The 218,627-nt window shown below is 73.1% G+C and carries 214 protein-coding genes (2 of these 214 running past the window's edge); 115 read left to right on the plus strand and 99 right to left on the minus strand.

What is annotated here, in order from left to right; all coding sequences use genetic code 11:
• A protein-coding gene (locus ACLBXP_RS00280; protein ID WP_447665514.1) for an outer membrane protein crosses the window boundary here: on the plus strand, positions 1-175 show its 3' portion. Its footprint begins 728 nt before the window's first position; the window shows 175 of its 903 coding nt (coding positions 729-903); its start codon lies beyond the left edge, outside the window; it ends in the stop codon at positions 173-175.
• A gap of 145 nt (positions 176-320) precedes the next feature.
• Here the strand turns inward: ACLBXP_RS00280 and trxA are convergent, their stop codons facing one another.
• Positions 321-650, minus strand: coding sequence for a thioredoxin (gene trxA, locus ACLBXP_RS00285; RefSeq protein WP_447665515.1), 330 nt, complete (start codon positions 648-650; stop codon positions 321-323).
• Between the two features lie 311 nt (positions 651-961).
• Here trxA and ACLBXP_RS00290 point away from each other — a divergent pair, with 311 nt between their 5' ends.
• Complete coding sequence (locus ACLBXP_RS00290; protein WP_447665516.1) at positions 962-2,236, plus strand: PQQ-dependent sugar dehydrogenase; 1,275 nt, start codon at positions 962-964, stop codon at positions 2,234-2,236.
• 37 nt (positions 2,237-2,273) lie between these two features.
• Here ACLBXP_RS00290 and ACLBXP_RS00295 read toward each other — a convergent pair whose 3' ends face one another.
• The 3 genes from ACLBXP_RS00295 to ACLBXP_RS00305 form a co-directional block, all read right to left on the minus strand.
• A complete protein-coding gene (locus ACLBXP_RS00295; RefSeq protein WP_447665517.1) occupies positions 2,274-2,831 on the minus strand; it encodes a hypothetical protein in 558 nt (185 codons plus the stop codon).
• A 161-nt stretch (positions 2,832-2,992) separates the two neighbouring features.
• Entirely contained in the window at positions 2,993-4,432 is a 1,440-nt protein-coding gene (locus tag ACLBXP_RS00300) for an ATP-binding protein (protein ID WP_447665518.1), read from the minus strand.
• A complete protein-coding gene (locus tag ACLBXP_RS00305) occupies positions 4,429-5,148 on the minus strand; it encodes a response regulator (RefSeq protein ID WP_447665519.1) in 720 nt (239 codons plus the stop codon). Before ACLBXP_RS00305 ends, ACLBXP_RS00300 begins: the two co-directional genes overlap by 4 nt.
• Positions 5,149-5,408: 260 nt before the next feature.
• Between ACLBXP_RS00305 and ACLBXP_RS00310 the strand changes: the two genes are divergently transcribed.
• The 3 genes from ACLBXP_RS00310 (at position 5,409) to proC (ending at position 7,324) form a co-directional block, all read left to right on the plus strand.
• Complete coding sequence (locus ACLBXP_RS00310; RefSeq protein ID WP_447665520.1) at positions 5,409-5,687, plus strand: accessory factor UbiK family protein; 279 nt, start codon at positions 5,409-5,411, stop codon at positions 5,685-5,687.
• Between the two features lie 309 nt (positions 5,688-5,996).
• On the plus strand, positions 5,997-6,506 hold the full coding sequence (locus ACLBXP_RS00315) for a YbjN domain-containing protein (protein ID WP_447665521.1): 510 nt from the start codon (positions 5,997-5,999) through the stop codon (positions 6,504-6,506).
• Positions 6,507-6,511: 5 nt separating this feature from the next.
• Positions 6,512-7,324, plus strand: coding sequence for a pyrroline-5-carboxylate reductase (gene proC / locus ACLBXP_RS00320; protein WP_447665522.1), 813 nt, complete (start codon positions 6,512-6,514; stop codon positions 7,322-7,324).
• Here the strand turns inward: proC and ACLBXP_RS00325 are convergent.
• Entirely contained in the window at positions 7,321-7,476 is a 156-nt protein-coding gene (locus ACLBXP_RS00325; protein WP_447665523.1) for a hypothetical protein, read from the minus strand. The genes proC and ACLBXP_RS00325 overlap by 4 nt on opposite strands.
• A gap of 334 nt (positions 7,477-7,810) precedes the next feature.
• Positions 7,811-8,896, minus strand: a complete 1,086-nt coding sequence (hemH, locus tag ACLBXP_RS00330) for a ferrochelatase (protein ID WP_447665524.1) — start codon at positions 8,894-8,896, stop codon at positions 7,811-7,813.
• A 161-nt stretch (positions 8,897-9,057) separates the two neighbouring features.
• Here hemH and ACLBXP_RS00335 point away from each other — a divergent pair, with 161 nt between their 5' ends.
• Genes ACLBXP_RS00335 through ACLBXP_RS00345 form a run of 3 tightly spaced genes read left to right on the plus strand, consistent with a single transcriptional unit; the run spans position 9,058 to position 12,251 of the window.
• A complete protein-coding gene (locus ACLBXP_RS00335; protein WP_447665525.1) occupies positions 9,058-10,011 on the plus strand; it encodes a class I SAM-dependent methyltransferase in 954 nt (317 codons plus the stop codon).
• Positions 10,012-10,038: 27 nt separating this feature from the next.
• Entirely contained in the window at positions 10,039-11,565 is a 1,527-nt protein-coding gene (locus tag ACLBXP_RS00340; protein ID WP_447665526.1) for a bifunctional metallophosphatase/5'-nucleotidase, read from the plus strand.
• Positions 11,562-12,251, plus strand: a complete 690-nt coding sequence (locus ACLBXP_RS00345) for a uracil-DNA glycosylase (protein ID WP_447665527.1) — start codon at positions 11,562-11,564, stop codon at positions 12,249-12,251. Before ACLBXP_RS00340 ends, ACLBXP_RS00345 begins: the two co-directional genes overlap by 4 nt.
• Before the next feature lie 28 nt (positions 12,252-12,279).
• On the opposite strand, the gene rlmN is transcribed toward ACLBXP_RS00345, so the two are convergent.
• The 5 genes from rlmN to ACLBXP_RS00370 all read right to left on the minus strand — a co-directional run bounded on the left by rlmN (position 12,280) and on the right by ACLBXP_RS00370 (position 17,001).
• The gene (rlmN, locus tag ACLBXP_RS00350) at positions 12,280-13,569 is read right to left on the minus strand and encodes a 23S rRNA (adenine(2503)-C(2))-methyltransferase RlmN (RefSeq protein WP_447665528.1); all 1,290 of its coding nucleotides are present in this window, start codon (positions 13,567-13,569) and stop codon (positions 12,280-12,282) included.
• Between the two features lie 127 nt (positions 13,570-13,696).
• Positions 13,697-14,542: a 23S rRNA (adenine(2030)-N(6))-methyltransferase RlmJ gene (locus ACLBXP_RS00355; protein ID WP_447665529.1), complete on the minus strand. Its 846-nt coding sequence runs from the start codon at positions 14,540-14,542 to the stop codon at positions 13,697-13,699.
• Between the two features lie 66 nt (positions 14,543-14,608).
• The gene (locus ACLBXP_RS00360; RefSeq protein ID WP_447665530.1) at positions 14,609-15,265 is read right to left on the minus strand and encodes a ribonuclease T2 family protein; all 657 of its coding nucleotides are present in this window, start codon (positions 15,263-15,265) and stop codon (positions 14,609-14,611) included.
• 125 nt (positions 15,266-15,390) lie between these two features.
• Positions 15,391-15,873 (minus strand): hypothetical protein, encoded by a 483-nt coding sequence (locus ACLBXP_RS00365; RefSeq protein ID WP_447665531.1) that lies wholly within the window; start codon positions 15,871-15,873, stop codon positions 15,391-15,393.
• Between the two features lie 129 nt (positions 15,874-16,002).
• On the minus strand, positions 16,003-17,001 hold the full coding sequence (locus tag ACLBXP_RS00370; RefSeq protein WP_447665532.1) for an extensin-like domain-containing protein: 999 nt from the start codon (positions 16,999-17,001) through the stop codon (positions 16,003-16,005).
• A 443-nt stretch (positions 17,002-17,444) separates the two neighbouring features.
• Here ACLBXP_RS00370 and ACLBXP_RS00375 point away from each other — a divergent pair, with 443 nt between their 5' ends.
• Positions 17,445-17,657 (plus strand): DUF6894 family protein, encoded by a 213-nt coding sequence (locus ACLBXP_RS00375; RefSeq protein ID WP_447665533.1) that lies wholly within the window; start codon positions 17,445-17,447, stop codon positions 17,655-17,657.
• A gap of 25 nt (positions 17,658-17,682) precedes the next feature.
• Here the strand turns inward: ACLBXP_RS00375 and ACLBXP_RS00380 are convergent, their stop codons facing one another.
• A complete protein-coding gene (locus tag ACLBXP_RS00380; protein WP_447665534.1) occupies positions 17,683-18,906 on the minus strand; it encodes an AI-2E family transporter in 1,224 nt (407 codons plus the stop codon).
• A gap of 2 nt (positions 18,907-18,908) precedes the next feature.
• Positions 18,909-19,376 (minus strand): molybdenum cofactor biosynthesis protein MoaE, encoded by a 468-nt coding sequence (locus tag ACLBXP_RS00385; protein WP_447665535.1) that lies wholly within the window; start codon positions 19,374-19,376, stop codon positions 18,909-18,911.
• Positions 19,377-19,498: 122 nt separating this feature from the next.
• Here ACLBXP_RS00385 and ACLBXP_RS00390 point away from each other — a divergent pair, with 122 nt between their 5' ends.
• Entirely contained in the window at positions 19,499-20,518 is a 1,020-nt protein-coding gene (locus ACLBXP_RS00390) for a gamma carbonic anhydrase family protein (RefSeq protein ID WP_447665536.1), read from the plus strand.
• Between the two features lie 8 nt (positions 20,519-20,526).
• Here the strand turns inward: ACLBXP_RS00390 and ACLBXP_RS00395 are convergent, their stop codons facing one another.
• Positions 20,527-21,147, minus strand: a complete 621-nt coding sequence (locus ACLBXP_RS00395; RefSeq protein ID WP_447665537.1) for a TetR/AcrR family transcriptional regulator — start codon at positions 21,145-21,147, stop codon at positions 20,527-20,529.
• Positions 21,148-21,345: 198 nt separating this feature from the next.
• Between ACLBXP_RS00395 and ACLBXP_RS00400 the strand changes: the two genes are divergently transcribed.
• Positions 21,346-24,774: an acyl-[ACP]--phospholipid O-acyltransferase gene (locus ACLBXP_RS00400; RefSeq protein ID WP_447665538.1), complete on the plus strand. Its 3,429-nt coding sequence runs from the start codon at positions 21,346-21,348 to the stop codon at positions 24,772-24,774.
• Between the two features lie 15 nt (positions 24,775-24,789).
• On the opposite strand, the gene ACLBXP_RS00405 is transcribed toward ACLBXP_RS00400, so the two are convergent.
• Entirely contained in the window at positions 24,790-25,959 is a 1,170-nt protein-coding gene (locus tag ACLBXP_RS00405) for an aminotransferase class I/II-fold pyridoxal phosphate-dependent enzyme (protein WP_447665539.1), read from the minus strand.
• A 354-nt stretch (positions 25,960-26,313) separates the two neighbouring features.
• On the opposite strand from ACLBXP_RS00405, the gene ACLBXP_RS00410 reads away from it, so the two are divergent.
• Genes ACLBXP_RS00410 through ACLBXP_RS00420 form a run of 3 tightly spaced genes read left to right on the plus strand, consistent with a single transcriptional unit; the run spans position 26,314 to position 29,899 of the window.
• The gene (locus ACLBXP_RS00410; protein ID WP_447665540.1) at positions 26,314-28,617 is read left to right on the plus strand and encodes a transglycosylase domain-containing protein; all 2,304 of its coding nucleotides are present in this window, start codon (positions 26,314-26,316) and stop codon (positions 28,615-28,617) included.
• An 8-nt stretch (positions 28,618-28,625) separates the two neighbouring features.
• On the plus strand, positions 28,626-29,306 hold the full coding sequence (locus ACLBXP_RS00415) for a DUF1214 domain-containing protein (RefSeq protein ID WP_447665541.1): 681 nt from the start codon (positions 28,626-28,628) through the stop codon (positions 29,304-29,306).
• Positions 29,294-29,899 (plus strand): DUF1254 domain-containing protein, encoded by a 606-nt coding sequence (locus ACLBXP_RS00420; protein ID WP_447665542.1) that lies wholly within the window; start codon positions 29,294-29,296, stop codon positions 29,897-29,899. Before ACLBXP_RS00415 ends, ACLBXP_RS00420 begins: the two co-directional genes overlap by 13 nt.
• A gap of 39 nt (positions 29,900-29,938) precedes the next feature.
• On the opposite strand, the gene ACLBXP_RS00425 is transcribed toward ACLBXP_RS00420, so the two are convergent.
• Both ACLBXP_RS00425 and ACLBXP_RS00430 read right to left on the minus strand, forming a co-directional pair.
• Positions 29,939-30,739 (minus strand): hypothetical protein, encoded by an 801-nt coding sequence (locus ACLBXP_RS00425; protein WP_447665543.1) that lies wholly within the window; start codon positions 30,737-30,739, stop codon positions 29,939-29,941.
• A gap of 5 nt (positions 30,740-30,744) precedes the next feature.
• On the minus strand, positions 30,745-30,969 hold the full coding sequence (locus ACLBXP_RS00430; RefSeq protein ID WP_447665544.1) for a hypothetical protein: 225 nt from the start codon (positions 30,967-30,969) through the stop codon (positions 30,745-30,747).
• 435 nt (positions 30,970-31,404) lie between these two features.
• On the opposite strand from ACLBXP_RS00430, the gene ACLBXP_RS00435 reads away from it, so the two are divergent.
• Complete coding sequence (locus ACLBXP_RS00435) at positions 31,405-31,689, plus strand: hypothetical protein (RefSeq protein WP_447665545.1); 285 nt, start codon at positions 31,405-31,407, stop codon at positions 31,687-31,689.
• A 61-nt stretch (positions 31,690-31,750) separates the two neighbouring features.
• Entirely contained in the window at positions 31,751-32,698 is a 948-nt protein-coding gene (gene gshB, locus ACLBXP_RS00440; RefSeq protein WP_447665546.1) for a glutathione synthase, read from the plus strand.
• A gap of 15 nt (positions 32,699-32,713) precedes the next feature.
• Here the strand turns inward: gshB and ACLBXP_RS00445 are convergent, their stop codons facing one another.
• Together ACLBXP_RS00445 and ACLBXP_RS00450 are read right to left on the minus strand one after the other, a co-directional pair.
• Complete coding sequence (locus ACLBXP_RS00445) at positions 32,714-34,270, minus strand: Na+/H+ antiporter (protein WP_447665547.1); 1,557 nt, start codon at positions 34,268-34,270, stop codon at positions 32,714-32,716.
• A gap of 109 nt (positions 34,271-34,379) precedes the next feature.
• A complete protein-coding gene (locus tag ACLBXP_RS00450) occupies positions 34,380-35,807 on the minus strand; it encodes a carbohydrate porin (RefSeq protein ID WP_447666195.1) in 1,428 nt (475 codons plus the stop codon).
• A gap of 228 nt (positions 35,808-36,035) precedes the next feature.
• Between ACLBXP_RS00450 and ACLBXP_RS00455 the strand changes: the two genes are divergently transcribed.
• Positions 36,036-37,631: a gamma-glutamyltransferase family protein gene (locus ACLBXP_RS00455; RefSeq protein ID WP_447665548.1), complete on the plus strand. Its 1,596-nt coding sequence runs from the start codon at positions 36,036-36,038 to the stop codon at positions 37,629-37,631.
• A 24-nt stretch (positions 37,632-37,655) separates the two neighbouring features.
• Here the strand turns inward: ACLBXP_RS00455 and ACLBXP_RS00460 are convergent, their stop codons facing one another.
• Positions 37,656-39,212: a PepSY-associated TM helix domain-containing protein gene (locus ACLBXP_RS00460; RefSeq protein WP_447665549.1), complete on the minus strand. Its 1,557-nt coding sequence runs from the start codon at positions 39,210-39,212 to the stop codon at positions 37,656-37,658.
• Between the two features lie 10 nt (positions 39,213-39,222).
• Positions 39,223-41,541, minus strand: coding sequence for a TonB-dependent siderophore receptor (locus ACLBXP_RS00465; protein ID WP_447665550.1), 2,319 nt, complete (start codon positions 41,539-41,541; stop codon positions 39,223-39,225).
• Between the two features lie 266 nt (positions 41,542-41,807).
• On the opposite strand from ACLBXP_RS00465, the gene oxlT reads away from it, so the two are divergent.
• Complete coding sequence (gene oxlT / locus ACLBXP_RS00470; RefSeq protein WP_447665551.1) at positions 41,808-43,115, plus strand: oxalate/formate MFS antiporter; 1,308 nt, start codon at positions 41,808-41,810, stop codon at positions 43,113-43,115.
• A 284-nt stretch (positions 43,116-43,399) separates the two neighbouring features.
• The gene (locus ACLBXP_RS00475; protein ID WP_447665552.1) at positions 43,400-43,777 is read left to right on the plus strand and encodes a hypothetical protein; all 378 of its coding nucleotides are present in this window, start codon (positions 43,400-43,402) and stop codon (positions 43,775-43,777) included.
• A 73-nt stretch (positions 43,778-43,850) separates the two neighbouring features.
• On the opposite strand, the gene ACLBXP_RS00480 is transcribed toward ACLBXP_RS00475, so the two are convergent.
• Both ACLBXP_RS00480 and ACLBXP_RS00485 read right to left on the minus strand, forming a co-directional pair.
• The gene (locus tag ACLBXP_RS00480) at positions 43,851-44,360 is read right to left on the minus strand and encodes an OsmC family protein (protein WP_447665553.1); all 510 of its coding nucleotides are present in this window, start codon (positions 44,358-44,360) and stop codon (positions 43,851-43,853) included.
• A gap of 70 nt (positions 44,361-44,430) precedes the next feature.
• Complete coding sequence (locus ACLBXP_RS00485; RefSeq protein ID WP_447665554.1) at positions 44,431-45,204, minus strand: ABC transporter ATP-binding protein; 774 nt, start codon at positions 45,202-45,204, stop codon at positions 44,431-44,433.
• A gap of 122 nt (positions 45,205-45,326) precedes the next feature.
• On the opposite strand from ACLBXP_RS00485, the gene ACLBXP_RS00490 reads away from it, so the two are divergent.
• On the plus strand, positions 45,327-45,623 hold the full coding sequence (locus ACLBXP_RS00490; protein ID WP_447665555.1) for a hypothetical protein: 297 nt from the start codon (positions 45,327-45,329) through the stop codon (positions 45,621-45,623).
• Positions 45,624-45,733: 110 nt separating this feature from the next.
• On the plus strand, positions 45,734-45,949 hold the full coding sequence (locus ACLBXP_RS00495) for a hypothetical protein (protein ID WP_447665556.1): 216 nt from the start codon (positions 45,734-45,736) through the stop codon (positions 45,947-45,949).
• 13 nt (positions 45,950-45,962) lie between these two features.
• Here the strand turns inward: ACLBXP_RS00495 and ACLBXP_RS00500 are convergent, their stop codons facing one another.
• Together ACLBXP_RS00500 and ACLBXP_RS00505 are read right to left on the minus strand one after the other, a co-directional pair.
• The gene (locus ACLBXP_RS00500) at positions 45,963-46,820 is read right to left on the minus strand and encodes an ABC transporter permease (protein WP_447665557.1); all 858 of its coding nucleotides are present in this window, start codon (positions 46,818-46,820) and stop codon (positions 45,963-45,965) included.
• 8 nt (positions 46,821-46,828) lie between these two features.
• Positions 46,829-47,812: an aliphatic sulfonate ABC transporter substrate-binding protein gene (locus ACLBXP_RS00505; protein WP_447665558.1), complete on the minus strand. Its 984-nt coding sequence runs from the start codon at positions 47,810-47,812 to the stop codon at positions 46,829-46,831.
• A gap of 225 nt (positions 47,813-48,037) precedes the next feature.
• Between ACLBXP_RS00505 and ACLBXP_RS00510 the strand changes: the two genes are divergently transcribed.
• Entirely contained in the window at positions 48,038-50,902 is a 2,865-nt protein-coding gene (locus tag ACLBXP_RS00510) for a [protein-PII] uridylyltransferase (protein WP_447666196.1), read from the plus strand.
• Here ACLBXP_RS00510 and ACLBXP_RS00515 read toward each other — a convergent pair whose 3' ends face one another.
• Both ACLBXP_RS00515 and ACLBXP_RS00520 read right to left on the minus strand, forming a co-directional pair.
• Positions 50,903-51,304 (minus strand): type II toxin-antitoxin system HicB family antitoxin, encoded by a 402-nt coding sequence (locus ACLBXP_RS00515; RefSeq protein ID WP_447665559.1) that lies wholly within the window; start codon positions 51,302-51,304, stop codon positions 50,903-50,905.
• A 31-nt stretch (positions 51,305-51,335) separates the two neighbouring features.
• Positions 51,336-51,545 (minus strand): type II toxin-antitoxin system HicA family toxin, encoded by a 210-nt coding sequence (locus ACLBXP_RS00520; protein WP_447665560.1) that lies wholly within the window; start codon positions 51,543-51,545, stop codon positions 51,336-51,338.
• 140 nt (positions 51,546-51,685) lie between these two features.
• On the opposite strand from ACLBXP_RS00520, the gene grpE reads away from it, so the two are divergent.
• A complete protein-coding gene (grpE, locus tag ACLBXP_RS00525) occupies positions 51,686-52,312 on the plus strand; it encodes a nucleotide exchange factor GrpE (protein WP_447665561.1) in 627 nt (208 codons plus the stop codon).
• Here the strand turns inward: grpE and ACLBXP_RS00530 are convergent, their stop codons facing one another.
• The 4 genes from ACLBXP_RS00530 to ACLBXP_RS00545 form a co-directional block, all read right to left on the minus strand.
• Positions 52,313-52,681: a hypothetical protein gene (locus tag ACLBXP_RS00530; protein WP_447665562.1), complete on the minus strand. Its 369-nt coding sequence runs from the start codon at positions 52,679-52,681 to the stop codon at positions 52,313-52,315. It abuts the gene before it with no gap.
• 101 nt (positions 52,682-52,782) lie between these two features.
• Entirely contained in the window at positions 52,783-53,511 is a 729-nt protein-coding gene (locus tag ACLBXP_RS00535; RefSeq protein ID WP_447665563.1) for an outer membrane protein, read from the minus strand.
• 38 nt (positions 53,512-53,549) lie between these two features.
• Entirely contained in the window at positions 53,550-53,711 is a 162-nt protein-coding gene (locus ACLBXP_RS00540) for a hypothetical protein (RefSeq protein ID WP_447665564.1), read from the minus strand.
• A gap of 5 nt (positions 53,712-53,716) precedes the next feature.
• Positions 53,717-53,977, minus strand: a complete 261-nt coding sequence (locus ACLBXP_RS00545) for a hypothetical protein (RefSeq protein ID WP_447665565.1) — start codon at positions 53,975-53,977, stop codon at positions 53,717-53,719.
• Positions 53,978-54,128: 151 nt separating this feature from the next.
• Here ACLBXP_RS00545 and ACLBXP_RS00550 point away from each other — a divergent pair, with 151 nt between their 5' ends.
• From ACLBXP_RS00550 to ACLBXP_RS00565, 4 genes are all read left to right on the plus strand, one after another.
• The gene (locus tag ACLBXP_RS00550; RefSeq protein WP_447665566.1) at positions 54,129-54,977 is read left to right on the plus strand and encodes a DUF6502 family protein; all 849 of its coding nucleotides are present in this window, start codon (positions 54,129-54,131) and stop codon (positions 54,975-54,977) included.
• A gap of 11 nt (positions 54,978-54,988) precedes the next feature.
• Positions 54,989-56,386 (plus strand): DUF5666 domain-containing protein, encoded by a 1,398-nt coding sequence (locus ACLBXP_RS00555; protein WP_447665567.1) that lies wholly within the window; start codon positions 54,989-54,991, stop codon positions 56,384-56,386.
• A gap of 129 nt (positions 56,387-56,515) precedes the next feature.
• Positions 56,516-57,190, plus strand: coding sequence for a transglutaminase-like cysteine peptidase (locus ACLBXP_RS00560; protein ID WP_447665568.1), 675 nt, complete (start codon positions 56,516-56,518; stop codon positions 57,188-57,190).
• 106 nt (positions 57,191-57,296) lie between these two features.
• Positions 57,297-57,626, plus strand: coding sequence for a hypothetical protein (locus tag ACLBXP_RS00565; RefSeq protein WP_447665569.1), 330 nt, complete (start codon positions 57,297-57,299; stop codon positions 57,624-57,626).
• A 100-nt stretch (positions 57,627-57,726) separates the two neighbouring features.
• On the opposite strand, the gene ACLBXP_RS00570 is transcribed toward ACLBXP_RS00565, so the two are convergent.
• The 4 genes from ACLBXP_RS00570 to ACLBXP_RS00585 all read right to left on the minus strand — a co-directional run bounded on the left by ACLBXP_RS00570 (position 57,727) and on the right by ACLBXP_RS00585 (position 61,697).
• The gene (locus tag ACLBXP_RS00570; protein ID WP_447665570.1) at positions 57,727-58,263 is read right to left on the minus strand and encodes a MucR family transcriptional regulator; all 537 of its coding nucleotides are present in this window, start codon (positions 58,261-58,263) and stop codon (positions 57,727-57,729) included.
• Positions 58,264-58,771: 508 nt separating this feature from the next.
• On the minus strand, positions 58,772-59,965 hold the full coding sequence (locus ACLBXP_RS00575) for an ABC transporter permease (protein ID WP_447665571.1): 1,194 nt from the start codon (positions 59,963-59,965) through the stop codon (positions 58,772-58,774).
• Positions 59,966-59,996: 31 nt separating this feature from the next.
• Positions 59,997-60,434, minus strand: a complete 438-nt coding sequence (locus ACLBXP_RS00580; RefSeq protein ID WP_447666197.1) for a DUF4112 domain-containing protein — start codon at positions 60,432-60,434, stop codon at positions 59,997-59,999.
• Between the two features lie 111 nt (positions 60,435-60,545).
• On the minus strand, positions 60,546-61,697 hold the full coding sequence (locus ACLBXP_RS00585; protein ID WP_447665572.1) for an aminotransferase: 1,152 nt from the start codon (positions 61,695-61,697) through the stop codon (positions 60,546-60,548).
• A gap of 336 nt (positions 61,698-62,033) precedes the next feature.
• On the opposite strand from ACLBXP_RS00585, the gene ACLBXP_RS00590 reads away from it, so the two are divergent.
• From ACLBXP_RS00590 to zwf (ACLBXP_RS00615), 6 genes are all read left to right on the plus strand, one after another.
• Positions 62,034-62,180, plus strand: coding sequence for a hypothetical protein (locus ACLBXP_RS00590; RefSeq protein WP_447665573.1), 147 nt, complete (start codon positions 62,034-62,036; stop codon positions 62,178-62,180).
• Between the two features lie 210 nt (positions 62,181-62,390).
• On the plus strand, positions 62,391-63,734 hold the full coding sequence (locus tag ACLBXP_RS00595; RefSeq protein ID WP_447665574.1) for an MdtA/MuxA family multidrug efflux RND transporter periplasmic adaptor subunit: 1,344 nt from the start codon (positions 62,391-62,393) through the stop codon (positions 63,732-63,734).
• Between the two features lie 79 nt (positions 63,735-63,813).
• Positions 63,814-66,939: an MdtB/MuxB family multidrug efflux RND transporter permease subunit gene (locus tag ACLBXP_RS00600; RefSeq protein ID WP_447665575.1), complete on the plus strand. Its 3,126-nt coding sequence runs from the start codon at positions 63,814-63,816 to the stop codon at positions 66,937-66,939.
• Positions 66,936-70,295 (plus strand): efflux RND transporter permease subunit, encoded by a 3,360-nt coding sequence (locus ACLBXP_RS00605; protein WP_447665576.1) that lies wholly within the window; start codon positions 66,936-66,938, stop codon positions 70,293-70,295. The genes ACLBXP_RS00600 and ACLBXP_RS00605 overlap by 4 nt, the downstream gene beginning before the upstream one ends.
• Complete coding sequence (locus ACLBXP_RS00610; protein ID WP_447665577.1) at positions 70,292-71,824, plus strand: efflux transporter outer membrane subunit; 1,533 nt, start codon at positions 70,292-70,294, stop codon at positions 71,822-71,824. Before ACLBXP_RS00605 ends, ACLBXP_RS00610 begins: the two co-directional genes overlap by 4 nt.
• 163 nt (positions 71,825-71,987) lie before the next feature.
• Positions 71,988-73,508: a glucose-6-phosphate dehydrogenase gene (zwf, locus tag ACLBXP_RS00615; RefSeq protein ID WP_447665578.1), complete on the plus strand. Its 1,521-nt coding sequence runs from the start codon at positions 71,988-71,990 to the stop codon at positions 73,506-73,508.
• 4 nt (positions 73,509-73,512) lie between these two features.
• Here the strand turns inward: zwf (ACLBXP_RS00615) and ACLBXP_RS00620 are convergent, their stop codons facing one another.
• From ACLBXP_RS00620 to ACLBXP_RS00630, 3 genes are all read right to left on the minus strand, one after another.
• Positions 73,513-74,295 carry a restriction endonuclease gene (locus ACLBXP_RS00620; RefSeq protein WP_447665579.1) on the minus strand — a complete coding sequence of 261 codons (783 nt, stop codon included), beginning with the start codon at positions 74,293-74,295 and terminating at the stop codon, positions 73,513-73,515.
• A gap of 131 nt (positions 74,296-74,426) precedes the next feature.
• Complete coding sequence (locus ACLBXP_RS00625; protein WP_447665580.1) at positions 74,427-74,930, minus strand: MucR family transcriptional regulator; 504 nt, start codon at positions 74,928-74,930, stop codon at positions 74,427-74,429.
• A gap of 371 nt (positions 74,931-75,301) precedes the next feature.
• Positions 75,302-75,976: a class II aldolase/adducin family protein gene (locus ACLBXP_RS00630; protein ID WP_447665581.1), complete on the minus strand. Its 675-nt coding sequence runs from the start codon at positions 75,974-75,976 to the stop codon at positions 75,302-75,304.
• Between the two features lie 132 nt (positions 75,977-76,108).
• Here ACLBXP_RS00630 and ACLBXP_RS00635 point away from each other — a divergent pair, with 132 nt between their 5' ends.
• On the plus strand, positions 76,109-78,793 hold the full coding sequence (locus ACLBXP_RS00635) for a bifunctional acetate--CoA ligase family protein/GNAT family N-acetyltransferase (RefSeq protein WP_447665582.1): 2,685 nt from the start codon (positions 76,109-76,111) through the stop codon (positions 78,791-78,793).
• Positions 78,794-78,873: 80 nt separating this feature from the next.
• On the opposite strand, the gene ACLBXP_RS00640 is transcribed toward ACLBXP_RS00635, so the two are convergent.
• Both ACLBXP_RS00640 and ACLBXP_RS00645 read right to left on the minus strand, forming a co-directional pair.
• Positions 78,874-79,407, minus strand: a complete 534-nt coding sequence (locus ACLBXP_RS00640) for a Dps family protein (protein ID WP_447665583.1) — start codon at positions 79,405-79,407, stop codon at positions 78,874-78,876.
• Between the two features lie 170 nt (positions 79,408-79,577).
• On the minus strand, positions 79,578-81,290 hold the full coding sequence (locus ACLBXP_RS00645; protein WP_447665584.1) for a L,D-transpeptidase family protein: 1,713 nt from the start codon (positions 81,288-81,290) through the stop codon (positions 79,578-79,580).
• Between the two features lie 138 nt (positions 81,291-81,428).
• Here ACLBXP_RS00645 and ACLBXP_RS00650 point away from each other — a divergent pair, with 138 nt between their 5' ends.
• From ACLBXP_RS00650 to ACLBXP_RS00665, 4 genes are all read left to right on the plus strand, one after another.
• Positions 81,429-82,286 carry an SDR family NAD(P)-dependent oxidoreductase gene (locus ACLBXP_RS00650; protein ID WP_447665585.1) on the plus strand — a complete coding sequence of 286 codons (858 nt, stop codon included), beginning with the start codon at positions 81,429-81,431 and terminating at the stop codon, positions 82,284-82,286.
• 107 nt (positions 82,287-82,393) lie between these two features.
• Positions 82,394-82,687, plus strand: coding sequence for a hypothetical protein (locus tag ACLBXP_RS00655; RefSeq protein WP_447665586.1), 294 nt, complete (start codon positions 82,394-82,396; stop codon positions 82,685-82,687).
• A 192-nt stretch (positions 82,688-82,879) separates the two neighbouring features.
• A complete protein-coding gene (zwf, locus tag ACLBXP_RS00660; protein ID WP_447665587.1) occupies positions 82,880-84,358 on the plus strand; it encodes a glucose-6-phosphate dehydrogenase in 1,479 nt (492 codons plus the stop codon).
• Between the two features lie 158 nt (positions 84,359-84,516).
• Positions 84,517-84,702 (plus strand): hypothetical protein, encoded by a 186-nt coding sequence (locus ACLBXP_RS00665; protein WP_447665588.1) that lies wholly within the window; start codon positions 84,517-84,519, stop codon positions 84,700-84,702.
• Positions 84,703-84,712: 10 nt separating this feature from the next.
• Here ACLBXP_RS00665 and ACLBXP_RS00670 read toward each other — a convergent pair whose 3' ends face one another.
• Positions 84,713-86,236: a glucan biosynthesis protein gene (locus ACLBXP_RS00670; RefSeq protein ID WP_447665589.1), complete on the minus strand. Its 1,524-nt coding sequence runs from the start codon at positions 86,234-86,236 to the stop codon at positions 84,713-84,715.
• A gap of 279 nt (positions 86,237-86,515) precedes the next feature.
• On the opposite strand from ACLBXP_RS00670, the gene mdoH reads away from it, so the two are divergent.
• Positions 86,516-88,447 carry a glucans biosynthesis glucosyltransferase MdoH gene (gene mdoH, locus ACLBXP_RS00675; RefSeq protein ID WP_447665590.1) on the plus strand — a complete coding sequence of 644 codons (1,932 nt, stop codon included), beginning with the start codon at positions 86,516-86,518 and terminating at the stop codon, positions 88,445-88,447.
• A 28-nt stretch (positions 88,448-88,475) separates the two neighbouring features.
• Here mdoH and ACLBXP_RS00680 read toward each other — a convergent pair whose 3' ends face one another.
• Complete coding sequence (locus tag ACLBXP_RS00680; protein ID WP_447665591.1) at positions 88,476-88,994, minus strand: hypothetical protein; 519 nt, start codon at positions 88,992-88,994, stop codon at positions 88,476-88,478.
• A 115-nt stretch (positions 88,995-89,109) separates the two neighbouring features.
• Entirely contained in the window at positions 89,110-90,318 is a 1,209-nt protein-coding gene (locus ACLBXP_RS00685; RefSeq protein WP_447665592.1) for a trans-sulfuration enzyme family protein, read from the minus strand.
• Between the two features lie 95 nt (positions 90,319-90,413).
• Here ACLBXP_RS00685 and ACLBXP_RS00690 point away from each other — a divergent pair, with 95 nt between their 5' ends.
• Together ACLBXP_RS00690 and ACLBXP_RS00695 are read left to right on the plus strand one after the other, a co-directional pair.
• Positions 90,414-90,932, plus strand: a complete 519-nt coding sequence (locus ACLBXP_RS00690) for a TspO/MBR family protein (protein WP_447665593.1) — start codon at positions 90,414-90,416, stop codon at positions 90,930-90,932.
• 72 nt (positions 90,933-91,004) lie between these two features.
• Positions 91,005-93,356, plus strand: coding sequence for a Tex family protein (locus ACLBXP_RS00695; protein WP_447665594.1), 2,352 nt, complete (start codon positions 91,005-91,007; stop codon positions 93,354-93,356).
• A gap of 24 nt (positions 93,357-93,380) precedes the next feature.
• On the opposite strand, the gene ACLBXP_RS00700 is transcribed toward ACLBXP_RS00695, so the two are convergent.
• The 3 genes from ACLBXP_RS00700 to hemA all read right to left on the minus strand — a co-directional run bounded on the left by ACLBXP_RS00700 (position 93,381) and on the right by hemA (position 96,034).
• Complete coding sequence (locus ACLBXP_RS00700; protein ID WP_447665595.1) at positions 93,381-93,917, minus strand: phosphate-starvation-inducible PsiE family protein; 537 nt, start codon at positions 93,915-93,917, stop codon at positions 93,381-93,383.
• Positions 93,918-94,085: 168 nt separating this feature from the next.
• Positions 94,086-94,643: a DUF4337 domain-containing protein gene (locus ACLBXP_RS00705; protein WP_447665596.1), complete on the minus strand. Its 558-nt coding sequence runs from the start codon at positions 94,641-94,643 to the stop codon at positions 94,086-94,088.
• 107 nt (positions 94,644-94,750) lie between these two features.
• A complete protein-coding gene (gene hemA / locus ACLBXP_RS00710) occupies positions 94,751-96,034 on the minus strand; it encodes a 5-aminolevulinate synthase (protein ID WP_447665597.1) in 1,284 nt (427 codons plus the stop codon).
• Between the two features lie 442 nt (positions 96,035-96,476).
• On the opposite strand from hemA, the gene ACLBXP_RS00715 reads away from it, so the two are divergent.
• Positions 96,477-96,689: a hypothetical protein gene (locus tag ACLBXP_RS00715; protein WP_447665598.1), complete on the plus strand. Its 213-nt coding sequence runs from the start codon at positions 96,477-96,479 to the stop codon at positions 96,687-96,689.
• Between the two features lie 143 nt (positions 96,690-96,832).
• Positions 96,833-98,122, plus strand: coding sequence for a UDP-N-acetylglucosamine 1-carboxyvinyltransferase (murA, locus tag ACLBXP_RS00720; protein ID WP_447665599.1), 1,290 nt, complete (start codon positions 96,833-96,835; stop codon positions 98,120-98,122).
• Positions 98,123-98,134: 12 nt separating this feature from the next.
• Here murA and ACLBXP_RS00725 read toward each other — a convergent pair whose 3' ends face one another.
• Positions 98,135-98,458, minus strand: a complete 324-nt coding sequence (locus ACLBXP_RS00725) for a hypothetical protein (protein WP_447665600.1) — start codon at positions 98,456-98,458, stop codon at positions 98,135-98,137.
• Positions 98,459-98,782: 324 nt separating this feature from the next.
• Here ACLBXP_RS00725 and ACLBXP_RS00730 point away from each other — a divergent pair, with 324 nt between their 5' ends.
• The 4 genes from ACLBXP_RS00730 to ACLBXP_RS00745 all read left to right on the plus strand — a co-directional run bounded on the left by ACLBXP_RS00730 (position 98,783) and on the right by ACLBXP_RS00745 (position 101,661).
• The gene (locus ACLBXP_RS00730) at positions 98,783-99,226 is read left to right on the plus strand and encodes a DUF2948 family protein (RefSeq protein ID WP_447665601.1); all 444 of its coding nucleotides are present in this window, start codon (positions 98,783-98,785) and stop codon (positions 99,224-99,226) included.
• Positions 99,227-99,293: 67 nt separating this feature from the next.
• Entirely contained in the window at positions 99,294-100,589 is a 1,296-nt protein-coding gene (hisD, locus tag ACLBXP_RS00735) for a histidinol dehydrogenase (RefSeq protein WP_447665602.1), read from the plus strand.
• A gap of 71 nt (positions 100,590-100,660) precedes the next feature.
• Complete coding sequence (locus ACLBXP_RS00740) at positions 100,661-101,161, plus strand: UPF0262 family protein (protein WP_447665603.1); 501 nt, start codon at positions 100,661-100,663, stop codon at positions 101,159-101,161.
• A gap of 44 nt (positions 101,162-101,205) precedes the next feature.
• Positions 101,206-101,661, plus strand: coding sequence for an arsenate-mycothiol transferase ArsC (locus ACLBXP_RS00745; RefSeq protein ID WP_447665604.1), 456 nt, complete (start codon positions 101,206-101,208; stop codon positions 101,659-101,661).
• A 17-nt stretch (positions 101,662-101,678) separates the two neighbouring features.
• On the opposite strand, the gene ACLBXP_RS00750 is transcribed toward ACLBXP_RS00745, so the two are convergent.
• Positions 101,679-102,533, minus strand: a complete 855-nt coding sequence (locus ACLBXP_RS00750; protein ID WP_447665605.1) for a glycosyltransferase family 2 protein — start codon at positions 102,531-102,533, stop codon at positions 101,679-101,681.
• Positions 102,534-102,549: 16 nt separating this feature from the next.
• Positions 102,550-103,431, minus strand: coding sequence for a C40 family peptidase (locus tag ACLBXP_RS00755; protein WP_447665606.1), 882 nt, complete (start codon positions 103,429-103,431; stop codon positions 102,550-102,552).
• Between the two features lie 293 nt (positions 103,432-103,724).
• Between ACLBXP_RS00755 and ACLBXP_RS00760 the strand changes: the two genes are divergently transcribed.
• Positions 103,725-104,057, plus strand: a complete 333-nt coding sequence (locus ACLBXP_RS00760) for a hypothetical protein (RefSeq protein WP_447665607.1) — start codon at positions 103,725-103,727, stop codon at positions 104,055-104,057.
• A 29-nt stretch (positions 104,058-104,086) separates the two neighbouring features.
• On the opposite strand, the gene ACLBXP_RS00765 is transcribed toward ACLBXP_RS00760, so the two are convergent.
• Positions 104,087-104,773: an SDR family oxidoreductase gene (locus ACLBXP_RS00765; protein ID WP_447665608.1), complete on the minus strand. Its 687-nt coding sequence runs from the start codon at positions 104,771-104,773 to the stop codon at positions 104,087-104,089.
• A gap of 78 nt (positions 104,774-104,851) precedes the next feature.
• Entirely contained in the window at positions 104,852-105,568 is a 717-nt protein-coding gene (locus ACLBXP_RS00770) for an MgtC/SapB family protein (RefSeq protein ID WP_447665609.1), read from the minus strand.
• A gap of 265 nt (positions 105,569-105,833) precedes the next feature.
• On the opposite strand from ACLBXP_RS00770, the gene ACLBXP_RS00775 reads away from it, so the two are divergent.
• The 12 genes from ACLBXP_RS00775 (at position 105,834) to panC (ending at position 115,127) form a co-directional block, all read left to right on the plus strand.
• Positions 105,834-106,853: an AAA family ATPase gene (locus tag ACLBXP_RS00775; RefSeq protein WP_447665610.1), complete on the plus strand. Its 1,020-nt coding sequence runs from the start codon at positions 105,834-105,836 to the stop codon at positions 106,851-106,853.
• Positions 106,854-106,872: 19 nt separating this feature from the next.
• Entirely contained in the window at positions 106,873-107,796 is a 924-nt protein-coding gene (locus ACLBXP_RS00780; protein ID WP_447665611.1) for a DUF58 domain-containing protein, read from the plus strand.
• A 15-nt stretch (positions 107,797-107,811) separates the two neighbouring features.
• Positions 107,812-108,303 (plus strand): DUF4381 family protein, encoded by a 492-nt coding sequence (locus ACLBXP_RS00785; RefSeq protein WP_447665612.1) that lies wholly within the window; start codon positions 107,812-107,814, stop codon positions 108,301-108,303.
• A 5-nt stretch (positions 108,304-108,308) separates the two neighbouring features.
• Positions 108,309-109,337, plus strand: coding sequence for a VWA domain-containing protein (locus ACLBXP_RS00790; protein WP_447665613.1), 1,029 nt, complete (start codon positions 108,309-108,311; stop codon positions 109,335-109,337).
• Complete coding sequence (locus tag ACLBXP_RS00795; RefSeq protein ID WP_447665614.1) at positions 109,334-110,263, plus strand: VWA domain-containing protein; 930 nt, start codon at positions 109,334-109,336, stop codon at positions 110,261-110,263. The genes ACLBXP_RS00790 and ACLBXP_RS00795 overlap by 4 nt, the downstream gene beginning before the upstream one ends.
• A 13-nt stretch (positions 110,264-110,276) precedes the next feature.
• Entirely contained in the window at positions 110,277-111,221 is a 945-nt protein-coding gene (locus tag ACLBXP_RS00800) for a tetratricopeptide repeat protein (protein ID WP_447665615.1), read from the plus strand.
• Complete coding sequence (locus tag ACLBXP_RS00805) at positions 111,215-112,477, plus strand: hypothetical protein (protein ID WP_447665616.1); 1,263 nt, start codon at positions 111,215-111,217, stop codon at positions 112,475-112,477. The genes ACLBXP_RS00800 and ACLBXP_RS00805 overlap by 7 nt, the downstream gene beginning before the upstream one ends.
• 70 nt (positions 112,478-112,547) lie before the next feature.
• Positions 112,548-112,823 carry a type II toxin-antitoxin system ParD family antitoxin gene (locus ACLBXP_RS00810; protein ID WP_447665617.1) on the plus strand — a complete coding sequence of 92 codons (276 nt, stop codon included), beginning with the start codon at positions 112,548-112,550 and terminating at the stop codon, positions 112,821-112,823.
• Between the two features lie 9 nt (positions 112,824-112,832).
• Positions 112,833-113,144 carry a type II toxin-antitoxin system RelE/ParE family toxin gene (locus ACLBXP_RS00815; RefSeq protein WP_447665618.1) on the plus strand — a complete coding sequence of 104 codons (312 nt, stop codon included), beginning with the start codon at positions 112,833-112,835 and terminating at the stop codon, positions 113,142-113,144.
• 15 nt (positions 113,145-113,159) lie between these two features.
• The gene (ybaK, locus tag ACLBXP_RS00820) at positions 113,160-113,654 is read left to right on the plus strand and encodes a Cys-tRNA(Pro) deacylase (RefSeq protein WP_447665619.1); all 495 of its coding nucleotides are present in this window, start codon (positions 113,160-113,162) and stop codon (positions 113,652-113,654) included.
• A 57-nt stretch (positions 113,655-113,711) separates the two neighbouring features.
• Entirely contained in the window at positions 113,712-114,170 is a 459-nt protein-coding gene (locus tag ACLBXP_RS00825; protein WP_447665620.1) for a hypothetical protein, read from the plus strand.
• A 102-nt stretch (positions 114,171-114,272) separates the two neighbouring features.
• Positions 114,273-115,127, plus strand: coding sequence for a pantoate--beta-alanine ligase (gene panC / locus ACLBXP_RS00830; RefSeq protein ID WP_447665621.1), 855 nt, complete (start codon positions 114,273-114,275; stop codon positions 115,125-115,127).
• Between the two features lie 15 nt (positions 115,128-115,142).
• Here panC and ACLBXP_RS00835 read toward each other — a convergent pair whose 3' ends face one another.
• The 4 genes from ACLBXP_RS00835 to dnaQ all read right to left on the minus strand — a co-directional run bounded on the left by ACLBXP_RS00835 (position 115,143) and on the right by dnaQ (position 118,919).
• Positions 115,143-116,003: a transporter gene (locus ACLBXP_RS00835; protein WP_447665622.1), complete on the minus strand. Its 861-nt coding sequence runs from the start codon at positions 116,001-116,003 to the stop codon at positions 115,143-115,145.
• Between the two features lie 322 nt (positions 116,004-116,325).
• Positions 116,326-117,609 carry an extracellular catalytic domain type 1 short-chain-length polyhydroxyalkanoate depolymerase gene (locus tag ACLBXP_RS00840; RefSeq protein WP_447665623.1) on the minus strand — a complete coding sequence of 428 codons (1,284 nt, stop codon included), beginning with the start codon at positions 117,607-117,609 and terminating at the stop codon, positions 116,326-116,328.
• 52 nt (positions 117,610-117,661) lie between these two features.
• Positions 117,662-118,105, minus strand: a complete 444-nt coding sequence (locus ACLBXP_RS00845) for a CopG family transcriptional regulator (protein ID WP_447665624.1) — start codon at positions 118,103-118,105, stop codon at positions 117,662-117,664.
• A gap of 88 nt (positions 118,106-118,193) precedes the next feature.
• Complete coding sequence (gene dnaQ / locus ACLBXP_RS00850; RefSeq protein WP_447665625.1) at positions 118,194-118,919, minus strand: DNA polymerase III subunit epsilon; 726 nt, start codon at positions 118,917-118,919, stop codon at positions 118,194-118,196.
• Positions 118,920-119,093: 174 nt separating this feature from the next.
• Between dnaQ and ACLBXP_RS00855 the strand changes: the two genes are divergently transcribed.
• Positions 119,094-119,339: a DUF6894 family protein gene (locus ACLBXP_RS00855; protein ID WP_447665626.1), complete on the plus strand. Its 246-nt coding sequence runs from the start codon at positions 119,094-119,096 to the stop codon at positions 119,337-119,339.
• On the opposite strand, the gene coaE is transcribed toward ACLBXP_RS00855, so the two are convergent.
• The 5 genes from coaE to ACLBXP_RS00880 all read right to left on the minus strand — a co-directional run bounded on the left by coaE (position 119,315) and on the right by ACLBXP_RS00880 (position 123,859).
• Entirely contained in the window at positions 119,315-119,950 is a 636-nt protein-coding gene (gene coaE, locus ACLBXP_RS00860) for a dephospho-CoA kinase (RefSeq protein WP_447665627.1), read from the minus strand. The genes ACLBXP_RS00855 and coaE overlap by 25 nt on opposite strands.
• Positions 119,947-120,798, minus strand: a complete 852-nt coding sequence (locus tag ACLBXP_RS00865) for a shikimate dehydrogenase (RefSeq protein ID WP_447665628.1) — start codon at positions 120,796-120,798, stop codon at positions 119,947-119,949. Before ACLBXP_RS00865 ends, coaE begins: the two co-directional genes overlap by 4 nt.
• Positions 120,799-120,864: 66 nt before the next feature.
• Complete coding sequence (locus tag ACLBXP_RS00870) at positions 120,865-121,884, minus strand: cation diffusion facilitator family transporter (protein WP_447666198.1); 1,020 nt, start codon at positions 121,882-121,884, stop codon at positions 120,865-120,867.
• Between the two features lie 8 nt (positions 121,885-121,892).
• Positions 121,893-122,534 (minus strand): Maf family nucleotide pyrophosphatase, encoded by a 642-nt coding sequence (locus ACLBXP_RS00875; RefSeq protein ID WP_447665629.1) that lies wholly within the window; start codon positions 122,532-122,534, stop codon positions 121,893-121,895.
• Positions 122,535-123,028: 494 nt separating this feature from the next.
• Entirely contained in the window at positions 123,029-123,859 is an 831-nt protein-coding gene (locus ACLBXP_RS00880; RefSeq protein ID WP_447665630.1) for a pyruvate, water dikinase regulatory protein, read from the minus strand.
• 474 nt (positions 123,860-124,333) lie between these two features.
• On the opposite strand from ACLBXP_RS00880, the gene ACLBXP_RS00885 reads away from it, so the two are divergent.
• The 3 genes from ACLBXP_RS00885 to ACLBXP_RS00895 are packed head-to-tail and all read left to right on the plus strand — an operon-like array spanning position 124,334 to position 126,322.
• On the plus strand, positions 124,334-125,488 hold the full coding sequence (locus ACLBXP_RS00885; protein ID WP_447665631.1) for a uroporphyrinogen decarboxylase: 1,155 nt from the start codon (positions 124,334-124,336) through the stop codon (positions 125,486-125,488).
• 4 nt (positions 125,489-125,492) lie between these two features.
• Positions 125,493-125,939, plus strand: coding sequence for a protoporphyrinogen oxidase HemJ (gene hemJ / locus ACLBXP_RS00890; protein WP_447665632.1), 447 nt, complete (start codon positions 125,493-125,495; stop codon positions 125,937-125,939).
• Positions 125,940-125,977: 38 nt separating this feature from the next.
• On the plus strand, positions 125,978-126,322 hold the full coding sequence (locus ACLBXP_RS00895; protein ID WP_447665633.1) for a lysozyme inhibitor LprI family protein: 345 nt from the start codon (positions 125,978-125,980) through the stop codon (positions 126,320-126,322).
• A gap of 22 nt (positions 126,323-126,344) precedes the next feature.
• Here ACLBXP_RS00895 and hisG read toward each other — a convergent pair whose 3' ends face one another.
• Both hisG and ACLBXP_RS00905 read right to left on the minus strand, forming a co-directional pair.
• Positions 126,345-127,325: an ATP phosphoribosyltransferase gene (hisG, locus tag ACLBXP_RS00900; protein ID WP_447665634.1), complete on the minus strand. Its 981-nt coding sequence runs from the start codon at positions 127,323-127,325 to the stop codon at positions 126,345-126,347.
• An 8-nt stretch (positions 127,326-127,333) separates the two neighbouring features.
• Positions 127,334-128,488, minus strand: coding sequence for an ATP phosphoribosyltransferase regulatory subunit (locus ACLBXP_RS00905; protein WP_447665635.1), 1,155 nt, complete (start codon positions 128,486-128,488; stop codon positions 127,334-127,336).
• Between the two features lie 199 nt (positions 128,489-128,687).
• Between ACLBXP_RS00905 and ACLBXP_RS00910 the strand changes: the two genes are divergently transcribed.
• Positions 128,688-129,014 (plus strand): type II toxin-antitoxin system RelE/ParE family toxin, encoded by a 327-nt coding sequence (locus ACLBXP_RS00910; protein ID WP_447665636.1) that lies wholly within the window; start codon positions 128,688-128,690, stop codon positions 129,012-129,014.
• Positions 129,011-129,301 (plus strand): helix-turn-helix domain-containing protein, encoded by a 291-nt coding sequence (locus ACLBXP_RS00915; RefSeq protein ID WP_447665637.1) that lies wholly within the window; start codon positions 129,011-129,013, stop codon positions 129,299-129,301. The genes ACLBXP_RS00910 and ACLBXP_RS00915 overlap by 4 nt, the downstream gene beginning before the upstream one ends.
• A 36-nt stretch (positions 129,302-129,337) precedes the next feature.
• On the opposite strand, the gene hisS is transcribed toward ACLBXP_RS00915, so the two are convergent.
• From hisS to secB, 4 genes are all read right to left on the minus strand, one after another.
• On the minus strand, positions 129,338-130,891 hold the full coding sequence (gene hisS, locus ACLBXP_RS00920) for a histidine--tRNA ligase (protein WP_447665638.1): 1,554 nt from the start codon (positions 130,889-130,891) through the stop codon (positions 129,338-129,340).
• Between the two features lie 139 nt (positions 130,892-131,030).
• On the minus strand, positions 131,031-131,534 hold the full coding sequence (locus ACLBXP_RS00925; RefSeq protein ID WP_447665639.1) for a DUF3429 domain-containing protein: 504 nt from the start codon (positions 131,532-131,534) through the stop codon (positions 131,031-131,033).
• Between the two features lie 155 nt (positions 131,535-131,689).
• Entirely contained in the window at positions 131,690-132,925 is a 1,236-nt protein-coding gene (locus ACLBXP_RS00930) for an MFS transporter (RefSeq protein ID WP_447665640.1), read from the minus strand.
• 189 nt (positions 132,926-133,114) lie between these two features.
• A complete protein-coding gene (secB, locus tag ACLBXP_RS00935) occupies positions 133,115-133,624 on the minus strand; it encodes a protein-export chaperone SecB (protein WP_447665641.1) in 510 nt (169 codons plus the stop codon).
• A 372-nt stretch (positions 133,625-133,996) separates the two neighbouring features.
• On the opposite strand from secB, the gene ACLBXP_RS00940 reads away from it, so the two are divergent.
• The 5 genes from ACLBXP_RS00940 to mnmE all read left to right on the plus strand — a co-directional run bounded on the left by ACLBXP_RS00940 (position 133,997) and on the right by mnmE (position 139,708).
• Positions 133,997-134,722 (plus strand): Tim44/TimA family putative adaptor protein, encoded by a 726-nt coding sequence (locus ACLBXP_RS00940; protein WP_447665642.1) that lies wholly within the window; start codon positions 133,997-133,999, stop codon positions 134,720-134,722.
• A 102-nt stretch (positions 134,723-134,824) separates the two neighbouring features.
• Positions 134,825-136,036 carry a murein transglycosylase A gene (gene mltA / locus ACLBXP_RS00945; RefSeq protein ID WP_447665643.1) on the plus strand — a complete coding sequence of 404 codons (1,212 nt, stop codon included), beginning with the start codon at positions 134,825-134,827 and terminating at the stop codon, positions 136,034-136,036.
• Positions 136,033-136,740 carry a Smr/MutS family protein gene (locus ACLBXP_RS00950; protein WP_447665644.1) on the plus strand — a complete coding sequence of 236 codons (708 nt, stop codon included), beginning with the start codon at positions 136,033-136,035 and terminating at the stop codon, positions 136,738-136,740. The genes mltA and ACLBXP_RS00950 overlap by 4 nt, the downstream gene beginning before the upstream one ends.
• 253 nt (positions 136,741-136,993) lie before the next feature.
• The gene (rho, locus tag ACLBXP_RS00955; RefSeq protein ID WP_447665645.1) at positions 136,994-138,337 is read left to right on the plus strand and encodes a transcription termination factor Rho; all 1,344 of its coding nucleotides are present in this window, start codon (positions 136,994-136,996) and stop codon (positions 138,335-138,337) included.
• Between the two features lie 63 nt (positions 138,338-138,400).
• Complete coding sequence (gene mnmE / locus ACLBXP_RS00960) at positions 138,401-139,708, plus strand: tRNA uridine-5-carboxymethylaminomethyl(34) synthesis GTPase MnmE (RefSeq protein ID WP_447665646.1); 1,308 nt, start codon at positions 138,401-138,403, stop codon at positions 139,706-139,708.
• Between the two features lie 21 nt (positions 139,709-139,729).
• Here the strand turns inward: mnmE and ACLBXP_RS00965 are convergent, their stop codons facing one another.
• The gene (locus ACLBXP_RS00965) at positions 139,730-139,879 is read right to left on the minus strand and encodes a hypothetical protein (protein WP_447665647.1); all 150 of its coding nucleotides are present in this window, start codon (positions 139,877-139,879) and stop codon (positions 139,730-139,732) included.
• A 332-nt stretch (positions 139,880-140,211) separates the two neighbouring features.
• Here ACLBXP_RS00965 and mnmG point away from each other — a divergent pair, with 332 nt between their 5' ends.
• The 4 genes from mnmG (at position 140,212) to ACLBXP_RS00985 (ending at position 144,538) form a co-directional block, all read left to right on the plus strand.
• Positions 140,212-142,098 carry a tRNA uridine-5-carboxymethylaminomethyl(34) synthesis enzyme MnmG gene (mnmG, locus tag ACLBXP_RS00970; RefSeq protein ID WP_447665648.1) on the plus strand — a complete coding sequence of 629 codons (1,887 nt, stop codon included), beginning with the start codon at positions 140,212-140,214 and terminating at the stop codon, positions 142,096-142,098.
• Positions 142,098-142,721 carry a 16S rRNA (guanine(527)-N(7))-methyltransferase RsmG gene (rsmG, locus tag ACLBXP_RS00975; protein WP_447665649.1) on the plus strand — a complete coding sequence of 208 codons (624 nt, stop codon included), beginning with the start codon at positions 142,098-142,100 and terminating at the stop codon, positions 142,719-142,721. Before mnmG ends, rsmG begins: the two co-directional genes overlap by 1 nt.
• A gap of 22 nt (positions 142,722-142,743) precedes the next feature.
• Positions 142,744-143,583: a ParA family protein gene (locus tag ACLBXP_RS00980; protein ID WP_447665650.1), complete on the plus strand. Its 840-nt coding sequence runs from the start codon at positions 142,744-142,746 to the stop codon at positions 143,581-143,583.
• Positions 143,584-143,647: 64 nt separating this feature from the next.
• On the plus strand, positions 143,648-144,538 hold the full coding sequence (locus ACLBXP_RS00985; protein ID WP_447665651.1) for a ParB/RepB/Spo0J family partition protein: 891 nt from the start codon (positions 143,648-143,650) through the stop codon (positions 144,536-144,538).
• 16 nt (positions 144,539-144,554) lie between these two features.
• Here ACLBXP_RS00985 and ACLBXP_RS00990 read toward each other — a convergent pair whose 3' ends face one another.
• The 5 genes from ACLBXP_RS00990 to leuS form a co-directional block, all read right to left on the minus strand.
• Positions 144,555-145,277: a sulfite exporter TauE/SafE family protein gene (locus ACLBXP_RS00990; protein ID WP_447665652.1), complete on the minus strand. Its 723-nt coding sequence runs from the start codon at positions 145,275-145,277 to the stop codon at positions 144,555-144,557.
• Positions 145,278-145,506: 229 nt separating this feature from the next.
• Positions 145,507-147,207, minus strand: coding sequence for a methyl-accepting chemotaxis protein (locus ACLBXP_RS00995; RefSeq protein ID WP_447665653.1), 1,701 nt, complete (start codon positions 147,205-147,207; stop codon positions 145,507-145,509).
• A gap of 298 nt (positions 147,208-147,505) precedes the next feature.
• The gene (holA, locus tag ACLBXP_RS01000) at positions 147,506-148,534 is read right to left on the minus strand and encodes a DNA polymerase III subunit delta (protein WP_447665654.1); all 1,029 of its coding nucleotides are present in this window, start codon (positions 148,532-148,534) and stop codon (positions 147,506-147,508) included.
• A 13-nt stretch (positions 148,535-148,547) separates the two neighbouring features.
• Positions 148,548-149,066, minus strand: a complete 519-nt coding sequence (gene lptE, locus ACLBXP_RS01005; RefSeq protein ID WP_447666199.1) for an LPS assembly lipoprotein LptE — start codon at positions 149,064-149,066, stop codon at positions 148,548-148,550.
• Between the two features lie 187 nt (positions 149,067-149,253).
• On the minus strand, positions 149,254-151,866 hold the full coding sequence (gene leuS / locus ACLBXP_RS01010; protein ID WP_447665655.1) for a leucine--tRNA ligase: 2,613 nt from the start codon (positions 151,864-151,866) through the stop codon (positions 149,254-149,256).
• 254 nt (positions 151,867-152,120) lie between these two features.
• Here leuS and ACLBXP_RS01015 point away from each other — a divergent pair, with 254 nt between their 5' ends.
• Entirely contained in the window at positions 152,121-152,822 is a 702-nt protein-coding gene (locus ACLBXP_RS01015; protein ID WP_447665656.1) for a YggS family pyridoxal phosphate-dependent enzyme, read from the plus strand.
• Between the two features lie 2 nt (positions 152,823-152,824).
• Here ACLBXP_RS01015 and ACLBXP_RS01020 read toward each other — a convergent pair whose 3' ends face one another.
• Both ACLBXP_RS01020 and ACLBXP_RS01025 read right to left on the minus strand, forming a co-directional pair.
• On the minus strand, positions 152,825-153,283 hold the full coding sequence (locus ACLBXP_RS01020; RefSeq protein ID WP_447665657.1) for a MarR family winged helix-turn-helix transcriptional regulator: 459 nt from the start codon (positions 153,281-153,283) through the stop codon (positions 152,825-152,827).
• Positions 153,284-153,441: 158 nt separating this feature from the next.
• Positions 153,442-153,981, minus strand: a complete 540-nt coding sequence (locus ACLBXP_RS01025; protein ID WP_447665658.1) for a L,D-transpeptidase family protein — start codon at positions 153,979-153,981, stop codon at positions 153,442-153,444.
• Between the two features lie 309 nt (positions 153,982-154,290).
• On the opposite strand from ACLBXP_RS01025, the gene ACLBXP_RS01030 reads away from it, so the two are divergent.
• The 6 genes from ACLBXP_RS01030 to ACLBXP_RS01055 all read left to right on the plus strand — a co-directional run bounded on the left by ACLBXP_RS01030 (position 154,291) and on the right by ACLBXP_RS01055 (position 160,815).
• Positions 154,291-154,977 (plus strand): response regulator transcription factor, encoded by a 687-nt coding sequence (locus ACLBXP_RS01030; protein WP_447665659.1) that lies wholly within the window; start codon positions 154,291-154,293, stop codon positions 154,975-154,977.
• Positions 154,978-155,076: 99 nt separating this feature from the next.
• A complete protein-coding gene (locus ACLBXP_RS01035; protein ID WP_447665660.1) occupies positions 155,077-155,559 on the plus strand; it encodes a cyclic nucleotide-binding domain-containing protein in 483 nt (160 codons plus the stop codon).
• Between the two features lie 69 nt (positions 155,560-155,628).
• Positions 155,629-156,483, plus strand: a complete 855-nt coding sequence (dapD, locus tag ACLBXP_RS01040; protein ID WP_447665661.1) for a 2,3,4,5-tetrahydropyridine-2,6-dicarboxylate N-succinyltransferase — start codon at positions 155,629-155,631, stop codon at positions 156,481-156,483.
• 8 nt (positions 156,484-156,491) lie between these two features.
• Complete coding sequence (locus ACLBXP_RS01045; RefSeq protein WP_447665662.1) at positions 156,492-157,403, plus strand: alpha/beta fold hydrolase; 912 nt, start codon at positions 156,492-156,494, stop codon at positions 157,401-157,403.
• A gap of 217 nt (positions 157,404-157,620) precedes the next feature.
• The gene (locus ACLBXP_RS01050; RefSeq protein ID WP_447665663.1) at positions 157,621-158,505 is read left to right on the plus strand and encodes an acid phosphatase; all 885 of its coding nucleotides are present in this window, start codon (positions 157,621-157,623) and stop codon (positions 158,503-158,505) included.
• A gap of 105 nt (positions 158,506-158,610) precedes the next feature.
• The gene (locus ACLBXP_RS01055) at positions 158,611-160,815 is read left to right on the plus strand and encodes a TonB-dependent siderophore receptor (protein WP_447665664.1); all 2,205 of its coding nucleotides are present in this window, start codon (positions 158,611-158,613) and stop codon (positions 160,813-160,815) included.
• 46 nt (positions 160,816-160,861) lie between these two features.
• Here ACLBXP_RS01055 and ispG read toward each other — a convergent pair whose 3' ends face one another.
• The gene (gene ispG, locus ACLBXP_RS01060) at positions 160,862-162,175 is read right to left on the minus strand and encodes a flavodoxin-dependent (E)-4-hydroxy-3-methylbut-2-enyl-diphosphate synthase (RefSeq protein ID WP_447665665.1); all 1,314 of its coding nucleotides are present in this window, start codon (positions 162,173-162,175) and stop codon (positions 160,862-160,864) included.
• A gap of 355 nt (positions 162,176-162,530) precedes the next feature.
• On the opposite strand from ispG, the gene ACLBXP_RS01065 reads away from it, so the two are divergent.
• From ACLBXP_RS01065 to ACLBXP_RS01075, 3 genes are all read left to right on the plus strand, one after another.
• Complete coding sequence (locus ACLBXP_RS01065) at positions 162,531-163,661, plus strand: patatin-like phospholipase family protein (protein ID WP_447665666.1); 1,131 nt, start codon at positions 162,531-162,533, stop codon at positions 163,659-163,661.
• Positions 163,662-163,705: 44 nt separating this feature from the next.
• Positions 163,706-164,371 (plus strand): sigma-70 family RNA polymerase sigma factor, encoded by a 666-nt coding sequence (locus tag ACLBXP_RS01070; RefSeq protein ID WP_447665667.1) that lies wholly within the window; start codon positions 163,706-163,708, stop codon positions 164,369-164,371.
• A gap of 87 nt (positions 164,372-164,458) precedes the next feature.
• Positions 164,459-165,226 carry an anti-sigma factor family protein gene (locus tag ACLBXP_RS01075; RefSeq protein WP_447665668.1) on the plus strand — a complete coding sequence of 256 codons (768 nt, stop codon included), beginning with the start codon at positions 164,459-164,461 and terminating at the stop codon, positions 165,224-165,226.
• A 237-nt stretch (positions 165,227-165,463) separates the two neighbouring features.
• Here ACLBXP_RS01075 and ACLBXP_RS01080 read toward each other — a convergent pair whose 3' ends face one another.
• The gene (locus ACLBXP_RS01080; protein ID WP_447665669.1) at positions 165,464-166,477 is read right to left on the minus strand and encodes a bifunctional riboflavin kinase/FAD synthetase; all 1,014 of its coding nucleotides are present in this window, start codon (positions 166,475-166,477) and stop codon (positions 165,464-165,466) included.
• 273 nt (positions 166,478-166,750) lie between these two features.
• On the opposite strand from ACLBXP_RS01080, the gene ACLBXP_RS01085 reads away from it, so the two are divergent.
• Positions 166,751-167,134 carry a response regulator gene (locus tag ACLBXP_RS01085; protein WP_447665670.1) on the plus strand — a complete coding sequence of 128 codons (384 nt, stop codon included), beginning with the start codon at positions 166,751-166,753 and terminating at the stop codon, positions 167,132-167,134.
• Between the two features lie 119 nt (positions 167,135-167,253).
• On the plus strand, positions 167,254-167,799 hold the full coding sequence (locus ACLBXP_RS01090; protein ID WP_447665671.1) for a protein phosphatase CheZ: 546 nt from the start codon (positions 167,254-167,256) through the stop codon (positions 167,797-167,799).
• A gap of 3 nt (positions 167,800-167,802) precedes the next feature.
• Here the strand turns inward: ACLBXP_RS01090 and ACLBXP_RS01095 are convergent, their stop codons facing one another.
• The gene (locus ACLBXP_RS01095; RefSeq protein WP_447665672.1) at positions 167,803-168,720 is read right to left on the minus strand and encodes a TIGR01459 family HAD-type hydrolase; all 918 of its coding nucleotides are present in this window, start codon (positions 168,718-168,720) and stop codon (positions 167,803-167,805) included.
• Positions 168,721-168,893: 173 nt separating this feature from the next.
• Positions 168,894-170,330, minus strand: coding sequence for an EAL domain-containing protein (locus ACLBXP_RS01100; protein ID WP_447665673.1), 1,437 nt, complete (start codon positions 170,328-170,330; stop codon positions 168,894-168,896).
• Between the two features lie 287 nt (positions 170,331-170,617).
• Here ACLBXP_RS01100 and ACLBXP_RS01105 point away from each other — a divergent pair, with 287 nt between their 5' ends.
• The 3 genes from ACLBXP_RS01105 to ACLBXP_RS01115 all read left to right on the plus strand — a co-directional run bounded on the left by ACLBXP_RS01105 (position 170,618) and on the right by ACLBXP_RS01115 (position 174,079).
• Positions 170,618-170,839 (plus strand): heavy-metal-associated domain-containing protein, encoded by a 222-nt coding sequence (locus tag ACLBXP_RS01105; RefSeq protein WP_447665674.1) that lies wholly within the window; start codon positions 170,618-170,620, stop codon positions 170,837-170,839.
• A 61-nt stretch (positions 170,840-170,900) separates the two neighbouring features.
• Entirely contained in the window at positions 170,901-172,226 is a 1,326-nt protein-coding gene (locus ACLBXP_RS01110) for an aminotransferase class III-fold pyridoxal phosphate-dependent enzyme (RefSeq protein ID WP_447665675.1), read from the plus strand.
• Between the two features lie 179 nt (positions 172,227-172,405).
• Positions 172,406-174,079 carry a formate--tetrahydrofolate ligase gene (locus ACLBXP_RS01115; RefSeq protein ID WP_447665676.1) on the plus strand — a complete coding sequence of 558 codons (1,674 nt, stop codon included), beginning with the start codon at positions 172,406-172,408 and terminating at the stop codon, positions 174,077-174,079.
• 72 nt (positions 174,080-174,151) lie between these two features.
• Here the strand turns inward: ACLBXP_RS01115 and ACLBXP_RS01120 are convergent, their stop codons facing one another.
• A complete protein-coding gene (locus ACLBXP_RS01120; RefSeq protein ID WP_447665677.1) occupies positions 174,152-177,031 on the minus strand; it encodes a phosphoenolpyruvate carboxylase in 2,880 nt (959 codons plus the stop codon).
• Between the two features lie 192 nt (positions 177,032-177,223).
• Between ACLBXP_RS01120 and ACLBXP_RS01125 the strand changes: the two genes are divergently transcribed.
• From ACLBXP_RS01125 to ACLBXP_RS01135, 3 genes are read left to right on the plus strand one after another with little or no spacing between them, the layout of a single operon-like run.
• A complete protein-coding gene (locus ACLBXP_RS01125) occupies positions 177,224-177,493 on the plus strand; it encodes a hypothetical protein (protein WP_447665678.1) in 270 nt (89 codons plus the stop codon).
• A gap of 2 nt (positions 177,494-177,495) precedes the next feature.
• Positions 177,496-178,272 (plus strand): hypothetical protein, encoded by a 777-nt coding sequence (locus ACLBXP_RS01130; RefSeq protein WP_447665679.1) that lies wholly within the window; start codon positions 177,496-177,498, stop codon positions 178,270-178,272.
• A gap of 37 nt (positions 178,273-178,309) precedes the next feature.
• Positions 178,310-178,738, plus strand: a complete 429-nt coding sequence (locus tag ACLBXP_RS01135; RefSeq protein ID WP_447666200.1) for a cupin domain-containing protein — start codon at positions 178,310-178,312, stop codon at positions 178,736-178,738.
• Between the two features lie 61 nt (positions 178,739-178,799).
• Here the strand turns inward: ACLBXP_RS01135 and ACLBXP_RS01140 are convergent, their stop codons facing one another.
• The 6 genes from ACLBXP_RS01140 to ACLBXP_RS01165 all read right to left on the minus strand — a co-directional run bounded on the left by ACLBXP_RS01140 (position 178,800) and on the right by ACLBXP_RS01165 (position 185,242).
• Entirely contained in the window at positions 178,800-179,465 is a 666-nt protein-coding gene (locus ACLBXP_RS01140; RefSeq protein WP_447665680.1) for a DUF2268 domain-containing putative Zn-dependent protease, read from the minus strand.
• Between the two features lie 88 nt (positions 179,466-179,553).
• Entirely contained in the window at positions 179,554-180,444 is an 891-nt protein-coding gene (gene yddG, locus ACLBXP_RS01145) for an aromatic amino acid exporter YddG (protein WP_447665681.1), read from the minus strand.
• Between the two features lie 82 nt (positions 180,445-180,526).
• Positions 180,527-181,273 carry an aspartate/glutamate racemase family protein gene (locus ACLBXP_RS01150; RefSeq protein WP_447665682.1) on the minus strand — a complete coding sequence of 249 codons (747 nt, stop codon included), beginning with the start codon at positions 181,271-181,273 and terminating at the stop codon, positions 180,527-180,529.
• Positions 181,270-182,790: an NCS1 family nucleobase:cation symporter-1 gene (locus ACLBXP_RS01155; RefSeq protein WP_447665683.1), complete on the minus strand. Its 1,521-nt coding sequence runs from the start codon at positions 182,788-182,790 to the stop codon at positions 181,270-181,272. The genes ACLBXP_RS01150 and ACLBXP_RS01155 overlap by 4 nt, the downstream gene beginning before the upstream one ends.
• Positions 182,791-183,173: 383 nt before the next feature.
• Positions 183,174-183,902, minus strand: a complete 729-nt coding sequence (gene phbB, locus ACLBXP_RS01160; RefSeq protein WP_447665684.1) for an acetoacetyl-CoA reductase — start codon at positions 183,900-183,902, stop codon at positions 183,174-183,176.
• 155 nt (positions 183,903-184,057) lie between these two features.
• Complete coding sequence (locus ACLBXP_RS01165; RefSeq protein WP_447665685.1) at positions 184,058-185,242, minus strand: acetyl-CoA C-acetyltransferase; 1,185 nt, start codon at positions 185,240-185,242, stop codon at positions 184,058-184,060.
• Positions 185,243-185,554: 312 nt separating this feature from the next.
• Here ACLBXP_RS01165 and phaR point away from each other — a divergent pair, with 312 nt between their 5' ends.
• Together phaR and ACLBXP_RS01175 are read left to right on the plus strand one after the other, a co-directional pair.
• A complete protein-coding gene (phaR, locus tag ACLBXP_RS01170; protein ID WP_447665686.1) occupies positions 185,555-186,154 on the plus strand; it encodes a polyhydroxyalkanoate synthesis repressor PhaR in 600 nt (199 codons plus the stop codon).
• A gap of 100 nt (positions 186,155-186,254) precedes the next feature.
• Positions 186,255-186,503 (plus strand): hypothetical protein, encoded by a 249-nt coding sequence (locus ACLBXP_RS01175; RefSeq protein WP_447665687.1) that lies wholly within the window; start codon positions 186,255-186,257, stop codon positions 186,501-186,503.
• A gap of 16 nt (positions 186,504-186,519) precedes the next feature.
• Here ACLBXP_RS01175 and rpmF read toward each other — a convergent pair whose 3' ends face one another.
• Positions 186,520-186,708: a 50S ribosomal protein L32 gene (gene rpmF, locus ACLBXP_RS01180; RefSeq protein ID WP_003601373.1), complete on the minus strand. Its 189-nt coding sequence runs from the start codon at positions 186,706-186,708 to the stop codon at positions 186,520-186,522.
• A 312-nt stretch (positions 186,709-187,020) separates the two neighbouring features.
• On the opposite strand from rpmF, the gene ACLBXP_RS01185 reads away from it, so the two are divergent.
• The 9 genes from ACLBXP_RS01185 (at position 187,021) to ACLBXP_RS01225 (ending at position 194,163) form a co-directional block, all read left to right on the plus strand.
• Positions 187,021-187,386, plus strand: a complete 366-nt coding sequence (locus ACLBXP_RS01185) for a helix-hairpin-helix domain-containing protein (protein ID WP_447665688.1) — start codon at positions 187,021-187,023, stop codon at positions 187,384-187,386.
• A gap of 100 nt (positions 187,387-187,486) precedes the next feature.
• Entirely contained in the window at positions 187,487-188,113 is a 627-nt protein-coding gene (locus ACLBXP_RS01190; RefSeq protein ID WP_447665689.1) for a ribonuclease D, read from the plus strand.
• 221 nt (positions 188,114-188,334) lie between these two features.
• Positions 188,335-189,084 (plus strand): LPS export ABC transporter periplasmic protein LptC, encoded by a 750-nt coding sequence (lptC, locus tag ACLBXP_RS01195; RefSeq protein ID WP_447665690.1) that lies wholly within the window; start codon positions 188,335-188,337, stop codon positions 189,082-189,084.
• Positions 189,081-189,779: an LptA/OstA family protein gene (locus ACLBXP_RS01200; RefSeq protein ID WP_447665691.1), complete on the plus strand. Its 699-nt coding sequence runs from the start codon at positions 189,081-189,083 to the stop codon at positions 189,777-189,779. The genes lptC and ACLBXP_RS01200 overlap by 4 nt, the downstream gene beginning before the upstream one ends.
• A 2-nt stretch (positions 189,780-189,781) precedes the next feature.
• Positions 189,782-190,654, plus strand: coding sequence for an LPS export ABC transporter ATP-binding protein (gene lptB, locus ACLBXP_RS01205; RefSeq protein WP_447665692.1), 873 nt, complete (start codon positions 189,782-189,784; stop codon positions 190,652-190,654).
• A gap of 238 nt (positions 190,655-190,892) precedes the next feature.
• Positions 190,893-192,434: an RNA polymerase factor sigma-54 gene (gene rpoN, locus ACLBXP_RS01210; RefSeq protein WP_447665693.1), complete on the plus strand. Its 1,542-nt coding sequence runs from the start codon at positions 190,893-190,895 to the stop codon at positions 192,432-192,434.
• 106 nt (positions 192,435-192,540) lie between these two features.
• Entirely contained in the window at positions 192,541-193,143 is a 603-nt protein-coding gene (gene hpf / locus ACLBXP_RS01215) for a ribosome hibernation-promoting factor, HPF/YfiA family (RefSeq protein ID WP_447665694.1), read from the plus strand.
• A 193-nt stretch (positions 193,144-193,336) separates the two neighbouring features.
• Entirely contained in the window at positions 193,337-193,804 is a 468-nt protein-coding gene (ptsN, locus tag ACLBXP_RS01220; protein ID WP_447665695.1) for a PTS IIA-like nitrogen regulatory protein PtsN, read from the plus strand.
• Positions 193,801-194,163 (plus strand): hypothetical protein, encoded by a 363-nt coding sequence (locus ACLBXP_RS01225; protein WP_447665696.1) that lies wholly within the window; start codon positions 193,801-193,803, stop codon positions 194,161-194,163. Before ptsN ends, ACLBXP_RS01225 begins: the two co-directional genes overlap by 4 nt.
• Positions 194,164-194,176: 13 nt before the next feature.
• Here ACLBXP_RS01225 and ACLBXP_RS01230 read toward each other — a convergent pair whose 3' ends face one another.
• From ACLBXP_RS01230 to ftsE, 3 genes are all read right to left on the minus strand, one after another.
• Positions 194,177-194,953, minus strand: coding sequence for a YdcF family protein (locus ACLBXP_RS01230; protein WP_447665697.1), 777 nt, complete (start codon positions 194,951-194,953; stop codon positions 194,177-194,179).
• Between the two features lie 122 nt (positions 194,954-195,075).
• On the minus strand, positions 195,076-196,032 hold the full coding sequence (locus tag ACLBXP_RS01235; RefSeq protein ID WP_447665698.1) for a cell division protein FtsX: 957 nt from the start codon (positions 196,030-196,032) through the stop codon (positions 195,076-195,078).
• Positions 196,032-196,730: a cell division ATP-binding protein FtsE gene (gene ftsE / locus ACLBXP_RS01240; RefSeq protein WP_447665699.1), complete on the minus strand. Its 699-nt coding sequence runs from the start codon at positions 196,728-196,730 to the stop codon at positions 196,032-196,034. Before ftsE ends, ACLBXP_RS01235 begins: the two co-directional genes overlap by 1 nt.
• Positions 196,731-196,898: 168 nt before the next feature.
• Here ftsE and ACLBXP_RS01245 point away from each other — a divergent pair, with 168 nt between their 5' ends.
• From ACLBXP_RS01245 to ACLBXP_RS01255, 3 genes are all read left to right on the plus strand, one after another.
• A complete protein-coding gene (locus ACLBXP_RS01245; protein WP_447665700.1) occupies positions 196,899-197,735 on the plus strand; it encodes a zinc-ribbon domain-containing protein in 837 nt (278 codons plus the stop codon).
• Between the two features lie 130 nt (positions 197,736-197,865).
• A complete protein-coding gene (hpt, locus tag ACLBXP_RS01250) occupies positions 197,866-198,435 on the plus strand; it encodes a hypoxanthine phosphoribosyltransferase (protein ID WP_447665701.1) in 570 nt (189 codons plus the stop codon).
• 156 nt (positions 198,436-198,591) lie between these two features.
• Complete coding sequence (locus ACLBXP_RS01255) at positions 198,592-198,957, plus strand: response regulator (RefSeq protein ID WP_447665702.1); 366 nt, start codon at positions 198,592-198,594, stop codon at positions 198,955-198,957.
• A gap of 16 nt (positions 198,958-198,973) precedes the next feature.
• Here ACLBXP_RS01255 and ACLBXP_RS01260 read toward each other — a convergent pair whose 3' ends face one another.
• The 5 genes from ACLBXP_RS01260 to ACLBXP_RS01280 all read right to left on the minus strand — a co-directional run bounded on the left by ACLBXP_RS01260 (position 198,974) and on the right by ACLBXP_RS01280 (position 204,673).
• Complete coding sequence (locus ACLBXP_RS01260) at positions 198,974-200,599, minus strand: hybrid sensor histidine kinase/response regulator (RefSeq protein ID WP_447665703.1); 1,626 nt, start codon at positions 200,597-200,599, stop codon at positions 198,974-198,976.
• 193 nt (positions 200,600-200,792) lie between these two features.
• Positions 200,793-201,227, minus strand: coding sequence for an NfeD family protein (locus ACLBXP_RS01265; RefSeq protein ID WP_447665704.1), 435 nt, complete (start codon positions 201,225-201,227; stop codon positions 200,793-200,795).
• An 8-nt stretch (positions 201,228-201,235) separates the two neighbouring features.
• Positions 201,236-202,219, minus strand: coding sequence for an SPFH domain-containing protein (locus tag ACLBXP_RS01270; RefSeq protein WP_447665705.1), 984 nt, complete (start codon positions 202,217-202,219; stop codon positions 201,236-201,238).
• Between the two features lie 118 nt (positions 202,220-202,337).
• Positions 202,338-203,765, minus strand: a complete 1,428-nt coding sequence (locus ACLBXP_RS01275; protein ID WP_447665706.1) for a nuclease — start codon at positions 203,763-203,765, stop codon at positions 202,338-202,340.
• 71 nt (positions 203,766-203,836) lie between these two features.
• Positions 203,837-204,673: a hypothetical protein gene (locus tag ACLBXP_RS01280; RefSeq protein ID WP_447665707.1), complete on the minus strand. Its 837-nt coding sequence runs from the start codon at positions 204,671-204,673 to the stop codon at positions 203,837-203,839.
• Positions 204,674-205,097: 424 nt separating this feature from the next.
• Between ACLBXP_RS01280 and ACLBXP_RS01285 the strand changes: the two genes are divergently transcribed.
• The 6 genes from ACLBXP_RS01285 (at position 205,098) to ACLBXP_RS01310 (ending at position 212,781) form a co-directional block, all read left to right on the plus strand.
• The gene (locus ACLBXP_RS01285) at positions 205,098-206,015 is read left to right on the plus strand and encodes a lipid kinase (RefSeq protein WP_447665708.1); all 918 of its coding nucleotides are present in this window, start codon (positions 205,098-205,100) and stop codon (positions 206,013-206,015) included.
• Between the two features lie 19 nt (positions 206,016-206,034).
• The gene (locus ACLBXP_RS01290; protein ID WP_447665709.1) at positions 206,035-206,835 is read left to right on the plus strand and encodes a TerC family protein; all 801 of its coding nucleotides are present in this window, start codon (positions 206,035-206,037) and stop codon (positions 206,833-206,835) included.
• A 256-nt stretch (positions 206,836-207,091) separates the two neighbouring features.
• Positions 207,092-209,098: a potassium transporter Kup gene (locus ACLBXP_RS01295; RefSeq protein WP_447665710.1), complete on the plus strand. Its 2,007-nt coding sequence runs from the start codon at positions 207,092-207,094 to the stop codon at positions 209,096-209,098.
• 342 nt (positions 209,099-209,440) lie between these two features.
• Positions 209,441-209,920, plus strand: coding sequence for a (2Fe-2S)-binding protein (locus ACLBXP_RS01300; protein WP_447665711.1), 480 nt, complete (start codon positions 209,441-209,443; stop codon positions 209,918-209,920).
• A complete protein-coding gene (locus ACLBXP_RS01305) occupies positions 209,917-212,265 on the plus strand; it encodes a molybdopterin cofactor-binding domain-containing protein (protein WP_447665712.1) in 2,349 nt (782 codons plus the stop codon). The genes ACLBXP_RS01300 and ACLBXP_RS01305 overlap by 4 nt, the downstream gene beginning before the upstream one ends.
• Positions 212,266-212,400: 135 nt before the next feature.
• Positions 212,401-212,781 (plus strand): hypothetical protein, encoded by a 381-nt coding sequence (locus ACLBXP_RS01310; RefSeq protein ID WP_447665713.1) that lies wholly within the window; start codon positions 212,401-212,403, stop codon positions 212,779-212,781.
• A gap of 4 nt (positions 212,782-212,785) precedes the next feature.
• Here the strand turns inward: ACLBXP_RS01310 and ACLBXP_RS01315 are convergent, their stop codons facing one another.
• Positions 212,786-213,568: a DUF1194 domain-containing protein gene (locus tag ACLBXP_RS01315; protein WP_447665714.1), complete on the minus strand. Its 783-nt coding sequence runs from the start codon at positions 213,566-213,568 to the stop codon at positions 212,786-212,788.
• Positions 213,569-213,963: 395 nt separating this feature from the next.
• Here ACLBXP_RS01315 and ACLBXP_RS01320 point away from each other — a divergent pair, with 395 nt between their 5' ends.
• The gene (locus ACLBXP_RS01320; RefSeq protein ID WP_447665715.1) at positions 213,964-214,167 is read left to right on the plus strand and encodes a hypothetical protein; all 204 of its coding nucleotides are present in this window, start codon (positions 213,964-213,966) and stop codon (positions 214,165-214,167) included.
• 19 nt (positions 214,168-214,186) lie between these two features.
• On the opposite strand, the gene ACLBXP_RS01325 is transcribed toward ACLBXP_RS01320, so the two are convergent.
• The 3 genes from ACLBXP_RS01325 to ACLBXP_RS01335 all read right to left on the minus strand — a co-directional run bounded on the left by ACLBXP_RS01325 (position 214,187) and on the right by ACLBXP_RS01335 (position 217,098).
• On the minus strand, positions 214,187-214,408 hold the full coding sequence (locus tag ACLBXP_RS01325) for a hypothetical protein (RefSeq protein WP_447665716.1): 222 nt from the start codon (positions 214,406-214,408) through the stop codon (positions 214,187-214,189).
• Between the two features lie 221 nt (positions 214,409-214,629).
• Complete coding sequence (locus ACLBXP_RS01330; RefSeq protein WP_447665717.1) at positions 214,630-215,343, minus strand: SIR2 family NAD-dependent protein deacylase; 714 nt, start codon at positions 215,341-215,343, stop codon at positions 214,630-214,632.
• Positions 215,344-215,352: 9 nt separating this feature from the next.
• Positions 215,353-217,098, minus strand: a complete 1,746-nt coding sequence (locus ACLBXP_RS01335; protein ID WP_447665718.1) for an ATP-binding response regulator — start codon at positions 217,096-217,098, stop codon at positions 215,353-215,355.
• A gap of 438 nt (positions 217,099-217,536) precedes the next feature.
• Here ACLBXP_RS01335 and ACLBXP_RS01340 point away from each other — a divergent pair, with 438 nt between their 5' ends.
• Positions 217,537-218,256, plus strand: coding sequence for a response regulator (locus ACLBXP_RS01340; protein ID WP_447665719.1), 720 nt, complete (start codon positions 217,537-217,539; stop codon positions 218,254-218,256).
• 163 nt (positions 218,257-218,419) lie between these two features.
• On the opposite strand, the gene ACLBXP_RS01345 is transcribed toward ACLBXP_RS01340, so the two are convergent.
• Positions 218,420-218,627: the 3' portion of a type II toxin-antitoxin system Phd/YefM family antitoxin gene (locus ACLBXP_RS01345; RefSeq protein ID WP_447665720.1), read on the minus strand. Its footprint extends 35 nt past the window's final position; only the last 208 of its 243 coding nucleotides appear in the window; its start codon lies off the right edge, out of view; its stop codon occupies positions 218,420-218,422.

Here is a 218,627-nt window from a genome sequence, read left to right on the forward strand (position 1 = left end):
GTACGTGAACCTCGACCAGGGCAACCGCAACAACGGCGTCTACGGCATCGCGCCGAACGGTGCCGTGTACTCGGCCGCCAACTCGGTCATCGTCGGCGGTCCCTTCGGCCGTCAGGCGAACCCGGAGTTCGCTGTCGTCCGCGCCGGCCTCAACTACAAGTTCGGCACCTACTAAGCCGAACACCAAAACGGGTCTCGAAACCGGGGAGCCCGGCCGCGCAAGCGGTCGGGCTTTCCCTTTTGGGCGGCGGCCTGCGCACGAAAAAGCCCGCCCCCGGGAGGGGCGGGCTCTCGCGTTCCGGTCCGGCGCCGGTCCGGCCTCAGGCGGTCGCGGTCTGCGCGCTGATCCAGCGCGAGAGGTCGCCCTTCGGGGCAGCGCCGACCTTCTGGTCCACCCGCTGGCCGTTCTTGAACAGCAGCAGCGTCGGGATCGAGCGGATGCCGTACTGCGAGGCGATGCCCGGGTTCTCGTCGACGTTCACCTTGGCGATCTTCACACGGCCCTGAAGGTCCGCGGAGATCTCCTCCAGCGCCGGGCCGATCTGCCGGCAGGGGCCGCACCACTCGGCCCAGAAATCCACGACGACGGGCTCGGCGGATTGCAGGACATCCTGCTCGAAGCTCGCATCGGTCACTTTCACCGTCGCCATCACAGTCCCTTTCCGATTTCGCGTCGGGCGGCTCGAGAGCGCACGGGCCCGCGCGACTGGAGGCAGAATTGGCGACGGGGCTCCACAGGGTCAAGGCGGCCGGCGTCCCCGGCAGGGCAGCATCGTGTGCAAATCATGAGCCCCCGGGGCCCCGCGGCGCGGGCGTCCGGGCGGACCTCCGGGCCGGGCGGGCCTCGCCTTGGCGGGGTCCCCGCCCCATCTCCCGGCCATCCCGGCCCCGGCCGCGCCCGGCGCGGAGGGGGCACCGGTCCGCGACGGCGGACCCATCGGCCACAGGAGGATCCAGCCCGGTGACGCGCATCCCATTCCGCCTACTCGCCACGGTCGCCGCCCTCGGCCTCGGCCTGCCCGCCGCAGCCCAGACCGCCGAGACGCCGGCCGCGCGCGTGGGCGGCGACGCCTTCAGCGCACCGGCCGCCAGGACCGGCGACGCCCCGGCGGAGACGGCGGCGCCGAACACCGACTACAAGCCGCTCCTGCCCAACCAGACCCGCGCCCCGAAGCCCGCCGAGGCGACCCCCGTCGAGGTGGCCGCGGTGGCCAAGGGCCTCGCGAGCCCCTGGGCCCTGGAGTTCCTGCCGGACGGCCGGATGATCGTCACCGAGAAGGCCGGCAAGATCCGCATCGTGGCGAAGGACGGCACGGTCGGGCAGCCCGTGGCGGGCGTGCCCAAGGTCGATGCGCGCGGCCAGGGCGGCCTCCTCGACATCGCCCTGAGCCCCGGCTTCGCCTCGGACCGGATGGTCTACATCAGCTACGCGGAGCCCCGCGAGAAGGGCAACGGCACCACGGTCGCCAAGGCGAAGCTCGTGGAGAGCGGCGGCACGGCCAAGCTCGACGACCTCAAGGTCATCTTCCGGCAGATGCCGACCTACGACGGCGACAAGCACTTCGGCTCGCGCCTGGTCTTCGCGGGCGACGGCAAGCTGTTCGTCACCGTGGGCGAGCGCTCCGACAAGGCCACCCGCGGACAGGCCCAGGACCTCGGCAGCGGCCTCGGCAAGGTGTTCCGCATCGACACCGACGGCAACGCGCCCAAGGACAACCCCTTCGCGGGCAGCGACAAGGCGAAGCCGGAGATCTGGTCCTACGGCCACCGCAACGTGCAGGCGGCGGCGCTGGACGGGCAGGGCCGCCTCTGGACCGTGGAGCACGGGCCCCGCGGCGGCGACGAGTTGAACCGGCCGCGCCCCGGCCTCAACTACGGCTGGCCGGTCGCCACCTACGGCATCGAGTACTCGGGCGAGAAGATCGGCGACGGCATCACCCAGGCCGCCGGTACGGTGCCGCCGGTCTACTACTGGGATCCGGTGATCGGCCCCTCGGGCCTCGCGGTCTACAACGCCGCCCTGTTCCCCGCCTGGAAGGACGCCTTCCTGATCGGCGGCCTCGTCAGCAACGGCCTCGTCGCGCTCAAGCTCGACGGCGACAAGGTCATCACCGAGGAGCGCATCGACCTCGGCGGCCGGATCCGCGACGTGAAGGTCGGCCCGGACGGGGCGGTCTACGCCCTCACCGACGGGGCGGACGGCAAGATCCTGAAGATCACCCCGAAGCAGGGCTGAGCCCTCGGACCGGCGGGGCGAATACCCCGCCGTCCCGTCAGCTCTGGAAGTCGAACAGCCGGGCCGATGCCTGAGTGCCCGCGCTGCCGGCGCCGGTCGCGCCGTAGCCGCTGGCGCCCGACTGGGACGCCTGCAGTTGCTGCATGAAGGTCGCCAGGAGGTCGCTGGTCGCGTCGCCCGTGCCGTCGCCCGGATCCGTACCGGACGCACCGGGCGGCCCACCGGGCGGCGGGCCGCCGGGCCCCTGCTCGGCGAACAGCTCCTTCAGGGTGTCGGCCTGGTCGCTGCTGAGGGCGCCGCTGGTGACCTGATCGTCGATCAGGCCGTCGATCCGGTCCTTGATCCCGGAAGGGTCGAGGCGGGCCGTGCTGCCGGCGGCGGAGCCGGAGGTCCCGGTCCCCGCACCGGCCTGGTCGGCGCCGAGGCTCGTGTCGATGGCGTCGAGGGCGCGCGTGAGGGCCGTGGCGTCGGTCTGGCTGATGGAGCCGGCCGAGAGTTCGGAGGTGATCGCCGCGTTCATCCGCTCCCGGCCGGGGGGCGGTCTGTGTCCGTGGAGCTGGGCGGCGCTGGTCGCGGTGCTGGAGATCGAGGTCATCGCGGATCTCGTGCAGGGATTCTGGAGGGGGGAACGCCGGATGCGCCCGGCCGCGGGTCCGCCCCCCATCACGCGCTTGGTTGGTTAAGGCCGCCTTGCCGCGGGCGCGGGACTTGGTTTCCCAATATGTCCCATCCGGGCGCCGGCCCCTCGCGGTCCCCTCATTCGGCGGCCTGCGCGGGCAGGGCCGGCGGCGTCTTGGCGGGCCGCACGGAGATCTGGGTCGCCGGCGGCAGCTCGATCCGGGCGATCAGGCCGCCCTCGGGGCGGTTCTCGAGGACGAGGCGGCCCTGGTGGGTCTCGACGATGGCGAGCACGATCGACAGGCCGAGCCCGAAGCCGGACGCCTCGTTGAGATTGCGGGCGCGGTCGCCCCGCACGAAGGGCTGGAGCATCGCGTCCCGCTCCGCCTCCGGGATGCCGGGCCCGGAATCCTGCACCGCGACGCTGACCCCGCGGCCCGTGACGTCGAGGGAGAGGCGCGCCGAGCCGCCGTACTTCACCGCGTTGTCGACGAGGTTGGTGATGGCCCGCTGCAGCTCGTCGGGGCGCCCGCGCACCAGGACGTGGCGGCTGCGCGCGACGGCCACGTCCGCGCCGATGTCCGCGAAGCCGTCGCAGACCGTCTGCACAACGGAGGCGATGTCCACGAGCACGTCCGCGCCGCTGCCCTGGCCCTGTCCATCGCGCACGAACGAGAGGGCCGCCTCCACGAGGCCGTTCATCTGGTCGAGGTCGCGCAGCGTCATGGTGCGGGCGTGCTCGTCCTCGATGAACTCGGCGCGCAGGCGCAGGCGGGTGATCGGGGTGCGCAGGTCGTGGCTGATCGCCGCGAGCATCTGGGTGCGGTCGTCGATGAGGCGGCGCACGCGGGCCCGCATCCGGTCGAGCGCCCGGGAGACGGCGAGCACCTCGCGGGGGCCCCGCTCGGGCAGCGCCATGCGGTCGCTGCGCGGGTCCGTCCCGGTGCCGAAGGCCTCCGCGGCGCCGGCGAGGCGGGCCAGCGGCGCGGTGAGCGCCCGGGTCGCCCAGACGCAGAGCAGCGCGAGCGTCAGGCCGAAGGCCAGGAAGGTGAAGATCAGCGGCCATTGCCGCGGCGGCCGCAGGGCGTCGTTCGGCAGCACCGCCTGCAGGCTCGCCCCGTTCCGGGTGCTGATGCCGAAATGGAGGTTCGCGGGCGCCTCCCGGCCGTGGGCGGGGGCGAGGTCCGTGATCACCACCGGCCGGTCGACGCCGTCGCGCAGGCGGCGGATCACCGGCAGCCCGTCGAGGGTGCCGGAGGCCGCCTGGGAGCCGTCCCAGGGCGCGATGCGCAGGGTCGGCAGGGTCCGGGAGGCTCCGCCGAGCAGCGCCGGCCGGTCCGCGGGCGGGGCGGCGTCGAGGAGGCGCAGCACCGTGGCGAGGCGGGTCGCCGCGACCCCCGGGTGGTCGTCGGGCCGCCAGGGCTCCCGCAGCAGCACGAACGCGAAGGTCGCGACCGCGTGCGCGACCACGATCGCCGCGAAGACCAGGAGCACGATCTGCCCCGCGATGCTGCGCGGGCGCAGCGGCGCGAGGGTGCGCGCCAGGAGGCGCGCGGGGAGGCCGGAGGCGGTGCTCATGAGCGGGTCACGTCCGGGGTGAACAGGTAGCCCCCCGAGCGAATCGTGCGGATGATCTCGGGGTTGCGCGAGTCCCGCTCGATCTTCTGGCGGATCCGGCTCACCAGCACGTCGATGCTGCGCTCGAAGGGCCCCGCGGCGCGCCCTTGCGTGAGGTCGAGGAGCTGGTCGCGGGAGAGCACCCGGCCCGGGCGCAGGCAGAGGGCGTGCAGGAGGTCGAACTCCGCCCCCGTGATGGCGATGCGGGCGCCCTCCGGGCTCAGGACCTGCCGGAGCCCGATGTCGAGGGTCCAGCCCACGAAGTGCAGGCGGCGCGACCCGTCCTCGTCCGGGCTCTCGGCGCCGCTGCGGCGCAGGACGGCGCGGATCCGGGCGAGGAGCTCGCGCGGGTTGAAGGGCTTGGCGAGGTAGTCGTCGGCGCCGAGCTCCAGGCCGACGATCCGGTCGATCTCCTCCGCCTTGGCGGTGAGCATCAGGATCGGGATGGCGGAGGACTGGCGCAGGCGGCGGCAGAGGGAGAGGCCGTCCTCGCCGGGGAGCATCAGGTCGAGCACGATGAGGTCGACCCGCGCGTCGGCGAGCGCCCGGTCCATCTCGCGTCCGTCGCCCGCGAGGGTCACGCGGCACTCGTTGGCGCGGAGATAGCGTGCCACCAGGGTGCTGATCTCGCGGTCGTCCTCCACGAGGAGGATGTGGGGCGTCGGCGTGCTGGTCATCGGCTGCGATCGACTGTCGTGGACCCTGCTTATGCCCTGTCGCGTTCCGTATTCGAAGACGGTTCCGGGCGATCGATTTGTAAGCGGCTGTTTCCCGGGGGGCCTCCGACACGTCGGGCAACGCGCGGGGCAACGCCGGGGGCGCCGCCGCGGCGGGGCACGGCCGCATTGCCGCGGGTTCGGCGGATTCCTATGTCGCTCGTGCACGATCCCGAATCACGCGACGCCCCGCGCGGGCGCCGGCCGGAGAGCCCCCCAAGATGCCGTCCACGAACCGCCTGTTCGACGACTTCGCCCGGCTGATGACCGACGCCGCGGGCGCCGCGCAGGGCGTGCGCCGGGAGGCCGAGACCGTGCTGCGCGCGCAGGCCGAGCGCCTGATCCGCGACATGGACATCGCCTCCCGGGAGGAGCTCGACGTGCTGCGCGACCTCGTCACCACCCTGCGCACCCAGAACGAGGCCCTGGCGGCCCGGGTCACGGCGCTCGAGGCGAAGCTCGGGCCGGACGCCGGAGCGGGTGCGAGCGAGGCCGTCTGAGGCGCCCCGGCGGCCCGATTCGCGCCGCCCGCGCCCGCCACGCTTTTACACAGGAAGGAACGGTGGATAGGCCGTTTCCTGTTGGCCGGCCCGGGGAGCCGCTTTGAAAGGCGAGTCGGGCGCGGTCTATAGTCGGTGAGGTACTGATTCGCCCGAGCCTTCGATGACCGCCACGTCCTAAAGCTTGCTTCGCGGGACGCTCGACCTGAGCAGGTCAAGCTTTACCTTACCGTTGCGGCCTTCGATGTTTCGGTTGCTTGTTCTTCACCACGTCGCGACGGCCCGTCCTGGCCGTCAGCCTGGATCGTCATGACACAGCTCCACGTCGAGACCGAAGACCACGATCGGCTCGAGCACCCGCTCGACGTCGTCGAGCGCCTCGCGTCCCTGCGCGACTGGATCTTCGACCGGGCCGAGACCGACGAGATGTCCGTCTCCGTGATCGGGCGCTGGGCGGAGTATCAGGTCGCCTTCACGTGGATCGAGGAGGTCGAGGCGCTGCACGTCGCCTGCGCCTTCGACCTGAGGGTGCCGCCGCGCCGCCGCGACGAGGTGCTGCGCCTCGTCTCCCTCGTGAACGAGCAGCTCTGGCTCGGGCACTTCGACCTGTGGTCGACGGACAGCGTGGTGATGTTCCGCCACGCCCTGCCGTTGCCCGGCGGCGTGGCGCCGACGCACCCGCAATGCGCGACGATGCTGAAATCCTCCGTCGATGCCTGCGAGCGCTACTACCAGGCCTTCCAGTTCGTCCTCTGGGCCGGCAAGTCCGCCCGCGAGGCCCTCGACGCGGTGCTGTTCGAGACGGAAGGCGAGGCCTGAGGCGCGTGGCCGGGCTGCCCGCCTCCCTCACCCTCGTCGGCGCCGGCAAGATGGGCGGCGCCATGCTGGAGGGCTGGCTCGCGGGCGGCCTCGACCCGGCCCACACCGTCGTCGTCGAGCCGAACCCCTCGGACGACCTCGCGCGGCTCTGCGCCGAGCGCCGCCTCGCCCTGAACCCCGCCGCGCCCGAGCCCCCCGAGGCCGTGGTGCTGGCGATCAAGCCGCAGGGCCTGGAGGCCGCCGCCGGGGGCATCGACCGGCTGATCGGGCCCGGCACGCTCCTGGTCTCCATCCTCGCCGGCAAGACGGTGGCCGACCTGCGCGGGCGGCTTCCCGCGGCCCGGGCGGTGGTGCGGGCCATGCCGAACCTGCCCGCCAGCATCGGCCGCGGCGCCACCGGCGCCTACGCGAGCCCGGAGGTGAGCGCGGCCCAGCGGGAGGCCGCCGACGCGCTGCTCGCGGCCGCGGGTCTCGTCGCCTGGATCGAGGAGGAGGCGCAGATCGACGCCGTGACGGCGCTCTCGGGCTCGGGCCCGGCCTACGTCTTCCTGCTGGCCGAGGCGCTGGCGGAGGCGGGCGCGGCGGCCGGCCTCGCGCCGGCGGTGGCCGCGCGCCTCGCCCGCGCGACCGTGGCGGGCGCCGGCGCCCTCCTCGACGCGAGCCCCCTGGACGCCTCGGAGCTGCGCCGCAACGTCACCTCGCCGGGCGGCACCACGGCGGCGGCCCTCGACGTGCTGATGCGCGCGGACGGCCTCGCGCCCCTGATGCGCGCGGCGGTGGAGGCCGCCAGGCGCCGGGCCGGGGAACTCGCGGGCTAGTCGCAGTCCGGCGTCAGGTAGGCGGAGCGCTCGGGCGCCGCCGGCGCCGTGACGCCGAGGGCGGCGAATTCCTGCTCGCGCCGGCTCGTGGCCATCTTGTCGAGCACGGCCAGCACCAGCCAGGGACAGCCGATCGCGATGAAGAACCCCATGTCACCTGCCTCGCCGCTGCGCGCGCACCCGTCACGGATGCGATGATAGGTCCGCGCGGGGCGGCGGCAAGCGCCGGCCTGCAAGCGCCGGGGCTCCGAACGCGGGTCGACGCCGGGCCCCATCCGCCCCGATCCACCCTCGCCGTCATTCCGGGGCCGCGCAGCGGAGCCCGGAATCCAGACCCGCCGAGGCGGCCGGACGAGGCGGCGTCGGCGGCTCTGGATCCCGGGCCCGCCTGCGGCGTCCCGGGATGACGGCGAGGGTGCTACGAGGCGCCACGCTGAGGCCGGGCTCCGTCGCCCCGGATCCGGTGCCCTGCCGGGAGCGCCGGTCTCAGAGCCAGCCCTGCAGCTCGCGCCGCACCACGTGCTCGATCACCCGCATGCCGAGCTCCGAATCGTTGAGGCAGGGAATGTAGGCGAAGCGCTCGCCGCCGTTCTCCTCGAAGTAGTGCCGGTTCTCGCCGTCGAGCTCCTCCAGCGTCTCCAGGCAGTCGGCGGTGAAGCCCGGCGCCACGATCGCCATGCGCTTCACGCCCGACTTGGCGAGCGCCTGCACGGTCTCGTCCGTATAGGGTTTAAGCCACTCCTCGTTGCCGAAGCGGGACTGGAAGGTGACGCGCATCGTCTCGGGGCCGTAGCCCAGCGCCTCGCGGATCAGCCGTCCGGTCTTCACGCACTGGCAATGGTAGGGGTCGCCCTTGAGCAGGTAGCTCTTCGGCACGCCGTGGAACGAGGTGAGGATCACCTCGGGCTCGAAATCGAGCTTGGCGAGCCCCTCGCGGATCGAGTCGGCCATGGCCGCGATGTAGACGGGGTCGTCGTGGTAGGGCGGCGAGACCCGCACCGTCGGCTGCCAGCGCATCTGCATCAGGGCCTTGAAGGCCTGGTCGCAGGCGGTGGCGGAGGTCGCGGCGGCGTATTGCGGGTAGAGCGGCACGAGCAGGATGCGGTCGCAGCCCTGGTCGAGCAGCGCCTGGATGCGCAGGGCGACCTCGGGCTTGCCGTAGCGCATGGCCCAGTCGACCATCACCGAATCGCCCATGGCCGCCTGCAGCCGCTCGCACTGGCCGCGGGTGATGGTCTTGAGGGGGCCCTCGTCGCGCTCGGTGTTCCAGACGCTCGCGTAGTCGCGGCCCTTCGGCCCGGGGCGCTTCGTCAGGATGACGAGGTTGAGCAGCGGCCACCAGATCAGCCGCGGCACCTCGATGACGCGGCGGTCGGAGAGGAACTCCTTCAGGTAGCGACGCATCGGCCAGTAGCTCGTGCCCTCCGGCGTGCCGAGGTTCATCAGCAGCACGCCGACGCGGCCGTGGGCGACGGGCGGATGATCCGGCGGCAGCGTGCCGGCGGGCACCGGGCGCTGCGGCTCCGCGGCCTGACGGGCGCCAAGCGTGGCGGGTTCGACGCGTTCGTTCATCGGGACTTCGTACCTCGCGCCGCCGGCCGCACGGGCCTCGAACGACGTCCTGGTCTGGGATCTGGGATCGTTCGCGCGGCAACCGTGCCGGTTGTCCGCAGGGCCTTAGTTAATTAGAGCACGGAGCCTGTCAGCGAAGACCGGATCGGATAAGGCGCGACATGCCGTCTCCCCGCTACTTCCTCAACCACTTCCTGCCCTTCACGGGCTACCCCTACACGGGGGCCCCGACCGCCTGCAATCTGTGCGGCGCGCGCGAGAGCGTGACGGTGGCCGAGACCGACCGGCGGCTGAAGACGCTGCGCTCGATCGCCTGCGTGCAGTGCGGACTGATTCGCACCGACCCGATGCCCACCCCGGACGAGCTCGCCGACTACTACGCGAGCGCCTACCGGGCGGATTACCAGCTCGCCTTCGCGGGCGGGCCGCCGCGCCACCACCTCAACCGCTCCGCCCGCGAGGCGACCTTCCGGGCCGACCTCCTGGCGCGCAAGCTGGTGCCCGGCGCCCGCGTGCTCGATTTCGGCTCCGGCTCCGGCGAGTTCCTGGCCGCCGCCCGCGCCCGGGGCTGCGAGGCGATCGGCGTCGAGCCGGGCCGCGACTACGCGGCCTACGCGCGGACCCATCACGGCATCGAGGTGCTGGACGACGCGGGCGACGGCCGCTTCCCGCAGGGCCACTTCGACGTCATCACCACCCACCACGTCATGGAGCACCTGCGCGACCCCGCCGACGTGCTGGAGCGCCTGGCCTCGTGGCTGAAGCCGGACGGCGTGCTCTACGCCGCGGTGCCCAACATGGCGGCCACGGGCAAGCCGCCGCACGAGCGCTTCCACTTCGCCCACGTCCACGGCTTCGTGCGCGACACCCTCGACCTCACCGCCCGCCGGGCCGGCCTCGTGCCCGATCCGAGCTACTGGCGCGAGGACACGACGGTGGTCTACGCCAAGACGGATGCGCCGGTCGGCGCGCTGGCGGCCCCGGGCCTCGCCGAGCGCCTCGCCGAGGAGCTGAAGCCGATGCCGGCCGGCGCCTACCTGGCCTCCGGCGCCTGGATCTGGCCGATGGTGCGCCGGAACGCCAAGGCGGTGCGGGACACCTTCGCGGCCCGGTAGGCTCCCGCCGGGCCGAAGGGATCCCGCATGCCCCCTCCGAACCGCCGCGAGACCTTCGGGATCGGCATCGGCGCCGGCCTCGGCCTCGGGGCGGCCGACGCGCAGGGTGCCGCGCCGGAGCCCGCGCCGGCGACCTTCACCCTGCTCCTCGTCAACGACGTCTACCTGATGGGCCCGGTGGAGGGGCGCGGCGGCTTCGCGCGGCTCAACGCCGTGGTGAAGGCCGAGCGCGCCCGCGGCGTGCCGATGCTCTACGCGCATGCGGGCGACACCCTCTCGCCCTCGCTGATGTCGGGGCTCGACAAGGGCGCGCACATCCTGGAGCTGCTGCGCCTCGCCCCGCCCGACGTGTTCGTGCCGGGCAACCACGAGTTCGATTTCGGGCCCGGGATCTTCCTGCAGCGGATGCGGGAGGCGCCCTTCGCGGTGCTCGCCGCCAACCTGCGCGACGGCGCGGGCGCCCCCCTCCCCCCCGTGCGCGACCGCATGATCGTGAGCCTCGGGGGCATCCGCGTCGGCATCGCCGGCATCGCGCTCGCCAGCACGCCGCAGAAGTCGCAGAGCGGCGACCTGCGCTTCGCGCCGGAGCTCGCGACGCTCGCCGAGCAGGCGGCCCTGCTGCGCGCCGAGGGCGCCGACCTCGTGGTGGCCCTCGCCCACACCGACCGGCCCACCGACTGGGCGATCCTCGCCTCGCGCCACGCCGACATCCTGCTCTCAGGCCACGACCACGACCTGTTCGTGCACTACGACGGGCAGCGCCTCGGGGTGGAATCGAGCGTCGACGCCCACTTCGTCACCGCCATCGACGTGATCGCCGCCGTGACGGGCGCGGGGCCGGACCGGCGCGTCGCCTGGCGCCCGCGCCTGCGCATCCACGACACCGCCGACGTGGTGCCGGACCCCGAGACGGCGGCGGTGGTCGCCCGCCTGGAGGGCGAGCTGTCGCGCGAGCTCGACGTGGCGCTCGGCACGACCCTCACCCCCCTCGACAGCCGCGTCGTGACGGTGCGGGCGCGGGAATCGAGCTTCGGCGACCTCGTGGCGGACGCGGTCCGGGCGGCCACCGGCGCCGAGATCGCCCTCGTCAACGGCGGCGGCATCCGGGGCAACCGGCTCTACCCGGCCGGAACGGTGCTGACCCGCCGCGACGTGCTGACGGAGCTGCCCTTCGGCAACACCACCGTCCTCGTCTCGATCACCGGGGCGCAGGTGCGGTCGCTCCTCGAGGTCGGCTACGCCGAGTTCGGGCGCACCTCGGGGCGCTTCGCGCAGGTCTCGGGCCTCGTCGTGACCCTCGACCCGACGGCGCCCGTCGGCGCCCGGATCCGGTCCGTCCAGGTCGGCGGCGAGCCCCTGGACCCCGCGCGGCGCTACACGGTGGCGGCCAGCAACTTCCTGTACGAGGGCGGCAACGGCTACGGCGCCCTGGCGGAGGGACGGACGCTGATCGGCCCCACGGACGGCAAGCTCATCGCCAACGAGGTGATGACCTATATCCGCCGCAACGCGCCCCTCGACGTCCGCGAGGGCCGGATCCGGGTCGAATCATGACGGACGCACCCGTCGCGGCGGCGCTCGCGGCCTTCCGGGCCTCCGGCAGCCCGTGGGCGGACCTGCCCTTCTTCACGGACGGGGCGGCCGAGGCCGTGGCGGCGCGGGTCGATGCGCGGATCGCGGCCGGCGCCACGGTGCTGCCGGCGCCGGAGAACATCTTCAACGCCCTGAGCCTGACGCCGCCGGAGGCCGTGAAGGTGGTCATCCTCGGCCAGGACCCCTACCCGACGCCGGGGGACGCCAACGGGCTCGCCTTCTCCTACGTGGGGCCGCGACGCCTGCCGGCCTCCCTCAAGGTGATCCTGGCGGAGGTCGCTCCGGGGCGGCCCCGCAGCGGCGACCTCACGCCCTGGGCGCGACAGGGCGTGCTGCTCCTCAACTCCGCGCTCACCGTCGAGGCCGGCAAGGCCGGGGCGCACCTGCGCCTCGGCTGGGCGCGGCTCACCGACGAGGCGGTGGCGCGCGTCTCCGCCGGGGACCGGCCGGCGGTGTTCCTGCTCTGGGGGGCGCAGGCGCGGGCGCGGGCGGCCCTGATCGACGCCGCGAAGCACGCGGTCATCGAGACCGGGCACCCCTCGCCGCTCAACCGCGCCCGCGACTTCCCGGGCTCGGCGCCCTTCGCCCGGGCCAATGCGTGGCTCGGCGAGCGCGGCCTCGCGCCGATCGCCTGGGGCCTCGATTGAGGGCGAGGAGGGCGTCCCCGGGGGCCCGTCAGTCGTCGTCGGATGCGGCGTAGATCACCTCGGCGCCGAGCCCCTCGTCGAGCATCATCCGGGCCCGGGCCCTCAGCTTCTCGGTCTCGCTCTTCAGCTGGCCGCAGGCCGCCAGGATGTCGCGCCCGCGGGGGGTGCGCACCGGCGAGGCGTAGCCGGCGTTGAACACGATCTCGGAGAAGCGCTCGATCCGCTCCCAGTCCGAGCACTCGTACCGGCTACCCGGCCAGGGGTTGAACGGGATCAGGTTGATCTTGGCCGGGATGCCCTTGAGGAGGCGCACCAGCTCGCGGGCGTCGGCATCCGCGTCGTTCACGCCCTTCAGCATCACGTACTCGAAGGTGATGCGCCGGGCGTTGTTGAGGCCCGGATAGCGCCGGCAGGCGTCGAGCAGCTCGGCGATCGGATACCGGCGGTTGAGCGGCACCAGGGTGTCGCGCAGGTCGTCGCGCACCGCGTGGAGGGAGATCGCCAGCATCGCGTGCGCCTCCTCGCCGAGGCGCTGCATCTGCGGCACCACGCCGGAGGTCGAGACCGTGATGCGCCGCCGCGACAGGCCGAGGCCCTCGGGGTCCGACATCACGCCCACGGCGTCGATCACGTTGTCCAGATTGTACAGGGGCTCGCCCATGCCCATGAACACGATGTTGGTGACGAGCCGGCCCACCTCGCCGGTGCCGCCGGCATCCCGCGAGGGCATCTGCCCCGCGAAGTCGCCGAGCTCGTCGCGGGCGACGATGAGCTGCTGCACGATCTCGGCGGCCGAGAGGTTGCGCACCAGGCGCTGCGTGCCGGTGTGGCAGAACGAGCAGGTGAGCGTGCAGCCGACCTGGCTCGACACGCAGAGCGTGCCGCGGTCCGGGCCGGGAATGTAGACGCACTCGATCTCGGCGCCGCGGTTGTGGTCGTGCGCGCCGGTCGGCGCCATGCGCAGGAGCCACTTGCGGGTCCCGTCCCGCGACACCTGGCGGGTCACCACCTCGGGCCGGTCGAGGGTGAAGTGCTCGCGCAGCTGCGCCTTCAGGCCCTTTCCGACATTCGTCATGGCGTCGAAGTCCGCGGCGCCGCGGACGTTCAGCCAGTGCCAGATCTGACCGGTCCGCATGCGGCTCTCGCGCTCGGGCACCCCGATCGCGACGAGGCGCGCCTTGAGGTCCGCGCGGGTGAGGCCGACCAGGGAGGCGCGCTGTCCCGGCAGGGGGGCGGGCGCCGTCACCTCGGGCGTCTTCTCGATCGCGGGATAGGCGCCGCCTTCGCGCCGGGCGGTGTCGGTCGACGCCGTCGCCATGGGAATTCCGGACTGGTTCGAAGCTGGGATGCCCCGCATATAGGCGATCCGCGCGCCGAACGCGAATGCGTGCCCGGCAGGTCCGGGTCCAGCGGAGCGGAGGCCGCGGGCCGAAGCGGACCGCCCCTCAGGGCGGCGTCCCCAGGGCGTCGCACCGGAAGGCGCCGTAATCCCCGCGCGCCAGCCGCTCGGCTAGCGCCGGCAGGAACAGGGCGGCCTCCTCGGCGAGGCGGTAGGGCGGGTTCACCACGATGAGGCCGGTGCCGGTGAGGCGGGTCGGATCGGGCGGGTCGATCATCAGGTCGAGCCGCAGCGCCGGCCGCCTCAAGGCACCGTCGAGCTCCGCCGCCATCCGGTCGACCGCCGCGACGTCCTTGATCGGGTACCAGGCCAGGAACACGCCGGTCGGCCACTTGGCCACCGCCCGGGCGAGGCGGTTCCCCAGGCGCTCCACCTCGCCGGGCACCTCGTAGGGCGGGTCGATCAGCACGAGGCCCCGGCGCTCGGGCGGCGGGATCAGGCTGTTGAGGGCCGTCCAGCCGTCGAGGTGCATCACCTTGGTGCGCGGGTCCTGGTTGTAGCGCTCGCGCAGCAGCGCGGCGTCCTCGGGGTGCAGCTCCACGAACACGCCCTGGTCGCCCGCGCGCAGGGCCTCCCGGATGATGGCGGGCGAGCCCGGATAGGCCGTATCCCCGTGTCGCGCCCGCACCGCCGCGACCGCCGCCCGGTAGGGCGCGAGCAGCGCCTCGACGGCCGCCGGGAACGGATCGTCGAGGCGGCCGAAGCCCGCCTCCCACTCGCCCGTGCGGCCCGCCTCGTCGCCCGCAAGGTCGTAGAAGCCAGTTCCCGCGAAGGCGTCCACCGCCCGGAAGGCGCTCGGCTTGAGGGCGAGGTGGGCGAGCACCCGGGCGAGCACGAGGTGCTTGAGGACGTCCGCGAAGTTGCCCGCGTGGAAGGCGTGCCGATAGTTCATGGGCCGGGTCTAGCGCCGGTTCCGGCTCCTGTCAGGAGCCTCCGCATGGCGGCTCAAGGCTGGGCCTCAGGGCGCCGCGCCGAGCGTCATCTCCGGGGCGCGGCAATTGCCGCGGGCCACCTCCGGGCAGGGCGTGAAGCCGCGCAGGTCCTTGGAGAAGCAGATCCGCACCTCCTGCAGCCGGCCGCGGGCGCAGGTCACCGCCATCATGTCGGGGCGCAGGCCGCGGTTGGCGGTGACGAACAGGCGGGCGACCTCGATCGGCGCCAGCCGCTGCTCGCCCGCTCCCTTGAGCGCGTCCGGGATCGTCACGGCGAGGCGCGCCTCGCGGGCGGCGCGGAAGTAGGCGGCGGGGTCGAGCCCCGAGCAGGTGCCGTGCTTGCGCCACTCGTAGCGGGCGAGGCCCTCGCTCGGGTAGACGTCGCCGGCCGCCTCCATGGCCTGGCGGGTCGGCGCGCGCTCCACCGCCGAGCAGTTCTCCGGGTAGCCGCGGGTGAATTGCGGCCAGAGGCCGTGCACCACGAAGCCGAGGCCGCGGCCCGGGTCGCACTGGCGGTCGTCGCGCCGCCGCGCCGTCTCGCAGTAGGTGGGGGACCAGGACAGGGCGAGGACGTAGAAGTCGAAGTCGCCCGGGCGGTTGCCGCGGCCGAAGCCGCCGACGTCCTGCGCGCTCGCGCATCCGGCGAACAGGATCCCCGCGAGCGCCGCGGCGAGCCGCTTCATGGTCCCCTCCCCCCGAATGCCCGCGTCACGGGCCCGGCCCTCGCGGCCGGTGCCGCCGACGCAACGCTCACGCTGGACGCCCGACACGCGTTGCCCCGGGCCGGACGGCCCGGAGCGGGCAGCCTTCAGGGCCGCGCCATCCGGCAGGCGGTGGCGTAGGCGTAGGCCAGGTTGCGGTCGAGCCCGTGCACGCAGAACTCGACGCCCCAGGTCGCGCCGATGATGCCGAGGCTCTCGCGCACCGAGTAGTCGACCTTGCGGCGCACCCCGTCCGACGTGGTCGCGGTGGCGCTGCAGAAGCGGCGGGGGATGAAGTCGAGGCCGTAGGGGCGCCAGGCCGTCCGCTCGATCGAATCGTAGGACACGATCGTCAGGGACGAGTTCCAGTACTTCGCCTCCTTCTCGGCGAACTTGACCGCGACCTTCTCGAGGACGCCGGCGTCCTGGCAGCCGGGGATGTCGGCGTCGAACGGGAAGATCCGCTCCTCGGAGGGCTCGATGTCCTCGCGCGCCGAGCGCGCCTCGGCCGGCTGGGCCAGGACGGCCGCCGCGAGGGCGAGGCCGAGGGCCGCGAGGGTGGAGGTGTGACGCGTTGAGGTGTGACGCATGGCCCGCAACGTCCGCTCGTGTTTTTCCATCCCCCGACGCTTTGCCGAGCGCCCGCCCCTGTCAAGGCGCGCGAGGCCCGGCGACGCGGTTTCGGCGCCGATGCGGTGCGCGGGGCACACCCCCGCCCGTCAGTAGATCCCCCCCGCCGACGGCACGGCGCCCGAGAGGGGCAGCGGCTCCTCGAAGCCCGGCGCCGGCTCGTCGTAGGCCGTGGCGGTGCGCGGCATCGGTCGGGGCGCCGCCCGGGGCGGGGCGGAGGCGTAGGCCGAGGGTGCGGCCGGATGCGCGGCGGGGCTGCGGGCGACCCGGCTCGGCGCCTCGCGGGCGGACATCGGGCTGAGGCCGTAGGGATCGTCCTCCTCCACGTCCACGGGCGCCTGCGGGGGCGCCGGCTGGCGCACGGGCGGGCGCGGCAGCGCGGCGGGCCGGGTGCCCTCGGGGCCGAGCTGGGGCGTGAACTTGATGAAGGGCTGGCAGATCCGCTTCAGGCCGCGGGGATCGTGGCGGGCGAGGTCCACGTGGATGTGGTCGTAGTGGAAGACGTTCGAGCCCGGCGCCAGCACCGTGGTGAAGCGCTGGCAGGCCCCCAGGAAGACCTCGCGCAGGAAGCCCTGCTCGGCCTCGGTGCCGCGCCAGCCGCCCTTCACGGTGATGACGTAGCCGTCCGCGAGCTTGAAGGACATGACGTCGACGGCGTTGCCGAAGGAGTGCTCGGACAGCTTGGCGCCGGGCTGGTTGTTGCGTCCGCGGCAGGCGTAGCTGCCCGCGTTGATCTCGGCCACCGGCTGGCCGAAATAGAGGTTGGCGGCCGGCTGGATGGTGTCGGCGAGCCAGGCCTCGGCCTCCGAGAGGGCCGGGCAGGCCAGCATCATGCGCTGCTTGAGCGCCACGCTGCCCCGCCCGAGGCGGGTCACCCGGAAGGGCTGCTGCATCCCGCAGGGGCCCGGGCCGTCGATCTCCTTGGCGGCGGTGACGAACTCGGTCTGCTCCACGTGCCGCTTCGACAGGCAGATGCCCTCCGCCTGGTCGCGCCATGGCTCGCGCCGCTCGAACTTGTTGAGCGCACAGCCGGTGAGCCCCGCGCCGAACAGCGCCAGGGCGGAGAACGCAATTACGCCACGCCACATGATCGGGAGATTACGCGGCGTCGCGTAAACGGTCCGTCAACGCTGCGGGTGCGCGGCCGCGGCGGGCCGCCCTACTTGGCGACGAGCTGGCTCAGGATGCGCTTGACGTGGATGCGGATGCGGTCCTGCCGCTTCTCCGCAGTATTGGCGGGTGCCCGGACACGCACATCAATCGCGGCGAGCATCGGGGTGGCCTTCGGACGAGAGACTACCACTTTCGGTGCCGCCGAGACCGCGGGCACGAGGTAGCCGGCCCTAGATATCCGAACGGCGGATTGAAATCTCGACCCGATTACAACAGAAGGCGCACAACCGCGTCGGGGGACGCTTAAAAGTCTGTTAACGTAAAGGATGCACCTCTCGAAGCCACGGCCGCAGGATGGCAGTCTACGTACGTAGTTCCGTCCGGCGATCGGGACGCAGAGCATTCGAGGGAGGTTCGCGTGGCAGTTCGCTTCCACTTCGACCTTGAGAACGGCGAGGACACGATCCGCGACGAGGAGGGCGTCGAGGCGGTGGACCTGAGCGAGGCCATGACCGAGGCGGCGTCGGTGATCCAGGACTTCCGTCGCGAGCTGGGCGCGCGCGTGCCCGACCGCTGGACGCTGGCCGTCCGGGACGAGACCGGCGCCGTCGTCGCGCGGCTGTCGGTCTGAGGCATGGCCGCGACGCGCAGGCCGGTCAGGAGTCCGGGCGCTCGCCGAGGGCGTCCTCGACGTAGAGCTGCTCGAGGAGGACCTTGATCACCGCCATCATGGGCAGCGCCAGGGCGATGCCCCAGAGCCCGAACAGCACGCCGAGGAGCAGCTGCCCGGCGAAGATCGTGGCGGGCGGGATGTCGAGGGCGCGCTTCTGGATGAGCGGCGTCAGCAGGTAGCTCTCCAGGGTCTGCACCGCGAGGTAGACGCCGAGCGCGCCGAGCATGGCGGTCGGCCCCGAGGCGAGGCTCGCGAGCAGGATGACGAGGCCCGCCACCAGCGGCCCGACCGTGGGCACGAAGGCCAGGAGCCCCGCCTGCAGGCCGAGGATCAGCGCGCCGCCGACGCCCAGGAAGGTGAGGCCGCCCCAGGTGCACAGGAAGATCACCGCCATGGTGACGAGCTGGCCGAACAGCCAGTGGCGCAGGGTCTCGCCGGCCCCGTCGAGCACCCGGGCGCCGCGCCAGCGCCGGTGCGGCGGCACGAAGCGCAGGGCGCCGTCGCGGTAGCTGCCCGGGTCGGCCGCGAAGGCGAGCCCGAAGAAGGCGATCACCAGCCCGTTGCCGAGCGCGTTGAACAGGCCGAGGACCACCGCCGCGGCGGGGCCGAGGATGTTGCCCGCGTCCGAGAGGAGCGCCCCGGGGCTCTTGAGGGCCCCGGCCGCGAGGCCGGCGAGGCCGCCCTCGGGGCGCCCGCCCCCCTCCGACCGGCCGCCCGACGGCTTGTCCCGGCCGCCGGACCCGCCCCCCTGCTCGCCGGCCTGCCCGCCGCCCTCCTCGCGGGCCTTGCCGCCCTCGACCGCCGCGAGGAGGGGCGCGTCGATGCCGTGCTCCTTCAGCCAGCCGCTCACCGTGCCGGCCTGCCGCTGGATGGTGTCGCCGAGGTCGCGCCCCTGCTGGACGAGGGTGGCGCCCCCGAAGCTCACCAGCCCCGCAACGGCGGCGGCGAGCGCGAGGCTCGCGAGGGCGAGGCGCAGGCCCCGCGGCAGCGGCAGGACGTAGTGGAGACCCCGCGTCAGCCCGTCGAGGAAGACCCCGAACAGGGCGCCCGCGAAGATCAGCAGGATCGTCGCCGAGGCGGTCCAGGCCAGCGCCAGCAGCGCCGTGAAGGCCACCACGGCGATGCCGGCGCCCGCGAGGGTGCGGGCGCTCATCGGCGGGCGGGCGGCGGGGCGCGCTTCGGGGCGGGCGTCGGTCCGCGGGTCCATGCTCAGGCCTCCCAGCGCGCGGCGGCCGCGTCGTCCTGCTCCATCGCCTCGACCCAGGCGCCGAGGCTGCCGTCGGCGCGATGCTCGCGCTTCCAGAAGGGCGCGCGGGTCTTGAGGTAATCCATGAGGAAGCTCGCGGCCTCGAAGGCCGCGCTCCGGTGGGCGGAGGCGGCGAGGACGAGGACGATCCCCTCGCCGGGCGCGACGAGGCCGTGGCGATGGATCACCCGCACCGCCGCGAGGGGCCAGCGGGCCCGGGCCGCCTCCACCGCCCGGCCGATCTCGGCCTCGGCCATGCCGGGATAGTGCTCGAGCTCCAGCCCCCGCAGGCGCCCGCCCTCGTCGCGGCACAGCCCCGAGAAGGTGACGATCGCGCCGGCCCGCCCGGCGAGCCCGGCCTCGAGCCGCGCGATCTCGGCCGCCGTGTCGAACGGCCCGGCCTGGATGGAGACGGGATCGGGAGCTGACATCGGGTACCTTTGCGCGCGCCGCCTCGCCTGACAGGCCCGCCGCAGGGGCCTATATGGCCTCGCGACCGAGAATCCGAATCCGAAACGGCGCGCCGGCCCGGTTCGTACAGCGAGGAACCCGCGTGAGCCCCGACCTGATCCTGCCCTACGAGGGCGCCCAGCCCGCCTTCGCGAGCCGCCCGGTCTGGTGCGGCCGGGGCAGCACGGTGATCGGCGACGCGCGGATCGGAGCCCAAGCCTGGATCGGGGACGACGGGGTGATCCGCGCCGACGGGCAGACGGTCGCGATCGGCGACCGGTTCTGGCTCGGCCACCGCTCGACCGTGCACATCGCCACCTTCGCGCACGGCACCACCGTGGGCGACCGGGTGACGGTGGGGCGCAACGCCGTGGTGCACGCCTGCGCGGTGGGCTCCGACGTGGTGATCGAGGACGACGTGGTGATCCTCGACGGGGCGAGCGTCGGGGACGGCGTGGTCATCGAGGCGGGCGCCACGGTCTTTCCCCGGGCGGAGCTGCCGGGGGGCTTCGTCTACGCCGGCAGTCCCGCCAAGCCCCGTCGCGCCGTCGACCCGGCGGAGGTCGCCGAGCGGGCCGAGCGCCTGCGCGAGGCGGCCGGAGAGGGCGCGCCCGCCGCGGAGGCCGCCGCGCCGGAGCTGCCCGAGGACGTCTTCGTCGCGCGCACCGCGCGCCTGCAGGGCCGCGTCAGCCTCGGGGCCGGATCGAGCGTGCTGTTCTGCTGCGAGCTCAGCGCCGAGGGCGGCCCGATCGTGCTCGGCGCCGACAGCAACATCCAGGACAACAGCGTGATCCGCACCCGCGCCGAGGGCGTGGTGATCGGCCGCGACACCACCATCGGCCACAACGTGCAGATCGCCGATTGCCGCATCGGCGCGCGCAGCCTGATCGGCATCGGCGCGCGCATCGCCCCCGGCACGGTCATCGCCGACGACGTGATGCTGGCGGCCGGCGCCACCACCGACCCGGGCCAGCTCCTCGCGGGCGGCCATCTCTGGGGCGGCCGCCCGGCCCGCATCCTCGGCCCCCTCGACGAGGCCAAGCGCAGCATGATGGCCCGCATCATCGAGGGCTACTGCGCGCACGGGCGGGGCTACCGGGCGGCGCAGGCGGAGGCGCCCTGAAGCTCAGGTCAGGAACTGCTTGCCAGGAACCGCCCCACCAGCAGGCGCCCGAGCGCCCGCGGCGGCTCCGGGGTGAGGACCGCGAGCTTGCCCGAGGTCGAGAGGGCGGCGAGGCCGTGCAGGGCCGCCCACAGGGCCGCCACCGCCTGGGCCCGCTCTCCGGCCTCCGGGATCAGGGGCGCCAGCACCGCGTCGACGAGGCCGGTCGCCCGGCCGAGCGCTTCGGCGTACCAGTCCGGGAAGGTCTCGCCGAGGGTGCCGTCCTGCGGCAGGGCGTGCTCCAGCACGAGGCTCCAGACCTGCGGATCCGCGGCCACGAAGGCCAGGTAGGCATCCGCCACGGCGAGCGCGTTGGCGCGCGGTTCGGCCTGATCCGAGATCGCCCCGGCCAGCGCGGCGTGCAGGCGCGCGAAGGTGCGGGCGTTGACCCGCAGCACCACCTGCCCGAGGTCGCCGACCGCGTTGTAGATCGAGTTCGGCGCGTAGCCGATCGCGGCGGCGAGCGGCCGCATGCCGAGCGCCCGCGCCCCCTGCCCCCGCACGATGTCCTCGGCCGCCCCGGCCACGAGATCGATGAAGCCCGCCCGGTCGTGCTCCCCCCGCGGCCCCGCGCTGCGCCTGCCGGCCATGGCCCGCCTCCTCGCGCCCGTGCGTCAGCGCACCCGGCACTCCGCTTAGATTGCACCTCGTGCAAAATCAACTTTGCGCCCAGCCGTCGATTTGGCATATTGCACATCGTTCAAAAAGGCGGCCGTCGATACCGCTGCCCGCCGGATTTGACCTTCAAGCGCGCCGTGGGCAGTCATGGCGCAGCCGGGGAGACCGCCATGTTCCGATCGCTGATGACCGCGCGGCGCTTCGCGCCCCTGTTCTGGTGCCAGTTCTTCTCAGCCTTCAACGACAACTTCCTGAAGAACGCGCTGGCCTTCCTGATCCTGTTCCGGATCGGCGACGCGGCGAGCGAGGCGGGGGGCGGCCACGCCAGCATCCTGATCACGCTCGCGAGCGCGGTGTTCATCGGCCCCTTCTTCATCCTCTCGGGCCTCGGCGGGCAGCTCGCCGACCGCTACGACAAGGCCCTGATGGCGCGGCGCCTGAAGTTCGCGGAGATCTTCGCGGCCGGCACCGCGGTGGTCGGCTTCCTGCTCCACGCCGTGCCGGTGCTGTTCGTGGCCCTCGGCCTGTTCGGCACGATCGCGGCGCTGTTCGGCCCGATCAAGTACGGCATCCTGCCCGACCACCTGCGCCGCGAGGAGCTGCCGGCCGGCAACGCGCTGGTCGAGGGCGCGACCTTCCTGGCCATCCTGCTCGGCACCATCGCGGCGGGGCTCGCCAGCGCCGCGGGCGGCGGCGGCCTCCTGTTCGGCGCGCTCATCATGGGCTTTGCGGTGCTGTGCTGGCTCGCGGCCCGGGCGATCCCCTCGACCGGAGAGGGCGCGCCGGAGCTCGCCGTCGACCGCAACGTGCTGCGCTCGACCGCGGGGCTGCTCCGCGACCTCTGGGGCGACACCCGCCTGTGGCGCGGCTCGGTGATCGTGAGCTGGTTCTGGCTCGTCGGCGTGGTGGTGCTGTCGCTCCTGCCCGTCCTCGTGAGGACGCATCTCCACGGCTCCGAGACGGTGGTGACGCTGCTGCTCGCCACCTTCTCGATCGGCATCGCGCTGGGCTCGGGCCTCGCCTCCTGGCTCGCGAGCGGCCGCATCGTGCTGCTGCCGACCCCGGTCGGCGCGGCGCTCATGGGCCTGTTCGGCCTCGACCTCGCCTGGGTGGCCGCCCACCACGCCGCCGATCCCGGCGCGCCGATGATCGGCGCCCTCGCCTTCCTCGGCACCGGCACGGGCCTGCGCGTCGTCGTCGACTTCCTCGGCCTCGCGGTGGCGGGGGGGCTCTACATCGTGCCCCCCTTCGCGGCCGTGCAGGCCTGGACCGACAAGGCGCGGCGCGCCCGGGTGATCGGCGCCGTCAACGTGCTCACCGCCGCCTTCATGGTGGCCGGCACCCTGGCGCTTGCCGGGCTGCAGGGGGCGGGCGTCGGCATGGGCACCCTGATCGCCCTGATCTCCGTCCTGAACCTCGCCGCCGGCGCCGTGATCCTGTGGACCCTGCCGACGAGCCCGTTCCGCGACTTCCTCTCGATCCTGTTCCGGGCCTTCTACCGGCTGGAGGTGCGGGGCCTCGAGAACGTCGAGAAGGCCGGCCCCAACGCCATCGTCGCCCTCAACCACGTCTCGTTCCTCGACGCGCCGCTCGCCCTCTCGCTCCTGGAGCAGGAGCCGGTCTTCGCGATCGACCACGGCATCGCGCAGCGCTGGTGGGTGAAGCCGTTCCTGCGGATCACCAAGGCGATGCCGCTGGACCCGACCCGGCCGCTCGCCACCCGCACGCTGATCAACGCGGTCAAGGGCGGCGAGACGCTGATCATCTTCCCCGAGGGGCGCCTCACCGTCACGGGCAGCCTGATGAAGGTCTACGACGGGGCCGGCCTCATCGCCGACAAGTCCGGCGCCATGGTGGTGCCGGTGAAGATCGAGGGGCTGGAGCAGACCGCCTTCTCGCGCCTCTCCCGCGCCCAGGTGCGCCGCCGCTGGTGGCCGAAGGTCACCGTGACGGTGCTGGAGCCGGTGCGCCTCACCGTCGATCCGGCGCTCAAGGGCAAGGCCCGGCGCCAGGCGGCGGGCGCCGCCCTCTACGGCATCATGTCCGACCTCGTGTTCCGCACGAGCGACATCGACCGCGGCGTGATGGCGGCCCTCTGCGAGGCGGGCGCCCGCTACGGCTGGGGGCGCACGGCCGTGGAGGACCCGGTCACCGGCACCCTCACCTACCGGCGCCTCGTGATGGGCGCGAACGTGCTCGCCCGCAAGCTGATGCCGCTGGCCCCGGAGGGCCGGCCCCTCGGCGTGATGCTGCCGAACGCCAACGGCGCGGCGGTGACCTTCTTCGCCCTCGCCTCGGCGGGGCGGGTGCCCGCGATGATCAACTTCTCGGCCGGGCCCGCCAACATCCTGTCGGCCTGCAAGGCGGCCGAGGTCGACACCATCCTGACCTCCCGCGCCTTCATCGAGAAAGGGCGGCTCGGCCCCCTCGTCGAGGCGATCGCGGGCTCCGTGAAGCTCGTCTACCTCGAGGACGTGCGGGCGCAGGTCACGACCGGCGACAAGATCCGCGGCTTCCTCGGCCCCCTGGCGCCCCTGGTGGAGCGGCGGGGCGCGGACCCGGCCGCCATCCTGTTCACCTCCGGCAGCGAGGGCACCCCGAAGGGCGTGGTGCTCGCCAACCGCAACATGCTGGCCAACACCGCCCAGGCGGCCGCGCGGATCGACTTCGGCCGCTCCGACAAGGTGTTCAACGTGCTGCCGGTGTTCCACGCCTTCGGGCTGACGGTGGGGCTCGTGCTGCCGCTGGTCTCAGGCGTGCCGGTCTATCTCTACCCCTCGCCCCTGCACTACCGGATCGTGCCGGAGCTGATCTACGGCTCGAACGCCACCATCCTGTTCGGCACCGACACCTTCCTGACGGGCTACGCGCGGGCCGCCCACGCCTACGACCTGCGCTCGCTGCGCTACATCCTGGCCGGCGCCGAGGCCGTGAAGGAATCGACGCGCCGGACCTACGCCGAGAAGTTCGGCCTGCGCATCCTGGAGGGCTACGGCGTCACCGAGTGCGGGCCGGTGCTCGCCCTCAACACGCCGATGTTCAACCGCTTCGGCACGGTCGGCCGGATCATGCCCGGCATGGAGGCGCGGCTGGAACCGGTGCCCGGCATCGACGAGGGCGGCCGCCTGTTCGTGCGCGGCCCCAACGTGATGCTGGGCTACCTGCGCGCCGAGAAGCCCGGGGTGCTGGAGCCGCCGGCGGAGGGCTGGCACGACACCGGCGACATCGTGACGATCGATCCCCTCGGCTTCATCACGATCCGGGGCCGCGCCAAGCGCTTCGCCAAGGTGGCGGGCGAGATGGTCTCGCTCGCCGGCGTCGAGGCGCTGGCCGCCGAGCTGTGGCCCGAGCACCCGAGCGCGGTGGCCGCCGTGCCGGACGCCCGCAAGGGCGAGCGGCTGGTGCTGTTCACCGAGGCCAAGGGGGCGACCCGGGCCGCCTACCAGAGCTTCGCCAAGGGCCGGGGCGCCACCGAGATCGCGATCCCCGCCGAGGTCGTGGTGTTGGACAGGATCCCGATGCTCGGCACCGGCAAGGTCGATCAGGTGGGCGTCACGCGCCTCGCCCGCGAGCGCGCCCAGGCCGCCGAGGCGGCCTGAGCCGCGGGGCGGCGGCTACCCGGCCGCGCCGAGCTCCCGCAGGGCGGCCGCCAGCGCGTCCACCTGCGCCTCGCTCTGCGCCGCCGAGAAGGCGACGCGCAGGCGGGCGGTGCCGGGGGGGACGGTCGGAGGCCGGATCGCCACCACCAGGAAGCCGCGGGCCTCGAGCGCCGCCGAGAGCCGCAGGGCCGCCTCGGCCTCGCCGACGAGGACCGGCACCACGGCGCTCTCGGCCTCGGGCAGGCCGAGCCGGGCGGTGAAGCGGCGGGCGAGCGCCAGCGGCCGCGCGCCGCGCTCGGGCTCGGCCTCCAGGATCGCGAGGGCTTCGAGGGCCGCCGCCACCGAGGCCGGCGGCAGGCCGGTGGTGTAGACGAAGCTGCGGGCCCGGCTCGTCAGCAGGTCGATGACGCCCTGGGCGGCGCAGACGTAGCCGCCGTAGGAGCCGAGCGACTTCGAGAGGGTGCCCATCTCGAGCGGCGCCCGGGGGCCCGCCTCCACCACGCCGAGGCCGTGCGCGTCGTCGACGAGCGTCCAGGCGTCGTGCGCCTCGGCGAGCCCCAGGATGTCGCCCATGGGCGCCCGGTCGCCGTCCATGCTGAAGACGCGCTCCGTCAGCACCATCGCGTGCCGGTGGCGCCCGCGGTGCTCGCCGAGCAGGCGCGCGAGGTCGGCGACGTCGTTGTGCCGGAAGGCCACCACGGTCGCGCCCGAGACGCGCGCCCCCGCCCACATGCAGGCATGGGCCAGCGCGTCGATCAGCACGAGGTCGCCGGCGCCGACGAGGGCCGGCGTGATGCCGAGGTTGGCGAGGTAGCCGCTGCCGAAGACGAGGGCCGCCGCCTTGCCCTTGTGGCGGGCGAGGCGCGCCTCCAAAGCCGTCAGCAGCGGGTGGTTGCCGGTCACGAGCCGCGAGCCGCCCGCCCCCGCGCCGTAGGCCGCCACCGCGCCCTGCGCCGCCGCGACGACCCGCGGGTCGTGGGAGAGGCCCAGGTAGTCGTTGCACGAGAAGGAGACGAGGCGGCGGCCGCCGCGCTCCGCGCCGGCCTCGGGCCCCCGCACGGTCTCGGCGAGCCGACGCCGCAGGGCGGCGGCATCCAGGCCCGCCAGTTTCTCGCGCGCGAAGGTCTCTAGGCTCGACACGACGTCACCCGGTTCGACGGCATCCGACACGACTTGGCGCGACATGCGCCGTTCCATGCGCCGTTCCAAGGCGCCGCGGCGGCGCGCCTGTCAAGCATCGGGGCCTCGGACCCGGGCCGCCAGGCCCCCCGCGGCCGCCAGGCCGTTGCGGCCGCTAGGCCCCTCGCGGCCGCCAGGCCGTTGCGGCCGCCAGGCCGCCGCAATCCCGCATCAAGGTTGATGCGCCCGTCCGGCGCCCGGCGCGGGGCGGAACGGACCGTCCCTGCGTTGTCGTCGCGACCGGGTGGGACGCCGCGGCCGGTCATCGAGTCTCGCGAACGGGCGCGAGGCTTGGTAAGAGTGGGGCCGTGGGAGGCCTCCGGCCCCGTTCCGGTCGTCCCGAGGAAGCGAATCCGAGCCGTGCGCCTGCCGAACGCCAGCAAGCTCCTCACCCGCATCAGGCATGCGGCGCTCGGCTTCGACGCCTGGGTCAACGCCAGCCTCTACGACGGCGGCCGTTCGACCGGGGCGGCCTACGAGCGCTTCCAGCAGCGCATGAGCGTGTTCTCGGTCCGGGGCTGGAAGCGCGTCGTCCTCGACCTGACCAGCGAGGGCGTCACCCTCGGCACCGGCGGCGCGGTGCTGATGCTGGCGCTGGCCCAGCCGGCCTTCAACCTGACGAGCGACAACTGGCTGAAGCAGCAGGACCTCGCCGTCACCTTCCTCGACCGCTACGGCACCGAGGTCGGCCGGCGGGGCATCAAGCACGACGACTCGCTCAAGCTCGACGACTTCCCCGACATCATGATCAAGGCGCTGGTCTCGACGGAGGACCGGCGCTTCTACGAGCACTGGGGCATCGACCCGATCGGCACCCTGCGCGCCCTCGTCAACAACTCGCGCGGGGGCGGCAACACCCAGGGCGGCTCCTCGATCACCCAGCAGCTCGCCAAGAACCTGTTCCTGACGAACGAGCGCTCGCTGGAGCGCAAGGTCAACGAGGCGTTCCTGGCCCTGTGGCTGGAGAGCCACCTCACCAAGAACGAGATCCTGAAGCTCTACCTCGACCGCGCCTACATGGGCGGCGGCACCTTCGGGGCGGTGGCGGCGGCCGACTACTACTTCGGCAAGCCGCTCAAGGACATCAGCCTCGCCGAGGCCGCGATGCTGGCGGGCCTGTTCAAGGCGCCGACGAAGTACGCGCCCCACGTGAACCTGCCCGCCGCCCGCGCCCGCGCGGTCGACGTGCTGCACAACATGGTGGAGGCGGGCTTCGTCACGGAAGGCCAGATCCAGACGGCCCTGCGCAACCCCGCGACGCCGGTGACGCGCACCCGCGACATCACCGCCGACTACTACCTCGACTGGGCGTTCGGGGAGATCAAGGCGCTCGCGGATGCCGGCAAGCTGAAGAACGACCGCGTGCTCACCGTGAAGACGCCCCTCGACATCGCCATCCAGAAGCGGGCCGACCAGGTGGTCGAGAACGTGCTGCGCCAGCACGGCGACCAGTACGACGTGGACGAGGCGGGCGTGGTGATCCTCGACCCCGACGGGGCGCTGCGCGCCATGGTGGGCGGCGCCGATTACGGCGAGAGCCAGTTCAACCGCGCCACCGACGCGCTCCGCCAGCCCGGCTCCTCGTTCAAGCCCTACGTCTACGCGGCGGCGCTGGCCTCGGGCCAGTTCCGGCCGGACACCACGGTGGTCGATTCGCCCGTCTGCATCGGCAACTGGTGCCCGCAGAACTACGGCCGTTCCTTCTCGGGCCGCCAGCCGCTGTGGCTCGCTGTGGCGAAGTCGATCAACACCATTCCCATCAAGGTCTCGATCGCGCTCGGCAAGGCGATGGGCATCACCCACGAGGGCAAGGCCGCGAAGGCCGGCCGCGCCAAGATCATCGAGACGGCGCACGCCATGGGCATCACCACGCCGCTGGTGGACTCGGTCTCGCTGCCGATCGGCTCGGCCGAGGTGACGGTGATCGACCAGGCGGCGGCCTACGCGGTCTTCGCCAACGGCGGCCGGCGGGCGAAGCCCTACGCGGCCACCGAGGTGCGCAACTCGTCGGGCCAGGTGATCTACCGCCACGACGACGAGCGGCCCGAGCAGGTGCTCTCGACCCAGGTCGTCGCCGACATGAACTACATGCTCAACAAGGTGGTCGAGGAGGGCACCGGCAAGCGGGCGCAGCTCGAGGGCATCAAGGTCGCGGGCAAGTCCGGCACCACGAACGCCTACCGGGACGCCTGGTTCGTCGCCTACACGGGCAACTACGTCGGCGCCGTCTGGTACGGCAACGACGACCATACCTCCACGAACAAGATGACCGGCGGCTCGCTGCCCGCCATGACCTGGCACGACATCATGGAGCCCGCCCACCAGGGCATCGAGCTCAAGCCCCTGCCGGGCCTGAAGGAGAACGCCCGGCCCGCTGCGCAGGCCAGCGCCGGCCCCGCCGCCCAGGCCAGCGCCGGCAACGCCTCCGGCAAGCTCTCGCGCCGCTCCTTCGAGGTGATCGAGAGCCTGAACGGCCTGTTCCGCGAGGTCAACGCGACCCCCGCGGAGGCCCGCAAGGCGGACCCCAAAGCCGACACCAAGGCCGACCCCAGGCCCGCGCCCAAGGCCGACGCCCGGCCCGGGTCGCGGGCTTCGGCCGGCGCGCCGCCCGGCGAGATGGCCGAGGGCAGCCGCCCCGCCGGCGGCCGCATCGGGACCCCGTGAGGCCCGGCATGGCAGGCACGATGGAAGCGGCGCGCGCGGCCGGCCCCCCGGCCCGGCGGAGCCTGGACGGCGCCGGCCGGTTCCTGGCCCGGCTGGTGCGGAAGAGCTCGACCGTGGGCCTCACCCTCTACGCCCTCGCCCTCGGGGCCGTGCTCGGCCTCGCGAGCGCCGACTGGGCCACCCGGGGCGGCTACCCGTTCGGCGGCGTCGCGGTGGGCGCCTGGACGGCCTGGCCGCGTGCCGGCTCGACCGCGGCCGACCCCTACGCCCGCGCCGTCAACGCCCGCCGCGGCGAGATCCCCCTGGCCGTGGGCGAGGGGATGCTGCTCACCGCCGCGAGCGACGAGGGGGGCCGCGGCCTCGACGCCACCTGCACCTACGCGGTGACGGGCGTGACCCCACCGGCCCGGGCCTGGACCCTCACGGTGGCGGGGCGCGGCGCGCCCGACCCCGACCGGCCGCGCCTGCGCGAGGGCTTCACCTCCACGGAGATCCTGCGCGAGCGCGACGGCCGCTTCCAGATCACGGTGGGGCCCGAGGTCGCGCCGGGGAACTGGCTGCCGAGCCCCCGCGCCAGCGGTCCGATCCGGCTGGCGCTCCGGCTCTACGACACGCCGGTGGCGGCGAGCGCCGGCACCCTCGACCGCGGCGCCGTGCCGACGATCACCCGCCTGAGGTGCGCCTCGTGAACCCGCGCGTCCTCTACGCCACGCTGTGCGGCCTCGTGCTCGCCGGCCTCGTCCACGTCGCCACGGTGCTGGCCATCCCGCTCCTCTCGGAGAGCGACGCGCTGAGCCGCGCCCGCACCAGCGAGAGCCTCGACCACCCGCAGCGGATCTACACGCTCTCGACCGGCGACAATCCCGCGCCCGCCGAGGCGTGGCTGCCGATCCCAGATCCCGCCGTCGCCGTCGGCGTCTGCGCCTACAACCTCGAGGACGGGCCGATGCGGGTCTCGGCCCGCACCGGGGCGCTGATGCTCTCCCTCGCGGTGCACGGGCGGCGCGGCGCCTTCTACGCGGTGACCGACCAGGCGGCCGTGCGCGGCGCCCTCGACCTCGTGGTCCTCACCCGCGCCCAGTACGACGAGGCCCTCGCCAACGAGGACGAGAACGAGCCGAGCCGGGACGTGCGCATCGTGGCGCCCGAGCGCCAGGGCTACGTGGTGGTGCGGGTGATCGCCGGCCTCCCGAGCCAGCGCCCGGCCGCCAACGCGGCCGTGCAGGCGGTCTCCTGCACCATCGACAGCACCGCCGAGGACCCGCCGAAGGCGGGGGGCTGAGGTCCGCCGGCCCGACCGCGGGGGCCGGTGCGACGCGTCTCAGTTCTTCACGACGAGGGGCGTCCCGGCGAGGGCCGCGGGGCCCGGCCCGGCCTCGATCTCCGGCAGCAGGCCGCAGCGGAGCGCCGCGTCGGGCGGCAGCAGCGGATCCAGGAGCGCGCGGCGCGCATCGAAGGCGCCGATGCTGCGCTCGGCCGCGACCGACTCGGTGCCGGGCACCTCGATGACGAGATGCTCCAGGGCGTAGCGGTAGCGCGCCGTGCGCAAGCCGGCCTCCAGCCGGACCCAGGCGATCAGGCAGCGGTTCTCGGCGACCCGCATGGCCGCGTTGCGCACCTCGGCGTCGTCGAGGACCCGCACGAAGGGCAGGGTGCGCAGGCGCAGGGCGTCGGCCTCGGCCACCCGGGCGGCGAGCGTCGCGAAGGGCGGGATCAGGCGGGCATCGGCCGTCGCGTCCTCCCCGAGTCGCCGGTAGCGCGAGACCTGCGAGCGGAAGGGCCCCGCCATCAGCACATCGTGATAGGCGGCGACGTCCGGCGTGCGCCAGGCCGGCGGCAGCACCCGGGCGCGGGTGAGGTTCGCGAACGCGTCGAGGAAGGCCTCGCGCCCGGCGGCCGGCATCAGGAAGCGCCAGGAGCGGTCGCGCAGGGTGCGCTCGTCGTCGGTCAGCGGAAAGTCGGAGGCCGGTCCGCCCCGCTCGCGCGCCGCGATCGTGCCGGTGGCGTCGATGAGGGCGTTCCAGGCACTCGGGGCCGGCCGTCCGAAATCGCCCTCCTGCGCGCAGCCCGCGACGAGGAAGGGCAGGAGTGCGACGGGGAGCGCGACCCTTGCGCGCAGCATCGCGGTCAGGAGGTGCGGCGGCGCGGCTCGGCCGCCAGCTCGGCCGGCGCGTCGGCGGCGGGCTCCCGGGCGTCGAGGCGCTCGTAGCGCACGCCGAGGAACAGCAGGATCTCGGCGCTCCCCGCCTCGGCAGGGCCGCGACGGCTGCGGCGGCCGGCCGGGAAGGGCACGACCTGTCCCGGGGGGCGGGTCGGTGCGTCGCCGGGCATCGGATGGGGGGCAATGGTCATCGGTCGGCTCCTCCGGGTGGGGTCGGGTATCCCGCTGCGCGCCGTTCGAGGGGCAGCGGGGTCCGAGGGGGGCCCGGGTCGCGGTCAAGCTGCTGCCGGGATCATCAGCACGCGATGGTTAACGGAGCGTTTCCGGTCTGCGGCGGCGACCGTGCCGGTCCTGCCGGGGTGGCTGGCGTGCAACTTGCGTGAGGCTTCCCCGCCCATGGCGGGCGTTTCCTCCCTGACACTCGGCCCCGCTCGCGACGCGCGCGGGGCCTTTTTCGTCCGCGCGGGCGTCGGCGGCCTCGCGTTGCACGGGAGCCTCACCCGCTCCCCGGATGTCGCACGGAGCGGAACCGGTCGCCCTCCGGGCGCTTGCATAGCCACTGGAATGCCCGATATGCCCCCCGGACTGGGCACACGCACACCGCGATCATCGAAGGACACCGCTGGATGCGACTGGACACGACACGCGCCGCGCGCAAGGCCGCCCTCACCGCCGCGCCGCTGGCGCTCCTGATCCTGGCGGCGAGCCCGGCCCTGGCCCAGCGCGAGGACCAGGGCCTGCAGCTCGGCTGTGCCAACGACTATTTCCGCCTCTGCGCGGGCGTCGACCCGAACAGCCCGGACGCCGAGCGCTGCATGACCCGCAACCGCAAGCGCCTCTCGCCGGAGTGCCGCTCCGCGATCGGCGACTACGACCGCCGCACCGGCAGCCGCTCGATGCCGGAGGACTGAGGCGAAGGCTCCTCGGACAAGACCCCGTGAGCGAAGACCCACGACGCCGGAGCTTCGAGCCATGGCCCTGACCGTCGCGGTCCAGATGGACCCGATCCAGTCGATCCGGATCCAGGGGGACACCACCTTCGCGCTCCTGCTGGAAGCGCAGGCGCGGGGCCACCGGCTGCTCTACTACACGCCCGACCGGCTCTCCCTGCAGGGGCGGCTGGTGACGGCGCGCGTCCAGGCGCTCTCCGTCCAGGACGTCGAGGGCGCCCACGCCACCCTCGGGGGAATCGAGCGGATCGACCTCGCGGAGGCCGACGTGGTGCTGATGCGCCAGGACCCGCCCTTCGACATGGCCTACATCACGGCGACCCACATCCTGGAGCGCCTGGGGCCCGGCACGCTGGTGGTCAACGACCCGGCCGAGGTGCGCAACGCCCCCGAGAAGCTCTTCGTTCTCGACTTCCCCGAACTGATGCCGCCGACGCTCATCACCCGCGACAAGGCGGAGATCGAGGCGTTCCGCACCGAGCACGGCACCATCGCGATGAAGCCGCTGCACGGGCACGGCGGTGCGGCGGTGTTCCGGGTCTCCGAGCAGGACCCGAACTTCGGGTCGATGTTCGACCTGTTCGGCGCGACCTTCCGCGAGCAGTGGGTGGTGCAGCGCTTCCTCGAGAAGATCACCGAGGGCGACAAGCGCATCATCCTGGTCGACGGCGAGCCGATGGGGGCGATCAACCGGGTGCCGGCCCTCAACGACATCCGCTCCAACATGGTGCGGGGCGGGGCCGCGGCGGCCTCGGACCTCACCGAGCGCGAGCGCGAGATCTGCGCGACGATCGGGCCGGAGCTGCGGGCCCGCGGCCTGATCCTCGTCGGCATCGACGTGATCGACGGCCACCTCACCGAGATCAACGTCACCTCCCCCACCGGCGTCCGGGCGATCCGCCGCCTCGGCGGGCCGGACCTCGCGGCGGCGACCTGGGACGCGATCGAGGGCCGCCTCGGGCGTGGGTGAGGCGGGCGGCGCCCCTCACGTCTCCTCGCGCGGCGTCGCGTTGAGCTCGGCCCAGTCGAACTCCTCCTCCAGCACGAAGTAGGCGTCGTCGCCGATGCGGCCCTCCCGGCGCAGGCGCAACGCCGTGCCGCGGGCGGCCTCGATGGCGCGGCGGCGGGCGGCGTCGGCCGGCAGGCTCTCGGGGGCGCGGCCCTCCTCGTGCGCCTCCGCCTCCTCCAGGGCCTCCTGGAATTCCTCCCGGAGGGCCGCGACGGAGCCGCCCTCCTCGCTCTCCAGGCTGCGGAGCGCCGCCGCGTAGGCCTCCGCCCGGGCGCGGCCGACCTCGCGGCCCACCGGGTCGTCGTCCTCCAGCCGCAGGCGCCGCAGCAGAGGGCCGAGCGTCAGGCCCTGCAGGACCAGCGTGCCGAGCACGGTGCAGAAGGCCGTGAACACGATGAGGTCGCGGTAGGGGAATCCGCCGTTCGCGCCCCCCTGCGGCAGCGCGAGGGCGGTGGCGATGGTGACGATGCCGCGCATGCCCGACCACGCGATCGCCGACGAGGCGCCGAGGCCGAGGACGTGGTGGGCCGCGCCCCTGTGCCGGGAGCGGAGCCGGGCGAGGCCGCTCGCGGACAGCACCCAGGCGACCCGCGTCGCGACCACGGTGAGGAACACGACGATCCCCATCCAGAGCGCCGTCGTCTGCTCGGCGCCCTCCAGGCGCTCGAGGATCGGCCCGATCTGGATGCCGATCAGCACGAAGGCGAGGACGTTGAGCACGAACACCGCCGTGTCCCAGACGGAGTTCGAGAGGATGCGGGTGCGCGGCGGCGTGATCCCGGGGGTGTAGCGCGCCACCGTGATCGCGAAGGTGACAACCGTGAGGACGCCCGAGAGCCCGATCCCCTCGGCCGCGATCCAGATGCCGAAGGCCGCCACGAACTGCAGCACGATGATGCTCGCGGAATCGCGGAAGCGGCGCATCCCCGCGACGTAGCCGAGGGCGAGGAGCGGCCCGGCCACGAGGCTGCCCACCACCCCGACGAGGAAGGTCGGGACCACCTCCTGGACCGTGAAGTGCCCCGTGATCGCGGCCGCGACGCCGAGGCGGTAGATCAGGAGCGAGCTCGCATCGTTGAGCAGGCTCTCGCCGCGCAGGATGGTGACGAGCCGGTGCGGCAGGGAGACGTGGGCGAGCACCGAGAGCGCGGCCACCGCGTCCGGCGGCGCGACGATGGCGCCGAGCACCACGCAGGCGGCGAGCGGCATCCCGGGCACGAGCCAGTGCGTGACGAGGGCCACCGCGAGGGTCGTCACCGCCACGGCCCCGAGGGCGAGGCCGGCGATCGGCCGCCAGTTCGCCTTCAGGTCCCGCAGGGAGGTGTCGTAGCCGGCATCCAGCAGCACGGGGGCGAGGAACAGGGCGAGCGCCAGCTCGGGATCGAGGCGCAGGTTCGGCACGCCCGGCACGAAGGCCAGCGCCATGCCGCCGAGCGCCAGGAAGGCCGGATAGGGGGCGCCCACGCGGCGCGCGAGCGCAGCCAGCAGGACGGCGCCGAACAGGACGCCGACGATCCACTCGAAAACTTCCATGATGCAACAACGTAGGGCGGCGGCCTCGGGTCAGAACGCCCAGGGACCAGCGCTCGGGGACCAGCGCTCGGGGACCAGCGCTTAGGGGCCGGCAGTCAGGGGCCGGCGCTCAGTACTGGACGGTCGCCCGCGCGCCGAGCACGACGGCGCTCTTCACGCGCCGGCCCTGCGGGTCCGCCGTGCCGGCGCCGGGGTGCAGGACGAGCTGCAGGTCCGGCTGCACCGTGAAGCCCGGCACCACCAGGGCCTGGTAGGTCGCCTCGATCACGGTCTCGGCCTTGCGCACCGGCATGTTGGCACCCCCGAGGAAGATCGCGTCGCGGTCGGCGCCGCGGGCGGCGCGGCCGATCCGCGCATGGGCGACGCTGAGGCCGATCGTGTCGTCCTCGCGGCCCTCGAACAACCCCTTGTAGGCGAAACCGGCATCCAGGTAGGCGTCGACGAGGCTGCTGCGGCTCGGCGAGACGGCGGCGCGCACGAAGGCGCTGAGGCCCTCGTCGTTCCGCTCGGGCTCGGCGTAGAGCGTCTGGTCGAGGATCGCGTAGATCCCGGCATTGCCGCGCAGGCGGCGGGCGATGCCGGTCGAGGCCGGGTCGGCGAGCGGGCGGCCCATCGTGTCGAGGCGGGCGTCCTCGAAGCGGCCGAAATGCTGCCAGCCGCCGAGGGTCACCGAGCCCGGCAGCTCCTTGGCGTGCTCCTCGATGTTATAGGCGTAGGTCGCCTCGGCGACGATCAGCGCCGGGTCGTGGGTGCGGAAGTTGGTGCCGGTGCGGTTGAGGCGCTGCGCCTCCGGGTCCTCGCCCGGGCGGTTCGCCCCCGCCGGATCGCCGTCGTAGAGGCCGACTTGCAGTGAGAAGTTGCGGTTCGGCGTGAACTTGGCGCGGATCGCGGGGGAGGCCAGCGGGTAGGCCGGGCCGCCGCTCGGCAGGTCGAGGCCGGTGATCGCGGGCCAGCCGAAGGTGGAGTTCACGAACAGGGTCGCGGTCTGGCTCACGAAGAACTCGGTGTCGGCCGCCTGCTGGCCGATGCGCAGGCCGAGCTTGCCGTCGAACAGGCTCTGGTCGAACCACAGCACGTAGAGCCGGGTGGAGGGCAGCGCCTCGATCACGCTCGTGGAGAGGAGGTTGCCCACGTAGTAGCGCGACAGGCCGGTGCCGTGGATGAAGTAGGCGTTGGCGTGGATCGTCCCCCCCTCCCACCCCGCGAGGGTCTGGAGGTTGAGGTTGAGGCGCAGGTTCAGGCGATCCTCGACGACCGCCCCCTGGCGCAGGCCGCCGACGGGGTTGCCGAGCACGTCCGCGATGTAGGTGAGGCTGTACTCGATGCCCCGCGCCTTCAGGCCCGGACGGATGCCGAGGGGGTCGGCGAGGGGGCCGAGATAGGGCTCGACGGAGCGCACGTAGCCGCCCGAGGCCTGGCTCGTCGTCTCGGGCTGGGCGATGGCGGTGCGGGGATCGGCGCCCGCGCCCTCGAAGGTCGGCGCGAACAGCGACTGGGCGGCGGCCGGCAGAGCGCCCGGCAAGGCTCCCGCGAGCAGCGCGGCGAGGCCGCAGGCGGCTGCGCGCCGGACCCGGCGGCCGTGCGGGATGCCCCCCTCCTTCAAGCTCGGTCTCCCGGTTGCCGCGACACCGCCAAGCTACAACCTCCGGCATATATTATGTCAGGGCAATCCCCGGCGGCCCCCGGGGCGCCTTCCAGCGGCCGCGTCCACGGGTTAAGCCCGCTGGGTCCGCCCCTTGCAGGGCAGCCGCCCATGGAAGCCCCCATGCTCGAAACCCCCGTCTTCGGCGACAGCGCCGTCGCCGCCCCCCACAGCCTCGCCGCGGAGGCCGGCCGCACCGTGCTGGCGCAGGGCGGCAACGCCGTCGAGGCGATGATCGCCATGGCGGCCGCCATCGCCGTGGTCTACCCGCACATGAACGGCATCGGCGGCGACGGCTTCTGGCTGGTGCGCGAGCCGGGGGGCCGGGTGCGCGGCATCGAGGCCTGCGGGCCGGCCGGGAGCCTCGCGACGATCCGGCGCTACCGCGAGAAGGGGCTCGACGCGATCCCCTCCCGCGGGCCGGACGCCGCCGTGACGGTGGCCGGCACGGTGGGGGGCTGGAGCCTCGCCCACGACCTCGCCCGGGCGCTCGGCGGCCGGCTCCCCCTCGGCACCCTGCTGGCGGACGCGATCCGCCACGCCCGCGCGGGCGTCGCCGTCTCGGCCTCGGAGGCCCGCTACGTGCCGAAGGAGCTCGACACGCTCCACGACGCCCCGAACTTCGCGCAGACCTTCCTGAAGGACGGCAAGCCCTGGCCGCAGGGCGAGACCCGGGCCCTGCCGGCGCTCGCCGCGACGCTGGAGCAGCTGGCCCATGCGGGCCTCGACGACTTCTACCGCGGCGACGTCGGCCGCGAGATCGCCGCGGACCTGGAGCGCCTCGGCGCGCCGGTGACCCGGGCCGACCTCGCGGCCTACCGACCCCGCGAGCGGACGGCCCTGTCGCTGCGGCGGCGGGACGCGACGCTCTACAACTTCCCGCCGCCCACGCAGGGCATCGCCGCGCTGCTCATCCTCGGCCTGTTCGACCGGCTCGACGTGCGGACGCCCGAGACCCTGGCGCACTACCACGGCCTGATCGAGGCGACGAAGCGGGCCTTCGCGATCCGCGACCGCATCGTCACCGACTACGACCGGCTGCGGGTCGACCCCGCGTCGTTCCTGACGCCCGACAGCCTCGCCCGGGAGGCCGCGGCGATCGACATGGGGCGGGCGGCCACCGTGCCGGTGCGCGCGGCGGACGGCGACACCGTCTGGATGGGCGCGATCGACCGCGACGGCCTCGCGGTCTCGTTCATCCAGTCCATCTACTGGGAGTACGGCTCCGGCACGGTGCTGCCGAAGACCGGCATCCACTGGCAGAACCGGGGCATGTCCTTCGCCCTCGACCCGAACGCCGTGAACCCCCTGGAGCCGGGCCGGCGCCCGTTCCACACCCTGATCCCGGCGCTCGCCAGCTTCGACGACGGCCGGGTGATGGCCTACGGCTCGATGGGCGGGGACGGCCAGCCCCAGTTCCAGGCCCAGATCTTCACCCGCTACGCCGATTTCGGGATGAGCCCCGCCGAGGCGGTCGATCGGCCGCGGCTCCTCTACGGCCGCACCTGGGGGGCCGAATCCCTCACCGTGAAGGTGGAGGACCGCTTCGATCCCGGCTGCATCGACGCCCTCGCCCGCATGGGCCACGAGATCGAGGCGCTCGGCGGCTCCTACATCGACTCCCTCGGCCACGCCGGCATGCTGATCCGCGCGCCCCGCGACGGCCGCATCGAGGCGGTGCACGACCCGCGCTCGGACGGCGGCGCGCTGGGGCTGTGACGCGGCGGGCCGCGCGTCATCGCCTCAGGCGCGCCCGGCCGCCGACACCGCGCTCCGCGCCTCCGCGGCCCGCCGGACGGGAGCGGGCGTGACCGCACGGCCGGCCGCCTTGCGGGCCGCGAAGGCGGCGAGGCCGGCCAGCGCCAGCATGGCGGCGTCGAAGGCGAGCATCAGGCCGAGGGGCGGGTGCGGGCTCGTCAGGGCGTCCGCGAGCGGCACGGCCGCGAAGGCGAGGGCTGCGGCGGCCAGCATCTCGGTCCAGGCCCGGGCCCGCGGCCGGGCGAGGGGCACCAGGGCCGCGAGAAGCCAGGCCGCGAAGAAGGCCCGCACCTCCCACTCGGCGCGCTCGGCGAGACCCAGCGGCAGCAGGCGGTTCGCCAGGAAGTAGGCCGCGATGCCGATGGGCAGGCCCGCGATCGTGCCGATGTTGAGCGCGCGCACGAGGTGCAGGGAGGCGGGCTCGGCCGCGCCCGCCTTCGGCACCCGCGCCACGGCCCAGAGGACGAGCCCCGTGCCCACCATGGCGGTGCCGGCGAGCCCCGCGAGGAAGAACAGCGCCCGGAGCGCCGGCCCCGCGAAGTGCGCCTCGTGCAGGCCGACGAAGGTCGAGGAGGCGTGGGTCGCGGGCCCCAGCACGCCGGCCGTCCCCAGCACCGCGCCGGTGGCCCCGTCGAAGGCGACCTGCGGGTGGCGGTGCGCGAGGCCGCGCGGCTCCTCGAACACCGCGACCACCGTCGCGGCGGCATCGCCCGGGTTGTTCACGACGAGGCGCTCCAGGGGCTCGCCCACCATCGCGGCCGCCCGCTCCACCATCGGCCCGAGGGGGGCCAGCGTGCCGGGCTGCCGGGTCGGCGGGCGCGGGGCGGTCACCTGGCCGGATTCGGCGAAGTAGCGCTGGCTGTCGCCCTGGTAGGCGGTCTGCACGCCCCAGGGCATGTACATCAGCGCGAGCGTGACGAGCCCCGAATAGGTGATCATCAGGTGGAAGGGCAGGCCGAGCACGCCCGCGACGTTGTGGGCGTCGAGCCAGCTCCGCTGGGCCGACCGCGCCTGCCGCCGGAAGGTGAAGAAATCCGTGAAGATGCGCCGGTGGGTGACGATGCCGCTCACGAGCGCCACCAGCATGATCATCGCGCAGATGCCGACGATCCAGCGGCCCCAGAGCGGGGCCATGTGCAGCTCGAAATGGAAACGGTAGAGGAAGTCCCCGCCCCGCGTGTCCCGCACCGCCAGGGGCGCTCCGGTGGCGGGGTCGAGGAGCGCCCGGCCCGGCGGCTCGCCGGGGCGGGTGCGCCAGAAGACCTCCAGCACCGGCCGCTCGGCGGTCGGCAGCGTCAGGAACCAGGTGCGGGCGCCCCCCGCATGGGCCTGCAGATGGGCGGCGCCGCGCTCCGCGGCCCGGCCGAGGGCCGCGGCGTCCGGCTCGGCCGCCGCGGTGAGCTCGGGCCGCATCCAGCGCGAGATCTCAGGCCGGTAGTAGCTCGCCGTGCCGGTCACGAAGACCGCGAACAGCACCCAGCCGACCACGAGGCCCGACCAGGCATGGAGCCAGGCCATCGACTGGCGGAAGCCGGTGCGCATCGGGGCCCTCCTACCAGCGGTAGCGCAGGGTGGCGTAGACGGTGCGCGGCAGCCCGTAGAAGCAGCTCGAATAGGCGAAGCAGCCGGTCACGTAGCGCTCGTCGAGGAGGTTCTGGGCGTTGAGCTGCAACTGGAAGCCCGCGAGTGTCGCGTCGAGGTGCCTCAGGTCGTAGCTGAGGACCGCATCGAGGAGCACGCTCGACGGCACCTTGAAGGTGTTGGCCGGGTCGCCCCACGAGGGGCCGAGATAGCGCACGCCGCCGCCGAGGCCAAGGCCGAGGAGCGGGCCCGACGTGAAGCGGTAATCGACGAACAGCGAGGCCGTGGTGTCGGGGATCTGCACCGGCCGCAGGCCCGCGAGCGGCACCTGGACGTTGGTGAGCTGGTTCAGGGTGAGGCTGGTGTCCTGGGTGTTGCGGGCGTCGAGCAGCGAGAAGCCGCCGATCAGGGTGAGGCCCTCCGCGACGTTCGCCCGCGCCTCGAACTCGACGCCCTGCACGCCGACCTCGCCGGTCTGGATGCTGAAGCCCTGGTTGGCGGGGTCGGCGTTGAGCGTGCCGGTGCGGCGGATGTCGAAGGCCGCGGCGGTGAGCAGGATGTCGGTGCCCGGCGGCTGGTACTTGATGCCCGCCTCGTACTGGTTGCTCGAGATCGGGTTCGGGACGCGGCCCGTGGTGCCGAAGGCCGGATCGAAGATGCGCCCGCTGGTGATCGGCTCGAACGCCTCGCTGTAGGAGACGTACGGCGCGAAGCCGGAATCGAACAGGTAGAGGAGGCTCGCGCGGTAGGTGAAGGCGTCCGCCGGCACGTCCTGCGTGGCGACGGCGCCGGTGGCGAGCGTCCGGGTCGGTCCGGAGGTGCGGGCGGTGTCGTAGCGGCCGCCGAGGGTCAGGACGAGGCGGTCGAGCCTGATCTGGTCCTGGACGTACACGCCGGTCTGCTCGGCGGTGATCCGCGCGTCCGAGGTGAAGGCCGGCGTCGGGATGTTCATGTCGTAGTTCGGCGCCAGCACGTTCAGGGCCGGCGCGGTCGGGAACGGGCTCGCGAGCGTCCGGGTCCGGAAGCTGCGGTGATCGACGCCGAGGAGGGCGGTGTGCCCGAGGATGCCGGTGTCGAAGTTCGCCACGAGGTTGTTGTCGATCGTCCAGGCGTCGATGCCGACCTGGTTCGCGATCCGCGAGCGGTTGATCAGCGGGCCGCTGGCGAAGGGGCCGGTCGAATCCGAGAAGGCGCTGTAGACGCTGCGGTAATCGCCCTCCGAGCGCAGGTAGCGGCCGGCCGAGTGGAAGCGCAGCCCCTCGCCGAAGCGGTGATCGAACAGGTAGCTGATCGAGGCCTGCGTGCGGTCGGAGCGCTCGAAGTTGCGGTCGCCGTCGTAGAAGTCCACCGGCAGGCGCCCGACGAGCCCGCTGCCGAAGTTGCGCGGGAACACCGTGCCGACCGCCGGGAAGCCGCCGTAGAAGCCCGAATAGGGGTCGCGCTGATAGTTGCCGATCACCGTGAGCTGGGTGTCCGTCGAGGGCCGCCAGGTCAGGCTCGGGTTGATGAAGAAGCGCTCGACCTCGGTGGTCTTGGCCGGGCCGTCGCCCTTCCAGCCGAGGCCGATCACCCGGTAGGCGAACTGGTCGGCGAGGGGACTGGCGAACGGCCCCGTCTCGGCGGCGAGCGGCCCGCCCACGTCGAAGCCGCCGCGCACCTCGTTGAAGCCGCCGCCCTGCACGAAGATCTCGCCGTGGCGCACGAACTGCGGCACCTTCGAGACGAGGTTGACGATGCCGCCCGGGCCCGACTGCCCGTAGAGCACCGAGGCCGGCCCCTTGATGATGTCGACGCGCTCCAGCCGGAACGGGTCGACGCTCGGGAAGGCGTCGCGGCTGCCCGGGAGCGGCAGCCCGTCGAGGAACAGCGGCGCCGTGAAGCCGCGGATGTAGAACTGCTCCAGCCGGGTCGAGCCGGCGCCGCCGCGCTGCTCGGTGGTGACGCTCGGCGTGTAGCGCAGCGCCTGGTTGATGGTGAGCGCGTTCTGGTCCTCGATCTGCTTGCGGCCGATCACCGAGACCGACTGCGCGGTCTCCAGGATCGGCGTGTCCGTCTTGGTGCCGACGACACTTCGCGTCGCCACGTAGCCCCGCACCGGGCCGACCGCGCCGCCCGGCGCGTAGAGGGCGTCGCCGGCGCGCCCGGCGCCCGCGACGCTGAGCTCGTCGAGCTGGACGCTGCCCGCCTCCTGCGCCCGCGCGGCGGCGAGGCCGAGGCCCGTCAGCATGGTCGTGGCAAGGGCCAGCCGAAGGAGCCCGTCCCGGCCGGATGGTGAAGCAGTGCAACGCATGGACCCGGTCCCCAGGCCGCGCTGATCCGCGGCGCTTTTTCCGGCGCGATGCTTTTCGCTCACGCCGTTGTGAGCAGTTGCTTAGCGAAAATACCGAAGCCAGATCAACGTCGATCTTATGGAATCATTCCAGCTTGATGTAGAACCGTTCTAATACTTGTACATGCGGTCCGGTTCGGTTGCGTCGGCAACGCGTGCACAACCAAAGGTTTCGTGCATACAATGGCACGGAGATTGCCAAGGGCTCCGCGGTCAAGGAGCGTATTATGGATTCACTCTCGTCGCGCCGCCGCTGGGTTCAGCTCGGCCTGGGCCTGCTCGTCATGATGACGATCTCGAGCCCGCAATACGTGTGGACGCTGTTCGTGAAGCCGTTCCAGGCGACGACCGGCGCGGGCCTGCCGGCCGTGCAGGTCACCTTCACGCTGCTGATCGTCCTGCAGACCTTCTTCTCGCCGGTGCAGGGCTGGCTCTGCGACCGCTTCAGCCCGAAGGTGATGATCGCCCTCGGCGCCGCGATCAGCGGCCTCGGCTGGGTGGCCGCCTCCTCGGTGGATTCGCTCATCGGGCTCTACGCCACCTACGGCCTGCTCTGCGGGCTCGGCACCGGCATCGTCTACGTCGGCGTCGTCGGCCTGATGGTGCGCTGGTTCCCGGACCGCCGCGGCTTCGCCGCCGGCATCGTCGCCGCGGGCTACGGCATGGGGGCGATGATCACCACCTTCCCGATCACCGACATGATGGCGGCCTCGGGGTATCGCCACACCCTGATGGTGTTCGGGCTCATCCTCGGCGCGGTGGGCTTCCTGGCCGCGCTCGGCCTGCGCGCGCCGCTGGCCGGCGAGGTTCCGGCGGCCGAGCCCGCGCGGGCCGTCCAGGTCACATCGCAGATCCCCCAGCAGGTCACCCGCGACGTGGCGCCGCGCGAGATGCTGCGCACGCCGCTGTTCTGGTTGATGTTCGCCATGATGACGATGATGTCGACGGGCGGCCTCATGGTGGTGGCGCAGTTCGCGGCCTTCGCGCGGGAGTTCGGCGTCGCCGACGCCCTCGTGTTCGGCTTCGCGGCGCTGCCCTTCGCGCTGACCTTCGACCGCATCACCAACGGCCTGACGCGACCCTTCTTCGGCTGGGTCTCGGACAACATCGGGCGCGAGCAGACCATGGCGATCGCCTTCGCGCTGGAGGCGGTGGCCATCGCGGTGCTGCTGATCTTCCGCGAGAACGCCTACGCGTTCGCGCTCCTGTCCGGCGTCGTGTTCTTCGCCTGGGGCGAGATCTTCTCGCTGTTCCCCTCGACGCTGACCGACACGTTCGGGACGAAGCACGCCACCACGAACTACGGCTTCCTCTACATGGCGCAGGGCGTCGGCTCGCTGCTGGGGGGCCCGGTGGCGGCCCTGATCCACGACGCGGCGGGGAGCTGGATCCCGGTCTTCTCGATCGCGATCGTGCTCGACCTCGTGACGGCCACCCTCGCCTGGTTCGCCCTGCGGCCGATGCGGCGCAGCTACCTCGGCGCACCCGGCGCGGTCGCGGCGGATCCCGTGGCGATCAGGCCGGCGCTGGGCTGAGCGGGGCGCGGAGACCCGCGCGAGGCGAAGCGTGGCGGTGCGGGTTCCCTCCCGCACCGCCACATTCGTGTTACTGCACCGCGACAAATTCTCGCTATTCGCGCAATCATGCAAGATAAGCAACTGATCTGCATAATATTTTCATAGTTTTGATGTGCGAATGCGCACGTGAATCGATACTGCATCGCACCATATGCCGGTCATCGCAGGCAGCGCAGCCGACGAGCCGAGGCGAAATCCCGCTTCGACTTCGGCGACTGCGCCCGATGACAAGGATAGTATCGATGAAGAACCGTCTCGCCTCTGCCGGCCTCGCCCTCGGCCTCATCGCCGGCCTGCCGGCCGCCGCCCTGGCGCAGGGCTACGCGGGCTACGGCAGCCAGAGCTACGAGGTCGACGCCTACGGTCGGCCGACCCTCAACGTCTGGGGCGCCCGGGTGAACCCGACGAACGGCTCCGACGGCCTGCTCGGCCTGCCGGCCGCGGCGGTCGGCGGTGCCACCGCGATCGTCGGCGCGCCCCTCGGCGCCACCTACAACGTGCTGACGACGGGCTCGGTCGCCCCGCGCGGCGCCATCGACTCGGCCAAGGCCGGCAACGCCAACCAGCAGGCCCGCCCGGTCCGCCAGTACGGCAACACCGCCGGCGGCACCCTCGACTGAGCCGGCATCCCACCCGGGACCTGATCGACGGCGGCGAGGCCCGATGGCTTCGCCGCCGTTTTTCGTCGTGTCCTCAGCCGCGGGCGGCGCTCACGGCGAGCTCGGGCTTGTGGTTGAGGGTCTGGAACACGACGCAGTAGCGCTCCGTCAGCTTGAGGAGCTGGTCGAGCTTCTCCTGCGGCGCGTCCGTGTCGAGGGCGAAGGACAGGCGGATCGCCCGGAAGCCCACCGGCGCCTCCTTGTCGACCCCGAGCGTGCCCCGGAAGTCGAGGTCGCCCTCGGCGCTCACCGTGCCGGCGCGCAGCGGGATCTCCAGGGCGGTCGCCACCGCCTTCACGGTGACGCCCGCGCAGGCGACGAGGGCTTCGAGCAGCATGTCGCCCGAGCAGAGCTCGGCGCCGGAGCCGCCGGTGGCCGGGTGCAGCCCCGCCACCGCCAGGGCCCGGCCGGTCTCGACCTTGCAGGCGATGCTCGTGTCGTCGAGGGAGCCCTTCGCCTTCAGGGTGATCACCGCCGAATCCGGGGCGTTGCGGTACTGGTCCTTCAGGGGCGCCTGAAGCGCGCGCAGGGTCGTGGCGTCCATCGTCGTCTCCTCGCTGGTCGGTTCGTCCGGGATCGTCTTGTCCGGCCGGGGCCATAGCCCGGCCGGCGCCTCACCACCAGTTCGCGGTCTGGGGTTGCGCCGCCGCCCGCTGCGGGCGCAGCGAGCGGTCGAGGGCGGCGAGGATGCTGCGGGTGGCCGCCTCGCTCTGCGGCGCCGTCGGGTCGCGCGGGCGCGGCAGCGGCAGGGTGATCGCGTCGTCGAGGCGCCCGGGGCTCGGGCGCATCACCACCGCCCGGTCGGCCAGGGCCACCGCCTCGCCGACGTCGTGCATCACGATCAGGATGGTCGGGCGCACCTCCGCCCAGAGCGCGAGCAGGTGCCCGTGCAGGTCGCGGCGCGTGAAGGCGTCGAGCGCCGAGAACGGCTCGTCGAGGAGCAGCACCCGGGGGTTCGTCACGAAGGCGCGGGCGATCGAGACCCGCTGCTGCTGGCCGCCCGAGAGCTCCCGCGGCCAGCGCCGCGCGTGCCCGGAGAGACCCACCCGCTCCAGCGCGTGGGCGACGCGAGCCCGCTGCTCGCCGCGCGGCCGGTCGGCGAGCCCGAAGCCGACATTCTCGGCGACGCTGAGCCAGGGCAAGAGCCGCGGCTCCTGGAAGACGAGGCCGACGCCGGCATGGGGCGCCGCGATCGTCTCGCCGTCGAGGCGGATGCTGCCGGCGCTCGCCCGGTCGAGCCCGGCCACGAGGCGCAGCAGGGTGGTCTTGCCGCAGCCCGACCCGCCGATCAGCGCGACGATCTCGCCCGCCGGCACCGCGAGGTCGACGGCCTCGAGCGCCCGGGTCCCGTCCGCATAGGTCTTCGAGAGGCGTTCGATCTCGAGCACGCTGCACCCTCGCTCACGGAACACGCGTCAGGGCAGGAGCGGCCGCCCTGTCGCCGGAATGGCACAGGGCGGACGGCGCTGCCAATGCTAAGCCGTCCCCGACCCTTCGGAGTGCGGGGACGATGCTGCGGACGACCGCCCGGACGATCCTTTTCGCGATGATCCTCGCCGCGGACGCCGGGCCGGGCCGGGCGGCCGACCTCGGCCCCGCGGACCGCGGCGGCGGCCCGCCCGCCGGCCGCTTCCTCGCGACCTGCGAGGATCTCGGGCAGTTCTGCAGGGCCGAGACCTGCGGTCGCGACCAGATCGACGCCGCCCTCGGCTGCCGGGCCGCCTGCCCGAGCGGGGTCGTGCTCTCCGTGGTGCCGGCCCGCTGCCCCCTGCCCTCCGTCCGCGTCACCCTCCGCCGGAAGGGGTGAGGCGCGAGAGAAAAAGTCGGAGAAAAGTCCGGCAACGAAACATCCGGAGACGCATTAACCCAGGCTAACAGCGGCCATGGGCCGCAGGAGACACACGAGCGAGAGGAACGGTGCCCCCACGCGCGGATGCGGCACCCTGGTCACCGATGCATCACAAGAACGATCTCCAGCCGCCCCGTGCCGGGGCCACGTCGGACCCGGTCCTGTACGGCGTCGCCCACGGGCTCGCCGAGCTGTTCCCGCCGGTCGACCTGTCCGGGCGCCCGATCCGCGACGAGGGTCAGGGCGACGGCGGCGAGCCCGCCGAGGACGGCAGCGAAGACTAGGAATCCGCCGTCGTCACAGCGCCTCGCGCGCCGTGTCCTGCCAGCGCACGAGCGGGTTCGTGAGGGCGACGAGGAGCGCGTCGGCGATCTTGCCCACCACCGCGAAGGCGATGATGGCGGCGAGGATCTGCTCCGGCTTGCTGAATTGCTGCCCGTCGACCAGCAGGTAGCCGAGGCCCTCGGACGCGCCCATCAGCTCGGCCGCCACCACGAACAGGAAGCCGAGGCCGAGGCCGGTGCGCAGCGCCACCAGCGTCGCGGGCAGCACGGCCGGCAGCAGGATGCGGCGCACCAGCGCCCCTTTCGAGAGGCGGAAGATCCGGCCCACCTCCACGAGCTTGCGATCGACCGAGGCGATGGCGCCCGCGACCCCGACATAGACCGGGAAGAACACGCCCACCGCGATGAGCGTCACCTTCGGCGTCTCCAGGATCCCGAACCACAGGATGAACAGCGGCACCCAGGCCAGCGAGGGCACCGCCCGGAGCGCCTGGAGGCTCGGGTCCACGAGCCAGCGCAGCACGGGCAGCGTGGCGACGAGCGCGCCGGCCAGAATGCCGGCGCCCGCCCCGAACAGGAAGCCGAGCCCGACCCGCACGAGCGTCGCCTGGACGTGGACCCGGAGATCGCCCGAGGCCGCGAGTTCGAGGAGCGTGGCGCCGATCCGGCTCGGGCTCGGCAGCAGGCGCCCCTGCGCGAGGCCCGTGCGCACCGCGACCTCCCAGGCGAGCGCCAGGGCGAGCGGCAGCAGCAGGCCGAGGGCGAGGCGCCGGACGCCGAGCGCCGCGCCCCCGAGAGCCCGGCCGCGGCCCGCCCCGGGGCGCGGAGCCTCCGAGGGAGTTTCCGGAGTAGCCTCCGGGGAGACCTGCACGGGCGTGCTCAGCGGGCGGGGGCCGGGTTGAAGGCGGGGTCGATCAGCCCGTCGACCGCGGCCGCGACGTCGGTGCCGGCCGGGATCACGCCGGCCTGCTGCAGGGCGAGCCCCGCGGCCTTGATCGTCTCGGCCTGGGCCGGGCCGATGGCCGGGCGCGACAGGTCGGTCCGCTCGATCTGCCGGGCGATGACGGGCTCGGGGAGCTTCGTCGCGGCGACCAGCGCCGCCTTCAGGGCGTCCGGGTTCTTGAGCGCGTAGGCGCGGGCCTCCTCGTAGGCCGCGATGACCGTGCGCACGAGGTCCGGATGCTCCTTCGCGAAGGCCTCGCGCACGTCGAGCACGCCCCAGGTGTTGGCGTCGGCGTCGCGGAAGAAGAGCACGTCGTCGTTCTCGATCTCGGCCGCGGCCATCATCGGGTCGAGGCCCGCCCAGGCATCGACGTCGCCGCGGTCGAGGGCCGTGCGGCCGTCCGCGTGCTGCAGGAGGACGAGCTTGGCGTCGCGCTCGGTGAGCCCCGCGCCCTGGAGCGCCCGGATCAGGAAGATGTGCGGGTCGGTGCCCCGCGTCACCGCGATGCGCTTGCCCTTGAGGTCCGCGGGCTTGGCGATGCCGGTGTCCTTGCGGGTGACGAGCGCCGTCCATTCCGGCCGCGAGTAGGCGTAGATCGCCTTGATCGGGTTGCCGTTGATGCGGGCGAGGAGCGCCGCGGCGCCGGCCGACGAGCCGATGTCGATGGCGCCGCCGTTGAGGAATTCCAGCGCCTTGTTGGAGCCGAGCGACTGGACCCAGCGCACCTTGATGCCGCGGGCCTTGAGCGCCTCCTCGAGGAACCCCTTGTCCTTGAGGAGGAGGCTGACCGGGTTGTAGGTCGCCCAGTCGAGGCGGATCTCCTTGACCTCGTCCGCGGCGGCGGGACCGGACAGGGCGGCGAGCGCGACGAGCGCGGCACCGAGGACGCTGCGGCGCAGCAGTGAGCGGTCGAGGCGCATGGCGTATCTGTCCCTCGCGGCCGGGCCCGACGCGGCCCACAGGACCATCAGCTAGGCAATCGCGTTCGGTACGTCAAACGGATTTTCCGCAGGATAGAACGACCCCGGCGAGCTGCAGCCCCGCGAATGCAGCGTCGCGAAGTCCGGTTGTGCGCAACCGCTGGCAGGCGGCCCGCGACGTGCTAAGGGCTCCCACCTCCATTCGTGCTGCGTCTCGCGCAGTGCATCCGTCCTCGGTGCCGTCAGGCGTGTCGTGAACGCAGCGCGGATGGCCGTGGGGACCCCAACGGGAGCACCATGTTCGACGCCGTCGCCGCCCTCGACAAGGTCCTGGACTCGCTCGACCGGGAGGCCCGCGAGCCGACGAAGCTGCGCGCCGCCCTGGTCCCGGAGCTGCGCGCGGTGATCGAGCGCGGCCACAAGGAGGCCGAGAAGCTGCTGATCCGGAGCCGCGACGGCGTCGCCTGCGCGCGCTACCTGAGCCGGCTCACCGACGCGGTGGTTCGCGCGATCCACGACGCGGTGGTCTGGCGGCTCTACCCGAACGACAACCCCTCCACCGGCGAGCAGCTCGCCATCGTGGCGACCGGCGGCTACGGCCGGGGCACCATGGCCCCGGGCTCGGACATCGACCTGCTGTTCCTGCTTCCCTACAAGCAGACGGCCTGGTCCGAGAGCGTCGTCGAGGCGATGCTCTACGTGCTGTGGGACCTCAAGCTGAAGGTCGGCCACGCCACCCGCTCGGTGGAGGAGTGCCTGCGCGAGGCCCGCGCCGACATGACGATCCGCACGGCGCTCCTCGAGGCGCGCTTCCTGTTCGGCTCCCGCACGCTGTTCGAGGCGCTGGTGACGCGCTTCGACGCCGAGCTCGTCGTCGGCTCGGCCGCCGAGTTCGTGGACGCGAAGCTGCGCGAGCGGGACGGGCGCGTCACCAAGGCCGGCTCCTCGCGCTACCTCGTCGAGCCGAACGTCAAGGACGGCAAGGGGGGCCTGCGCGACCTCAACACCCTGTTCTGGATCGCCAAGTACACCTACCGGGTCCGCGACCAGGCCGAGCTCGTCGCCGCCGGGCTGTTCACGCCCGAGGAGTACAAGCTGTTCGAGCGCTGCGACGAGTTCCTGTGGCGGGTGCGCTGCCACCTGCATTTCGTCACCGGCCGGCCGGAGGAGCGGCTCTCCTTCGGGCTGCAGCCGAAGATCGCCGAGCGCCTCGGCTTCACGGCCCGCGGCGGCCTGTCGGGCGTCGAGCGCTTCATGAAGGCCTACTTCCTGATCGCCAAGGACGTCGGCGACCTCACCGCCATCGTCTGCGCGGAGCTGGAGGCCCGGCACGCCAAGCGCACGCCGGTGCTCGACCGCTGGATCGGCCGCTTCCGCGACCGCTTCCGCGCCACCGCCATCGAGGCCGAGGATTTCTGGATCGACCACGGCCGGGTCAACGTGCGCGCCGAGGACGCCTTCGAGCGCGACCCCGTCAACCTGATCCGCCTGTTCTGGCTCGCCGACCGCCACAACCTGCCGATCCACCCGGACGCCAAGCGCCTCGCCAGCCGCTCGCTCCGGCTGATCGGCCACTCCCTCCGCGCGGATGCCGAGGCGAACCGCCTGTTCCTCGACCTCCTGACCTCGAAGAACTCGCCGGAGACCATCCTGCGCCAGATGAACGAGGCCGGCGTGCTCGGCCGCTTCATCCCGGATTTCGGGCGCATCGTGGCGATGATGCAGTTCAACATGTACCACCACTTCACGGTGGACGAGCACCTGCTACGGACCCTCGGCACCCTCAACGCCATCGAGTCGGGCCGCGTCGAGGAGGAGTATCCCCTCGTCTCGCGGCTGATCGGCACGATCCACAACCGCACCGCCCTCTACGTGGCGATCCTCCTGCACGACATCGCCAAGGGCCGCCCCGAGGACCACTCGATCGCGGGCGCGGCCATCGCCCGCAAGCTCGGGCCGCGCTTCGGCCTGTCGCAGGCCGAGGTGGAAACCGTCGCCTGGCTCGTCGAGCACCATCTCCTCATGTCGATGACGGCCCAGAGCCGCGACCTCTCGGACCCGAAGACCATCGAGAAGTTCGCGAGCGTGGTGCAGACGCTGGAGCGCCTGAAGCTCCTCGCCATCCTGACGGTGGCCGACATCACGGCGGTCGGCCCCGGCGTCTGGACCGCCTGGAAGGGCACGCTGATCCGCACCCTCTACGACGAGACCGAGGTGGTGCTCTCAGGCGGGCACTCGGAGATCGCCCGCACCGACCGGGTGCGGCTGATCCAGATGGCGCTGCGCGAGCAGCTCTCCGACTGGTCGTCCGAGATCTTCGACGCCTACGCGGCGCGCCACGGGCAGGCCTACTGGCTGAAGGTCGAGGCGGTGCGCCAGTTCAAGAACGCGGGCTTCCTGCGCCGGACCACCGAGGAGGGCCGCACGGTCGCGACCGACGTCGAGACCGATCCGGTGCGGGGCGTCACCGAGCTGACGGTCTACTCCCCCGACCATCCGCGGCTCCTCGCCATCATCACCGGCGCCTGCGCGGCGGCGGGGGGCAACATCGTGGACGCCCAGATCTTCACCACGAGCGACGGCTTCGCCCTCGACTCGATCTTCATCTCCCGCGCCTTCGAACGGGACGAGGACGAGATGCGCCGGGCCCGCCGCATCACCGCGGCGATCGAGCGGGCGCTCAAGGGCGAGATCCGCATCGCCGACCTCGTGGCCGACAAGCATCCGCCGGTCTCGGGCCGGGCCAAGACCTTCCTGGTCCCCCCCGACATCTCGATCGACAACGCCCTGTCGAGCCGGGAGACGGTGGTGGAGATCACCGGCCTCGACCGGCCGGGCCTCCTCTACGAGCTGACCACGGTCCTGAGCCGGCTCTCGCTCAACATCACCTCGGCGCACGTCGCCACCTTCGGCGAGCGGGCGGTCGACGTCTTCTACGTCACCGACCTCACCGGCACCCGGGTGACGCAGCCCGACCGCCAGGCGGCGATCCGCGCGGCCGTGATGGAGGTGTTCGCGGGCGACGTGGCGGCCCTCAAGGCGGAGGGCCTCGAGGCGCTCGTCGCCGCCCCGCCTCCGCGGGAGGCGTGATCAGCCGGGGCCGAGCCGTGCGGCGGCCGCCCGCGCCAGGAAGCCGGAACGGCTCTCGCCCGCGGCGCGCGCAGCCCGGTCGATGCGCCTGAGCAGGCTTTCCTCCAGGGAGATGTTCACCCGGACGGCGCGGCTCGGCAGATCGACCTCGATCAGCCCGACCAGCGCACCGGCGCTGTCCTGCGCGAAGGTCGGGTCGTGCCGCACGGCGTCGAGCGTCCGCGCCACGGGAACCGGGTCCCCGTCCTCGACGAGTCCGGCCACGTGGAAGGCCAGCATCTCGGCGGCCTTGGCATAGAGGGTGTCGAGGTCCGCCGCGACGGTCGTCGCACCCGGAAAGTCCGGAAACGACGCGCCGAAGCGGCCGTCCTGCTCGTGAATCAGCGCGACGACGCGTGCCATGCCCGAGGCTCCCGTGCTGAGGGCCGAGCGCTCACCAAGCCCAGCCAGCCTGACGATAGATGCTGCGCAGCGTGCCGAGCGGAATTTCGGGCTCGCCGGTGTCGACCGTCACCTTGCCGGGCTTCTCCGGGTGCTTGAACTGGACGTGATCGCCGGGCCCGCGCCGGGCGACCGCCCAACCGTCCGCGCGCAGCGCCGCCAGCACGTCGCGGGTTCGTCGGCTCCGGCTCACCGGCGTCATGGGAGACGTCCCGAAGGAGACTGCGCTTCATCGTGTGTTTCGTTACACACCCGGCGCCGGGCGGCAATCGGGTTGATTTCGTTGCCCCCGCGCCTGATATCAGCGCCGAAATCCCATCCCTCCCCGACGACTGAATCGCGATGATGAGCAACGACATGGAGCACGACGACCGGCACCAGGACGCGGCCACGCCCGGTCCGGGCGCGGCCTCGCAGGCCGGCGCCGCCCAGGTGGACGGCGCGGGCGAGACGCAGCCCGGCGGCGAGGCGCTGGCGGCGGTGACGGCCGAGCGCGACGAGATGAAGGACCGCCTGCTGCGCACCCTCGCCGAGATGGAGAACCTGCGCCGGCGCACCGAGCGCGAGGTGGCGGACGCCCGCACCTACGCGGTGACGAACTTCGCCCGCGACATGCTCAACGTCGCCGACAACGTGCGGCGGGCCCTGGAGAGCGTGCCGGCCGGCGAGCGCGAGGCCGCCCAGGGGTCGCTGAAGGGCCTCCTCGACGGCATCGAACTCACCGAGCGCGACCTCGCCAAGACGCTGGAGCGCCACGGCGTGAAGCCGGTGGAGCCGCAGGGCCAGCGCTTCGACCCGAACCGCCACCAGGCGATGTTCGAGGTGCCGAACGCCGAGGTGCCGGCCGGCACCGTCGTGCAGGTGGTGCAGTCCGGCTACGTGATCGGCGAGCGCGTGCTGCGCCCGGCCCTCGTCGGCGTCGCCAAGGGCGGCCCGAAGGCCGCCGCCAGCCCCGCCGACGCGGCCTGATCAGTCGAGGCAGGGCAGGACGAGCGCCCCGTCCGCGATGAAGCGGGCGGTGCCGCGCAGCCCGTCCGGTGTGCGCGGGTCCTCGGCGATGAGGCCAGCCTCCGCGTGCAGGCGGTCGTGGCAGGCGCAGTGCGGGAGCTGCCCGCTCGCCGGCTCCGGCGTGCAGGCATCGTGATGCATGCAGGCCCGGTCGAGGGCATCGACCGGCGGGTAGCCGGGGCCGCGGTTGCCCGGCCCGCAGAAATTGCCGTGGATCAGGAGCGCGCCCCGCCTCGCGTCCAGGCGCGGCAGATCCTGGGCGAGCGCCCCGAGACCGATGCCGGAGAGGCAGAGGCTCAGGGCGAGGGCGAGATGGGGTCTGACGGTCACGGCGGGTCCCTCCTGCGGGTGGCCACCTCTACCGCCAAGATGGCACAGGCCCGTGACGGGACAACCTGTGCGGACGGCGCCTGCGTAGAGCGCGCCGCCCCTCAGAAGCGGTAGTTGAGACCCGCCCGCACGAGGCCGAAGCCGGACTCGGCGCGGCCGCCGCCGTAGTAGGCCGGCACCGTCGCGTCGTAGACGGTCGCGCCCGAGAAGCGGCGGGCGAGGTTGACGTAGAGTCCCTCGATCTTCGCCGAGAGCTTGTCGGTGAAGGCGTATTCGAGGCCGCCGCCGACCGCGTAGCCGGTGCGGGTGGTGTCCGGCAGGGCGTACGGATAGGCGGCCGCGGCGGCCGAGCGCGCCCCGCCCCCGTAGGCGAAGCCCCCGGTCCCGTAGATCAGGACCCGGTCGAAGGCGTAGCCGACGCGGCCGCGCACCGTCCCGAAATAGTCGAGGCTCGGCCGCACGCCGTAGTAGGGGGTGGTGCCCAGGTACGCGGCATCGGCCTTGGCGAAGGCGGTGCCCTGGATGTCGGCCTCGACGCCCAGCACGAAGCCGGAGCCCGGTGTGAACTGATAATTGTAGCCGATCTGGCCGCCGCCCGCGAAGCCGCCGCCCGAGCGGCCGCCCGTCACGGTGCCGTAGGTCGGGTCCTCGAAGCGTCCCGACCCGCCCCGGAACGCGTAGCCGGCGTTCACGCCGACGTAGAGGCCCGTCCAGGTGAAGGCCGGCGGCAGGGGCAGGAGCGGCGGGGCTTGCCGGGCCGGCAGGTCGGCCGCGAGGGCGTGCGTCGCCGCAGCGAGGCCGAAGGCGGCCGCCGGAATCGATTTGAGCATGAGGGTTTCCTTGTGGGGCCTGCGGAACCGCTCCGGCCTCAGAGCGCCAGTACGAGCAGGCCGACGATGGTGACGGCCAGGATCATGCAGATGGCGAGGTCGAGGACCTGGGCTCCGCCGCAGGGGTGTCGATCGGGCTCGGCCATGGCGCGGCTCGGGAAGCCGGCATCCGCGATGCCGGTGCTCGGAAGGGTCGTCACGACCTTCACCGGGGGCTCGGTGCCGCGGTCGCGACCCGGAGGGTGGTCGCCGCCGCGCCGGAGGGGAAGGGCGCGGCGGCGACCGGCCCGGTCCGCGGGGTCGCCGGGCGGTGGACCATGTCCGCGGCGGCGCTCCCGAGGACGGGCAGGGCGAGGGCCGCGAGGCCGCACAGGCCCCGCAGCAGGTGAACGGACCGCAGCGGTCGTGCGGCGGCGCGGGGCGTCAGGCGGAGCGGCGATCCGCCGGAGAGGTGGTTCGGGATCATCGCGCCTTTCCGTCCTGTTGGCGTGGGAAATTTGACCACGCCGCCAAGCTACGTGTGCAAATTTCCCACGTCAACAGGAATTCGACGGTCGCAGGTGCGCGTCCGCACGCTGTGGGATTGTATCCCACACATGGACCGGTAAGCTGCCGCCATGTCCGAGATCGGTCAGACCGCCCCGGAGGGCGCCGACCTGCACGCGCCGGTGGCCCGGCTGCTGCGCCCCTTGGTGCGCCTGTTCGTGGCCCGGGGGATCACCTTCCCGGCGCTGACCAACCTCCTGCGCGAGCTCTACGTGAACGTCGCCGAGTACGACTTCGCCCTGCCCGGCAAGGAGCAGACGGACAGCCGCGTGAGCCTCCTGACCGGGATCCACCGCAAGGAGGTGCGGCGCCTGCGCGGGGCGGGCGCGCCGGTCAGCGCCGTGCCCGCCGCCGTCTCGCGCACCAGCCGGATCATCGCCCGCTGGCTCGCGGACCCGCGCTTCACCGATGCCGAGGGCCGCCCCCTGCCCCTGCCCCGCGCCGCGGAGGGCGAGGCGCCCTCCTTCGAGAGCCTCGTCGCGGGCGTCACCCGGGACCTTCGCCCCCGCGCGGTGCTCGACGAATGGCTCGACCGCGGCCTCGCGACCCTGGACGCGGAGGAGCGGATCGTGCTCGCCGAGAGCGCCTACGTGCCGAAGGGCGGCGGCGAGCCGCAGCTCTACTATTTCGGCCGGAACCTGCACGACCACATCGCGGCGAGCGTCGCCAACATCACCGGCGAGGCGCCCCGCTTCCTGGAGCGGGCCGTGCACTACGACGGCCTCTCGGCGGAGCTCGCCGCGCGGCTCGAGCGGCGCGCCCGCGAGATCGCCATGGAAGCGCTGCACAAGGCCAACCGCGAGGCGCACGCCGCCTGCGAGACCGACCCGGGCGGCGACCATCGCTGGAACTTCGGCCTCTACGTCTATGCCGAGGCGCCGGCCGCCCCGGACGCCGCCCCGGCCGACCCGAGCGCCTGAGGAGCGGCCGCTTGCGCCAGCCCGCCCCGCATCGCCGCCGCGTCCTGCACCTGCTGGCAGGCGTCGCGGGCGCCCTCCTGCCGGGCGCCCTCCCGCCGGGCAGCGGCCTCGCCGCGCCGGGAGACGCCCCGCGGGACCAGGGCATCGGCGGCACCGGCGCCCGCCCGGCCGAGGAGCCCGGCGGCAGCCCCCTCGGCGAGGGGGACCGGGGCATCGGCGGCACGGGGGTCATCGGCACGATCCGCCGCTTCGGGTCGATCATCGTCAACGACCTGCGCATCGCCTACCCGAAGGACGTCGCGGTGGAGATCGACGGGGTGCCCGCGCGCGCGGCGGATTTGCGCATCGGCCACGTCGTCCGGGTGGTGGCCCGCCCGGAGGGCGACGGCCTCGCGACCGGACGGATCGCGGTGACGAGCGAGGTGGTGGGGCCCGTCGAGGCGGTGGCGAAGGGTGGCCTCACGGTCCTCGGCCAGAGGGTCTCGACCGCCGGCCTCAAGGGGCGCTGGGCGGTCGGCGAGCGCGTCGCCGTGAGCGGCCTGCGCCGGCCGGACGGTGTGATCGTGGCGAGCCTCGTCGAGGCGCGGGGTCCGGGGCCCGCCCGGGTCGCCGGGCCGGTGCGGCGGGGGGCGGACGGCACGCCGATGATCGGGGGCCTGCGCCTCGACGGCGCGGGGGCCGGGCTCGTCGGGCGCCGCGCCCTGGTCACCGGCGAGCCCGTCGCCGGTGCGGCCGGCCTCGCGGTGGCGCGGGCGGTACCGGCGGAGGCGGGCTTCGTGCCGGGCCTCAGGCGCGTCTCCATCGAGGCCTATATCGGCCGGCGCGGCGACCGCATCGCCCTCGGCTCCGGGCTGCCGGTCAGCGGCTCCCCGAGCGCCGAGATCCCCCGGCGCGGCAGCGTGCGGGCCGTGCTCACCACGGACGTCGCCGCCGACGGCCGCCTCACCGTCGAGCGCCTGCGCGTCGAGGACCGCATCGCTCCGACCAGCCCCGAGCGCGGGATCGACCGCCCCCCCGGAGGCCCGCAATCGCCCCGCTTCGAGCGCCTGCCGGACCGGCTCGATCCGCGCGGAGGCTCCGGCCTGCGGGAGGGCCTCGGCCCCCGCGGCGGCCTGCCGGACCGGGGTCCGGGCGGCGTCGGCGGACCCCGCGGGCTCGACATCGACACCCGCACCGCACCGGGCCCTGCCGGCGGCTTCGGGGGGCCTGCCGGCGGCTTCGGGGGTCCCGCCGGGGGCGTCGGAGGGCCCCCGGGCGGGTTCGGCGGCGGCAATTTCGGGGGCGGCAACCTCGGGGGAGCGGTCGGAGGCCCGGGCGGCCTCGCGCCCGGGGGCGGGCCGGGGGGTGGCCTGCCAGGAGGCGGCCTGCCAGGAGGCGGCCTGCCCGGGGGTCTCGGCGGGCGGCGCTGAGCGCCGGCCCGGACCGCCCGGTCGCGCAAATCCTCGGGATCCCGTTAACCCAATCTTAACCAGCCGATTGCTGCCGGATCCCAACCGTGACACGTTCGTTAATGAAAGCTTAACGGTTGGGCCACGGCGATGCGGTGCGCGATTTCGGGGCGGCGGGGTTCGGTGGCGGCGGCCGTGCGGCGGCGCGCGATCGCCGGGGTCGGGCTGCTCGCCGGCGCCCTGGCGGCCCTGGCGGCGGGGCCGGCCGCGGCCCAGACCTTCGCGGCCCTGCCGAGCGTGCCGAGCGTCGCGACGACCTCCGGCGAGGCCCGCCCGATCACGGCCTGGGTCACCTTCTGCCAGCACTACCCGGGCGAGTGCGTCCTCGACCGCACCGAGGCGGCGCAGATCACCCTGACGCCCCACCTGTGGAGCACGATCGTCTCGGTCAACAAGCGGGTGAACAAGTCGGTCGAGGCGATGACCGACATGGACCACCTCCACGTGCCGGACCGCTGGGACCTCGCCGAGGACGGCATCGGCGACTGCGAGGACTTCCAGCTCCTCAAGCGCCACCTGCTGGCCGCCGCCGGCCTGCCCCGCCGGGCGATGCGGATGACCGTGGTCATCGACGAGAAGGGCGAGGGCCACGCGGTGCTGACGCTGATCACCGACCGGGGCGACCTCATCCTCGACAACAAGACCAACGCGGTCCTGCCCTGGAACCGGACCGGCTACACCTTCATCAAGCGCGAGAGCCAGGATGCGGTGGCGTGGGTGTCCCTCGGCCGCAGCACCTCGCCGGTCACCACCGCGAACCGCTGAGCGGGCATCCCGAAACGGCACGCCAACCTTTGGGAAAGGTTATCGCCGGCTTAACGGATTCGGCGCAGGCTGCGCCGATCCCCGACTCCTGCCGAAGCCTGTGCCGATGCCTGCCCTCCGCCCGCGCACCATCGCCGGCCCGCTCCTCGCCGCCGGGCTCCTCGCTGCCGGACAGGCGGCGGCCGGCGAGGCGGCCGAGCGGCACGCGGCCTGGCGCGGCTGCCTGCAGCGCAACTTCGGTCTCCAGGCGACCCTGACGAGCCGCGTCCTCGCCGCGGACGGCGCCCTGCGCGCCTGCACGGCGCCGGAGGCCGCCTACTTCGCGGCGCTCGCGGCCTCGCCGCTCCTCGATGCGGACGACATGGGTCAGGCCCGCGTCGCCCTCCTCGCGCGGGCCAGGGGCTGGCTCCTCGGGCGCAGGACCTCGTCCCTCTGAGAAGATCCGTCGGACGAACGCCCTCGGTGCGTCCCTCGTCCGACCCATCCCCCTCGGCCCGCGCGTCCCGGCGGGGACGCGCACGGCCGGGCCGCGCCCGTCAGGCGGCGGCTGCGGTCTTGCGGCTCTGCGCGCCCTTCGCCGTGGCGGAGGCGGCGCGGCGGCGGCCCTTCGCGGGCGCGGCGGCCTCGGGCTCGGCGGCGGGCTCGGGCTCCGGAGCGGCGCGGCCGGGCTGGCCGAGGCCGAGGCTCTTGGCCAGGGCCGAGCGCTGCGCCGAGTAGTTGGCGGAGGTCGTCGGGTAGTCGGCCGGCAGGCCGTAGCGCTCGCGGTAGCCGTGCGGGTCGAGGCCGTGCTTGGTCAGGTGCCGCTTCAGCGTCTTGTAGGACTTGCCGTCGATGAAGCTGATCAGACCATCCGGCTTGATCGACTTGCGGACCTGCGCCGGCGTCGGCTTCTCGATCGTCTCCGCCTCGACGACGGCCGGGCCGGCCGCGAGGGCCCGCAGCGCGTCGTGCACGTTGGCAATCAGGGCCGGCAGATCGGCGACCGGCACCGAGTTGTTCGACACGTAGGCTGAGACGACATCCACGGTCCGCTCGACGTGGTTCGGCGACGACGTCTGTACAACATCAGACATTGCTGGGATCCTGCTGCAAACTTCCCTCTCGTTTCCGAGTTAAGAGGTTCTCGGATAAAAGCAAGCTCGCTCTAGCAGATATCCGGTGTCGAGATACGCACGAGCCTGCTTCCGAGCCACCCGCCGAGGCATAGAACGGGACAATTCGGCATTCCATCGGCGGATTATTCGTGCAGCTTACGGATGAATGCTCGGTAGTTCGCTCTGGTCAGTGAAGTCCGACAACGTAAGTCGGGAAAATGCCCGCTTTCTCCTCAAACCTGCGACGTCCGGCACCAATCGGTGAGCAGCACGACCAAAAATCGTTCATTCGTGGCGCGCATCGAAGATGAAATTCGATCACGGGCTGGATCACGAAACAAAGAGGCAGATCATCCCGCAGCCCGCCCTGCAATCGTTCGTCGTACGCCGGAGCGGGCACGCAGGGGCGCAAGCATTCCGCCGCAGCGTAGCCGGGCGATGCCGCATTCGTGATGACGATGCCGCGCGAATGCGGTCCTGCCCGAGGTCAGGCGAAGGACTTGCGCGGGTCGAATGCGTCGCGAACCGCCTCGCCGGAGAAGACGAGCAGACTCAGCATCACGGCGATCACCGCGAAGCCCGTGAGCCCGAGCCACGGGGCCTGCGGGCTGTCCTTGCCCTGGGCGAGCATCTCGCCGAGCGACGGCGAGCCGGGAGGGAGCCCGAAGCCGAGGAAGTCGAGGGAGGTGAGGGTGGTGATCGACCCGCTCAGGATGAAGGGCAGGAAGGTGAGCGTCGCCACCATGGCGTTCGGCAGGAGGTGGACGGTCATGATGCGCAGGTTCGACAGGCCGAGGGCCCGCGCCGCCCGCACGTACTCGAAGTTGCGCGCGCGCAGGAACTCGGCGCGCACGACGCTCACCAGGGCGACCCAGGAGAACAGCAGCATGATGCCGAGGAGCACGAAGAAGCCCGGCGCGATGAAGGCCGAGATGATGATGATCAGGTAGAGGGTCGGGATGCCGCTCCAGACCTCGATGAAGCGCTGGAAGGCGAGATCGACCCAGCCGCCGAAGTAGCCCTGCACGGCGCCCGCCGCGACGCCGATCAGCGAGGAGACGACGGCCAGGATCAGGCCGAACAGCACCGAGATCCGGAAGCCGTAGATGACGCGGGCGAGCACGTCGCGGGCGGCGTTGTCGGTGCCGAGCCAGTGGGTCTCGAGGTCGCGGCAGCGGCTGCCGCCGACCTTCTCGGCCGCGGCGCGGCACTCCGCGTCGGTGAGCGTCCAGGTGGGCGGCGAGGGGGAGGCGGTCGGCGGGTTGCTGTCGAAGGTGTTGTAGGAGAACGGGATCGGCGGCCAGATCGCGAAGCCGTTCTCGGCGATTTCCTTGCGGTTCTCCGGCATCCGGTAGTCGGTGTAGGCCAGGAAGCCGCCGAACTTCTCCTCCGGGTAATCCACGACGACCGGGAACAGCCACTCGCCCTTGTAGGAGACGAACAGGGGCCGGTCGTTGGCGATGAACTCCGCGAACAGGCTGAGGACGAACAGGACCACGAAGGTCACGAAGGACCAGTAGCCGAGCCGGTTGCCCTGGAAGTTCGCGAGGCGCCGGCGGTTGAGGGGCGACAGGCCGCGTCGGCCCTCGGGGGCGAGCACCAGGGGCTGGGCGCCGGGCATCGGCGCCGCCACGGCTTGACCCACGGCCTGGGCCTCGGTGAGCGGGGCGATCTCGTTCATCGGCTCCGCTCCCACCGCGCCGGGGCCGGCGCTATCCGTCGAGGCGCACGGCGGTTCCCTCGATCTCGCTCGGGCGCACGCCGCCGCTCCGCTCCAGGTGCCGGCGCAGCAGGCGGACGTTGCGGCGGTTGGCCTTGAAGGCGGCGTCGAACAGGTCGCCCGCCAGCGGCACCGCCCCGACGAGCCCGTCGAAGGCGACGTTCATCGCCATGCGGGCGATGAGCCAGCGGGGCGCTCCGAGGCGCTTGGCCTCGTAGACGATGTAGGACGACAGCACCATGCCGGCGACGTCGCCCACCACCGGCACGAGGCCGATCACCGCCTCGAGGCCGACCCGCCGGTTGAGGCCGGGGATCAGGAAGGCGGAATCGAGGAGGTGCGCCAGCTGCTCGAGGCGGGCGAGGCTCGCGGCCCGGTCGGCATCGGTCGCGCCGAAGGGCGGCACGGCGCCGACCCGCGTGAAGTCCATGGTCGGGGCCCGGGAGAAGGCGTTCGTCTTCATGGGGGAGGATGTGGCCCCGCACCGGGGGCGCCGCAAGGATCGGCGTGGCGCGGATCGGCGCCGCGAGGATCGCGCCCATCAGGCCGCCCTCCGCAGGAGCCCGGCCATCCGCTCCACCGCCGCGTCGAGGGTGGCGTCGTCCTTGGCGAAGCAGAGGCGCACGAGGGTCCGCACCGGGTCGGCGCCGTAGAAGGCGCTCACCGGAATCGCCGCCACGCCGTGCCGGCGCACCAGCGCCTCGCAGAAGGCGACGTCGTCGGCGTGGCCGAGCCCCCCGATGTCGATGTTGAGGAAGTAGGTCGCGGCCGAGGGCAGCACCCGGTAGCCCGCCCCGGCGAGCCCCGCGGCGAGGCGGTCCCGCGCCCGCGCGTAGCCGGCGCGCATGTCCCGGAAGTAGGCGTCCTCCTTGCCGAGCCCCCAGGCCACCGCCGCCTGCAGGTTCGGGGGCGTCGTGAAGGTGAGGTACTGGTGCGCCTTGGCGAGCACCCGCATCAGGCCCGGGGCCGCCATCACGAACCCGACCTTCCAGCCGGTCAGGCTGAAGATCTTGCCGGCCGAGCCGATCTTCACGGTCCGCTCGCGCATGCCCGGCAGGCCGATCAGCGGGATGTGGGGCGCCTCGAAGACGACGTGCTCCCAGACCTCGTCGCAGATCGCCACGGCGTCGAAGCGGCGGCAGAACCCGGCGAGCCGGTCGAGGTCCGCCCGCCCGAACTGCGTCGCGCTCGGGTTGAGGGGATTGTTGAGAATCACGGCCCGCGTGCGCGGGCCGAAGGCCGCGGCGAGGTCCGCCTCCGCGAGGCGGAAGTCCGGCGGCTGCAGGGTGACGAGGCGGGGCACGCCCCCGGCGCGGCGGATCAGGGGCAGGTATGCGTCGTAGGCGGGCGCGAACACCACCACCTCGTCGCCGGGCTCGATCAGCGCCAGGAGGGCGCCGGCGAGCGCCTCGGTGGCGCCCGACGTCACCATCACCTCGGTCTCGGGGTCTAGGGCGAGGCCCTGGTGGCGGGCGTAGTGCGCGGCGATCGCCTCGCGCAGCGCCGGCAGGCCCATCATCGGCGGATACTGGTTGTTGCCGTCCCGCAGGGCGTCCGCCGCCCGCTCGCGGAGGTCGGCGGGTCCGGGCGCGTCCGGGAAACCCTGGCCGAGGTTGATCGCCCCGTGCTCGCGGGCGAGGCGGGACATCGTCTCGAACACCGAGGTCGGGAGATCCGAGAGGACGCGGTTCATGCCTGAGCGGTGGGCGTTGCGGTCATGGCCCGCTCTAACACGCACCGTTCAGGGCGGGAAACGTGCGCAAGCGCACGTCGCTTCGGCTCCCTTGCTTCCGAAGCTCTGACGATTGTTGACATTCATCAGTCGTGAAGTATCTCTTGCTGACACGGCTGGAACGGCGTGTCGCGGCGCGGAACTCCGCCCCCTCGTTTCGCTCCTGCGATACGCCGCTCCGGTCGTGGATCGGGCCGCCATCTCCCTGGCGGCCCTTTTCGCGTGACGCCACGGCCGTCGCCGCCTATCGGTGGCCGGGCCCCGCACGACGGCCGGCCAGCCACACCCATCGCGGTCATGCGAACCTGTCTCCTCCTCGCGCTCGCGACCGGTCTCCTGGGCCTCGGCCTGCGCCTCGCCGTGCCGGTCGCGCCGGTGGACGAGCCGATGCGGGACGTCATCCGCTTCTATCAGTCGCTCCCGGCGGGCCAGCAACATCCCTGAAACGCCGACGCCGTACTGGCGTCTCATTGAACGCTCATGGCGGACGTCATGCAGACCGCTCGACCGAAGATGCCGCACCGGGTGCGCAGCCGTTCGGGACTTGCACGGGCGGTGGCGGGGACGAACTCTATCTGGAACAGTTCGCAGGAGCGGTTCGACGGTGCGCGTCATCGGGGCCGGCGTCGCGCAGGCTCCTCGGGTTAGGCAGTCATGAACGAGAGTTCACCGATCCGGACCGAACGGGCACGGGCCTTCCCGGAGGCGCCGGCCCCCGCGCGCACGCGCCGCCGCTCGCGCCTTCTCCGCTGGCTCCTCCTGCTCGTGGCACTCATGGCCGCGGGCGCGGTGGCCCATCGCTGGTACGACGCGCGCAGCACCCGCGACGCGGAGGGCACGGCGGCCCCCGGCAAGGGCGCGGGCCGCGGCGGCCGGCACATGGGCGACCAGCCGCAGGTCGTCGGCATCGCGGGCATCACGGCCGGCGACGTCCCGGTGATCCTGCAGGGGCTCGGCACGGTGACGCCGCTCGCCACCGTGACGATCCGCTCGCAGATCAGCGGCTACCTCACCGAGATCGGCTATCGCGAGGGCCAGATGGTCAAGAAGGGCGATTTCCTCGCCCAGATCGACTCGCGCCCCTACGAGGCGCTGCTGGCGCAGTACCAGGGCCAGCTCGCCCGGGACCAGGCGCTCCTGCAGAACTCGAAGCTCGACCTCGCCCGCTTCCAGCGGCTCGCGCAGCAGGATTCGATCTCGAAGCAGAACGTCGACACGCAAGGAGCCCTCGTGAAGCAGAACGAGGGCACGGTGGCGGCCGACCAGGCGCTCGTCGACCAGCAGCGGCTCAACATCACCTACACCCGCATCATCGCGCCGGTGGACGGCCGGGTCGGCCTGCGTCAGGTGGACCAGGGCAACTACATCACCGCCGCCTCGACCGCGATCGTGGTGGTGACGCAGCTCCACCCGATCTCCGTCCTGTTCACCCTGCCGGAGGACGACGTGTCCCGCGTGATGCGGCAGGTGCGGGCCGGCGCCAGGCTGACGGTGCGCGCCTACGACCGCGGCGACGCCCACGAGATCGCCGCCGGCACCCTCGACACGGTGGACAACCAGATCGACACCACCACCGGCACCGTGCGCCTGCGCGCGCTCTTCCAGAACGACGACGAGGCGCTGTTCCCGAACCAGTTCGTCAACGCCAAGCTCACCGTCGACACGGTGCGCAACGCGCCGCTGGTGCCGAACAACGCGATCCTGCAGGGCACGCCGGGCACCTACGTCTACCTGATGGACGGGGACGACAAGGTCGTGGTCCGCCCGATCAAGACCGGCGAGACCGACGGCACCCGCACGGTGGTGCTCTCCGGCCTCCAGGTCGGCGACAGGGTCGTCACGGACGGCACCGACCGCCTGCGCGACGGGGCCCCCGTGAAGATCGCGAGCGACGCGGCCGCGGGCGCCGACAAGCCCGCGGCGGACAAGGCCGCGACGGACAAGGCCGCCGCGTCCGGCGAGGAGCCGCGCCGCCACCGGCGCCGCCAGGCGCCGTGAGCGGGAACGTGCCCAGGGCCCGCCCGAGGCGCGCCGCTCGCCCCTCCCCCGGCAGAGCGGGGAGGGAGGGCGCACGCCCATGAACCCCTCCCGCCTGTTCATCCTGCGGCCGGTGGCCACCACGCTGCTGATGCTGGCGATCCTGATCGTCGGCGCGGTGTCCTACCTGAACCTGCCGGTCTCGGCCCTGCCCTCCGTCGACTACCCGACGATCCAGGTGCAGACCTTCTATCCGGGCGCGAGCCCGGAGGTGATGACCTCCGCCGTCACCGCGCCGCTGGAGCGGCAGTTCGGGCAGCTCGCCAACCTCAACCAGATGACCTCGCAGAGCTCCGCGGGGGCCTCCGTCATCACGCTGCAGTTCAGCCTCGACCTCCCCCTCGACATCGCGGAGCAGCAGGTCCAGGCGGCGATCAACGCGGCCGGCAACCTGCTGCCCTCCGACCTGCCGGCGCCGCCGATCTACGCCAAGGTGAACCCGGCCGACGCGCCGGTCCTGACGCTGGCGCTGACCTCGAAGACGCTGCCGCTGACGCAGGTGCGCGACCTCGCCGAGACGCGGCTCGCCCAGAAGATCAGCCAGGTGGCCGGCGTCGGCCTCGTCAGCATGGGGGGCGGGCAACGGCCCGCCGTGCGGGTGCGCTTCAACGCCCGGGCGCTCGCGGCCTACGGGCTCAACATCGACGACCTGCGCACCACGATCACGAACCTCAACGTCAACACGCCGAAGGGCAACATCGACGGGCCGAAGCAGTCCTACGCGATCAACGCGAACGACCAGATCCGCGACCCGAAGGTCTACGACGCGGCGATCATCGCCTACCGCAACGGCGCCCCCGTGAAGCTCTCGGACGTCGCCGACGTGGTGGAGGGCCCGGAGAACACCAAGCTCGGCGCCTGGGCGAACGAGACCCCGGCCGTCATCCTCAACATCCAGCGCCAGCCCGGCGCCAACGTCATCGCCACCGTCGACAAGATCAAGGCGCTGCTGCCCCAGCTCCAGGCGACGCTGCCGGCCGCCATCACGGTGACGCCGCTGACCGACCGCACCACCACCATCCGGGCCTCGGTGGAGGACGTGCAGTTCGAGCTCGGCCTCGCCATCGCCCTCGTGGTGCTGGTGATCTTCCTGTTCCTGCGCAGCCTCTCGGCGACGCTGATCCCGAGCCTGTCGGTGCCCCTCTCCCTGATCGGGGCGCTCGCCGTGATGGACCTCTACGGCTTCTCCCTCGACAACCTGTCCCTGATGGCCCTCACCATCGCCACGGGCTTCGTCGTGGACGACGCCATCGTGGTGATCGAGAACATCGCCCGCCACGTCGAGGACGGGGACTCGCCCCTCGAGGCCGCGCTGAAGGGCTCGCGCGAGATCGGCTTCACCATCATCTCGCTCACCGTCTCGCTGATCGCGGTGCTGATCCCGCTCCTGTTCATGGGCGACGTGGTGGGGCGCCTGTTCCACGAGTTCGCGATCACCCTCGCGGCCACCATCGTGATCTCGGCGGTGGTCTCCCTCACCCTCGTGCCGATGCTGTGCGCGCGCCTCCTCCGGCACGAGCCGGAGGGGCAGGCGCGCCGCCGCGAGGGCGTGCTGTCGCGCCTCGGCCGCCGGGCGGTCGACGGCACCATCGCGTCCTACGGGCGGTCCCTGCGGGTCGTCCTGAACAACCAGGGCCTGACCCTCCTCGTCACGCTCGGCACCGTGGCGCTCACCGCCTACCTGTTCGTGGTGATCCCCAAGGGCTTCTTCCCCGTGCAGGACACGGGGGTGATCCAGGGCATCACGCAGGCCGACCAGTCGGTCTCCTACGCGGCCATGGCGGAGCGCCAGCAGCGGCTCGCCGCGATCCTCGTCAAGGATCCGGACGTGGCGAGCCTGTCCTCCTTCATCGGGGTCGACGGCCAGAACGTGACTTTGAATTCCGGCCGGCTGCTCATCAACCTGAAGCCGCGCGACGCCCGGAGCGGCAGCGCCTCGGAGATCATCCGGCGCCTGCGGGCCGCCACCGCGGACGTCTCCGGCATCCGCCTCTACATGCAGCCGGTGCAGGACCTGACGATCGACACCGCGGTCTCGGCCACGCAGTACCAGGTGATCCTCGAGAGCCCGAACCTCTCCGAGTTCGAGACCTGGGTGCCCCGCTTCGTGGACGCCCTGAAGGGGTCCCCCGTCCTCGCCGACGTGGCGAGCGACTACCAGGGCAGCGGGCTCTCGGCCTACGTCACCATCGACCGGCCCACCGCCGGCCGCTACGGCATCACGCCGGCCACCATCGACAACGCGCTCTACGACGCGTTCGGCCAGCGCATCATCTCGACGATCTTCACCCAGTCGAACCAGTACCGGGTGATCCTCGAGGCGGACCCGGACCTCCACCGCACGGTCGAGAGCCTGGACACGATCTACCTGCCCTCCTCCACCGCCTCGAACGGGCAGGTGCCGCTCTCGGCGGTGGCCCGCGTCAGCGAGCGGCGGGCGCCGCTCCTCATCAGCCACCTGGGGCAGTTCCCGGCCACCACCGTCTCGTTCAACCTCGCCCCCGGGGCGGCGCTGGGGCAGGCGGTGGATGCGATCGACGCGGCCAAGGCCGCGGTCGCCCTGCCGGAGAGCTTCCGGGTGGTGCCGCAGGGCTCGGTCTTCGCCTTCGAGGCGGCGCTCGGCAACGAGCTGTTCCTGGTGCTCGCCGCGATCGTCACCGTCTACATCGTGCTCGGCGTCCTCTACGAGAGCTTCATCCACCCCATCACGATCCTCTCGACGCTGCCGTCCGCCGGCATCGGCGCCCTCCTGGGCCTGATGCTGTTCGGGCTGCCCCTCGACATCATCGCGATCATCGGCATCGTGCTGCTCATCGGCATCGTGAAGAAGAACGCGATCATGATGATCGACTTCGCGCTCCAGGCCGAGCGCGAGGAGGGCCTGAGCCCGCGCGACGCGATCTACGAGGCCTGCCTTCTGCGCTTCCGCCCGATCCTGATGACGACGCTCGCCGCCCTGTTCGCGGCGGTGCCGCTGATCGTCGGGACCGGCGTCGGCTCCGAGCTGCGCCAGCCGCTCGGCATCGTCATCGCGGGCGGCCTCATCGTCAGCCAGGTGCTGACGCTGTTCACGACCCCGGTGATCTACCTCGCCTTCGACCGCCTGGAGCGCCGCCTCACCGGCCGCCGCCCGAGCGGCCTGCCGGGCGTCGAGGCGCTGCCGTGAACGTCTCCGAGCCGTTCATCCGGCGGCCCGTCGCCACGACGCTGCTGACGATCGGCGTGCTGATCGCGGGGATCTTCGCGTTCCTGAAGCTGCCGGTGGCGCCCCTGCCCCAGGTGGACTTCCCCGTCATCCTCGTGCAGGCGCAGATGGCGGGCGCCTCGCCCGACACCATGGCGACGACGGTGGCAGCACCGCTCGAGCGGCGCCTCGGGGTCATCGCCGACGTCAACGAGATGACCTCGACGAGTTCCACCGGCACGGTGCGCATCGTCCTGCTGTTCGGGCTCAACCGCGACATCGACGGCGCCGCCCGCGACGTGCAGGCGGCGATCAACGCCGCCCGGGCCGACCTGCCGACGGCGCTTCGCACCAACCCGACCTACCGCAAGTTCAACCCGGCCGACGCGCCGATCCTGATCCTCGGGCTGACGTCCAACACTCTGACGCCGGGCCAGCTCTACGATTCCGCCGCCACGATCGTGCAGCAGAAGATCTCGCAGCTCTCCGGCATCGGCAACGTCGACATCGGCGGCTCCTCGCTGCCGGCGGTGCGCGTCGAGCTCGATCCCACCGCCCTGTTCAACTACGGCATCGGGCTCGAGGGCATCCGGGCGGCGCTGGCCTCGGCCAACGCCAACTCGCCGAAGGGGGCCATCGAGACGGCGGACCGCCACTACCAGCTCTACGCCAACGACCAGGGCCGGCAGGCCTCCGACTACCGCGATATCGTGGTGGCCTACCGCAACGGGGCCGCCGTCCGGCTCACCGACGTCGGACAGGTGCTGGACGGCGTCGAGGACAAGCGCAACCTCGGCCTCGTCAACGGCAAGCCCGGGGTGATCCTGTTCGTCTACAAGCAGCCGGGCTCGAACGTCGTCGAGACCATCAAGGGCCTGAAGGCCGCGATCCCGCAGATCCAGGCGGCGCTGCCCGGCGACATCGACCTCACCATCACGGGCGACCGCAGCGCCACCATCCGGGCCTCGCTGGCCGAGACCGAGGAGACGCTGCTCATCGCGGTCGGCCTCGTGATCCTCGTGGTGTTCGTGTTCCTGCGCTCGGGGCGCGCCACCCTGATCCCGGCGGTCGCCGTGCCGATCTCGATCATCGGCACCTTCTCGGCCATGTACCTGTTCGGCTACTCCCTCGACATCCTGTCGCTGATGGCCCTCATCATCGCGACGGGCTTCGTGGTGGACGACGCCATCGTGGTGCTGGAGAACTGCCAGCGCCACATCGAGCTCAGGCGGCCCCGCATCGAGGCGGCGCTCCTCGGCGCCCGCGAGGTCGGCTTCACGGTGATCTCGATGAGCCTGTCGCTCATCGCCGTGTTCCTGCCGATCCTGCTGATGGGCGGCCTCGTCGGGCGGCTCTTCCAGGAATTCGCCGTCACCCTGTCGCTCGCGATCCTGATCTCCCTCGTCCTGTCGCTCACCACGACGCCGATGATGTGCGCGCGCCTGCTGCGCCCGGAGGCGCACGGGGCGGGCGGGCGCCCGAACCTTCTGGTCCGCGCCCTGGAGGGCGCCTTCGACGCCACGCTCGCCGCCTACGAGCGCTCCCTGCGCTTCGCGCTGCGCCACCGCCGCCTCGTGCTCTTGACCCTGTTCGCGACGATCGGGCTCAACGTCTACCTCTACGTGATCGTGCCGAAGGGCTTCTTCCCCGAGCAGGACACGGGGCAGATGATGGGCGGCATCCAGGCCGACCAGCGCATCTCGTTCCAGGCGATGGAGCAGAAGCTGCGCCAGGCCACCGCCATCGTGCAGGCGGACCCGGCGGTCGACAGCGTGGTGGGCTTCACGGGGGGCCGGGGCACCAACTCCGCCAACGTCTTCGTCGGCCTGAAGCCCCGGGCCGAGCGGCCGCCGATCGAGCAGGTGATGGCGCGCCTGCGCCCGAAGCTCGCCCAGGTCGCGGGCGCGCGCCTGTTCCTGTTCCCCCGGCAGGACCTGCGCATGGGCGGGCGCCAGAGCTTCGCCCAGTACCAGTACACCCTGCAGGGCGACACCGCGGAGGAGCTCTACGCCGCGGCCCCGAAGCTGCTCCAGGCGCTCCAGCGCAACCCGATCTTCGCCGACGTGACCTCCGACCAGCAGGAGGGGGGGCTGGAGAGCCGCCTCGTGATCGACCGGGCGACCGCCTTCCGCTACGGCATCACGCCCGACAAGATCGACAACACGCTCTACGACGCCTTCGGCCAGCGCCAGGTCTCGACGATCTACAACCCCCTCAACCAGTACCACGTCGTGATGGAGATCGCCCCGCGCTACCTCCAGAGCCCGGAGACGCTGAAGACGATCTACGTCTCGACGTCGGGCGGCAAGGCGCGGGGCTCGGCCACCACGAACGCGGTCGCCGGCACGGTGGCGGCGAACGGCACCACCAACACCAATGCCCAGGGGAACGCGACGGCGACCGGCGCCACGGCGACCGGCGCGACGGCGGCCACCACCGACGCGGCGACGGCCGCGGCGCTCGCGGGCGATTCCGCCCGCAACGCCGCCGCGAACGCCATCGCGGCGAGCAAGGGGGGCGCCTCGTCGAGCGCGCCGGTCTCGGCCGCCCGGGAGACCATGATCCCGCTCTCCGCCTTCGCGCGGCTCGAGACCGGCAACGCCCCCGTGCAGGTGAGCCACCAGGGCCTGTTCGTGGCCACCACGATCTCGTTTAACCTCGCGCCGGGGCGCAGCCTGTCGGATGCGACCGCGGCGATCGAGACGGCGATGGCGGACCTGCGCCTGCCCGCCACCATCCACGGCGAGTTCGCGGGCGCGGCCAAGAACTACCAGGCCTCGGCCTCGCGCCAGCCGCTCCTGATCCTGGCCGCGATCCTCGCCGTCTACACGATCCTCGGCATCCTCTACGAGAGCTTCGTGCACCCCATCACGATCCTCTCGACGCTGCCGTCCGCCGGCATCGGGGCGCTGCTGGCGCTCCTCGTCTCGGGCACCGAGTTCACGGTGATCGCCCTCATCGCCGTGTTCCTGCTCATCGGCATCGTGAAGAAGAACGCGATCATGATGATCGACTTCGCCCTCGATGCGGAGCGCACCCGCGGGGCCGACCCGCACGGCGCGATCTTCGAGGCCTGCCTCTTGCGCTTCCGGCCGATCATGATGACAACGGCCGCCGCGCTCCTCGGCGCGGCCCCGCTCATCATGGCGGGCGGCGAGGGCTCGGAACTGCGGCGGCCCCTCGGCATCGCCATCATCGGCGGCCTGATCGTGAGCCAGATCCTGACCCTCTACACGACGCCCGTGGTCTACCTGTACCTCGACCGCCTCCGGCACTGGGTGCTCGCGCGCCGCCGCCGGCGCACGGGCGGCGCAGCCCCCCTCCCGGCCGCCGAATGAGCACCGTCCCGGATCGGGCGCGCACCGCCGGCCCCTGGCCCGCGGGGCGCCTCGCCCTCGCCCTGCTGCTCGCGACCTCGCTGTCGGGCTGCCTCGTCGGGCCCGACTACGCGCGCCCCTCCGTCGAGACGCCCCTCGGCTTCAAGCAGGGCGGCGCCCGCGAGGACAGCGCGGCCGCGGTCGCGGGCCGGAAGGGCTGGCGCATCGCGCAGCCCAACGACGCGGCCGAGCGGGGCGACTGGTGGCGGGTGTTCAAGGACCCGACCCTCGACCGGCTGATCCGGCTCGTCGACGTCGACAACCAGAACCTCCGCCAGGCGGTGGCGAACTACCGCGCGGCCCGCGCCCTGGTGGAGCAGGCGCGCGCCGCCCTCTACCCGACCGTGATCGGCGCGCCGAGCATCACGCGCCTGCGCACGGCCGGCGTCGAGCGCACCAGCATCTCGCTCCAGGGCCAGGCGAGCTGGGAGCTCGACCTGTTCGGCGGCATCCGCCGCAACATCGAGAGCGAGGTGGCGCTCGCCCAGGCCGACGCCGCCCAGATCGCCCTGGTGCGCCTCGCGACCCAGGCGGAGGTGGCCACCGCCTACCAGCAGCTGCGCTACACCGACTCGCTGCAGCGCCTGCTCAACGAGACCGTGGAGATCTTCCGCCGCACGCAGGCGATCACCGAGAACCAGTACAACGCCGGCACCGCCGCCCGCTCGGACGTGATCACCGCGCAGACGCAGGTGCAGACCGCCCAGGCCCAGGCCATCGCGGCCGGGCTGCAGCGGGCGACCTACGAGCACGCCATCGCGACCCTGATCGGGCGCCCGCCCTCGGAGCTCACCATCCCGGTGGGGGCGCTCGCGCAGCGCCCGCCCGCGGTTCCGGTCGGCATCCCGTCGGCGCTCCTGGAGCGCAGGCCCGACGTCGCCCAGGCCGAGCGCACCGTGCAGGCCCAGAGCGAGCGCATCGGCGTCGCGGTGGCGGCCTTCTTCCCCACCGTGACGCTCTCGGCCTCCGGCGGCATCCTGGGCAGCCCCGCGGGCGGCCTGTTCTCGGCGGCCAACCAGGTCTGGTCGGTGGCGGCCTCCGGCACGGAGGTGCTGTTCGACGGCGGCGCCCGCGCGGCGGCCCTGCGCGCCTCCGAGGCCACCTACGACGCCAGCGTGGCGAGCTATCGCCAGACCGTCCTCGCCGCCTTCGCGGAGGTGGAGAACGGGCTCGCCGGCGTGCGCATCCTCGCCCGCCAGCAGGCCGCGCAGGACGCCGCCGCCGAATCCGCCCGCCGCGCCGTCGAGATCACCCTCAACGAGTACCGGGCGGGCACCCAGAACTTCACGACCGTCGTCACCGCCCAGGCGCTGCTCCTGACGAACGAGGTCAACGCGCTGGCGGTCAGGCTCAACCGCTTCACCACGGCCGTGACCCTGATCCGGGCGCTCGGCGGCGGCTGGGACGCCCGCGCCCTGCCGAGCGGACCCGAGCTGACCGGGGCCCGCCTGCCGATCGACCGCGGCCAAGCGGTGCGCCCGGACGAATAGTCCGGGTGCCCGGACGAGTCGGACGGGCCCCCGGACGGAGTCGGACAGGCCCCCGGACACGACGGGCGTCACCGGTCCGCGAGGAGCCGGAACGGCGAAGCCGGTCGCCCGTTGGAGCCACGATTCCCGCTGGAACCGGGCGGGCCGCAGGAAAGCTTCCGCCATGGACCAGCCCGCCACGCCGAAGGACAAGGCCGCCTGCGGCACGAAGCCCGCCCCGCCCTGCACCCTGGTGATCTTCGGGGCGGCCGGCGACCTCACCAAGCGGCTCCTGATGCCGGCCCTCTACAACCTGTCGGGCGCGCATCTCCTCGACCCGGGCTTCCGGATCCTCGGCGTCGATCACAACGACAACACCGACGAGAGCCTGCGCGGGGAGCTGACGGAGGCGATGAACGCCTTCACGAAGGACCCGGGCTCCGAGTTCCACGCCGCCGAGATCGACGCGACGGACTGGGGCTTCGTCCGCGAGCGCATCCACTTCCAGAAGGCCGACTTCACGGACGCGGAGAGCTTCCGGACCCTCGGGAGCCGGCTCTCGGGCAACGTGATCTTCTACCTCGCGGTGGCCTCCCGCTTCTTCGGCACGATCGTCGAGGGGCTCGGGCAGGCCGGGCTGCTGAAGCAGGACGAGGGCGCCTTCCGGCGCGTCGTCATCGAGAAGCCGTTCGGCTCCGACCTCGCCTCCGCGCAGGCGCTCAACGCGCGCATCCTGGCGCAGGGCGACGAGAGCCAGTTCTACCGGATCGACCATTTCCTGGGGAAGGAGGCGGTGCAGAGCATCATGGCGCTGCGCTTCGCCAACGGCATGCTGGAGCCGGTCTGGCGGCGGGAATACGTCGACCACGTCCAGATCACGGCGGCCGAGACGGTGGGGGTCGAGCTGCGCGGCGGCTTCTACGAGCCGACCGGGGCGCTGCGCGACATGGTGCCGAACCACCTGTTCCAGCTCCTCTCCATGGTGGCGATGGAACCGCCGAACTCCTTCGACGCGGAGGCCGTGCGCACCGAGAAGGCGAAGCTCGTGGAGGCCGTGAAGCCGGTCGGCCCGGGGGACGCCGTGCGCGGCCAGTACACCGCCGGACACCTGCAGGGCCGCGACGTGGCGGCCTACCGCAACGAGCCCGACGTCGCGAAGGACTCGGTGACGGAGACCTACGTCGCCCTCAAGCTCGAGATCGAGAACTGGCGCTGGGCCGGCGTGCCCTTCTACCTGCGCACCGGCAAGCGCATGACGGGCCGGCGGACCGAGATCGCGATCCACTTCAAGCCGCCGCCCTTCCACCTGTTCGCCGACACGGCGGTGACCGAGCTCGCCCCGAACATCATGCGCCTGACGATCGATCCGGACCACGGCGGCAGCACCGAGCTCAACGTGAAGCGGCCCGGCCCCCGCATGGAGATCGCGCCGCTGCGCACCCGCTTCCGCTACGCGGACTTCTTCGCCGAGACCCCGAACGTCGGCTACGAGACGCTGCTCTACGACTGCATGACCGGGGATGCGACGCTGTTCCAGCGCGCCGACAACATCGAGGCCGGCTGGGCCGCGGTCGAGCCGCTCCTCAAGGGCTGGCCCCAGGGCGACGTGGCGTTCTACGCCGCCGGCAGCGCCGGCCCCGAGGCCGCCGACGCCCTGCTCGCCCGGGACGGCCGGCGCTGGCTGCCCCTCGACGACGCGGGCTGAAACTTCAGCGGAACCCGCCCGCCCCGCGGCGGCCGAGCTGGCGCACCGGGTGCAGGTCGGCGAGGTCGTCGTGGTGCAGGAGAAGCACGCCCGTGGCCGCGGCGAGCTTCCGGGCGGCCTGGGTGAAGCCGGCGTTCGAGACCACGGCGGCCATGTCGGCCGACCAGTAGCGGCAGGCCGCGGCGATCTCCTGCACCGCCGCGTTGCCGACCGGGCGGCCGTAGCGCTTGCACTGCAGGACGAGGCGGACGCGGTCGCGCTCCGCCACCACGTCGGCGCCCTGGTCGCCGGAGGGCGGCGTCGCGTGCGCCCGCCAGCCGGCCGCGGCGAGGCGCTCCGCGCAGAAGTGCTCGTAGCCGATGCCGTCCGCCGGGGCCTCGGTCTCGGGCGGGAGCGTCACGGAGAGGGCCGTCGCCTCCACGATGGCGATCATCTCGTCCCAGCGTGGCGCGACGTAGTCGGCGAAGCCCCGCGCCTCGACCACCGGCAGGATCGTGCGCTCCACGAAGTAGGTGCGCTCACGCAGCCAGCCGTCCTCGACCGCGTTGCCGTAGGCGTCGACGTAGCATTCCTGGCGGCGGCGCACGGCGAGGGTGCGGGCGTGCCGGCGGCAGATCCGGCGGACCTGCCGGCGGAAACGCCCCGGCCGGCCCAGGCGGTGAAGCAGCACGAGGACGAGGGCGGCAGCGGTCGCGAGGGCGGCGGGGCGGCCGTAGACGAGCGCGAGGGCGCCGCCGATCACGGTGGTCCAGAACAGGCGTGCCACGATGCTGGGCGGGCCGGGCAAGGCATCCTCCTCGGGTCGGGCGTCGCACCCGGATCCGTGAGCCTTGTCAGCCCTTGCTTGCCCGTTCTCTAACGGCCCGCCCCCCGGGTCGCCCGCGCCCCGCGCGAAGGCGGGGTTCGCCTGTGGATATCTCAGGCGTCGGCTTCGGCATCCGCCCGGCGGCGGCGGCCGCGAGCCGGAGCCGTGGGCTTCGCCGCCTCGACGGGCGCCGCCTTGCCGCGCGTCTTCCGCCGCTGCTGGCCGAGGCCCATGTTCTTGGCAAGCTCCGAGCGGGCGGCCGCGTAGCTCGGCGCCACCATCGGGTAGTCGGCGGCGAGGTTCCACTTCGCGCGGTACTGGTCGGGGGTCATGTCGTAGCGGGTGCGCAGGTGGCGCTTGAGCGACTTGAACTTCTTCCCATCCTCCAGGCAGACGATGAAGTCGGGCGTGATCGAGCGCTTGACGGAGACCGCGGGCGTCAGAGGCTCGGGCTTCTCCTCGGTGGCCTGGGCCGACAGGCGGCTCAGGGCGGCATGGACGGACGCGATCAGGGCAGGAAGTTCGAGCACCGGGATGGAATTGTTACTCACGAATGCGGAGACGATGTCGGCGGCAAGCTCGATGTAGTCCGGCGAAACGCCGTTCTCAGCGGTCATTATGATCCCCCGTTTCGGATGGGCAATTTCAATCGTGGACCATACGGCTGACAGATGCATGCTAGGTCAGCCAGGTCGAGAATGTGTTCTAGGCGCTATTAGGATTTCTTCAATCCTAGGGCAAGATGCAAGTCCAATCTCCGCATTGGAAAAACTTGCATACTGGTAGACCACGCTGTTTCGCCGAGCGGGCAAACGGCTCGCCGCCAAATAAAGCGCCGGGGGCTCGGCTTGAGAGCCCCTGCCTCCGACCCGGCGGACGGTGTGCAGAACTTGACGCAAGCCGGCCTTTTTCGACCGCCGGCATAGAAGCCGCTAGGAATACAATATTAGGTTGTATATTCGCCGGTCATCGCGGGAACCGGTCCATACTAGTTCTCGGTCGATCCGTCCTGTGGCACGGCGGAGCGAGGTCCGTAGGAGCGGAAGCGCTCGACGGTGTCCGCGATCTCCGCGTCGTCGAGGATCACCGGCGCCCCGACCTGTAGCGCGACGGCGTATTGCCGGCAAAGCGTCTCGACCTCCACGGCGAGCCACAGGGCCTTCGCGAGGGTCGGACCGGCGGCGATCAGGCCGTGATTCGCCAGCAGGCAGGCCGACCGGCCCTCGAGCGCCGCGAGCGCCGCGCGGGACAGGGCCTCGGTGCCGTAGGGCGCGTAGGGCGCGCAGCGGATCGTCGGGCCGCCGGCCGCGGCGATCATGTAGTGGACGGCCGGGATCGTGCGGCCGCACATCGCGAAGGCGGTGGCGTAGGTCGGGTGGGCGTGCACTACGGCGCCGAATTCGGGGCGGGTCGACAGGATGTCGCGATGGAACCGCCACTCGGAGGAGGGCGCCAGCGGATGCGCGTAGCCGCCCGCCATGTCCATCGCCACGATATGCTCGGGCCGGAGCTCCTCGGCGGGGATGCCGGACGGCGTGACGAGGAAGCCGTCCGGCGTGCGCACCGAGACGTTGCCCGAGGTGCCCTGGCTCAATCCGAGATTGATTAAGTCGCGCATGGCCGCGACGATCGCGGCGCGCGGCTCCCCATCGGATCCGCCCATGTCGCTGCCTCCGGCCCTGCCTCGTAACGATCGGGGACTTCGTCTAGGGGATGGGCGCCGCGGAGGGAACCCGGGGCCCTCCGGGGCCGCGCGGTACGCGAGGATGCCGAATCCAGGGGCGGGACCGGACGCATGAGCACCTACCGCTTCGAGGCGCTGCTGCGCCCGCGCTCGATCGCGCTCGCGGGCGCCGGCGAGCGCGAGGGTTCCCTCGGGCGGGCGGTCCTCGCCAACCTCAGGGACGCGGGCTTCGCCGGGCCGGTCTGGCCCGTCAACCCGCGCCACGAGGCCGTCGCGGGCGCCCGTTGCGTCGCCCGGATTTCCGATCTCGCCGAGGCGCCCGACCTCGTCGTCGTGGCAGCCCCCGCCGCCGCCGTGCCGGACATCGTGGCGGATGCCGGCGCGAAGGGCGCGGGCGCCGCCGTGATCCTGACGACCGGGCTCGGCGATGGGCCGGAGGATCCTGGGCCGCGGGCCTGGGCGGCGGCCCGCCGGCACGGCCTGCGCCTCCTCGGGCCGGACAGCATCGGCCTCGCGGTGCCGGGCGCGCGGCTGAACGCCAGCCTCCTGGCCCGCGCGCCGGCCGAGGGCGACCTCGCCCTCGTCTCGCAATCGGGCACCGTGGCGGCCGGCCTCGTGGAGTGGGCGGCCCGGCACGGCGTCGGCTTCTCGGCGGTGCTCTCCCTCGGGGCGGCGAGCGACGTCGACATCGCGGATTGCCTCGACCACTTCGCGGGCTGCCTGCGGACCCGGGCGATCCTCCTGTGCCTGCGCACCCTGCCGGACGCGCGCCGCTTCATGTCGGCCGCTCGCGCCGCCGCCCGCGCCAAGCCCGTGGTGGTGCTGCGCACCGGCCGGCACCTCGCCGAGGGCCCCGCGCAGCGGCCGGAGACGCACACGGGGGCCCTCGCCCGGCCGGATGCCGTCTACGCGGCGGCCTTCCGCCGGGCCGGCCTCCTCGCGGTCGAGAGCCTCGACGAGATGTTCTCGGCGGTCGAGACGGTGGGGCGGCAGCGGCCCTTCCCGGGCACGCGCCTCGCGATCCTGACGAACGGCCGCGGCGTCGGGGCGCTCGCGGCCGACCGCCTGGCCGATCGCGGCGGCGACCTCGCCGCCCTCGCCGGGGCCGACGGCGCGCCGCGGGCGAACCCCGTCGACCTCGGCATAGAGGCGGACGGGGAGGCCTACGCGACGGCGCTGGGGCCCCTCCTCGCCGACCGCGACAGCGACGCGGTGCTGGCGATCCACGTGCCTACGGCCCGCTCGGACGGCGGCGCCGTCGCGGCCGCGATCGCCGGCTCGGTGCGCGCGGCGCGGGGCCGCGAGGGCCGCCGGAAGCCCGTCTTCGCCGTGTCCCTCGGCGCCGACGCCGATGCGCAACAGGCGCTCGCCGCCGCCGGCATCCCGCACTTCGCCACCGACACGGACGCGGTCGAGGGTTTCCTCCACCTCGTGCGCTACCGCGAGGCGCAGGACGACCTGATGCGCACGCCGGACTCGCTCCCCCGCGACTTCCAACCCGACGTGGCAGCCGCCCGCGCGGTCGTGGCCGGGGCGCTGCGGCAGGGCGCGAGCTGGCTCGACCCGGTGGCGGTCTCGGCCCTGCTCGCGGCCTACGCGATCCCGACCGTGCCCCTGAGCCTCGCGCCCGACATCGACGCGGCGGCGGCGAGCGCCTGGCCGATCATCGCGGGCGGCGGCGCCGTCGCGCTCAAGGTGGTCTCCCCCGACATCGTGCACAAGTCGGATGTGGGGGGCGTCCATCTCGACCTGACGAGCGAGGCCGACGTGCGGGCGGCGGCCCGCACCATCCTGTCCGGGGCCCGGCGCCTGCGGCCGGACGCCCGGGTGACGGGCTTCGCGGTGCAGCCGATGGTCCGCCGCGGGCACAGCCGCGAGCTGATCGCGGGGCTCGCCGAGGACCCGACCTTCGGGCCCGTGGTGGTGTTCGGCCGCGGCGGCACGGCCGTGGAGGTGATCGACGACCGGGCGCTCGGCCTGCCGCCCCTCGACCTCGCGCTCGCCGGCGAGCTGATCGGGCGCACCCGCGTGGCGCGCCGGCTCGCCGCCTATCGCGACGTGCCGGCCGCCGACCACGGCGCCATCGCGCTGCTCCTCGTGAAGCTCGCGCAGCTCGCCGCCGACCTGCCGCAGGTGCGCGAGCTCGACATCAACCCGCTGCTCGCCGACGCCTCCGGCGTGCTGGCCCTCGACGCCCGGGTGCGGGTGACGCGCGACGTGGCCGGCCCCTGGCCGAACGGGCGCGGCTCCGGCCATCCGCGCTTCGCCATCCGCCCCTACCCGACCGAGTGGGAGCGGACGCTGAGCCTCAAGGGCCGCCCGGTCCGGGTGCGCCCGGTGCGGCCCGAGGACGAGGCGATGTTCGCCGCCTTCTTCGCGGACGTGGACCCCGAGGACGTGCGCCTGCGCTTCTTCTCGCCGGTGCGCGCCTTCAGCCACGCCTTCCTGGCGCGCCTGACGCAGCTCGACTACGCCCGCGCCATCGCCTTCGTGGCGACCGAGGAGGCGGAGGGCGCCCCCCGCATGCTCGGGGCCGTGCGGCTCCACGCGGACGCCAACCACGCGAGCGGCGAGTACGCGATCTTCGTGCACTCAGACCTCAAGGGCACCGGCCTCGGCTTCGCGCTGATGCGCCTGATGCTGGACTGGGCCCGCGCCGAGGGCATCCGCCGCGTCGAGGGGACGGTGCTCGCCGAGAACCGCCCGATGCTGGCGATCTGCCGCCGCCTCGGCTTCACGAACCGGCGCGACCCGGACGACGCGGGCGTCGTGAAGGTGAGCCTGGACATCGGGTAGGCGTGCCGCGAACGAGAAAGGCCCCGCACCGTTCGGTGCGGGGCCCTCGCCGTCACGCGGGATGCGCGGTCTTGGGGGGCTCAGTGGCCGCCCTGGCCGGCGTCGCGGGTCGCCTCGTAGAGGAACCAGGTGCGCTCCTCGGACTGGTCGATCCACTCCTCGAGCAGGCTCGTGGTCGAGACGTCGTTGGCCTCGTCCGTGACGCCGTGCAGCTCGCGCATGTTGGCGGTGAGGGTCTTGTTGTCGTCCCGCAGCTCCTTGAGCATGTCGAGGGGCGTGACGTAATCGGCGTTGTTGTCGGGAACGCGCTTCAGCTGCTCGGCCTGGCCCATCGAGCGGAGCGTGGTGCCGCCGATCTTGCGGGCGCGCTCGCCGACCGCGTCGATGATCGAGAAGATCTGCTCGGACTGCTCGTCGAGGAGCAGGTGGTAGTCGCGGAAGTTCGGGCCGCTGACGTGCCAGTGGAAGTTCTTGGTCTTGATGTAGAGCGCGAAGAGGTCGGAGAGCAGGACCGTGAGGCCCTCGGCGATCTTCTTGACGTCGTTCGGATCGAGGTCGGTCGGGGTGTTGAGGCGGTCGCTGCCGATGCGGCTGACGGGCTTGGCCTTGGCCATGGATGTCTCCGGGCTTGTTCTGCAGGGGCGGGGTGCGCCGGCACCGCGGCCGTGCGGGGTGCGGCACCTCTCGTTCGGCAGAATGGCCGGCGGCCTGGATTGTTCCTCCCCGCATGGCTGCGGTGTGGTGGGTGGATACCTTGGAACCGTTCAAGGCTCCGGGAGCCTCGTCAGCCCCGCGGCCCGACGAGGCCGGGGGGCAGCAGCGGCGCGGCCCCGCGCGGCCCGGGCGCCACGGCCGGACGGCGCGTGGCGACCGCAACGGCGGGCGCGGTGCGAGGTCCTTCCGTGCGGGGGCCGTCGGTGCGCGGCGCCGGCGCGACGGCCCGGGGCGCCGCCGGGGCAGGCCGCGGGACCACCGAGCCGGTGGTGGCCGGCTCCGACACCTGGGCGGCCGGCGCGGGCGGCGTGTCGAGGCCGTAGATGTCGTCGCGGAAATGCGCCCGCCCGTCCGGCGTCGCGTAGCCGGTGAGGTAGACGAAGGTGACCGGCACCGCCTTCGGCAGGCGGATGTCGCGCCGCTCGCCCGTGGCGATCCCGGTCTCGATCTCGATCGGGCCCCAGGCCGAGCCCGGCCCGTTCGGGCCCGGCGTGCCCTCGAGGAGCCAGCCCACGAATGCCTTCACGTCGCCGACGCGCACGCAGCCGTGGCTGTGGAAGCGCACGGAGCGGGTGAAGTAGGCCTTGGAGGGCGTATCGTGCATGTAGACCGCGTGGCGGTTCGGCATGTCGATGCGCACCTGGCCCAGCGAGTTGTCGAAGCCCGGATCCTGGCGGAGCGTGTAGTTCGCCGCCCGCTCGCCGCTCCAGTCGATCTTCGTGGCCTCCACCTCCTGGCCCTTCCCGTCGAGGATGCGGATGTGGTTCCGGGCGAGGTAGCCGGGGTTCTTCCGCATCTGCGGGATGATCTCGTTCTTCACCACCGAGACCGGCACCGTCCAAGTCGGGTTGAAGTTGATGTCGGTGATGCGGGTCTCGACGGGCGGCGTCGGCTTGTCGGTCGAGCCCACCACCGCCACGTAGCGCCGCGCCACCGTGCCGCCCGCCACCGCCTCGACGGTGGCGGAGGGGATGTTGACCACCACGTAGCGCTCCCCGAACGGGAAGTTCGAGCCCATCAGCCGGTGGGCCGAGGCCGCGAGCTGGCGTTGGCGCACGCTCGCCGGCACGTTCAGCGCCGCCAGCGTCTGGCGGCCGACGAGGCCGGTCTCGGGCAGGCCGTGGCGGGCCTGGAACGCCTTCACGGCGGCGATGAGCGGCGCGTCGAGCCGGTCGGAGGGCGGCGCGTCGGCCGGCAGGTCGCCGGTGAGCGTGAGGTGGTGGCGCAGGCTCGGGATCGCCGGGTTCGCGGCGCCGGGCTTCAGGGCGAGGTCGGCCGGGAGGGTCTCCCAGCCGCCGGCCTCCACGTAGGCCTGATACTGCTCGGCGAGGCGCAGCGTGTCGAGGAAGGTCGAGGGCGCGAGCGTCGGCACCGGGTCCTCGGAGACGCGGGCGTAGACGAGGGGCGCGGGCGCCGGACGCGCCTTGCGGGCGGGGGCCGGGCTCGCGGGCGCGGCGGCGGCTTCCGCCGGCACCGGCGCAGGCGCCGGCAAGGGTGCCGAGGCGGGAGCCGGCGCGGCAGCCGGTACGGGTTGCGCTGCCGGGGCGGGGGCCGTCGCGACCGCCGGAGCGGGCAGCGGCTGGGCCTGGACGGCCCCCACCGGGGGAACCGTGCCGACGGGCGGAAGCTGGCCGGCGGGCGCGGCCGCCACCGGCTGGGGCGCGCCCGGCACGCCCTCCGCGGAGGCGGCACCGAGGGCGAGGACCAACACCAGGGGCGAGAGGACGATCGGCGACAGCCCGGCGCGCAGGCGCCCGGACGACGGAGGAGAACGCAACACCATTCCGAGCCCCTGGCAGAACGAGGCGATCATGGGTCCGGATGGTTACCAAATCCCCTTGCGCCCCCAACCGGCGCCGCCCCTCGACATCCGGTCCCGGCGCTCCACCCTGTAGGGCCCGCCCCGGAGACCGAGAGCATCATGGCCCAGCACCCCGCGGCCCAGCACCCCGTGATCGAGCCCGGCCGCACCGCCGTGGTGACGGGGGCCGCGAGCGGCCTCGGCCTCGCGGCGGCCCGCGCCTTCGCGGGAGCCGGCCTCAACGTGTGGCTCGCCGACCTGCCCGGCGAAGCGCTGGAGCGGGCCCGCGCCGAGGTCGCGGCGCTCGCGGCCGTCGAGGTGCGGGCGGTGCCGACCGATGTCGGCGACCGGGACGCCATGGCCGCGCTCGCGGGCGCCGTGCTGAAGGGCGGTCCGCCCGCCGTGCTGATGCTCAACGCCGGCATCGAGGCCGGGGGCACGCTGTTCTCCGACCTCGACACCTGGCACCGCATCCTCGACACCAACCTCTGGGGCGTCGTGAACGGGGTGCAGGGCTTCGTGCCGGCGATGATAGCGGGCGGGCGGCCCGGGGCCGTGATCGTCACAGGCTCCAAGCAAGGCATCACCACGCCCCCCGGCAACACCCCCTACAACGTCTCGAAGGCCGGCCTGAAGGTGCTCGCGGAGGCGCTCGCCCACGACCTGCGCGGGCGGGACGGCTGCCGCACCAGCGCCCACCTGTTCGTGCCGGGCTTCGTCTACACCGGGCTCACGAAGGCCCGCGGCGTCGCCGACAAGCCGGACGGCGCCTGGACGCCCGAGGAGACGATCAATTTCCTCCTCGCGCGCCTCGCGGCGGGCGATTTCTACATCCTCTGTCCCGACAACGAGACCACGCGCGCGCAGGACGAGCGCCGCATCGCCTGGGCGGCCGGCGACCTCATCGAGAACCGCCCGGCCCTGTCGCGCTGGCACCCCGATTTCGGCGAGGCCTTCCGGCGGCACATGGAGGGGTAAAAGACTCACGCCAGTCGATACGCGCCGCGATAGGAAATTATTGATGCCCGTCGGGCTCGGTATTATATTCGGAGGGGGCTGAACGGGATGCCCTGTCGAGCGCGAGAATGGAAAAGATATTCCTAGAATATTCCCGATTCTTCCATCAGGATTGCGAGGTGTATGGGCCCAATCTGGAGGATGCGATTGCAATATCACTCAGGATGCTCGGCAAGGAAAAGGCGCAAATCCTCGATATCTATCTGAAGAGAGTCTTAGAAAACGTAGACGATGATAACAATCTTGCCGAAATGTGGTATAACTCCAGATCGTCGATATACTTCACTGACAAAACCATCTACAGGCCGTTCCTGCAGGCCATATGCGACATGGCTGGCACATACATGCAGAGCCCGGATTGAGCAGGTCGACCGCCACCTCGGCCCGCTCCGGTTGCAACCTCTGCCGCACCGGAGCCCGCCAAGCCGCGATATGCCGCCCTCGTGAGGGGCTCCGTCTGGCTAAGCCCTTGCGAGGGGTATAATCGAGGCGGCGAAGCAGCCGGCGCGTTGGGAGCGCCCGCCTTCGAGGCCGCACGAACCCGGGAGCCGTCCTTGGCCACCATCATCCCCGTCGCCTCCTTCGACTGCGTCGTGTTCGGCGCCACCGGCGACCTGACGACCCGCAAGCTGCTGCCGGCGCTCTACTACCGCTACAAGGACGGCCAGATCCCGCCGACGAGCCGGATCATCGGCGCCTCGCGCTCGGAGATCACGCCGGACGCCTTCCGGGAGCGGGCGCGCGACGCCCTCAAGCGCTTCGTGCCGGGCCACGACCTCGCCGAGGAGGCGCTGGCAGCCTTCCTCGACCACCTCGACTACGTGGCCGTCGACGGCGCGGGCGAGGACGGCTGGGCGGATCTCGCCGAGAAGCTCGCCGAGCGGCCCGACCAGGTGCGGCCCTACTACCTTGCCACCTCCCCCGACCTCTACGGCGCGATCTGCCGGAACCTCGCCAAGCACGGGCTGATCGGCGAGAAGAGCCGCGTCGTGCTGGAGAAGCCGATCGGCAAGGACCTGAAGTCCGCCCGCGCCATCAACGACGCGGTGGGCGAGGTCTTCCCCGAGGAGCAGATTTTCCGCATCGACCACTACCTCGGCAAGGAGACCGTCCAGAACCTGCTGGCGCTGCGCTTCGCCAACACCATCTTCGACCGGCTCTGGACGGCGGACGTGATCGACCACGTCCAGATCACGGTAGGCGAGACGGTGGGCGTCGAGGGCCGCGCCGGCTACTACGACACCTCGGGCGCCCTGAGGGACATGGTGCAGAACCACCTCCTGCAGCTCCTCTGCCTCACCGCCATGGAGAGCCCCCTCAACCTCGACGCCAACTCGGTGCGCGACGAGAAGCTGAAGGTGCTGCGCGCCCTCAAGCCCATCACGCCCCAGGACGTGCAGCAGGTCACCGTGCGCGGCCAGTACGCGGCGGGCGCCGTCGAGGGGAAGCCGGTGGAGGGCTACCTCACCGAGCTCGGGCCGAACGCGCAGAGCCGCACCGAGACCTTCGTGGCCCTCAAGCTCGAGGTGCAGTCCTGGCGCTGGGCCGGCGTGCCCTTCTACCTGCGCACTGGCAAGCGGCTTCCCGCCAAGATGAGCGAGATCGTGGTGCAGTTCCGCGCCTCGCCCTTCTCGATCTTCCCCGAGGAATCCTTCGGGCGCGAGCCGAACCGCCTCGTCATCCGCCTGCAGCCGCAGGAGGGCATGAAGCTCGAGGTGATGACGAAGGACCCCGGCCCCGGCGGCATGCGGCTGAGGCCCACGAATCTCGACATCTCCTTCGAGGAGACCTTCAAGCAGCGCTACCCGGACGCCTACGAGCGCCTGCTGATGGACGTGGTGCGCGGCAACCCGACCCTGTTCATGCGCCGCGACGAGGTCGAGGTCGCCTGGGCCTGGGCCGACTCTCTCCTGAAGGCCTGGGCCGACCGGCCCGAGGCGCCCCGCCCCTACGCGGCCGGGAGCTGGGGCCCCACCGCCGCGATCGCGCTGATCGAGCGGGACGGGCGCACCTGGCACGAGGACCTGCGCTGAGGCGCCGGCCGGGGGCCGCCCGCGCGGCCCCCGTCGCACCACAGACCCCCATCTTGCCGCCAAGCTGCCACGCTCCGGCCCCGGCGCAACCCGATCCGCGCCCTCATCGTCCCGCAGGAAGGCCCGGTCCGAACGGATCGATAAGGGGCCCCGCCACCATGCAGGACATCGACCTTCCGGCCGAGCGCCTGGAGCGCTCCGTCGCGGCGACCCTCCGGCTGATCGCCGCAACCCAGGCCGAGCGGCAGGCGCCGCCGATCCACGCCGCGCGCCTCCGTCTCAGCGCCGTTCACGGCGCGTCCCGCCTGCGCAAGCGCCTGGAGCGCGACCGCCGCCTCGCCTGAGGCCGAGCCCTCAGACCGCCGCGTCCCAGGTCTCGCTGAGGATGGCGCCGGCGCGGGCGAGGTGGGCGCGCAGCACCACGTCGCCGGCCGGCATCGCGGCGGGCGGGCGCCACTCGACGTAGATGCGCCAGCCCCCGGTCTGCTGCACCAAGGCCGCCACGGGCTCGACCATGGTGCCGGCGCTCGCCGAAACGACGGCCGTGACGGCGTCGTCCGGCCCCTTCGGCAGGTCCGGCCCCTCGAAATCGATCACGCAGAGCCGCCGCTGCGGGCTCGGCGGCTCGGTCGGGCGCAGGCGCTCGGCCGATCCGAACCGGGTGGACACCACCCGCGCGAGGCGGCCCGGCAGCACCGGCACCGGCTCCGCCCCGACGGTGACGAGGCCGTAGGCGAGGTCGAGCGGCCGGCCGGGCTCGGCCGGGGCATCGGGCACGAAGGCCGCCACGATGTTGTCCATGTACTCCTCGCGGGACGGGATCTCGAAGAGCTGGACAGCGCCCGTCCAGGGGAAGGCGCCGGGCCGCGGCGAGGCGCCGGCCGCGACCATCTCGGCCTTCGGGGCGGCGCCGGGCCGCACCCACAGGCCCGGCCGCGCCTCGTGCCGGGCCTCGACGTCGAGATAGGCGGCAAAGCTCCGCTCGCGCTGGAGCAGGCCGAAGCCCGCCAGGGGATCGGCCCGGAAGGCCGAGATCCGGGGGTCGCGCCGCCCGTTGACGAGGGGCCGCCACAGCCGGTCGGCCGCCGTCTCCACCGCGAGCCCGTCGGAATCGTGCACCTGCGGGCGGAAGTCGTCGAAGGGCTCGGCGCCCCGCGCACCCGGGCCGTTCTGCCCGTGCAGGAACATGCTGGTGAGGGGCGCGAGGCCGAGCCGGCTGAGGCTCCGGCGCGGATGCAGCGAGGCCTGGACCTCCATGCGCGAGGGCTCGCCGGGCGCGATGACGAAGCGGTAGGCGCCCGACAGGCTCGGACTGTCGAGGAGCGACAGCACGGTGATGCGGCCGGGCTCCTCCGGCTCGCAGATCCAGTGCGCCACGAAGTCCGGGAACTCCTCGCCCTCCGGCGCGCCGGTGCCGATCGCGGCGCCCCGGGCCGAGAGGCCGTATTCCTGGTCGCGCCCCCGCAGGCGGAAGTAGGAGGCGCCGAGGAAGACCAGGAACTCTTCCTGGAAGTCCGGCCGGGCGGGGTCGAAGGCGTGGTGCAGGCGAAAGCCCGCGAAGCCGAGGCTCTCGGGAAAGCTCTGGCCCGCGAGCCGGGATCCGAGGTCGAACAGCTCGGCCGCGTAGGCGACCGGGCGCGGGCCGCCCGTGCGCGGCTGCACGAACAGATCCACGCGCTTGCGCTGCAGGAAGCCGCGGTGGAAGAGCTGCGCCGAGAAGTCCGGCCCGAGCCGCAGGCTCCGGGCCGGCCGGAACACGATGCTGCGGTAGCCGTCGTAGGAGAGGGCCGCCAGCGGCGCGGGCAGGTCCTCGGGCGGTGCCCTGTAGGGCGCGGCGGCGCGACGGGCGGCGATCTCGGCGAGCGCCGCGAAGGTCATCGGCCGGTCCGAGGGGCCGTAGGGCGCCGGAATCGCGTCCTCCGCCTTCGTTCTGGCGACATTCAGGTCGATGGCGCTAGGAACGATGCTACCGGCGGCCACAGTCAGGGCCGACCGCAGAACATGACGACGGGAGGGGGGTTCCGCTCCGCGGCGCTCCGGCATCGGGCCGGGTCCGACGGGTCCCTGGTCATCGCTCCTTCCCTCGGTGTGCTCGCTCATCGATCCTCGTTCCTCCGGGCGGGCATCGGTGTCCCTCCACGCTCGAGTTCCACGCAGATGCTCACCGATCCGCTGTCGCACGACGCACCGACGCTCGACGCTCCGCCGGCACGCACGGCGCTGCCGGAGGTCCGTCCCGTCGAGATCTGGCAGCCCGAGGGCGGCCGCGGCTCGCTCCTCGGGCGCCGGCTGGCGCTCGCGGTGCCCGCGCTCGCGACCGGTGCCGCCATCGCGTGGCTCGCCGCGCTCGCCTACCCGGCCGAGACCGCGCTCGCAACGGCCGTGCTCGTGCTGTTCGGCCTCGTGATGGCCTGGCAGTCCTTCGTGGCGTGGCAGTACGTCTACGGCCTCGTGGCCGGATTGCTGGGCGACCGCACCCGGTCGGCGCTGGAGCGCCGGGCCGACACGGTGCCGACCCGGGCGAGCGGCCTCAGCCGCACGGCCGCCGTGGTGGCGATCCACGCCGAGGACGCGGTGGCGGTGTTCGCGGGGCTGCGGGTGATGGCGCGCTCCCTCGCGCGCGAGGGTGGCGACGGCTCCGACCTCGACATCTTCGTGCTCTCCGACACCCGCGACGGCGCGATCGCGGCGGTGGAGGAGCACGAGTTCGCCCGCATCGAGGCCTGGCGCCGCGGCGCCGGCCCCGGCATCCCGCGCATCCGCTACCGGCGCCGGCGCGAGAACATCGGCCGCAAGGCCGGCAACATCGCCGAGTTCTGCGAGACCTACGGCCCCGAATACGATTTCATGATCGTGCTCGACGCCGACAGCCTGATGACGGGCCAGGCCATGCGCCGCCTCGTGCGGCTGATGGAGGAGAGCCCCCGCACGGGCCTCATCCAGACCGTCTCGTACGCGGCCGGCCGCGACACCCTGTTCGCCCGCATCCAGCAATTCGCGGTCCGCCTCTACGCGCCGCTCGCCCTGCGCTGCCTGGAGACCTGGCAGGGGCCGGACGGGAGCTACTGGGGCCACAACGCGATCCTGCGCATCGAGGCCTTCGCGACGAACGCGAAGCTCCCGGTTCTGCCCGGCCGCGCGCCGCTCGGCGGCGAGATCCTGTGCCACGACATCGTGGAGGGCGCGCTCCTGCGCCGCGCCGGCTGGGAGGTGCGCCTGCTGCCCGAGATGGGCGGCACCTGGGAGGAGATGCCGACGAACCTCGTCGACCTCCTCGGCCGCGAGCGGCGCTGGTGCCAGGGCAACCTGCAGCACCTGCGGGTCCTGCCGATGCGGGGCCTGCGCGGCGCGAGCCGTTGGCACCTCGCGGTCGGCATCCTGTCCTACGGCGCGCTGCCCCTCTGGATCGCCTACCTCGCCCTCGGCGCGGTGCAGGCTGCCCGGACGGGCGATCTCGGCCTCCTCGGCTACGGGCTGACCGGGACCGGTCCCGCGGCCCACGCGCTCGCCGCCCTCACGGTGGCGGTGCTGGCGGCGCCCAAGCTCCTCAGCCTCGGCCACGTGCTGGCCTCGCCCGAGCGCCGGGCGGCCTTCGGGGGCACGGCCGCGCTGCTGAAGAGCGCCGCGCTGGAGCAGGCGGTGTGGGTGCTGCTCTGGCCGGTGATGACCCTGTTCACGGCCGGCGCCGTCGTTTCGACCTTCCTCGGCCGGGTGGTGCGCTGGGACGCGCAGGTGCGCGACGACCGCCGGGTGCCGTGGGCGGAGGCGATCCGCCTCCAGGCCGATGCCCTGGTTCTCGGCGCCCTGATGGTCGCCGGCCTCGCCTACGCAGGCGATGCTTGGCTCGCCCTGTGGCTCGCACCCCTCGTCTTCGCCCTGCTGACGAGCCCGGCCCAGAGCGTGCTGACGAGCCGGGCCGACCTCGGCCGCCTTGCCCGCGCCCGCGGCCTGTTCCTGACGGTCGACGACACCGCCCAGGCGCCCGAGCTCGCCGAACTTGCCCAGGGACGCAGCGCCCCGGTGGCTGCCCGCCCCGCGGCGCGGGAGCCGGAGCGCACCGTGTGGATCGCGGCCGCCGACGAGGCGTGAGGATCGCGGGCGGCCTCCGGGGGCCGCCCTACTGCTTCTCCAGCACCTCGATCGGGTTGGTGCGCTGGGCCGCGGCGGGCTCCTGGGTCAGGTTGCTCGCGGCGCCCTCCTTCGGGCGCGCGTCGGCGCCGCCCTTCGGCGCGCCCGGGCCGCCGGTGGCGCTGCCGCCCTGCGGTTGGGTGGGGACCGTGCCGCTGGCGAGCTCGAGGCAGGTGATCATCTCGACGTAGGACGGGTAGCCGCCGGCCTTGAACTGCGCCTCGCACTGGCGCTTGGCATCCGCCGGGAACTTGCCCCAGTTCTGTTCCGCCTGCCGCTTGGCGTCCCGCTCGGAGCGCAGGCAGCCGTCGACGCTGGCGTTGTCGCTGACGCTGACGCTGACCTCGGCCCGCGCGGCGGACTTGCAGGTCTTCTCGATGTCGAGCTGCGGCACCGCATCGGCCGCGGCCGGCCCGGCCGCGACGAGGAGGCCGAGGACGAGGGCCCCGGACGCAAGGGCGGCACCGGGGCGGGACGGCCGGAGCCGGGGCGGGATGATCTGGAGCATGGGGCGTCCTCGGGGCGCGCGGCGCCGGTGGAATGGCACCGGCACAACGCGCAAGCCGCGCAGTCGTCGCCCGCCGGCTCCAAAAATCCGCGCATCCCGGGCGTCGGACGGTCTCCTAGTCGGGCGCGCCGCCGTGCGCCGCGCGCAGCGCCGCATCGAGGTCGCGCAGGAGATCGCCCGGATCCTCGATCCCGGTCGAGAGGCGCAGCAGGTCCGGCGGGCAGGGCGAGCCCGGCCCCTCGACCGAGGCGCGGTGCTCGATGAGGCTCTCGACGCCGCCGAGCGAGGTCGCCCGCTTCCAGAGGCGGACCCGCGCCGCCGTGCCGATGGCCGCGGCCTCGCCGCCCGCCACCCGGATCGACAGCATCCAGCCGAACCCGCCCTGCATCTGGCGCGCGGCCACCGCGTGGCCCGGATCCCCGGGGAGGCCCGGATAGAGGACGTGGGCGACGCACGGGTGGCCGCTTAGGGCCTCGGCGAGGCGGAGCGCCCCCGCGGCCTGGGCCGCCGCCCGGAGGTGAAGGGTGCGCAGGGAGCGCAGCAGAAGGTGGGCCTCGAAGGGCCCCAGGATGGCGCCGCCCCCGGCCCGGATCGCCGCGATGCGGGTCCAGAAGGCATCGCTGCGGGCGCCTGCCAGCACGCCCGCCACCACGTCCGAGTGGCCGTTGAGGATCTTGGTGGCCGAGTGCATCACGATGTCGGCCCCGAGGCCGAGCGGCCGGGTGTGCACGGGCGAGGCGCAGGTGGAATCGACCGCGAGCTGCGCGCCCGCCGCGTGGACGAGGTCGGCCACCGCGGCGATGTCCGTGACCGTCCAGGTCGGGTTGCCGGGTGTCTCGATCCAGACGAGCTTCGTCCGGCCGGGACGCAGGGTGTCCCGCAGGGCGTCCAGGTCGTCCATGTCCACGAAGTCGACCGTGAGTGTCCGGCGCGGCGCCTCCTCCCGCAGCCAGCGCCGCAGGGCCCAGTACATCACCCGCGGCGCCACCACGTGGTCGCCGGGCTCCAGCGCCGTGAACACAGCGGTCGCCGCCGCCATGCCGGAGCCGAACAGCAGCGCGCCGGCCGGCGCCTCCTCTAGCATCGCGAGCACGGCCTCGGCCTCCCGCACGGTGGCGTTGTCGGGCCGCGCGTAGGCGTAGCCGGACGAGTAGCCGTTGTCGGGGTCGCGCACGAAGGTGGTGGAGACGTGGAGGGGCGCCACCACCCCGCGCGTCGCCGGATCGACGTGGCCGAGCGCCTGGGCCGCGAGGCTGCGGGGCGACCAGGGCGCTGCGTCCGCCTGCGGATCCGGGGCGGTCTGGGGCGCGTGCGCTTCGGGCATGGTGCGGTTCCGGCTTGTGCGACGCCTCCGCGCCTGACACGAACGGGTGGGCCGCCGCAACCCGCTCAGCCCCGGCCCGGAGGATACCCGTCCGCATGACCGACGCCCTGCAGGTTCCCGAGGCGCCGGCCCTCGCCCGCTGGCCGCGGCTCGCCGCCGCGATCCTGCCCGTGGCCGCCACCGCCGCCATCGGCTCCGTCTCGACGCAGGCCGAGATCCCGGGCTGGTACGCGAGCCTCAACAAGCCGGTCTTCAACCCGCCGGACTGGGTGTTCCCGGTTGCCTGGACGGTGCTCTACACGATGATCGCGGTGGCGGCCTGGCGGCTCCTCGGCGCGCGGCCCCGCACCGGGCCGGGCCGGCGCGGCTGGAACCTCGCGGTCGCGGCCTTCGCGGTGCAGCTCGCGCTCAACGCCGCCTGGACGCCGGTGTTCTTCACCGCCCACGCGATCGGGGCCGGCCTCGTCGTCGTCGTGGTCCTGCTGATCATGGTGCTCTGGACGATCCGCCTGACGTGGCGCTTCGACCGCGCGGCGGCCTGGCTCCTCGTGCCCTACGCGGCCTGGGTCGCCTTCGCGACGCTCCTCAACGCGGCGATCCTGCGCCTGAACTGAGAGGCTTTGCAGGCATCCGCAACCGGCCTAGACACGGCGCCCCGTGCTCGGGACGAGCCAGAGGAGTTGCCCATGCAGGAGCCGACGGCCGACGGCATCACGCGGCGCATCGCGGCCGAGCTCGGCGTCGCCGAGGGGCGGGTGCGGGCGGCGGTGGACCTCCTCGACGGCGGCGCCACGGTTCCGTTCATCGCCCGCTACCGCAAGGAGGCGACGGGCGCCCTCGACGATGCGCAGCTGCGTACGCTGGAGGAACGGCTCGCCTACCTGCGGGAGCTCGAGGCCCGCCGCGCGGCGATCCTCGAGGGCATCCGCGCCCAGGGCAAGCTCGACGCGGAGCTGGCCCGGCGGATCGCCGCGGCCGACACCAAGGCGCGCCTCGAAGACCTCTACCTCCCCTTCCGCCAGAAGCGCCGCACCAAGGCGCAGGCCGCCCGGGAGGCCGGGCTCGAACCCCTCGCCGAGGCGCTCCTCGCCCGGCCGGAGCAGGCGCCCGAGGTGCAGGCGAGAAGCTTTGCCGGGAAGGAGGACGTTCCGGACGTCGAGGCCGCCCTGGAGGGCGCCCGGTCCATCCTGATCGAGCGCTTCAGCGAGGATCCGGAGCTCGTTGGCGCTCTGCGCGAGCACGGCTGGCAGCGCGGCCGGTTCACTGCCCGGGTCCGCAAGGGCAAGGAAGCGGCCGGCGAGAAATTCGCCGACTATTTTTCCTTCTCCGAGCCTCTCACGAAGCTGCCCTCGCACCGCATCCTGGCGCTGTACCGAGGCGAGAAGGAGGAGGTGCTCGACCTCGCCTTCGCGGACGCGCCCGAGGACGAGCCGCGCCCGGGCCAGCCGACCAGCCAGGAACTCAGGATCGCCCGGGCCTTCGGCATCGCGGAGCGGGGCCGCCCGGGGGACCGCTTCCTCGCCGAGACCGTGCGCCGCGCCTGGCGGACGAAGCTGAAGCCGGCGATCGAGACCGACCTGCGCGCCCGGCTGTGGTCGGCGGCCGAGGCCGGGGCCGTCACGGTCTTTGCCGGCAACCTGCGCGACCTGCTCCTCGCGGCGCCCGCCGGCCCGCGGCCGACGCTGGGGCTCGACCCCGGCTTCCGCACCGGCGTGAAGGTCGCGGTGGTGGACGCCACCGGCAAGGTGGTCGCCACCGACACGATCTACCCGCACGAGCCGCGCCGGGACCGTGCCGGGGCGCTCGTGACCCTGGCGAAGCTCTGCCGCGCCCACGGGGTCGAGCTCGTGGCCATCGGCAACGGCACGGCCTCGCGCGAGACCGATCGCCTCGCCGCGGAGCTGATCACGGCCCGGCCGGAGCTGAAGCTCACGCGGGTGATGGTCTCGGAGGCCGGCGCCTCGGTCTACTCGGCGAGCGCCTACGCCTCGGCCGAGTTGCCCGGGCTCGACGTGACGCTGCGCGGCGCCGTCTCGATCGCGCGGCGCCTGCAGGACCCGTTGGCCGAGCTCGTGAAGATCGAGCCCCGCGCGATCGGCGTCGGGCAGTATCAGCACGACCTCGCGGAGGGGAAGCTCGCCCGCTCCCTCGACGCGGTGGTGGAGGATTGCGTGAACGGCGTCGGCGTCGACGTGAACACCGCCTCCGCCCCGCTCCTCGCCCGCGTCTCGGGCCTGTCCGAGCGGGTCGCCGGCAATATCGTGGTCCACCGCGACGCCAACGGCCCGTTCCGCAGCCGGGGAGCCCTCCGGAAGGTCGCTGGCCTCGGGCCCAAGGCCTACGAGCTGGCCGCGGGCTTCCTGCGGATCCGCGGCGGCGACGACCCACTCGACGCCTCCGGCGTCCACCCGGAGGCCTACCCGGTGGTGCGGCGCATCCTCGCCCGCACCGGCAAGCCGATCGAGGCGCTGATCGGCAACGGCGCGGCGTTGCGGGGCCTCGACCCGAAGGCCTTCACGGATGCGAGCTTCGGCCTGCCGACCGTCACGGACATCCTGGCGGAGCTGGAGAAGCCCGGCCGCGACCCGCGCCCGGCCTTCCGCACGGCGACCTTCCAGGAGGGCGTGGAGAAGATCTCGGACCTCAGGCCCGGCATGCGGCTCGAGGGCGTGGTGACCAACGTCGCGGCCTTCGGGGCCTTCGTGGATATCGGCGTCCACCAGGACGGCCTCGTGCACATCTCGGTGCTGGCCGACCGCTTCGTGAAGGACCCGCGGGAGGTGGTGAAGCCCGGCGACGTCGTGCAGGTGCGCGTCGTCGAGGTCGATCCGGCGCGCCGGCGCATCGCCCTCTCGATGCGGGCCGAGGACGGGGACCGGCCGCCGCGCCGCGGCGACCAGCCGGCCGCGCGCCCCGCGCCGGACCGGGGCGCCCCGCCGCCGCCCGCGAAGGCCGCTCCCCGCGCGGCCGAGCCAGGCGGAGCGCTGGCCGAGGCCCTGCGCCGGGCGGCTCTCGCCAAGGGAGGGTCATCCCGATAGCGGCGGGCGGGGCGGGGGGCTGGATCACATCCCCTGCGATTCCGGCCCCGGCTCCTCCTCGCCGGCCGGCTTGTCGTCGTCGCGGGCGCGGTGGAGGAGGAAGATCGAGATCACCATCGTGAGGATCAGGCCGGCCAGAACGCCGAGCTCGATCATCGAGGCGCGGAACAGGGCCTCCTTCTCGGCGGTCCACTCCTTGGCGTGCATGATCTCGGAGGATTGCAGGGTGATCACCAGCACCCGCCGGATCGAGGCGATCAGCCCGACGATCAGGAAGGGCTCGCAGGTGAGCCGGCCCGAGCGCATCGAGACCCGCACCGTGTGCAGGATCTCGACCAGCATCAGCAGGAACAAGAGCCGGTCGACCACCTCCAGCAGCTGGGGCGCCTTGCCGAGCGCGTGGATGGCCTCGAAGGTCAGCCCCGCCGCGTCGAGGAGCGCCAGGACCGCCGTGGCCGCGAGGAGCAGGCCGAGGGCGGCGTAGATCGCGTGCTCGGTGTGCTGGAAGATCACCGCCGAGACGCGCGTCAGGCGGCCCTCATCCCCGGAATCTCCCGCCATCGCGCCCCTCCCCCACTTAGTCCGCATGAGACAGGAGGCGGCGCCCTTCGTCCAGCCTCAGGCGGCCGACCGGCCGGTCCCACCCGAGGGGTGGTGCCCAAGGCGGGTTCCAGGGATTGCGGCGGATCCGCCAGCGCCCGCGACGATCCGCCCGGGTCGGGCGGCCTCTCAGTGGAACAGGTGCAGGGCGTGCGGCGCGAGGTAGCCGAAGCCGAGGAGCACGGCGCCCGCGAGGCCGAGCGCCCCGCCCGCGAAGACCAGCGCGGTGATGCCGGTGATCACCTCCGCCGAGGCCAGGACGATGCCGATCTGGAAGGCCGCCGAGGCCAGCTCGTAATGGTGGTAGCGCTCCAGCGCGAGGTCGCGCCGCTCCTGCGCGGCCTTGGCCTTCTCGGTGAGCTCCTTGCGGCCCTCGCCGGTGGCGGGCTCGGACTCCCAGCGCGCCATCGTCTTGGCCCACTCGGCGCGCTTGGCCGCGATCGCGTCGGCGTTCGGGCCCGGGGGCACCAGCGCGAGCGCCTCGTCGGCGGTCTTCAGCACGGTGCCGCGGATCGTGCGGGCCTGGAAGTAGGCCCACTGGTTCGAGGCCTCGATGTTGGCCCCGAGCGCGTCCGTCTGCGACGCCTTGCCGAGCGTCTCGCTGAAGGCGAGGAACAGGGCCAGCACCGAGATGAGGAGCGCGACGCGCTTGTTCGAGCCCTCGACCGCCCCGTGACCACCCGACATCGCCGTCTCCGCCCCGCATGATTCGTCGGCGGGAGTCACAGCCTATCCGGGCGGATGATGCAATGTGGCCAAGCTGGCGGCCAAGCTAAACGCGAGGCTGGGGACGCCTACTCCGCCGCCTCGACGAACACGGTCCCGGCGCGCGGCAGGTCGAGGGTGTCCCAGGTCTCGGCCAGCGCGGCGGTGAGCCGGGCGATGCGGGCTTCGTCGTGGAAGGGCGAGGGGGTGATGCGCAGTCGCTCGGTGCCGCGGGGCACGGTCGGGTAGTTGATCGGCTGGATGTAGATGGCGTGGTGCTCCAGCAGGTGGTCCGCCGCCGCCTTGCACAGCTCGGCATCGCCCACCATCACGGGCACGATGTGGGTCTCCGTGTGGAGCACCGGCAGGCCGGCCGCTTCCAGCGCCGCCTTGGTGCGGGCGGCCTGGCGCTGGTGCGCCTCCCGCTCGGCCTTCGAGCGCTTGAGGTAGCGCACCGAGGCCCGCGCGGCCGCAGCGACCGCCGGGGGCAGGGCGGTGGTGAAGATGAAGCCCGGGGCGAAGCTGCGCACGGCGTCGCAGATCGTGGCGGAGGCGGTGATGTAGCCGCCGACGCAGCCGAAGCCCTTGGCCAGCGTCCCCTCGATCACGTCCACCCGGTGCATCACGCCGTCGCGCTCGGCGATGCCCGCGCCGCGCTCGCCGTAGAGGCCGACCGCGTGCACCTCGTCGAGGTAGGTCATGGCGCCGTAGCGGTCGGCGAGGTCGCAGATCTTCCCGATCGGCGCCACGTCGCCGTCCATCGAGTAGACGCTCTCGAAGACGATCAGCTTCGGCCGGTCGCCGGCCTCGATCAGCAGCGCCTCGAGATGCGCGAGGTCGTTGTGGCGGAAGACGCGCTTCTCGCAGCCCGAGTGGCGCACGCCCTCGATCATCGAGTTGTGGTTGAAGGCGTCCGACAGGATGAGGCAGTCCGGGATCAGCTTGGCGATGGTCGAGATGCCGGCCTGGTTTGAGACGTAGCCCGAGGTGAAGACGAGGCCCGCCTCCTTGCCGTGGAGGTCGGCGAGCTCCCGCTCCAGGTCGACCAGCGGCGAGGTGTTGCCCGCGATGTTGCGGGTGCCGCCGGCGCCGACGCCGCAGCGCCTGGCGGTCTCGGTCATGGCGCCGACGACCTCGGGGTGCTGGCCCATGCCGAGATAGTCGTTGGAGCACCACACCGTGATCTCGCGGGTGCCGCCGTCCGGGCGGCGCCAGTTCGCGGTGGGGAAGCGGCCGGCGATGCGCTCGATATCGGCGAAGACGCGGTAGCGGCGCTCGCCGTGGAGCCGCCCAAGCGCGGCGCTGAAGTGGCCCTCGTAGTCCGTCCTGCCCGTGATGCGTGTCGTGTCGGTGGCGGTCGTCGTCGCGGGCATCCGGTTCACAGGCTCGTCCTTCACGGGGCTGGCCGGGCCGTCGCGGGGCGGTCCGGGGAGCGGAATCGTCGGAGCGGGTCCCGCCGGGGCGGGTCCGGGTCTCACGCGTCCGGCACGGGGGGCCTTGCGGCCCGTTGACCGGCGTGCCCGATTCCGCAGCGGGGTTTCCTGAGGATATGGTTCCTGACTGTCGGCGGTGTCTTGTTCGGGGCACCGTCGCGCCGGACAATAAGGGGGAACTTGGAACGGGTTCAAGGTGAGTTCCAAACATCCCTGGTTTGCAGGCCCCGGGACGGTCCGCCCGGGGCGGCGGGGGGACGGGGCGGCCCGGCCGGGCCGCCTCCAACACCTTGGCGAGGCGGCGCTTTCCGGGGCCGGACCCCGGGAGACGCGGGAGAGCGCGCCGACGCCCCGCGCGGGCGTGGCGGCAATGGGTCGCGCGATGGGCAGGGACGGTGAAGCGGGCGGCGAGGGCTCCGGCGGCCCCGATCGGGCGTCGAATGCGGGCGACGCCCGGCGGGCCGAGCGGCTGAAGGCGGCGCTGCGCGACAACCTGCGCCGCCGCAAGGCGCAGGCGCGCCAGCGGGCGCAGGGGGAGGGGTCGGGGGAGGCGTCGGGCGAGGCCGCCCCGGAGACGCCGAAAAACGCGCCCTGACGCGCTCGCCTCGGCGTGTCGGATCCTTTATTCCGCCCCAACCGGTCGATACTTGGCCGTTGAGATGAGCGGCGCGCCCCCGCGCGAGCGCCGGATCCGGCGCTCGCGCGGGCCACGCGCGGCCGGCTCCCGAGGAACCCAGCATGGACCGCATCCACATCACCGGCGGCGTGCCGCTCAACGGCGTGATCCCGATCTCGGGCGCCAAGAACGCGGCCCTGCCCCTGATGATCGCGAGCCTCCTCACCGGTGAGACGCTGGAGCTCGTCAACGTGCCCCGCCTCGCCGACATCGCCTCGCTCTCGCGCATCCTCGGCAACCACGGCGTCGACCACATGGTGGTCGGCAAGCGGCCGGGGCAGACCACCGAGACCGGCCAGACGGTGCGGCTCACGGCCTCGAACATCATCGACACCACCGCGCCCTACGACCTCGTCTCCACCATGCGGGCGAGCTTCTGGGTGGTGGCGCCGCTGCTCGCCCGCTTCGGCGAGGCCAAGGTCTCGCTGCCGGGGGGCTGCGCCATCGGCACCCGGCCCGTCGACCTGCTGATCATGGCGCTGGAGCGGCTCGGGGCGCAGATCGAGATCGACGGCGGCTACGTGGTGGCCAAGACCCGCAACGGCCTGCGCGGGGCGGAGATCGACTTCCCCAAGGTCACGGTCGGCGGCACCCACGTCGCCCTGATGGCGGCCTCCCTCGCCTACGGCACCACGGTGATCACGAACGCCGCCCGCGAGCCGGAAGTGGTCGATCTCGCCGAGTGCCTCGGCAAGATGGGCGCGCGCATCACCGGCGCCGGCACGCCGCGCATCGAGATCGAGGGCGTGGCCCGCCTGAACGGCGCCCGCCACGAGGTGCTGCCGGACCGCATCGAGACCGGCACCTACGCCATGGCGGTGGCGATGACGGGCGGCGACGTGACGCTCGAGAACACCCGGGCCGACCTGCTGCACGCCGCCCTCGACGTGCTCGCCACCACCGGCGCCGAGGTGACCCCGACCCCCGACGGCATCCGGGTCCGCCGCAACGGCGCCGGCATCGCGGCGGTGGACGTCACCACCGATCCGTTCCCGGGCTTCCCCACCGACCTGCAAGCGCAGTTCATGGCGCTGATGACGCTCGCCAAGGGCCAGTCGCACATCCGCGAGACCATCTTCGAGAACCGCTTCATGCACGTGCAGGAGCTGGCCCGCCTCGGCGCGAAGATCCGCCTGGAGGGCGACCTCGCCGTGGTGGAGGGCGTGGAGCGCCTGAAGGGCGCCCCCGTGATGGCGACCGACCTGCGCGCCTCCGTCTCCCTGGTGATCGCCGGCCTCGCGGCCGAGGGCGAGACGCAGATCAACCGCGTCTACCACCTCGACCGCGGCTTCGAGGCCCTGGAGGCCAAGCTCGGCCGCTGCGGGGCGCAGATCGAGCGCGTGCGGGCCTGAAGGCCCGGCGGCTCAGCTGCCGATGGCGCCGCGCTTGAAGCCGAAGCCCGGGACGTCGCAGCCGCAGGGCGAGTTGAACGGGGCGGGCCGCGTCACGCAGTTGCCCCGCGCCGTCACGCAGATGCTGCCGCGCCGGCCCCCGTCGAACCCGCGACGACGCTCGTAGCGGTCCTCGTCGTAGTCGCGGCGGCGGCGCTCGTAGCGATCCTCGTCGTAGCGGCGCTCGTAGCGGCGCGGCCCGTAATCGTCGCCGTAGTACTGGGCCTGCGCGGTGGCCGTGCCGAGCGCCGTCCCGAAGGTCAGGGCCGCGATGGCCGCGAGGGTGATGCGCTTCACCTGTCTGTCTCCCGTGCGTGAACGTTCCTCACCACCGGCATAGCGGGCCGCGGATGAACGACGGCTGAGGCCGCGGAGCCGGCACCCGCGGGATCGGCCTCCCTGTGAGGATAGTCCCAGCCGCGGCGCGAGGTCTCAACGCGCGACACGGCGGCCGGGTCCCGCCCGGGCCCGGGGGCACTGGGGCCGCTGCCCGCGCGGAAAAACCGGCCCGGTTGCCGGACGGGGGCGCCCTCGCTACCTACCCCGTCACTTGCCGATCATTTGCCGATCATTTGCCTGCGACCTCTGCCCGTCACCCGCCCGGAGCCCGTCAGCCCCGCCATGGACGCGTCCCAGGAGCTTCTCAAGCTCGCCGCCCTCGATCCCGACGACCTGACCGTGATCTCGGCCCACCTGCAGGACGCGGTCCTGCGGGCGGGCGACCTCACCTACCTCGCCGCCGAGCGCCGCTTCGTCCTGGTGGTGCGCCGCTTCGACTGGGCGGCGCCGGACGGCGCGCCGCCGCGCCGGCGGCTCGCCGGCGTGCACTTCGAGCGGGTGCTCGGGGTCCGCACCCGCGGCATCCGCCCGGGGCAGGACGCCGACGCCGCCCTGAGCCTCATGGCGGTCACCTTCGAGCCCGGAGACGCGCCCTCGGGCTGCGTCACCCTGGTCTTCTCCGGGGGCGCCGCGATCCGCCTCGACGTCGAGTGCGTCGAGGTCCTGCTGAAGGACCTCGGTCCCGTCTGGGAGGCGGACAGCCGCCCCCGGCATGAGACTGCCTGACGAGACTGCCTGACGCGACCTCGACACGCCCCGAACACGCCTCGCGCTCCAGACAAGAATCCGCCCGATGGTCCGCCTCGACAGCTCCTCCCCCACCTTCGCGAAAGACTTCGCGCGCCTCCTCAGCGTGAAGCGGGAGGTCTCGGAGGATGTCGACGAGACCGTGCGGGGCATCATCGCCGGCGTGGTCGCGGGGGGCGACGACGCCCTCGTGGACTATACCCGCCGCTTCGACCGGCTCGGGGCGGACTTCACGCCCGAGACCCTGGCCGTCACCGCCGACGAGATCGACAGGGCGGTCGCGGCCTGCCCGCCCGAGGCGCTCGCCGCCCTGCGGCTCGCGGCCGAGCGCATCGAGGCCTTCCACCGCACGCAGCTCCCCGCCGACCACATGGCCACCGATGCCCTCGGGGTCCGGGCCGGCTGGCGCTGGACGGCGCTCGAATCGGTCGGCCTCTACGTGCCCGGCGGCACCGCGAGCTATCCGTCCTCTGTCCTCATGAACGCGGTGCCGGCCCGCGTCGCCGGCGTGCCCCGCCTCGTCATGGTGGTGCCGACGCCGGACGGGGTGCTGAACCCCCTGGTGCTGGCTGCCGCCCGCCTCTCGGGCGTCCACGAGGTCTACCGGATCGGCGGCGCCCAGGCGGTGGCCGCACTCGCCTACGGCACGGCGCGCATCGCCCCCGTCGCCAAGATCGTCGGGCCCGGCAACGCCTACGTGGCGGCCGCCAAGCGCCGGGTGTTCGGTCAGGTCGGCATCGACATGATCGCCGGCCCCTCGGAGGTGCTGATCCTCGCCGACGGCCACGCCAACCCGGACTGGATCGCGGCCGACCTCCTCGCCCAGGCCGAGCACGACACGGCCGCCCAGGCCATCCTGATCACCGACGACGCCGGGCTCGGCGATGCCGTGGCGGGCGCGGTGGAGCGGGCGCTCGCGACCCTGCCGCGGGCCGAGATCGCCCGGGCGAGCTGGCGCGACTACGGCGCGATCATCCGCGTGCGCGACTTCGACGAGGCGGTGCCGCTCGTCGACCGTCTCGCCCCCGAGCACCTCGAGATCGAGACCACGGAGGCCGAGGCGCTCGCCGCCAAGGTCCGCAACGCGGGCGCGATCTTCCTCGGGTCGCACACGCCGGAGGCGATCGGCGACTACGTCGGCGGCCCGAACCACGTGCTGCCCACCGCCCGCTCGGCCCGGTTCTCCTCGGGCCTCGGGGTGATCGACTTCATGAAGCGCACGACCATCCTGGCCTGCGACCCCGACAGCCTGCGCGCCCTCGGTCCGGCCGCCATCGCGCTCGGCCGCTCCGAGGGCCTGGAGGGCCACGCCCGCTCCGTCGCGATCCGCCTGAACCTGTGATAGGCCCGGAACCCGGCGCTCCGCCGGCGAGGGGCGGCGGCCCGCACGGGACGAGACACGGGGGCAGCGGGATGGCGGAGGCGCAGGGCGACGAAGCGGCCAAGGGCAAGGACCGGCTCGCCGCGGTGACCCTCGACGAGGAGTCGATCGGCCGCGGCAATCCGGACCAGGAGCACGAGCGCGCCATCGCGATCTTCGACATCCTGGAGGAGAACCGCTTCGCGCTGCCCGGCCGCGACGAGGGCCCCTACGCGCTCGCGCTGGGCCTCGTGGAGAACAAGCTCTCCTTCGCGATCAGCACGGAGGCGGGCCAGCCCGTCGTTACCCACTACCTCTCGCTGACGCCCTTCCGGCGGGTGATCCGCGACTACGAGATGATCTGCGAGAGCTACTACAACGCCATCCGCACCGCCTCGCCGAGCCAGATCGAGGCGATCGACATGGGCCGGCGGGGCCTCCACAACGAGGCCTCCGAGACCCTGAAGCAGCGCCTCGAAGGCAAGGTCGACCTCGACCACGATACGGCGCGGCGCCTGTTCACCCTGGTCTTCGCCCTGCACTGGAAGGGCTGAGACGGGTGGTCCCCTCGCTCCCGTCCGGCGCCTGAGGCGGCCCCATGGAGGAGGCGCCGAGGAAGCGGCGGGTCCAGTCGGTCCTGTTCATGTGCAACTTCAACGCGGTCCGCTCGCTCGCCGCGGAGGCGATCGCGCGCCACTACTTCGGCAAGTCGACCTACGTTCAATCGGCGGGCGTGCGCACGGGCGAGCCGGCCGACCCCTTCATGATCGCCGCACTCGACGAGATCGGCATCGACGCGGCCCGCCACCGCCCCCGTACGCTGGAGCAGCTCGAGGAGTGGGAGGGGCTCAACTTCGACCTCATCGTCACCCTGGCGCCGGAGGCCCACCACGCCGCCCTGGAGCTGACCCGGACGCTCGCGGCCGATGTCGAGTACTGGCCGACCCCCGACCCGACGCACCTGCAGGACGCCTCCCGCGAGCAGCGCCTTGACGCCTACCGGGACGTGCGCGACGGCCTGGTGTTCCGGATCAAGTCGCGGCTCAAGGGCTGATCCGGCCCGCGGCACCGCTACACCGCGTCGAGGAGGTGCTCGGGCACCCGGAAGTGGGCGTGGCGGATCCGCGCGAGGTCCTCCACGCGGGCGATGGCGTTCGGGGGCTCGCCCGCGAGGCGGCGCAGGAACTCCGCCTGCCAGTAGGCGACGTCGCCCTCGGTGAGGGGACGGTAGTCGTGGTGGCGGGCGGCCTCGATCTCCCCCCGGAACTCCGCGTCCGCGAGCCGCCAGTGGGTGCCGAAGCGCATCTCCTCCATGGCGATGGTCCGGCTCTCGGCGAGGCGGGCGAGGCCCGCGTCGAGGTCGGCGAGGCGGGTGTGGAACAGGAACAGGCCCCCGAAGGCCACCGGCCGGTCGCAGAAGTGGAAGCCCGGGCGCCAGCGCACCGGCACCCGCGTCGCGGCGGGCTTGCAGTAGTAGGGCGCGAAGGCGATGTGGGGCCGCTGCCGCAGGAGCGGCCGGTCCGGCCGGAGCGGCCCGTCCGTGCCGAGATGGTGCAGGACGTCGAAGCCGATCGCCGTGACGGTCCCGGGCCGGTCGCCCGTGAGGCGGGCGGCCAGGTGGGCGGAGAGGCCGCCGCCCGCGGCGGGGATCAGGAACTCGTCCACGTCGGTGAACACCACGCCGTCGTGGCTGTCCAGCAGCGCCGCCGCGGTGTCCGAGACGAAGGCCGCCCGCGCCCGCTCGTCGAAGACCGTGCGGGCGAGCGGGATCACGCCCACCCCGTCGAGGAGGTCGCGCGTGCCGTCGCGGCTGCCGTGGTCGATCACCCGCAGGTTGTCGCGCCCGAAGTGACGCCCGTAGTGGTCGAGCCAGCGCGGCAGCCGCGCGGCCTCGTTGTAGACCATGGTGAGGGCGGCGAGGCGCATGGTCCGGGCTGCCGGGTCAGGGCAGGTCCGGGCGCCGCAGGCTCGTCACCGCCCCGTAGCTCCCGGCGCGGATCCGGGCCACCGCCTCGGCCAGCGGCTCCTCCGCCACCGCCATGTGGTGGCCGTTGGCGTGGATCAGGGTCGTCGCGTCGCGCATCAGGCCGACATGGCCGCGCCAGAACACGAGGTCGTTGCGGCGCAGGGCCCCGAGGTCGAGGGGCAGGGGCGCGCCGAGGCCGCGTTCCTGCTGGTCCGCGTCGCGGGGGCAGGCGAGCCCGGCCAGCGCGAAGCAGAGCTGGACGAGGCCGGAGCAGTCGAGGCCGAGGCTGGTGCGGCCGCCCCACAGGTAGGGCGTGCCGAGGAGGCGCGACGCCGTGGCGGCCGGGTCCGGCGCGGTCCAGCCCACGGGCTCGCAATGGCCGGCGAAGAGGTAGCTGCCGTCGGCGAGCGCGAGGTAGTCGCCGGTGACGTCGCGGGCCGTCACGCCGGCCCCGAGGCCGAGGTGGCCGAGCGGTGGCCGCTTCAGGTCCGGGGCCGGGTAGCGGAAGCTGCGCAGCGCCGCGAGGCGGTGGGTCGGCGCGGGATCCGGGGGGCCGAGGGCCCCGGCGTCGAGGTAGCCGACGTAGCCGTCCTGGGCGAGCTGCACCCAGGCGAAGCCGTCGCGCGCCTCGTAGACCGTCACCGCGTCGCCCATCACCGCCTCGGTGTCGATGGCGGCGTCGGCGCGGGGCGCGCGCCGCAGGGGTGTGGCCGCCGCGATCACCCGGCGCGGCTCGCCGGCGACGAAGCGCGCGGCCTCAACCCGCCCGCGGAGGTGCTCGGCCGCGAGGTCCGGGCGAGCGGGCGTCAGGCGCGGGTCGGCGGGCGGGGGCTGGGGCACGGCGACGGAAGCGGTCATCGGGGTGGTCTAGCCCGGCCCCGACGCCGCGCAAACCCGCCGTCGCTTTGCGGCGGATCGCCGCAGGTGCGCTGCCGCTTCCGGTGGCACCTGCATAATGAATCTCCCGCGATCGGCGCAACGCACGGGCGCCACTGCCGGTTGTCTTGGCAAATGGTGGGGATTCGGCCTGCCCCCGCAGGCCCGGGCGTCGGGCTCATGCGTCCGGCGGGCGGTCACCGTCCCGCTTGATGCACTGCACAAATGGTGCGGCCCGGCTTATGGTTCGCCCGATGACGAGTGCGAGTCGTGCCGTGAAGAAGACCCACAAGAACCTGTCGGACCTGCCTCCGATCCGGGTGCGGCGCGAGCCGCCGACGGTGGCCGAGGCGGTCGCGGCCGCCCAGGACCTCGCGGAGGACCTCGACCAGCAGGTCGAGATCGCCGCCGGCCTGATCGGCCTCGCGGCGGACGAGGTCCGTCCCCACGTGCTGGCCGCCGCGAAGGCGCGCCCGGAGCGTCAGCCCGAGCGCATCTTCAGCCAGGCCGGCCCGAGCCGGGCCCCCCGCACGGTGATCGTCGAGCGCCGGACCCGGGCGCCCGTCGTGGTGGAGCGGCGCGGCCGGCCCCTCGACCCGCGTCGCTGAGGCGTCCGCGCCGGGTTACCGGGCCGAGGCTACCAAGCCAGGGTCTCGCCGCGGTAGTCCAGGTAGGCGATGCCCGTCCGGCCGAGGGAGCGTTCCAGCACCTCGGCCATGCCGGCGACACTCGTCGCGACGTCGAGGTCGGCCTCCGCGCCGCCCATGTCGGTGCGCACCCAGCCCGGGTGCAGCAGCAGCACGCTGAAATCGTCCGCGCGGTGGCGGATCTCGAAGCTCCGCGCCAGGGTGTTCAGCGCCGCCTTGCTGGCCCGGTAGGTCTCCCAGCCGCCCGTCTCGTTCAGCCCGACGCTGCCGAGGACCGAGGACATGAAGGCCACCGTGCCGCCCGGCGCGACGCGGTCCGCGAAGGCCTCGGCGAAGCGGATCGGGCTGATCGCGTTGGTGAGGTAGACCTGCGCGGCGACGTCCCGCGGCACCGCGTGGGCCGGGTCGTGCGCCTGCGTGGCGACGCCCGCCACCACGAAGACGAGATCGAAGCGCTCCCCCGAGAGCCGGTCGTGGAGGCCCGCGACGGCCGCATCGTCGTCGATGTCGGCTGTCTCGACGCGAACCCCGTCCGCCCCGAGCCGCGCGAGGTCGGGCGACGGGCTGCGCTGCGTCGCCGTCACCTGCCAGCCGCGCCGGGCCAGGGTCTCGGCGAGGCCGAGCCCGAGGCCGCGCGAGGCCCCGACGATCAGCGCGGACCTGCGTGTGTCTGTCATGGTGGTCACCTCCCGGCCCAGTGATGGACGGGGAGATAGGGCACGGGCCAGGCGCGGCCGCACCCGCTCACGCCCCCGTCAGTCGGCCGTCTGCACCGACCACGTCGCGTGGCGGATGCCCGGGGCCCGAGCGAGGTCCGCCGTCACGGCGTCGAGCTCGTCCGCCTCGACCGCCGTGGAGACCAGGGTCGCCACCACCTCGACGCTCTCCTCGCCGCGCTCCACCACCTCGATCGCGCCGACCGGGTAGCTCGCCGCCTCCAGGCGCTCCACCAGGAGGTCGCGGGCGGGGCCGACCGCGCCCGGCCCCGTGGTGACCTGGACCTCGTAGGTCGCCTCCGCGGCGCTGTCGTCGATCGGTGCGCGGTTGATGGCGTTGGAGAGGGGCCGCAGCAGGGTGTTGCCGGCGAGCACCGCCGCCGTGACGAAGGCGGCCTCCAGGGGCAGGTCCGCCCCCGCGAAGGCGCCAACGGCCGCCGAGCACCAGAGGGTCGCGGCCGTGTTCAGGCCGCGCACGTTCATGCCCTCCTTCATGATGACGCCGGCCCCCAGGAAGCCGACGCCCGAGATCACGTAGGCCACCGTGCGGGTGGCGCCGTCGCCCCCCGTGAGGCGCATGCCGAGGTCCACGAAGGCGGCGGCGCCGATCGCCACCAGCACGTTGGTGCGCAGGCCCGCGGTGCGCTGGCGGTACTGCCGCTCCGCCCCGATCAGGGTGCCGAGCACGAAGGCGACGATCAGGCTGATCGCCGAATTGAGGGACTCGGGCAGGGGCATCGGGAGGGCGCCGGACATGCGGTGCCTCTTAGCCGGCGCCGGATGACGAAACCGTGACGCGCGTGGGCCCCGGGCAAATTGCCCGGGATGGCCCGTTCGGCCGTGCGCGGGATTGACGCCCGCCCTGGGCAGCGGGCACACCCGCTGCATATGAGGCCCGTCAGAAGGCCCGAGCGGGGCCCGGCGCGACGGCCGGACGATCCGAGGAGACGTGCAGGATGCGGGATCCGACCCTTGCGGCGGGCTTGAGCCAGGTCGCCACGCGTGCGGGGATCCGGCGCGCATGAGCGGCGCCACCCTCGCAGCGCGCCAGGCGGAACCCGCCACCGCGCCCCGCGCCGTCGACGCCGACCTCCGCGGCCGCATCCTCGCCCTGCGGGACGGTCTGCAGCACGGGCTCATCGGCGCCGAGACCCTGGTCGAGCGACTGCTGATCGGGCTGCTCACCGGGGGTCACCTCCTCATCGAGGGCGCGCCCGGCCTCGCCAAGACCCGGGCGGTCAAGCGCCTCGCCGACGGCCTCGACGGCAGCTTCGCGCGGGTGCAGTGCACGCCGGACCTGATGCCGGCCGACCTCACCGGCACCACCGTGTGGCGCCAGGATTCCGGCACCTTCGAGTTCCTGCCCGGCCCCCTGTTCCACTCGCTGATCCTCGTGGACGAGGTGAACCGCGCGCCCCCCAAGGTGCAGTCGGCGCTGCTCGAATCCATGGCCGAGGGGCAGATCACGGTCTCGGGGCACACCCATCCGTTGCCCGATCCCTTCATGGTGGTGGCGACCCAGAACCCCATCGAGCACGCGGGCACCTTCCCGCTGCCCGAGGCGCAGCTCGACCGCTTCCTGCTGCACGTGGTGGTGGAGATGCCCGACGAGGCCTCCGAGCGGCGCATCCTCGACCTCGTCGAGGGCGAGCTGAACCACCACGCCGAGGCGATGCCGGTGCGGCTCTCCGTGGAGGAGGTGCGCGCCGCCCGCGAGGCGGCCCTCGGCGTCTACGTCTCGCCGGCCCTCAAGGATTACCTCGTGCGCCTCGTCGCCGGTACCCGCACGGACGCGGCGGCGCCGGATCTGCGGGCTGCCATCGAGCACCCGGCCTCGCCCCGCGGGACGCTGGCCCTGATGGTGGCCGGCAAGGCCCGCGCCTACCTGCACGGACGCGACCACGTCACGCCCGAGGACGTCGCCGAGCTCGCCGCGGACGCGCTGAGCCACCGCATCGGCCTGACCTGGCGGGCGGCGGCCGAGGGGCAGAGCACCCGCGGCATCATCCGCGGCCTCGTGCAGCGGGTGCGGGCGCTGTAGGGCCAATGAGCATAGGGCCATGAGCGCGACCGCGGCGCCGACGACCGACCCGTTCGGGGCTCCCGGCATCCACCTGTCCGGCGAGGCCCTGATGGGCCTGCGCCACCTCGCCCGCCGCGGCACGGCTCTCGCCACCCGCACCCTCGCGGGGCTGCCCGGCGGCATCGTCACCCGGCGGCGCGGCCGCGGCTCGGAGCCCGACGACGTGCGGCTGTGGTCGGAGGGCGACGACCGCCGCCACATCGACCGCAACGCCACCGCCCGCACGGGCGTGCTGCACGTGCGCACCCACCACGACGAGCGCGACCGCGCCGTCGTCCTGCTCGCCGATTTCCGGCCCTCCATGCTGTTCGGCACCCGGCGGGCGCTGCGCTCGGTGGCGGCCGCCGAGGCCCTGGTGCTGCTCGGCTGGCGCATCGTCGGCGACGGCGGCCGGGTCGGCCTCGTGGCCGGCAGCGCCGGGGAGCCCGCCGTGGTGCGGCCGGCCGGCGGCGAGCGCGCCATGACGGCGGTGACAGGGGCGCTCGCCCTGGCGCATGCGCGGGCGCTCGCTGGGCCCGAGGCCGCCGACCCGCCCCTCGACGCGCTGCTCTCGGTCGCCCAGAGCCTGCTGCCCTCGGGCGGCCACCTCGTGATCGGCAGCGCCCTCGACGCGCCGGGGCCGGATTTCGATCGGCTGCTGACGGTGCTCGCCGAGCGCCTCTCGATCCGCCTGATCCTGGTCAGCGACGCCTTCGAGCGCACGCGCCCGTCCGGCTTCTACCCCTTCGCCCTCGCCGACGGCCGCCGCGGCACGGTGCAGGCCGGGCGCGCCGGGACGGCCGGCGTCGACGAGCGCCTGGCCGACTACGCGCGCCGCGGCATCGAGGGCCTGCGCCTCGACGTCGAGGCCGGCCCGGAGGCCTACGCGCCCCTGATGGAGCGGCTCGATGCTGTGCTGTGAGGGCGAAGCGGCCCCATGAATCCCGTGACCAACCCCACGACGAGCCCCGTGACCGACGCCCCCGTCACCCTCGAGGCGCTGCGGGGCCTCCACCTGCCCGGCGGCGCGGCCGGCGCGCTGCAGAGCGAGGTGGTCGTCGCCCTGATCCTCGGCTTCCTGGCGGCGCTCGGCGTCGGGCTGCTGCGCAGCCTGCAGGTCCGGGCGCGGGCCACGGTGCGCCGCGCGGCGCTGCGCGAGTTCGAGGCCGCCCGGGCCCTCCCGCCCGAGGCCCGGCTGGTGGCGCAGGCGCGCCTCCTGCGGCGCCTCGCCCGCACCCTCGACGGCGAGGCGGCCGCTGACGCGCAAGGGGCGGACTGGGCGGCCCGGCTCGACCGCCTGCTCGCCACCGATTTCTTCTCGAAGGGCGCCGGCCGCGTCCTCGTGGACGGCCTCTACCGCCGCCCGGCGACGGACCAGGCGGCGCTCGACGCGGAGCTCGGCCGGCTCCTCGCCCGCGTCCGGGGCTGACGGCGATGAGCGGCCTGCTGCCGAGCTGGATCACGGGCCTCGCCTCGGCCTTCGACCTCGCGAGCCCCTACGCGCTCCTGCTGCTGCCGCTGCCCCTCCTCGTCGCGCGGCTGCTGCCCGCGGAGGCCGAGGGCCTGAGCGGGGCGCTGCGGGTGCCGGCCTCCCTCGTCGCCCGCGAGCGCATGGCCGCGAGCGTCGCAGCCCGCGGGCGGCGCCACCTCTGGCTGACCTGGATCCTGTGGGCGGCCCTGGTGGCGGCGCTGAGCGGCCCCCGCCTCGTGCTGCCGGCCGCCGCGCTCCCGGCCTCGGGCCGCGAGATCATGATCGCCATGGACCTGTCGGGCTCGATGGAGCGGCGCGACTTCAGCCTCGACGGCGAGACCGTGTCGCGGCTCGCCGCGGTGAAGCGCGTCGGCGCCGACTTCATCCGCCGGCGGGCCGGCGACCGCATCGGCCTCGTGATCTTCGCCGACCAGGCCTACGTCGCGGCGAGCCCGACCTTCGACACCGCCACGGTGGCGCATGCGCTGGAGGAATCGACCATCGGGCTCGTGGGGCGTTCCACCGGCATCGGCGACGGCCTCGGCCTCGCGCTGCGGCGGCTCGACCCGAAGGACGCCGGCACCGACGCGGGCCAGCCGCCGGCCGCGACCGCCAAGGTCGTGATCCTGCTCTCGGACGGGGCGAACAACGCGGGCCAGACGAAGCCCACCGACGTGGCGGCGCTCGCCCGCGACCTCGGCATCAAGGTCTACACCATCGCGCTCGGCCCCCGCGACCTCGCCAACGCGGATGGCGAGCAGGACGTGGTCGACGTCGAGACCCTGCGCGAGATGGCCGAGACGAGCGGCGGCAAGGCCTTCCGGGTGAAGACCACCGACGACCTCATCGGCGTGGCCGAGGCCATCGACGCCCTGGAGGGCGGCCGCGCCAAGGCGCCCCCCCTGCCGCTGCGCCGCGACCTCTGGCCCTGGCCCGCGGCCCTCGCGCTGCTCTGCGCGGCCGGCCTCCTGGCGACGCGGAGGGGCGCATGAGCCTCCTCGACGCCGCCACCCTCCTGCGGCCCTGGTGGCTCGTTGCGATCCCCCTCGTGGCGCTGCTCGCCTACCGGGCCGCGTGGCGGGCCGCGCCCCTCGGGGACTGGACGCGGGCCGTCGACGCCCCGCTCCTCGCCGCCCTGGCCCGGCGCGGCGCCGTGCTCGGCGGGCGCCGGCGCACCAATCTCGCCGCGGCGCTGGCCGCCGGCGCGATCGCCCTTGCGCTCACCGGGCCGGCGGTGGAGCGGCCGGACGCCACCACCTTCCGCAACCTCGACGCCACCGTGATCGTCGCCGACCTGTCCCGCTCGGTCGCCGAGGGCGGCAGCCTCAAGGAGCTGCGCCAGACCGCGCAGGCGGTGGCGGAGGCCGCCGGCACCCGCTCGGTCGCCCTCGTCGTCTACGCGGGCGACGCCTACCTCGCGGTGCCGCCGACCACCGACCGCGACAGCCTCAACACCACCCTGTTCGCCCTCGACGCCGACACCGTGCCGGACCGCGGCAGCCACCCGGAGCGCGGCCTGGCCCTCGCCCGCCGGCTCCTGTCGGAGGCGGACGTGGTCGCGGCCGACGTGGTGCTGATCAGCGACGGCGACGGCATCGGCGATGCGGCCACCCGCGAGGCCGCGGCCCTGAGGGCCCGCGGCTGGCGGCTGCAGGCTCTGTTCGTGCCGGCCGCCAAGACCCTGCCGCCGGGCGTCCCCCGGCCCGACCGCGCCGCCCTCGACGCCCTGGCGCGCGCGGGCGGCGGCACCGCGGCCGACACCGCGGCGCCCGCCCCCGTCCTCGACGCGGTCGGCGCCTCCACCGCCCAGCACCTCGCGGCGGGGGGCTACAGCGTGCTGGCCTTCGCGGATCTCGGGCGCTGGCTGCTGATCCTCGCCGCCCTCCCCGCCCTCCTCCTGTTCCGCAGGACCGCCTGATGGGGACCGCCTGATGCCGCAGGGTTCGACCACCGCCCTCGCCACCTCCCTCGCCGGGACGCTCCCTGCCCGCCCCGTCCTCCAGGCGCTCACCCGCAACTGGCGCCGGCGGCTGCGCGTGGCGGGCCTCGGGCTCGCCGGGATCGGGATCCTGGGCCTCGCGGCGGTCTCCGAGCCCCGCACCGGCCTCGGCCGACTCCTGATGGGGCTCGGCCTTCCGGGCGTCGCCGCCGAGGTCTTCGCCGATCCGGCCTGGCGCGGGCCCGCCCTCTACGAGGCCGGCGACTACGCGGGCGCCGCCGCCCTGTTCCGCACCGCCGGCAAGCGCGGCGGCTACAACCTCGGCAACGCGCTCGCGCGGATGGGCGACTACGCGGGCGCCATCGCGGCCTACGACGAGGCGCTGCAGTACAACCCGCGGGACGCCGACGCGCAGGCGAACCGGTCGCTGATCGCCCGCCTGATCGAGGAGGCGATCGACCGCGGCAAGGGCGGCGGCATCGCCAACGGCACCGCGCAGTACGGCGCGCGCTACAACAACACCGCGAACCAGGACAAGAACGACGACATCAACGCGAGCTCGAGCGGCGAGGGGCTCGCGGGCAACAAGGAATCGAGCGCCAGCGCCTCGCTGCCCGGCAACAGCGCGGTGGCCCGCCGCGGCCGGGCCGAGCAGCAATCGATCGATTCCGGCCGCGGCGAGGCCCGCGGCTCGGCGAGCGACGCGGCCGGGCGCGGGCGCACCGGCGGCGGCTCCGCCATGGTCGCGGCCGCCCCCGAGCGCGAGGTCCGCCGGGTCACGAAGAGCTTCGAGGCCCACGAGATCCGCCCCGACCGGCTCTGGCTGCAGACCCTGCCGGACGATCCCGGGCGCTACCTGAAGCTGCGCCTGAAGGCCGAGCAGGCCCGCCGCATCGAGGCCGGCACCGCGATCCCGGCGGGGAGCAACCCATGGTGAGCCGGCGCATCATCCTGTGCGCGGTGCTCGCGCTCGCCGCCGGCCCCGCCCGCGCCGAGATCGAGCCCGGCGACCTCACCCTCACGGTGACGCCGGAGCTGAACGGCAACGCCGCGCCCTTCGCCCGCGAGATGGTGCTGCTGCGCATCCGCGGGGTCTACCGCCAGCAGATCCTGCTGGAGGAGGTCGTCCAGCCCTCGCTCGCCAACTTCAGCTGGACGCAGCTCGGCCGCGACACCTGGAGCAAGACCCGCCTGCCGGACGGGCAGGTGGCGCTGGCCTTCGACCGGGTGGTGGCGGTGTTCCCCCATCACCCGGGCGACTTCACGATCGACGGCTTCACCCACCGCCTCACCGTCAACGACGCGGGCACGCGCCGGGTGGTCGACGTGCGCTCCGCGCCCTTCAGCCTGCCGGTGGCGCGCTGGACCGCCCCGACCGGCGGGCCGGACGTCAAGGAGCCCTGGTGGCTGCCCGCCCGCGACGTCACCATCACCGATTCCTGGTCGCCCGACCCCGAGACGGTGAAGCTCGGCGAGACCACCCGGCGCATCGTCACCATCGAGGCGCAGGGCATGGTGGCCGAGGGGCTGCCGCCGCGCCCGGTGATGCGCACCCGCGGCATCCTCACCTACGCGGGGCCCGTGACCCGCGAGACGATCATCACCCCGACGGGGCCCGTGGCGCGGGCGACCTACCAGTGGGACGTGCGGCCGGGCGTTCCCGAGATCATCCCCCTGAACGCCATCGCGATCCCCTGGTTCGACACCGTCTCGCGCACCATGCGGGAGGCCGAGATCCCGGCCCGGCAGATCGGCGGCGGACTGCCCGACCAGGAGGGCGCAGCCCGGCCTCCCGGGGCGGTCTCGCCCTGGACAGTCGCAGCGGCTGGGCTCGCGAGCTTCGGCCTCGGCCTCGCGCTCCTCGGCTTCGGCGCGGGCCGGTTCGCGCGGCTGCGCCTGCCCCGGCGCACGCGCGCGCGCCTCGCGGCCCGCGCGGCGGCGGGCGATACGGCGGGCTTCCGCGCCGAGGTCGGCCTCGCGCAGCAGACCGAGCCCGACCTCGCCCGGCGCTGGCGCGACGACCCCGACACCGCCGACGCCCTCGCAGCCCTCGACCGCGCCCTCTACGCGCCCGGCGGCGCCCCGGCGCCGGACCTTCCGGCCCTCGCCCGCCGCCTCGGCCGCCGCCAGCGCATCGCCGTGGCGCCCCCCGAGGCGGAGCGGCTCGCGCCGCTCGACGGTGCGCGGCCTTGAGCGCCGGGCGGGCTTCTGCCTGCCTCATCTGTGCTAGGCTCAACCCGGATTCGGACCCGAGGAGCGCCCCTTGGCTGACGTCGAGCACATGACGGTGACGCTGACCGAGCCGATGGCCGCGCAGATCCGCGCCTCCGTCGAAGCCGGAGAGTACGCTTCGGCGAGCGAGGCCGTGCGCGATGCCCTGCGCCTCTGGTCGAGCCGCCACGCCGCCCGAGCCCGCGAGGTCGCGGATCTGCAGCGCGCCTGGGATGCCGGGAAGGCCAGCGGCAGCCACGGCGAACTCGACTTCGCGGACCTGCGCCGCGAGGCCCGCGCGCGCCTCGCGGACGCGGAGCGGGCCTGAGCCGCGTCCATGGCGGTGCGGCTGATCTGGTCGACGCTCGCCCGGGACGCGCTCCTCGACCTCTACATCCGGATCGGGCGGGAGAACCCGGCTGCGGCTGAGCGCTTCTACGATCGGATCGAGGAGCGCGCGGCTCAGCTCGCGGACCAGCCCCGGATGGGTCCGCGCCGGCCCGATATCCGGCCCTCGGCGCGCATCCTCGTCGAGGCCCCCTATCTCATCCTCTACGAGACCGTTCCGGCCTCGGACGAGGGACCGGTCGCGTGCGTCGCGATTGTCAACGTGGTCGACGGACGGCGCGATCTGAGCGACGGCTTCTGACGCGGACGGAGTGCGATGGCCAGGGACAACCGCCCGAAAGCGACCCGCGCCACCCAGGCCCTCGACCGGGCGGGAATCGCCTACAGCCTCCACGCCTACGATTACGACCCCGACGCACCCCGGATCGGGCTCCAGGCGGCCGAGGCGCTCGGCATCGCGCCGGACGGCATCCTCAAGACCCTGATGGCCGAGGCCGACGGGCGGCCGGTCTGCGTGCTCGTCGCCTCCGACCGGGAGGTGGCGCTGAAGCGCCTCGCGGCGGCGCTCGGCGCGAAGTCCGCCGCGATGCTGCGGCCGGCGGATGCCGAGCGGATCACCGGCTACCACGTCGGCGGCATCAGCCCGCTGGGCCAGAAGCGGGCGGTGCCGACCGTGATCGATGCCGCGGTGCTGGCCGGTCCGCACGCGGAGATCTACCTCAACGGCGGCGGCCGGGGCCTCCAGTTGCGGCTGCGGCGCGACGACCTCGTGCGGGTCCTCTCCGCGACGGTCGCGCCGGTGACGGCATAACGGGGCGTTAACCCTGCGCGGCGAGGCTCGCCGGAGGATTCGTTCGGGCGAGGGGCCATGCTGCGGGCCGGGTTCGCGGTTTCACGCATCGCGAAGAGCGGCCCTCCCGCCCACCGGCGCGGGGCAGGCGGGAGCACGCGCGCCCTGAGGTCCGGCCTCCTCGCGGCCGGCCTGCTGCTCACGGGATCCGCCGGGGCGGCCGACCTCGACGAGGCCGGCCCCTTATCCGGCCCCTTTCCTGGCCCCTTGCCCGGCTCCCCCTACGAGGCCGGTCCTCCCGCGCCCCGCTACTTTCCCCGGGGCGACGGCAGCGATCCGCGCCTCGCGGCGGCCCGTCCCCTGGCCCGCCCGGTCGGCTGCCGCCCCCGGCGCGTGCCGGTGCCGACCAACGCCCCGGACGATCCGAGCTACGTCGGCTCGGCCTACGGCCTCTCGCGCCCGAGCTATTACGGCCTGACGCCGCCGCTCGGCGTGGACGACCCCTTCGGGCGGCCGCTGCTGCCCTGGTGCCGGTAGGGCGACGCTGGCGTCCCGCGCGCCCGCGCAGTAAAGGCATCGCCGCTCCCCAGGGAGCCGCGCCCGACCTGAACGCCGCCCCGAGCCTGCCCCGAGCCTGCCATGACGCCAGAGCCCGCCATCGCCCGCTTCACCGACCCTGCGGCGCTCCGTGCCGCGGTCGAGGCCTGGCGCGGTCGGGGCGAGCGGATCGTGCTCGTGCCGACCATGGGGGCGCTCCATGCCGGGCACCTCGCCCTGGTGGCCCACGCGCGCACGCTCGGGCCGCGCGTGGTGGCGAGCATCTTCGTGAACCCCACTCAGTTCGGCCCCAACGAGGACTTTTCCCGGTACCCGCGGGACGTCGAGGCCGATCTCCGGCTGCTCGGCGAGGCGGGCTGCGATGCGGCCTGGACGCCCGAGGTCGAGACCATGTACCCGCCGGGCTTCTCCACCCGCATCGAGGTGGCGGACGTCAGCGAGGGCCTGTGCGGGGCGTTCCGGCCCGGCCACTTCTCGGGCGTCGCCACGGTGGTCACGAAGCTCGTCAACCAGGTCCGGCCGGACATCGCCCTGTTCGGCGAGAAGGACTTCCAGCAGCTCCTGGTGATCCGCCGGGCCGCGCGCGACCTCGACCTCGGTGTGGAGATCGCCGGCATGCCGACGATCCGCGAGGCGGACGGCCTCGCCCTCTCCTCCCGCAACCGCTACCTCGACCCGGAGGAGCGCCGCGCCGCGCCGCGCCTTCACGCCGTCCTGCACGCCGTCGCGGAGGCGCTGCGGGCCGGTGAGTCCGCGGCCCCGCTCCTCGCCCGCGCCCGCGCCGATCTCGAGGCGGCGGGCTTCGGGCCGGTGCAGTACCTGGAGGTGCGCGACGCCCTCACCCTCGCGCCCGTCGACCGGGCCGGCCCGCCGGCCCGCGTCCTCGCGGCGGCCTATCTGGGGCGCACACGCCTCATCGACAACGTCGCCGTGTAGCCGACTAATCCTGCATCAGAATTTCCGGGCGATGGCCTGCGGCGCGTCGGGCGGCGCACCGCCCGCCGTGATCGGCACGATGACGCGCAGCCAGCCGCGGGTGTCGAGGCCGCCGTAGTTCCGTTCCACCACGTCGCGGGTGACGTAGGCCTGCAGGTTCACGGGCCCGAAATTGTAGCCGACGAGGCCGCCCACCGCGACCTGCCCCTGGGACCGGTAGCTCGCGACGGGTGACGGCAGGTCGGTGGAGCCGAAGGCTACGGGACCGACCTCCCACTTGCCGAATTTCCTGGTCGCCGTGAGGTCGAGGTTGAGGAAGTCCGGATAGAAGGTGCCGGAGGGCGAGCGCGTGTCGAAGAACGTGCCGTAGAGAAAATTCGCGGTCAGGTTCCAGCCGTCGCCGTTGTAGGTGATGGCGAAGCGCTGATGCAGCACCGGGTTCTGGATGACGATCTTCGTGTCGCTCGGCAGGTAGGCGCCGAGGAGGTAGCTGAAGTTCAGGTCGTTCCCAAGCTTCCAGGCGACCTGGGCGGCGAGCAGCGTCTGGCCGAAACCGCTCTGATAGGCCGCCCCTTGCGTGCTCGACGCGGTGACGGGCTGCAGCACCACGAACTGCAGCCGGCCCTCCGCCACGGTCCAGGGCGTCGACCAGATGAAGGACGGCAGGTTGATGTTCGATTCCGAGCCGCGCGGGAGCACGTCGCGCACGCCGAAGCTCGACGTGTCGATGAAGTGCAGGCCCTCCGGCAGGGCCGCGCCGGTCGGCAGGCCGACCGTCTGGCCGGGCTGCGAGGCGGAGCCCGCCTGCGCCGCACCGCCGCTCAGGCCAACCGCCGCGAGGGCGGCTCCGAGCAGCCTTCGTACCGTCCGACCCATCCCGATCCCCATACCCGCCGACCCGGCCCCCCGCGACATCCCGGACCGGCACCTCGCACCCCCGGTTGGCAGGGGGCCCGACGCGCTCGCGGTCCGGTTGTCACCTTGCACGGGTCGAGCCGCGACGGGGACGCGATCGCACGTCGGGCGACCGGTTGCGGGTGGACGTTGCCCGCGCGGCACACCGCGGGGGGCTGATCCTGAAGCGCGCCTTCACCGGCGGCGCGATGGGCTCCCCCTCCCGTGCCGGGAGAGGGTCGGGGCGAGGGACCGCGCGCATCGCCGGCATCGCATTGCCGGCAAATAGACGGGTCCCGCCGGGTCAGGCCCGGCCGGCTCCCAGCGGATGCGCGGCGAAGAAGTCGAGCATGGCGCGCGAGGCGTCGGGGCCGCGGGGGTCGGTGTAGGTGCCGTCCGGGTTGCCGCCGGACCAGGCGTGGCCGGCGCCGCGCACCCGCCAGCTTTCGAGCAGCACCCGGCCGGACGCGTCGGCGTAGCGGGTGCGGGTGTAGGGGCGCGCCGCGTCCTCCCCGGTCTCCGTCTCGGCCCGAAGCGCGTCCGCGCCGGCCTGGGCGAGGACCTGGTCGGCGTTGCGCGGGCTCACGGTGGTGTCGTCCTCGCCGTGGAACACGATGGTGGGGACCCGCACGCCGTCGCTCGCCGCGCCGAAGCCCGGACGCGGCGCCTGCCCCGGCGCGCCGACCTGCATCGCCATGAGGGCCGAGGTCAGGTCGCGGGCGCAGCCCGCCGCGAGGCCGGAATGGACGCCGACCGCGGCGTAGAGGTCCGGGTAGGCGCGGGCGATGTTGGCCGCAGCCGCGCCGCCCGCCGAGAGGCCTGCGATGTAGACGCGGGCGGGGTCGATGTCGTGCCGGGCCATCACGGCCCGGGTCAGCCCCGCGATGATCGCCGCCTCGCCGGACTCGCGCTCCTGGTCGCGCGGTTCGAACCAGTTCCAGCAGCGCTGGCCGTTGGCCCGGCGGCTCTGGGCCGGGTAGGCGACGAGGAAGCCCCGCTCCTCGGCGAGCGCGTTCATGCCGGTGCCGGCCGCGAAATCGTCCGGCGACTGGGTGCAGCCGTGCAGCATCACCACCAGGGTCGCGCCGGCGCGGGGGCGGCTCGGCACGTAGAGCTTGTAGTCGCGGGCGCCGGCCGCGTTCGCGAAGCTCTCCTGCGTGAAGCGCCCCGGCCCGGTGGGCCGACGGGCGGGGGCGGGCTCCGGCGCGAGGCCCCCCGCGAGACCCTTGAGCACGGGCGCGACGCTGCGGCCGAGGCCGCGCACCACGGTGTCCAGCACCTCCCGAACCCGCTCGGTGCCGAGGCCCCCGGCGTCGGGCGCGAAGGTCGCCGCAGCCGCGCCGGAGGTCCCGGCACGGGGTGCGGCGCGCTCGCCGACGCGCTCGGCCACGAGGTCGATCGTCGACGGCGCGAGGCGCGCCCGGCCAGCGGCCGGCGCGCCGGGCCGCTCGGCCGGGCCCTGTTGGCCGCCCTGGAGGCCGCGCTGGATCAGCGCGGTCGCCTCCTCCAGCCGGCCCGCACGGGTCAGCCGGGTCGCCTCGACCATGTCGGCGAGTTGCGCCGTCATCCGGGTCGCGTGGTCGGTCATGCGCGGGCTCCTTGAGGGGTGCGCGGGGAAAGGGTGGGGCGCCAGGGCGCCCTCAGAGCAGGCGGTCGGCCAGGGCTTCCCGGACGGCGGGGCTCGCCTGCAGGCTGCCCAGCACGTCGAGGGAGGCGATGGTGGCCCGGGCGAGGTCCGGGTCCACGTCGGGGGCGATGCTGGCGAGGCCGAGGACGCGGATGTCGAGCATCCGTCCCTCGGCCCGGGCGGCCTCGAGGGTCGCCCGGTCGAACCGGCGCAGGCCGAGTTCCACGCTGCGGCGGGCCACCGACTGGCGGGTCACCTCGGCGTTGCGCTCGATCTCGCGGCGGATCGCGGTGCGGATGAAGTCGCTGCGGTTGCCGTAGACGCCCTCGGCGACGAGGAGATCGACGTGGCCGAGATCGACGTGGCCGAGGTTGATCGTGATCTTCTCGCTGTCAGCCGGACGGCCGGGCGAGCGGGCCGCGCTCCGCGCGGCGACTTGGGTGAACGCAGGTACCATCGAACCATCCCCGTACCATCCGGTTGGATGGTATATGGGGTCGGTGTTGTGCGTCGCAACAAGAAATATTTTGCGATGCGATAAAGACTCAGGCCGCGTCGTCCTCGCCGATATAGTCGCGCCAGACCGCCGCCGGGCCGAGGCTCGCCCGGAAGGCGTCGTGCCGCGCCTGCTCTTCCGCGGTGAGGCGGCTGCGGTGCGGGCGGGGCCCGACGGCCTCCGCGGCGCCCTCGGTGCCGGCGACAACGACCGCGTCCTCGCGCACCGCCGCGGCGAGCCCGAGGCTCTGCTGCTTGCCGCCGAGGAGCTCGACGTAGACCTCCGCGAGGATCTGCGCGTCCAGCAGCGCTCCGTGCTTGGTGCGGCGCGTCGTGTCGATGCCGTAGCGGGCGCAGAGGGCATCGAGGTTGTTGGCGGCGCCCGGGTGCCGGCGACGCGCGAGCACCAGGGTGTCGACCACCGCCTCGAGGGCGATCGGGGGCGGGCCGTCCGCCCCGAGGCGGCCGAACTCCATGTTGAGGAAGCCGACGTCGAAGGGCGCGTTGTGGATCACGAGGCGCGCGTCCCCGCAGAAGGCCACGAAGTCGGCGACCACCTCGGCGAAGACCGGCTTGTCGGCCAGCATCGCGTCGGAGATGCCGTGCACCCCGAAGGCGCCCTCGGACACCGCCCGCTGCGGGTTGACGAAGCGGTGGAAGGTCTTGCCCGTCTGGATGTGGTTGATCAGCTCCACGCAGCCGATCTCGATCAGCCGGTCGCCGTTGCGCGCATCGGTGCCGGTGGTCTCGGTGTCGAGGACGATCTCGCGCAGCATCTCGGGGCTCCGGGGTCGCCGCCGGGCAGGCGGCGCCACCTTACGGACCTAGCGCAACGGGGTTAACCGAAGCCGTGGCGGCCGCCCCGATGCGGTATCGGCCATGATGCATGTGAATGCGGCGGCGGCGGGACGGCCTAGGATCCAGGCGTCCGGGGCCAACGAAAGGTCGGCATGCCGCGCTACTTCTTCGACATCACCGATGGTGGTTCCCACCGGGACGACATCGGTACCGAGTGCATCGACCTCGAGGCCGTGCGTCGGGAAGCCATGCGCGTGCTGCCCGACATCGCCCGCGACCGGGTGTTCCGAGACGGCGACCGGCAGGTCTTCACCGTGGTGGCGCGCGACGCGGACGGCCACGCCGTCTACATGGGCACCCTGGGCTTCTCGGGTCAGCTGCTGCTGCGCGACGCCTGAGGGTCGGCGGCGCCCGCGAGGATCGCGGCGACGATCGCCGCCACCTGCGCCTCGGCCTCCGCGAAGCCGCGGCCCGTGTCGATGACGTGGTCCGCCCGGGCCCGCTTCTCGGCATCCGGCATCTGCTTGGCGAGGATCGCCCGGAAGGCGTCCTCCGTCATGCCGGGGCGGGCGAGCACGCGGGCCCGCTGCACCTCCGGCGGGGCCGAGACCACCGCCACCGCGTCGCAGCGGGCCTCGCCGCCGGTCTCGTAGAGGAGCGGGATGTCGAGGAGCACGAGGGGCGCGTCGGCGTGGCGCCGGAGGAAGTCGTGCCCCGCCGCCTGGACGAGGGGGTGCACCAGCCCTTCGAGGCGCGCGAGCCGCCCGGGATCGCCGAGCACCGCGGCACGCAGGCGCGCGCGGTCGACCGCGCCATCGGGCCCGACGGTGCCCGGGAAGGCGGCGCCGATCGCCGCCGCCGCCGCGCCGCCCGGTCCGTAGAGGGCGTGGACCGCCGCGTCCGCGTCGTGCACCGGCACGCCGTGCCGGGTGAACATCGCAGCGGTGGCCGACTTGCCCATGCCGATCGAGCCGGTGAGGCCGAGCACGAAGGGGCGCCGGGCGCTCATCGGGGCCCGAGATCCGCGACGATGCGGGCGCGCAGCGCCTCGGTGACCCGGGGGCGCAGGCCGAACCACGCCTCGAAGCCCGGCACCGCCTGGTGGAGCAGCATGCCGAGCCCGTCCACGGCCGGGAGGCCGCGGGCCCGCGCAGCGGCGAGCAGCGGCGTCTCCAGCGGCACGTAGACGATGTCCGCGACCGCGGCGGTCTCGGGCAGCCCCGCGAGGTCGATCGCGAGGGCCGGGTGGCCGGCCATGCCGAGGGCGGTGGTGTTGACGAGGAGCCCGGTCTCCGGGAGCCGCCGCGGCACCTCGGCCCAGTCGATGGCGCGCGCGGCCTCCGGCGCGAGGCCGGCCAGGATCTCGGCCCGCGCCCGCGTCCGGTTGGCGACGAGGATCCGGTCGAGGCCGCGCTCGGCGAGCCCCACCACGATCGCCCGCGCGGCGCCCCCCGCCCCGAGGACGAGGGCGCTGCCCCGCGCGCGAGCCTCCCAGCCCGCCCCGAGGCTCTGGTCGAGATGCGCGAGGAAGCCCGGCGCGTCGGTGTTGTCGCCGTGCAGCCGCCCGTCCGCCCCGACGAGCAGGGTGTTGACCGCGCCGATCCGCTCCGCCCGCGGCGTCAGCGTGGCCGCCAGCGCGTGCGCCGCCTCCTTGTGCGGGATCGTGACGTTGCCGCCCGCGAAGCCCGAATCCGGCAGCCCGCGCAGGAAGTCCGGGAACGCCTCCGGCGTCACGTCGAGGCGCTCGTAGGAGCCCGCGAGCCCGTGCTCGGCGAGCCAGTGGCCGTGGATCAGGGGCGAGCGCGAATGGGCGATCGGGTGGCCGACCACGAAGGCGCGGGTCGTCTCACGGCTCATGAGGGTCCCTCCGGGGCCTGCGAGATCCCGCGGGTTGCCGGCCGCGCCCGGTTCTGTCGCGCCCGGTCATGCCGCGCACGCCGCGGCGAGGCGGCAGGGCGGCCCGGCGGCGTCCTCGACCTGCAGGGTGGCGTGGCTGATGCCGAAGCGGGTGCGCAGCGTCTCGGCGGCCTCGACCAGGAAGGCGTTGCCGGGGTGGCCGCCCGCCATCACGAGGTGCGCGGTGAGGGCGACCTCGGTGGTGCTCATCGGCCAGATGTGCAGGTCGTGCAGATCCGTCACGCCGGGCAGGCCCGCGAGGTGGGCCCGCACCGCTCCGGGCTCGATGCCGGCCGGCACCGCGGACAGCGCCATCGCCACGCTCTCGGTCAGCAGGCCCCAGGTCGCCCAGACGATGAGGCCGGCGATGAGGAGGCTGACCAGCGGGTCGATCCAGGCGAGGCCGGTGAACCAGATCAGCCCGCCCGCGGCGACGACGCCCGCCGAGACGGCGGTGTCGGCCGCCATGTGCAGGAAGGCACCGCGGATGTTGATGTCGCCCTCGGCGCCCGAGGCGAACAGCCAGGCCGTGACCCCGTTCACGAGGATGCCGATGCCGGCCACCACCATCACGGTCACGCCCGCCACCGGCTCCGGGTAGAGCAGCCGCAGGATCGCCTCCCAGACGATGGCCCCGGTGGCGACGAGGAGGAAGACGGCGTTGAACAGGGCGGCCAGGATCGAGGAGCCGCGCAGGCCGTAGGTGTAGCGCGCGCTGGCGCGCCGCCGCACCAGCGCCGCGGCGACCCAGGCGACCACGAGGCCGAGAACGTCGGAGAGGTTGTGCCCGGCATCGGCCACCAGGGACATGGCGTTGCTGGCGTAGCCGTAGGCCGCCTCCAGCACCACGAAGGCCGTGTTGAGGCCGATGCCGATCGCGAAGGCGGTGCCGAAACTCTTCGGGGCGTGGCTGTGCCCTCCGTGCCCATGGCTCCCGTGCCCATGACTCCCGTGCCCATGGCCGCCATGACCGTGGCCACCATGACCGTGGCCCCCGTGGCCGGCTCCCGGCCCCGCGTCGTGGGCGTGATGATCGTGCGCGCTCAGGGCGGACCTCAGAACCGGAGGAGGTGGCGGGCACGCAGCCGGGCCAGCAGGGGCAGCAGGGGCAGGCCCAGGATGGTGCTGTGCTCGCCCTCGACGCGCTCGAACAGGTGGATGCCGAGGCCTTCGAGCTGGTAGGCGCCGACGCTGGCCGTGACGCGGGCCTCGCCGGCCGCAGCGACGTAGGCCTCGATGGCCGCCGCGTCGAGGGCGCGCACGGTGAGGCGGGCGGTCTCCACGAAGCTCTCGGCGAGCCGGCCCTCCACCGCGACGGCGACCGCCGCGTGCAGCGCGTGGCGCCGGCCGGACAGGCGGCCGAGCTGGTCGCGGGCGGCCCGCGCGTCGGCGGGCTTGTGGAAGACCGCGCCGTCGAGGTCGAGCACCTGGTCGGCGCCGATCACGATCCGGTGGGGGTGGCGCTCCGCCACCGCCTCGGCCTTGGCCTCGGCGAGGCGGCGGGCGAGGTCCGCCGGCTCCGTGCCGGCGCAGGCCGCCTCGATCGCGCGCTCGTCGACCCCCGCGGCCTCGGTCTCGACGGGCAGGCCGGCTCCTTCGAGGAGCAGGCGCCGGGTCGCGCTCGCGGAGGCGAGGAGCAGGGGCTCGGTCCCGAGCCAGGCGTCGGCGTTCGGCAGGATGGGAGGGCTCTGGGCCATGCGCCCAGTGTCACGGATCCGGCGCCGGCCGCAAGCCGGGACGCTCGACGCGCGTCGCCCCGCCACCCGAGATGATCCGGGGGACGGGGCCTCATGACGCGCGGAGCCGTTACGCAACCTGGCCCGCGATCGGGAGAATGGCAGGGACGGGTTATCAGGCGATCAACGGGACGCGGCGGATTTGTCCCGGATCGGCGCGCATTGCGTCGGCGGACCTCGGAGCAGGGATCCGGAGCCCGCGCGATCCCTGGAGGCCTCCTTCGAGGCTCCGCTTCGCTGCGCGCCTCAGGATGAGGTCGCGGGTGGGACGCGGGAACCAGCACGGGGTTCTTCCCACCCTCCCACCTCATCCTGAGGTGCCCCCGCCAGGGGGCCTCGAAGGAGCCCTCCAGAGGCCCCCGCGATCCCCGGAACCCACTTGCGCGCCTCGGGATGAGGTCGAGGATCCGGATAGCGCGACCCACACGGGGATCATCGTCGGCAAGGGGCCGGCCTCACACCGCGATGAACTTCAGCCGGTGGTCGCGGTAGAGGTCGAGGATCGCGGCCGCCGTCTCCTCGATGGAGCGGCGGGTGACGTCGATGGTCGGCCAGCGGTTGCGCGTGCAGAGGCGGCGCGAGGACGCGATCTCGTCGGCCACCGCCTCGCGGTCCACGTAGAGGGACGACTCGTCGGCGTTCAGGCTCGACAGGCGGTTCTGGCGGATCTGCACGATGCGCTCGGGGCTGGCGATCAGCCCGACCACGAGCGGCCGGCGCACCTGCTCCAGGGCGGGGGGCAGCGGCACGCCGGGCACCAGGGGCAGGTTCGTGGTCTTGAGGCCGCGGTTGGCGAGGTAGATCGAGGTCGGCGTCTTCGAGGTGCGGCTGACGCCGACCAGGATCACGTCCGCGTCCTCGAGGTTCTCCGGCAGGTTGCCGTCGTCGTGGGCGAGGGTGAAGTTCATCGCGTCGATGCGCTTGAAGTACTCCGCGTTGAGCATGTGCTGGGCGCCGGGCCGCGCGGTGGTCTGCGCGCCGAGGTAGGATTGCAGCAGCTCGTGGACTGGCCGCAGCACCGAGAGGCAGGGCGAGCCGGCGCCGCGGCAGGCGACCTCCAGGCGCTCGGTGAGGTCGGCCTCCACCAGGGTGTAGAGCACGAGGCCGGGCGCCGCCTCGATCTCGGAGATCACCCGCTCGAGCTGGGGGCCGGAGCGCACCAGCGGATAGACGTGCTCGATCGCCGAGACCCCCTCGTACTGCGCGGCGGCCGCGCGGCCGACGTTGATCAGGGTCTCGCCGGTGGAATCCGACACCAGGTGCAGATGGAAGTAGCTGCGGCTCATGGGGTTTTCTCCGGCGATGGCGCGCGTTGTCCACCGCCTGCCGTCCGGGAGTCGATACGTGTGGATAGGACGGCCAAGATGCCCGGTCCAGCGGGCGGGGCCCCGGATCCGTCGACTCCCCCGTCAACAGGGCGGCCCGCGCCCCTGGTGGAATCCGGGCGCGTGGGAGAATCCGGGACGCACGGGCGCGCATGGCGGCATGGCGCCGCGCAAGGCCCTGTCCGGCCTAGCCTATCGGAGACATTGGACCGAACCCGTTAAAGCCTTCTTAACGGCGCGGCGGCGGGGACCGCCTGTGGACGCTGTTGCGGTCCCGCGACTCAGGGCCCAAGAGAAAAAACAGAGTCCTAGAATCTCTCTTTTCTTTTCAGAGGGCCGGCGTGGGGATGGCATCCGCGTGCCTTTCCGGCCAAGGGCTACGAACGGGCTTTGCGGAAGGCCGGGCTTCAGACCCGGCACGGGGCGGGAGGCGTCATGAGCCAGGGTGTTGCGGCCGAGCGGACGATCATGCGCGTGCTGGCGGGCGAGGCGGTCTCGCCGCCGCCGGCCTGGATGATGCGCCAGGCCGGGCGCTACCTGCCGGAGTATCGCGCGACGCGGGGCGAGGCCGGCTCGTTCCTCGACCTCTGCTACACGCCCGACTTCGCCGTCGAGGTGACGCTCCAGCCGATCCGGCGCTTCGGGTTCGAGGCCTCGATCCTGTTCTCGGACATCCTGGTGGTGCCCCACGCCCTCGGCCAGGACGTGCGCTTCGTGGAGGGCGAGGGGCCGCGCCTCGATCCGCTCGCGGGCCGGGCGGAGTTCGAGCGCCTGCGCGGGGCGGAGGACGAGGCCGTGTTCGCGCACCTCGCCCCCGTGTTCGAGACGGTGCGGCGCCTGCGGGCGGAACTGCCGGCCGAGACGACGCTGCTGGGCTTCTGCGGTGCGCCCTGGACGGTGGCGAGCTACATGATCGGCGGCCGCGGCACGCCGGACCTCGCCCCCGCCCGGGCCCTCGCGGCCGCGGAGCCGGACCTCGTCGACGCGCTGATCGACCGGCTCGTCGCGGTGCAGACCGAGTACCTCGTGCGCCAGCTCGAGGCGGGCGCCGACGCCGTGCAGATCTTCGAGTCCCACGCCGGCACCCTGCCGGCGGTCCCCGAGCAGGCCGGCACCCTGCCGGCGGGGTCCGCCCCGCTGGTGGAGCCCGTCGGCGACGTCGCCGAGAGCGCGCTGCCGGAGGCCGCGCCCGAGGACGCACTCGCGCGCTGGTCGTTCCGGCCGATCGCCCGGATGATCGCGGGGGTCCGCGCCCGGGTGCCGGGCGCCCGCATCATCGTGTTCGCCCGCGGCTCCGGCCTCGACGGCCACGCCCGCGTGGTGGCCGAGACGGGCGCCGATGCCGTCGGCGTCGACTGGGCGGTGGATCTGGCGGCCCTGCGCGCCCGCCTGCCGGCGACGACCGTGACGCAGGGCAACCTGCACCCCGAGACCCTGATCGCCGGCGGCGAGGCCCTGGACGCGGCCGTGGACGCCATCCTGGCCGCGACGCGGGGCCTGCCGCACATCTTCAACCTCGGCCACGGCATCACGCCCCAGACGCCGGTGGCGCACGTGGAGCGGATGCTGGCGCGGCTCCGGGGCGCCTGAGCCGATGCTCGAGACCCTCTACCCCTGGATCAAGGCCCTCCACGTCATCGCACTGATCGCCTGGATGGCCGCGATGCTCTACCTGCCCAGGTTGTTCGTCTACCACGCCTCCCTGCCGCCGGGCCCCGGCTCCGCCGCGCAGTCCGAGACCTTCAAGGTGATGGAGCGCCGCCTCCTCAAGGCGATCATGACGCCCGCCATGATCGCCACCTGGGTGTTCGGGCTGGCGCTCGCCTGGATCAGCGGCTTCTACGCCGCGGGCTGGCTGCAGGCGAAGTTCGCGCTGGTGCTCGCGATGTCGGGGATGCACGGCGCCTTCGCCCGGATGGTCAAGGACTTCGCGGCCGACCGCAACCGCCGCGGCCACCGCTTCTACCGGGTGGCCAACGAGGTCCCGACCCTCCTGATGATCCTCATCGTGATCCTCGCGGTGGTGAAGCCCGGCGCCTGAGGCGCTATCCTGGCCCCGATCCCCGTCCCGGAGCCCCGATGATCCCGAAAGCCCTGCTGCCCGCCCTCGGCCTCCTCCTCGCCGCCGCGGAGGCCCGCGCCGCGAGCTTCCCCTGCGACAGGGCGCAGGCCCCCGACGAGCGGGCGGTCTGCGCGCACCTGCCCCTCAACGACCTCGACGTCGAGATGGCGGTGCGCTTCGCCATCCTGAAGGACCTGCTGCCCATGGGCGGCCGCGACAAGCTGCGGGAGGACCAGGAGGCCTGGCTCAGGGAGCGCGCCGCCTGCGCGGCCGACACCGCCTGCCTGACGGCCGCCTACGAGGCGCGTCTCGGGACGATGCGGGCGGTGTTCTCGGAATTCGCCAAGCAGGGGCCGCAATAGGGGGCGGCACCCCGCCCCCGCCTCACAGGCGCGCCAGCAGCCGCTCCGCCAGGGGGTTCTCGGCCGCGAAGGCGTAGTCGATGCGGCGCACCGTGACGGCGCGGGCGCCGGCCTGCACCAGGGCGTCGGCGAGGGCGAACACCGCGTCGGCGGGGCAGCGCATCACGATCTCGCCGTCGAGGCCCCGGGGGGCGCCGTAGGGCAGCTCGGCCTCGTGCAGGCCAGCGATCGTCGCGAGGTCGATGGCGCCGCCGTCGGGCAGCCCGGCGCGGACCTCGCGGGTGGTGCGGGCCCGCTCCTCGGCGGCGATGCGGCCGAGCACGGCGCCGAGCGCCGTGCGCTGGTCGGCGCCCCAGGGCGCCCGCAGGGAGGCCACGAGGTTCGCCTCCGAGCGCAGGATGATGCCGTCGTCGAGGATCTTGAGGGCGTTGGCCTGGAGGGTGGCGCCGGTGGTCGTGATGTCGACCACGATCTCGGCCGAGCCCGCGGCCGGCGCGCCCTCGGTGGCGCCCAGGCTCTCGACGATGCGGTAGTCGGCCACGCCCTTCTCGGCGAAGAAGCGGCGGGTGAGGTTGACGTACTTGGTGGCGATGCGCAGGCGCCGGCCGTGCCTCACCCGCATCTCGGCCGCCACCTCGTCGAGGTCGGCCATGGCGCGCACGTCGATCCAGGCCTGGGGCACCGCCACCACGACGGTGGCGTTGCCGAAGCCGAGCGGCGTCAGGAGCTCCACCCGGCCGCTCGCGTCCGGCAGGGCCTCGCGGATCAGGTCCTCGCCGGTGATGCCGAGATGGGCCGCCCCCGAGGCGAGCTGGCTCGCGATCTCCGAGGCCGAGAGGTAGCGCACCTCGACGCCCGGCACGCCGACGAGCTTGCCGCGGTAGTCGCGGGCGCCCGCGCCCTGCGCGAGCCTGAGGCCCGCCCGGGCAAAGAAGGCGCTGGCGTTCTCCTGGAGCCGGCCCTTCGAGGGCACGGCGAGGACGAGGGGGGTCTGTCCGGTCATGGTCTCGCTCAGGCTCCGGCCGGCGCGGCGAGGCGGTCGAGCCAGAAGGCGCAGCCGACGGCGGGCGTCGGCTCCGCGCCGCCGAGCTGGCTGATGAGCCCGTCGTAGCGGCCGCCGCCGGCGAGCACCGCGGAGCCCGGCGTCTCCGTCACCTCGAAGATGAAGCCCGTATAGTAGTCGAGGTTGCGCGCGAAGCCGCCCGCGAAGCGGAACCGCTCGATCGGCAGGCCGCGGGCCGCCATGAAGCCGGTGCGCTCCTCGAACAGGGCCAGCGCGGCATCGAAGGGCGCGTGGCGCAGACCCGCCTCGGCGGCCAGCGCCCGCAGGCTGCCGGCGGCGGCGTCGGGATCGCCGTGCACCGCCCGGTAGCGGTCGATAATCGCCCGGTTCTCGGCGTTGAGGCCCGCGCCCCCGCTCGCCTGCGCGGCGGCGCGGCCGAGGAAGCGCTCGGCGATCTCGCCCGCGCTGCGCCCGCCCACCGCCGAGATGCCCGCGATGGCCAGCACGTCCTCCACGAACCCGCGCACCGCCCCCGGGTCCTGGCCCTGGATGGCGGCGAGGAGGCCCGCATGCGGCTCCTCGCTGCCCTGCCCGTTCGTCACGGAATCGAGGGAGCGCCCCGCGGCGAGGGCCCGCAGGGTGCGGCGCTTGGCGGCCGGCGGCACCCCGAGCCCGTCGAGGAGGGCGACCGTGAGCCCCATGTCGCCGAGCCGCACGGCGGGCGCCTCCCGCCCGAACAGGGCGAGGCCTTCGAGGGCGAGACCCAGCACCTCTGCGTCCGCCGCCGGGGTGTCGGTGCGCCCGATCGACTCGATGCCGGCCTGCAGGAACTCGTCCGGCTCGTCGCCGGCGAGCCGGAAGACCGGGCCGAGGTAGCTGTAGTCGGCGGCCGCGTCCGCGCTCCGCGCCCGGTGCAGGCGGCAGACGGGAATCGTGAACTCGGGCCGCAGGCACAGCTCGGTCCCGGCCTCGTCCTGGGTCACGAAGATGCGCCGGCGGATGTCCTCGCCCGACAGCTCCAGGAACGGCTCGACGGGCTGCAGCACCGGCGGGCTCACCCGCGCGTAGCCCGCCTCGACGAGATGCGCGACGAGCCGCTCATGCGCCACGAGCCGCCCCTGCGCCTCCGCCCCCACGCCGCTATCCGCCTCCGGCCGTCCCATCGCACCACTCTGCTGATCCGTGGCGGCTCCTTAGCAACCGCGGCGCCGCTTGGCGACCGCGCGGATGGCGAGGGGGTGGGGGAGAGTGCGGAGGCCGCGGACGATGGCTCGTTTGGGGGCCGCATCCCGGCAATGGTGAAGCCGGGGGATCGAATCATGCAGCCTGGTTTTTATGCCTTTTTTGATATAGTCTTTCCCGATGCCTTGGCGCGTTGAGATCCTCAACGAGACCGTCCTGGCGGAACTGGAGGCTTGGCCCCCCAGGGTTCGAGCGGCCTTGGACAAGATCGTGGAACGGATCGAACGCCTGGGGCTCGAGCGTCTTCAGCCTCCACACGTGAAGCACCTTCAGGGCAAGCTCTGGGAGATGCGGCCGAGTGCGAGCGGAGACGATGGCCGGGCCCTCTATGTCGCGGTGACGGGCCGCCGCGTGGTGATCGTGGCCGCATTCATGAAGAAGAGCCGGAAGGCGCCGCGACGGTGGATCGACCTGGCCCTGGATCGTGCGAAGGACATTCCGGAATGACCATCCCCTTCGAGGCCGTCCGCGAGCGTTGGCGGACGGACCCGGCCTACCGGGCCGCCCATGCCGAGATCTCGGAGGCGATGGACCTCGCCTTCGCGATGGGAGAGGCCCGCCTGCGGGCACGCCTGACGCAGGCCGAGATCGCCGCACGCATCGGCACCTCGCAGGCCACGGTCGCCCGCTGGGAGACCGGCCGGTCCGCACCGACCACGTCGTCGCTTCGCCGCTTCGCGAAGGCGACCGGTGCGCGCCTGATCATCACCCTGGCCGCCGACGAGCGGACCTGAGGCGGCGCTGCTGCGAGGGACCGGACCCTCGTCCGCTCAGGCCGCCGCCCCGCCGAAGTGCTCGGCCAGCACCGCGCGCACCCGATCCACCATCTCGGCCTCGGGCACCGAGACCTGGGCGGGCCGGGCGGCCTTCCACTCGGCGTTGCTGGCGATCGCCTTGGCGGCCTCGGCGCCGGCGATCAGGTCCTTGATCTGGACCTCGCCGGCCTCCCGCTCGTTCGAGCCCTGGATGACGGCCACGGGGGCGCCGCGGCGGTCGGCGTACTTCATCTGCGCCTTCATGCCCGCCCCGCCGAGGTAGAGCTCGGCCCGGATGTTGGCCGCCCGCAGCTGCCCGACGAGGCGCTGGTAGTCGGCGACGTTCTCGCGGTCGAGCACCAGCACCACCACGGGGCCGGGCCTGGCGACGCCCGCCAGCAGCGGGCTGTTCGTGAGCTGCAGGGCCGCGAACAGGCGCGAGACGCCGATCGAGAAGCCGGTGGCCGGCACCGGCTCGGCGCGGAAGCGCCCGACGAGGCCGTCGTAGCGCCCGCCGCCCGCCACCGAGCCGAAGCGCACGATCTGGCCCTCCTCGTTGGTGACCGGGAAGGTCAGCTCCGCCTCGTAGACGGGGCCGGTGTAGTATTCGAGGCCGCGCACCACGCTCGGGTCGGCCCGGATGCGGTCGTGGCCGTAGCCGGCGGCCGCGCAGAGCCGCAGGATGGCGTGCAGCTCCGCGATGCCCTCGTGGCCGGTGGCGGACTCGCCCACCACCGCGCTCCAGGAGCCGAAGAACTGCTCCCAGAAGTGCACGCGGTCGCCCCCCTCGCTCGGGGCCGCCTGGAACGAGACGTAGGCGAGGATCCGCTCGATCGCGGCGTCGGCGAGCCCCGCGCCGCGGGTGAAGTCGCCGCTCTCGTCCTTGCGGCCGGGGCCGAGCAGCAGGCGCACGCCGTCGGGGCCGAGGCGGTCGAGCTTGTCGATGGCGCGCAGCACCGTGAGGCGCCGGCCGGCCTGCTCGTCGCCCGCGAGCCCGCAGGCCTCCATCACGCCGTCGAGCACCTTCCGGTTGTTGACCTTGACGACGTACTGGCCCTTCAGCCCCAGGCGCTCCAGGGTGTCGGCGGCCATCATGCAGATCTCGGCATCGGCCGCGACGCTGCCCGCGCCGACGATGTCGGCATCGAACTGCATGAACTGGCGAAAGCGCCCCGGGCCCGGCTTCTCGTTGCGGAAGACGTATCCGGCCCGGAAGCTCCGATAGGGCTTCGGGAGCGCGTCGAAGTGCTCGGCGACGTGGCGGGCCAGCGGCGCCGTGAGGTCGTAGCGCAGCGACAGCCAGGACTCGTCGTCGTCCTGGAAGGAGAACACCCCCTCGTTCGGGCGGTCGAGGTCGGGCAGGAACTTGCCGAGCGCCTCGGTGTACTCGACGAAGGGCGTCTCCAGGGCCTCGAAGCCGTAGAGCTCGAAGGTCTCGCGGATGCGCTCCAGCATCCGGGCTTGCGCCGCGATCTCGTCGGCGCGGCGGTCGAGGAAGCCGCGCGGCAGGCGCGCCTTGAGGGCGGCGGCCTTCGCCGCATCGGCCTTTCCGGGATCGGCTTTGGCCATGGTCGCTCGCTTCGCGTCGTCGGGGGTCACGGGTCAGCCGGCTCTATCGCAGGCCGGCGGGATGCGGCAAGCGGGCGCGGCCGGAGCCCCCGGCCGCCGCAGAGCCGGCGCGTTCCTCCGGGACGAGGGGCGTTCCGCCTCAGTAGGGCGCGGTGAGCTTCAGCACGAGCAGCGCGGCGAGGCTCAGGATGGCGATCGGCATCTGCAGGGGACGCAGGCGGGCGAAGAACAGGGGCGCCTCGCCGCGGCGCGCCGCGATGGGATCGAGCACCGCCACCGCCACGTAGCCGGCGATCAGCAGGTCGAGGGCGATCACCCGGTTGCCCAGCACCGAGTTCACGAGGAGCGCGAGCAGCCCGAGGACGAACAGGCCGAGCATGGTGAGGATCTGGAAGGCGGTGGCCCCGCCCTCGGTGCGGAAGCTGACGCCCCGGCGCACCCCGGACAGGAACAGCAGGATGGCGCAGCCGTACAGGATGGTGGCGAGCAGGATCAGCTCGTCGAACGTGCCCCGCAGCCACCAGGCGGAGATCGCGCCGGCCACGAACGGCAGCATCGGGCCGTAGCCGAAGACGATGCTGAGCCAGGGTGTCTCCCGCGGCTCGTGCGCGACGATGGTGCGTCCGGTCGCGTCCTGAAGCATGGCTGGTGTCCGTGTCCTGATCGTCCGTGTGCGGGGCGCGCGGGAAACATCGACCGTGCGCGGGGCGCACGGGAAACAGACCGATTCCGGGAGGGTTCCGATCCCCGGTGTCGCGGCAACCCTGGCCGGGGGCGGCCCGCCTCGGGTGATCGGCCTCAGGCGGGCTGCGCGGCCAGCGTCTCCCGGCGGCGGGTGCGCCGGCCGGGCTCGGCCGTGGCGTCGAGCCAGACCACCAGGGCGAGGGCGACGAGGGCGGGCGCCCCGAGGGCCAGGAAGGTGCCGGTCCAGCCGAGCAGCGCGTAGGCGAGGCCGCCGTACCAGGCCGAGAGCGCGCCGCCGATGCCCTGCACGGCGTTCAGGGCGCCCAGCGCCGTCTGGGTGCGGCCCGAGCCCCAGGTGAGGTCGGCCACCACGACCGGGACCGCGACGCCGACGATGCCCGAGGCCACGCCGTCGAGCACCTCCGCCGAGAGCAGCCAGACGGGATCGTCGATGAAGGCCGAGAGCACCGCGCGCACGGGCAGCACCGCGAGGGCGACGAGGAGCAGCTTGCGGCGGCCCCGCCGGTCGGCGAGCGAGCCCGCGAACAGGGCGACCGGCACCATCACGAGCTGCGCCACCATCACGTAGCGGGCGGTCCAGGTGGTGGCGTCGACGGCGGTGGCCACGAGCTTCTGGCTCAGCAGGGTCAGCATGCCGCCGTTGCCGAGGTTGAACAGGGCGAGCGCCACGGCGAGGACCAGGAGCTTGCGGTTGCCGAGCACCGCCTTGAGGCCGGCGCGCTGGGGCGCCTCGTCGCCCTCCTCGTCCTGCTCCTTCCAGCCCACCGCCCGGCGCTCGCTGTAGCAGTGGCCCGGCGTGGTGGCGGTGGCGACGATGGCGAGCACCGCCATGGCGCCGAGCACCCAGAAGGCGATGGCCGGCCCGAGCCACTCGGTGCCGAAGCCGATCAGCCCCGCCGCGATCAGGATGCCGAGGTGGTTGAAGGCCTGGTTGCGGCCCTGCTGCTTCGGGAACCGGTCCTTGCCGACGATGCCGAGGGTCAGCGCGATCACCGCCGGCAGCAGCAGGGTGCCGCCGGCCGCCGCGAGCAACTGCGCGGCGAAGACGGCCACCACTGAGCGCGCCGGCAGCAGCAGCAGGGTGCCGCCGAGGATCGCCGCGCAGGCGATGCCGATGAGGAGGCGCGGCCGGCCGAGCCGGTCCACCAGCGCGCCGGCCGGCCCGCTGAGGACCAGGGAGCCGACGCCGACGAGCGTCGTGACGAAGCCGATCCGCGCCGGGCTCCACGAGGCCTGCTGCGCGAGCCAGGCCCCGAGGAACGGCCCCAATCCCCCCTGAATGTCGCCGATGAAGACGTTGATCAGGGCGAGGTGCGCGGTGGCGTTCATGCGGTCCCGGGGCTACGCAAACAGACGGGTGCATCCAATCCCGCCGCGCCCGTCACGGTTCCGAGATCGTTCGCGGCGCGGGACCGCGGAAGCCTGCACATGAGACCCTGCGGGAACGAAAAGGCCCCGCCGAAGCGGGGCCCTGGTTCGTGCGGTCGATCGTGGGGCCCTATACGGGCCGGCGGTCCCTCAGGAGGCCAGCGGGCCGGTCTGGCCGGCGGCCTGCGCCTCCATGGCCTTCTGGCGGTAGAGGCCGACGAAGTCGATCGGGTCGATGTAGAGGGGCGGGAAGCCGCCGTTGCGCACCGCCTCGGCCACGATCTGGCGGGCGAAGGGGAAGAGCAGGCGTGGGCACTCGATCATCACCGCCGGGTGGAGCTGGTCCTGCGGGATGTTGCGCATGCGGAAGATGCCGGCATACTTCAGGTCGAACGCGAACAACACGTCGCCGCCGATCTTGGCGTCGCCCTCCAGCGTCAGCTCGACCTCGAAGTCGGCCTCCGCGAGCTGCTGGGCGTTGACGTTGACCTGGATGTTGATCTGCGGGCCCTGGCCCTCCTGCGGCTGCAGCGAGCGCGGCGCGTTCGGGTTCTCGAACGACAGGTCCTTGGCGTACTGGGCCAGCGCGTTGATGGCGGGCATGTCGTCGGGCTGCGCCGTGGCGCCGCCGTTGCCGTTCGGAGCCGGTGAGTCGGCCATGGCGGTTCTTCCTCCTCGGGACGTGTCGTGAGTTCCGGAGCCTGGGCGGGACCGCAGGGGTCGTCGCGGTCCCCAAGCCGCGAGCCCCAGGCCGCGAGCCCGGCGCGGGAGCGCGCTATCATGCCCGCCCGGCCCCGACAAGGCGATCAGGGCGATCCGGCCGGCCCGCGCCGGGGGATCCCTGGAACCCCGCCCGGGCTCGCCCCATATCGGGGCGATGCGGCGGGTGTGCCGGCCGGGATTCGCGCCCCGCGCCGTTCGGTCCCGCAATCTTCGGCTCGATCCTTGCGCGGGCCTCGGGTAAAGGCCCTGTGGCGGGTGCTTGAGATGCCTTGAACCAGCGCCCGCGCGGTCGCCACCATCGGATCGGTGATGCAGGATACCTTCGACATTACGACCATCATCTTCCTGGCGCTGGCGGTCTTCGTGATCTGGCGCCTGCGCTCGGTGCTCGGTCAGAAGACCGGCGCGGAGCGCTCGCCCTTCAAGCCCGTGGAGCGCAACCGGGTGGAGCCGAAGGGCGGCCGCCCGGATGGCGACAACGTGGTGCGCCTGCCCGGCGCCGACCGGCCCCAGCCGGACCGCGCCCAGGCCGCGGCGGTGGCCGAGGCGCGGGACCTGCGCGGCATCGCGGAGCCCGGCAGCCCCGTCGCCCGCGGCCTCGAGGCCGCGATGCAGATCGAGCCCGGCTTCGATCCCCGCGCCTTCGTGGAGGGCGCCAAGGGCGCCTACGAGACCATCGTGATCGCCTTCGCCAAGGGCGACCGCAAGACGCTGCGCAGCCTCCTCTCCCGCGAGGTCGGCGAGGGCTTCGAGCGGGCGATCGGCGAGCGCGAGAAGGCCCGCCAGACCGTCGAGACCACCTTCGTGTCGATCGACAAGGCCGAGATCGTCGCGGTCGACGTGCGCAACCGCGTCGCGCAGATCACCGTCCGCTTCCTCTCGAACCTGATCACCGCCACCCGCGACGCCAACGGCGCCGTCGTCGACGGCAGCGCCGAGACCGTGGTCGAGGTGCCGGACGTCTGGACCTTCGCCCGCACCCTCGGCACCCGCGACCCGAACTGGCAGCTCGTGGCCACCGAGGCCGGGAACTGAAGCCAAGGGCCGGCGCGGACTCCGGCGCAGGATCGGGCGCTTCGCCGCGGGCGGGGTGAGGCCGACCGGATTCCGGATGATGCACCCCGCCCCCGCAGACCCATGACCGCCCGCCCCCCCTGCCCCGCGGGCCTCCTCGCCCTCCTCTCGGTCCTGATGGCGGCCCCTGCCCCGGCAGCGGAGCCGCCGCGCGTCGGCGGTGCCGTGCTGGAGCCGGCGGACCCGCGCGACCTGCCGGGCTTCCCGGGGCCGGACCCGGCGGCGGCGCTCGCGGCATTCCGGGGTACCTGCGCGACGGCGCCCAATGCGCCCCCGCAGGCCGCCGGAGCGGCGGGCGACCCGGAGGCGCTCGCCGCCGCCTGCCGGGCGGCCGAGGGTGTCGCGCCGGAGGCGGCCGGGGCCTTCTTCGCGGACCGCTTCCAGCCCTACCGGATCGTCCGTCCGGCTGGCGCGGGCGAGCCGGAGCGGCGCACCGGCTTCCTCACCGGCTACTTCGAGCCGGAGCTCGAGGGCGCGCGCGACCCGCGGCCGGGCTTCGCGACCCCCGTGCTCGCGCGGCCCGACGACCTCGTCGCCCTCGCCCCCGGTGAGACGCGGCCGGGCCTCGACCCCTCGCTCCGCGCCGCGCGCGCGGCCGGCGCGGGCTTCGAGCCCTACCCGGACCGGGCCGCCATCGAGGAGGGCGCGCTCGGCGACCGGGCCCGGCCGCTCCTCTACCTGCGCGACGCCGTCGACCTCTTCGTGCTGCAGGTGCAGGGCTCCGGCCGGGTCCGCCTCGCGGAGGGGGGCGCCGTGCGGGTGCTCTACGACGGGCGCAACGGGCGGCCCTACACCTCCGTGGCCAAGCTCATCGTCGCGGAAGGCCACCTTCCGCTGGAGGGGCTGACCCTCGCCCGCTGGACGGCGTGGCTGCGGGCGCATCCCGACGCGGCGCGGCGCCTGATGCGCCGGAACGCCTCCTACATCTTCTTCCGCCTCGCCGAGATCGCCGATCCGGGCCTCGGGCCGCCGGGCGCGGCCGGCGCGGCCCTGGTGCCGGGCCGCAGCCTCGCGGTCGATGCCGGGCTCTGGCGCTACGGCCTGCCGTTCTGGCTGGAGGGGCCGCTGCCCGGCGGCGACGGTGCGCCCGGGCGCCTCGTCGTTGCGGCCGATACGGGCTCGGCCATCGTCGGCCCCGCCCGGGGCGACCTCTACCTCGGAACCGGCGCGGAGGCGGGGGTCGCAGCCGGCAACCTGCGCGACGCGGTCGGCTTCACGGTGCTCCTGCCCAAACGGCCTGAGACGGCACCGAAGCCCGCGGGCGGGCAGCCGTGAGGCCGCCGCGCCGGCCCCGCACGCTCTCGGAGGGGGAGGCGCGCCTGTGGGGCGAGATCGCCCGCCTCGTCACGCCCCTGCGCGGCCGCGCCCGGCCGGCCCCGCCCGACTCGACCGGCAAGTCGGACGCCAAGTCAGGGGTCAAAGGTGCCGCGAAGTCGGCCCTCGTGCGGGCCGCCGCCCCGATGCCGGAAGCCGTGACCGGGCCCCTCGTGCCGCCCGACGGATTCGGCAAGGCACCCGGCAAGGCACCCGGCAAGGCACCCGGCAAGGCGCCGGGCAAGAGGCCCCGCAAGCCCGCACCGGTCCCGGCCCCGACCGCGGCGCCCTACCAGGCGCCGCCGCCTGTCCCCAGGGCCGCGCCCGCGGGGCTGGAGCGACGCGCCCGCCTCGGCCTGCGCCGCGGCACGCTGGCGGTCGAGGCCCGGATCGACCTGCACGGCCTCTATCAGGCGGAGGCGCATGCCGCCCTCGTGGGCTTCCTGATGCGCTGCCGCGCCTCCGGCCACGCCCACGTCCTCGTGGTGACCGGCAAGGGCGGCGCCGGCTTCGACGAGGCCTTCTCGGAGCGCGGCGTGCTCCGCCGCAGCGTACCCCACTGGCTGCGGAGCCCCGAATTGCGCGGCCTCGTGCTCGGCTTCGAGGAGGCCGGCCGCCAGCACGGCGGCGGCGGCGCCCTCTACGTGCGCCTGCGGCGGCGCTGAGCAATCCGAGGTTTCATCGCCGGCGGGACTTGAGCCCCGTGCGGAAACGCGATACTCGTGAGCTGCCTTCCTATAAGCGCCGTATCGCATCCGCGAGCCGCAGGGCTCGGCCGAGTTCGGGCTCGGTCAAGACGATGCTCAGGCCTTCCAGACCGATGTGCGGCCCGGCCTCCGGTGCCTTTCCATCCGTGACCGGCGCCGATCCGGCGCCTTCCCCCGTCAACCTTCGTTTTTCGACGGTTCAGATCTCCCCATGACGCCACATTCCGATGTCCTCGCTCCCGTGGACCAGCCCACCGAGGGCACCATCGTCGCTGCCGACCTCGACGGCATGCGCGAGGTCAAGCTCCAGGACCTCAAGGCCAAGACGCCGACCGACCTGATCACCTTCGCGGAGGAGGTCGAGGTCGAGAACGCATCGACCATGCGCAAGCAGGAGTTGATGTTCGCGATCCTGAAGCAGCTCGCCGCCAAGGAGGTCGAGATCATCGGCTCCGGCACGGTCGAGGTGCTGCAGGACGGCTTCGGCTTCCTGCGCTCGAACGACTCGAACTACCTGCCGGGTCCCGACGACATCTACATCTCGCCGACCCAGATCCGCCGCTTCGGCCTGCGCACCGGCGACACCGTCGAGGGCCCGATCCGCGGGCCGAAGGACGGCGAGCGCTACTTCGCCCTGCTCAAGGTCAACACGATCAACTTCGAGAACCCGGAGAAGATCAAGCACAAGGTCCACTTCGACAACCTGACGCCGCTGTTCCCCACGCGGCGCTTCAAGCTCGAGCTCGAGAATCCCACCAAGAAGGACTTCTCGCCGCGCATCATCGACATCGTCGCGCCGATCGGTAAGGGCCAGCGCGCGCTGATCGTGGCGCCGCCGCGCACCGGCAAGACCGTGCTGATGCAGAACATCGCGCAGTCGATCACCCTCAACCACCCCGAGTGCTACCTCATCGTGCTGCTCATCGACGAGCGCCCCGAGGAGGTGACCGACATGATCCGCTCGGTGAAGGGCGAGGTCATCGCCTCGACCTTCGACGAGCCGGCGACCCGCCACGTGCAGGTGGCCGAGATGGTGATCGAGAAGGCCAAGCGCCTCGTGGAGCACGGCCGCGACGTCGTCATCCTGCTCGACTCGATCACGCGCCTCGGCCGCGCCTACAACACGGTGGTGCCCTCCTCCGGCAAGGTGCTCACCGGCGGCGTCGACGCCAACGCCCTGCAGCGCCCGAAGCGCTTCTTCGGCGCCGCCCGCAACATCGAGGAGGGCGGCTCGCTCACCATCATCGCCACCGCGCTGATCGACACCGGCTCGCGCATGGACGAGGTGATCTTCGAGGAGTTCAAGGGCACCGGCAACTCCGAGATCATCCTGGACCGCAAGGTCTCCGACAAGCGCATCTTCCCGGCGATCGACATCACCCGCTCCGGCACCCGCAAGGAGGAGCTGCTGGTGCCGCCGGACTCGCTCAAGAAGACCTACGTCCTGCGCCGCATCCTCAACCCGATGGGCGTCACCGACGCGATCGAGTTCCTGCTCGACAAACTCCGCCAGACGAAGAGCAACGGCGACTTCTTCGACTCGATGAACACGTAAGGGACCCCGCGCTTCCGGACACCCACGATCCGCGGCGCAGCGGGCACGGGCAACGGGCACGGGATGAGCGGCACGAGCACCATCTTCGCGCCCGCGAGCGGCTTCGGCCGCGCCGCGGTCGCGGTGATCCGCATCAGCGGGCCGGAGACGGGACCGGCGCTCTCGGCCCTGTGCGGCGCCCTGCCCCCGCCGCGGCGGCTCTCCCTGCGGCCGCTCCGCGAGCCCGGCACCGGAATCCTCCTCGACCGCGCCCTCGTCGCCTGGCTGCCCGGCCCCGCGACCTTCACGGGCGAGGACATGGGCGAACTGCACCTGCACGGCGGCCTCGCGGTGCGCGCGGGCGTGCTGCGGGCCCTCGCGGCGCTGCCGGGCCTGCGGCACGCGGACCCCGGCGCCTTCACGCGCCGCGCCCTCCTCAACGGCCGGATGGACCTCACCGAGGCCGAGGGCATCGCCGACCTGATCGACGCCGAGACCGAGGCGCAGCGGCGCCAGGCCCTGCGCCAGCTCGACGGGGCGCTCGGCCGGCAGGTGGCGGCCTGGCGCGCCGAGGCGGTGGACGGCCTGGCGGCGGCCGAGGCGGCCCTGGACTTCTCCGACGAGGGCGACGTGGACGAGGCCGGGCTCGATGCCGCCCTGTCCGGCCGCGCCCGCGCCCTGCGAGACGCGATCCGCACCGCCCTGGCGGACGGGCGGCGGGGCGAGCGCCTGCGCGAGGGCTTCACGGTGGTGCTGGCCGGCGCGCCGAATGCCGGCAAGTCGACCCTCCTCAACGCCCTGAGCCGGCGCGACGCCGCCATCGTCTCGGCGGTGCCGGGCACCACCCGCGACGCCATCGAGGTGCGCTGCGACCTCGGCGGACTGCCGGTGGTGCTGGTGGACACGGCGGGCCTGCGCGAGACCGGGGACGCCGTCGAGGCCGAGGGCATCCGGCGGACCCGGCACCGGATGGCGGAGGCCGACCTCGTCCTCTACCTGCGCGCGCCCGATGCTGCGGAGGACGAGGGCGCGCCGGACGGCGCGCTCGTCGTGCGCACCAAGGCGGATCTCACGGGATCGACCGGGGAAGATCTCGCGGTCTCGGCGCTGACCGGGGCGGGGATCTCGTCCCTGCTCGACGCGATCGAGGCGCGGGCGCGCGGCGCGCTCGGGGGCGGGACGGCGCTGATCACCCGGGAGCGCCACCGCGACGCGCTCGCGCGCTGCGTGGACCATCTCGGCCGGGTGGCCGATGCGCCGGGCGGCGCGCTGCCGGAACTGGTGGCGGAGGACCTGCGTCTCGCGGTCCGGGCGCTCGGGGAGGTCGCCGGCCATGTCGGCGTGGAGGACGTGCTCGACCGGCTGTTCTCCGGCTTCTGCATCGGCAAGTAGGGGGCCCCCAGGGCGGCCCGCTCAGGAGCGGCTGAGGAACATGCCGGTCAGGAGGAAGACGAAGCCCGCGAGGCCGAACAGGCCTTCCTTGCGGCGCGTCGTGTCCGTGAAGTGCGCGATGGCCCCGCTCGCGCAGCACAGGGCCCCGATTCCAACCACCCAGGTACCCATGGCTGACCTCCGACGCGTCGGCGCGCACCGGCCGATGAGGGAATCGGCCGGTGTGCGCCGGATAATGTCCGTTATGAACTGCTTAGGCAATCGTGATGCCAAGTCGATTTTGCCGCCCGGCTCGGGTCTCTGGGGATCTCCCGGGCGATGATCTGTGATCGGCACGGGGATTTCAGCATAGATTTTGCGACGCAAGCCTGCGGTGCGTGATCGACCTGAATCGAATATTGCATTCATCGCTCAAATCTTGAACGGTGCTGCCTACCGGAGCGGCAGGCCTCCGGGCGCGCGGCCGGCGTTGACCTTTCGGGCCGGCGCCGCCAAATCACCGCATGATCCGGAACAGCGGCGACACCTCCCGAAGCTACGACGTCGTGGTGATCGGCGGCGGCCACGCGGGCGTCGAGGCGGCCGCGGCCGCGGCGCGCTGCGGGGCCCGCACCGCCCTGCTGACGCACCGCGCCGACACGATCGGCGCCATGTCCTGCAACCCGGCGATCGGGGGCCTCGGCAAGGGTCACCTCGTGCGCGAGGTCGATGCCCTCGACGGGCTGATGGGGCGCGTGGCGGACGCGGCCGGCATCCAGTTCCGCCTGCTCAACCGGCGCAAGGGGCCTGCCGTGCGCGGCCCCCGCACCCAGGCCGATCGCCGGCTCTACGCCGCCGCCATGCAGGACGCGGTGGCCGCGACCCGCAACCTCGACGTGATCGAGGGGAGCGCCGAGGATCTGCGGATCGAGGCCGGCCGGCTCACCGGGGTCGTCCTCGCCGACGGCCGCACCCTCCCTTGCGGCGCCGCGGTGCTCACCACCGGCACCTTCCTGCGCGGTCTCATCCATATCGGCCCCGTGCAGATCCCCGCGGGCCGGGTCGGCGAGGCTCCGGCGATCGGCCTCGCGGCGACCCTGGACCGGCTCGGGCTGGCGCTCGGGCGCCTCAAGACCGGCACGCCGCCCCGCCTCGACGGGCGCACCATCGACTGGGCGGGCCTCGAGATGCAGGAGGCGGATGCCGATCCGGTGCCGTTCTCCGCGCTCACCGAGCGGATCACCACGCCGCAGATCCGCTGCGGCATCACCCGGACGACGCAGGCCGTCCACGACCTGATCCGCGGGAACCTCCACCGCTCGCCGATGTATTCCGGAGGCATCGCCAGCCGGGGCCCGCGCTACTGTCCCTCCATCGAGGACAAGGTGGTGCGCTTCGGCGACCGGGAGGGCCACCAGATCTTCCTGGAGCCTGAGGGGCTGGACGACCCGACCGTCTACCCGAACGGCATTTCGACCGCCCTCCCCGAGGACGTGCAGCGGGACCTCGTCGCCCTGATCCCCGGGCTGGAGCGCGCCGCCATCCTGCGGCCGGGCTACGCCATCGAGTACGATTACGTCGACCCGCGCGAGCTCGACGCGAGCCTCGCGGTGAAGCGCCTGCCGGGCCTCTACCTCGCCGGCCAGATCAACGGCACCACCGGCTACGAGGAGGCGGCGGGACAGGGGCTGGTGGCGGGGCTGAACGCCGCGCGCTACGCCGGGGGCACCGAGCCCGCCGTGTTCGACCGGGCCGAATCCTACCTCGGCGTGATGATCGACGACCTCGTCACCCACGGGGTGAGCGAGCCCTACCGGATGTTCACCTCCCGCTCCGAGTACCGGCTCAGCCTGCGCGTCGACAATGCCGACGAGCGCCTCACCGCGCGGGGCGTCGCCCTCGGCTGCGTGGGGCCTCAGCGGGCCGCGCACTTCGCGGCCTCGCAAGGCGCGCTGCAGGCGGCGCGCGCGCGCCTCGACGCCCTCAGCCTCACACCCGCCGAGGCGCAGCGCCACGGCATCGCGCTCAACCAGGACGGCATTCGCCGCACGGCCTTCCAGCTCCTGGCCTATCCGGACATCGACTGGGCGCGCCTCTCCGGCGTCTGGCCGGAGCTGGCCGCGGTCGGTCCCCGGGTGGCGGAGCGCCTGCGCACCGACGCGACCTACGCGGTCTACCTCGACCGGCAGCGGGCGGACATCGCCGCTTTCCGGCGCGACGAGGCGGTGGCGCTGCCGAGCCGGCTCGATTACGGGCGCATCGCCGGCCTGTCGAACGAGATGCGCGCCAAGCTCGAAACCGTCCGGCCCGGGACGCTCGGGCAGGCGGCCCGCATCGAGGGCGTCACGCCGGCCGCCCTCACGCTGCTCGCCGCCCATGCCCGCCGCGACCGTGCGGGGCTCGACGCCTGATGGGCGACCGGGAGCGCGTCCTCGCGGGTGTTTCACGTGAAACAGCCGAGCGACTCGATCTCTACGTGGCGCAGCTCCAACGCTGGCAGCGCGTCAAGAATCTGGTCGGTCCGGCGACGCTCGCCGAGGTCTGGACGCGCCACGTCGCCGACGCGCTGCAACTCCTCGCCCTGGCGCCCCAGGCCACGCGCTGGCTCGACCTCGGCTCCGGCGCCGGCATACCCGGCCTGATCCTCGCCATCGCGGGGGCCGAGCGCCCGGGCTTCGCCGTGGATCTCGTCGAGAGCAACGCCCGCAAATGCGCCTTCCTGAGCGAGGCGGCGCGGCTCACCGGCGCGCCGGCCCTAGTCCACAACGCCCGCATCGAATCGGTCATCGCGGACCACGCCGGCGCCGAGATCGTCTGCGCGCGGGCGCTCGCGCCCCTCACCCAGCTCCTCGCCTGGACCGCGCCGCTGTTGAAAAGCGGCACCACCGGGCTTTTTCCCAAAGGGCGTGACGTCGAAGCTGAATTGACCGAGGCAGCGCAAGCGTGGAGATTCCGTTACGATCTGCTGCCGAGCCAAACCGACTCGGCCGCGCGGATCGTTCGCGTCACCGCCCTCGATCCCGAGAGCCCGTAAGCCCCGAGAGCCCCGCGAAACCATGACAAGCGAAGCCTCGCCCTCCCCTGCCGAAGCGGAGCGGCCGCTGCGGATCCTCGCGCTCGCCAACCAGAAGGGCGGCGTCGGCAAGACCACGACGGCGATCAACCTCGGCACGGCGCTGGCCGCCATCGGCGAGCGCGTGCTGGTGATCGACCTCGACCCGCAGGGCAACGCCTCGACGGGTCTCGGCATCGATCGCCGCCAGCGCCGGGTCTCCACCTACGAGGTCATGGCCGGCGAGGCGACGCTCGCCCAGGCCGTGGTGCCGACCGCCGTGCCCCGGCTGTCGGTGGCGCCCTCCACCATGGACCTGCTCGGCCTCGAACTCGAACTCGCGAGCGCGCCGGACCGGGCGCACCGCCTGCGCAACATCCTGAAGGGGCTCGACCCCGCGGATGGACCGGAGCGCGTCAGCTACGTGCTGATCGACTGCCCGCCCTCCCTGAACCTCCTCACCATCAACGCCCTGGCAGCCGCCGACGCGGTGCTGGTGCCCCTGCAATGCGAGTTCTTCGCCCTGGAGGGCCTGAGCCAGCTTCTGCGCACCGTCGAGCAGGTTCGCGCGGCGCTCAACCCGCGCCTCACCATCCAGGGTGTGGTGCTGACGATGTTCGACCCGCGCAACAACCTTTCGGCGCAGGTGGTGGCGGATGTCCGCGGCTTCATGGGCGAGAAGGTCTACGAGACCATGATCCCCCGCAACGTGCGGGTCTCGGAGGCGCCGTCCCACGGCAAGCCGGTCCTGCTCTACGACCTGAAATGCGCGGGCGCGCAGGCGTATCTGCGCCTCGCCTCCGAGGTGATCCAGCGGGAAGGCCGGGTGCCGGTGGCGGCCTGACGGGTTCCCGGGGCCGCATCGCGCGGTCTCATGCAAGCGTAACGGAGTGGTGCGGGTGGCAGCGATGGCGGACGAAGGGGCACGGCCCCGGCTGGGGCGCGGCCTCGCGGCCCTGATCGGGGATTTTCAGGGACCGCCCGCCGACGGGTCCGCCCCCCAGCCACAGCGCAAAGTGGCGATCGAGTTCCTGCGCCCGAACCCGCGCAACCCCCGGCGGCGCTTCAGCGACACCGAGCTCGACGAGCTGGCGGAGTCGATCCGCGCCCGCGGCATCATCCAGCCGATCGTCGCGCGGGCGCTGGCCAGCGTGCCCGGCACCTTCGAGATCGTCGCGGGCGAGCGCCGCTGGCGCGCCGCCCAGCGGGCCGGCCACACCGAGGTGCCGGTGGTGGTGGTCGAGATCGACGACAAGGCCTCGCTCGAATTCGCGATCCTCGAGAACGTCCAGCGCACCGACCTCAACGCCATCGAGGAGGCCGCCGGCTACGAGCGGCTGATGAGCGAGTTCTCCTACAGCCAGCGCGAGCTCGCCGAGATCCTCGGCAAGAGCCGCAGCCACCTCGCCAACACCCTGCGCCTCCTCCAGCTGCCGGCCCCGATCCAGGACCGGGTCGTGGCGGGCGAGATCACCGCCGGGCATGCCCGCGCGCTGCTGGCGGTGCGCGATCCCGCGGCGGTGGCCCGGCGCATCGTGGAGGAGGGGCTCTCGGTGCGCGACGTGGAGGCCCTCGCCTCCGCGGAGGCGCCGGAGACGGAGGGGCCCCGCCCCGGCCGGCCGCGCGGTCTCACCGAGAAGACCGCCGAGATCCGCTCCCTGGAGCAGGCCATGGCCCGCGCCCTCGGCCTCGGCGTCGCCGTCCGGTCGAAGCAGAGCGGCACCGGCGAGATCCGCATCCGCTACGAGTCCGCCGACGAGCTCGACGCCCTCTGCCGCCGCCTCGGCGCGACGCCCTGAGCAGGCCCCGGGCCGCCTAGTGGGCGGCGCCCCACAGCAGGCTGGCACCGGAGGCGAGCAGCAGGGCGTCCATGATGTGCCGGAAGGCGTCCGGCGCGAGGCGCAGCACGAACGGCTTGGCGATGAAGGCCCCGGCCATCAGCGAGGCTCCCACCACGAGGCCGCGGGCGAGGTCGTCCGTCCCCAGCGCACCGGCCCCCTGGAACGTCAGGGTCTTGGTCGCGTAGATCGCGAGGGAGGCCGCGGCCTCGGTCCCGATGAACGCCCCCTTGGTCAGCCCGTAGCCGAGGAAGACCGGAACCGAGGCCGGCCCCGTCGAGGCGACGATGCCGGTCAGGAACCCGATGACGGCGCCCGCCACCGCGAGGTGCGGCAGCCGGAGCCGGACGAGGTTGGCGGCGAGCCACCGCCGCGCCGGGATCATGGCGAGCAGGAACAGCCCGATGGCGAGATCGACGGCCCGCGGCGGCAGGACCAGCATCGTGCGGGCGCCGACGACGGCCGCCGGCACCCCGGTCGCCGCGTAGGCCGCGAACGCCCGCCGATCCACCTCCCGCCACCAGGCGAGGATGCGCGACACGTTCGCCATCACGGCGGCCACGGCCATGATCGGGATCGCCTGCTTCGGCCCGTAGACGGCGGCCAGCACCGGCACCAGCATGATCGACGACCCCGTGCCGATGACGCCGCTGACGATGCCGGCCACGAGGCCGATGCCGAGGATCAGGATCAGGCCCACGCGTTCGTCCCCATTGCCGCCGGCCCGACCTTGCCCGGGCGAGGGGGCGGCCTGCAAGCCGGGCCGCGGGGGGGGGCCCTGGTCCCCGATCCTCTCCCGCACGGGTGGGGCGCGTCGCGCTGCCCGCGTCCGCCCAAGGCGGCGCGGGGCCTCAGGATTGCGCCGGGGGAGGGCGCGGGCCTATCCGCGCCGGCGCGCCGCGAAATCCGGCGTCCCCGCCCGGCTCCGATCAGGCCGCCCGGACCGTCGCCAGGAAGCGGTGCACCTCCGCCGACAGGTGCTCGGACTGGCGCGACAGCTCGGAGGCCGAGGCCAGGACCTGGGTCGCGGCGGCGCCCGTCTCCTCCGAGGCCTGGGCGACGCCCGCGATGTTCGTCGTGACGTTCGTGGTACCGGTGGAGGCCTCGGCGACGTTGCGCACGATCTCCTGGGTCGCGGCGCCCTGCTCCTCGACCGCCGCGGAGATCGTCGTCGCCACCGCATTGATCTCGCGGATGCGCGCCGTGATCGAGCCGATCGCCCCGACCGCCTGTCCGGTGGCACCCTGGATGCGCCCGATCTGGCCGCCGATCTCGTCGGTGGCCCGCGCGGTCTGGTTGGCCAGCTCCTTCACCTCCGCGGCGACCACCGCGAAGCCCCGGCCCGCCTCCCCGGCGCGAGCCGCCTCGATGGTGGCGTTGAGCGCGAGCAGGTTGGTCTGCGCCGCGATCGTGGAGATGAGCTGCACCACGTCGCCGACGCGCGCGACGGCCTCGCTCAGCTCGTGCACCAGCGTCGCGGTCTGGTCGGCCTCGCCGACTGCCCGCTGGGCGAGGTCGGCGGAGCCGGAGACCTGCCGGCCGATCTCCTGCACAGAGGTTCCGAGCTCCTCGGCGGCGGAGGCGACCGTGGTGACGTTGGCGGCGGCCTCCTCGGCGGCCGACGCCACGGTAGTCGACTGGTCGGCCGTCGCGGTCGCGGTGGCCGTCATCTGCTGCGCCGTCGCCTGCAGCTCCGTCGCCGAGGACGAGACCCGGCCGACGATGCTGCCGACGGCGGTCTCGAACCCCGCCGCCAGCTCCAGCATCGTGCGCCTCCGCTCGGCGGCGGCAGCCTCGTCCGCGATCTGCCGGCGCTCGGCCTCCTCGGCCGCCTTCCGGGCGACCATCGTGCGGATGCCCGCGACGGCCCGGCCCACGGCGCCGATCTCGTCGCCCCGCCCCGCCTCCCGGATCTCGGAGTCGACCTCGCCCTGGGCCATCCGCTGGAGAACCCCGACGAGGCCGCCGAGGGGCCGCGTGATGCCGACGACCACGATGGTCCCGGCGAGCCCGAGCGCCGCCAGCAGACCCGCGACGGTCGCGCCGACCAGGAGCGTGGTCGCCTGATCGGCCTGCGCCTGCGCGTCGGCCTTGGCCTGCGCGAATTGCTGCGTCAGCAGGTCGATCCGGGTCTGAACCGCCTCGCGGACCTTCGCGCGCGCCGCCGAGCCCTCGATCAGCGCGAGCTTGGACGCGGCGTCGCCCTCGTTCTTCAGCCCGAGGGCCACGACACGGTCCGCGAGGACGTAGTACGCCTCGATGATCTCGCGCAGCTTCTGGTTGGCCTGCCGCCGCTCCGCCGTATCGGCGAGGCCGATCAGCCTGTCGACGGAGGCGTAGGTCAGCGTGACCGCCGCGTCGTAGCGTGCCTTGTAGCCCGCCATCTGCTCCTCGCGGAGCTCGATGATGATGTTGCGGCTCTGGACGGTCGCCTCGGTCACGCCGAGCCGGACGTTCAGGATGTTCTCCAGCCGTGCGGCCTGGACATCGACGATCTCGCGGGAGCGGAAGGCGAGGTCGTTGAGCGCGTTGCGCGCATAGGCGACGAGGCCGGCGGTGACGAGCGTCATGAGGAGGAGCGGCACCGCTACCTTGAAGAGCACCCGGCCGTTGCGCACGAAACTCGTCATCGTCCTGCCCTGCATCGCGTATCAGTCATGCTGGATGGCAGTATTGATTTGGTTTGGTTAACCACAACTATGACGTGTACCGTCCGGCCCTAAACCTTCGGACGCCAATTGCTCGGAAAAATATAAAACGGCGATCCAGCACCGCGCATCGTGATCTTTTATTGATCAAATCGGCACGGGTGACGAGCCCGGCCTGAGACCGCCGATGGATCAGCCTCGCGAGGCTCGTCTTTCCGGAGGGGTGTCCTCGGCCTGTGCAGGGCTCGCGGGCACCCCCGTGGGCCGCCCTCCCTCCCCGTCAGCCGCGCCGCTTCGCCTCCCCGGCGATCCGCAGCAGCACGGCCGAGGCATGCGCGTGGGCGAGGCCGGGCTCGGCGCGCCGGCAGGCCAGCACGGCCTCCTGCAGGATCTGCACCGCCTGGCGCAGGGCGGCGGGCGACCAGCGGGCGAGCTGCTGCTCCACGATGGCCTTGCGACGGAAGTGCAGGCCGCGCCAGCCCGCCACCAGGGCGCTCGGGCTCTTGCCCTCCCCGTCGAGGCGGGTGGCCAGCAGGGTCAGGGCGTGGCGCAGTGCCGAGCCGAGCATCACCGAAGGGTCGAGGCCCTCATGGCGGAAGCGGCGGTAGTCGCGCTCGACCGCGCCGCCGCGGCCCGCGAAGGCCGCGTCGATCAGCGTGTTGAGGACGCTCCCGGCCACGTCGCTGACCACCGCCTCGACGTGGTCGAGGCCGACCTGCCCCTCCCCCGCCGCGTAGAGGGCGAGCTTCTCGATCTCCTGCAGGCTCGCCCGCCGGTCCCCGCCGAGGCTCGCCACGAGCACCTCCCGGGCCTCCCGGTCGATGCGCAGGCCATGCTCCTGCAGGGTGCGGTCGACGAGGTCGGCGAGCGCGCGCTCGTCGTCCGGATAGCAGGGTACGGCGAGCGCGCGCTGGGACTTCTCGCAGACCGTGCGCAGCGGCGCGGACTTGGCGAGGTCTCCGGCCTCCACCACGATGCGGGCGCCGCCGGTCTCCGCCCGCAGCACGGCCTCGACGGCCGGCGCGTAGTTGCGGCTGCCGGGCCGCACCCAGATCGTGCGCTCCGCCCCGAACAGGCCCACGGTCCCGGCCTCGTCGCTGAGGCGGCCGGGATCGGAGGCGAGGGTGTCGCCGTCGATCTTCACCAGCGCGAAGGGATCGTTGGGGTCGCTCACGAAGCGCTCGGCGAGGCGCTTGGCGCGTTCCGCGACGAGGCCGGTGTCGGGCCCGTAGACGAGGATGAGGGCGATGCGCGGGTCGGGGCCCCGGCGCAGCAGGGCTTCCACCTCGCCGGGCTTGACGGCGGTCATCGCGGGCGCCCGGTCAGGGCTTCGCGACCAGCACCGAGGCGACGCGGGTCTTGATCTGCTCCGCCAGCACCTTCGCGAGGCGGATCTCGGCATCGCGCGCCGCGCGGAGCGAGGCGAAGCGCTGCACCGAGCGGTCGTAGGTCGCCGTCGAGGTGGCGACGCCCTCGGCGATGACCTTGCGGCTGTCGAGGCTCTCCAGGGTGTAGCGGACGTTCGCCACGATGGTGCCGGCCTCGGCGCGGCCGGTCTGGGTCGAGACGATCGGCGTCTGCACCGCCTCGCTGCCCTGCATCTTCAGGCGGTAGCGCTTGGGCGCGGGCTGGCCGGAGCCGTCGAGATCGAAGATCAGCTCGCTGCGCAGGTAGTGCCCGATCCGCTCCTGGCCCTGGGCCATGGCGATGTCGTCGACCTGGATGGAGGCCAGCAGGGCGCCCATCGGCTCACCGGAGGCGGTGGGCCCGTAGAGCGGGCGGAAGCAGGCCGAGAGGTTCAGGGCGAGCGCCGCGACGACGCCGAGGCGCACCGCGCGCATGCCCACCCGCCCGCGGACCGTACCGCTTGCCTGACCCGCCATCGCCGCGCCGCCCTGGTTCATTCCACCCCGCCTCATAAGCCGATCCCTGCCCCCGCGTCACCAGCATGGACGATCAAGCTTTACGGTTCGTGAGATTGCCCGCCCTCTGCGGCCGGACCGTGGCGGCCCGGCCGTCCGCGAGCCCTCATGCGACGAGGTTCACGATCCGCCCCGGGACCACGATCACCTTGCGGGGCGCGCGGCCCTCGAGCGCCCGCTGCACCGGCTCCAGGGCCAGCACGGCGGCCTCCACGGCCTTCGCATCCGCATCCCGGGGCACCGTCACGTCGGCGCGCTTCTTCCCGTTGATCTGAACGGGCAGGGTGATCTCGTCCTCGACGAGGAGGCCCCGGTCCGCCATTGGCCAGGCGGCCTCCGCCACCAGGCCGGCGCGCCCGAGCGCCTGCCAGCAGGCCTCGGCGAGGTGGGGCATCATCGGCGCGACGAGCTGCACCAGGATCCCGGCCGCCTCGTCCGCGACCCGCCCCGCTGCCCCGACCCGCAGCCCCTCCTCCAGGGCGTTCGCCAGCGTGTAGATGTGGGCCACGCAGCGGTTGAACCGGAGCCGCTCCACATCCTCCTCGACGGAGGCCAGCGCCCGGTGGGCCGCCTTGCGCAGCGCCAGATCGGCCGCCGCATCGGGCGTGCCGCCGGACGCCGCGCCGGACGCGGCATGGACGAGGCGCCAGATGCGCTGGACGAAGCGCGAGGCGCCCTGGACGCCCTCCTCGGTCCAGATCACGTCCCGCTCGGGGGGCGAGTCGGAGAGCATGAACCAGCGGGCGGTGTCGGCGCCGTAGGAGGCGATGATGTCGTCCGGGTCCACGACGTTCTTCTTGGACTTCGACATCTTCTCGGTGGAGCCGATCTCGATCGGCGCCCCGGTTTTCACGTGGAACGCGCGGCGCTCCCCGCCCTCGCTCGCGAACCGGATGTCGGCGGGCGGCACCCAGGCGCCGGCCGCGTCCTTGTAGGTCTCGTGAACCACCATGCCCTGCGTGAACAGGCCCGCGAAGGGCTCCGACAGGCCGGACCAGCCGGTCTCCCGCATCGCCCGCATGAAGAAGCGCGCGTAGAGGAGGTGCAGGATCGCGTGCTCGATGCCGCCGATGTACTGGTCCACCGCCAGCCAGTGGTCGACCGCCCGCCGATCGGTCGGCTCCTCGGCGAGCCAGGGCGCCGTGAAGCGCGCGTAGTACCAGGACGAGTCCACGAAGGTGTCCATGGTGTCGGTCTCGCGCCGCGCCGCGCCGCCGCAGCGGGGGCAGGGCACGTTGCGCCACGCGGCGTCCCGCTCCAACGGGTTGCCGGGCACATCGAACGACACCTCGTCCGGCAGCTGCACGGGCAGGTCGGCGACCGGCACCGGCACGGCGCCGCAGGCCTCGCAGTGGATGATCGGGATCGGGCAGCCCCAGTAGCGCTGGCGCGAGACGCCCCAGTCGCGCAGGCGGAACTGCACCTTGCGCCGGGCGACGGGCGCGCCGCCGCGCTGCTCCTCCTCCAGGCGATGGGCCACCGCCCGGAACGCCTCGTCGGTGGTCATGTCGTCGAGGAAGCGCGAGTTGATCATCCGGCCCTCGCCGTCATAGGCGGTGTCGGTGATCACGAAGCCTGCCGCGTCCTGCCCCTCCGGGCAGACCACCGGCGTGTTGCCCAGCCCGTACTTGTTCGCGAAATCGAGGTCGCGCTGGTCGTGCGCCGGGCAGCCGAACACCGCGCCGGTGCCGTACTCCATCAGCACGAAGTTCGCGACGTAGACGGGCAGCAGCCAGGACGGGTCGAGGGGATGGCGCACCCTGAGGCCGGTGTCGTGGCCGAGCTTCTCGGCCGTGTCGATCGCCTCCTGGGCGGTCCCGGTGCGGTGGCACGCCTCGATGAAGGCACGCAGCTCCGGGCTCGTGCGCGCGAGCACCGTCGCCAGGGGGTGGTCGGCGGCGATGGCCAGGAACTTCGCGCCGAACAAGGTGTCCGGCCGGGTGGTGTAGACCGTGATCTCGTCGGCCGCGTCCTTCGGCGGCGCGTCGAGGCCGAACCGGACCTCGAGACCCTCCGAGCGCCCGATCCAGTTCTTCTGCATCAGCCGGACCTTCTCGGGCCAGCGCTCCAGGCGGTCGAGCTCGTCGAGGAGATCCTGCGCGAAATCCGTGATGCGCAGGAACCACTGGGTCAGCTCGCGCTGCTCGACCAGGGCGCCCGAGCGCCAGCCGCGCCCGTCGATGACCTGCTCGTTGGCCAGCACGGTGTGGTCGACGGGGTCCCAGTTCACCTTCGCGGTCCGCCGCGCGACGAGGCCCTTCTCCAGGAAGTCGAGGAACAGGCGCTGCTGGTGCTTGTAGTAGGCCGGATCGCAGGTCGCGACCTCCCGGCTCCAGTCGAGCGACAGGCCCATGCTCTGCAGCTGGCCGCGCATGGTCGCGATGTTGGCATAGGTCCAGTCGCGCGGATTGACCTTGCGCTCCATCGCGGCGTTCTCGGCCGGCAGGCCGAAGGCGTCCCACCCCATCGGGTGGAGCACGTTGAAGCCCTTCGCCCGCTTGTAGCGGGCCACCACGTCGCCCATCGCGTAGTTGCGCACGTGGCCCATGTGGATGCGCCCGGACGGGTAGGGGAACATCTCGAGGACGTAGTATTTCGGGCGCGGATCGTCGTTCCGGGTCTCGAACAGGTGCGCGTCGGCCCAGGCCTGCTGCCAGTGCGGCTCGGACTCCTTGGCGTTGTAGCGCTCCGGGCGGGCGCTGTCGGTGGTGCTCGTCATGGGACTCCGTCGGACGGAACTTCGCCGGGGCCGGGTTCGGACGGCTCGCGGGAGGGGAAAGCCGAACGGCCACCGGGCCTTGGCGGGGCGGTCGCTTCGCGTCGCCCGACTACCACACGCGGGCGGGCGATGGTCAACAAAAGCGGGCCCGGATGGTGCGCAGGCTCGGGCCCGGGGCTCGCGCGGCGCGCGGCACTTGCGGCGGGCGGGCGAGGTGCTAGGCACCCATCCGAACAGGACCGCATGGACGCGCCATGACCGACCCCACTGCCCCCCTCGCCGCCCCCGATCCGGCTGCCGCCCTCGCGGAGGTCCGCGACGGCATCCGGCGCGCCGCCGAGGATGCCGAGCGCGATCCGGCGTCCGTCAGCCTGATCGCCGTCTCGAAGACCGTGCTGGCCGAGGGCATCCAGCCGGCCATCCAGGCCGGGCAGCGCCTGTTCGGCGAGAACTACGTCCAGGAAACCCGCGCCAAGTGGCCCGCCCTGCGCGAGCGGCACCCCGACATCGAGCTGCACCTGATCGGCCCACTCCAGTCGAACAAGGCGCGGGACGCCGTCGAGCTGTTCGACGTCATCCACACGCTGGACCGCCTCTCCCTCGCTGCTGCCCTGGCCAAGGAGATCGCGCGCGCGGGCCGTGCGCCGAAGCTGCTCATCCAGGTCAACACCGGGGACGAGCCGCAGAAGGGCGGCGTGTCGCCCACGCAGTTCGACACCCTCTACCTGGAGGCGCGGGATACGCACGGGCTCGCCATCCAGGGCCTCATGTGCATTCCGCCCGCCGAGGACCCGCCGTCCGCGCACTTCGCCCTGCTGGCCCGCATCGCGGAGCGCCACAACCTGCCGATCCTCTCGATGGGCATGAGCGCCGACTATCCGGCCGCGGTCCAGATGGGCGCGACGCATGTCCGGGTCGGCACGGCGATCTTCGGGGCGCGCCCCCGGAAGGCCTGAGGTCAGCTCCGGCCGACCACGCGGCCGAGGGCGAGGCGAAGCCTGTCGGCATCGGAGGCGCCGTATTCGGCCTCGAACGCCGCCTGCGCGGCCCGCCAGGGGCCGCGGGCGGCGGCGAGCCGCGCGCGGCCGGCCTCGGTCAGGCTCAGGGAGCGGGCCCGGGCATCCCGGCCGATGCCCGCGTGGATCAGGCCGTCCCGCTGCAGCGGGCGCACCGTCCGCCCGGTCGCCGTCCGGTCCATCACGAGGAGCCGGGCGAGCTCGTGGATGGCGAGCGCGCCGTACCGGTCGAGGGTGGCGAGCACCGCATACTGCGTGGAGCGCAGCTCGACATCCGCGAGGTGCCGGTCGTAGAGCTGCGTGATCCGGCGCGCGGCCTGGCGCACCGCGAGGCAGTGGCACGGGGAAGCGGGCGGGTGCTCCTTCGTCGGCGCGGCGCCATGCTCTCCCACGATCGACACCTGTTTCCCTGCGCTGCGAACGCGATCGACGCGCGACCGTTCGGGTGAACGCCGCGGAGCGGATCACCGTTCTCGTTAGTCAACCAACGGCCCAGCTGTCAAAGCCGCGGTTGCGACGCGCGAACGATCGGTTTGCCGGCTGACGAAAACGGTTGCCGTCAGCCGATGATGAGATGCGTGCGCGGTCCGAGGCGGCGGAGGAGGCGGACGAGATCGGCGCGACGGAGCGCGACGCAGCCCTCCGTCGGGGGAAAGCCCGGTCGGGCCACGTGCAGGAAGATGGCCGAGCCGCGTCCGGGCCGGATCGGCGCGCGGTTGTAGTCCAGGTCGAGGACGACGTCGTAGAGGTCGTCCTCGCGCCACATCAGCTCCGTCCGGGCGCGCACGGGCAGGCGCACCGGGCGGTTGTAGCGGCGATCCGCGGGGTCGTCGCACCAGCCGTCGTTGGGGCGCGTCGCCCGCAGGCGCAGCGGGCAGCCGGGGCGCGCCCCGAACCGGTCCGGCCGGTAGGCACCCCCGCGCAGCCGGAACCGCCCGCGCGGCGAGGCACCGTCGCCCTCGCGCTTGCCGACCCGGATGCCGCCCCGCCCGAGGGCGCAGGGCAGGATGCTGCCGCCGGCGAGAACCTGGCCCCGTCGCGGATCGAGGACGGAGGCGCGCACGCGCAGGCGGGACAGGGTGGTGCGGATCGTCGGCATCCGGCGTTCATGGAGACTTGTGCGGGCCGCAGGCAAGCGGCATCGACAGGGGAGGATGCCCGCTTTCCGCGCGAAAATGCTGAATAATTGCGCGCAAGCCAATTCCCTGCGCGACGATTCGCATTATTCTGTGCGTATGCCCGCATCACGAGGACGAGGCCCATTGAGCATCGAGACGGCAGCGAGCGTCATCCCGTCGTGTGGGCGGCTCCCCTCGCCGCGGGCGGGTTCGGCGGATCGACCGCGCGGTCCCGGCCCTGAGGCTTGATCCGGTGCGCAGGCCCGAGAGTTTTTGAGAGTTACCGGACGATGTCGAATTCCTACCGCCTCCTGATCTGCGACGACGACGCGATCCTGCGGGAGACGCTGACCGAGCAGTTCGAACTCCACGACGAGTTCTCGGTCGTGAGCGATCCCGATGCGAACCACGCCATCGCCCGCGTGGCCGAGGAGCGGATCGACCTCGCGGTGATGGATGTCGGCCTGCCCGACATGGACGGGCGCGAGGCCGTGCGGATCATGCGCCGCACCGGCTTCCGCGGGCCCGTCATCATGCTGACGGCGCAGGATTCCGAGGAGGACACCGTCGAGGGCCTCGAGGCGGGCGCCAACGACTACGTGACGAAGCCGTTCAAGTTCGCGGTGCTGCTCGCGCGCATCCGCGCCCACCTGCGCAGCCACGAGGCGAGCGAGGACGCGATCTTCCAGATCGGCCCCTACACGTTCCGTCCGGGCGCCAAGCTCCTCGTCGGCGAGCGCGGCTCCAAGCTGAAGCTGACCGAGAAGGAAACCGCGATCCTGCGCTTCCTCTACCGCGCGGGGCGCGAGGTGGTGGGGCGCGACACGCTGCTTGCCGAGGTCTGGGGCTACAACGCCCACGTCACGACCCACACGCTCGAGACGCACATCTATCGCCTGCGCCAGAAGATCGAGCCGAACCCCGCCATCGCGGCCATCCTCGTCACCGAGGCCGGGGGCTACAAGCTGCTGCCCTGAGCGCAACCGCGCGATTCCCTCTAGGTCGCCGCGCGGCCGATCGGCTAAAGGTTCGCCGATCGCGGTCGCGCCGGGACGCGGAGTTGAGGGACGCGGAGTTTGGGGCTCGACGACGACATTGCGATCCTCGCCGCCGCGCCCGTCTTCGGCTTCATGGAGCGCGACGCCCTGCGCCTCCTCACCTTCGCCGCGGAGCGGCGCAGCCTCGAACCCGGCGACCTGCTGTTCAGCCGCGGCGAGCGCTCGGACGGCGGCTTCGTGGTCCTTTCCGGCACGATCGAGCTGGCCCCGCGGGTCGCGGGTGCGGAGCCGGTCCGGGCCGGCCGGTCGGCCTTGATCGGCCAGCTCGCCCTGTTCGTGCGCGGCGATCGCCCGACGGACGCCCGGGCCGTCACGGACGCCGAGGTGATGCGTATCACCCCGACGCTGATGCGCCGGGTGCTGGAGGAGTTCCCCGACGCCACCGCCTCGATCCACGCGACCCTCGCGGCCGACCTCGCGGACTTGTCGCGCAGCCTCATGCGGGTGGGCGAGGCCTTCGAGGGCATTCCCGCCCAGGGACGATCCACGGATTTCGTATGACAGGTCGCGGGGAATTTTTGTAAGCACGGCCCCTGTTTCATCCTCGGTCAGTCCGCGAACGGAAGCCTCATGTCCCACGTCGAGTCCCACGCCGATCTCGCCAGCACCGTCGAAGCCGCCTGGGAGGACCGCGCCGGCATCGACACGAGCACCCGCGGCCCCGTCCGCGAGGCCGTGGATGCGGCGCTGGAGCTGCTCGACTCGGGCCGGGCCCGCGTCGCCGAGAAGTCCGGGGACGGCTGGACGGTCAACCAGTGGCTCAAGAAGGCGGTGCTGCTCTCCTTCCGCCTCAACGACATGGCGCCGATGACCGGCGGCCCGAATGGCGCGCCGTGGTGGGACAAGGTGCCGTCGAAGTTCGAGGGCTGGGGCGAGGCCGAGTTCCGGGGCGCCGGGTTCCGGGCGGTTCCGGGCTGCTTCGTGCGGCGCGGCTCCTTCATCGCGCCGGGCGCGGTCCTGATGCCGTCCTTCATCAACCTCGGCGCCCACGTGGGCCGCGGCACCATGGTCGACACCTGGGTGACCATCGGCTCCTGCGCGCAGGTCGGCGAGAACTGCCACATCTCGGGCGGCGCCGGCATCGCGGGCGTGCTGGAGCCCCTGCAGGCCAACCCCGTCATCATCGAGGACAATTGCTTCATCGGCGCCCGCGCCGAGGTGGCCGAGGGCGTCATCATCGGCGAGGGCAGCGTGCTCTCGATGGGCGTCTACATCGGCGCCTCGACCCGCATCGTCGATCGCACCACCGGCGAGGTCATGTACGGCCGCGTGCCGCCCTACTCCGTGGTGGTCTCCGGCACGATGCCGGGCAAGCCGCTGCCGGACGGGACGCCCGGGCCTGGCCTGTACTGCGCCGTGATCGTCAAGCGGGTCGATGCCGGCACGCGCGCCAAGACCGGCATCAACGAGCTTCTGCGCACCTGAGGCGCTGCGTGCCGCCCGAGATCGCGCCCTCCCCCCTCCACCTGCAGGTCTCCGGTCACGCCCTGCCGACGCCCTGCGACGTGGTGGGCGCGGGCCCCGACGCGCTGCTGCTGCCCGCGCTCTCCTCGATCTCGGCCCGCTCGGAGATGCAGGGCCTCGCCCGCGCGCTGGCCGGCACGCAGCGCTGCCGCGTGCCGGACTGGCCGGGCTTCGGCGCGCACCCGCGGGTGCGCCTGCCCCTGGCGCCCGAGACGCTCCACGCCTTCCTGGACGCGTTGCTCGCCGCCGCGCCCGGGCCCTACGCCCTCGGGCTCGCGGCGGGGCACGCGGCCGGCTACCTGCTCGCGGCGGCAGGCCGCCACCCCGGCCTCTTCGGGCGCATCGTCCTCGTGGCACCGACCTGGCGGGGCCCGCTCCCGACCGCCATGGGGCCCGAGCGCCGGCCCCTCTACCGCCGGATCCGCCGCGCCGTCGAGCTGCCGCTCCTCGGCGAGGCGCTCTACCGGCTCAACATCAGCCCGCCGGTGATCGGCCGGATGATGCGCGCCCACGTCTACGCCGATCCGGCCCACGTCACGCCCGAGGTCGTCCGGGCGAAGCACGCGGTGACCCGGCAGGTGAACGGGCGCTTCGGCACGGCCGCCTTCGTGACGGGCGGGCTCGATCCCGTCGAGACGCGGGAGGGCTTCCTCGCACTCCTCGGGGACGGTCTGCCGCCCGTCCACGTCCTGCGGCCCGAGCACGCGCCGCGGCGCTCCGGCGCCGAGATGGACGCGCTCATCGCCTCGGGCCGGGTCACCGCGGCCACCATCCCCGGCGCGCTCAGCCCCCACGAGGAATTTCCCGCAGCCGTCGCGGCGGCAATCCGTGCCATCATGCCTCCGTCGCACGTGGCCTCTAAGAGCCTGCTTGATTCATGACAGCGGAGGGCTGTCGGACCGGTGGCGGTTGTCCAGCCCATCCCCCTCATCCCGAGGTGCTGCGAAGCAGCCTCGAAGGAGCCGTCCAGAAGCCGCGCGATCCCCGGCGCCCTCCTTCGAGGCCGCCGACGCGGCACCTCAGGATGAGGTAACGCGTTGGAATAACGCCTCAAACAGGCTCTAAGAGCTGATCCCTCTCGCATCGAACAGGACCCGGATGCCCCGCCTGCTCCCCCTCCTCGCCGCCCTCGCCCTCGCGACGCACGCCACGGGCGCCCTGGCGGAGCCGGGCAAGCCCGAGAAGGCGATCGCACCCTTTCCCGAGAACGAGCGCAGCGCGCCGTCGGTCGGCGCCGATCCGGTCCGGCCCGACAAGCCGGCGCACAAGCCCTACCTCGGGGACGCCACCGCCCCCGACACCAAGGCGATCCTGCCGCCGCCGCCGCCGAGCCATTCGGCCGCGGAGACCGCCGACCGCGCGGCCTTCAACGCCACCCGGGGCCTCAAGGGCAGCCCGCGGTGGGAGCTCGCCACCTCCGACGTGGCGGAGGGCGCCTCGGCCATCCTCGACACCTTCGCGTGCGTGCTCGGCACCCGCATCGATGCGACGCGCGTTCCGGCCCTCGTGAACCTCCTGGAGCGCGCCCGCCTCGACATCGCCCGCGCCACCCGCGGCCCCAAGGTGCATTACCGCCGCCTGCGGCCCTTCGTGGGCAACGAGGCGCCCATCTGCGTCCAGCGGACCCAGCAGCTGGCGGACAGCTACAGCTACCCCTCGGGGCACGCCACGCAGGGCTGGGCCTACGCGCTGATCATGGCGTCGCTGGTTCCCGAGAAGGCCACCCCCCTCCTCACCCGCGGCCGCGCCTACACCGAGAGCCGCGTCGTCTGCGGCGTGCACTGGCTGAGCGACATCGAGGCCGGGCGCACCAACGGCGCGTCCGTCGTCGCCGCGCTCCAGGGCGACGCCACGTTCCGGGGCGACCTCGACCGCGCCCGGGGCGAGATCGCGCGGGTCCTCGCCCAGGGCGGCACGGCGCCGGACGCCGCGATCTGTGCCCGGGAAGACGCAGCCGCCAAGGAACCGATACTGCAGTTTTGAACCGTTCTAACCCCATGGTTTAATTGGGGAATTCGGCTTGCCCGGCCAAGCTTGCCCTGCCAAGTATGCCTCAGTTCGCGCAACCGTGACGCTGAGGTCCGACCCATGCCACGCCTACCCCGCTCGCGCCGCCTCGCGGCCGGCCTGGCCCTGACGCCCCTCGCGCTCGCAAGCGGGGCCGGCGCGCAGGAGGCGACCGTGCGCCTCAACGAGATCGCGGTCGAGGGCGTGACGGCACCGGGCCCGGCGACCGGCACCGGAACGGGTCTCGCCATCGGCAACGGCGGGGCCACCAGCGGCGGCGGCGGCGGCCCGAGCGGCGTCGTGGGCTACACCGCCAAGGCGAGCCCGACGGCGACCAAGACCAACACCCCGCTGATCGAGACCCCGCAATCCGTCACCGTCGTCACCCGCGAGCAGCTCAACGACCGCAACGTGCAGACGCTGAACGAGGCGCTGGCCTATACGCCGGGCGCGGCGACGAACGTCGCGGGCTTCGACCCGCGCTTCGATGCGATCTACATCCGCGGCTTCGAGGTCACCTACAACGGCATCTTCCGGGACGGCCTGCGCCAGGTCGGCGCGAACCTCACGCTGCCGCGGATCGAGCCGTACGGGCTGGAGGCGGTGACGATCCTGCGCGGGCCCGCGGCCGGCCTCTACGGCCTCGGATCCCCCGGCGGAATCCTCGACGCGACCACGAAGCGACCGCTCTTCACGCCCTTCGGCGAGCTGATCTTCCAGGCCGGAAACTACGACCGCTACCAGGGCAACTTCGATTTCGGCGGCCCCGTCGAAGGCTCGGGCGGCACGATGGCCTATCGCCTCACGGGCATCGTGCGCCAGTCGGACACCTTCCTGCCCGGCGCCAAGGACGATCGCATCAACATCGCGCCGGCCTTCACCTGGAAGCCCTCGGCCGACACCACCTTCACGCTGCTGACCGAGTATCAGAACTCGACCCTTCCGGGCACGGCGTTCTTCTACAACTTCCCGGGCTTTCGCGTCTCGCGCTTCTACTCGGGCGACGCACGGTTCAACGACGTCAAGCAGGAGCAGTACCGGATCGGGTACGCGTTCGAGCATAAGTTCACGCCCGACCTGATCTTCCGCCAGAATTTCCGCTTCTACGACACCTTCGTCGATTTCAAGTACGTCTCCATCGACTCGATCGACGATGCCCGAACCGTCGGCACGCGCTCGAACGGCCGCCTGCGCGAGGCGCTGCGGCAGGCGACCGTGGACAACCAGATCGAGGGCCACTTCGTCACCGGCCCCATCAGCCATACGGTGCTGGCCGGCGTCGACTACACGCACTACGACTTCGGTACCCGCTCGGGCTTCGGGCCCGTGCCGAGCCTGGACCTCGTCAACCTGAACTACGGGCAGCAGTTCATCGCCTCGCCGGCCCTCGGCGCGACCTCGCGCCAGTCGCAGGATCAGGTCGGCGTCTACCTGCAGGAGCAGGCCAAGCTCGATCGCTTCGTGCTGACCCTGACCGGCCGCCACGACTGGGTGTTCCAGAACAACACGAACGCCGCCGGCGCGGCGACCAGCCAGAACGACACCGCCTTCACCGGGCGCGTCGGGCTCAACTACCTGCTCACGCCGAGCTTCGTGCCTTACGCGAGCTACGCCACGACCTTCAACCCGCAGGTCGGTACCGACGTGAACGGCAACCCGTTCCGGCCGGCCACGGGCGACCAGATCGAGGCGGGCGTGAAGTTCCTCGTCCCGGGCACCAACATCCAGGGCTCGATTGCGGGCTTCGACATCGTCCAGTCGTCGATCCTGCGCCAGGACCCGCTCAACGTCGCCAACCAGGTGGCGACGGGCGCAGTGCGCTCCCGCGGCTTCGAGATGGAGGCCACGGCGAACCTCGCCCCGGGCACGAACCTGACGGTGGCCTACAGCCACCTCAACTTCCGCTTCATCCGGCAGTCGGACTTCCTCGGCAACGTGCTGGACGGCAACGCGCTCTCGGGCATCCCGGGGGACAGCTTCTCGGGCTTCCTGACCTACCTGTTCCCGACCTACTCGCCCCTGCGGGGCCTGACGCTCGGCGGCGGCGTGCGCTTCACGACCAACAACTTCGCCGACGACCTGAACACCGTCCGCAATCCCACCGTCACCCAGTTCGACGCCCTGCTCGCCTACGACTTCGCGGCGCTCGACCCGAAGTACAAGGGCTTCCGGGCGCAGGTGAACGCCTTCAACGTCTTCGACCGCAACTACACCACCTGCCAGGCGGGCTTCTGCTACCGCGGCGCGCCCGCCACGGTGATCGGCAGCCTGATCTATCGCTGGTGAGCGGGGCTTCCGGGCCGCGCCCAGGGGCGGCCCGGGACTTGTCCGCCTACTCCGCCGCGGAGCGGGCGCCCTGGCCGAAGCGGCGCTCGATGTAGTCGATGACGATCGTCTCGAAGTCCTTGGCGAGCGTCGCGCCGCGCAGCGTCATCGCCTTCTTGCCGTCGATGAAGACCGGGGCGGTGGGGGTCTCGCCGGTGCCGGGCAGCGAGATGCCGATGTCGGCGTGCTTCGACTCGCCGGGTCCGTTCACGATGCAGCCCATCACGGCGACGTTCAGCCCCTCGACGCCCGGATAGGTCTTCTTCCACTCCGGCATCGAGCGGGTGATCCAGCTCTGGATGTCGCGGGCGAGCTCCTGGAAGGTCGTCGAGGTGGTGCGGCCGCAGCCCGGGCAGGCGGCCACCAGCGGCACGAAGGTGCGGAAGCCCATCGTCTGCAGGAGTTCCTGGCTCGCCTTCACCTCCAGCGTCCGGTCGCCGCCGGGCTCGGGGGTGAGCGAGTAGCGGATGGTGTCGCCGATGCCCTCCTGCAGGAGGACGCCGATGGCGGCCGACGCCGCGACGATGCCCTTCGAGCCCATGCCGGCCTCGGTCAGGCCGAGGTGGATCGCGTAGTCCGAGCGGCGCGCCACCTCGCGGTAGACCGCGATGAGGTCCTGCACGGCCGAGACCTTGGCGGAGAGGATGATGCGGTCCTGCGGCAGGCCGAGGGCCTCGGCGCGCCGGGCCGAGGACAGGGCGGACTGCACCATGGCCTCGCGCATGACCGCGCGGGCATCGATCGGGCGCGCGGACCGGGCGTTCTCGTCCATCAGGTGCGTCAGCAGCTCGCCGTCCAGCGAACCCCAGTTCGCGCCGATGCGCACGGTCTTCCCGTAGCGGATCGCCTGCTCGATGATGGTCGAGAACTGGGTGTCCTTCTTCTCCTTGAAGCCGACGTTGCCGGGGTTGATCCGGTACTTGGCGAGCGCCTCGGCGCAGGCCGGATGGTCGGAGAGGAGCTTGTGGCCGATGTAGTGGAAGTCGCCGACGAGGGGCACGTGCACGCCGATGCGGTCGAGCCGCTCGCGGATCTTCGGCACCGCGGCCGCCGCCTCGTCGCGGTCGACGGTGATGCGCACGAGCTCCGAGCCGACCCGCGCGAGCGCGGCGACCTGCGCGACGGTGGCGTCGATGTCGGCCGTGTCGGTGTTCGTCATCGACTGCACGACGATCGGCGCGCCGCCGCCCACCGTGACGGCGCCCTCGCCGCTCCCGATCTGGACGCCGACGGTGCGGTGCCGGGGGGCCGGCCCTGCGATCTCCGGACCGGTCGCGGCGACCGGGTTCGCGGCGAGGGTGGCGGCTTCCATGGCTTCCATCTGAGACCTTGCTGGGACCTTGGCTGAGACCGTGCGCGGGCTCCTGGCCGGCGAGCGTCGGCGGCGGCTGGCGCTCCTGCGGCCGACCCCGCCCATCGGGCCGGCAGTTCACGCGAATCCTCGAACGCACGTCACCTTACGCGCGCAATCGTTGAGGTGAGATTGCAGGCGCGCAGCGTCAAGCGGGCGCGAGCACGAGGCTCGCGCCGGCCACGTCATGTCGCATTCGCGCGCCGATGTCGAGGTTCGTGATCGCGGGGGCAGGGGCGCGTGCACCGCGGGAGAGACCCGCCGCGCGCCGGTTTTCCGGTGGCCGCCGGTTGATGTTGCAGCGCAACACGCCATGTTCTGAGCCATGACGACGGATGATTCCCACGGCCCCGAGCCGCAGAACCCCGCCACCGCCGTGCCGGCCCCCGTCTCGGACGGGATCGAGAGCCTGCCCTCGGCCCACCCGCCCCTCACCATCCTGGCCGGCCCGCGCGCGGAGAAGAACGTCGCGCTGGCGCTCCAGGGCGGCGGCGCCCACGGCGCCTTCACCTGGGGCGTGCTCGACGCCCTGATCGAGGACGGGCGGCTCGGCTTCGAGGCCGTGACGGGCGCGAGCGCCGGCGCCATGAACGCGGTCGTGATGATCGACGGCTGGCTGAAGGGCGGCCCGGAGGGCGCCCGCGCGGGCCTCGAGCAGTTCTGGCGCGAGGTCAGCCTGGACGGGGACCTGCGGCCCGTCCAGCGCAGCCTGTTCGACGGCGTCCTCGGCTTCTGGAAGGGGAACCCGGTCGCCGAATTCTGGCTCAAGGCGCTGACGCCGAGCCCCTACGTTTCCAATCCGCTCAACATCAACCCGCTGCGCCGGGCCCTGGCCGAGCAGGTCGATTTCGAGCGCCTGCGGGCGGCCGACACCGCCGGCATCTTCGTCTCCGCCACCAACGTCTGGACCGGCAAGCTCGCGGTGTTCGAGCGCGAGCGGCTCACCGTCGACCACCTGATGGCCTCGGCCTGCCTGCCCACCGTGTTCCAGGCCGTGGAGATCGACGGCGTGCCCTACTGGGACGGCGGCTACCTCGGCAACCCGCCGCTCTACCCCCTCCACCGGGGGGCGGTGACCCGCGACATCCTCCTCGTGCAGATCAACCCCGTCGAGCGGCGCGAGACGCCGCGCACCCAGGCGGAGATCCAGGACCGGCTCAACGAGATCACCTTCAACGCGAACCTGATGCGGGAGCTGCGGGCCATCGACTTCCTGGACGGGCTGATCGAGGAGGGCGTCCTCGGGCAGGGCCAGTACCAGCGCGTGCTCGTCCACCGCATCGACGGCACCGACGCGCTGGAGGAGTACAACACCGCCTCGCGGCTCGACGCCCGCTGGCGCGTGTTCCTGCGCCTGCGCGACAAGGGCCGGCTGGCCGCGCAGGCCTGGCTCGCCGAGAATTACGACGGGATCGGTCGCGACTGCACCCTCGACCTGCCCTCCGCCTACCAGTGATACGGGCGGCGGGATTAACCCGCCCCTCCGGACGTTCACCCCGTATGATCGCCGACAAGTCCAAGCGCCCCGAGATCGTCGACCTGCTGGTGCCGCTGCGGCGCTACGCCCGCTCGCTCACCCGGGACACCCTGCGGGCGGACGATCTCGTGCACGACACCCTCGTCCGGGCGCTGGAGGCGCAGGGCAACCTGCGGCCGAACACCAACCTGCGCACCTGGATGATGACGGTGCTGCACAACGTCTTCATCGACGACCAGCGCCGCAAGCGCGTGGAGACCCGGCACGCCGACGTGCTGGTGCAGATGAGCGACGAGGCGGTTCCGCCGGCCCAGGAGGGGCAGGTGCGCCTCGCCCAGATCCGCGAGGCCTTCCTGACGCTTCCCGAGGAGCAGCGGGCCGCGCTTCACCTCGTGACCCTCGAGGGCATGGCCTACGCGGACGCGGCGGCGGTGCTCGGCATCCCGATCGGCACGCTGATGTCCCGCCTCGGCCGCGGGCGCGCCGCCCTGCGCGCCTACGAGGAGAACGGTCCGCGGACCACCGGCCGGAACGAGGCCGACGGCGCCGCCAAGCCCCAGGGCGGGCGCCGGCGGGGCGCGGAGCGGGGCGGGCACCTGCGCCTCGTCGATCCCGGCGATTCGCCCGGCGATTCCCCCGACGCTTCGCCCGACGAAGCGGCGGATGTCCGCGCCGCGGGCGGGTCCTGACACCCGCACAGCTTGACACCCCGGGGCCCGGTGCCCCGCGGACGTGACGGTTTGGGACTTGGTTCGGACTTGCTGGGACTTGGCGCGATGATCGACCCGATCACTGACAGCGACCTCACCGCGTTCGTCGACGGGCAGCTCGACGGCATGCGCCGCCTCGAGGTCGAATCCTACCTCGCCAGCAACCCGGCCGCCGCCGCGCAGATGATGGCCGAGCTGCGCGACCGCGATGCGCTCCGCGAGGCCCTGCTGCCGCACCCGGGCCCGGGGCCGGAGCGCCTGCGCGTCGCGGCCCGCCGGCTCGACCGGGCGCTGACCTGGAGCCGCGTCGCGGCCCGGCTCAAGCGCGCGGCGGCGATCGCGGTGCTGGTCGGCGCCGGCTGGCTCGCCCACGGCGAGATCGGCGCGTTCGGGGTGCCCGACACCTTCGCCTCGCCGGTGGACCCGACCCTCGTGGAGGATGCCCAGCAGGCCCGCCGCACCGCGCTCCTGCGGGCCCGCATCGCCTCGCAGCGGACCACGCCGGTCTACGACCGCGGCGAGATCGAGGCGGCCACGGGCATCCGCCTGCCCACCCTGCCGGAGAACTGGCAGGTGCGCGACGTGCAGGTCTTCCCCGCGCACCAGGGGGCCGGCATCGAGGTGGCGATCGAGGCGGCCGACCTCGGCGAGGTCTCGCTCTTCGCCACCCATCGCCGCGGCCTGGGGCAGGGCGGCGGCGTCACGCGCTCCGCCGATGGCGGAACCCTCTACTGGATGGCGGACGGCTCCTCCTACGCGCTGAGCGGCACGGCCGGCGACGCCGCCCTGCAGAAGGCCGCGATGACCCTGGCCTCGATCGCGCCCGCCCACTGAGGCCCGGCGTCCCGGACCCCGCCGGGAGCGCCACTCAGAGCCTGTTTGATTCATGACAGCAAAGGGTTGTCGGACCGGTGGCCGTTGTCCAGCCCATCCCCCTCATCCTGAGGTGCTGCGAAGCAGCCTCGAAGGAGCCATCCAGAAGCCGCGCGATCCCTGGAGCCCTCCTTCGAGGCCGCTGACGCGGCACCTCAGGATGAGGTAACGCGTTGGAATAACGCCTCAAACAGGCTCTCAGCCCAGCATCGAGGGTGTGCGGTCGGCGGCGAGCATCCGCCGCGCCGCCGCGGCGTCGAGGTCCATGCGGGCGATCAGAGCCTCGGCCGAGGCGAAGCGCTCCTCCCCGCGGATGTAGCCCGCGAACTCCACGGCGAGAGGGCGCCCGTAGAGGTCGCCCGCGAAGTCGAACAGGTTGACCTCGAGGAGGGGCGCGCCGTCGTCGAAGGTCGGGCGCCGCCCGTAGCTCGCCACCCCGTCCCGGAAGGTGCCGTCGTCGAGGCGCGCGCGCACCGCGTAGATCCCGTGGGCGAGCTCGCAATCGGCGAGCGCCATGTTGGCGGTCGGGTAGCCGAGGGTGCGCCCGCGCTTGTCCCCGTGGCGGACCGGGGCGTTCACGAACCAGCGGTAGCCGAGGAGCGCGTTGGCCCGCGCGACGTCGCCCTCGGAGAGGGCGGCGCGGATGCCGCTCGACGAGACCGGCCCCTCGCCCGCGGCGAGCGAGACCGCCGGCACGATGCGGCAGGCGAGGCCCGCCTCGCGGCACAGCTCCGCCAGGAGCGCGGGCGTCCCCTCGCGGGCGCGGCCGAAGTGGAAGTCGTGGCCGATGACGACGCCCGACAGGCGCAGCTCGTCCCGCAGCAGGCCCATCACGAAGTCGCGGGCGCCGGTTCCGGCGAGGGCGGCATCGAAGCGGCGCACGATCAGCCCGTCGAGGCCGAGCCGGGCGAACACGATCTCCTTGGCGGTGCGGTCGGTGAGCCGGAACATCGGCGCGTCGGGCGCGAAGTAGGCGCGCGGATGCGGCTCGAAGGTCAGCACCACCGCCGGGCGCCCGAGGGCGTCGGCATCCGCCCGCGTCGCCGCGATCAGGGCATGATGGCCCCGGTGAACGCCGTCGAAATTGCCGATCGCCGCCATCGCGCCGGCGAGGCGGGCCGGCACGGGCTCGCCCTCGCGGCAGATCGTGAAGGGGTGCGCGGGCCGCCCTCCGCCTTCGGTCGCGTCGCCCTTCGGGTCACCTGGCGGCATCGGGTCGCTTCGGCACTCTCGGTCTGGCTGGGGCGGGCCGGGGGGCGGTCCGCCCGGAGCGCGGCGGACCCTGTCGAAAAGCGCCCGGGGGGTCAAGGCGTGACACGAAGCGGTCCAGGCGCCCGGGCCGGGGCGCACCGCCCGGTTAACCGCTTCGCAATCGGGCCCCGCGTATTCTCGGTACCCATGAGGGCCGTCGCGGGGACGGCGCCTCTTCGAAATTGCGCACGACGGGGCCGCGCAGCAGGGCCCCGAAGACGGAGCACAGCGCCCATGGCCATCGACCTCAGCATGCCGATCCTCGTCGTCGACGACTACCAGACGATGGTCCGCATCATCCGCAACCTGCTGAAGCAGCTCGGCTTCGAGGAGGTCGACGACGCGTCCGACGGCACCGCGGCGCTGGCCCGCCTCAAGAGCCGCAAGTACGGCCTCGTGATCTCCGACTGGAACATGGAGCCGATGACCGGCTACGAGCTGCTGCGGCACGTGCGCGCCGACGAGGCCCTGCGCACCACGCCCTTCATCATGGTCACCGCCGAGTCCAAGACCGAGAACGTGATCGCGGCCAAGAAGGCCGGCGTGAACAACTACATCGTCAAGCCGTTCAACGCCGCGACCCTCAAGACCAAGATCGAGGCGGTCTGCGGCGCCTGAGCGCCCGGCCGGACCTCGATCCCCCGAGCCCTCCCCGTCGCGATACGCCGCGCGACGGGGACGGGAGGCGCTTGTAGGCCGGCCCCGTGGAGGGGCCGGTCCATCCGAGCGGAGGCACCATGCTGTTCGTCAACAAGCTCCGCCGTTCGCCGTCGCCGGGCCAGCCCGACCGGGTGCCGCCCCAGGTGATCGACGAACTCGTCGAGATCGCGGACTACATCAGCCATCTCCGGCAGGAGATCGCGGCCCTGCGGGCGAACGAGATCACCCGCGACCGCATCCCGATGGCCCACGAGGAGCTCGGGAGCGTGCTGGAGGCGACCGCGGGGGCGACGAACGCCATCATGGCCTCGGCGGAGGGCATCCTGGCCCTGCCCGACGACGGCAACTACCGCACGCAGGTCGAGGCCCGGATCTTCGAGATCTTCGAGGCCTGCGCGTTCCAGGACATCACCGGCCAGCGCATCGGCAAGGTGGTGGAGGCCCTGCGCAGCCTGGAGCTGCGCCTCGCCCGCTTCGCCAGCGCCGTGAAGGCGCGGGACGAGGCCGGCCAGGACCCGAACGAGGCCGAGCGCCGCGGGCGCGCCGAGCGCCTCCTGCTCAACGGTCCCCAGCTCCAGGGGCCCGAGACCCCTCAGGACGCCATCGACGCCCTCTTCGCCTGAGCCCTACCAGACGAGCCGCTCGATCACCGCGTCCGGCTGCACGGCCTGGCGGGCGAGCCACGCGGCGACGTCGCCGAGGCGGTCGTGCTCGGCCGAGACGCCGAGTTCCTCCGCGTGGATGCCGCGGGCGACGAGCAGGCTCGGGATGCCGAAGCCCCGCGCCCCCGCGATGTCGGTCCGCAGGGCGTCCCCCACCGCCAGCACCCGCTCGGGCGCCGGCCGCCCGAGGCCGTCGAGCTCCCCCGCGAGGTCGAGGGCGGCCTCGTAGACGGGCCGGTGGGGCTTGCCCGCCCAGGTGACGCGGCCGCCGATCTCCTCGTAGGCCGCCGCGATCAGGCCCGCGCAGGGGATGAGCTCACCGTCGCGCTCGACCACGAGGTCGGGGTTCGCGCAGATCATCGGCACGTCGCGGGCGCGGAAATCCGCGAGGCGGTCGCGGTAGTCCTCCGCGGTCTCGCGGGTGTCGTCGAAGGGCCCGGTGTTGACGACGAGGTCGGCGACCTCGCCCGGGACGAGGCGGGCGTCGAGACCGTCGAACAGCGGCCCGTCCCGCTCCGGCCCGAGGTGGTGGATGCGCGCGCCCGGCGCCTCGGCGAGGTGCGCGCGCACGAGGCCGCGCGTCAGGTCCCCCGAGGTCAGGATCGCGTCGTAGGCCGCGCGCGGCACGCCGAACCGGTCGAGGATGCGCTGCACGCCCGGGGCGGGGCGGGGCGCGTTCGAGACGAGCACGACGCGGCGCGGCCGCCCGTCGGGATCGAGGCCCCGGAAGCGGATCAGCGCATCGCCCGCACCCGCGTGCGCCCGCGTCCCGTCGTGCAGCACGCCCCAGACGTCGCACAGGATGAGGTCGTAGCGCGCGGCGATGCCGGCGATCCCGTCGAGGGTCGGGACCGTCCCGGCAGGGGCGGACGTGAGGGCCATGGCGGATCCTGATCGGGGTCTAGAGGCGGTCCAGGAGACGTGGTTGCCGGTTCTCCGTCCGGACCGACGACATCAGAGGGACCAGGGTCTGTCCGCCGGTTCCATGACCGGCGAACAGACCCTGGTCGGCGCCGGGTTACGGGCCGGGGCCCGCGATGGCAACCGGCAGGGGCTCAGCCGGCGCGGCGCAGGAAGTCGCGGAAGGGCCGGCGCTGCGGCTCCGGCGCGGCCGGCTCGGGGGGCGGGGGCTCGACCGCCGGAGGGGCGGCGAGCACGTCGGCCCGCACCGGCCGGGGCGGGGCGAACACGCCGCCCTGCCCGAAGGGCACGTCGAGGTCGATCAGGTCCGGCACGTCGGATTCGCGCTCGATGCCGGCGGCGACGAGGCGGATGCCGGCGCGGCCGAGGGCCGCCACCAGGTCCTCGGTCGCGATGTCGGCCAGCGCCTGCCCGGCGCGGCCCGGACGCAGGAGCAGCTCGGCCGGCACCTTGACCTGCGTCACGCCGTGCTGGGCGAGGGCGGCCGCGTCGAAGCGCAGGTCGCTCGCCCGGTCGAGGGTGAAGCCGATGCGGCCGCGCATCGCCGCGAGCGCCCCGGCCTGCTCGGCATCGAGGCTGCGCCAGCTCTCCTGCGGCAGCGCCACCACGAGGCGCCCGCTGAGCCCCGGCTCCAGGGCGACGAGGCGCGGCAGGGCCCGCAGGAAGCCCGGCTCGAACAGGGAGCGGGGCGAGAGGCCGTAGGCCACCGCGGCGGCGCTGCCGCGCCCGGCGAGGTGCCGGGCGACGGTGGCGACCCGCTGCAGCATCCGCCGGTCGAGGTCGGTGGTGCGCCCGTGCCGCTCCAGCGCCGGCAGGAACGCCTCCGGCGCCAGCACCTGCCCCCCGGCCCGCAGGCGCGCCAGCGCCTCGTAGGAGGAGACTTTGCGCTGGGGCAGCGTGACCACCGGTTGCAGGTGGACCTCCAGGCCGTCGCCGTCGAAGGCTTCGAGGATCTGCGCGTCGCGCGCCTCGTCGTCCGGATCCGCGGCGAGGTCGGCCTCGGCGGTGGGCTCCGGCTCCGGCGGCCGCGGCGGCAGAGGACGCCGCGGGAGAGGGGGCAGGGCCGCGACCGGCGGCGTCGGACCCGGCGCGGCGGGCGGCCGGACGTCCGGGGGCGCGGCGCCGGACACCTCGTGGACGGGCGCGCGGACGGGGGCGTGGACAGCGAGGACCGGAGCGGACGGCCGGGGATCGGCCTTCAGGCGGGCGATCTCGCCGTCCTGCGTCGAGACCACGGCGGCCAGGTCGCGCACGATGCCGCTGAGGAGGCCGATCTCCACGGTGACGTCCTCGACGTCGGCCGCCAGCCGCCCGTCGCCGGCGGCGGGCTTCGCGGCGGCCTCCGCCCGGATCAGGCGCTCGGAGAGCACCCCCACCTCGGCCGAGAGCTTCTCGCAGCGGGCAACGAGGCCGCGCAGGCGCAGGTGCGCGGCGAGCCCTGCGACCAGGCCCAGCGCGGCGAGCGCGTAGGCGACGGGGAGCGGCGCGAACACGGCGAGCGGCGCGAGCAGGACGAGCCCGAGGAGACCCAGGGCCAACAGGCTGACATGCCGGCCGAAGATCCGGGCCATCGGAACGCTCGATACCTTGCTGGGACGCGGGACGGGCCTCCGGATCGCGCGTACGACACCGAATCGGAAACCAGGGGGTTTTGTCGCCGAGCCGCGGGAACGCGACAAGCCGGCGGCATCCCGCCGGCCGGATTTTCCGGGCGCCGCGCCGCAGAATTCGCCCGGGTGTGTCCTATCCGGGCCTGCCGAGCGGCCACCGCGGGCCGTGCCGGCATCGTCGCGCTTGCAACGGGCGCCGGCGCGGACGACATGCGTCGGCAGGTCCCTTCGCACCCGGAGCCGCACGCATGGACGAGACGCAGAGCGATTTCCTGATGCAGGTCGAGGGCATGACCTGCGCCGGCTGCGTCGAGGCGGTGCGCCGCACGATCCGGCGCCTCGATCCCGGGGCCGTGGTGGACGTCGATCTGGAGCACGGCCGCATCGGCGTGAAGACCAGCGCCCAGAGCCTTGCAGTGGTGGACGCCCTGACGCAGGCCGGCTACACCGCGACCGCGATGACGGGCTGAGGCCGGGCTTCGGCTTGCCGATCGCAGCCGCATCCACCGATCGGTTGGAGGTTGGACCCTCATGCGACCCGCCCCCCTCGCGCAGAACGACCTCGACGCCTGGTGGATGCCGTTCACGGCCAACCGCGCCTTCAAGCGCGCGCCGCGCCTCATCGCGGGTGCCGAAGGGATGCACTACCGCACCCCCGACGGGCGGCAGGTGCTCGATGGGATCGCGGGCCTGTGGTGCTGCAACGCCGGACACAACCGGGCACCGATCGTCGCCGCCATCCAGGCGCAGGCGGCCGAGCTCGACTACGCGCCGCCCTTCCAGTTCGGCCATGCCGGCCCCTTCGCCCTCGCGTCGCGGCTCGCGGCGCTGGCACCGGGCGATCTCAACCACGTCTTCTTCTGCAACTCGGGCTCGGAGGCCGTCGACACCGCGCTCAAGATCGCGCTGGCCCACGCCCACGCGATCGGCGAGGGCCGGCGCACCCGGTTCGTGGGGCGCGAGCGCGGCTATCACGGCGTCGGCTTCGGGGGCATCTCGGTCGGCGGCATCGCGGCGAACCGCAAGACCTTCGGCGTCGGGTTGCCGGGGGTCGACCACCTGCCCCACACCTACGACCGCGAGCGGCAGGCCTTCAGCAAGGGCGAGCCGGACTGGGGCGCCCACCTCGCCGACGACCTCGAGCGGATCGTGGCGCTCCACGACGCCTCGACCATCGCGGCGGTGATCGTCGAGCCGATGGCGGGCTCGACCGGGGTGCTGCCGCCGCCCAAGGGCTACCTGAAGCGCCTGCGCGAGATCTGCGACCGCCACGGCCTGCTCCTCGTGTTCGACGAGGTGATCACCGGCTTCGGCCGCCTCGGCTCCGCCTTCGCGGCCGAGCGCTACGGGGTGGTGCCGGACATGATAACCTTCGCCAAGGCGGTGAACTCGGGCACCGTGCCGCTGGGCGGCGTGATCGTGCGCGAGGGCCTGCACGACGCCCTGATGCGGGGCCCCGACCACATGATCGAGCTGTTCCACGGCTACACCTACTCGGGTCATCCGCTGGCCTGCGCGGCCGCGCTCGCCACCCTCGACCTCTACCGCGACGAGGACCTGTTCGGCCGCGCCCGATCCCTGGAGCCGGCCTTCGCGGAGGCCGTGATGTCGCTCCGCGGCCTGCCGAACGTCCTCGACATCCGCACCGTGGGGCTCGCCGCCGCGATCGACCTCGCGCCGATGCCGGAGGCGCCAGGCCTGCGCGGCTTCCGGGCGATGGAGCACGCCTTCGAGGCCGGCCTCGTGCTGCGGGTCGGCGCCGACACCCTGGCGCTGACCCCGCCGCTCATCGTGAGCGAGGCGCAGGTCGGGGAGATCGTCGACCGCGTGGGCGCCGCGATCCGGGCGGTCGCCTGACCGAGAGTTAATTTTGTCGCCGCGTTGAAAAATTTCGACGCGCTTTTCGGCCCCGCTTCGCGCAGACTGGGCATGGAAACCCTGCGCGGACCTTGGCCGCGTGGTCGCCGCACGGCAAAAGCCGGCGGGACTTGAGACGCCCCACGAGCAGCCCCTCGTGCTCTAGGATTGAGGAAACCATGCCCTCAGATATCGAGATCGCCCGCGCGGCGACCCTGAAGCCCATCGGCGCGGTGGCCGAGCGCCTCGGCATTCCGGACGAGGCCCTGCACCAGTACGGCAAGCACATCGCCAAGATCGACCACGACTACATCCGGTCGCTCCAGGATCGGCCGGACGGCAAGCTCGTGCTCGTCACCGCGATCTCGCCGACGCCGGCGGGCGAGGGCAAGACCACCACGACGGTGGGGCTCGGCGACGCGCTCAACCGCATCGGCCAGAAGACCGTGATGTGCCTGCGCGAGCCGTCCCTCGGCCCCTGCTTCGGCATGAAGGGCGGCGCGGCCGGCGGCGGCAAGGCGCAGGTCGTGCCGATGGAGCAGATCAACCTGCACTTCACCGGCGATTTCCACGCCATCACCTCGGCGCACGCGCTGGCCTCGGCGCTCATCGACAACCACATCTACTGGGCGAACGAGCTGAACATCGACGTGCGGCGCATCTTCTGGCGGCGCGTGGTCGACATGAACGACCGGGCCCTGCGCGCCATCAACCAGTCGCTCGGCGGCGTCGCCAACGGCTTCCCGCGCGAGGACGGGTTCGACATCACCGTCGCCTCCGAGGTGATGGCCGTGTTCTGCCTCGCCCGCGACCTCGCCGACCTCGAGGAGCGCCTCGGCCGCATCGTCATCGCCGAGACCCGCGACCGCAAGCTCGTGACCCTCAAGGACGTCAAGGCCACCGGCGCCATGACGGTGCTGCTCAAGGACGCCCTGCAGCCGAACCTCGTGCAGACGCTGGAGGGCAACCCGGCCCTCATCCACGGCGGCCCCTTCGCCAACATCGCCCATGGCTGCAACTCGGTGATCGCCACGCAGGCGGGCCTCAAGCTCGGCGACTACGTGGTGACGGAGGCGGGCTTCGGCGCCGACCTCGGGGCGGAGAAGTTCCTGGACATCAAGTGCCGACAGACGGGGCTCAAGCCCTCGGCGGTCGTCATCGTCGCGACCGTGCGGGCGCTGAAGATGCACGGCGGCGTCAACAAGAAGGATCTCGGCGGCGAGAACGTTGAGGCGCTGGAGCGGGGCTTTGCCAACCTCGCCCGCCACGTCACCAACGTGCGCGGCTTCGGGCTGCCGGTCGTCGTCGGCGTCAACCACTTCTACGCCGACACCGATGCCGAGCACGAGGCGCTCAAGCGCCTCTGCCGCGAGAAGCTCGACGTCGAGGCGATCACCTGCAAGCACTGGGCGGAGGGCGGCGCCGGCGCCGAGGCCCTCGCCCACGCGGTCGTCGCCCTCGCCGAGGGCGAGCAGAAGCCGCTGACCTTCACCTACGAGCCCGAGGCCAAGCTCACCGACAAGATCAAGGCGATCGCGACCAAGCTCTACGGCGCGGCCGACATCCAGATCGAGTCGAAGGCCGCCACCAAGCTCGCCGCCTTCGAGAAGGAGGGCTACGGCCAGCTGCCGGTCTGCATGGCCAAGACCCAGTACTCGTTCTCGACGGACCCGACCCTGATGGGTGCGCCCTCGGGGCACCTCATCGGTGTGCGCGACGTGCGCCTCTCGGCTGGCGCCGGCTTCGTGGTGGTGATCTGCGGTGAGATCATGACCATGCCGGGCCTGCCCAGGGTCCCGGCCGCCGACACCATCCGGCTCGACGCGAACGGGCAGATCGACGGGCTGTTCTGAGGGCACCCCCCGTCCCCGGTAGGGGAGGGGTCCCGCTGCCGGGGCGAGCGCCGAGGCGCCCGTCTCCGGCGCTCAGCCGAACGCCCCGACCTCGTGCTGGATCATGCCGGAGATCTCGCGCACCTGCGCGAACATCCGGCGGATCGGCGCGAACAGGCTGTTGTGCTCGGTCTCGTAGGTGCCGACGTCGCGCGGGCCCGCCGGCTCGCCGAAGTTGAGGCCCAGCGTCGGGTCCGGTGTCACCGGGAAGATCTCGTCGAGGAGCGCGAGGCAGCCGTCTATGTCGAGGCGCAGGAAGCGCTCGATGAGCTGCTCCCGCGTGATTCCCGCCTGCGGGCGGAAGCCGGGGATGTGCACGGCGAGGAACCAGATCCGGTGGATCAGCGCCAGCCGGATGGCGTGCAGCAGGGTCAGCCGCACCGACATCTTGCCGAGGTCGGGGGCGGCCGCCTGCAGGCTCAGCCAGTCGCAGGTGAGGCGACCGAACAGGCGGCGCAGGTTCGGCGCGAGGTTCAGGCGGTCGAGCGCGCCCGCGATCACGACGAGCTCGTCGCGCCGCCCGTCGCGCTGGGTGCGGCGCGCGCGCTCCAGCCAGACCGCCGGGTCGAGGGTGTCGATGTAGGCGCGCAGCACGTCGAGGTCGCCGACGCTCGCGGCATGCTGCACCAGCCGGAAGGCCCGGGAGAAGCGCACCGAGTCGCGGCGCATGTCGCGGAACAGGTCCGGGGCGCGGCCCGCGGCGCGGCCGAGGCCGTGCACGGAGTTCGCGAGGTAGCCGAGCTGGTGCAGGATGGCGTTGTTCGGGATCGCCCGCATCTGCCGCGGGTGGGTGATCATGGCCGGGCCCCCGCCGTCCGACTGGCGCGCCACGGGCCGCGAGCCGGTCCGGTCGATCAGGCTCGGGCCGAAGGTGCCGAGCAGCGCCGCGTAGCCGGGGTCGTCGACGAGCGCCTCCATGTCCTGGCGGACCACGGTGAAGAACTCGGTGGCGAAATCGGTCTCGGCGTAGACCGGATCGTCGTCGGCGTCCGCGCCGCTCGGAGCGTCCGCGAGGGCGTAGTCTGCGAAGGCGTCGTCCTCGGCGACGTCGAGGGCGTAGACGTGCTCGGCGATGCGGGCGACGGCGGCGCCCGCGAGCGCGCGGGTGCCGAAGATCAGGTAGCCGTCCGTGCCCTGGAAGCTCGATTCGAGCCGCACCCGGATCCCGGCCGCGCGGTTGCGCTGGCGGGCATCCTCCGGTGCCAGATAGGCGAGGCGGTCGCGCAGCGAGGTCGGATGCGCGCCGCGCCCGATCGATTCGCCGTGCGTGTCGAAGATCGCGAGCTCGATGTCGGCGAGCCCGTTCTGCACCATCAGCTCGGTGATGCGCAGGCGCAGGCGCTCGATCCAGAAGGTCGCGGCGAGCTGGCCGACGTAGCGGCCCGAATCCGAGTAGCCGAACTGCACGGTCAGCCGCCCGATGCGCTTCAGGTACTGTCGCCAGTGCGGGTTGCGCAGCGCGTCGTCGAGGACGCGGATGCCCTGCTCCAGGGCCGAGGCCGTCTCGAAGAGCGGCGTGATCTCGAGCTTGTCGGCGATGCCGTAGTGGCGGGCGAGCCATAGGGCGGCGAGCAGCGTGTAGCCCGTCTCGGTCTCCGCGATGAGGAAGCGCACCGGGTGGGTGCCGTCCACGTGCTTGAGGATCTGGGCGATCGTCATCATCAGGCGCGCGGCCGAGGCGCGCTCGGCCGCGAGCGCCCCGAAGTCGACCGCCACCGGCTGCACGTCGTTGAGGAGGGCGTGGATGGTGGCGAGGTGCGACCGGCGCTGGGCCGCGTCCGTCGGCTCGCCCTCCAGGTCGATGACCCGGCGCACCGCGTTGTGGATCTGGCTCGCGTTGAGCCGGAAGTGCGGCAGCGCGTTCGAGAGGCCGTGCGTGGCAATTCCCGCGCGCAGCACCGCGATGCGCCGGCGGTCGGCCTCGTCCTCGGCCGCCGTGAGCGCGCCCGCGAGGCCCGCGAGCAGCGCGCCCGAATCGGTCTGGGCCCGCTCGCGCTCGATGATCAGCGCCAGGGCGAAGCGGTGCACCGCCTCCAGCGAGGGCTTGGCGCCGAGGCGCGGCGCCACGGCGAGCTGGCGGTTGACCGCGGCGAGCGCGCCCTCGGTCAGGCCCCGCACCACCTGCGTGGCCGCGATGTCGGGCAGCTCGCGCATCACCCGGTCGAGCTGCATGCGCTTCGATTCGAGGCGGTAGCGCAGCGTGTCCCACCAGCCAATGTCGGTGCGCCCGTCCGTGTCGCAGCCGACCCAGCTCGCGATGGCGAGCGGCTTCGGCACCAGCTCCGTCCAGCGGTCGGGCCAGCGGGCGCGGGCCGCGTCGAGGAGCGCGCCGTTGAAGGCATCGAGGGCCACGCGGCCGTGGTTGGCCGCCACGCAGGCCTGGTCGAACTCGTCGTCGAGGCTGATCGCGGGGTCGGGGCGGGTCGAGAGGGCGGCGGCCCGCTCGATCAGGGGCGCCCGCTCGGCCTCGGAGGCGACGCTCGCGCCCTCCGCCAGCAGGCTCGCCACCGCGCGGGCCATGCCGAAGGTCGGGTGGGCCGTGAACACCACCGCGAAGGCGGTGCGGCCGACGCGGTCACGCAGGGTTTCGAAGTCGCCCGAGCCACGCGGCACCGCCGCCACCAGGCGCTCGGCCACCTGGGCGCCCCCCGCGTCGTCCGGGTCGGCGTCGAGCCCGACGTAGCCGCGCAGGCGGGCGGCCCGCTCGGCGAGCGCCTGACTCCGCAGGCGCACGAACAGCGCCTCGAGGTCGCCCTCCACGATCTCGCCCCGGTCGAAGCGGCGGGTGATCGCCAGCGTCACGGCCAGGACGGGGTTGCGGAACGGATCCTCGCTCGCCTGCTCGCGGGACTCCTCGATCAGGCCGAGGAGGTGGCGCTCCAGGTCCTCGGGGGGGCGGCTCGGCTCGTCCATGCGCATCGTTCGGCCTTCTTCCGGGGGACCGCAGGGTCATCGGCGGCGGCGGGCGCCGATGCAAGTCCGTATCAGGGCCCAGCCCGCCCCTCGCGCCAACGCAAGGAACGTTCCGCACGGCGAGGCCCGCCCCCGGAGCCCTGCGATCGGCGGGTGCAACGGAGCGCGCCATGGGGTAACGCTGGTCGCCGCATGGAAACCGTCCTGATCCTGGGGGCCGTCGCAGCCTGCGTGGTCGCCGCCATTCTGGTCGCCGCGAGCGCGGCGCGGACGCGCCGCCCCCCGCTGCGCATGGGCTCCGAGCTGGAGGAGGCGGACGAGGCAGCCCTGCTCCGCACCGTCGCCCGGCCCGAGAGCCCGATCGACCGCGACGCCGAGGTGATCGAGGTGCGCCGGCCTGAGGCCGACCGGCCGCGCCGCACGCCGCGCGACGTGCTCGGTCCCTCGGACGGCGGGATCTGACGATGCGCGCACCCCCTCGTTCGGCCGCGGCGCTGCTCGCGGCGGGCCTCGCCCTGTCGGCGACGGCCGGGCAGGCGCAAGGACCGGCGCAAGCACCGGCGAAAGCGCCGGCACCTTCGCGGACGGCGCCCGCCCGCGCCGCGAAGCCCGCCGCGCCCCCGATGCCGGCCGCGAACCTGCCGCCCGTCGTCCCGCCACCCGTCGTCCTGGCGCCGGCCTGCGAGGGTCAGGCCGCCCGCTACGAGGGCGACAAGGGCTTCGTCCTGTTCGTGCTGCGGCGCGGCCGGGCCGAGGTCGAGAACCCCTTGCGTCCCCTCACGCCGGAGGTGACCCAGGTGCTCCAGGTGGCCATCAACGGCAAGCTCGCCACCGCCTACGGCCCGGAACTGACGGCGCTCCGCCGGGGCCCCGCCCCCGGGGCGCTGGAGGCGCAGATCGGCGCCCCCTTGCGCTGGGAATCGATCCTGACCGCCCTGCCGGACCCCCTCGTCATCGTCTCGGAGGCCGGCGAGCCCCTCGCCCGCCTGGGCTTCCGCGAGTGCACGGCCGCGCCTGCCGTGCAGGCACCCCCGCCCGTCGCCGCCCGCCGGGAGCGGAAGGGCCCCCCGCAGAAGAGCGCCGGCGCCGAGAAGCCCGCGGATAGGGCCGCCGGATCCCCGGCGGAGCCCGGCGAGGCGCCCGCCAAGCCCGCCCGCACCCGCGCGGCGGCCCCCAAGGCGCCCCCGGCTCCGAAAGCACCGCCGGGCTTCAACCTCCCGCAAGGGGCGATCAGCGAGTAGGGGCGGCGATGGAGGAGGCTCGGGCATGACCGAAGCGATGCGTGCGGCCCAGGTGATCGCGATGCTCGGCCTCGCGCCGCACCCGGAGGGCGGCCATTACCGGGAGACCTTCCGGGATCCCCGCACCGTGGACGGGCGCTCGGTCGGCAGCGCGATCTACTACCTCCTCGACGTCGGGGAGGTCTCGGCCTGGCACCGGGTGGACGCCGCCGAGATCTGGCACTGGCACGCCGGCGCCCCCCTCGTCCTCACCGTGAGCCCCAACGGCCACGACGCCGCCGCCCACCACCTCGGCCCCGACCTCGCCCGCGGCCAGCGCCCGCAGCTCGTCGTGCCGGCCGGCCACTGGCAGACGGCGACGAGCCTCGGCGCCTGGACCCTCGTCGGCTGCACGGTCTCGCCGGCCTTCACGTTCGACGGGTTCGAGATGGCGCCGCCCGACTGGCGGCCGGTGCCGCGGGGGTAGGGGCGGGGACGTCGGAGAGGGGACCGGGCGTTCGGGGGCGAATCCTGCCGACACGGGGCTTTCAGAGGTTCGACAAGGTCCGTCCGCGGGACGCCGCGATGACCTCGTGCGCGGGCACGTTGACCCAGGCGTCGCCGCCGACCTCGGGCTGCGTGTGAAGCCAGTCGCCCACGATCCGATACCCCAGCGTGTAGCCGAGCCAGCGGGGATACCGCCCGCCGAGGCCGAAGAACCAGGCCCGGTGGTCGTGGCCGCTGCTGGCGAGCGTCGCCGCGTCGGGGAGGTGGGCGTCCAGCACCGCGTCGGTGACGGCGCATTCCCAGGGCTCGGGAGGCGTGCCGAACAGCCGGCCGACGAACCGGCCCGCCAAGCCCTCGCTCACGAGGGCTTCCCCCAGCGTCCAGCCGTAGCCGGGGCCGGCCATGCGCAGGCAATGGTGGACCTCGTGCACCACCGTTCGCCGAAGGTCCCCGTCGCGCAGGGACCGCGCGAAGTTGGGGTTGTCGGGGTCGAGCGTGAGGGAGAAGAGGCTGCCCCGGTAGGCTTGCCCCATCGTGCCCGTCTCCGGGATCACCGCTCCGGGCAGGCGCTGCACGAGAATGTCGAGGGGCGACACGGGCAGCACGGACGCCACGGCCAGACGGGCGGTCTCGATCTCCGCGACGATGGCCTCGCGCCAGGGGCGCAGGTCGCCGGACGCCTCGAGCCAGTGCAGCTGCCACGCCATTGCCGAACCCGGATGAACCTCTTTCGCCGACCCTGCCGCAGGTCGCTACGGGTCGCAACGTCCGCGACAGAGGCGGATCCCGCGGCCCCTACCCCGCGCGTCGCGGAGCCCGGCTGCGCACCGCCACCGCGGCGCCGGCTACGATGAGGAGGCAGGCCACCGCGAGGGCGGGGGTCGCCGGGGCGTAGCCGGCCGCGACCAGGATCAGGGTCGAGAGCACCGGGGCCGCGTAGGCGCCGACGCCGAGGAGGCGGATGTCGCCCCGCTTCACGCCGATGTCCCAGAGGTAGAAGGCGAGGCCCACGGGCCCGAGGCCGAGGGCCGCCACCGCCGCCCATTCGCGGGCATCCGCCGGCCAGACGGTGCGCTCGAAGGCGAGGTGGCAGAGGAGGCTCAAGGCGGCGGTGGCGAGGCAGAAGCCCGCGACGGCGTCGGTCGGCACCGCGCCGACCCGGCGGGTCAGCACCGAGTAGCCCGACCAGACGAAGGCCGCCGTCAGCGCCGCCGCGTAGCCGGGGGCGGCGCCGGCCTCGAAGCCGAGGCTGCCGCGGCCGACGAACAGCGCGACGACGCCGGAGAGCCCGAGCAGCGCCCCGAGGAGGTGCCCGGGCCGCAGGCCGCCCTCGCCCGGCAGCGTCGCGGAGAGCAGCACGATCAGGAGCGGCCAGAGATAGTTGAGGAGCCCCGCCTCGGCGGGCGGCGCGAGGCGGAGCGCCGCGAAGTAGAGGGCGTGGTAGCCGAACAGGCCGCCGATCCCGAGGGCCCAGACGGCCGCCGGCTGGCGCAGGGCCCGGATGCCGGCGGGCCGCACGATCCAGGTCGCGCAGCCGAGGAGGCCGCCGAGCGCGAAGGTCATGGCGGCGAGCTGGAACGGCGGCACCGCGCCGGAGGCGGCGGTGAACAGGGCGAGCAGCGACCACAGCAGGATCGCGCCGCAGCCGACGAGGGTGGCCTGGGCGGAGGACAGGGCGGGAACCATGCGCGGAGCGCTACCACGCCGGGCCGTGCGGTTCGAGCCGGTCGCCGGACCGGGTTCCGGGAGCCGCCGGGCTTCGCGCGCCTCAGCCGTCGTCCCGCCCGATCAGCGCGGCTAGGGGCCCCGAGAGGCCGATGCTCGGCAGCCGCGGGATGTCGGGACCGGGCTCCCGGCCTCGTCCCGCCGCCGCCGCCGCCAGGACGGCGCGGGTGCCGGCCTCGACGGAGCAGAGGACCGGGACCGGCACCCCGGGCTGGATGCGGGCGGCGAGCCCCGCGAGCGCCGCGCCGCCGAGGATCACCGCCTCGGCCCGGTCCTCGGCGGCGCAGGCCCGGCAGGCCTCGGCGAGCTCGGCGAGCGCGGCGTCGGGATCGCGGGCGATGGCGTCCCCGGTCGGGGCCACGGGGCGGACCGAGGCGAGATGGCCGGCGAGGCCGAGCCAGGCGACGAACTCGGTGAGCATCGGCTGCCAGAGCACGCCGCCGGTGACGATGGAGAAGCGGGTCCCGTGGGCGAGGGCGGCCCGGCAGGCCGCCTCCGCCATGCCGACGACCGGCACCGGCGAGAGCTCACGCAGCGCCGCGAGCCCGGGATCGCCGAAGCAGGCGAGGTAGACCGCCTCGCAATCCCCGACATGCTCGGCGAGGGCGTCGAGGGCGGCGTGGCCCGCGATGGCCGCCGCCGCCCGGGTCGAGATGTAGCGGGCGCCGAAGCGCCCGGTCATCGGCAGGAAGGTCGCCGCGTCCCCCGCCACCCGCCGGGCATGGGCCGCGACGAGATCGGTGACGGAGGCCGTCGTGTTCGGGTTGATGAGCAGGATGCGGGCGCTCATGCGCGGCCTTCGGCCGGCGGGACCTGCGAGGGCTCGCCCCGCCCGCGCATCAGGGCGACGTAGAGGCCGAAGCCCAGGGCGACGCCGATGAACCAGGTGAAGTTCGCCAGGACCGCCAGCGAGGGCACCAGCACGCAGATCGCGGGGACGAGGGCCGAGGGGATGATCGCCAGCACCGCCGCGCGGTTGGTGCCGCCCTGGTACCAGTACCGGCCCTGCGGGCTCATCGTGTAGAGGTCGTCGACCACGATCCGCTGCTTGCGGACGACGTAGTAGTCGGCGATCAGGATGCCGAACAGCGGCCCGATGAAGGCACCGAGGATGTCGAGCGTGTAGTGGATCACGGCCGGGTTGTTGTAGAGGTTCCAGGGCGTGATGAAGATCGAGCCGACCGCCGCGATCATGCCGCCCATCCGCCAGGAGATGCGCTGGGGCGCGACGTTCGAGAAGTCGAAGGCCGGCGAGACGAAGTTCGCCACGATGTTGATGCCGATCGTGGCGACCATGAAGGTGAAGGCGCCGAGGATCACCGCGTAGGTGTTGTCGATCCGGCTCACCGTCTCCACCGGGTCGGTGATGAGGTGGCCGAACACCGGCAGGGTCGCGGAGGTGGTGATCACGGTGAGCAGCGAGAAGCCGAGGAAGTTCACCGGCAGGCCCCAGAAGTTGCCCCGCTTCACCGCCGCGAACGAGCGGCCGTAGCGCGAGAAGTCGCCGAAGTTCAGCATCGGGCCGGAGAAGTAGGACACCACCAGCGCGACGGCGTTGAGCATCACGGGCAGGGCGTCCCAGCCGGTGTACTTCACGGTGCCGAGCGTCAGCCCGACATTGCCGATGCCGGCTTTGGCGACGAGGTAGATGGCGAGCGCGATCATCACGACGTAGACGGCGGGGCCCGCCCAGTCGATGAACCGGCGGATCGCCTCCATGCCGCGCCAGAACACGATGGCCTGGATGACCCAGAGCAGCATGAACGAGGCCCAGCCGAGGGACGAGAGGCCCGCGAAGCCGCTGCGGGTCACGTCCGCATAGGGGGCGAGCTCGGGGTAGAAGCGCAGGGCCACCACCATGAAGGCGCTCGAGGCTAGGTAGGTCTGAATGCCGTACCAGGCGACCGCGATGAGGCCGCGGATGATCGCCGGGATGTTGGCGCCGAGCACCCCGAACGAGGCCCGGCAGATCACCGGGTAGGGCGTGCCGGTGACCTGGCTCGGCTTCGCCACGAGGTTGCAGAACACCTGCACGATCAGGATGCCGACGAGGAGGGCGATCAGCACCTGCCAGCTCACGAGGCCGAGGGAGAACAGGCTCCCGGCGGTGACGTAGCCGCCGACGCTGTGCACGTCGGACATCCAGAAGGCGAAGATGTTGTAGGTGCCCCAGGTCTGGCTGCGCAGGGGGGCGAGATCCTCGTTGGTCAGCCGGTCGTGGTAGCCGGGCTTGATCAGGACGTCGGCGTGGGCGGCCGCCCCGCCCGACGCCGTGGGTTCCAGCGCGCCCGCGACTGCTTCCGCCATGGTCTTCCCCTCCCGATGTGTCGGCCCTCGCAACGGCGCGTCGAACACGCGGAAGCCGCAACGCTGCGCGGCCTCGGAAACCCGCCTCGACGCCGCAGGCCGGTCGGTGGGGCGGCATCGTCGCCCAGCGTTCTCGGATGAAACCTAACGGTGCTCCATCTCCAAATTATCGTAGGATTTTTCGGGAATTTCCTGCTTGACTTTCCAAGAAATGAAAAGTCTTGCGCGTATTGCATTGCAGCACAGACTATCTACCGCGACGCGTCATCAGTCTTGCGCATTGCAAGAGGGGCCGGGCCGGGCGTCGAAAGCGAGAGCCCGAAACGGCGACGGGGCGGCCCCTTCGAGCCGCCCCGCCTGAAACGCCGGTCCGCTTCGTCCGGTCAGACGAAGTGCTGGCCACCGTTGATGGTCAGCGTGGAGCCGTTGACGAAGCCCGCCTCGTCGCTCGCGAGGTACTCGACCGCGTGGGCGATCTCCTCGGCCTCGCCGAGGCGGCCGGTCGGGATCGTGGAGATGATCTTGTTGCGGATCTCCTCGGGCACCGCCATCACCATCTCGGTGGCGATGTAGCCCGGCGCCACCACGTTGACGGTGATGCCCTTGGAGGCGCTCTCCTGCGCCAGCGCCTTGGCGAAGCCGATCACGCCGGCCTTGGCGGCCGAGTAGTTGGTCTGGCCGGCCTGGCCCTTCTGCCCGTTGATCGACGAGATGATGATGATGCGCCCGAAGCCGCGGGTGCGCATGCCGTCGATGAGCGGGCGCGTGCAGGTGAACATCGAGTCGAGGTTGGTGCGGATCACCGCCTGCCACTTCTCGAAGGTCATCTTGTGGAAGGCGCCGTCGCGGGTGATGCCGGCGTTGTTCACCAGGATGTCGATCGGCCCGACCTCGGCCTCGATCGCCTTGATGCCCGCCTCGCAGGAGGCGAGGTCGCCCACGTCGAACTTGAAGACCGGGATGCCGGTCTCGGCCTTGAAGGCGTTGGCGGCCTCGTCGTTGCCGCCGTAGTTCGCGGCGACCTTGTAGCCCTTCGCCTTGAGGCGCTTCGAGATGGCGGCGCCGATGCCGCGCGTTCCACCCGTGACGAGGGCGACCCGTTCCTGAGCCATGATTTCCTCCATGCGTTTCTTGGCTGGATGGTGTTGGACGGCGTTCGATTGCCCGGCCGCTTGGCGTGCGGATGGCTTATCCTGCCACCCGCGCGCGGCCCGTGCACGGCAAACGAATTTGCCCCGGCCTCAAACCGAGGTTGGGGCCGGAGCGGTCAGACCCGCTCCACGCACATGGCGACACCCATGCCGCCGCCGATGCAGAGCGTGGCGAGGCCCTTCTTGCCGTCGCGCCGCTTCAGCTCGTGCAGCAGGGTGACGAGGACGCGGGCCCCGGACGCGCCGATCGGGTGACCGATGGCGATGGCGCCGCCGTTGACGTTCACCTTCTCGTCGTCCCAGCCCATGTCCTTGTTCACGGCGAGCGCCTGCGCCGCGAAGGCCTCGTTGGCCTCGATCAGGTCGAGGTCCGAGGGCTTCCAGCCGGCCTTGTCGAGGGCCTTGCGAGAGGCCGGGATCGGGCCGGTTCCCATGACCTTCGGGTCGACGCCCGCGGTGGCCCAGGAGACGATCTTGGCGAGCGGCTTGAGGCCGCGCCGCTCGGCCTCCGAGGCCGACATCAGCACGATCGCGGCGGCCCCGTCGTTGAGGCCCGACGCGTTGGCGGCCGTCACCGTGCCGTCCTTCGAGAAGGCGGGCTTGAGCTTGGCCATCGCCTCGACGGTGGCGCCGTCGCGGATGTACTCGTCGGTGTCGACGATCGTGTCGCCCTTCCGGCCCGGCACCGTGACGGGGGCGATCTCCTCCTTGAAGCGGCCCTCCTTGCGGGCGGCCTCGGCCTTGTTCTGCGAGCGGGTCGCGAACTGGTCCTGCTGCTCGCGGGTGAGCTGGAAGGCCTGGGCCACGTTCTCGGCGGTGGTGCCCATGTGGTACCCGTTGAAGGCGTCCCAGAGCCCGTCCTTGATCATGGTGTCGACGAGCTTCACGTCGCCCATCTTCTGGCCGCCGCGCAGGTACTGCGCGTGGGGGGAGAGCGACATCGATTCCTGGCCGCCCGCCACGATCACGGTGGCGTCGCCGTTGGCGATCTGCTGCATGCCGATCGCGACGGTGCGCAGCCCGGAGCCGCAGACCTGGTTGAGGCCCCAGGCCGTGGCCTTCTCGGGGATGCCGGCGGCGATCGCCGCCTGCCGGGCCGGGTTCTGACCGGCGCCCGCGGTGAGAACCTGACCGAAGATCACCTCGTCGACGTCGTCGGGCGAGACGCCCGCCCGCTCGAGCGCCGCCTGGATCGCCACCTTGCCGAGCTCGTGCGCCGGAACGGAGCCGAGGGCGCCTCCGAACGAGCCTACGGGCGTGCGTGCCGCACCGACGATGACGATCTCTTCGCTGCCTGCCATCTTGCGTTCTCCTCTCGCGGCCGGCGCCTTGGTTCGCGAGCGCTCTGGTGCCGTTGCGCAAGGGATGGAAGGCGCGGCCCCCCGAAGTCAAGCAGGCCGAATGACGGCGCATGAGCCTACGTCATGACTGAATACATTTTGCAGGCAAGCAGCGCGGCATTATTCTGCGTGGACGAGCGACAGATTGCTGTTTTCGTCGCCCCTGGAAAGCCTTAAGGTCGGTTCCGGGCACCGGTCGCTCCGCCGCCGAGAATGCGGGAGCGGGCCGGACGTCGACAGCCCGCAGGGACCGGGTCGGGAGAGGCCGCAACGATGGCGGAAAACGGCAAGTCGCATCAGACCGTCATCAAGAAGTACGCCAACCGGCGCCTCTATCACACCGGGACCTCCACCTACGTCACCCTCGAAGACCTCGCGACGATGGTTCAGAACGGCGAGGATTTCGTCGTCTATGATGCGCGCTCGGGCGACGACATCACCCGCTCGGTCCTGACGCAGATCATCTTCGAGCAGGAGAACAAGGCCGGCGACGACAACCTGCTGCCGGTGGCCTTCCTGCGCCAGCTGATCCGCTTCTACGGGGACAGCATGCGCACGATGGTGCCGAGCTTCCTCGAGTTCTCGATGGCGAACTTCGCCCGCGACCAGGACGGCCTGCGCGAGAAGCTGTCGCAGAGCTTCGGCCCCTCCGCCTTCCAGCAGGCCATCGAGCAGCAGGTGCGGACCAACATGAACTTCTTCGGCGATGCCATGAAGATGTTCGCGCCCTTCGGGGCAGGGGTCCCGGGCGCGGCGGCGAACCCGCAGGCCGCCGTGCCGGCCCAGGCGGGCGGTGGTGCGAGCGACCTCGACGACCTCAAGCGCCAGATGGCCGAGATGCAGCAGCGGCTCGAAGCCCTGGCGAAGAAGTAGGCCGCCGCTGCAGGCCCGATTCACGAAAAGATTGACGAACCGTTAAGGCCGGCCCCAACCTTGCGACGTTGCCACGGAGGCGATGCGCAGGGTCCGGCGAATGGCACAGTTCGGCACAGGCGAGGAGGCGATGTCCCAGGCGGGCACACGCGCCCTCGTGTGCCTGGCCGAGGATGTCGAGCGGGGCCCTGGCGTGCAGGAGCACGCGAAAAGCCCGCGGAGCGGGCGACCGCTCGCGGGCTTCGTGGCGCAGCTCATGGTCAGCGTGGATTCGCGCCTGAACCCGTCGCGGGTCGAGCGGACCCGTCGGGCGGCAGCGCTCTACGCGGAGGCCGGGCGGCGCGCCTGAGGGCGCGCCCTGCCGCTCACGCCTCGGCGGACTTCACCTTCAGCACCTGACGGCCGCGGTACATGCCGGTCTTCAGGTCGATGTGGTGGGGGCGGCGCAGCTCGCCGGAATCCTTGTCCTCGACGTAGGTCGGCGCCTTGAGAGCGTCAGCGGAACGGCGCATGCCGCGCCGCGAGGGAGAGGTCTTTCGCTTCGGAACGGCCATGACGAGGGTCCTGTGACAGCAAAAGCGCGCCTCGGCGGCCCCACCGGATCCCGGGGAGCACCGGAGCGCACCGTGTTCAAACGGAGATTCGAGGGCGCGCTTATAGCGGCGCGCCGGCGCGCTGGCTAGGGGCCCCGCGCGCGACTCGGCGGATGCGTCCCGGAGGCATTCGCACGCCCGGCCGTGCCGCTGCATCCCGGGGCGCCCCCGTGACCTGCCGTCGCACCGTTAAGCGCCGGTTCAAGTCGCGGGGCCGATGGTCGAAGGATCGGCGCCGCGCCTCCGAGGCGGCACCGTTCCGGGAGAACCGCCATGTCGTCCCTGTTGCGCGCCCTCACGATCCTGACCTGCCTCGCGGCAGCCCCCGCGCTGGCGCAGACGCCGAGCCCCTCCGCCCCGACGAAGCCGAACCCGATGGCCCCGAGCGCCCCCACGGCTCCGACCCAGCCGACGGCCCCGGTCGCGGGCCCGCCGAACGCCTCCAAGGGCGCCTTGATCGACCTCAACAGCGCGAGCGAGGCGGATCTCCAGGCGCTGCCCGGTATCGGCACCGCCCGCTCCGGCGCGATCATCAAGGGCCGGCCCTACAAGGGCAAGGACGAGCTGGTGCAGAAGAAGATCATCCCCGAGAACGTCTACGAGGGGATCAAGGACAAGGTCATCGCCAAGCAGAAGTAGGCGGAGCCTCCGCACCGGGCGTCGGCGGGCGCGGCTTGCCGGCCCCCGAGGCGCGGTGCTAGGCGGCGGGGGAATCCCGCAGAAGACGACCCGACCGCCCATGCCCGCCCAGCCGACCGTCCGCGTCCACCGCGGCGACCTGCCCGACGATTACGCGCCGGGCCCCGCCATCGCGGTGGACACCGAGACCCTCGGCCTGAACCCGCACCGGGACCGGCTCTGCGTGGTCCAGGTCTCCCGCGGCGACGGCAGCGCCGACGTGGTGCAGATCCTGCCGGACGGACCCGAACCCGCCGTGCTCAAGCGGGTGCTGGCGGATCCCGGCGTGCTCAAGATCTTCCACTTCGCCCGCTTCGACCTCGCGGTGCTCGACCGCTATCTCGGCGTGATGCCGGGGCCGGTCTACTGCACCAAGATCGCCTCCAAGCTCGCCCGCACCTACACGGACCGCCACGGCCTCAAGGACGTGGTCCGCGAGCTCGTGGGCGTCGACCTGTCGAAGCAGCAGCAATCCTCCGACTGGGGCGCCGAGACCCTGACGCAGGCGCAGGTCGACTACGCCGCCTCGGACGTGCTCCACCTGCACACCGCCATGGGCCGCCTCGACCTGATGCTCGCCCGCGAGGGCCGGACCGGCCTCGCGCAGGCCTGCTTCGCCTTCTTGCCGACCCGCGCCCGGCTCGATCTCGGCGGCTGGGCCGAGACCGACATCTTCGCGCACAGCTGAGGCGGCGCCAAGGCCCGCCACGGCCGCCGCTCCGTGCGGCCCCGCACATCGGGCGGCGGGAGGGGCCGGGTCGGTATCCCTCAACCCTGCGCCGTGGTTGAATATTCGGAAACGCTTGGGCCATAACTTCGCCACCGGCCGGGCGCATCCGGCCATGGCTCGCGCGAGTCGCGGCGCCCGCGGCGGGCGCCGGATGGTCGGGCGGATCCCTCGGGACAGTCATGCAGGTGGTCGACGCCGTCGAGACGAGGACAGCCCCGGCCGGCGGCGACGCGCGCCGGACGAAGGCCCATGCCCGCGCCCGCCGCCACAGCGGACAGGTGCGCCGCCTGCGCCGGATCATCCCGGTGGTGGCCGGCGGTGCCGTGCTGCTCGTGGCCGGCCTCACCCTGCTCAACCCGTTCGGCGCCGCCGTCACGGGCGTGAGCGTCGGCCCCGTCAGCCTCGCCGGCACCAAGGTCAAGATGGAGAACCCGCGGCTCTCCGGCTTCCGCAAGGGCGACCGCGGCTACGAGGTGACGGCGAGCGCCGCCCTGCAGGACATGCGCCGCCCGAGCCTCATCGAGCTCGAGGCCATGCGCGGCCACATCGCCACCGACGACAAGGGCGGCCTCGCCCGCCTGGAGGCCGCGAGCGGCCTGTTCGATTCGAGCCGCGAATCGCTCACGCTCGAGCGCGACATCCGGATCTGGACCGACAAGGGCGAGGAGGCGCGCCTGCGCTCGGCCGCCGTGGACTTCAAGACCGGCTCGGTGCGCTCGGCCGAGCCCGTCACCGTCACGGTGCCGAGCGGCTCGGTGACCGGCGACAGCCTCGACGTGGTCGAGAGCGGCAAGGTCATCTCCTTCGTGGGCAACGTGCACGCGGTCTTCCATGCCGCCGACAAGCCGCGGCCCGCCGACGCGAAGCCGGAGGCGCCCGCGGCCCGCGTCCTCACCTCGGCGGCCGAGCCCGAGGACGGCCGGCGATGAGCCGCCGCCTCGCCGCCGCCGTCATCCTCGCCCTCGCGCTGCCCGGAACGGCCGCGCTCGCCGCGCCGGGCCCGGCGAAGAAGGATGCGGCCTCGCCCCTCGGCGCCCTCGGGGGCGGCGGCAAGGAGCCGATCAAGATCGACGCCGACCGCCTCGACGTGTTCGACCGCGAGAACAAGGCGGTCTTCGGCGGCAACGTCGTCGCCGTACAGGGCGACAGCACCATCCGCTGCTCGACCATGACCGTGCACTACAAGCGCGGGAAGGAGAAGGACGCCGCCAAGGATCCGGCCAAAGCCGCCGAGGCGGGCGAAGCGGCCGAGAAGCCCGCCGAGAAGGCCGCGATGGGCGAGAACGGCATCCAGAAGGTCGAGTGCGCCGGGCCGGTCACGGTGGTCCAGAAGGATCAGGTCGCCACCGGCGACAACGCCGTGTTCGATCAGTCCGCCAAGCGCATCGTGCTCACCGGCAACGTGGTGCTGAGCCAGTGCCAGAACGTCACCCGCGGCTCGCGCCTCGTCTACGACATGAACACCGGGCGGGCGAACATGGACCCGGTGGCGGGGGGTCGCGTCTCCGCCCTGTTCGTGCCGGGCGAGGCGGGCGACAAGACCGGCCAGAAGGGCTGCACCACCCCCGCCAAGGCCGCCCCGAAGGCCGACGAGGCCGGGAAGACGCGGGCCCAGGCGAATTGAGCGTGGCCCCGAGCCCTTCCGCCAGCTTCCGGGCGGACGCGCCGGCAAGCCGGGCCGTCGCGGTCACCGGGCGGCCGTCGCTCCTCGGCCGGCTACTCGGCCGCGGTCGCCGGATCGCCGACGCGGAGGCCCTCGCCCCGGTCGAGGGCGGGCCCGGCATCCTCCACGTCCGGGGCCTGCGCAAGAGCTACGGGGCCCGCACCGTGGTTCACGAGGCCGGCCTCACCGTGCGCAACGGCGAGGCGGTGGGCCTCCTCGGCCCGAACGGCGCGGGCAAGACCACGATCTTCTACATGATCACCGGGCTCGTCTCGGCGGACCAGGGCCACATCACCCTCGACGGCCTGCCGATCACCCACCTGCCCATGTACCAGCGGGCCCGCCTCGGCATCGGCTACCTGCCCCAGGAGGCCTCGATCTTCCGCGGCCTCTCGGTGGAGGACAACATCCGCGCCGTGCTGGAGGTGGCCGAGCCCGACCGGCGCGAGCGCGAGCGCAAGCTCGACTCGCTCCTCGAGGAGTTCGACATCGCGCGGCTGCGCAAGTCGCCCTCGATCGCCCTGTCGGGCGGCGAGCGCCGGCGCTGCGAGATCGCCCGCGCGCTCGCCTCCTCGCCGAGCTTCATGCTGCTGGACGAGCCCTTCGCGGGCATCGACCCGATCGCGGTCGGCGACATCCAGGACCTCGTGAAGCACCTGAAGCAGCGCGGCATCGGCGTGCTCATCACCGACCACAACGTCCGCGAGACGCTGGGGCTGATCGACCGCGCCTACATCGCCCATTCGGGCCGCATCCTCACCGAGGGGACGCCGGAGGAGATCGTGGCGAACGCCGATGCGCGCCGCCTGTATCTCGGCGAGGATTTCCGACTCTAAGCGTCGGCCCCTCGGGCCGGGCGTCCGCCGCGGGCAAGCCTTCCTTAGGAGAAGCCGGGGATGCTGACGCGGCGTCCTGCGGCATCCGTGCCGCACGAGCGGCCGATCTCGAATTCCCGCTTTGACGCGCAGGCGGGTTCGGTCTAGACGTATGAAAAATTAAGTCCATGCAAGACCCATGCCGCAAACAGCGGCAAGACTCGCGCGGGGATTGCTCACCGGGATCGGGGCATCGGGAATGAGTCTGCTGCAACGGCTGGAGATGCGCCAGGGCCAGGCCCTGGTGATGACGCCGCAGCTCCTGCAGGCGATCAAGCTCCTCCAGCTCTCCCAGCTCGATCTCGCCGCCTACGTCGATGCCGAGCTGGAGCGCAACCCGCTGCTGGAGCGGGTGGAGACCGAGACCCGCGAGGGGCCCGAGGCCGCGGGCGACGGGGCCGAGGCGGGTGAGGGCGGCGACTTCGACGGCGCCGAGGCCGAGCCGTGGCTCGCCACCGACATGAGCCCGGACCGCGCCGAGATCGAGGGCGCGATCGACACTCGCCTCGACAACGTCTTCCAGGACGAGAACCCCACGCCCGCCCGCGAGGCGGACGGCGGCGACATGCTCTCGCTGACGCCCGCGCCCTACGGCAGCACCGGCGGCAGCTTCGATGCGGATGCGCCCGATTTCGAGGCGACGCTCACGGCCGAAACGAGCCTGCGGGAGCACCTCGCGGCCCAGCTCGACCTCGCCACCCGCGACCCCGCCGACCGCCTCATCGGCGGCTTCCTGATCGATGCGGTGGACGAGGCCGGCTACATGCGCGAGCCGATCGACGCGGTGGCCGAGCGCCTCGGCACCAGCCTCGATGCAGTGGCCCGGGTGCTGAAGCTCGTCCAGACCTTCGACCCGCCGGGCGTCGCCGCCCGCGACCTCGCCGAGTGCCTCGCGATCCAGCTGCGCGAGCAGGACCGGTTCGACCCGGCCATGCAGGCCCTCGTCTCCCGCCTCGACCTCGTGGCCAAGCGCGACTTCGCCGCCCTGCGCCGCCTGTGCGGCGTCGACGACGAGGATCTCGTGGAGATGCTCGGCGAGATCCGCCGGCTCGACCCGAAGCCCGGCCGCGCCTTCGGCACCAGCGCCGTCGAGGTGCTGATCCCCGACGTGTTCGTGCGCGCCGCCCCCGACGGATCCTGGCTGGTCGAGCTCAACGGCGAGGCGCTGCCCCGGGTCCTCGTGAACCAGAGCTACTACGCCCGCGTCGCCCGCGGCGCGGCGGCGGACGGCGACAAGGCGTTCCTGTCCGAGTGCCTGCAGACCGCGAACTGGCTGACCCGCAGCCTGGAGCAGCGGGCCCGCACCATCCTGAAGGTCGCCACCGAGATCGTGCGCCAGCAGGACGGCTTCTTCGTGCACGGGGTCGCGCACCTGCGGCCCCTGAACCTCAAGACGGTCGCGGAGGCGATCGGCATGCACGAGTCGACGGTATCGCGGGTCACCTCCAACAAGTCGATCGGCACGAGCCGCGGCACCCTGGAGATGAAGTACTTCTTCACCGCCGCGATTCCCGGGGCGGCGGGCGCCGCCGCCCATTCCTCCGAGGCCGTGCGCCACCGCATCAAGCAGCTCGTGGACGGCGAGGCGCCGAGCGAGGTGCTCTCGGACGACGCCCTGGTGCAGCGGCTGCGCGACGAGGGCATCGACATCGCCCGCCGCACGGTGGCGAAGTACCGGGAGTCGCTGCGGATTCCCTCCTCGATCGAGCGCCGGCGCGAGCATCTCGCCGTGGCACGGTAGGGGGCCGTCGGCCCGGTCCCTGAGCCGGCTCGCGTTGACTTACGTCCGCAGGGCTCCTTAACTCGCGCGTCTCAAGGCCGAACAGGCGAACCGGGACGGAGGAAACATGGGGTCATTGCGCGTCACAGGCCACGGCCTGGACCTCGGCGAAGCCCTGCGCGGGCGTGTCGAAGAGCGGATGGCCGCCACCCTCTCGAAGTACCTCGACAGCCACATGAGCGGGACGTGCAGCGGCCACGTCACCCTGCGGCGGGACGGCACGGCCTACCGCACGGACTGCGTGCTGCACCTCGTCTCCGGGCTGACCATCGAGGCCTCCTCGGCGGCCCACGATGCGCGGGCGAGCTTCGAGCAGACCGCCGACCGGCTGGAGAAGCGCCTCCGCCGCTACAAGCACAAGCTCAAGGACCACGGCGCGGCCGAGCACAACGGCGCCACCGTCGAGGCGGCCTACGCCGTCTTCGCCGCGCCCGACGACGAGGAGCCGGAGGCGGAGGACGACTTCGACGGGACCGAGCACCCGCCGGTGGTGGCCGAGAGCACCCGGACGCTCCAGCGCCACTCGGTGAGCGAGGCCGTGACGGCCCTCGACCTCACCGGAGCCCCGGTGATCGTCTTCGTTCACGCTGGCACCGGGCGCATCAACGTCGTATATCGGCGCAGCGACGGTGCGATCGGCTGGGTCGACCCGCCCGACGCGACGGCCTGACGGTTCGGCCGCCCCGCGGGGCCGGAACCGGCCTCGGGCTCGGCGATTGACTCGACGGCCTCCGGGGGGTGGGTCCGTCAGGGCCCTCTGGGCCGGATTGATCGGGGTCTCCGGGCTGGCTGGCCAGCGGGGCCTCCTCTCGCGAAGCGCGGGGGCCCGGTTCCGGCCCCGGCCGATGAGGCAGCTCTCCTCCATGCCAGTGCTGGAATTCCTCGATCCGGATTCCGTGGTGCCCTCCCTGCGCGCCCGCGCCAAGAAGCAGGTGCTGCAGGAGCTGAGCGCCCAGGCGGTCCGGCGCCTGCCAGGCCTCGACGAGCGCGCGGTCTTCGAGACCCTGCTCCAGCGCGAGCGGCTCGGCTCCACGGGCATCGGCGACGGCGTGGCGATCCCGCACGGGAAGCTGCCGGGGCTCGACCGGCTGTTCGGCCTCGTGGCACGCCTGGAGCGCCCGGTGGATTTCGAGGCGCTCGACGGGCAGCCCGTCGACCTCGCCTTCCTGCTCCTCGCGCCCGAGGGCGCGGGGGCCGACCACCTCAAGGCCTTGGCCCAGGTCGCCCGCATCCTGCGCGAGCCCGGCGTCCTGGAGCGCATCCGCGCCGCCCGCGACGCCAGCGCCCTCTACGCGCTCCTCACCCACACCGCGGCCTCGCGCGCCGCATGAGCAGCCGAGCCGTGCGAAGCCCGTCCTGGTCCGCGATCCTTCCCGCCTGCCTCGTCGCCGGCTGCCTCGCCCTGCCGTCCGGCGCCCGGGCCCAGGCCGGCGCGGACGGCACCTGCGCGCGCGACCTCCTCGTCGCCCAGTCGATGCAGCGGCAGGCCATCGACCAGCTCGAGCAGTCCGGCGAGGACGAGGCCAAGAACTGCCGGATCTGGCGCCGCCACGTCGACACGATGCGGCGGGTCGCCGGCGTCTATGCCCGCTGCCTGTCGGGCAGCGAGCGCAACGCGCGCCTCTCACAGGTCCAGGGCTCGGAGAAGGAGTTCGGCGGCCTCGTGAAGACGCGCTGCCGGGGATCGTAAGCGGCGCCCCCGCTCACTCCATCCCGCGCATCAGGGGCTCGGCCACCATCTTCACGGGCTTGCCGCGCCCGATCAGGATCGCGGCGCGGGAGCGCTCGGGGTCGTCCTCGAAGCGGGTCCGCACCCAGGCCGCCAGGAACTTGACGTACTCGGCCGCGAGCAGGCGGGCGGCGGGCGGGCTCTGCCACCAGCGCCGGACGTCGAGGCCCTCCGTCACCACGGGGTGGGGCAGGATGCGGTCGCCGTCCTGCAAGGCGTGGTCGAGCTCGATCAGGGTGCGGGGCATGTGGTAGTTCGAGGTCACGACCGCGACCGTGTCGAACTGGTTCCGGCGCATCCAGCGCCGCGTCTCGATGGCGTTGCCGATCGTGTTGCGGGCCCGGTAGTCGAGGTCGACGCAGCAGTCGATCCAGTGGCGCTGGGAGGGGTTGAGGCGGGCGATCTCGTCGCGGCTCGTGCGCTCGTTGACGCCGGTGATGAGCAGGCGGCGGCCGTAGCCGGCGGCCAGGAGGTCGATGGCGTCGCCGATGCGCTGGGCGCCCCCCGTGAGCGCCACGATGCCGTCGGCGCGGCCCGGGGGCGCCTGCTCGGTGCAGGCGAGGGCGCCCACGAAGGCGAGGAAGCCGGCCGCCAGGACGGTGCCGCCGATCCCGCAAAGGCCGAGCAGCGTCCAGGCCGCCGGGCCGGGGCGGTGCCCCACGGGCGCCGGGCGCGTCGCCGGAACCGGGGCGGCCGCGTGCCACGTCCAGCCGAAGGGTTCGACCGGCCTCGTGTCGGGAGCGCCTAGCATGCGCGTGGTCATGCTCCTGAAGGATAACGGCAAATGCGGCTGCCGAGAGGCAAGCATTGCGGGCCGAAAAGGTTCACGCTTGGTTAACGGCCCCCGCGCCGGCCGCCATCCCCCGCAAAAAATCAGGCGAGGAACCGCCGGACCGTCAGCCGGGAGACGATGCCGGTGACCACGGAGGCGATCACGCCGATGAGGAGCACGCTGGCGTAGCCCCGCCAGCCGATGTGGAAGGCGCCGAACAGCGCCTCGATCTCCTCCCCCGCCGGGCCGGTGCGCCAGGCCCGGGCTAGGAGACCCGCCAGCGCGAAGGCCGCCAGCGCGAGGCCCGCGCCGATGGCGCCGCCCCGCAGCCCGAGGCCGAAGAAGCGCACCTGGAAGGCCCGGGCGATGAAGTCGTCGTCGGCGCCGACGAAGTGGAGCACCTCCACGACCTCGCGGTTGCCCGCCATGGCGCCCCGCGTGGCGAACGCGACCGCGAGGCCGGTGGCGACGAGGACGAGGGCCACGATGCCGATGCCCACGCCCACGAAGGTGTTGGCCATGGTGGAGAGGCGCTGCAGCCAGAGGGCGTGGTCGTCGAGGCTCGCGACCCCCGGCAGGGCCTCGGAGAGGCTGGCCCGCAGGTGCTTGAGGTCCGGCACCGGGCTCGATCCGAGGCGCAGGGTGACGAGGCGCGGCACCGGCAGGTCCGAGAGGTCGAGGCCGCTGCCGAGCCAGGGCTCCAGCAGGCGCTCGGCCTCGGCCTTCGAGAAGACCCGCGTGGCGGTGATCCCGGGCTCCGCCCGGGCGAGGGCGTCCGCCCGCGCGATGTCGGCGTCGAGGTCCCGGCCCGGGCTCGGCCGCACCTGGATCGTCACCTCCTGGGCGACCGCGCCCTGCCACTGGTCGGCGCTGGAGGCCACGATCTCGGCCGCGCCCGCGCAGAGGGCGGCCAGGAAGGTGAGGATCGCGATGACCGCCGCGAGCGAGCGGCTCGCCGCGGAATCGGTCGGCACCAGGGGGGCGTTGCGCCGGAGGGTCGGCGGGAGCGGAGGCTCCCAGGCTGCCGCGGCCGGCGGCCTCGTCTCGGTCTCGGCCATCATTCCTCGATGTGCAGGCGGCCCTGGTCGAGCACCATGCGGCGCTCGGGCACCGAATCCATGATCCCGAAATCGTGGGTCGCGATGATCACGGAGGTGCCGAGCTTGTTCAACTCCAGGAAGAGCCGCAGGAGGCGCCGCCCGAGGCCGGGATCGACGTTGCCGGTGGGCTCGTCGGCGAGCAGCAGGTCCGGCCGGCTGATCAGCGCCCGGGCGATCGCGGCGCGCTGCTTCTCGCCGCCCGACAGGAGCGGCGGCAGCACGTGCATGCGCTCGCCGAGGCCCACCCAGCGCAGGAGCTCGACGACCTCCGCCCGGTAGCTCGCCTCGCTGCGGCCCTGCACCCGCAGGGGGAGCGCCACGTTCTCGTAGGTGGTGAGGTGGTCGAGGAGACGGAAATCCTGGAAGACCACGCCCATGCGGCGACGCAGGCCGGTGAGCGCCGCGCTCGAGATGCCGCTCACCTCCTCGCCGAAGACCGAGACGAGGCCTCGGGTCGGGCGCACCGAGAGCAGGATGAGGCGCAGCAGCGTGGTCTTGCCGGCGCCCGAGGGTCCGGTGAGGAACTGGAAGGAGCGCGGCGCGATGCGGAAGCTCACGTCCGACAGCACCTCCGGCCCGAGGCCGTAGCGCATCCCGACGTTCTCGAACTGGACCACCGGCGCCTCGGCGCCGGGGAGTAGGCTGCCTGTCCTCACGCGCTCGCCCGATCCCCGCGTCCTGTCCCGGCTCGACGTCCCGTTCCGGAATGGGCCGGCACGGCGGCGTTTTCAAGCCCGGCCGGCTTCACGGGCGGTTAACCCTGTGCCGCGACACTCCTTGACAGGTTTGCTCCGCCGGCCGTGCCGGTCGCCGGGGCCCGAAGAGTGTCGTCCCGCGTCATGTTGATCGCCTGCCCGACCTGCGCCAGCGAGTACCGGATCGACGCGGACCGCGTCGGCATGGAGGGGCGCTCGGTGCGCTGCGCCGCCTGCCGCGAGACCTGGTTCATCAGCCCGGCCGACGTGCTGGCCGGTCGCGCGGCGGAGCTCGACGACGCGTTCGGGGCGGCCGACGCCGAGACCGACGCCGACTGGGCCGCGGCCGCCGCCACGGTACGGGCGGCCTCCGAGCCGACGGACGGCCCGGTGGTCGAGAACGTGCCGCCGCGCCCCCGCGCGTCCCGGCCGCGCGGCGCGAAGGGCAAGGGCGGTGCGAAGGGCAAGGGCGGCACGAAGGGCAAGGGTGGGCTGGGCCTTGCCGGCATCTCGCCCGCGGCCGCCGCCGCGCTCGCGGTGCTGGCCCTGGTGCCGCTCCTGTGCCTCGCCCGCAGCTCGGTGGTGCGGGCGATGCCGCAGGCGGCGAGCCTCTACGCGCGGATCGGTCTGCCCGTGAACCTGCGCGGCCTCGAGATCCGGGACGTCGCGGCCTTCCGCAACCCCGCCGAGGACGGGCGTCCGGCGGAGCTCGTCGTGGAGGGGGACGTGGTCGGTGTCGCCCGGGGCACGATCCCCGTGCCGGCGCTCGAGGTCGAGGTCCGGGACGCGACCGAGCGTCCCCTGCGGGTGCTGGTGGCGCCCGCGCCCCGCCCCGCCCTGAGCGAGGGCGAGAGCGCCCGCTTCCGCGCCCGCTTCCCGGACCCGCCGGCCGGCGGACGGGCGGTGGAGCTGCGCTTTGCCGCGGGTACGCCCCGCGCGCCTGAGGCGGCCGACGCACACCGCTGATGCGCCGCTGCGGGATGGCGCGCCGCGCGGGAAAATCGTCTAAGGACTGGCGGGACGTCCCGCCGCGCGTCCGGCCGGCGGGCGGGCGCCCGGGCTCCGGGCCGTTCCCAAGAAGCTCGAAGAGGGGCCGATGACCAGCGCTTCCCGACGCGTCCGCGTCCTGTTCGACGAAGCCGCCATCGCGCGGCGCAACGAGGAGCTTGCCGCCGAGATCGTGGCCGCCAAGCCCCAGAACCTCCTCGTCGTGGCGGTGCTGAAGGGCAGCTTCATGTTCGCGGCCGACCTGCTGCGCACGCTGCACCGGGCCGGCCTCTCGCCGCAGGTCGAGTTCGTGCACCTGTCGAGCTATCGCACCGGCACCGTCTCCAGCGGACAGGTCGAGATCCTGCGCGACGTCCAGAGCGAGGTGCGCGGGCGGGACGTGCTCCTCGTCGACGACATCCTCGAATCCGGCCGGACCGTGGTCTTCGCCAAGGACCTGCTGATGGCCCGGGGCGCCACCCGGGTGCTCACCGCGGTCCTCCTGGAGAAGCCCGGCAAGCGCGCCGTGACGATCGATGCGGATTTCGTGGGCTTCACCTGCCCGGACGTGTTCGTGGTCGGCTACGGCATGGACGCCGCCCACGCCTTCCGGCAGCTCCCCTTCGTGGGCGTGGTGGACTACGACAGCCCCGACCCGGACCTGTTCGGCGGCGCCTGATCCGAATAAAATCGGCTGATCCGGGGGGCGCGTCACAGGCGCGCAGCCCCGCAGGCTGCTGTGGCGCAAGGGAACCCTTCGCTACGCCAGAGCTTGACAGGACGGCCGTCTCCCAGCGTGATTCGGCGGCGAGGCGGGAATCCGAGACGGCACGACATGGCGCGCATCCTGCTCGTGGACGACGAGGAAACGGTCCGCGGCTTCCTGAAGCGGGGCCTGGAGATCGACGGCCACTCCGTGGTCACGGCGATCGACGGCAGCGACGGGCTGGACCGGCTCACCGAGGCCGACGGGGCCTTCGACCTGATGCTCACCGACATCCGCATGCCGCTGATGGACGGCATCGCCCTGGCGCTCGCGGCCAAGCGCGACTTCCCCGACCTGACCATCCTCCTCATGACGGGCTTCGCCGACCAGCGCGAGCGCGCCCGCGGCCTCGATGCCATCGTCACCGACGTGCTGACGAAGCCCTTCTCGCTGGCGGACCTGCGCTCCACCGTGAACCGGGCGCTGGCCGCCTGAGGGCCGGGCGCGGCGCTCAGCCCACGCCCGTCGGACCATCGATCACGCGCCGGACGCGCCGCGCGAGCTCGATGCGCTTGTAGGGCTTGTTGATCACCTCGAACTCGCTGCCGCCCGCATCCGTGCGCTCCAGGGACGCCTCGGCGTAGCCCGTGGTCAGCAGCACCTTGATCTTGGGCTGGCGCTCGCGCGCGGCGCGGGCCAGCATCACCCCGTTCATGCCGCCCGGCATGATCAGGTCGGTGAACAGGAGGTCGATCCGCGCCTCGCCGTCGAGCACCTCCAGGGCCGCCCGCGGGCCGTCCACCACGGTGACCTTGTAGCCGAAATCCTCCAGGATGACGCCGGCGGTGGCCGCCACGTCCGGCCGGTCGTCGACGACGAGCACGCTCTCCGTCCCGTGGCGGTCGGCGGCGCGCAGCGTGGGCTTGTGCTCCTCCTCGACCTTCTGGTCGGAGGCGGGGAAGATCAGGCGCACGCACGTACCGTGGCCCACCTCGGAGTAGATCTTGACCGACCCGCCGGACTGCTTGGCGAAGCCGTAGACCATGGCGAGCCCGAGGCCGGTGCCCCGGCCTTCCTCTTTCGTGGTGAAGAACGGCTCCATCACCCGGGACAGGATCTCGGGCGGCATGCCGCAGCCCGTATCGGTCACCGAGACCACCACGTAGGCACCCGGGCTGACCGACTTGTAGAGCGCGGTGTCCTCGTCCTCGACGAGCAGGTTCTCCGTCTTGACCGTGACCGTGCCCCCGTCCGGCATCGCGTCGCGGGCGTTGATGAGGACGTTGAGCAGTGCCACCTCGGCCTGGGTCGGGTCGATGCGGGTGTTCCACAGGTCCGCCGCGAGGGCCTGCTTCAGGGTGACATGGTCCCCGAGGGTGCGCGCGGCCATCTCGCCCATGTTCTCGACGAGGCCGTTGAGGTTCAGGAGGCGGCCTTCCAGCCGCTGCTTGCGCGAGAAGGCGAGGAGCTGGTGCGTCAGCTTGGCGGCGCGCTCCGAGGCGTCCCGGACCGCCTCGCCGGCCCGGCGCAGGCGCCCGACGTCGATGTCGGGGTGGTCGATCAGCGCCAGCATCACCTCGTTGTGGCCCGAGATGACCTGCAGCAGGTTGTTGAAGTCGTGCGCGATGCCGCCGGTGAGCTGGCCGAGGCTCTCCATCTTCTGCGCCTGGTGCAGGCTCTCCTCCGCGTCGCGCCGGCGCGAGACGTCGAGCTGCGAGCCGAAAAAGTAGACGAGGTCGCCCTGGCGGTTGAACACCGGGCTGACGAACAGGGCGTTCCAGAACGAGGACCCGTCCTTGCGGTAGTTCAGGATCTCGGTCGAGAATTCCCGGTGGTCGGCGATCGCCGCGCGCACATCTGAGACTGTGTCTCGATCCGTTTCCGGCCCCTGCAGGAAGCGGCAGTTCGTGCCGATCAGCTCCTGGCGGGTGTAGCCCGTCATGCGCTCGAAGGCGCGGTTGACGAAGATGATCGGGTTGTCGGGCTGGTGCGGGTCGGTGACGATCATCGGCATCCGCGTCGTCTCGACGGCGGCGAAGAAGATGTCGTGGTGGACGTCCTCGACGCCCGAGGGGCCGCTCCCGGACACGGGCGTGGGCGGCCCGTAGTTCTTGGGCTTCTCGGGTGATGCGGGCATCCGTGACGAGGCTCCTTGCGACCCGAGCCTGTGACGCCTCGAACCCATGGAAAGATGATTGTGAACAACCGTAGCACGGTCGCGCCTCAGCTAGTGCAGCGTGTGGGTGGGTCAGGGGAGCCAAGACGTCGCAGTGGGCGCCGCTGTCCGTACCGGTAGTCGCGAGCGCGCGATGGGGATCGGCGTGCCGCCCCTACAAAGCCACCACGGACAGAACCGTTCCCTCGATTCCGGTCACCCGCACGCGGGTGCCCGCCGGGGCGTCGGGGCCGCTGATGCGCCAGAGGGTGTCGTCCACGCTAAGGCGGCCTGCGCCGCCGACGATCGGCTCGGCGAGCACGCATTCGCGCCCGATCAGCCCGCGCGCCGCGCGGTTGAGGGTGGGCTCGTGGCGGCGCCCGAGCCGGCTCGCCGCGGCCACGGCGGCGACCGCGAGGCCCGCGAAGACGAGCGCCTGCGCCTGCCAGGGCAGGGCGACCGCGGCGGCGACGAGGCCCGTCGCCACCGCGGCGAGGCCGAGCCAGACCAGGAAGATGCCCGGCGCCGCGAGCTCCAGCCCCATCAGGACCAGGCCGGAGAGCACCCAGGCCCAGGCCGGGCCGAGCTCGGCGACGAAGTCCCGCAGCATGGCGCGTCTCAGCTCCGCGGCGGTCCGGCGTTCGGCGGCAGGCCCGAGCGGCCGCGCGCCGGGGCGGCGCCGTCGCCGAACACGCTCCGGGTGATCTCGGCGATGCCCCCGAGCGTGCCCGCGAGTCCCGCGGCCTCGATCGGCACCACCACGACCCGCTGGTTCGGCGCCGTGGCGAGCGCCCGGATGGCCTCGATGTATTTCTCGGCGACGAGGAAGTTCGCCGCCGCGAGGTCGCCCGTGGCGATGGCCTCGCTCACCATGCGGGTCGCCTTGGCCTCGGCCTCCGCCCCGCGCTCGCGGGCCTCGGCGTCGCGGAAGGCGGCCTCGCGGCGCCCCTCCGCCTCCAGGATCGCCGACTGCTTGCGCCCTTCCGCGCGCAGGATCTCGGCCTGCCGCTGGCCCTCCGCCTCCAGCACCGAGGCGCGCTTCTCGCGCTCGGCCTTCATCTGGCGGGCCATGGCGCCCGCGAGGTCGGCGGGGGGCACGATGTCCTTGATCTCGATGCGGGTCATCTTCACCCCCCAGGGGGAGGCCGCCGCATCCATCACCCGCAGCAGGCGCTCGTTGATCTCGTCCCGGTGCGAGAGGAGCTGGTCGAGGTCCATCGAGCCGACGACGGTGCGGATGTTCGTCATGGTCAGCGTCATCATCGCGACCTGGAGGTTCGCGACCTCGTAGGAGGCGCGGGCCGCGTCGAGCACCTGGTAGAACACCACCGCGTCGATGGTGACCCCGGCATTGTCGCGGGTGAACGCCTCCTGGCTCGGCACCTCGATGACCTGCTCCATCACGTTCACCCGGCGCCCGATGCGCTCGACGAAGGGCGTGATGAGGCCGAGCCCGGATTCGAGGTTGCGCGCGTAGCGGCCGAACCGCTCCACCGTGTAGACGTGACCCTGGGGCACGATGTTGATGCCGGCCGCGAGGGTGATCACCACCAGCACCGCGGCCACCACGGCGAAGACGCTCAAGCCCACCGAGAGATCCATGCCGCCCCCCTCGCGACCGCCGGGCGCAGCGTCCCCGGCCCCCCGCGCATAGAGGGGGAGCCGTGGCCGTTCCGCAAGGGGGACGGCGCGGGGTCGGAGCCGGGCGTGACGCCGAGGGTCAGCGCTTCCAGACGCCGAGGCGCTCGCTGCGGGCGTGGTCCTCGGCGGCCACGAGGTCGGGGCTCGCCTCGGACGAGGCGCGGCCGCCGCCGTTGAACAGCACCACCTCGGAGAGGTCGCGGCCCTCCACCTGGCAGGCGTAGTTCTCGCTGCCGGAGGCCGGCTGGCAGCTCACCGAGCGGCCGGCGAGGTACTTCGCCAGCTCCTCCGCCTGCCCGCCCCGCACCCACTCGACGCCGAACAGGTGGATGAGCTTTCCGCCGACCCGCAGGGTCGCGGTGTCGATCACGTCGGGTACGCCGCGCACCTCGTTCGCTGCGGGCGGCGGCGCGGTCTCGGCCGGCGCCTCGGCCTCGGCGCGCCCGTCGGAGGCCGCCGGGGCGGCGGGCGCCTCGGCCTGGGCGCTCGGGCGCGGCCGCGCGTCGGTCGTGCGCTCACCGGCCGTGCGTTCCACGGCCGTGCGTTCCTGGACCGCGCGCTCCTCGGGCGGCGTGCGGCTGGCGACCACGAGACTGGCGGCGACGACGGCGAGCCCCGCGGCGACGATGCCGCCGCCGAGCCAGCGCCGGTGCCGCCGCTCGGGGTCACCGCCCGCGCCGAAGCCCTCGCGCACGCGCTCCCGCACCCGGTCGCCAGCGTCCCGCATCCGGGCCGCGAGGCCGACATGGCCGTGCCAGGCCGGGGGGGCCGCCTGCGGCGCGGGCGCGGCCCGAGGCGCGGGGGCTGCCGCTTCGACGGCCGGCGGATCCGGCACGAGCTGAGCCTCGGCTCGGGACTCGGCATGAGGCTCGGCATGAGGCTCGGCGCGGGCGGCCTCGCGGGCGCGCATCCGGGCATCGAAGCGGTCCCGCAGCGCCGACATCGTGCCGGCGGCCGAGGCCGCGAGCGCCCGCCCGTGCGCGCCCGAACGCTCCGCCAGGTTGCGGGCGAGGGCGGATTGGGTCTCGACGAAGCGCGCGGTCGCGGCCCGCATCTCGTCGGCGGCGCTCGGTGCCGGAGGTTCGGGAGCGGCCGGCGCCGGCTCCGGCTCGGGGGGCAGGAACAGGGCGGGGTGGCGCGCCGCGATCTCGTCCAGCAGCTCCGCCAGGGTCATCGGCGAGGGGAGGGGCGAGGGGAGGGGCGAAGTGATGGGCTGGGTCGTGGAGGCCCCGGCTGGCGTATCCCCGGCGCTCGCCGGTCGGTGGCGGGGCGCGCCGTCGCGGTCGACTACGCGGTAGCCCGGCTCCGCCTCGGTCGGCTCCAGCGCGGCCTCCGCGATCAGGCCGAGGGTGCGCAGGGCCACGGGCCGGGGCCGGCGGCCCGCGATCTCGGCCTGGATCAGCGCGCGCAGGCGCTGGCGCTCGGGGCTGACCGGGCGCGGCGCGGCCTCGGGCGTGCCGCCGCTCCCCTCCTGCTGATCCGCCTTCGCGTCGCGCGCCTTGAACATGGGACGGGCTCTAGAGCGATTTCGCGCGGAACGGAACCGCACGGCGCGCCGCGGCCGGCGCGGGCACCGGCTCAGGCACCGCGGCGCGGGCCCGCGGCGGCGCCGACGAGGCCGCGGCTCAGGACGCGGCTCGATTCCGCCACGATCTGCGGGCGCCCGCCCGAGAAGGCCACGTCCAGAACCAGCTCCGAAGTGCCGACCGAGCGCGCGCCGGTCGCCGGGTTCTCGGCCCGGAACTCGAACACCGTGCGCACCACGCAGCGGGCAAGCGCCGCGTTGCAGGCGGTGCGGGTGGCGCCGCGCTGGGCCTCGTAGCGCCGGACGGGCCAGCGCTGGTTGAAGCGGCGCTTCTCGGCCACGAGGGCCGCGAGGCCCATGAGACGCCCGTGGAAGCGCACCTCCGGCGCGTAGTAGCGCGCGGCGGAGGCCGCGAGGGCGTCGCCGGGCGTCGAGACGGCGTCGAGGTAATCGAGGGCGAGCCCCTGCGCGGCCGCGCCCCACTCGGCCATGCGCCCCTCGTCCGCGGCCGGGGCCGGCGGGGCGGCCTGCATCATGGGCGGGGCATCGGAGAGGCGCCGGCGGCTGCGACGCTCCGAGAAGCGCCCCGCCATGCGCCCCGCCTCTTGGCGATGCTCGCGGACTCGCGCCGCGCGGCGGCTGCGCTGGGGGGCGGGCGCGGCCTCCGCATCAGCCTCCGCCTGCGGCCCAGCCTCGGCGGGTGCGGGCTTGGCGGCCGCCGGCGCGTCCGGCGCCTTCTCGGCGGCCTTCGGCGCGCTGCGCGCCGGCGGATCGACCCAGCCCGGCTGCGACTGCGCCCAGGCGCCCGTTCCGGCCAGCAGCAGCGCCGCGAGGGAGGCCGTGGCGAGGCGGGTGGACAGGGAGAGGGGGATCGGCTTCGGGATCAGCATGGGGTTCACCGGTCTCGTCCGTGGCGGGGCAGCCCGAGGCGGCGGGAGGGAATTTCCGTGCGGTGCCGGCCGAACGGTGTGAAACGCCGTCGGGGGCCGTCCGGGTTCCATCCACGGCCGAGCTTCCCGCCGGCTCGGCATGAAGGGGATCGCACGGCGACGAAATCGGCCGCAATCGCCCGAGCCGGCGAATTCCCGGTTTCCACGGGGTTGCGATCGGCGCCGCAACGCCCAAGTTCCGGGTAACCCGGGTCCGGGCCCCTCTGGCGGTCGAGGCGTCGACCGTGATGTCGGACCGCTTCTCCGCCTTTGCGCTGACGCGGCGCGATCGCCCGGAGGTGCCGTCTTTGGCCGCCATCCCCTGCCCCGTGCCGCGCCGGTTGCGCCCGCAAGCACCTGTCCCTCGTCGGATGGAGCGCGCGCGATGAGCGAGCCGGCGCGCCGCGCGCTCCTCATCGCCAACCCGAAGGCCCGCAACGGCGCCTTCTCGCTGGAGGCGGTCCGCCGCGTCCTGAGCGAGGGCGGCATCGCGCCCGTCGAGACCGCGGAGCGGGATTGCCACAAGGCGATCACCGCCCACGCCGGCGACGTCGACCTCGTGATCCTGGGCGGCGGCGACGGCACCATGAACGCCGCCGCGCCCGCCCTCGTGGAGACCGGCCTGCCGCTCGGCATCCTGCCGCTCGGCACCGCGAACGACCTCGCCCGCTCGCTCGGCCTGCCCCTCGATCCCCTCGCGGCGGCCCGCTTCATCACCACCGGCACGGCGCGGCCCGTCGATCTCGGCTGGGTCAACGGGCACTACTACTTCAACGTCGCGAGCGTCGGCTTCTCGGCGGAGCTCGCCGGCCAGCTCACGGCGGAGTCGAAGAAGACCTGGGGCACCCTGGGCTACGGCATCGCGGCCATCCGGGTGCTGCGGCGGGTCCGGCCCTTCACGGTGACCATCGAGCACGACGGACAGACCGAGAAGGTGACGACGATCCAGGTCTCCGTCGGCAACGGCCGCCACTACGGCGGCGGCATGACGGTGGAGGCGGATGCGGCGGTCGACGACGGCAATCTCGATTTCTACAGCCTTGAGGTCGCCCATTGGTGGCGCCTCATCGCGCTGCTGCCGGCCCTGCGCCGGGGCACGCACGGGCGGTCGGAGGACGTGCGCGCCTTCAAGACCACCGAGATCGTGCTTCGGACCCGCAAGCCCCGGCCCGTGAACACGGACGGCGAGCTGACGACCCACACGCCGGCCCACTTCAAGGTCGTGCCGAAGGCCCTGCGCATCGTCGCGCCGCCCCCCGAGGACCGGCCGGCCACGGCCGCGAACCGCTTCCTTCCCCTCTAGCCAGCAGGCAGTTCGCGCCGTGGATTACTACCTCAGCCTCGCATCCGATCCGACCGTCTGGGCCGCCCTCGCCACCCTCGTGGTGATGGAGGTGGTGCTCGGCATCGACAACCTGATCTTCATCTCGATCCTCACGAACAAGCTCCCGCCCGAGCACCAGACCAAGGCGCGCCGCATCGGCATCGGCCTCGCCCTGGTGCTGCGGCTGGCGCTCCTCGGCACCGTCGCCTTCATCGTGCACCTGACCGAGCCCGTCTTCACGGTGTTCGGCAAGGCATTCTCCTGGCGCGACATGATCCTGATCGCCGGCGGCCTGTTCCTGCTCTGGAAGGCGACCAAGGAGATTCACGAGAGCGTCGACCCGACGCCGGAGGCGGAGACGGGGGGCGCCTCGATCGGCTTCGCGGCGGCGATCGGCCAGATCCTCCTCCTCGATCTCGTCTTCTCCATCGACAGCATCATCACGGCGGTGGGCATGACCGAGCACGTGCCGGTGATGATGATCGCGGTCATCGCCGCCGTGACGGTGATGCTGGTGGCGGCCGATCCGCTCTCCCGCTTCATCGCCCACAACCCGACGGTGGTGATGCTGGCGCTCGGCTTCCTCATCATGATCGGCATGACGCTGATCGCGGAAGGCTTCGGGGCGCACGTGCCGAAGGGCTACATCTACACCGCCATGGCCTTCTCGGCGGCCGTCGAGGGGCTCAACATGCTCGTGCGCCGCCGCAAGCGGAAGAGCGCCGGGAAGAGTACCGGGAAGGATGCCGGGGCGGCCGAGGCCCGCCCGCTGCCGGTGCAGCGGCGGGCGCAAGGGTAGGGCGGTCCGGCGGCGGCCGGTCCCGGCGCACGGCCGGGGCCGGCCTGCGCTCCGGCGAAAGGTCGCTGTTTCGGCCCGAACGGGTGCGTGATAGAGAGGGCCCGAGAAACCTCCGAGCGGCGAGCCTCCGTGGCCAGCCCTGACTTGTGGCCAGCCCCGACTTCCGGTCCACTCCGCACGCCCTCTCGCCAGCACCACCGCAGCCCGAACCGGGCTGCGCGCCCCGCCGGACGGGCCCGAGCCTCGATCACATCCGATGACCCAATCCGCGACCCCGAGCGTCCCCGCCGCTCAGCCCGACGCTGCGGCCCTCCCACAGGCGGCGGCCGACGGTCCTGCGCCCGGTGAGGGCGGCGGCCGGCTGGCCGTGCCGGCGGGCGTCCTCGACCCGGTCGAGGGCCAGCAGGGGCACGGCAAGGCGGGCTTCTGGACGCTCGTGGTCGGGTCCGTGGGGGTGGTCTACGGCGACATCGGGACGAGCCCGCTCTACGCCTTCCGCGAGGCGCTGGGCCCGGCCCGCGCGGACAACATCCTCCTCGTCGAGGAGGTGCTCGGCACCGCCTCGCTGATCCTGTGGGCGCTCCTCCTGATCGTGACGATCAAGTACGTCGCGATCCTGCTGCGCATGGACAACAACGGGGAGGGCGGAATCCTCTCGCTGATGGCGCTGGCCCGCAAGGCGCTCGGCGGCTCGCGCATCGTGTTCAGCCTGGGGCTGCTCGGGGCCGCCCTGTTCTACGGCGACGCGGTGATCACCCCGGCCATCTCGGTGCTGTCGGCGGTGGAGGGCCTGAAGCTCGTCACGCCCGCCTTCGAGAACTCGGTGCTGCCGATCACGGTGGGCATCATCCTGGCCCTGTTTCTCGTGCAGAGCCGGGGCACCAGCAAGGTCGCGGCCTTCTTCGGGCCGGTGATGGTGGTCTGGTTCCTGGCCCTCGCCGCCGCCGCGCTGCCGCACGTGATCCACGATCCGCGGGTCTTCGCGGCCTTCAACCCCTGGTACGCCGTGCACTACCTGCTCGGCCACGGCTCGGGGGCGCTGATCGCCCTCGGGGCGGTCTTCCTCGCGGTGACGGGGGCCGAGGCGCTGTTCGCCGACCTCGGCCATTTCGGGCGCCGGCCGATCCAGGTGGCGTGGCTCGGCCTCGTCGCGCCCTGTCTCGTGATGAACTACCTCGGCCAGGCCGCCCTGGTGCTGGCCAAGCCCGACACCACGGACCCGTTCTACCAGCTCGTGCCCGAGTGGGGCCTGATCCCCATGGTGGTGCTCGCGACGCTCGCCACCGTCACGGCGAGTCAGGCGGTGATCACCGGCGCCTTCTCGCTCTCGCGCCAGGCGATCCAGCTCGGCCTGCTGCCGCGGCTCGAGATCCGCCACACCTCGGAATCCCATTCGGGGCAGATCTACCTGCCCCAGATCAACACCCTGCTGATGCTCGGCGTGGTGGTGCTGGCCATCCTGTTCCGCTCCTCCTCGGCGCTGGCCTCCGCCTACGGCATCGCGGTCACCGGCACGATGCTCCTCACCGCGAGCCTCTCGTTCATCGTGCTCTGGCGCTACTGGAAGTGGTCGCCGGTGGCGGCCGCCGCCGCGATCATGCCCTTCGTGGTGATCGAGTTCCTGTTCCTGCTCTCGAACCTCCTGAAGGTGCTGGAGGGCGGCTACGTGCCCCTGATGCTGGCCGGCGGGCTCATCGTGCTGATGTGGACCTGGGTGCGGGGCGTCACGATCCTGTTCAACAAGACCCGCAAGACCGACGTGCCGCTGATCGAGCTCGTCGGCATGCTGGAGAAGAGCCCGCCGCACCACGTCCGCGGCACGGCGGTGTTCCTGACGAGCGACCCCGAGATCGCGCCTGCCGCGCTGCTGCACAACCTCAAGCACAACAAGGTGCTGCACGAGAAGAACGTCATCCTCACCGTCGAGACGGTCGACACGCCGCGCTCCAACGAGGCCGACAAGGTCCGCATCGAGGAGATCGGGCCGCACTTCTTCAAGGTCGTGATGAAGTTCGGCTACATGGAGACGCCGAACATCCCCAAGACGCTCTCGCTGCTGCGCCGCCAGGGCTTCAAGTTCGACATCATGGCGACGTCGTTCTTCCTGTCGCGCCGCTCGATCCGGCCAGCCGCCCACTCGGGCATGCCGCTCTGGCAGGACCGCATCTTCATCACGCTGGCCAAGAACGCCAACGACGCCACGGACTTCTTCCAGATCCCCACGGGCCGCGTCGTCGAGGTCGGCACGCAGGTGACGGTCTGACGGGGGCTCCGCTCCCCCGACGTTGCTGTGCGCTACGGCACATGCCATGCGCCGGGGGCCGGACTCGCCGCCCGGGCGGCCGGTCGCCTGCGTTGCGCAGCGGCGCCCGCTTGGCCTAGATTGTCATTATTCTGAGTACGAAACGTGGGACGGGGCTCCGCCGCGCCCGGGCGCAAGCCGGGGCAGGGCCCGCCGTGTCATGGCCGATTGTTTCATGGCCGATTGTGTCGTGGCCCCTCGCCACCCGCGTGCCGCATCCAACCGAGTGCCGCCCGCTCCCGCGGGGATCCCGGACCCCCGCCGGCGATTGGGCGAGCATGAGGGCCTAAGAAGGACGAAGCGATGATCAAACTCACCGTGAACGGAGCTGAGCGCAGCTTCGACGGCGATCCCGACATGCCGCTGCTGTGGTACCTGCGGGACGAGCTCGGGCTCACCGGCTCCAAGTTCGGCTGCGGCGCGGCGCTGTGCGGCGCCTGCACGGTCCATCTCGGCGGCGCCGCCGCCCGCGCCTGCGTCACCCCGCTCTCGGCTGCCGAGGGCCAGGAGGTGGTGACGATCGAGGGCCTCTCGCCCGACGGCAACCACCCGGTCCAGGCCGCCTGGCGCGACCTCAACGTGGCCCAGTGCGGCTACTGCCAGTGCGGCCAGATCATGCAGGCCGCCGCCCTCCTCAAGGACACGCCGAAGCCAACCGACGCGCAGATCGACGAGACCATGAGCGGCAACATCTGCCGCTGCGGGACCTACCCGCGCATCCGCGCCGCGATCCACCAGGCCGCCGGCCGGAGCCCCGCCGCCAACACGGGAGAGCGCCTGTGATCCATGATGCCAAGCTGATGGCCGAGCTTGCCGCCGGCACCCCCGAGCAGGCGAAGGCTGGCCCCGACCTCGCCAACGTGAGCCGCCGCGCGATCCTGGGCGGCCTCGGCGCCTTCGTGCTCGCCGTCTCCCTGCGGGGCGAGGCCCGGGCCGAGGACAAGCCGGCCGAGCCGAAGAAGTTCGGCGGCGATGCCATGCCGCACGGCTGGCGCGACGACCCGAAGGTCTTCGTGGGCATCGCGCCCGACGGCACCGTGACGGTGACGAACCACCGCTCCGAGATGGGCCAGGGCGTGCGCACCTCCATCGCCTTCGTGGTGGCCGACGAGCTCGAGGCCGACTGGTCGAAGGTCAAGGTCGTCCAGGCCTGGGGCGACGAGGAGCATTTCGGCAACCAGGACACGGACGGCTCGCGCTCGCTGCGCCACTTCTTCCAGCACTTCCGCCACGCGGGCGCGGCGGCGCGGCTGATGCTGCGCCAGGCCGCCGCCAAGCAGTGGGGCGTGCCGGTCGGCGAGGTCACGGCCGAGAACCACGTGGTCGCCCACGCCAAGTCGGGCCGCAAGCTCGGCTACGGCGAGGTCGCGGCCGCCGCCGCGGCGCTGCCGGTGCCGGAGCGCGCGAGCGTCGCGCTCAAGAAGCCGGAGGCCTTCCGCTACATCGGCAAGGGTAAGATCGGCCTCATCGACAACCGCGACATCACCACCGGCAAGGCGATCTACGGCCTCGACGTCAAGCTGGACGGCATGCACTACGCCGTCGTGGCCCGCCCCCCCGTCTACGGCGGCAAGGTCAAGTCGGTGGACGATTCCGCGGCCGTGAAGGTCCCCGGCGTCGTCAAGGTCTTCCAGATCGAGGCGCCCGGCATCCCCTCCGAGTTCATGCCGCTCGGCGGCGTCGCCGTGGTGGCCAAGAACACCTGGGCGGCCCTCAAGGGGCGCGAGGCCCTCAAGATCACCTGGGACGACGGCCCGAACGCCGGCTACGACACCACCGCCTTCCGGGGCGAGCTGGAGAAGGCCGCCCGCAACCCCGGCAAGGTCGTGCGCAACCAGGGCGACGTGGACGCCGCGATGGCCAAGGCCAAGACGCGGGTGCAGGCCGAGTACTTCGTGCCCCACCTCGCCCAGGCCCCGATGGAGCCCCCGGCGGCGGTCGCCCGGGTGAAGGATGGCGCCTGCGAGGCCTGGGCCTGCACGCAGGGGCCGCAGGCCGCCCACGACCGCCTCGTGAAGCGCCTCGGCCTGCCCGCCGACAAGGTGCGGGTGAACGTGACGCTGCTGGGTGGCGGCTTCGGCCGCAAGTCGAAGCCCGACTACGTGGTCGAGGCGGCGCTCTGCTCCCAGGCCATCGGGGGCGCTCCCGTGAAGCTCGCCTGGACCCGCGAGGACGACATCCACCACGGCTACTACCACACCATCTCGGTGGAGCACCTGGAGGCTGGCCTCGACGAGAAGGGCATGCCGGTGGCCTGGCTGCACCGCTCGGCCGCGCCGACGATCGGCTCGATCTTCGCGCCGGACCCGAAGCACGAGCTGCCCTTCGAGCTCGGCATGGGCCTCGTGAACACGCCGTTCGACCTGCCCAACGTCCGGCTGGAGAACCCGGAGGCCGCGGCCCACGTGCGCATCGGCTGGTTCCGCTCCGTCTCGAACATCCCGCACGCCTTCGCGATCCAGTCCTTCGTGGCCGAGCTCGCGCACGCGGCGGGCCGCGACCCGAAGGAGTATCTGCTCGAGCTGATCGGCCCGGCCCGCAAGATCGACCCCGTGTCGATCGGCGACGTCTGGAACTACGGCGAGGACCCGTCCCGCTACCCGATCGACACCGGGCGCCTGCGCGGGGTCATCGAGGCGGCCGCCAAGGGCGCCGGCTGGGGCCGCAAGCTGGAGAAGGGCCGCGGCCTCGGGGTCGCGGGCCACTACAGCTTCGTCACCTACACGGCGGTGGCGGCCGAGGTCTCGGTGGACCCGAAGGGCCAGGTGAAGGTCGAGGCGATCGACATCGCGGTCGATTGCGGGCCCCAGGTGAACCCGGAGCGCGTCCGCTCGCAGATGGAGGGCGCGGTCATCATGGGGATGGGCCTCGCGCTCACCTCCGAGATCACCTTCCAGAACGGCCGGGCCCAGCAGAACAACTTCGACGGCTACGAGATCATCCGGATCGACGCGGCCCCGAAGGCCGTGCGGGTCCACCTCCTGCCCTCGGGCAGCTGGGACGGGCCGCTCGGCGGCGTCGGCGAGCCCGGCGTGCCGCCGGTGGCGCCGGCCATCGCCAACGCGGTGTTCGCGGCGACCGGCCGTCGCGTCCGGCAGCTGCCGATCCGCGACCAGCTCAGCGTCTGAGCGAGCTCTGAGCCAAACGAGCCCGCGATCCCCGGATCGCGGGCTTTTTCACGCCGCAACGCGGGCGCCGCCCGCGCGTTGGCGGAGCGAACGACACCTCCCCGACGAGACCTCACCGACAAGAAGGATTTCCCGATGACGCGCACCGCGTGGACCGCAGCCGTGCTCGCCGGCCTGCTGGCGGGCGGGCCCGCCCTGGCCTCCCCTTGCGCCGATCAGATCGTGGCCCTCGACAAGCGGATGCGGGGCGAGGCGACGGAGGCGATCTCGGCCTCGACGAGCGGCAAGGAGACGGCCGCCCGCCGCGAGGGGGAGGGCACCACGGGCACGGCCGGCGCCGCCGACCCGCGCACCGCGCCGCCGGACAAGTCGGCCCAGGCGGGCCTCGGCGCCGACCGGGCCCAGCAGGCCAAGGTCGCCCTCGACGAGGCCCGCACCGCGGACGGCAAGGGCGACGCCAAGGGTTGCGAGGCCGCGACCGCCCGCGCCAAGCAGCAGCTCGACGCGGCGCCCTGACCCGTCAGCGTCCCCGCGGCGTCGCGCCCAAGGCGCTGATCTCCAGCACGAACTTCTGGCGCAGCGCCCGGGAGAAGTCGCCGTAGCCCCGTGCCGCCAGCACGAAGGCGGCGGGCCCCCCGACTACGTGCTCGCGGTACCAGCGGTCGAGGGTCGTCTGCTCGGAGCCCGGCGAGACCGGGCGCAGCCCGTAGCCCGGCGCCCGGAAGGCGCCGGCCCCGACCACGTCGTTCTCCCCCGGCACCAGGATCGGCAGGCCGTTGATCGTCGCGCCGGTGGCGAGCACCGCGGCCCGCTCGGCCTCGACGCTGTCCGGGTCCGAGCAATTGTCGATGCCGTCGCCGGAGACGTCGATCACCACCCGGTCGACGGGGACCGGGAGCGCCGGCAGCACGCTCGCCCCCACCGTCCGCAGCATCTGCCCGACGCAGGTGAAGTTGCCCGCCTGCCGGGGGAGGGCGCGGACTACGCCGGCGAGCACCGCCGCGTCGCGCTTCGAGGCGACGCGGCGCCAGCCCACCACGAGGCTCGTGCGGTCGGCCCAGGTCACCATCGCGAACAGGATGCCCCCCGGGTTCGCGGTGATGGCGCCCACAACGGAGGCATCCTCCAGCGCCTCGGCGATCCCCTCCATCTGCAGGCGGAAGCGGGCGTCGTCGACCGATTGCGACACGTCCACGGAGACGACGAGGGCCATCGCGGCGCTCTCCTCGGCGCCGCGGGCCGCTCCCAGAAGGCCGAGCAGGAGCGCGAGGGCGGCAGCGCCGCACCGGGACGTCGGACCCATGGGGAACTCTTCAGGTTGGAGCCCAGCCCGCGACCGGGGCCCGGCGCGGCCGGATGCGCTCATCTTGCCCGGCGAGGGGCCGCCGTGTCGCCCAGGAAAAAGGGCGGAGCGCCCGTGCCCGGACGCCCCGCCCCGCTCCATGGGTCTCCCTAGACCCGGACCGCTTGAACGCGGTTCCTGTCAGGCACCCGGCCAGGACGGGTGCGAGGCCCGATACGGATCCGCGGGACGAAAAGGTTTCGGGCCGGGTCACGCCAACCCTCGGTTGAGGACACAACGCAACATTCCGATGTCCGGACGCAATCCTGCCGACAATCACGCGGCTTAGGGCTGACCCCAACGAGAGCGGCCGGCGCTGGCGCCGGGCACACGCTCCGCAACAAGGGGTTGAGACCATGCGCGACGTCATCAAGATCCTGGCCGCCGGCACCCTGCTCACGAGCTACGCCCTCGTGGCGCCGCTCATGGTGGAATCCGTGGCCGTCCGCCCCCCCGTGGGAGAGCGCGGCGTCGTGGTTGCGCGGGAACTGATGGAGCCGGCTGGGTCCGCCGCGCACCCCCCTCGGCGCGTGCGGATGGCGCAGGCTTCGGCCGCCTGAGCCTGCGCGGGACGAGGCCTCAGGCCACCGTCGCGAGGGCGTGGCGGTTGCCGTTGAGACCGGCGCAGAGGTCGTCGATCTCCGTCACGTCGAGGGCGTCTCCGGTCTCTCCCGCGATGGCATCGATCAGATGATCCTGCCGGGGATCGAAGGGATGTCCCTGCATCCGATAGAATTGATAGTAGCGTAGCGCCGCGATCACGGTGTCACGCTCGCGAGCGGTTATGCTGACGTTCTGCATAGGCTGGTGAGTCCCTGGTCGATGCAACGAACGCTTGGCCGAGACCGCGCGACGACTCGGCAAGCTTGGCAGTTGTAGCGGTTGCGCAACGCGGCCGTCCATATCTTGACCGCCCGCGCCGATCCGGTCCGCGGGGGTCCGGCCGTGATTCGTCGCGCCTTCCGTGCCGCCGCAACGTCCTCTGCCGGCTCAGGTCTCCGGGCGTCGGGACGGGGCGCGGCTCAGAGGCCGAGATCCGCAAAAAATTTCGGGACCGTCACGCTCGCCGGTCCGTACTCCGCGGCCTCGAACAGGTGCGCGTTGTCGGAGGGCTCCAGGTTGATCTCGCAGGTCGGGATACCGAGGGCCCTGGCCTGCGCCACGTAGCCGGCGGCGGGGTAGACGGCCCCGGAGGTCCCGATCGCCACGAAGAGCGCGGCCCCGCGCAGTGCCGCGTCGATGCGGTCGAGGTGCTCAGGGCTCTCGCCGAACCAGACGATGTCCGGCCGGAGCGTCCCGGTGCGTGCGCAATCCGGGCAGGCGTCGCTCCGCACGAGGTCGGTGGTGCGGGGAAAGCGCGCCCCGCAGGCCGTGCAGCGGGCGCGCAGGAGTTCGCCGTGCATGTGCACGACCGCGGGCGAGCCCGCCCGCTCGTGCAGGTCGTCCACGTTCTGGGTGCACAGGAACAGGCGGCCGCCGCGCTCGGCGAGGCGCGTCGCGGCCCGCGCCAGGGCCCGGTGGCCGGCATGGGGCTCGGCCGCCACGGCGCCGCGGCGGCGATGGTTGTAGAAGTCGAGGACGGTGTCGGGGTCCGCCGCGAAGGCCTCGGGCGTCGCGAGCCGCATCGGATCGAAGCGGCTCCAGATCCCGCCGCGGTCGCGGAAGGTGCCGAGGCCGCTCTCCGCCGAGATGCCGGCGCCCGTGAGGACGAAGATGTCTCTGGGGATCGCGCGCATGGCGCGAGCCTACACGAGTTCGACGGCGATGTTGGGGAAGCGGATCGCGAAGGTGGCCCCCTGGCCCGGGCCCGCGCTCTCGGCGGTGGCCCGGCCGCCGTGCAGTTCGGCGATGCGCTTGACGATGGACAGGCCGAGCCCGGTCGAGCCCTCGCCGCCGGTGGGCTTGGCCGAGAGGCGCTGGAAGCGGCCGAACAGCCGGCCCGCATCCTCCGGCGACAGGCCGGGCCCCTGGTCGCTCACCGCGCAGACCGTCTCCTCCCCGTCGCGCCAGACCGCGACCCGGATCGCGCCGCCCGTGAAGCTGTACTTGATGGCGTTCGAGACGAGGTTGTCGATCGCCTCGCGCAGGCGCTCGCCGTCGCCGCAGAGGTAGACCTCCTCGGGCAGCTCCGCCGCGAGGTCCTGGCCCTTGCCCTCGGCGAGCGGCCGGTTCGCCTCGCAGACCTCGCGGGCGAGGCTCGCGATGTCGACGGGCTCGCGGCGCAGCGAGATGTCGAGGGCATCCGTCATGGCATCCGCCATCAGGCTCTCGATCATCGCCGTGAGGCGCTTGGTCGAGGTGCGGATGTGGTCGGCCTGCGCGCGCATCTGCTCGACGGCCGGGGGCGCCATGGCGATGAGGTCGTTCAGCATCTCGGCCCGGCCGAGGATCACCGCGAGGGGGTTCTTGAGGTCGTGCGCGATGGTGCCGAGGATCTCGGTCTTCAGCCCGTTGGCGCGGCGCAGGTCGGAGCGCTGCATGGCGAGGCGCCGGTTCGCCCGGATCAGCTCGGCGGTGCGCTCGACCACCCGCTGCTCCAGGCCGACATTGGCCCGCTGCAGCTGCTCGTAGAGGATGACGTTGTCGAAGGCGATCGAGAGCCGGCTCGTGAACAGGTCGATGAGCGCCCGGTCGGTGTCCGAAAGCGAGCGGTCGGCGTCGATCAGGGCCACGATCTCGCTGCCGCTCGAGGTCTGCATGTAGAGGGTCGAGGCGCGGGTCCCGAAGCTGTGGCGGCGCTCCGCGAAGGTCCGCTCGACGAGGGGGTGCACGTCCGCGTCGAGGGGCCAGGCCGGGCGGCGGTTCAGGTAGTGGCCGTAGCAGCCCGAGCCCGCCAGCACGCAGAACTGCGCGGCGGGCGCGCCGCTCTCGCGCAGCACCAGGATGCCCGCGCAGGCCACGTTGAGGAGCGAGGCCACCTGCGTCAGCATCCCCTCCGCGAGCCGCTGCATCGACTTGTGGTCGAGGAGCATCGGCGCCGCGTCGATGATGATCTCCAGGCCCCGCCGGGTCTCGTCGAGGCGCTTGAGCTGCTGGTAGGCCCTGAGCGCCGCTGTGAGGCTGGTGAACAGCCGGTCCGCGGTGAGTTCCGTCTTCGCCTTGTAGTCGTTGATGTCGTAGTCGACGATGACCCGCCGCTCCGGCGCCTGCCCCGGCTGGCCGGTGCGCAGGATGATGCGGGCGGTCTCGTCCCTCAGGTCGCGGCGGATGTACTCGACGAGCCTCAGCCCGGCATCCTCGCTCTCCATCACCACGTCGAGGAGCACCACCGCCACGTCGCGCCGCGCAGCGAGGAGCGTGCGCGCCTCCGCGGCCGAGTGCGCCGAGAGGATCTCCAGGCCGCGCCCGTCGAGGACGTAGCCGGCGAGCGCGTAGCGGGTGCCCTCGTGGACGGCCGGATCGTCGTCCACCACCGCCACGACCCAGCGCCCGCAGGGCTCGGGCCCGAGCGGCGCCTCGTCCTCGATGAGCTGGAGGATATCGTCGTCCATCGCGCGTCGTCCGTCGGTGGTCGCCCGCGCCGGAAGGGCCGCGGGTCAGGCGATCAGGGCGCTCGATGACGCCCCATTGTGGCTGACTTGCGATTTGACGAGCAGCGCGCCTTCATTCCGTGCAACTCACCGCACGAAGACCTGTCGCGTCCCCTGTTTCGTCAACGAAATCTTGGCGCAAGGCGCCTCGCCCAAAGGAAGCGCGCGCCGCGCATCGCATCGATTGCAGCGCCGGGCTCCGGCCGGGCCGGTATCCTTCGCGGGTCGCGACGTTGACAATGCGTCGCCCCGCATCGCCAGCGAGGATTCAATCGTGCATCATGCAATCGTGCCGGGTGCTTGCGCCAACATTGCGCCCGGCCGCCCGATCCCTGTGCCGGCCTGTCCGAGTCCCGTGATGACCCGCGTTCCCGATCCCGCCGCCGGCGGGCGCCAGCCATGAGCGGCAGCCAGCCGCACGTCGTCGTGGTGGACGACGAGGCCGATGCCCGCGCCATGGTCGGCGACTACCTGCGCTTGCACGGGTTCGACGTGGCGCTCTGCGAGGGCGGCCGCTCCCTGCGCGCGCACCTCGCCGCCCGGACGCCCGACCTCGTCGTCCTCGACCTCAACATGCCCGAGGAGGACGGCCTCTCGATCGTGCGCGACCTCAAGGCGCACAGCACGATCCCGATCATCATGCTGACGGCGACCGCGAGCCCGATCGACCGGGTGGTCGGCCTGGAGCTCGGCGCCGACGACTACCTGCCCAAGCCCTGCGAGCTGCGCGAGCTCGTGGCCCGGGTGCGCTCGGTGCTGCGGCGGGCGCAAGGCGCGCGCGCGCCGGAGCCCGCCGCTCCGGCCTCGAAGAAGATCCGGTTCGGGACGAAGTGGCTGGAGGTCGACGCGCTCCGCCTCAGCGACGATTCCGGCCTGGAGCAGCCGCTGACCCGCTCCGAGTACGACCTCCTCAAGGCCTTCGCGGACCATCCGAAGCGCGCCCTCTCGCGGGAGCGCCTCCTCGACCTCGCCGACGCCCGCGACCCCGACGCCTTCGACCGGGCGATCGACGTGCGCATCAACCGCATCCGCAAGAAGATCGAGCCCGACCCCGCCAACCCGCGCTTCATCCGCACGGTGCGGGGCCTCGGCTACGTCTTCAGGCCGGAGGGGGATTAGGCTCCGGCGCCCGCGGCAGGGCCGCGCCCTCGCGCTACATCTCGAAGGATACGTCCGCGTGCCTCTTAGGTGGCGGGCAGCGAGAGCTATTCCACGAGCGGTTCTGATCGGTCCCGCTTCGTCGGTGCGAGCGCCGAGATGACGTTCGTGTCGACGAGGTACATCAGAGTCCGACGTCACGCAGGGGCGCAGGACTTCGCACGGGCAGATCGTCCGCCTCGATCGGTGCCGCGGCCAGCAGCGCCCCGAGGCTCGGCACCTTCGACAGGCGCTCCCACGCCTCCCAGGAGATGACGACCGCCTCCTTCCGCCCGTGCCGCGTGATGACGAACTCCGCACCGCCGCGGGTTCTGTCGATGACGGCCGACAGC

Source organism: Methylobacterium sp. A54F, assembly GCF_053346035.1.

Coding starts and splice junctions, on each gene's coding strand:
- trxA (WP_447665515.1), bottom strand. CDS start 650: ATGGCGACGGTGAAAGTGACCGATGCGAGCTTCGAGCAGGATGTCCTG.
- ACLBXP_RS00295 (WP_447665517.1), bottom strand. CDS start 2,831: ATGACCTCGATCTCCAGCACCGCGACCAGCGCCGCCCAGCTCCACGGA.
- ACLBXP_RS00300 (WP_447665518.1), bottom strand. CDS start 4,432: ATGAGCACCGCCTCCGGCCTCCCCGCGCGCCTCCTGGCGCGCACCCTC.
- ACLBXP_RS00305 (WP_447665519.1), bottom strand. CDS start 5,148: ATGACCAGCACGCCGACGCCCCACATCCTCCTCGTGGAGGACGACCGC.
- ACLBXP_RS00310 (WP_447665520.1), top strand. CDS start 5,409: ATGCCGTCCACGAACCGCCTGTTCGACGACTTCGCCCGGCTGATGACC.
- ACLBXP_RS00315 (WP_447665521.1), top strand. CDS start 5,997: ATGACACAGCTCCACGTCGAGACCGAAGACCACGATCGGCTCGAGCAC.
- ACLBXP_RS00325 (WP_447665523.1), bottom strand. CDS start 7,476: ATGGGGTTCTTCATCGCGATCGGCTGTCCCTGGCTGGTGCTGGCCGTG.
- hemH (WP_447665524.1), bottom strand. CDS start 8,896: ATGAACGAACGCGTCGAACCCGCCACGCTTGGCGCCCGTCAGGCCGCG.
- ACLBXP_RS00335 (WP_447665525.1), top strand. CDS start 9,058: ATGCCGTCTCCCCGCTACTTCCTCAACCACTTCCTGCCCTTCACGGGC.
- ACLBXP_RS00340 (WP_447665526.1), top strand. CDS start 10,039: ATGCCCCCTCCGAACCGCCGCGAGACCTTCGGGATCGGCATCGGCGCC.
- ACLBXP_RS00345 (WP_447665527.1), top strand. CDS start 11,562: ATGACGGACGCACCCGTCGCGGCGGCGCTCGCGGCCTTCCGGGCCTCC.
- rlmN (WP_447665528.1), bottom strand. CDS start 13,569: ATGGCGACGGCGTCGACCGACACCGCCCGGCGCGAAGGCGGCGCCTAT.
- ACLBXP_RS00355 (WP_447665529.1), bottom strand. CDS start 14,542: ATGAACTATCGGCACGCCTTCCACGCGGGCAACTTCGCGGACGTCCTC.
- ACLBXP_RS00360 (WP_447665530.1), bottom strand. CDS start 15,265: ATGAAGCGGCTCGCCGCGGCGCTCGCGGGGATCCTGTTCGCCGGATGC.
- ACLBXP_RS00365 (WP_447665531.1), bottom strand. CDS start 15,873: ATGCGTCACACCTCAACGCGTCACACCTCCACCCTCGCGGCCCTCGGC.
- ACLBXP_RS00370 (WP_447665532.1), bottom strand. CDS start 17,001: ATGTGGCGTGGCGTAATTGCGTTCTCCGCCCTGGCGCTGTTCGGCGCG.
- ACLBXP_RS00380 (WP_447665534.1), bottom strand. CDS start 18,906: ATGGACCCGCGGACCGACGCCCGCCCCGAAGCGCGCCCCGCCGCCCGC.
- ACLBXP_RS00385 (WP_447665535.1), bottom strand. CDS start 19,376: ATGTCAGCTCCCGATCCCGTCTCCATCCAGGCCGGGCCGTTCGACACG.
- ACLBXP_RS00395 (WP_447665537.1), bottom strand. CDS start 21,147: ATGGCCGGCAGGCGCAGCGCGGGGCCGCGGGGGGAGCACGACCGGGCG.
- ACLBXP_RS00400 (WP_447665538.1), top strand. CDS start 21,346: ATGTTCCGATCGCTGATGACCGCGCGGCGCTTCGCGCCCCTGTTCTGG.
- ACLBXP_RS00405 (WP_447665539.1), bottom strand. CDS start 25,959: ATGTCGCGCCAAGTCGTGTCGGATGCCGTCGAACCGGGTGACGTCGTG.
- ACLBXP_RS00415 (WP_447665541.1), top strand. CDS start 28,626: ATGGCAGGCACGATGGAAGCGGCGCGCGCGGCCGGCCCCCCGGCCCGG.
- ACLBXP_RS00425 (WP_447665543.1), bottom strand. CDS start 30,739: ATGCTGCGCGCAAGGGTCGCGCTCCCCGTCGCACTCCTGCCCTTCCTC.
- ACLBXP_RS00430 (WP_447665544.1), bottom strand. CDS start 30,969: ATGACCATTGCCCCCCATCCGATGCCCGGCGACGCACCGACCCGCCCC.
- ACLBXP_RS00435 (WP_447665545.1), top strand. CDS start 31,405: ATGCGACTGGACACGACACGCGCCGCGCGCAAGGCCGCCCTCACCGCC.
- gshB (WP_447665546.1), top strand. CDS start 31,751: ATGGCCCTGACCGTCGCGGTCCAGATGGACCCGATCCAGTCGATCCGG.
- ACLBXP_RS00445 (WP_447665547.1), bottom strand. CDS start 34,270: ATGGAAGTTTTCGAGTGGATCGTCGGCGTCCTGTTCGGCGCCGTCCTG.
- ACLBXP_RS00455 (WP_447665548.1), top strand. CDS start 36,036: ATGCTCGAAACCCCCGTCTTCGGCGACAGCGCCGTCGCCGCCCCCCAC.
- ACLBXP_RS00460 (WP_447665549.1), bottom strand. CDS start 39,212: ATGCGCACCGGCTTCCGCCAGTCGATGGCCTGGCTCCATGCCTGGTCG.
- ACLBXP_RS00465 (WP_447665550.1), bottom strand. CDS start 41,541: ATGCGTTGCACTGCTTCACCATCCGGCCGGGACGGGCTCCTTCGGCTG.
- oxlT (WP_447665551.1), top strand. CDS start 41,808: ATGGATTCACTCTCGTCGCGCCGCCGCTGGGTTCAGCTCGGCCTGGGC.
- ACLBXP_RS00475 (WP_447665552.1), top strand. CDS start 43,400: ATGAAGAACCGTCTCGCCTCTGCCGGCCTCGCCCTCGGCCTCATCGCC.
- ACLBXP_RS00480 (WP_447665553.1), bottom strand. CDS start 44,360: ATGGACGCCACGACCCTGCGCGCGCTTCAGGCGCCCCTGAAGGACCAG.
- ACLBXP_RS00490 (WP_447665555.1), top strand. CDS start 45,327: ATGCTGCGGACGACCGCCCGGACGATCCTTTTCGCGATGATCCTCGCC.
- ACLBXP_RS00505 (WP_447665558.1), bottom strand. CDS start 47,812: ATGCGCCTCGACCGCTCACTGCTGCGCCGCAGCGTCCTCGGTGCCGCG.
- ACLBXP_RS00515 (WP_447665559.1), bottom strand. CDS start 51,304: ATGGCACGCGTCGTCGCGCTGATTCACGAGCAGGACGGCCGCTTCGGC.
- ACLBXP_RS00520 (WP_447665560.1), bottom strand. CDS start 51,545: ATGACGCCGGTGAGCCGGAGCCGACGAACCCGCGACGTGCTGGCGGCG.
- grpE (WP_447665561.1), top strand. CDS start 51,686: ATGATGAGCAACGACATGGAGCACGACGACCGGCACCAGGACGCGGCC.
- ACLBXP_RS00535 (WP_447665563.1), bottom strand. CDS start 53,511: ATGCTCAAATCGATTCCGGCGGCCGCCTTCGGCCTCGCTGCGGCGACG.
- ACLBXP_RS00545 (WP_447665565.1), bottom strand. CDS start 53,977: ATGATCCCGAACCACCTCTCCGGCGGATCGCCGCTCCGCCTGACGCCC.
- ACLBXP_RS00550 (WP_447665566.1), top strand. CDS start 54,129: ATGTCCGAGATCGGTCAGACCGCCCCGGAGGGCGCCGACCTGCACGCG.
- ACLBXP_RS00560 (WP_447665568.1), top strand. CDS start 56,516: ATGCGGTGCGCGATTTCGGGGCGGCGGGGTTCGGTGGCGGCGGCCGTG.
- ACLBXP_RS00565 (WP_447665569.1), top strand. CDS start 57,297: ATGCCTGCCCTCCGCCCGCGCACCATCGCCGGCCCGCTCCTCGCCGCC.
- ACLBXP_RS00570 (WP_447665570.1), bottom strand. CDS start 58,263: ATGTCTGATGTTGTACAGACGTCGTCGCCGAACCACGTCGAGCGGACC.
- ACLBXP_RS00575 (WP_447665571.1), bottom strand. CDS start 59,965: ATGAACGAGATCGCCCCGCTCACCGAGGCCCAGGCCGTGGGTCAAGCC.
- ACLBXP_RS00580 (WP_447666197.1), bottom strand. CDS start 60,434: ATGGACTTCACGCGGGTCGGCGCCGTGCCGCCCTTCGGCGCGACCGAT.
- ACLBXP_RS00585 (WP_447665572.1), bottom strand. CDS start 61,697: ATGAACCGCGTCCTCTCGGATCTCCCGACCTCGGTGTTCGAGACGATG.
- ACLBXP_RS00590 (WP_447665573.1), top strand. CDS start 62,034: ATGCGAACCTGTCTCCTCCTCGCGCTCGCGACCGGTCTCCTGGGCCTC.
- ACLBXP_RS00595 (WP_447665574.1), top strand. CDS start 62,391: ATGAACGAGAGTTCACCGATCCGGACCGAACGGGCACGGGCCTTCCCG.
- ACLBXP_RS00600 (WP_447665575.1), top strand. CDS start 63,814: ATGAACCCCTCCCGCCTGTTCATCCTGCGGCCGGTGGCCACCACGCTG.
- ACLBXP_RS00610 (WP_447665577.1), top strand. CDS start 70,292: ATGAGCACCGTCCCGGATCGGGCGCGCACCGCCGGCCCCTGGCCCGCG.
- zwf (WP_447665578.1), top strand. CDS start 71,988: ATGGACCAGCCCGCCACGCCGAAGGACAAGGCCGCCTGCGGCACGAAG.
- ACLBXP_RS00625 (WP_447665580.1), bottom strand. CDS start 74,930: ATGACCGCTGAGAACGGCGTTTCGCCGGACTACATCGAGCTTGCCGCC.
- ACLBXP_RS00630 (WP_447665581.1), bottom strand. CDS start 75,976: ATGGGCGGATCCGATGGGGAGCCGCGCGCCGCGATCGTCGCGGCCATG.
- ACLBXP_RS00635 (WP_447665582.1), top strand. CDS start 76,109: ATGAGCACCTACCGCTTCGAGGCGCTGCTGCGCCCGCGCTCGATCGCG.
- ACLBXP_RS00640 (WP_447665583.1), bottom strand. CDS start 79,407: ATGGCCAAGGCCAAGCCCGTCAGCCGCATCGGCAGCGACCGCCTCAAC.
- ACLBXP_RS00645 (WP_447665584.1), bottom strand. CDS start 81,290: ATGGTGTTGCGTTCTCCTCCGTCGTCCGGGCGCCTGCGCGCCGGGCTG.
- ACLBXP_RS00650 (WP_447665585.1), top strand. CDS start 81,429: ATGGCCCAGCACCCCGCGGCCCAGCACCCCGTGATCGAGCCCGGCCGC.
- ACLBXP_RS00655 (WP_447665586.1), top strand. CDS start 82,394: ATGGAAAAGATATTCCTAGAATATTCCCGATTCTTCCATCAGGATTGC.
- ACLBXP_RS00665 (WP_447665588.1), top strand. CDS start 84,517: ATGCAGGACATCGACCTTCCGGCCGAGCGCCTGGAGCGCTCCGTCGCG.
- ACLBXP_RS00670 (WP_447665589.1), bottom strand. CDS start 86,236: ATGACCTTCGCGGCGCTCGCCGAGATCGCCGCCCGTCGCGCCGCCGCG.
- mdoH (WP_447665590.1), top strand. CDS start 86,516: ATGCTCACCGATCCGCTGTCGCACGACGCACCGACGCTCGACGCTCCG.
- ACLBXP_RS00680 (WP_447665591.1), bottom strand. CDS start 88,994: ATGCTCCAGATCATCCCGCCCCGGCTCCGGCCGTCCCGCCCCGGTGCC.
- ACLBXP_RS00685 (WP_447665592.1), bottom strand. CDS start 90,318: ATGCCCGAAGCGCACGCGCCCCAGACCGCCCCGGATCCGCAGGCGGAC.
- ACLBXP_RS00690 (WP_447665593.1), top strand. CDS start 90,414: ATGACCGACGCCCTGCAGGTTCCCGAGGCGCCGGCCCTCGCCCGCTGG.
- ACLBXP_RS00695 (WP_447665594.1), top strand. CDS start 91,005: ATGCAGGAGCCGACGGCCGACGGCATCACGCGGCGCATCGCGGCCGAG.
- ACLBXP_RS00700 (WP_447665595.1), bottom strand. CDS start 93,917: ATGGCGGGAGATTCCGGGGATGAGGGCCGCCTGACGCGCGTCTCGGCG.
- ACLBXP_RS00705 (WP_447665596.1), bottom strand. CDS start 94,643: ATGTCGGGTGGTCACGGGGCGGTCGAGGGCTCGAACAAGCGCGTCGCG.
- hemA (WP_447665597.1), bottom strand. CDS start 96,034: ATGCCCGCGACGACGACCGCCACCGACACGACACGCATCACGGGCAGG.
- ACLBXP_RS00715 (WP_447665598.1), top strand. CDS start 96,477: ATGGGCAGGGACGGTGAAGCGGGCGGCGAGGGCTCCGGCGGCCCCGAT.
- murA (WP_447665599.1), top strand. CDS start 96,833: ATGGACCGCATCCACATCACCGGCGGCGTGCCGCTCAACGGCGTGATC.
- ACLBXP_RS00730 (WP_447665601.1), top strand. CDS start 98,783: ATGGACGCGTCCCAGGAGCTTCTCAAGCTCGCCGCCCTCGATCCCGAC.
- hisD (WP_447665602.1), top strand. CDS start 99,294: ATGGTCCGCCTCGACAGCTCCTCCCCCACCTTCGCGAAAGACTTCGCG.
- ACLBXP_RS00740 (WP_447665603.1), top strand. CDS start 100,661: ATGGCGGAGGCGCAGGGCGACGAAGCGGCCAAGGGCAAGGACCGGCTC.
- ACLBXP_RS00745 (WP_447665604.1), top strand. CDS start 101,206: ATGGAGGAGGCGCCGAGGAAGCGGCGGGTCCAGTCGGTCCTGTTCATG.
- ACLBXP_RS00750 (WP_447665605.1), bottom strand. CDS start 102,533: ATGCGCCTCGCCGCCCTCACCATGGTCTACAACGAGGCCGCGCGGCTG.
- ACLBXP_RS00755 (WP_447665606.1), bottom strand. CDS start 103,431: ATGACCGCTTCCGTCGCCGTGCCCCAGCCCCCGCCCGCCGACCCGCGC.
- ACLBXP_RS00765 (WP_447665608.1), bottom strand. CDS start 104,773: ATGACAGACACACGCAGGTCCGCGCTGATCGTCGGGGCCTCGCGCGGC.
- ACLBXP_RS00770 (WP_447665609.1), bottom strand. CDS start 105,568: ATGTCCGGCGCCCTCCCGATGCCCCTGCCCGAGTCCCTCAATTCGGCG.
- ACLBXP_RS00775 (WP_447665610.1), top strand. CDS start 105,834: ATGAGCGGCGCCACCCTCGCAGCGCGCCAGGCGGAACCCGCCACCGCG.
- ACLBXP_RS00780 (WP_447665611.1), top strand. CDS start 106,873: ATGAGCGCGACCGCGGCGCCGACGACCGACCCGTTCGGGGCTCCCGGC.
- ACLBXP_RS00785 (WP_447665612.1), top strand. CDS start 107,812: ATGAATCCCGTGACCAACCCCACGACGAGCCCCGTGACCGACGCCCCC.
- ACLBXP_RS00790 (WP_447665613.1), top strand. CDS start 108,309: ATGAGCGGCCTGCTGCCGAGCTGGATCACGGGCCTCGCCTCGGCCTTC.
- ACLBXP_RS00795 (WP_447665614.1), top strand. CDS start 109,334: ATGAGCCTCCTCGACGCCGCCACCCTCCTGCGGCCCTGGTGGCTCGTT.
- ACLBXP_RS00800 (WP_447665615.1), top strand. CDS start 110,277: ATGCCGCAGGGTTCGACCACCGCCCTCGCCACCTCCCTCGCCGGGACG.
- ACLBXP_RS00805 (WP_447665616.1), top strand. CDS start 111,215: ATGGTGAGCCGGCGCATCATCCTGTGCGCGGTGCTCGCGCTCGCCGCC.
- ACLBXP_RS00815 (WP_447665618.1), top strand. CDS start 112,833: ATGGCGGTGCGGCTGATCTGGTCGACGCTCGCCCGGGACGCGCTCCTC.
- ybaK (WP_447665619.1), top strand. CDS start 113,160: ATGGCCAGGGACAACCGCCCGAAAGCGACCCGCGCCACCCAGGCCCTC.
- ACLBXP_RS00825 (WP_447665620.1), top strand. CDS start 113,712: ATGCTGCGGGCCGGGTTCGCGGTTTCACGCATCGCGAAGAGCGGCCCT.
- panC (WP_447665621.1), top strand. CDS start 114,273: ATGACGCCAGAGCCCGCCATCGCCCGCTTCACCGACCCTGCGGCGCTC.
- ACLBXP_RS00835 (WP_447665622.1), bottom strand. CDS start 116,003: ATGGGTCGGACGGTACGAAGGCTGCTCGGAGCCGCCCTCGCGGCGGTT.
- ACLBXP_RS00840 (WP_447665623.1), bottom strand. CDS start 117,609: ATGACCGACCACGCGACCCGGATGACGGCGCAACTCGCCGACATGGTC.
- ACLBXP_RS00845 (WP_447665624.1), bottom strand. CDS start 118,105: ATGGTACCTGCGTTCACCCAAGTCGCCGCGCGGAGCGCGGCCCGCTCG.
- dnaQ (WP_447665625.1), bottom strand. CDS start 118,919: ATGCTGCGCGAGATCGTCCTCGACACCGAGACCACCGGCACCGATGCG.
- ACLBXP_RS00855 (WP_447665626.1), top strand. CDS start 119,094: ATGCCGCGCTACTTCTTCGACATCACCGATGGTGGTTCCCACCGGGAC.
- coaE (WP_447665627.1), bottom strand. CDS start 119,950: ATGAGCGCCCGGCGCCCCTTCGTGCTCGGCCTCACCGGCTCGATCGGC.
- ACLBXP_RS00865 (WP_447665628.1), bottom strand. CDS start 120,798: ATGAGCCGTGAGACGACCCGCGCCTTCGTGGTCGGCCACCCGATCGCC.
- ACLBXP_RS00875 (WP_447665629.1), bottom strand. CDS start 122,534: ATGGCCCAGAGCCCTCCCATCCTGCCGAACGCCGACGCCTGGCTCGGG.
- ACLBXP_RS00880 (WP_447665630.1), bottom strand. CDS start 123,859: ATGAGCCGCAGCTACTTCCATCTGCACCTGGTGTCGGATTCCACCGGC.
- ACLBXP_RS00885 (WP_447665631.1), top strand. CDS start 124,334: ATGAGCCAGGGTGTTGCGGCCGAGCGGACGATCATGCGCGTGCTGGCG.
- hemJ (WP_447665632.1), top strand. CDS start 125,493: ATGCTCGAGACCCTCTACCCCTGGATCAAGGCCCTCCACGTCATCGCA.
- ACLBXP_RS00895 (WP_447665633.1), top strand. CDS start 125,978: ATGATCCCGAAAGCCCTGCTGCCCGCCCTCGGCCTCCTCCTCGCCGCC.
- hisG (WP_447665634.1), bottom strand. CDS start 127,325: ATGACCGGACAGACCCCCCTCGTCCTCGCCGTGCCCTCGAAGGGCCGG.
- ACLBXP_RS00905 (WP_447665635.1), bottom strand. CDS start 128,488: ATGGGACGGCCGGAGGCGGATAGCGGCGTGGGGGCGGAGGCGCAGGGG.
- ACLBXP_RS00910 (WP_447665636.1), top strand. CDS start 128,688: ATGCCTTGGCGCGTTGAGATCCTCAACGAGACCGTCCTGGCGGAACTG.
- ACLBXP_RS00915 (WP_447665637.1), top strand. CDS start 129,011: ATGACCATCCCCTTCGAGGCCGTCCGCGAGCGTTGGCGGACGGACCCG.
- hisS (WP_447665638.1), bottom strand. CDS start 130,891: ATGGCCAAAGCCGATCCCGGAAAGGCCGATGCGGCGAAGGCCGCCGCC.
- ACLBXP_RS00925 (WP_447665639.1), bottom strand. CDS start 131,534: ATGCTTCAGGACGCGACCGGACGCACCATCGTCGCGCACGAGCCGCGG.
- ACLBXP_RS00930 (WP_447665640.1), bottom strand. CDS start 132,925: ATGAACGCCACCGCGCACCTCGCCCTGATCAACGTCTTCATCGGCGAC.
- secB (WP_447665641.1), bottom strand. CDS start 133,624: ATGGCCGACTCACCGGCTCCGAACGGCAACGGCGGCGCCACGGCGCAG.
- ACLBXP_RS00940 (WP_447665642.1), top strand. CDS start 133,997: ATGCAGGATACCTTCGACATTACGACCATCATCTTCCTGGCGCTGGCG.
- mltA (WP_447665643.1), top strand. CDS start 134,825: ATGACCGCCCGCCCCCCCTGCCCCGCGGGCCTCCTCGCCCTCCTCTCG.
- rho (WP_447665645.1), top strand. CDS start 136,994: ATGACGCCACATTCCGATGTCCTCGCTCCCGTGGACCAGCCCACCGAG.
- mnmE (WP_447665646.1), top strand. CDS start 138,401: ATGAGCGGCACGAGCACCATCTTCGCGCCCGCGAGCGGCTTCGGCCGC.
- ACLBXP_RS00965 (WP_447665647.1), bottom strand. CDS start 139,879: ATGGGTACCTGGGTGGTTGGAATCGGGGCCCTGTGCTGCGCGAGCGGG.
- mnmG (WP_447665648.1), top strand. CDS start 140,212: ATGATCCGGAACAGCGGCGACACCTCCCGAAGCTACGACGTCGTGGTG.
- rsmG (WP_447665649.1), top strand. CDS start 142,098: ATGGGCGACCGGGAGCGCGTCCTCGCGGGTGTTTCACGTGAAACAGCC.
- ACLBXP_RS00980 (WP_447665650.1), top strand. CDS start 142,744: ATGACAAGCGAAGCCTCGCCCTCCCCTGCCGAAGCGGAGCGGCCGCTG.
- ACLBXP_RS00985 (WP_447665651.1), top strand. CDS start 143,648: ATGGCGGACGAAGGGGCACGGCCCCGGCTGGGGCGCGGCCTCGCGGCC.
- ACLBXP_RS00995 (WP_447665653.1), bottom strand. CDS start 147,207: ATGACGAGTTTCGTGCGCAACGGCCGGGTGCTCTTCAAGGTAGCGGTG.
- holA (WP_447665654.1), bottom strand. CDS start 148,534: ATGACCGCCGTCAAGCCCGGCGAGGTGGAAGCCCTGCTGCGCCGGGGC.
- lptE (WP_447666199.1), bottom strand. CDS start 149,066: ATGCGCGCGGTGCGCCTCGGCGTCGTCGCGGCGCTCGCCCTGAACCTC.
- leuS (WP_447665655.1), bottom strand. CDS start 151,866: ATGACGAGCACCACCGACAGCGCCCGCCCGGAGCGCTACAACGCCAAG.
- ACLBXP_RS01015 (WP_447665656.1), top strand. CDS start 152,121: ATGACCGACCCCACTGCCCCCCTCGCCGCCCCCGATCCGGCTGCCGCC.
- ACLBXP_RS01025 (WP_447665658.1), bottom strand. CDS start 153,981: ATGCCGACGATCCGCACCACCCTGTCCCGCCTGCGCGTGCGCGCCTCC.
- ACLBXP_RS01030 (WP_447665659.1), top strand. CDS start 154,291: ATGTCGAATTCCTACCGCCTCCTGATCTGCGACGACGACGCGATCCTG.
- dapD (WP_447665661.1), top strand. CDS start 155,629: ATGTCCCACGTCGAGTCCCACGCCGATCTCGCCAGCACCGTCGAAGCC.
- ACLBXP_RS01050 (WP_447665663.1), top strand. CDS start 157,621: ATGCCCCGCCTGCTCCCCCTCCTCGCCGCCCTCGCCCTCGCGACGCAC.
- ACLBXP_RS01055 (WP_447665664.1), top strand. CDS start 158,611: ATGCCACGCCTACCCCGCTCGCGCCGCCTCGCGGCCGGCCTGGCCCTG.
- ispG (WP_447665665.1), bottom strand. CDS start 162,175: ATGGAAGCCATGGAAGCCGCCACCCTCGCCGCGAACCCGGTCGCCGCG.
- ACLBXP_RS01065 (WP_447665666.1), top strand. CDS start 162,531: ATGACGACGGATGATTCCCACGGCCCCGAGCCGCAGAACCCCGCCACC.
- ACLBXP_RS01070 (WP_447665667.1), top strand. CDS start 163,706: ATGATCGCCGACAAGTCCAAGCGCCCCGAGATCGTCGACCTGCTGGTG.
- ACLBXP_RS01075 (WP_447665668.1), top strand. CDS start 164,459: ATGATCGACCCGATCACTGACAGCGACCTCACCGCGTTCGTCGACGGG.
- ACLBXP_RS01080 (WP_447665669.1), bottom strand. CDS start 166,477: ATGCCGCCAGGTGACCCGAAGGGCGACGCGACCGAAGGCGGAGGGCGG.
- ACLBXP_RS01085 (WP_447665670.1), top strand. CDS start 166,751: ATGGCCATCGACCTCAGCATGCCGATCCTCGTCGTCGACGACTACCAG.
- ACLBXP_RS01090 (WP_447665671.1), top strand. CDS start 167,254: ATGCTGTTCGTCAACAAGCTCCGCCGTTCGCCGTCGCCGGGCCAGCCC.
- ACLBXP_RS01095 (WP_447665672.1), bottom strand. CDS start 168,720: ATGGCCCTCACGTCCGCCCCTGCCGGGACGGTCCCGACCCTCGACGGG.
- ACLBXP_RS01100 (WP_447665673.1), bottom strand. CDS start 170,330: ATGGCCCGGATCTTCGGCCGGCATGTCAGCCTGTTGGCCCTGGGTCTC.
- ACLBXP_RS01105 (WP_447665674.1), top strand. CDS start 170,618: ATGGACGAGACGCAGAGCGATTTCCTGATGCAGGTCGAGGGCATGACC.
- ACLBXP_RS01110 (WP_447665675.1), top strand. CDS start 170,901: ATGCGACCCGCCCCCCTCGCGCAGAACGACCTCGACGCCTGGTGGATG.
- ACLBXP_RS01115 (WP_447665676.1), top strand. CDS start 172,406: ATGCCCTCAGATATCGAGATCGCCCGCGCGGCGACCCTGAAGCCCATC.
- ACLBXP_RS01120 (WP_447665677.1), bottom strand. CDS start 177,031: ATGGACGAGCCGAGCCGCCCCCCCGAGGACCTGGAGCGCCACCTCCTC.
- ACLBXP_RS01125 (WP_447665678.1), top strand. CDS start 177,224: ATGGAAACCGTCCTGATCCTGGGGGCCGTCGCAGCCTGCGTGGTCGCC.
- ACLBXP_RS01130 (WP_447665679.1), top strand. CDS start 177,496: ATGCGCGCACCCCCTCGTTCGGCCGCGGCGCTGCTCGCGGCGGGCCTC.
- ACLBXP_RS01135 (WP_447666200.1), top strand. CDS start 178,310: ATGCGTGCGGCCCAGGTGATCGCGATGCTCGGCCTCGCGCCGCACCCG.
- ACLBXP_RS01140 (WP_447665680.1), bottom strand. CDS start 179,465: ATGGCGTGGCAGCTGCACTGGCTCGAGGCGTCCGGCGACCTGCGCCCC.
- yddG (WP_447665681.1), bottom strand. CDS start 180,444: ATGGTTCCCGCCCTGTCCTCCGCCCAGGCCACCCTCGTCGGCTGCGGC.
- ACLBXP_RS01150 (WP_447665682.1), bottom strand. CDS start 181,273: ATGAGCGCCCGCATCCTGCTCATCAACCCGAACACGACGGCCTCCGTC.
- ACLBXP_RS01155 (WP_447665683.1), bottom strand. CDS start 182,790: ATGGCGGAAGCAGTCGCGGGCGCGCTGGAACCCACGGCGTCGGGCGGG.
- phbB (WP_447665684.1), bottom strand. CDS start 183,902: ATGGCTCAGGAACGGGTCGCCCTCGTCACGGGTGGAACGCGCGGCATC.
- ACLBXP_RS01165 (WP_447665685.1), bottom strand. CDS start 185,242: ATGGCAGGCAGCGAAGAGATCGTCATCGTCGGTGCGGCACGCACGCCC.
- phaR (WP_447665686.1), top strand. CDS start 185,555: ATGGCGGAAAACGGCAAGTCGCATCAGACCGTCATCAAGAAGTACGCC.
- ACLBXP_RS01175 (WP_447665687.1), top strand. CDS start 186,255: ATGGCACAGTTCGGCACAGGCGAGGAGGCGATGTCCCAGGCGGGCACA.
- rpmF (WP_003601373.1), bottom strand. CDS start 186,708: ATGGCCGTTCCGAAGCGAAAGACCTCTCCCTCGCGGCGCGGCATGCGC.
- ACLBXP_RS01185 (WP_447665688.1), top strand. CDS start 187,021: ATGTCGTCCCTGTTGCGCGCCCTCACGATCCTGACCTGCCTCGCGGCA.
- ACLBXP_RS01190 (WP_447665689.1), top strand. CDS start 187,487: ATGCCCGCCCAGCCGACCGTCCGCGTCCACCGCGGCGACCTGCCCGAC.
- lptC (WP_447665690.1), top strand. CDS start 188,335: ATGCAGGTGGTCGACGCCGTCGAGACGAGGACAGCCCCGGCCGGCGGC.
- ACLBXP_RS01200 (WP_447665691.1), top strand. CDS start 189,081: ATGAGCCGCCGCCTCGCCGCCGCCGTCATCCTCGCCCTCGCGCTGCCC.
- rpoN (WP_447665693.1), top strand. CDS start 190,893: ATGAGTCTGCTGCAACGGCTGGAGATGCGCCAGGGCCAGGCCCTGGTG.
- hpf (WP_447665694.1), top strand. CDS start 192,541: ATGGGGTCATTGCGCGTCACAGGCCACGGCCTGGACCTCGGCGAAGCC.
- ptsN (WP_447665695.1), top strand. CDS start 193,337: ATGCCAGTGCTGGAATTCCTCGATCCGGATTCCGTGGTGCCCTCCCTG.
- ACLBXP_RS01225 (WP_447665696.1), top strand. CDS start 193,801: ATGAGCAGCCGAGCCGTGCGAAGCCCGTCCTGGTCCGCGATCCTTCCC.
- ACLBXP_RS01230 (WP_447665697.1), bottom strand. CDS start 194,953: ATGCTAGGCGCTCCCGACACGAGGCCGGTCGAACCCTTCGGCTGGACG.
- ACLBXP_RS01235 (WP_447665698.1), bottom strand. CDS start 196,032: ATGGCCGAGACCGAGACGAGGCCGCCGGCCGCGGCAGCCTGGGAGCCT.
- hpt (WP_447665701.1), top strand. CDS start 197,866: ATGACCAGCGCTTCCCGACGCGTCCGCGTCCTGTTCGACGAAGCCGCC.
- ACLBXP_RS01255 (WP_447665702.1), top strand. CDS start 198,592: ATGGCGCGCATCCTGCTCGTGGACGACGAGGAAACGGTCCGCGGCTTC.
- ACLBXP_RS01260 (WP_447665703.1), bottom strand. CDS start 200,599: ATGCCCGCATCACCCGAGAAGCCCAAGAACTACGGGCCGCCCACGCCC.
- ACLBXP_RS01265 (WP_447665704.1), bottom strand. CDS start 201,227: ATGCTGCGGGACTTCGTCGCCGAGCTCGGCCCGGCCTGGGCCTGGGTG.
- ACLBXP_RS01270 (WP_447665705.1), bottom strand. CDS start 202,219: ATGGATCTCTCGGTGGGCTTGAGCGTCTTCGCCGTGGTGGCCGCGGTG.
- ACLBXP_RS01275 (WP_447665706.1), bottom strand. CDS start 203,765: ATGTTCAAGGCGCGCGACGCGAAGGCGGATCAGCAGGAGGGGAGCGGC.
- ACLBXP_RS01280 (WP_447665707.1), bottom strand. CDS start 204,673: ATGCTGATCCCGAAGCCGATCCCCCTCTCCCTGTCCACCCGCCTCGCC.
- ACLBXP_RS01285 (WP_447665708.1), top strand. CDS start 205,098: ATGAGCGAGCCGGCGCGCCGCGCGCTCCTCATCGCCAACCCGAAGGCC.
- ACLBXP_RS01295 (WP_447665710.1), top strand. CDS start 207,092: ATGACCCAATCCGCGACCCCGAGCGTCCCCGCCGCTCAGCCCGACGCT.
- ACLBXP_RS01300 (WP_447665711.1), top strand. CDS start 209,441: ATGATCAAACTCACCGTGAACGGAGCTGAGCGCAGCTTCGACGGCGAT.
- ACLBXP_RS01310 (WP_447665713.1), top strand. CDS start 212,401: ATGACGCGCACCGCGTGGACCGCAGCCGTGCTCGCCGGCCTGCTGGCG.
- ACLBXP_RS01315 (WP_447665714.1), bottom strand. CDS start 213,568: ATGGGTCCGACGTCCCGGTGCGGCGCTGCCGCCCTCGCGCTCCTGCTC.
- ACLBXP_RS01320 (WP_447665715.1), top strand. CDS start 213,964: ATGCGCGACGTCATCAAGATCCTGGCCGCCGGCACCCTGCTCACGAGC.
- ACLBXP_RS01325 (WP_447665716.1), bottom strand. CDS start 214,408: ATGCAGAACGTCAGCATAACCGCTCGCGAGCGTGACACCGTGATCGCG.
- ACLBXP_RS01330 (WP_447665717.1), bottom strand. CDS start 215,343: ATGCGCGCGATCCCCAGAGACATCTTCGTCCTCACGGGCGCCGGCATC.
- ACLBXP_RS01335 (WP_447665718.1), bottom strand. CDS start 217,098: ATGGACGACGATATCCTCCAGCTCATCGAGGACGAGGCGCCGCTCGGG.
- ACLBXP_RS01340 (WP_447665719.1), top strand. CDS start 217,537: ATGAGCGGCAGCCAGCCGCACGTCGTCGTGGTGGACGACGAGGCCGAT.